We start from the raw sequence: 219,292 nt of genomic DNA, 5'->3' as shown, positions 1-219,292 counted from the left end.
CTCCATCACTGTTGCCCTGATCGCGCCAATCGCGATGGAAGAAGGTCTGCGCTTCGCGATTCGTGAAGGTGGTCGTACCGTCGGTGCCGGCGTTGTGGCTAAAATCGTAGAGTAATATCTCCTCGGGTCGTGTGCTTAAATAAGTATGCGACCTTTGTTGGTAAAGCGTTACAGGCCAGTAGCTCAATTGGCAGAGTATCGGTCTCCAAAACCGAGGGTTGGGGGTTCGAGGCCCTCCTGGCCTGCCATTATATTAAGTGCAAAATATGACCGAGAAGATTAAGCTGGTAATTTCCCTGCTGCTGGTTGCTGCTGGGGTTGCCGGCTTTTATTTGTTGGCTGATCAGGCGTTGGTGGTGCGTATTCTGGCCTTTTTGGCGGGGATTATTGTTGCGCTGCTTGTGCTGAAAACAACCGTGACTGGGCAGGATGCGTTTGCGTTTGCGCGTGAAGCCGTAGTTGAAACACGTAAGGTTGTCTGGCCGACCCGTAAGGAAACAATACAGACTACTGCTGCAGTGTTTGGGTTGGTGATTGTAATGGCCATTTTCCTCTGGATGGTTGATGTTGGCTTCATGTGGGCTGTGAAGCAGTTGATGGGGAGGGGCGCTTGATGAGTAATATGCGATGGTATGCCGTGCAGGCTTTCTCTGGATTTGAGAAGTCGGTCAAAAAAGGTTTGGAAGAGCGTATTGCCCGTTCGGACGTGGGTGATTTGTTTGGCGATATTCTGGTGCCTGTTGAGGAAGTCGTTGAAATGAAAAACGGCGTCAAGAGTATCACTGAGCGCAAGCTGTATCCGGGCTATGTGCTGGTTCAGATGCAGATGAGTGATGAGAGTTGGCACTTGGTGAAAAGCACGCCTCGCGTGACTGCATTTATCGGTGGTACTGCGCAAAAGCCAACCCCAATTAAGGATAAGGAAGTTGAAATCATCCTGCAGCGTATGGATGAAAGTAAGAGCAACCCTACTCAGAAGATGACCTTTGATAAGGGTGAGTCTGTGCGTGTGATTGACGGCCCGTTCAAGGATTTCTCTGGCAGTGTTGAAGATATCAACTATGAAAAGAGCAAGCTGCGCGTGTCGGTAGTCATCTTCGGCCGTGCGACACCTGTAGAGCTGGATTTCAGCCAGGTGGAGAAGGAAGTTTAAGAATTTTGAGCTGTGTCTTGCCTTGATGGCAAGATGCGGCTTTTTGCACTCCGCAGTTCTGGAGTGTTTGGCGTGGTGCTTTGCATCACATCGATGTGGATGGGGAGCTTGTGTGAGCAAGCGTTATTACCCAAATTAGGAGTTTAAGATGGCAAAGAAAGTTATCGGCTATATCAAGCTGCAGATTCCTGCAGGTAAAGCCAATCCAAGTCCCCCAGTTGGTCCTGCATTGGGTCAGCGTGGTCTGAATATTATGGAGTTCTGTAAAGCATTTAATGCAGCAACTCAAAGCCTGGAACCAGGTTTGCCAATTCCGGTTGTGATCACTGCGTTTGCAGACAAGAGCTTCACCTTTGTGATGAAGACTCCTCCTGCCACCATTCTGATCAAGAAGGCAGCCAAGATCGACAAGGGTTCCCCGCGTCCTCATACAGACAAGGTTGGCAAGATCACCCGCGCTCAAGCGGAAGAAATCGCCAAGACCAAGGCACCTGATCTTACGGCTGCTGATCTGGACGCTGCGGTTCGCACCATCGCTGGTAGCGCACGCAGCATGGGTATTGAAGTGGAGGGTGTGTAAATGGCTAACGTTTCTAAGCGTATTGAGGCCTTGCGCGCCAAGGTTGATCGTAACAAGGTATATCCAGTGGCTGAAGCCCTGACTCTGGTCAAGGAAACTGCAACTGCTAAGTTTGACGAGTCCGTAGACGCGGTCATCAATCTGGGTATTGATGCACGTAAGTCTGACCAGCTGGTACGTGGCGCTCTGGTGCTGCCACACGGTACAGGTAAAACCAAGCGTATCGCCGTGTTTGCACAAGGCGCTGCTGCTGAGGCTGCCAAGGCTGCTGGTGCTGACATCGTTGGTTTTGAAGACCTGGCTGAACAAGTTAAGGGTGGTATGCTGGACTTCGACGTTGCGATTGCAACGCCTGATGCGATGCGTATCGTTGGTACCCTGGGTCAAGTACTGGGCCCACGTGGTCTGATGCCTAACCCTAAGGTTGGTACTGTGACGCCTGATGTTACTACCGCTGTGAAGAACGCCAAGGCTGGTCAAGTTCAATACCGTACCGACAAGGGTGGTATCGTACATTGCACTATCGGTCGTGCTTCCTTCGGTGTAGATGCACTGAAGGAGAATCTGGCTGCTCTGGTTGATGCATTGAACAAGGCGAAGCCTGCTTCCTCCAAGGGTGTTTACCTGAAGAAGGTTTCCGTTTCCAGCACCATGGGTGCCGGTGTGCGTGTAGACCAGTCAAACCTGGCTTAATAAATTTGGCGTCAACTTTGAAGTTGACGCCGCAAAGAACTTTGGGCCCATGGCGTGAGCTATGGGGTTATCAAAGACCGTAGGAGCCTTCACTGGCTTAATGGCGGCAAAATTCTAGCCAAGTCCTACGCAGATGGCGTTACCCGGAACAGGATTTTTATTCCTGATGAAAGGTCGCCGTGGGAAGGTGTTTGTGGCTTGCTACAAATGCTTAATTAACGGAAGGAGAAGACCTTGAGTCTTAATCTTGAGCAGAAAAAGGCAGTAGTTGCTGAGGTTAGCGAGCAAGTCGCTCAGGCTCAGGCAATTGTTCTTGCTGAGTATCGTGGCATCGAAGTGGGCGACATGACCAAGTTGCGCGCCGAAGCTAGAAAATCTGGTGTTTACCTGCGTGTTCTGAAGAACACACTGGTTCGTCGCGCTGTTGACGGCACACAGTTTTCTGGTCTGGCAAACGACATGGTTGGCCCATTGGTATTCGGTATTTCTACCGATCCAGTTGCCGCGGCAAAGGTATTGAATAATTTTGCCAAAGCCAATGACAAGTTCGTTATCAAAGCCGGTGCTCTGCCAGGCAAGGTTCTGGATGCTAAGGCTGTACAAGCCCTGGCTACCCTGCCAAGCCGCGAAGAGTTGCTGGCCAAGTTGCTCGGCACGATGCAAGCGCCTGTTGCACAGTTTGTACGCACACTCAACGAAGTGCCTACAAAGTTTGCACGTGGTCTTGCTGCGGTGCGCGATCAAAAGCAAGCAGCCTAATCAATATTATATTTATCAGGAGTATTAACAAATGGCATTATCCAAAGCAGAAATTCTTGACGCAATTGCGTCCCTGACCGTTCTCGAACTGTCCGAACTGATCAAGGATCTGGAAGAGAAGTTCGGTGTATCCGCAGCTGCAGCTGCTGTTGCAGTAGCTGCTCCTGCAGCTGGCGGCGACGCTGGTGCTGGCGCTGCTGAAAAGACTGAGTTCGATGTTATCCTGGCTTCTGCTGGCGACAACAAAGTGAACGTTATTAAGGCTGTTCGCGAACTGACTTCCCTGGGTCTGAAGGAAGCTAAGGACCTGGTTGACGCTGCTCCTAAGGCAGTTAAGGAAGGCGTTTCCAAGGCTGATGCTGAAGCTGCTGCTAAGAAGCTGGAAGAAGCTGGCGCTAAGGCTGAAATCAAGTAATACCGCTGTAAATCATGGTGGATGGGCTGGCAGGAAACTGTCAGCCTTCACCATTTTAAGAAGTTAGAAGACAGCAGTCCCTCTGGGCTGCTGTCTTCTGCCCTCTATCCTCAGGAGATGCTATGAGCTATTCCTTTACCGAAAAGAAACGTCTGCGTAAAAGTTTCGCCAAGCGTGAAAGCGTGCAGGAGGTTCCTTACCTGCTCGCCATGCAATTGGAATCCTACGCTGCATTTTTGCAAGCTGAAGCCCATGCTGACAAGCGTTCTGACGCGGGTCTTCAAGCAGCATTCAGTTCGGTTTTCCCAATCGTCAGCCATTCTGGCAATGCACGACTGGATTTTGTTAGTTATAACCTCGGCCAAGAGCCTTTTGATGTCAAGGAATGTCAGCAACGTGGCTTGACCTATGCTGCGCCTTTGCGCGTCAAGGTGCGCTTGACGATCATGGATAAAGAGGCTTCCAAACCTACTGTCAAAGAGGTGAAGGAGCAAGAAGTCTACATGGGTGAATTGCCACTCATGACAGAAAACGGCTCTTTTGTGATCAACGGTACCGAACGTGTCATCGTGTCACAATTGCATCGTAGCCCTGGTGTGTTCTTTGAACATGACCGCGGCAAGACTCATAGCTCGGGCAAGCTGTTGTTCTCTGCACGTATTATCCCTTACCGTGGTTCTTGGCTCGATTTCGAGTTCGACCCTAAGGATTACCTGTATTTCCGCGTTGACCGTCGTCGCAAGATGCCGGTGACAATTCTCTTGAAGGCGCTTGGTTTCTCACCAGAGCAAATTCTGGAAACATTCTACGACTTCGATACTTTCCATATCGCCAAGAAGGGCGTTCAGTTTGAGCTGGTGCCTGAGCGTTTGCGTGGTGAGGTAGCGAAGTTCGATATCCTTGATAAGGATGGCAAAGTCATCGTTGCCAAGGATAAGCGCATTACCGTCAAGCACATCCGTGACATGGAAAAGGCTGGTATCAGCAAGATTACCGTGCCGGAAGAGTTCTTGCTTGGTCGCTCCTTGGCTGCTGGTATTGTAGACAAGTCCACTGGCGAAGTTGTTGCTAATGCGAATGATGAAGTGACTGAGTCCATGCTGGACAAGCTGCGCGAAGCAGATGTCAGCAAGATCAGCACCTTGTATGCCAATGATCTTGATCATGGTGATTACATCTCGCAAACATTGCGTATTGATGAAATCCCTGACGAGTACAGTGCTCGCGTTGCCATCTACCGTATGATGCGTCCTGGTGAGCCTCCAACTGAAGATGCTGTGCAAGCTTTGTTTGAAGGCTTGTTCTTCAATGAAGACCGTTACGACTTGTCTTCTGTTGGTCGCATGAAGTTCAATCGCCGTGCCTTCCCTGAGAAGATTGAAGAGCGTACCGCTGCTTGGTTGCGTCGTTTCTATGAGAAGGTCGGTCCGCAAGGCGCCGAGGGTGCTGGCATCCTGTCCAACGACGATATCCTGGCTGTGATCGCTGTCTTGATCGAGCTGCGCAATGGTCGCGGTGAGATTGATGATATTGACCACTTGGGTAATCGCCGTATCCGCTCGGTTGGTGAATTGGCTGAAAACCAGTTCCGTGCTGGTTTGGTGCGTGTTGAGCGTGCTGTAAAGGAGCGTTTGTCTCAAGCTGAATCCGATAATCTGATGCCGCATGATTTGATTAATGCGAAGCCAGTGTCGAGTGCTATTCGTGAGTTCTTCGGTTCTTCACAGTTGTCCCAGTTTATGGACCAAACCAACCCATTGTCTGAAATCACGCACAAGCGTCGTGTTTCTGCCTTGGGCCCAGGTGGTTTGACACGTGAGCGCGCTGGTTTTGAAGTGCGTGACGTGCATTCCACTCACTATGGACGTGTTTGTCCAATTGAAACACCTGAAGGTCCAAACATTGGCCTGATCAACTCATTGGCGCTGTATTCCCGTACCAATCAGTATGGTTTCCTAGAAACACCTTACCGTCGTGTAGATAGCAACAAGGTCTCGGCAACGATTGATTACTTGTCCGCGATTGAAGAAAGCCAGTACATGATCGCCCAGGCGAACTCCGAACTGGACAAGGACGGCAAGTTCAGAGAAGACCTGGTTTCTGCGCGTTACCATAACGAATTCACCATGGCGCAGCCTGACCGTGTTCAATACATGGATGTGGCCCCTGGTCAGATCGTTTCCGTGGCGGCTTCGCTGATTCCGTTCCTCGAGCATGATGATGCGAACCGTGCCTTGATGGGTGCCAACATGCAACGTCAAGCCGTGCCATGTCTGCGTGCTGAAAAAGCCGTGGTTGGTACTGGTATCGAACGTACTGTTGCGGTTGACTCAGGTACTGTCGTTACAGCGCGTCGTGGTGGTGTGGTTGATTATGTTGACTCCAGCCGTATCGTGGTGCGTGTGCATGACGAAGAAGCTGCTGCTGGCGAAGTCGGTGTGGATATCTACAACCTGATCAAGTACACACGTTCTAACCAGAACACCAATATCAACCAGCGTCCGTTGGTGAATGTCGGTGACATATTGGCGCGTGGCGACGTGATCGCCGATGGTGCTTCCACCGATATGGGTGAATTGGCGCTGGGCCAGAACATGCTGGTCGCCTTTATGCCATGGAACGGTTACAACTTCGAAGACTCGATCCTGATTTCAGAGCGTGTAGTGGCCGATGACCGCTATACCTCCATCCATATCGAGGAATTGTCCGTTGTTGCCCGCGACACCAAGCTGGGCGCAGAAGAAATCACACGCGATATTTCCAACCTGTCTGAGCGCATGCTTGGTCGTCTGGATGATTCCGGCATTATTTATATCGGTGCAGAAGTTGAGGCCGGTGATGTGCTGGTTGGTAAGGTGACACCTAAGGGTGAAACCCAGCTGACTCCTGAAGAGAAGTTGCTGCGTGCAATCTTCGGTGAAAAGGCATCCGACGTGAAGGATACATCCCTGCGCGTTCCATCTGGTATGTCTGGTACCGTGATCGATGTGCAAGTGTTCACTCGCGAAGGTATTGAGCGCGATGCCCGTGCTCAGCAGATCATTGATGATCAGTTGGCCGACTACAAGCAAGACTTGGCTGACCAGATGCGTATCGTGGAAGACGACGCGTTTGGCCGTATCCGTCGCCTGATCGAAGGCAAGGTTGCAACTGGTGGCCCACAAAAGCTGAAAAAGGGCGAAACCCTTAATGCTGAGTACCTGGATGGTTTGGCGCGCTACGATTGGTTTGACATTCGCCTGAGCGATGAAGATGTTGCACGTCAACTCGAACAGTTGCGTGACAGCTTGTCCCAGGCACGTATCGAGTTCGACAGCAAGTTCGAAGAGAAGAAGCGCAAGCTGACCCAGGGTGACGAATTACCTCCTGGTGTACAGAAGATGGTTAAGGTATACCTTGCCGTTAAGCGTCGTATCCAGCCTGGTGACAAGATGGCGGGCCGTCACGGTAACAAGGGTGTGGTTTCCAAGATCGTGCCGATTGAAGATATGCCGCACATGGCTGACGGTACACCGATGGATATCGTGCTGAACCCGTTGGGTGTTCCTTCACGGATGAACATTGGTCAGATTCTCGAAGTCCACTTGGGTTGGGCTGCCAAGGGTCTGGGTATCCGTATCGGCAATATGTTGCAGGCGCAAGCCAAGACCGCCGAGTTGCGTAGCTTCTTCGAGCAGATCTACAACAAGAGCAACGGTAAGCCTGAAGATATTGCTTCCTTGAGCGATGTGGAAGTGATGGATCTGGCACGCAACCTCAAGAATGGTGTGCCATTTGCAACGCCTGTATTCGATGGTGCTGCTGAGTCCGATATCAAGGCAATGCTTGATCTGGCGTTCCCTGATGAAGATCCACGTACACAGCAATTACAGTTTGCTTCCGGCAAAACGCAAGTGACCTTGTTTGATGGCCGCACTGGTGATGCTTTCGAACGTCCTGTGACTGTAGGTTATATGCACGTGCTCAAGCTGCATCACTTGGTTGATGACAAGATGCATGCTCGTTCTACTGGTCCTTACTCGCTGGTTACCCAGCAGCCATTGGGCGGTAAGGCACAGTTTGGTGGCCAGCGTTTCGGTGAAATGGAAGTGTGGGCACTGGAAGCGTACGGTGCATCCTATACCTTGCAGGAAATGCTGACAGTGAAGTCTGATGACGTGTCTGGCCGTACCAAGGTATACGAAAACATTGTCAAGGGTGAGCACAAGATTGATGCTGGCATGCCAGAGTCCTTCAACGTGTTGGTGAAGGAAATCCGCTCGCTCGCCATCGATATTGATCTTGACCGCAACTAAGGAGAAACGCGCGTGAAAGCTCTATTAGATTTATTCAAGCAGGTCACTCAGGAAGAAGAGTTTGATGCGATCAAGATCGCGTTGGCTTCTCCTGAAAAGATTCGCTCCTGGTCTTACGGTGAGGTCAAGAAGCCTGAGACCATTAACTATCGTACCTTCAAGCCAGAGCGTGACGGCTTGTTCTGCGCCAAGATTTTTGGCCCGATCAAAGATTACGAATGCTTGTGCGGCAAGTACAAGCGCCTCAAGCATCGTGGCGTGATCTGTGAAAAGTGCGGCGTTGAAGTGACCTTGTCCAAGGTGCGTCGCGAGCGTATGGCCCACATCGAGTTGGCCAGCCCGGTTGCTCATATCTGGTTCCTAAAGTCCTTGCCGAGCCGCTTGGGTATGGTGCTGGATATCGCCTTGCGTGATATCGAGCGCGTGCTGTACTTTGAAGCATATATCGTCATTGATCCAGGTATGACGCCACTGACTCGCGGTCAGCTGTTGACTGAAGATGATTATCTGGCCAAGGTTGAAGAATACGGCGACGAATTCAATGCGGTCATGGGTGCAGAAGCGGTGCGCGAATTGTTGCGCACGATGGATGTGCACACTGAAATCGAGAAGCTGCGTCGTGAACTCGGTGAAACTGGTTCCGAAGCCAAGATCAAGAAAATCGCCAAGCGTCTGAAGGTACTGGAAGCATTCCAGAAGTCTGGTATCAAGCCAGAGTGGATGATCCTAGAAGTATTGCCAGTATTGCCTCCAGAGTTGCGTCCATTGGTACCATTGGATGGTGGTCGTTTTGCGACTTCCGACTTGAACGATTTGTATCGTCGCGTAATCAACCGTAACAACCGCTTGAAGCGCTTGCTAGAGCTGAAGGCTCCTGAAATCATCGTACGCAACGAAAAGCGTATGTTGCAGGAAGCGGTTGACTCGTTGTTGGACAATGGTCGTCGCGGCAAGGTCATGACGGGCGCTAACAAGCGTCCTCTCAAGTCCCTGGCTGACATGATCAAGGGTAAGGGCGGTCGTTTCCGTCAGAACCTGTTGGGTAAGCGTGTGGATTACTCCGGTCGTTCTGTGATCGTGGTGGGTCCTCAACTCAAGCTGCATCAGTGCGGTTTGCCAAAGAAGATGGCACTGGAACTGTTCAAGCCTTTCATTTTCCATAAGCTTGAAGTATTGGGCCTGGCTACGACAATCAAGGCTGCCAAGAAAAAAGTTGAAGAGGAAGGTCCAGAAGTCTGGGATATCCTGGAAGACGTGATTCGCGAGCATCCAGTATTGCTCAACCGTGCACCTACTTTGCACCGTCTGGGTATTCAGGCATTTGAGCCGACACTGGTTGAAGGCAAGGCGATCCAACTGCACCCGTTGGTGTGTGCTGCGTTTAACGCCGACTTTGACGGTGACCAGATGGCGGTACACGTACCATTGAGCCTAGAAGCACAAATGGAAGCCCGCACCTTGATGCTGGCCTCCAATAACGTATTGTCTCCAGCTAACGGTGAGCCAATTATTGTGCCTTCCCAGGATATCGTCTTGGGTCTGTACTACATGACACGTGAGAAGAAGGCTGCTCGCGGTGAAGGCATGCGTTTCGCCAATATTGCCGAAGTGCAACGTGCCTATGACAATCGCCTGATTGATCTGCATGCACGTATTACTGTCCGTCTGCGTGAGTTCGATGTTGAACTGGATGGCCAGAAGCGTGAAAAGATTACGCGTTATGAAACGACTGTTGGTCGTGCATTGCTGTCAGAAATCTTGCCAGCTGGCCTGCCATTTAGTGTGATCGACAAGGCGCTCAAGAAGAAGGAGATATCTCGTCTGATCAATGCGAGCTTCCGCCGCGTTGGCATTCGCGAGACTGTGATTTTTGCCGACAAGTTGATGTACACCGGTTATACCTATGCGACACGCGCTGGTATCTCCATCAGTATTAACGATATGTTGGTACCACCGGAGAAGGAGCAATTGATCGCTTCTGCCGAGGCTGAAGTCAAGGAAATCGAAGACCAATACGTTTCTGGTCTGGTGACTCAGGGTGAGCGTTACAACAAGGTGGTTGATATCTGGGGTCGTGCCGGTGACAAGGTTGCTGATGCGATGATGAAGCAACTGCGTGAAGAAACAGTGCTGGATGCCGATGGCGCCATCGCCAAGGATGCCGATGGCAAGGATATCAAGCAGGAATCCTTCAATGCGATTTACATGATGGCTGACTCTGGTGCGCGAGGTTCCGCGGCTCAGGTGCGTCAGTTGGCTGGTATGCGCGGCCTGATGGCTAAGCCGGATGGTTCTATCATTGAAACTCCGATTACCGCGAACTTCCGTGATGGTCTGAACGTGTTGCAATACTTTATTTCAACACACGGTGCACGTAAGGGTCTGGCAGATACCGCCTTGAAGACCGCTAACTCCGGTTACCTGACTCGTCGTCTGGTAGACGTCACGCAGGATTTGGTGGTGACCGAACATGATTGCGGCACGACAGAAGGCCTGTACACCAAGGCGCTGGTCAAGGGTGGTGAAGTGGTTGAGCCTTTGCACGATCGTATCTTGGGTCGTGTCGCTGCGTTGGATGTGCTCCATCCTGAAACACAGGATGTGGTGTATCCGGCTGGTACCTTGTTGACCGAAGATGAAGTTGAGCAAATTGATGCTTTGGGCATTGATGAAGTCAAGGTGCGTACTGCGCTGACTTGCGATACTCGTTATGGTATTTGTGCCAAGTGCTATGGTCGTGACTTGGGTCGCGGCAAGCTCATCAACATGGGTGAAGCTGTTGGCGTGATCGCGGCACAGTCCATCGGTGAGCCTGGTACACAGCTGACCATGCGTACGTTCCACATCGGTGGTGCGGTATCGCGTGCAGCCTCTGTTAGCCAAGTGGAAAGCAAGTCCAACGGTATTGTGCATTTCACATCGACCATGCGTTATGTGACTAATGCGCGTAACGAGCAAGTGGTGATTTCCCGTAACGGTGAAGCCATCATTCAGGATGAAAATGGTCGTGAGCGTGAGCGTCACAAGGTGCCTTACGGTGCTACCTTGCAGATTACTGATGGCAAGCAAGTCAAGGCTGGTCAGGCTCTGGCTACCTGGGATCCGCATACTCGCCCGATTATTACCGAGTACGCAGGTCGCGTGAAGTTTGAGAACGTGGAAGAAGGTGTCACTGTTGCCAAGCAGGTGGACGAAGTCACTGGCTTGTCCTCCCTGGTGGTAATTGATCCTAAGCAACGTGCTGGTCAATCCAAGGGCTTGCGTCCACAAGTGAAATTGCTCGATGCTAATGGCGTCGAAGTCAAGGTTGCCGGTGGTGAAGCACCTGTCAGCGTGACCTTCCAGCTTGGTTGTATCATTACCGTGAAAGACGGTCAGGAAGTGGGTGTGGGTGAAGTGCTGGCGCGTATTCCGCAAGAGTCTTCCAAGACCCGTGACATTACCGGTGGTCTGCCACGTGTGGCTGAGCTGTTTGAGGCACGTTCACCTAAGGATGCTGGCTTGCTGGCAGAGGTGACAGGTACGATTTCCTTCGGTAAGGATACCAAGGGTAAGCAGCGTCTGGTGATTACCGACCTTGACGGCGTTTCCAATGAGTTCCTGATTCCTAAGGATAAGCACGTGACCGCGCATGATGGTCAAGTGGTGACCAAGGGTGAGAGTATTGTCGACGGCCCAGCAGATCCACAAGATATTCTGCGTTTGCAAGGTCGCGAAGCATTGGCTCGCTACATCATTGATGAAGTACAAGACGTTTACCGTCTGCAAGGCGTGAAGATCAACGACAAGCACATTGAAGTGATTGTTCGTCAGATGCTGCGTCGTGTACGGATTACCGATGCTGGTGATACCAGCTTCATCTTGGGTGAGCAGGTTGAGCGTGCGGACGTGTTGACTGAAAATGAACGTGTATTGGCAGCGGATGGCCGTCCAGCGAGCTTTGAGTATGTATTGCTGGGTATTACCAAGGCTTCTCTGTCTACAGATTCTTTCATCTCTGCTGCGTCGTTCCAGGAAACAACGCGTGTGCTTACCGAAGCTGCGATCCTGGGCAAGCGCGACGAGTTGCGTGGTCTGAAAGAGAACGTTATTGTGGGTCGATTGATTCCTGCTGGAACCGGTCTTGCCTATCATGAAACACGTAAACGTAATGTTGCAGGTGTAGATTCAGCGCCTGCCATCATTGAAGATGCAGGAGATGTGCAAGTCGAAGAAACCTCTGGAAATCCTGAGGTTGCTTGACAACACATTGAACGCTAAATAAAATGCTAAGTTTTCCGGGATGGCGTTTCGCCATCCCGTAATTTTTAGCGGTTAAAATATAAAGGCTAAAGGTTATGCCAACCATCAATCAATTAGTGCGCAAGCCGCGCCAAAAAGTAGTTGCCAAGAGCAAGGTGCCAGCACTTGAGAGCTGCCCACAAAAGCGTGGTGTATGTACTCGTGTTTACACCACAACCCCTAAGAAACCTAACTCCGCTTTGCGTAAGGTTGCCAAAGTGCGCCTGACCAATGGCTATGAAGTAATTAGCTATATCGGCGGTGAAGGCCACAACTTGCAGGAGCACTCTGTTGTGCTGTTGCGCGGTGGTCGTGTAAAGGACTTGCCAGGTGTGCGTTATCACATGGTGCGCGGTAGTCTGGATACTGCTGGTGTTAAAGACCGTAAGCAATCCCGCTCCAAGTATGGTGCTAAGCGCCCTAAGGCTGCTTAATTACAGCGGCCAAAAGTTTAAGGAATCGAGAAATCCATGCCAAGACGTAGAGAAGTTCCCAAGCGTAACATCCTGCCTGATCCTAAGTTCGGTAGTCAGGAAGTTTCAAAGTTCGTTAATGTGCTGATGACCGGTGGCAAGAAGTCGGTTGCAGAGCGTATCCTGTACGGCGCATTTGATCAAATCACACAAAAGAGCGGCAAGGAAGCGCTGGAGGTATTTACTCTGGCTATCGGCAATTTGCGTCCAGTTGTGGAAGTGAAAAGCCGTCGTGTTGGTGGTGCTAACTACCAAGTGCCTGTTGAAGTTCGTCCGGCTCGTCGCAATGCGCTGGCAATGCGCTGGTTGCGTGATGCGGCTCGTAAGCGTGGTGAGAAGTCCATGGGCTTGCGCTTGGCTGCGGAGTTGCTCGAAGCCTCTGAAGGTCGTGGTGCTGCTATCAAGAAGCGTGAAGAAGTTCACCGTATGGCAGAAGCCAATAAGGCATTCTCGCATTTCCGTTTCTAAACTCAGACAAATTTTAAGTTAGGTAATTACTGTGGCTCGCAAAACCCCTATTGAACGCTATCGCAATATCGGTATCAGTGCGCATATTGATGCTGGTAAAACTACGACTTCTGAGCGTATCCTGTTTTATACCGGGGTGACTCATAAGCTGGGTGAAGTGCATGATGGCGCTGCGACGACTGACTGGATGGAGCAGGAGCAAGAGCGTGGTATCACGATTACTTCTTCTGCTGTGACCTGTTTCTGGAAGGGCATGGATTTGTCCCGTCCTGAGCATCGCATCAACATTATTGATACCCCTGGGCACGTAGACTTTACGATTGAAGTTGAGCGTTCCATGCGTGTGCTGGATGGCGCCTGCATGGTGTACTGTGCGGTGGGTGGTGTGCAGCCTCAGTCCGAGACTGTTTGGCGTCAGGCCAACAAGCACAAGGTGCCTCGTCTGGCCTTTGTGAACAAGATGGACCGTACTGGTGCCAACTTCTTCAAGGTTGTCGAGCAGATGAAGCTGCGCCTCAAGGCCAATCCTGTGCCTGTGGTGATCCCTATCGGTGCTGAAGATACTTTCGCTGGCGTGGTTGACCTTATCAAGATGAAGGCGATCTTCTGGGATGATGCTTCTCAGGGTATGAAGTTCGAGTACAAGGATATTCCTGCCGATCTCGTCGATACTGCCAATGAATGGCGCGAGAAGATGATCGAATCCGCTGCTGAAGCTTCTGAAGAGCTGATGAACAGGTATCTGGAAAACGGCGAATTGTCCGAGGCGGACATCATTGCTGGTCTGCGTCAGCGTACCATTGCCACTGAAATTCAGCCTATGTTGTGCGGTTCTGCGTTCAAGAATAAGGGCGTGCAGCGTATGCTGGATGCTGTTCTGGACTTCTTGCCTGCACCTGTTGATATTCCTGATGTGGCTGGTGAAAGCGAAACCGGTGAGCCATTAACTCGTAAGGCTGATGATAAAGAGCATTTCTCTGCATTGGCATTTAAGTTGATGAGTGATCCATTCGTTGGTCAATTGACATTCGTGCGCGTTTACTCTGGTGTTTTGACCAAGGGTGAGACAGTTTATAACTCCACCAGTGGTCGTAAAGAACGTATTGGTCGTATCGTGCAGATGAGCGCGAATGACCGTAATGAAATTGAAGAGATTCGTGCTGGCGATATCGCTGCTTGTATCGGCCTGAAAGATGTGACGACTGGTGAGACTCTGTGTTCGCTGGATCATCCTATCATTCTTGAGCGCATGGTATTCCCTGAGCCTGTGATTCACGTGGCTGTTGAGCCTAAGACCAAGAGTGACCAGGAAAAAATGGGCTTGGCGCTGGGTCGTCTTGCTCAGGAAGATCCTTCTTTCCGCGTGCGTACCGATGAAGAAACCAACCAGACCATTATTTCTGGTATGGGTGAGTTGCACTTGGAAATTCTCGTTGACCGCATGAAGCGTGAATTTAACGTGGAAGCCAATGTGGGCGCTCCTCAAGTGGCTTATCGTGAAGCGATCAAGAAGTCTGTTGAAGTCGAAGGCAAGTTCGTCAAGCAGTCCGGGGGTAAGGGTCAATACGGTCACGTATGGATCAAGATGGAGCCTAATGAAGCTGGTAAGGGTTACGAGTTCGTTGATGCGATTAAAGGTGGTACCGTGCCTCGTGAATTCATTCCTGCGGTTGACAAGGGTCTGAAGGAAACAATTCCCGCAGGTATCCTGGCTGGCTTCCCGGTTGTGGATGTCAAGGTCACCCTGTTCGACGGTTCGTACCATGATGTTGACTCCAACGAGAACGCCTTTAAGATGGCGGCTTCCATGGCGTTTAAGGATGGTATGCGCAAGGCGGATCCAATCCTGCTGGAGCCTATCATGTCGGTTGAGGTGGAAACGCCTGAAGACTACATGGGTGATGTGATGGGTGACTTGTCTTCCCGTCGCGGTGTGATCCAGGGGATGGATGATCTGGCAGGCGGTGGCAAGGCTATCCGCGCAGAAGTGCCTTTGTCTGAAATGTTTGGTTATGCCACAACAGTGCGTTCCTTGACGCAAGGTCGTGCGACCTACAGTATGGAGTTCAAGCACTACTCTGAAGCTCCAAGAAACGTGGCAGAAGCCATTATTAACAAGAAGTAATTGAATAATATCTAAGCAAATAGAATAGATAATTAAAGGAAACGGAAATGGCAAAAGGTAAATTTGAGCGGACGAAGCCGCACGTCAACGTAGGCACGATTGGTCACGTTGACCATGGTAAGACAACATTGACGGCAGCGATCACCACTGTATTGACCAAGAAATTTGGTGGTGAAGCCAAAGACTACTCCCAGATCGACAACGCGCCAGAAGAAAAGGCACGTGGCATTACCATCAACACCTCGCACGTAGAATACGAAACAGAAACTCGTCACTACGCACACGTTGACTGCCCAGGCCATGCTGACTACGTTAAGAACATGATTACTGGTGCTGCGCAGATGGACGGCGCGATCCTGGTTGTGTCTGCTGCTGACGGCCCAATGCCACAAACCCGTGAACACATCCTGCTGGCACGCCAAGTTGGCGTACCTTACATCATCGTCTTCCTGAACAAGGCTGACATGGTAGACGACGCAGAACTGCTTGAACTCGTAGAAATGGAAGTGCGTGAGCTTCTCTCCAAGTACGACTTCCCAGGCGATGACACTCCTATCGTTAAGGGTTCCGCTAAGCTTGCGCTGGAAGGCGATCAATCCGATATCGGTGAACCTGCTATCTTCCGTCTGGCTGAAGCACTTGACAGCTACATCCCAACACCAGAGCGTGCTGTTGACGGCACCTTCCTGATGCCAGTTGAAGACGTATTCTCCATCTCCGGTCGTGGTACCGTGGTAACTGGTCGTATCGAGCGCGGTATTGTTAAAGTTGGTGACGAAATCGAAATCGTTGGTATCAAGGCAACACAAAAGACAACTTGTACAGGCGTTGAAATGTTCCGCAAGCTGCTGGATCAAGGTCAAGCTGGTGACAACGTCGGCGTACTGCTGCGTGGTACCAAGCGTGAAGACGTTGAGCGTGGTCAAGTATTGTCCAAGTCTGGCTCCATCAAGCCACACACCAAGTTCACTGCAGAAATCTACGTATTGGGCAAAGATGAAGGTGGTCGTCACACACCATTCTTCAACGGCTACCGTCCACAATTCTACTTCCGTACCACTGACGTTACTGGTGCAGTAGAACTGCCAGCAGGTACCGAAATGGTGATGCCAGGCGACAACGTCTCCATCACTGTTGCCCTGATCGCGCCAATCGCGATGGAAGAAGGTCTGCGCTTCGCGATTCGTGAAGGTGGTCGTACCGTCGGTGCCGGCGTTGTGGCTAAAATCGTAGAGTAATACGTTATTCGGTTGAGCCGTAAGCTTAAATGCTTACGGCTTTTTCGCTCTTTGGAAATATCGCTCTTTAAGGAAATAACATGGCAGCTCAAAAAATCCGTATCCGTCTTAAGGCATTTGACTATCGTTTGATTGATCAATCAGCGCTTGAGATTGTTGAAACGGCTAAGCGTACTGGTGCAGTGGTTAAAGGTCCTGTGCCTTTGCCAACTCGTATTGAGCGCTTTGACATTCTGCGTTCCCCTCACGTTAACAAGACATCCCGTGATCAGTTCGAAATTCGTACTCATCAGCGTTTGATGGATATTGTTGATCCTACAGACAAGACAGTTGATGCATTGATGAAGCTGGACCTGCCAGCGGGCGTTGATGTGGAAATTAAGCTGTAACTTGTGTTTTTGAAGTGGGTCGGATATAATCCGACCCTTTCGCGTACCGGGTCGGTCAATTGTAATCGGCCTTTTTAATTATTATAAGGAATCGATCATGAGCTTAGGGCTTATTGGTCGCAAGGTGGGCATGACCCGCATTTTTACCGAAGAAGGCGAAAGCGTTCCGGTAACAGTGCTGGAAGTCGTACCTAACCGTGTGACACAGATCAAGACTGCTGCAAGCGACGGCTATACTGGCCTTCAGGTTGCTTACGGTGAGCGTCGTGCCAGCCGCATTGGTAAGGCATTGACCGGTCATTATGCCAAGGCTGGCGTTTCTGCTGGTGCTGGTATCAAGGAATTTCCCGTATCTGATGATGTGTTGGCTAACTACACTGTAGGTGGTCAGATCACTGTTGAGCTTTTCCAGGCAGGCCAGTTGGTTGATGTAACTGGTACTTCTTTGGGTAAGGGCTTTGCTGGTGCTATCAAGCGTCACAACTTCAGTTCCAACCGTGCTTCCCACGGTAACTCCAGATCCCACAATGTGCCTGGTTCTATTGGTATGGCGCAGGATCCTGGTCGTGTTTTCCCTGGTAAGCGTATGCCTGGTCATTTGGGTGCCGCGAAGACTACTGTGCAGAATCTTGAGATTGTGCGTGTAGATGCTGAGCGTAACCTGTTGTTGATCAAGGGTGCGGTTCCTGGCTCTAAAGGCGGCGATGTTGTCGTGCGCCCTAGTGTGAAGGTGAAGGCATAATGGAAATCAAATTAATCGATAAGAATGGCAAGCCAGCTAAAGCTGGATTGGCTGTTTCTGAAACGACTTTTGGTCGTGAATTCAATGAGGCGTTGGTGCATCAGGTCGTTGTTGCCTATCAGGCCAATGCACGTACTGCAACTCGTGCTCAATTGACACGTGCGGAAGTTAGTCATACCACCAAGAAGCCATGGAATCAGAAGGGTACAGGTCGTGCTCGTTCTGGTATGAGCTCCAGCACCATTTGGCGTGGAGGTGGTCGTGCATTCCCGAATACTCCTGACGAAAACTTCAGCCACAAGATCAACCGTAAGGCCTACCGTGCCGGTGTGCGTTCGATCCTGTCTGAGCTGGTGCGTCAAGATCGCCTGAGCGCAGTTGAAGAGTTTGCTGTCGATACCCCTAAAACCAAACAGTTGCTCGAGAAGATCAAGGGTCTTGGTTACAACGAAGGCTTGTTGGTATTGGTGGATAAGTTTGATGAAAACTTGTATCTGTCTGCTCGTAACTTGCCTCACGTTCTGGTTCTCGAAGCGCAATATGTTGATCCTGTTAGTTTGGTGCGCTTCCCGCAAGTGCTGGCGACTGCAGGCGCTGTTAAGAAGCTTGAGGAGATCCTGGCATGAGCGCGTTGAGTACTCAAGAACGTTTGTTGCAAGTCATTCTTGCACCACAAATTACAGAAAAAGCTACCCGTATTGCTGATAAGCATCAGCAAATTGCCTTCCGTGTACGCACTGATGCAACCAAGCCAGAAATTAAAGCTGCTGTTGAGTTGGTGTTCAAAGTGGAAGTTGATGCTGTGACAGTTGTCAATGTGGGCGGTAAGGTGAAGCGTGCTGGCCGTACATTTGGTCGCCGCAAGGACTGGAAAAAGGCTTATGTGAGCCTGAAGCCAGGTCAAGAAATTAACTTCGCAGCGGGCGAATAGGAGAAATCATGGCACTGATTAAAGTCAAGCCTACTTCCCCAGGCCGGCGCGCCGTAGTGAAGGTGGTGACACCTGAGCTGCACAAGGGTAAGCCCTATGCGCCCCTGCTGGAGAAGCAGAGCAAAAAAGCTGGCCGTAACAATAACGGCCATATCACCACGCGTCATCAAGGTGGTGGTCACAAGCAGCACTATCGTATTGTTGACTTCCGTCGTAACAAGGACGGCATCACAGCTAAGGTTGAGCGTTTGGAATATGATCCAAACCGCAGTGCGCATTTGGCATTGTTGGTGTATGCCGATGGTGAGCGTCGTTACATCATTGCTCCGCGCGGTGTTTCCGCTGGCGCGCAGTTGGTGAGTGGTTCCGATGCTCCTATCCGTGCAGGTAATGCATTGCCTTTGCGCAATATTCCTGTCGGTAGCACGATCCATTGCATCGAGTTGCAACCTGGCAAGGGTGCGCAAATTGCGCGTTCTGCCGGTACTTCAGTGCAGTTGCTTGCTCGTGAAGGTAGCTATGCTCAGTTGCGTTTGCGCTCTGGTGAAGTTCGCCGTGTGCACGTTGATTGCAAGGCAACCATTGGTGAAGTTGGTAATGAAGAGCACTCCCTGCGCTCTATCGGTAAAGCTGGTGCGGTGCGCTGGCGTGGTGTTCGTCCTACCGTTCGCGGTGTGGTCATGAACCCGGTAGATCACCCGCACGGTGGTGGTGAAGGTAAGACTGCTGCTGGTATGAACCCTGTCAGCCCATGGGGTCTGCCAACCAAGGGTTATCGTACACGTAGCAACAAGCGTACGGATAACATGCGCGTCAGCCGTCGTCCTGCGAATAAGAGGTAATCAATATGGCACGTTCAATTAAGAAAGGGCCATTTGTTGATGGCCATCTGGCGAAGAAGGTAGAAGTTGCTGTCGCTGCTCGCGATAGAAAGCCAATTAAGACTTGGTCACGTCGTTCTACCATCCTGCCTGATTTTATTGGTTTGACCATTGCGGTTCACAACGGTAAGCAGCATGTGCCGGTGTTGATTTCTGAAAACATGGTAGGTCACAAGCTCGGCGAATTTGCGCTGACCCGTACGTTCAAGGGTCATGCTGCCGACAAGAAGGCCAAGAGGTAGGAGAGAGATGATGGAAGTATCTGCTGTATTAAGAGGTGTTCATCTGTCCCCACAGAAGGCTCGCTTGGTCGCTGACCTGATCCGCGGCAAGAAAGTTGACAACGCACTTAACATCCTGAATTTCACACCTAAAAAGGGTGCGGAAATCATTAAGAAGGTTGTTGAATCTGCAATTGCCAATGCTGAGCATAATGAAGGCGCAGATATCGATGAGTTGAAGGTGACTTCGATTTATGTCGATAAGGGTCTGGTGCTAAAGCGTATCCGCGCTCGTGCCAAGGGTCGCGCTGGACGGATTATCAAGCCAACTTGTCACATCACTGTGACTGTCGGTAACTAAAGGAATCGTTATGGGTCAGAAAATTCATCCGTTTGGTTTCCGTCTGAGCGTCCAGAAAAACTGGTCTTCTCGTTGGTATTCCAATAGCAATAATTTCCCTGCGATGCTGAACAGCGACATCAAGGTGCGCGAGTTTCTGAAGAAGAAGCTTTCTCACGCTGCTGTAAGTAAGATCGTGATTGAGCGTCCTGCAAAGAATGCCAAAATCACGATTTACAGTGCACGTCCTGGTATCGTGATTGGCAAAAAGGGTGAGGATATTGAGTCCTTACGCTCTGGTCTGCAGGGTTTGATGGGTGTGCCTGTGCACCTGAACATTGAAGAAGTGCGCAAGCCTGAAATCGATGCCACCCTGATTGCAGAAAGCATTGCTCAACAGCTCGAAAAGCGCGTGATGTTCCGTCGTGCGATGAAGCGTGCAATGCAAAACGCGATGCGTCTGGGTGCTCAAGGCATCAAGATCATGAGTTCGGGTCGTTTGAATGGTATCGAAATTGCGCGTACCGAATGGTACCGTGAAGGTCGTGTGCCTTTGCATACGCTGCGTGCTGATATCGATTACGGCGTGGCAGAAGCTAAGACTACCTACGGTATTATCGGTATCAAGGTTTGGGTGTTCAAGGGCGAAGTGTTTGGCAACAAGCTTGAACAATCCGCTCAACCTGCTGAGCCAGAAAAGAAAGTAAGAAAGTCGGGGGCAAAAAATGCTGCAACCAGCTAGACAAAAATTCCGTAAGATGCAGAAGGGCCGTAACAAGGGCATCGCGACTACCGGTAACAAGGTAAGCTTTGGCGAGTTCGGTCTGAAGGCAATTGGTCGTGGTCGTCTGACCGCACGCCAGATTGAAGCGGCTCGTCGTGTGATGACTCGTCATATCAAGCGTGGTGGTCGAGTATGGATCCGCGTCTTCCCAGATCAGCCGATTTCCAAGAAGCCTGCTGAAGTTCGTATGGGTAATGGTAAGGGTAGTACCGAGTACTACATTGCCCAGATCCAGCCTGGAAAGATGTTGTACGAAATGGACGGTGTCAGTGAAGAGCTGGCACGTGAAGCGTTCCGCTTGGCTGCTGCAAAGCTGCCAATCGAGACTACCTTCATTACTCGTCATATTGGGAGCTAGTCATGAAAGCGTCCGAATTGAGAAACAAGACTGTTGAAGAGTTGAACAATGAGCTGATTGAGTTGCGTCGTGCGCAATTCTCTCTGCGCATGCAGCTGGCTACTCAACAGTTGAATAAAGTTGACCAGGTAGGCAAAGTGCGCCGTGATATTGCTCGCGTTCGTTCTGTGCTTGCTGAAAAAGCCAAAGCGGCTAATGCAAGTCAAGCGTAAGCGGAGTCATTATGAGCGAAAATCAAACTGAAAAATTAGTTCGCACTTTGAGTGGCCGTGTAGTAAGCGACAAGATGGACAAGACTGTGACTGTTCTGGTCGAGCGTAAGGTGAAACATCCTTTAATCGGCAAGGTGGTACGTCGCTCCAACAAGTTCCATGCTCACGACGAAAACAATGAGTGCAAAGAAGGCGACTTGGTTGTAATCGAAGAAAGCCGTCCGCTTTCCAAGACCAAAACTTGGCGCGTAAGCAAGATTGTAGAAAAAGCACGTATTGTGTAATTAATATTGCCCTTCCACTTGCAATCGCTTGGAAGGGCAATATATAATGTCGGACCTTTTGGCGCCCAACAAGCTGGCGCCCCAATACTGACCGTAGTGCTGTCAGCCGTTTTTGACAAGCGGCTGGTGTTGGTTTAACGGATTAAGTTGGAGATTATTCTCATGATTCAAATGCAGTCTCGGCTGGATGTTGCCGATAACACTGGTGCACGTTCCGTAATGTGTATCAAAGTGTTGGGTGGTTCTAAGCGTCGTTATGCTGGTATTGGTGACATCATCAAAGTCAGTATTAAGGATGCTGCCCCACGTGGTCGCGTCAAAAAAGGCGAGGTTTATAGTGCAGTTGTAGTTCGTACTGCCAAGGGTGTTCGTCGTCCAGATGGTTCCCTGGTTAAGTTCGATAGCAATGCTGCAGTGTTGTTAAACAATAAGCTGGAACCGATTGGTACCCGTATTTTCGGGCCGGTGACACGTGAGCTGCGTGGCGAGCGTTTCATGAAGATCGTTTCTCTGGCACCCGAAGTTCTATAAGGAGTTGCTGGATGAGTAAGATTCGCAAGGGTGATGAAGTCATCCTGAATACAGGTAAAGACAAAGGCAAGCGCGGTACTGTATTGCGCGTGTTGGCGTCCGGCCAAGTTCTGGTCGAAGGTATCAATGTGGTAAAGAAGCATGCCAAGCCTAACCCAATGCGCGGTGTAGCTGGCGGCATTATCAGCAAAGAGATGCCTGTAGACATCTCTAATGTTGCTTTATTCAATCGTGCCACCCAGCAGGGTGATCGCGTTGGCTTCAAGACTTTGGATGACGGTCGCAAGGTTCGCGTATTTAAGTCCAGTGGCGAAGTTGTGGACGCATAAGGGTAGATCATGGCTCGTTTAAAAGATTTTTATAAAGACACCGTGGTTAAGCAGCTGGTTGAGCAGTTTGGCTACAAGTCTGTAATGGAAGTGCCTCGCATTGAAAAAATCACCCTGAATATGGGTGTTGGCGAAGCTGTTGCTGACAAGAAAGTCATGGAAAATGCCGTGGCTGACTTGGAAAAGATTGCAGGTCAAAAGGTTGTTGTAACCAAGGCTAAGAAGTCTATCGCGGGTTTCAAGATCCGTGATGGCTACCCTGTTGGTTGCAAGGTGACGCTGCGTCGTGAGCATATGTACGAATTCCTGGATCGTCTGATCACAGTCGCTATTCCTCGTATTCGTGACTTCCGTGGTATTTCTCCTAAGTCATTTGATGGTCGTGGTAACTACAATCTGGGTGTGCGTGAGCAGATTATTTTCCCGGAAATTGAATACGACAAGATCGATGCGTTGCGCGGGTTGAATATCACCATCACTACAACTGCAAAGACTGATGACGAGGCGCGTGCGCTCCTCTCCGCATTCAGCTTCCCATTTAGGAACTAATCATGGCTAAAACCTGCATGATCGAACGCGAGCAAAAGCGTCGCGACACGGTGAAGAAATATGCTGCCAAGCGTGCTGAATTGGTTGCGGTGATCAACGATGTAAATGCATCTGTTGAAGATCGTCGCGCTGCACGTAACAAGCTGCAAAGTTTGCCACGTAACTCCAGCCCTGTTCGTCAACGTAATCGTTGCGCTTTGACTGGTCGCCCACGTGGTGTGTTTAGTAAATTCGGCATTGCGCGTAGTAAGCTGCGCGAGTTGATGATGCGTGGCGAAGTGCCAGGTGTCACCAAGGCTAGCTGGTAACGGAGGAATTTAGTATGAGTATGAGTGATCCGATTGCCGATATGCTGACGCGCATCCGTAATGCGCAAAGCACGAACAAGGTTTCTGTTTCTATGCCGTCTTCTAAGGTAAAGCGTGCGATTGCAGCTGTACTGAAAGATGAAGGTTATATTGATGATTTCGCTGTGCAAGATGTTGAAGGTAAGCCACAGTTAAATATCGGCCTTAAGTACTATGCTGGTCGTCCTGTGATTGAGAAGATTGAGCGTGTTAGCCGTCCTGGCTTGCGTATCTATCGTGGCAATCAAGAGATTCCAGTGGTAATGAATGGCTTGGGCGTGACCATTGTGTCTACATCCAAGGGTGTAATGACTGATCGTAAAGCACGTGACGCCGGTATCGGTGGCGAAGTGCTATGCGTTGTGGCTTAAGGAGAAAAACATGTCTCGTGTAGCTAAAAATCCAGTCGCTATCCCCGCTAAGGTTGAAGTTGTATTGAGTGCTGGCAACATTGCGGTCAGTGGTCCATTGGGTAAGTTGTCTTTGCCTTTGAGTGGTGATGTTGCCGTTGAGCGTGATGGTGATAACCTGACGTTCGTGGTTGCTCGCGATACCCAGCATGCGCGTGCTATGTCCGGTACTTTGCGTGCTCTGGTCTTTAATATGGTCACCGGTGTTTCTCAAGGCTTCACCCGTAAGCTCAACCTGGTTGGTGTGGGTTACAAGGCTCAGGCTCAGGGAACTACCCTGAATCTGGATCTGGGCTTCTCCCACCCGGTTAACCATAAGATGCCTGAAGGCGTCACTGTTCAGACTCCGACTCCTACCGAGATCGTACTGACTGGTGCAGACAAGCAGGTTGTGGGTCAGGTTGCCGCGCAGATTCGTGCGTATCGTTCGCCAGAGCCTTATAAGGGCAAGGGTGTGCGTTACTCCGATGAAGTGGTGATTATCAAAGAAACCAAGAAGAAGTAAGGTTTAGCCATGAATAATGTAAATTCACGTCTGCGTCGTGCACGTAAAACCCGTGCCAAGATCGCCGAGTTGAAAGCTATCCGCCTGAGTGTGCATCGTAGCAATAGTCACATTTATGCTCAGATTATTGCCGAAACTGGTGACACGGTGCTTGCTAGTGCTTCTACCCTTGAGGTTGAAGTCCGTAATGACATAAAAAATGGTGGCAATATCGCCGCTGCCGCACTGGTCGGTAAGCGTATCGCGGAAAAGGCCAAGGCGGCAGGGATCACTACTGTTGCATTTGACCGTTCCGGCTACAAGTACCACGGTCGTATCAAGGCGTTGGCTGATGCCGCGCGTGAAAACGGCTTGTCCTTCTAAAGACTGAGGTTGATGATGGCAAAAGTTGAAATTGAACAGCAGCAAACCGATGGTTTGCGCGAGAAAATGATCGGCGTCAACCGCGTCACCAAAGTGGTGAAGGGTGGTCGTATCATGAGTTTCGCCGCACTGTCCGTAGTAGGTGATGGTGATGGTGGTGTAGGTATGGGCAAGGGCAAGGCGCGTGAAGTGCCGGTAGCCGTGCAAAAGGCGATGGACGAAGCTCGTCGTGGCATGATCAAGGTTAGCCTGAATAATGGCACCCTTTATCACGCTGTTACTGGCGTTCACGGTGCTGCCAAGGTATTCATCCAGCCTGCTTCTGAAGGTACCGGTATTATCGCCGGTGGTGCAATGCGCGCTATCTTCGAAGTGATGGGTGTGACTAACGTATTGGCAAAATGTATTGGTTCTACCAATCCATACAACGTCGTGCGTGCCACCCTGAACGGCTTGAAGTCCATGAATACTCCTGCTGAAATCGCTGCAAAGCGTGGCAAGAGTGTTGAAGAAATCAGAGGTTAATCATCATGGCTAAGGCAAAAAAAGCAAATGACTTGATCAAGGTAACCTTGATCAAGAGCACCATCGGTAGAATCAAGTCTCACCGTGCAAGCGTCGCTGGCCTGGGTCTGCGTCGCCTGAATCAGACTGTTGAGGTGCAGGATACTCCTGCTAATCGCGGCATGATCAATGCAGTGAGCTATCTGTTAAAGGTAGAAGCATAATGAAGCTGAATACTATCAAGCCTGCTGAAGGCGCTAAGCACGCCAAGCGTCGTGTTGGTCGTGGTATTGGTTCCGGTCTGGGTAAGACTGGTGGTCGTGGTCACAAGGGTCAAAAGTCTCGCGCTGGTGGCTTCCACAAGGTAGGTTTCGAAGGCGGTCAAATGCCTTTGCAACGTCGTTTGCCTAAGCGTGGTTTCAATTCCTTGACCAAGGCTGATACTGCAAATGTACGTACTGCTGATCTCGTTCGCGTTGATGCTGAAGTAGTTGATCTTTTGGCATTGAAGCAAGCTAACGTCATTCCCGGTAGTGCACGTGCTGTGAAAGTATTCCTTTCTGGTGATGTGACGCGTGCTGTGACAGTGCAAGGTCTTGCGTTGAGCAAGGGTGCTCGTGCTGCCGTTGAAGCAGCCGGCGGTAAGATCGTAGAGTAATCAATTCGTGGCTAACGATAGTATTTTTGGTGCAGTGGGGAAGGTCAGCGAGTTGAAAAACCGCTTGCTTTTCGTATTGGGTGCCTTGATCGTTTTCCGCCTTGGTGCGCACATTCCGGTTCCTGGTATTGATCCGGATGTGCTTGCCCGCCTGTTTGAATCGCAGAGTGGCGGTATCCTAGGTATGTTTAATATGTTCTCGGGCGGTGCCTTAGAGCGTTTTACTATTTTTGCCTTGGGTATCATGCCGTATATTTCGGCCTCTATCATCATGCAGCTCCTGACCGTGGTATCTCCACGCATGGAGCAGTTGAAGAAAGAGGGCGAGAGTGGGCGTCGTACAATTACTAAATACACACGCTATGGCACTGTGTTCTTGGCAACTTTCCAGGCGCTGGGTATTGCGATTGCACTGGAGGGGCAAGCTGGTCTTGTACTTGATCCAGGTTTGATGTTCCGCTTTACCACTGTGATTACTTTGGTTGGCGGTACGATGTTCCTGATGTGGCTGGGTGAACAGATTACCGAGCGTGGAATTGGTAATGGTATCTCCATCATCATTTTCGCGGGTATTGTTGCTGGATTGCCGCATGCGATTGGTGGAACGCTGGAGTTGGCTCGTACAGGTGCGTTTTCCATTCCATTGGTATTGTTCCTGTTTGTTGCTGCTGTGCTTGTGACTGCGTTTGTTGTCTTCGTTGAGCGTGGTCAGCGCAAAATTACAGTGAACTATGCCAAGCGTCAGGTAGGCCGTAAGGTATTTGGTGGGCAAACAAGTCATTTGCCATTGAAGTTGAATATGGCCGGTGTAATTCCGCCGATTTTTGCTTCAAGCATTATCTTGTTTCCTGCGACTATGGCTGGCTGGTTTGGGAGTCACGAAAGCATGTCTTGGCTCAAGGATATTGGTTCAACTTTATCCCCAGGTCAGCCGCTGTATATTATTTTCTTTGCTACAGCCATTATCTTCTTCTGTTTCTTTTATACGGCGTTGGTATTCAACCCAAAGGAAACTGCAGATAACTTGAAGAAGAGTGGTGCATTTGTTCCAGGAATCCGTCCTGGCGAACAAACTGCGCGATACATTGATCGCATCATGGGTCGTTTGACCTTAGCTGGTGCACTGTATATCACTGCAGTATGTTTGCTGCCAGAGTTCTTGATTCTGAAGTTCAATGTTCCATTCTATTTTGGTGGTACTTCATTGCTGATTATCGTGGTGGTGACCATGGACTTTATGGCCCAGGTTCAATCCCACTTGATGTCACATCAATATGAAGGCTTGCTGAAAAAAGCTAACTTTAAGGGTGGTGCGGGTCTACCGCGTTAATCTGTAGTATGGCTAAAGAAGATCGTATTGAAATGCAAGGCGAGGTTCTTGAGAACCTCCCAAATGCAACGTTTAGGGTCAAACTGGAAAATGGCCATGTCGTCCTGGGCTATATTTCAGGCAAGATGCGCATGCACTACATTCGTATCCTGCCCGGTGACAAGGTCACCGTGGAAATGACTCCTTATGATTTATCGCGTGCGCGAATTATATTCCGCGCCAAGTAAGTTTTTTGCGAAGAGGTGAGAGATGAGAGTTCGTGCATCAGTGAAGACATTGTGCCGTAATTGCAAGGTGGTTCGCCGCCGTGGTGTTGTGCGTATTATTTGCACTGACCCACGTCATAAGCAACGCCAGGGTTAATCCGGTAACGTGGTTTTAAAAGGGACAGGTTTTTAATCTATTTGTTAAAAGCCTGTCAAGCTGTTAAAATTTTGGGCTTTTTTGGCGATTTGAAAACGATGCGCCATTATTTTGGAGTAGCTACATGGCTCGTATAGCAGGGGTAAACATCCCAAATCATAAACATACTGAAATCGCATTGACTTCGATTTACGGTGTGGGCCGTACTACGGCAAAACAAATTTGTCTGGCTGCAGGTGTATCCGCGACAGCGAAGATCAAGGATCTGAATGACGCTGAAGTAGAAAAGCTGCGTGATGAAGTCGCCAAGCTGCAGGTTGAAGGTGATCTGCGCCGCGAAGTGACAATGAATATCAAGCGCTTGATGGATCTTGGCTGCTATCGTGGTATCCGTCATCGTCGCGGTTTGCCTGTTCGTGGTCAACGTACCAAGACCAATGCGCGCACTCGCAAGGGTCCAATCAAGCCTATCAAGGCATCCAAGTAAGGAATAGCAAATAATGGCTAAAGCTAACGTACGCGTACGCAAGAAAGTCAAAAAGAATATTGCCGAGGGCATTGCTCACGTGCATGCTTCTTTCAACAACACCATCATTACCATCACTGATCGCCAAGGCAATGCTTTGTCTTGGGCTACATCGGGTGGTCAGGGCTTCAAGGGCTCTCGTAAGAGTACCCCTTTTGCTGCTCAGGTAGCTGCTGAAGCTGCTGGTAAGGCTGCTCAAGAGTGTGGTGTCAAGAATCTTGAAGTGCGCATCAAGGGTCCTGGCCCAGGTCGTGAATCTGCTGTACGTGCATTGAATGCCGTTGGTTTCAAGATCACCAGCATTTCTGACGTAACCCCTGTGCCGCACAATGGTTGCCGTCCGCCGAAAAAACGCCGTATCTAAGCTGGATATAAGGTTGCAGCCACGATAACCTGGTTGTCGTGGTTGATTTATTTAAAGTAATCGAGGACCGTAAGGATAGCTATGCAAAACAGTCCGACTGAATATTTGAAGCCACGCGTTGTTGATGTCGAGGTGATTTCGCCCGTGCGTGCACGTGTGACACTGGAGCCAATGGAGCGCGGTTTTGGTTACACGCTGGGTAATGCCTTGCGTCGAGTATTGCTGTCTTCCATTCCTGGCTTCGCTATTACAGAAGTCAAGATTGATGGTGTAGTGCATGAGTACTCTACACTGGATGGCGTGCAGGAAGACGTGGTAGATATCCTGCTGAACCTCAAAGGTGTTGCACTCAAGCTGAATAGCAAGAGTGAAACTACGCTGACACTGAACAAGAGTGTTGAGGGTGTGGTAACTGCAGGTGACTTTGACACAGGTCATGATGCGGAAATTGCCAATCCTGAACATGTGATTGCTCATCTGACTAAGGGTGGTAAGCTCAATCTTGAAGTGAAGGTTGAAATGGGCCGTGGTTATCAGCCTGTGCCACAACGTCAAAAGAGCGAAGATGAAGATCGTGTACTTGGTTTTATCCAAGTAGATGCTTCTTTTAGCCCGATCAGTAAGGTAAGTTACCAAGTTGAGAGTGCTCGTGTTGAGCAGCGTACTGACTTGGATAAGTTGATCATGGACGTTGAAACCAACGGTGTGGTTGAGCCTGAGCAAGCTATCCGTGATGCTGCACGTATCCTGATGGGACAGCTTTCCGTGTTTGCTGATTTGGAAGGTGCTCCTTCTGAAGTTGAAGTAAAGCAAACACCTCAAGTTGATCCTATCCTGTTACGTCCAGTGGATGATCTGGAGTTAACAGTTCGCTCTGCAAACTGCTTGAAGGCAGAAAATATTTATTACATTGGTGACCTGATTCAGCGTACTGAAAATGAGCTGTTGAAAGCACCAAATCTAGGCCGTAAATCTTTGAATGAGATTAAGGATGTACTGGCCTCCAAGGGCCTGACATTGGGCATGAAACTAGAAAACTGGCCACCTGCGGGCCTGGAAAAGGTGTGAGGAAATCACTATGCGTCATCGCAACAGCAATCGTAAATTAAACCGCACCAGCAGCCATCGTCAGGCTATGTTGCGTAACATGGCTAACTCTCTGCTGCGCCATGAAATCATCAAGACAACTTTGCCAAAGGCAAAGGAACTGCGTCGTGTTGCAGAGCCTTTGATCACTCTGGGCAAGGAAGCAACGTTGGCTAACCGCCGTTTGGCATTCAGCCGCCTGCGTGATCGTGATATCGTTGGCAAACTGTTCAATGAGTTGGGTCCTCGTTACCAAACTCGTAACGGTGGTTACCTGCGTATCCTCAAGTGCGGCTTCCGTGTAGGTGACAATGCACCTATGGCGCTAGTTGAACTGGTTGATCGCCCAGAATTGGCTACAGATGGTGAAGTTGTAGCAGCTGAATAAATCAGCAGTAGTTATTCATAAAAAAGCCGGTTTTTAACCGGCTTTTTTATTGTCAAAATACGTGATCTTTATTTACTTCATATAGTCTGTAGTATCTGCTGGTCAGTTCTAGACAAAGGAGTAATCGCTGGGTGTTTTACGCTTGATTTTCTCTTGTGAAATATCAAGTCATAGAAAAACCTTGCACTCATCCAAGATACTTCAAGAAATAGTTTAGTATTCGCTGAAGCGATCTTTATGCTGAATATATAATTTCTTAAGGTAACCAATGCCTGCCAGGCATTTTCCTCAACATATTGGCACAGGTTTCAAAAGCATATGGCGGATATTCAGGAATCAAAGGAAAGTTTGCAGGAGAGCCTGCAGCAGGTGATTACCCTGCTGAACAAGCACCGTCTGGTTGAGGAGTTGGTGCATAAGCAGGAAATGCCCAAGCAGGAGTTAGTGCAGACACTGGTGCACAGGCAGAACCTGGCAGAGTTGCAAAAGAAGCTGGATAGCCTACATCCTGCCGACGTAGCTTATATCTTGGAGGCCTTGCCACTAGAGCAGCGTCTGGATGTCTGGGATCTGGTCAAGGCCGAGCGTGACGGTGAAATCCTGCTCGAAGTGTCGGATGCGGTGCGTCAGACGCTGATCGCAGACATGGACAGCGACGAATTGCTCGCTGCTGCTGAACAGCTGGATACGGACGAGCTGGCTGACCTGGCTCCCGACTTGCCCAAAGATGTGTTGCAGGAGTTGTTGGAAAGCCTGGACAGCCGTAATCGCGAGCGCTTGCAGTCTGCGCTGTCGTACTCCGATGATGCCGTAGGTGGCTTGATGGACTTCGATATCATTACGATTCGAGAAGACATCAGTCTTGAAGTGGCTTTGCGCTACTTGCGGCGTATCGGTAGCTTGCCAGATCATACTGATAAGTTATTTGTCGTTGACCGCAATGATGTATTGCGTGGCGTACTGCCCTTGAAGCGCTTGGTCGTCAATGACCTGGATTCCGGAGTGGCCGATGTCATGGCGGATGATGCTGTGGTGTTTCACCCGGAAGATAAAGCTGATGAGGCGGCCAAGGCCTTCGAGCGGTATGACTTGGTAACGGCTCCAGTGGTGGATGACAATAATCGCCTGGTCGGTCGTCTGACGGTGGATACGGTGATGGACTACATCCGCGAGGAGGCGGAGAGCGATATGCTGTCCATGGCAGGTCTGCGTGAAGAAGAAGATATCTTTGCATCGGTATGGAAGTCAGTCCAAAACCGCTGGATGTGGCTGGCCATTAACTTGGTGACGGCATTCGTTGCCTCCCGCGTCATTGGCTTGTTTGAAGGCTCGATTGAGAAGATCGTGGCGCTGGCCGCCTTGATGCCGATTGTGGCAGGTATAGGCGGCAATTCAGGTAACCAAACGACGACCATGATCGTGCGTGGCTTGGCGCTTGGGCAAATTGCTGGACACAACACCAAGTCGCTACTCATCAAGGAAACTGGTGTTGGTCTATTGAATGGCCTGATCTGGGGGAGTGTGTTGGGGATTCTTGCTTATCTGCTGTATGGCAGTATTGCCTTGGGAGTCGTGATGACCGCGGCGATGACATTGAACTTGTTGCTGGCAGCAGTGATGGGCGTCATGATTCCACTGGTAATGACGACAAAATTCAATCGAGATCCTGCGGTGGGTTCCAGTGTGCTGATTACGGCAGTTACAGATAGTGGCGGATTCTTTATTTTCCTCGGGTTGGCGACGATTTTCCTACTATGAACAATACGATATTCACGGTCTGGCAAGAGCTGGTTGATGATTTCTCCTCGGCGGCTATGCTATGGCAGGTCGGTATTATTCTGGGTAGCTTGCTGATTGCTTGGTCTATCAACAGCCTGCAGCGCGCCAGGCTTGCCAGCAGCAATGTGCATCAGGCGGCGATCGAAGGATTAACGCGTGTCTTGTTCCCGATTTCGTCTTTATTGATGGTGTGGTTGGGGCAGTTGGTGATCAGTCATTGGTATAACGCCAACTTGTTGGAACTTGCTTCCAGGCTATTGATTGCGATGGCGGTGATTCGCCTGGCTGTCTATGTATTGCGGTATGTCTTCTCCCCCAGTGGGTGGCTAAGGGCGACCGAAAATGTATTTTCCACGGTGGTCTGGCTGATCCTGGTGCTACATGTGACTGGCTTATTGCCCGACATTATTGCGGCGCTGGATAGCGTGCGCTTTAACATCGGCAAGAGTGCGGTCAGTCTCTGGTTGGTGATACAAGGCTTGTTTACTGTGCTGGTCACTGTATTTATCGCCTTGTGGTTGAGTCGCCTGATCGAAAACAAGTTGATGCAGGCGACCAATATCAACATCAATATGCGTGTGGTGATCAATAAGGTGATCCGCATTGCTTTCGTGTTTATTGCCGTTCTGGTGGCGTTATCTGCGGTCGGGCTGGATATCACCTTGCTGTCTGTATTTGGCGGCGCCCTGGGCGTGGGTTTGGGCTTTGGCTTGCAGAAAATTGCCAGTAACTATGTCAGTGGTTTTATCATCCTGCTTGATGAATCAATGAGCCTGGGGGATTTTGTTACTATCGGCTCCTATTACGGTAGTGTGCAGGAGTTACGCTCTAGGTATATGGTATTGCGCCAGCTGGATGGCACTGATGTGATTATTCCCAATGAGACCTTGATTACTAGTGCCGTGGTTAATCATACGGCGACACGCAGGCGGGTGAAAATTGCCTTACCTATCCAGGTGGGATATGACACTGACCTGAGGGCGACGTTGGAGCTAATGAAGGAGGTCGCAGGCCGTCATCCTCGCGTGATGAAGGAGCCAGCGCCAGATGCCAAGCTAGTCGGCTTTGGGGAGAGTGGTATCGACCTTAACCTCACTGTATGGGTGCCCGATCCTGAGAATGGCGCAGGGGATATTCCCTCCACCGTGTACCTCAATTTATGGGATGAGTTCAAGGCTCGTGGTATTTCCATTCCATTCCCGCAACGCGAGGTGCATGTATTTGGTCATGGAGTTACCTCAGAGGATGCTAATCATGCATTCAATGGGGCGAATTAGTCATAGTTGAGCATTGTGGTGAGCCACAAGCTTAAATGCTTATATTTAGATTAGAAATACCCTTGTTCTGGTAATACACAAATTTCAGTCAATAAAAAAGCCCGCAGTTGCGGGCTTTTTTGTCTACCAATGCTGAATGAATTACTTCAGTTTGGTTTCCTTATACAGGACATGCTTACGAGCAACGGGATCAAACTTCTTGATCTCCATCTTTTCTGGCATGGTGCGCTTGTTCTTGGTCGTGGTGTAGAAGTGACCAGTACCTGCGCTGGATTCCAGTTTGATTTTTTCACGCATGATTCAGTCCTTAGATCTTTTCGCCGCTGGCGCGCAGATCAGCCAGAACAGCATCGATACCATTCTTGTCGATAGTGCGCAGAGCAGCATTGGTGATACGTAGGCTAACCCAGCGGTTTTCGCTCTCAACCCAGAACTTGCGGTTTTGCAGGTTAGGAAGGAAACGACGCTTGGTCTTGTTGTTTGCGTGGGAAACATTATTCCCAACCATCGGCTTTTTGCCGGTTACCTGACATACGCGTGCCATGGCGGACTCCGAAATTCGAAAAGACCGCATTTATACCATGAAAAACCAATTCTTTTCAAGTGGATTCAAAGATTTTTGTTAGAAACTTACTGAGTGCCGGTACTGCCGAATCCACCTGTGCCGCGCTCACTGGCGGCAAAATCCTCGACGATATTGAAGCTTGCCTGTATGACGGGGACAATGACCAGTTGAGCGATACGTTCCATCGGGTTGAGCAGGAAGCTTTCTTTACCACGGTTCCAGCATGAGACCAGGAGCTGACCTTGATAATCGGAGTCGATCAAGCCGACCAGATTGCCCAGGACGATACCGTGTTTGTGGCCCAAGCCAGAGCGGGGCAATATTAAGGCAGCATAGTCTGGGTCGGCAAGGTGAATGGCCATGCCGGTAGGGATCATGATCGTCTCGCCTGGTGCCAGGGTTTGCGTGTGTTCTATGCAGGCACGCAGGTCCAGGCCTGCGGAGCCTGGCGTCGCATAGCTGGGTAACATATGTTGCAAGCGGCTATCCAGTATTTTGACGTCTATCTTGAGGCTCATGAGTGTACTTTCTTGGTTGGGTTGTTCTGGGCGTGGTTTATGCAACCTGCTGTTGATCCAGCATCGCAGCAATATGGTGCAGCAGGCCACGTGCCAAAGTGAGTTTGGGGGCTTGTGGCAGGGTGTGTGTGCCTGCGTCATCAAGCAATACCAGGCTGCTGTGATCTTGCCCTAAAGCTTCGCTGGCAATATTGGCGGCGATCAGCGGCAGATTTTTTCTGCGGCGCTTTTCCTCAGCATATTGCAGCAGATTCTCGCTCTCTGCCGCAAACCCTACACAGAAGGGCGCATCGGGTTGTGCAGCAACAGTGGCGAGAATATCTGGGTTGGCTTCCAGTGTGATAGTCAGTGGTGCTGTGCTTTTCTTGATCTTGTGCTGGCTGGCCTGGGCTGGTCGATAATCTGCGACGGCTGCGACTGAGATAAAGATATCCTGACCGCTGAGGTTACTCTCAACCACAGCGAGCATTTCCTGAGCGCTCGTGACCTGAATAGTGCGAGCGCCTGTAGGGGGGGCTAGCGAGACCGGGCCGCTGACCAGCGTAACATCGGCTCCCATGGCGATAGCGGCTTGCGCGATGCTGTAGCCCATCTTGCCTGAACTGTGGTTGGTAATGCTGCGCACCGGGTCGATGGCTTCATGGGTGGGGCCAGCCGTGATGAGCATGCGCTTGCCAGCGAACAGCTTGGGCTGAGTGCTTGCCAATAGTCGTTCAACCAATTCCTCTGGTTCAAGCATACGGCCTGGGCCGGTTTCACCACAGGCTTGTGATCCGCTGGCTGGGCCCAACAGGCTGACGCCATCATGCTGCAACTGCCGGATATTGCGCTGTGTCGCTGGGTGGTGCCACATTTGTTGGTTCATGGCCGGTGCAACGAGCAGCTTGCAGTTGCGTGCGAGGCATAGCGTGGAGAGCAGATCATCGGCAGCGCCGTGTACCAGTTTGGCCAAGAAGTCAGCACTGGCGGGGGCGACAAGAATGGCATCCACCTGGCGCGATAGATCAATGTGGGCCATGCCATTGCCAGCATCCGGCTGCCATAAATCAGTATAGACAGGCTTGCCGGAGAGTGCCTGAAAAGTCATGGGGGTGACAAATTGCGTGGCGGCGTGGGTCATGGCGACCTGCACTTCGATGTCTTGCTTGACCAGTAACCTGACCAGCTCTGCGGATTTGTAGGCGGCAATGCCACCAGTGATGCCGAGCAAGAGTTTTTTTATGGAATAATGGCTCATCAGTAGTAAGTGGCAGGCGCGCGCATACCGCGTATGGAGTTGCTTGATTTTATATGAAAGGCTGAACCGTGGCGATTACTGATTGGCCCGAGGGCGAGCGGCCTCGTGAGAAGCTACTGGCGGGAGGTGCTATGGCACTTTCAGATGCCGAATTGCTGGCCATTTTCTTGCGTACTGGCGTGACTGGGAAGAGCGCGGTAGACCTGGCGCGTGATTTGTTGACACGGTTCTCCAGCCTTAATGGCATTTTCGCCGCAAGTATTGAAGAGATTTGCCAAGTGCATGGCATGGGAGAGAGCAAGTTCGTGCAGTTGCAGGCCATTTTCGAGATGAGCCGGCGGGCCTTACTGGAGCAGATGCAGCAGCGCGATATCCTCACTTCGCCGCAAGCTGTGCGCCAATACCTCAGCTTGAAGATCGGCGCCTTGCCTCGCGAGGTATTTATGGTGATTTTCCTGGATGCGCAGCACCGGGTTCTGGCTGTGGAGGAGTTGTTCAGTGGCACATTGACGCAGACCTCGGTTTACCCACGTGAAATAGTCAAGCGCAGCTTGCACCACAATGCTGCGGCAGTCATTTTTGCCCACAATCACCCCTCGGGTGTGCCCGAACCCAGCCAGGCAGATGAAGCATTGACCGAGGCGTTGAAAGCCGCACTTAACCTGGTGGATATTCGTGTGCTTGACCACTTTATCGTAGCGGGAAACCTGGTGTTGTCATTTGCCGAACGTGGGTTGTTATAGTGGTCAGAATACGCTTGGCTTAACGACCCTTGCCACTCAGTGAACCACGGTTGAAATCCTTGTCGCCAGGGCGGATGCAACGGGTGCCAAACCACCCACCCTGTGAGCCTGGTGGACAATCCTTGGCTGATCCACTGGGTTGGGGAGCATCCTGATCGGCATAGCGCCAACTACCATCATCATTCAGGATGATGCGCTCACCGCTGGAAGTGGTGGCTTGTTGAGGATCATTTTGGTCCTCGGCCTGTGCCGGCAGGCTCAGCATGCTGGCCAGGCCAATCAATAGCAGTACCTGTTTCATGTCACGATCTCCTTGATTGTCATTTTTTGTTAGGCGCCATTGTGCCATTGTCAGGAGTGACATGCACGCAGGGTGGATGGTTCCTCTAAGTGAAGGGTGTGAGTGGGGTAATCGCAGTATTTGCCGGGAGGCAAGCGTCTTGATAGTGGGGCGAGGATGTCGTGACTAGCGCAGCCAGTAGCTGGTCACGACATTTTCCAACATCAGTACTGGCTGTTAATACACATCCCGTACATAGCGCTTGTCCTGCGCCATTTGGCTGACATATTGCGCTGCGGCTTCTGCGCTCATGTTGCCATGGGTCTGCACGATGTGCTTAAGGGCGGCATCGACATCCTTCGCCATGCGGCTGGCATCGCCGCAAACGCAGAAATGTGCGCCTTGCTCCAGCCATTGCCATAACTCTGCACCATGCTCCAGCATGCGATGTTGTACGTAGATTTTCTCAGCCTGATCGCGAGAGAAGGCGGTGTCTAGTCGCAAGAAGCCGGATTGCTGCATGTGATGCAATTCGTCTTGGTAATAGAAGTCGGTAGCTGCATGTTGCTCGCCGAAGAAGAGCCAGTTTTTGCCGGTGGCACCTATCGTTTGACGTTCTTGCAGGAAGGCACGAAATGGCGCAATGCCAGTACCCGGGCCAACCATGATCAGAGGTGTATCAGGATTTTTTGGTGGGCGGAAATGGGCGGATTTTTGCAGGAAAATGGGTACGGAGCCATTGGCAGCACGGTCTGCGAGGAAGGTCGAGCAAACACCACCACGGGGTGCCTGCTGGCTGCCATATCGCACCACGGATACGGTGAGCTGCACTTGGTTAGGCGTATGCTTGGGGCTGGATGAGATGGAGTAGAGCCGTGGTTGCAAGCGCTTCAATATGGCCAGCCATTCGTTGGCCTCTGCCTTGACTGGGTAAGCTTCCACCAGATCGAGAAACTGTTTACCCCACAGCCATTGCTTGAGTTCTGCTTTGTGGGCATCGTCAAGCAAGCTGCCCAGTGCCGCGCTTTTTGAGCGGGCGCTGATAAACTGCAGTAGTTCCGGAGTAATGCGGGTAATGTCGACATGGTGGGATAGGGCTTCCACCAGGGGCATGCTGCCGTGATCCTTGACCTCTACCTTGGTCGCGGGATTCAGTTGCAATGCGGCCAATATATCGCCTACCAGCTGTGGGGCATTGGTCGGCCAGACGCCCAGTGCATCACCTGCCTCGTAGGTGAAATCGCTGTTGCTCAGGTCAAAGCCAAATTGCCGGACTTCCTTTTCTGAACCTTCGGCATTCAGGCAATTATTCATCACTAGTTTTGAATGGAAGGGATGTTGGCGCGAATAGCTGGAGGCTGTTGCAGGCGCAGCATCTTCAGGCAGGGTATCGTCTGCAGTTGTTGCCACTGCGGCCTGTTTGCTGGCGACCTGCTGATTGGCTTGCTGGGGTGTCAGGGCATTGAGGACATGGTTGAGCCAAGCTTGTGCTGGCTCCTTGTATTCCGGTTCGCAATCCACACGTGCTGTCAGCGGCTTTGCCCCCAAGGCAACTAGGCGCTCATCCAGCTTGCGACCAAAACCGCAGAATTGATCGTAGTTGGAATCACCAAATGCCAAGACAGCATAGTGCAGCGTAGAAAGGTCGATTTGTTCTGCCTGTAATGCAGACCAGAACTGGGCAGCGTTATCTGGCGGATCGCCATCGCCGAATGTACTGGCGAGCAATAGTACATGCGTGGTTTGCACCAGAAGAGCAGGCTTGCTCTCATCCATGCTGTGCAGGCTGACATCCCAGCCTGTCGCGCGCAGTTGCTCGGCACATTTCCCGGCAAAGGACTCTGCATTGCCGGTTTGTGATGCCCACAAAATGCTGAGCTTGGGCTGGGCTATAGCTGGTATATCGGTTGTAGCCTTATCAGTGTTAATCCATGTCCTGGCGAACATACCGGCCAGTATGCCATCAATCAGTGTACGTTTTTCTGCCTGTAATGGTGCGGTGGCAGGAATGGTGGGTACACCGCCAGCCTGACGGGAAGGCTCGCTGCGCAGGCCGGTAATATAGCCTTGCATATAGCGTTGCTCTTCTGCTGTGAGGGTCAGGGCAGGTGTCTGGTCGAGGCCGAGTAACGCAGCCAGGGCATCAATATCTTTCATGACGATTTCCTTCTTGTTGCTTGTGCCTGGGGGGATGTCGGCAGATGTATCACTAGTTGTGTTGTCACTAGATGCCGGGAAGACAGCCTTGGCGACCTTTGCCAGTGCCACGGCACTGAATTTGAATTCTGGCTGTTGTGACAGTGGGTCGATGGCATCACTGGTGACGGCATTGATGGCGAGGTCATCGCCAAACACATCATTCCAGTGGAATGGGGCAAAGCAATTGCCATGTAGCACCCGCGGGGTAACGATGGCTGGCAGCACGGCCCGGCCACGTTGCGAGCGGATTTCCACATGATCCTTGTCTTGTATGCCAAGTGCGATGGCATCTTCAGGGTGGATTTCCACAAAGGGGCTGGGGTTCAGCTTGTTCAAGGTCGGGATTTTGCCGGTCTTGGTCATGGTGTGCCATTGATGTTGCAGGCGACCTGTATTGAGCACCAAGGGGAAAGCCTCGTTTGGCATGTCTGCTGGGGGTAGGTAGGGCCTGGCAAAAAACATGGCTTTGCCGCTTTCCGTGGCAAAAGCGATACGTGGCGTACTGCCATCCGCCTGTTGCTTGAGTGATTGGCTGACGCCATCATTGATGTAGCGCATCGGGTGGCGATCCGTGTCACTGTCATGCGGGCAGGGCCATTGCAGCGAAGTGTCGCGCAGGCGCTGGTGGCTCACGCCACGAATGTCGTAACCGGTCTTGCTGTTGGATACTTGGCGGATTTCATCAAATACCTCGGCAGCCGATGTATAGCTAAAGCCATCGCTATAGCCCATTTCGCAGGCAATGCGCGCGATGATCTCCCAATCGGGCATGGCATTGCCAGGTGGGGGTACGGCTTGCTGCATCAGGGTCATGTTGCGCTCGGAGTTGATCATGACGCCTTCTGCCTCGGCCCAGAGCGCGCCAGGGAGCAGGATGTCGGCATAGCGATTGGTCTCGGTGTCGAGGTAGGCATCCTGGGTGATTACCAGTTCTGCTTTTTTCAGTGCGTCGATGACGTTCTGGCGGTTGGCGACACTGGCAACCGGGTTGGTGCAGATAATCCAGCAGGCTTTGATCTTCCCCTCTTTCATCTGCTCGAACATAGCGATTGTGCCGCCCGCAGAGCGAGTATGCAGGGTGCCTGCCGGAATGCCCCACAGTTGCTCGATGAAAGCACGGTCTTGTTCGACCAGGACTGAGCGTTGTCCGGGCAGGCCTGGCCCCATATAGCCCATTTCGCGGCCGCCCATCGCATTGGGTTGACCGGTGAGTGAAAAGGGGCCGCTACCTGGTCGGCAGATAGCGCCGGTGGCGAGGTGTAGATTGCAGATCGCATTCGTGTGCCAAGTACCGTGAGTGCTTTGATTGAGCCCCATGGTCCAGCAGCTCATCCAGTTTTTGGCCTGGCCTATCCAATCGGCTGCCTGGCGAATATCAGATGTTGTTAGCCCAGTGATTTCAGCCACTTTTTCTGGTGTGTAATCTTCCAGGAATGTAGGCATGGCTTCCCAGCCTTCAGTAAATTCAGCCATGAAGTCGGGGTCGGTATGGCCGTTTTTCTGCAATAGGTACAACAAGCCGTTGAGCAGGGCGAGATCGGTACCTGGCCTGATCTGCATAAACAGGTCGGCCTTGTCTGCTGTGGCATTGCGACGCGGATCAACCACGATCAACTTGGCGCCTGCCTTGACTCTATCCATCATGCGCAGGAACAAGATGGGGTGGCAGTCGGCCATGTTGGCACCGATGACGAAAAATACATCTGCCTGGTCAAAGTCCTGATAAGAGCCTGGCGGGCCATCGGAGCCTAGTGAAAGTTTGTACCCACTCCCGGCACTTGCCATGCAAAGCCTGGAGTTAGACTCAATATTATTACTGCCGATATAGCCTTTGATCAGTTTGTTGGCCAGGTATTGCGACTCGATCGACATTTGCCCTGACACATACAAAGCAATCGAATCCGGGCCGTGAGTGTCGAGGATGTCGCGCAGGCGGCGAGCGGTTTCCTTGATGGCGACTTGCATATCGGTGCGGGCAGGTTCCTGCTGACGATCTTGTCGCATGAACGCCTGCTCCAGCCGCCCTGATTCGGTGATCGCCTGGGCGCAGGTATTGCCTTTGGTGCACAGGCGGCCAAAGTTGGTGGGGTGTTCCTTGTCGCCCACCACCTTGATAATGCGCTGGTCCTGCACTTCCATGACAATACCGCAGCCAACACCGCAGTAAGGACAGACCGATTTGACTTTAGTCGTCGCCATCGTTTGCTCTGCTTAGGCGGGGACTTGCACCCAGACCATGCCTGCGCGCACTTCGACGGCATAGGTGTTTAGCTGTGTATTGGCATCTTCCACACACACACCGCTACGCAATTGGTAATGGTGCTTGTAGATAGGCGAAGCCACTACGGGCTCACCGCCCAAGTCGCCCACCAAGCCGCGTGAAATTACGTTGGCGTCGCTGTGCGGGTCGTGGTTGTCCAGTGCATATAATGCATCGCCCTTCATGCGGAAAATCGCGATCTGCCTGCCCGCCAACAGGGCACACACGCCAGTGTTGGGCCAGATGTCCTCCAGTGCACACACCATGTGCCAAGTGCCGGTTTGTGCTGTAGACATGGACATTTGCTGTTTGCTTGTTGCTGGTGAAAAAGCGGATTGTTGTAATTGACTCATACCTTGTACTCCATTGATTACTCAGCCAGTGCCAGCACTGGGATGATCTTGGCCTGGCGCTTTTCTTCCACGGTGGCGGGGCGTATTTGTTCGCGCTCCGGCACGAAGACGATATTGCTGTCGCCAGTGGTGCTGTTGACGAAGCTGCGGAAGCGCTTGCGGACTTCGGGGTCGGTGACGGCGGTCTTCCACTCATCCTGGTAGTGGTCGACGACATGCTGCATCTGCGCTTCCAGTTCTTCACCCAGGCCCAGCGAGTCGTTGATGACGACGTTCTTGAGGTAGTCCAGCCCGCCTTCCAGGTTGTCGCGCCAGGTGCTGGTGCGTTGCAGACGGTCTGCCGTGCGGATATAGAACATCAGGAAGCGGTCTATCATGCGGATCAAGTCTTCCTTGCTGAGGTCGCTGGCCAGCAGTTCGGCATGCCGCGGCTTCATGCCGCCGTTGCCGCAGACGTAGAGGTTCCAGCCGTTTTCGGTGGCGATTACGCCTACGTCCTTGCCTTGTGCCTCGGCACATTCGCGCGTGCAGCCCGAGACGCCGAACTTGATCTTGTGCGGCGCGCGCAGGCCCTTGTAGCGGTTTTCCAGCTGCACGGCGAGGCCGACGCTGTCGTCCACGCCATAACGGCACCAGGTGGAGCCGACGCAGCTTTTCACCGTGCGCAGCGATTTGCCATAGGCATGGCCGGATTCAAATCCGGCAGCGATGAGCTCTTCCCAGATATTGGGCAACTGTTCGACGCGGGCACCGAACATGTCCACGCGCGCACCACCGGTGACCTTGGTATACAGGCCGTATTTCTTGGCGATCTGGCCGATGGCGATGAGGCCGTCGGGCGTGACTTCGCCGCCCGGCATGCGTGGCACCACGGAATAGCTGCCGTCCTTCTGGATGTTGCCGAGGAAGTAATCATTGGAATCCTGCAGCGATGCCAGGTCTTTCTTGAGGACGAAATCATTCCAGCAGGAAGCGAGGATGCTGGCGGCTGTAGGTTTGCAGATGTCGCAGCCCAGACCCTTGCCGTGCTTTTCCAGCAGCTCGTCGAAGGTCTTGATTTGGCCGACGCGCACCAGGTGGTAAAGCTCTTGGCGCGAGTAGGGAAAGTGTTCGCACAAGTGGTTGTTCACTGTCATGCCCAGCTTGACCATCTGCGCCTTCATCACCTGGGTGACTAAGGGTACGCAGCCGCCGCAAGCCGTACCGGCCTTGGTGCAGGCCTTGATCTCGCCGATGGAGCAGGCACCATTGGCCACGGCTTCGCCGATTGCGCCCTTGGTGACATTGTTGCAAGAACACATGACGGCGCTGTCGGGCAGGGCATCGACGCCCAGGCCGGGTTTTTCCTTGCCATCGCTGGCGGGCAGGATGAGGAACTCGGGGTTTTCCGGCAATGGCATCTCATTGACCGTCATCTGCTGCAAGGTGCTGTATTCGTCGGCATTGCCGATCAGCACTGCGCCCAGCAGCTTCTTGCCGTCTTCGCTGACGACGATTTTCTTGTATATCTTGCGCACTTCGTCCAGGTATTGATAGCTGCGCGCGCCGTGGGTTTCGCCATGCGCATCGCCAACACTGGCCACATCCACACCCATGAGCTTGAGCTTGGTGCTCATGTCGGCACCCTGGAAGCTGGTGGCGCTATCGCCGGATAAATGGGCGCAGGCAATGCGCGCCATGTCGTAACCGGGGGCGACCAGGCCGTACATCTGCCCACTCCAGTTGGCACATTCGCCGATGGCGTAAATATCGTGATCGCTGGTGCGGCAGAAATCGTCGATGGCGATGCCGCCGCGGGCGCCTAGTGCCAGGCCGGATTCACGCGCCAGTTCGTCGCGGGGGCGTATGCCGGCGGAGAAGACGATCATGTCGGTTTCCAGCCAGGTCTCGTCGAAGAACACCATGCGGTGACGTGCAGTCGCACCGTCAGTGATGTTCACCGTGTTGCGGCTGGTGTGCACATGCACGCCCAGCTCCTCGATCTTGGTACGCAACACGCGGCCACCGGCTTCGTCCACTTGCACCGCCATCAGGCGCGGGGCGAACTCGACGACATGGGTGTCCAGCCCCATGTCGCGCAATGCCTTGGCGCATTCCAGGCCCAGCAGGCCGCCGCCAACCACCACGCCGCTCTTAGAGGTAGCGCCAGCGGCGGTCATGGCTTCCAGGTCTTCAATGGTGCGGTAGACGAAGCAATTGTCGCGGTCGCGTCCCGGCACTGGCGGCACGAAAGGCACGGAGCCGGTGGCCAGCACCAGCTTGTCGTAAGACAGTACCGTGCCATCGGTCAGGGTGACGCTGCGCTGGTGGCGGTCGATATGGCTGGCGCGGGCATTGAGGCGCAGCTCCAGCCCCGGCCTGTCATAGAAGCCGGGCTCTACCAGCGAGAGATCTTCGGCAGTGCTGCCGGAGAAAAAGCTGGAGAGGTGCACGCGATCATAGGCAGGGCGCGGTTCTTCGCCCAGCACGGTGACCTGTAGCCCTGCGGCCTCCAGATCGGGATGCCGTTTGACCAGCTCCTGCATGAAATAGTGGCCAACCATGCCATTGCCAACGACAAGGATGCGAGTGAGTGCAGTCATGTTCATGTTTTCCCATCAAATTGGAAAGCTGTCCTGGCGCAGGGAAACTGCCTGAAGCCGCCATGCTTTCCTGTTTGCAAAGCCAAAAAACAAAAACGGCGTCCATTACTTGCATAGCAACTGCCTGGGCAGTTTGCTGCAAGTAATGGACGCCGTTGTCCGTTAGAGTGAGTTTTCGCAAGGAAAACCCAGTATGTTCATCAAGTACCTGTCCTACCTGAACAGGGTTTTGCTTTAAGCTATGCAAAACCCATACCAACTTTCTTAATGTGGTTGGTATGGGTTTAATCCATTGTATTAACTGGGGTTATGGGGTGGCGTGATAGCAGGCTGGTTGCGCACCAATATGGAATTATTGCTCCATGTTGGTGCGAAATAGATGGGTTCTCTTAGTCTGACTGGTTTCAGGAGATGATCAGCAGGTAGATCAACACGGCATTTATCAGCAATGAGCACACAGCAAGCCATTGCCATTGCTGCAAGCCTGCGCGTGATACCAATGGGGTTCGTTGCACGGGCACAATGGGGCGGCTTTCACCGAGTTCCAGGGCTAGCAGCATTTCTTCTGCGGTTTCGAAGCGTGCTGCCGGGTTACGCGCCACGGCCTTGAGGATGATGTTTTCCAGCCAACCGGGAATATCCGGGCGATAGCGCGTAGGCGGCACTGGTTCGCCAAAACGCGGATGTTGAAAAGGCTCAATCTCGCCGTAGGGATATTTGCGTGTCAGCAGGTGATACAGCGTGACACCTGCGGCATAGAGATCGCTCGCCACGCTGGCCTCTGCATGCTCAAACAACTCTGGTGCCATATAGCTAGGTGTACCGGGATTGGGCATGGTGTCCTGCATCGAGATATGACCGCTGGAGGCAACGCCGAGATCAAGCAGGCGCAAGCGGCCATCCTTGCCCATGTGCAGGTTGGCAGGCTTGATATCGCGGTGCAGCACATGCATGCGGTGCAATGCACCCAGCCCGCGCAGCATTTCCTGCCCGATGCGGGTAATGCCTGCCGTGGTGAAATGGTGCCCGTGTTGCAGGCGCTGCTGTAGCGTGGCACCTTCATGCCAACTCATGATGTAGTACAAGTGGCTGCGCTGGTCGGCTTCCAGTGGTAGTACTTGTGGCAGGTATTGGGAGCTCATGCGCTTGGCCAGCCATTCTTCATTGAGTAGTGCCGAGCAGCTTTGCAGGTCATCTGCCAATACGGGTTGTAGGGTTTTCAGCACCCATAACTGCCCGCTGTCGCGATGGCGGACCTTGTAGACCAAGGTCGCCCGGGATTGATGCAAGGGTTCCATGATCTCGAATTGATCAATGGTATCGCCTACTTTCAATTTGGCTGGTGGCTTGAGTGCGCGGCTCTCGGCAAGGAAGTCAGTCAGTGTGTCTTCGCCAATGGCTTCGACCTGCACAATGACGACACTGGCATTGTCACTGCCGCCTGCTTGCAGGGCTTCTCGCGTCATTGCATCGGCCATGGCCTGTGGTGGGGCGTAGGGCTGCATCAATTGTTGCAGGCGGTGTTCTGGCAATGCCGACCAGACACCATCGCTCATTAATGCAAAGCGATCCCCAGCCTGTAACGCCCCCTCGGCATAGTCCACACTGAGCTGCTGGTCTAGCCCGACCGCGCGCTTGAGTACATGGCGCATATCGGGCCTGTCCCATACATGATCCGTGGTCAGGCATTCCAGCTTGCCATCACGCAGGCGATACAAGCGACTATCGCCGACATGGGCGGCATAGTAGCGCTGCCCGCGCAGCACGAGTACGGTGAGGGTGGTGGCCATACCTGCCATCTCGCGATGCTGCATGGCTTGCGCAAGCACCCAGCGATTGGCGGCACTGATGACCTTATCCAGGGCTGCTGGGATTTCCCAAGTATCCGGGGTAGCATAAAAGTCGGTCAACAGGCTGCGTACCGTCATTTCTGCCGCTTCGCGTCCGCCTGCGTTACCACTTACGCCATCGGCAACGGCAAAGATTGCTCCCTTAAGCTTAAGCGTGCTGCCAGCGGGCGTAACCATGCTGACAAAGTCTTCATTGCGCTCGCGTTGACCTGTCAGTGAGCTCGATCCCGTCTGGAACATCAATGCCATGTGTTAAATAAACCTTTATATCTTTGCGCTGGTGACTGCAGCTGAGCCCCAGGTGGTGCGCCAGCGCTGCTTGACGAAGGTGAGGCCGATCAGTGCAATGATAGCAAGGCCAGCGAAGATGCTCAGGCCAACCTGGTAACTGCCTGTGAGCTGCTTGGAGTAGCCCAGGCTGGAAGCGAGATAGAAGCCACCAATACCACCAGCCATGCCGATAAGGCCGGTCATGACGCCAATTTCCTTGCGGAAGCGTTGGGGTACTAGCTGGAAGACCGCACCGTTCCCCATACCCAGGGCAATCATGGCGCAGATGACGACCAGCAGGCCAGTCAATTGGGTCTTGAGGCCCAGGCTGAGGATGAGCAGGAAGGCTGCCGCAATGACATACATTGTGCTGAGTGTGCGGATGCCGCCGATACGGTCAGCTAGGTTGCCGCCAATCGGGCGTACCAGTGAACCCGCAAACACGCAGGCTGCTGTGAAGTAGCCCGCATGAACCGGGTCAAGCCCGTATTGGTCATTAAAATAGATGGTGAGCGAGGATGCCATGCCGACAAAGCCACCAAAAGTGACACTGTAGAAGAACATGAACCACCAGGCGTCTTTGTCCTGCAATACCTTGAAATATTCGGTCAGCGACTTGGAGGCTGGTGGATTGGGCGCATCTTTGGCCAGGATGGTGTAGAGCACGAGTGTGATGAGCAGTGGAATCAAGGCGAGGCCGAACACATTGCTCCAGCCAAATGCCAATGCCAGGCCTGGGGCAAACAAGGCAGCCATGGCAGTGCCGGAGTTGCCGGCACCGGCGATGCCTAGAGCGGTGCCTTGGTGTTCTGGCGGATACCAGCGCGAGGCCAATGGCAGCGCCACGGCAAAAGAGGCACCCGCTACGCCGAGGAATACGCCGAGGATCAATGCCTGTTGATAGCTATGGATGCCATTGAGCCAGGCGAATGCCAGGGCGGCAATGACAATCACCTGGCCAATCATGCCCGCCTTCTTGGGCTGTATCTGGTCAACCAGGATGCCCATAACCAAGCGCAGCAACGCACCAGTCAATACCGGTGTTGCCACCATCATGCCTTTTTGCGCAGGGGAGAGGCCCAGGTCGCCTGCAATCTGTACCGCCAGGGGGCCAAGCAGCACCCAGACCATGAAGCTAAGATCGAAGTAAAGAAAGGCAGAAAAGAGAGTCGGTTTATGGCCCGCCTGCCAGAAGCTTTGTTTCATGTTATTTCCTTTTAGATCAATACTTGTGATGCAAAAAACCAGCTTAGGCTGCTATTGAGATGGAATCCAGCAGCTCCTTGCCATGGGCCAGGTGCACGACCTCCCCCACGACAATGATGGCTGGGCTAGCGAGGCCAGCTTGTTGTACTGCCATGGGCAGGTGTTCCAGTGCGCTGATGACATGCTGTTGCTCAGGGAGGGAACCGTTCTGGATTGCTGCCACAGGCGTTGTTGGTGACATGCCTGCCGAGAGCAACTCACTGACAATACGGTGCAGGTGCTTCATGCCCATGTAAATCACCAGCGTGGTCCCGCTCTCTGCCAGCGCTTTCCAGTTTTGGCTGTGCTCACCATCCTGCAAGTGCCCGGTGACAAAACTGACGCCATGGGTATAGGCGCGATGGGTGACGGGGATCCCGATGGTGGCGGGAACCGCAATGCCGCTGGTGATGCCGGGAATGACATCAACCGGGATGCCTGCATGACGCAACTCCAGCATTTCCTCACCGCCGCGCCCAAACAGGAAAGGGTCTCCGCCTTTGAGACGGACGACTGTCTGGCCTTGTTCAGCCAGCGCCACCATCATGCGGTTGATGAAGTGCTGCGGCGTAGATTTGCAGCCACCACGCTTGCCGACTTCAATGACGCGAGCTTGTGGTGCATGCTGCAATATCTCGCGGTTGACGAGGTCATCCAGCAAGATAACATCGGCTGCCTGCAATGCCTTGACGGCTTTTAATGTCATGAGGTCTGGATCGCCAGGGCCTGCACCTATCAAATATACTTTTCCTGTCATGTTTTCTCTGCCTGCACTGATGTTATCTACTATAGGAACACCGCATTACGCTGTGGTCTTTGGGGCTTAGTAGCCACTGTTCTTGACTGCTTTGAAGATCAACTCATCTAGCTCATTGGTGATGTTGGCCAGCACGCCGGCCACCACGGAGAATTCTCTCCCTGCATTGCCTGCCCTGGCAGCAATGATCTTGGCATTGACCGAGACGATCTTGGCTTGCTTGGTGATCTGCTGGATGTTTTCCATCAATTCCTGCTGCTGTTTCTTGTGTTGGGTTGCATGCTGCCGGGCTTCGGCTTCATAAATCTGGGTAATCTGGTTGAGCAGGGTGACCAATGGCGTGGCGTATTTGCCCAGCCGGTCTAGCTGCACTTGGGACAAGGTGTGTGCTTCATCTGTTATTTGCAACGCCTGACGGGCATCCTGAATAAAGCGCCTGATGGTGGCATCTGCATTGTTCTCACCGAAATAGGCCTGCTCCAGTGCAGGAGAAAAAATCCCCGGGAGGTGCTTGTTGCCTTCGACTAGATCGGCATGGGTGCTGGCGAACAAGGTCAGTGCTTCTTGCGCAATGTCGAGCGCATCTTCGTGCCCCAGGCTGGAAAGCATGGTGTTGAGAATAATGCGTTGCGACAACATACGTTGCCTACCAGCGAGGTTGATCAGCGAGCTGAAAGTCTCGGTGCTGATGGCCTTGAGGTCATCAGGTGGTGGCTGGTGTTGTCGTAATGCGGATAGCATGAAATCAATCTCGATTCTTTTATGTATGCCGGGGCATGAGGCCCCGGCATTGCTTTAGTTTGCTGTGCTCATCAGAAGGTATACATCAGGGTTAGCCAGACTTTTTCCGTATCTCGCACCCTGCCGCCCGCATTGTTGCCAGGCAAGGCGGTGTACTGATCTTTCTCGGAAAACTTGCCATACTCCAGCTTGGTCATCACATGCGGATTGACGTTATAGGTGACGGCTGCATTCCACTCTGTCCCGTATTTGTCGCCAAAGCCACCGCCGACAGTGTTGAAGTGCTCATCGGATTTGATCAGGTGGTAATCGGCAAAAAACAGGAAATCGCCAACCTTGTAGGTGGCAGTGACAAAGGTATCCTTGATGCCTTCCAGCGGGGTGGTGAGGAACTTGTCTACCCAGCCCTGGAACAGGTGATTGGTGCCGAAAGGTGTCTGGAAGGCATAGCGACCATTGTTGCTGGAGAGCAGTTCCTGGTCGGCACGCAGGCTGAAGTTGCCATAGGCTGCACCGCCACCCAGCTTGTAGTAGTGGGCATCAATGCGCGAATCGCCACCGCGATAGTCGGTTTGCTTGGCGTATTCGGCTGTGTAGAGGCCCTTCCAGTCTGGTGTGAAGACATGCACACCATCCAGGCGTACACCTAACACCTTATTACCTTGGTCAGCTTCCTGGTTGATGTTGCCATTCTTGCCTGCGGCAATCCCGCCAGTGCCGGCTGCATTGCCAAACCAGGCACGACCAAAGCCGAGGTCGTCGAAGCTGGAGAAATAGCCATAGCCAACCAATGACTCTGTCGGTGAAATACGGTATTTGACGTTGGCGATTTCCAGTGCACCATCCGAGCGTACCTTGGTGGTGATCTGCTTCACGCGCTCAATGTGGCCAAGGTAGATTTCCGTATCTGGCAATGACTTGTTGAGCAGTGTGACACCATCAAACACCTGCATGACCTGGCGGAAGGCGATATCACCAATGAAGCGTACGTTATCGAGATTGATCTGCTGGCGGCCCAGACGCACGCGGTTGTTCTTGATGCCAGTCCAGTCAACATAGAGCTGGTTGATATCTGTATTGTCCGGGTCAACGATCTTGGCGTAATCCAGCTTGTCGGGTTGGTTGGAGACACTGTTGATACGTGTGCCATTGGTGCTGTCGTTGAAATCATCCTGGAACTTGCTGACATCGATGATCTGCCCGGCAAAGCTAAAGTTGTGATACGGCGCGGTCTGCCAGCCAATCAGGCTGCGCAGGGTGACGCCGTTGGCATCCTTGAGCGGTTGGCCAGTCGGTGCATTACCGTCTTGCTCTACATTCTCATAACGTAAGCGGAAGCTGGTGAGGTTTTTGCCAGTCTTGATCGCATCCAGGAAAGTATATTCCGGCAAGGCTTCTTCCGCCTGTACCGTGGGAATGGATGCAATCGCCAAGCCCAGCAGGCTGCCGTAGCAGGCTTGACGCAGGGCGAATCTCGCATTACTTTGCATGTGTTGCTCCTTTTTTCAGATGAGGGGTGACGGTATTACCGGCCCGTCCTGACCGACGGGCCATTTTTTTGCTCAGGGTTTGCTTATGCGGCCTTTTTCGCATGGCGCTCATACAGAAACTTCAGCACCTCGCTACGCAGGTGGTTGTAGTGGCTGTCTTCCGCCAGTTCCAGGCGTTTCCGCGGGCGTTGCAGATCTACGGCCAATATCTCGCCCACGGTGGCAGCCGGGCCGTTAGTCATCATGACGATACGGTCTGACAGCAGCACCGCTTCGTCCACATCGTGCGTGACCATGACAGCAGTACAACCAGATTTGGCCATGATCGCCATCAGCTCGTCCTGCAAGTGGGCACGGGTCAAGGCGTCCAGCGCACCAAATGGTTCATCCAGCAGCAGTACCTTGGGTTCCATTGCCAATGCGCGTGCAATACCGACGCGTTGCTTCATGCCACCGGAGATTTCATTAGGGCGCTTCTCGGCAGCATGGGCGAGTCCGACCAATTCAATCGCGGCTCGCGTGCGTTGTTGTAGCTTGTCTTTACTTTCCTTTGCGCCGAATACACGTTCTACTGCCAGGTAGACATTCTCGAAGCAGGTGAGCCAAGGCAGCAGTGAATGGTTTTGGAACACCACGGCGCGCTCAGGGCCTGGGCCGGCGACTTCACGCCCGGCACAGAACAGATTGCCCGCGCTGGGGTGTAGCAGCCCTGCAATCAGGTTGAGCACGGTAGACTTACCGCAGCCGGAGTGGCCGATGATAGAGATGAACTCGCCCTCGCGGATGCTGAAATTGACATTTTTGAGTGCCTCGAACGTCCCCTTCTTTGTGTGAAAGGTCATATCAACGTTTTCGAGTTGCACGTATCTTTCCTGAATGATCTTGTCCATGGTCTGGTTCTTTCCTATTCGTAGCTGAAGCGTTTGGCAAGCGAGGTCAGGGCCACTTCCAGCAGCAGGCCGACAATGCCCACCACGAAAATCGCGATGATGATGTGCTCGACGTTGAGGTTGTTCCACTCATCCCATACCCAGAAGCCGATACCGACGCCGCCGGTGAGCATTTCCGCTGCGACGATCACCAGCCAGGCCACGCCGATGGACAGGCGCACGCCTGTCATCATGTAAGGCAGAACGAAAGGAAAGAGGATCTTGGTGACGATTTTCCACTCTGAGAGGTTGAGCACCTTGGCAACATTCATGTAATCCTGCGGCACCTTGCTGACGCCGACCGCGGTATTGATGATCATGGGCCAGATGGCGGAGATGAAGATCACCCATATCGCCGCCGGGTTTGCGGCCTTGAACACCAGCAGGCCGATCGGCAGCCAGGCCAGTGGTGACACTGGGCGCAAAATGCCGATTACCGGGGCCGCCATGCGCGACATGAACTGGAAGCGCCCGATGATGAAGCCCAGCGGTATACCAATCAGTGCTGCCAGGCCAAAGCCCAGGGCCACGCGTTCCAGCGAGGCCAGGATATTCCAGCCTATGCCCTGGTCGTTGATGTCGTTGACATAGAACGGGTCGCTGAACAGCTCAGTGGCGGCGTGCCAGGTAGATACTGGTCCAGGCAGGTTAGGCGATTGATAGGAAATCAGCGCCCAAACGACGATCAGCAGCCCAAGGCCAAATATTGGCGGCAATAGCCACTGGAAAAACGCGCGTGACTTCTGCGCGAACACGCCAGGGCGTGCGACTGCTGCAGGCCTTGCCTGGGGAAGCTGGCTGCTTGGCGTTGTAATGGTTTGATCATTTTTCATGATGGTCTTGATATCTTCCTTGCGGATACTGACTGCGCTCATAATGTTTGCCTCGTATCACCATGTCTTGGGGTGCGGTGCCGGCCCGGTGGGGCCTGCACCGCCACGTATCATCAGGCCTTGATCTTGAAGCTATTGGCATAGGCCTTGGGATCTCTGCCATCCCAAACTACGCCATCAATCAGCTTGCTGCTGCGCATTGGGTCGCTAGGCACGGTGATGCCTAATGACTTCGCGGCTTCGGTATAGATATCAATACGGTTGACCTTTTTGGCGACAGCCAGATAGTCAGGATCAGATTTCAGCAGACCCCAGCGCTTGTGCTGCGTGAGGAACCACATGCCGTCGGATAGATAGGGGAAAGTCACCTTACCGTCATTGAAAAACTTCATGTAGTTCGGGTCTTCCCATTTTTTGCCGATACCGTTGTCGTAATGCCCAAGGAAGCGGCCTTCGATCACTTCTTCCGGGGCGTTGACATAGGATTTGCCTGAAATCAGCTTGGCAACGGCAGGGCGGTTGGCGGTGGCGTCGATATAGCGGCAGGCTTCCAGGATGGCCTTGGTCAGCGCCAGCGCAGTGTTCGGGTGCTTGGCGACAAAGTCTGCGGTGGTGCCCAGCACCTTTTCCGGGTGGTCTGCCCAGATATCCTGCGAGGTGGCTGCGGTAAAGCCGATCTTGTCGTAAATCGCCCGCGCGTTCCACGGCTCGCCCACGCAGTAGCCATCCATGTTGCCGATACGCATATTCGCCACCATTTGCGGCGGAGGCACGACGATGGTTTTTACATCCTTGAATGGGTTGATGCCATAGGTGGCCAGCCAGTAGTAAAGCCACATGGCATGGGTGCCAGTAGGGAAAGTCTGGGCAAAGGTGAAATCGCGGTTTTCATTGTCGAGCAGGCGCTTGAGCGTTTGGCCGCTGGTGACGCCTTTTTCCTTGAGCTGGTTGGCCAGCGTGATGCCTTGACCATTGTTGTTCAGTGTCATCAGGACGGACATATCCTTCTGCTGACCACCTATGCCCATCTGTACCCCATAGACCATGCCATACAGCATATGCGCGGCATGTAGCTCGCCATTGGCTACCTTGTCGCGGATAGCGGCCCAGGAGGCCTCCTTGGAAGGCGTGATCTTGATGCCATATTTCTTGTCGAAGCCCATTTGCGCAGCCACAACCACCGGGGCACAGTCAGTCAAGGGTATAAAACCGATTTTCACTTCGGTGAGTTCGGGAGCATCCGAACCTGCTGCCCAGGCTTGCTTATGAAGAGCAGAGGGCACCATGTTCATCATGGCGGCAGCGCCTAAAGTGCTGGCCATCGCCTTGTGAAAGAATTGGCGCCTGCTGTTGTTGATACCGTCGCCATGGGGAGTGGATTCAGGTAATGATGGATCTGGTTTGGCAGTACTCATTTTATTGGAATTGCTCATCCTGGCGGCTCCTTGAATCAATCGAAAATGAAAAGCGTAAAAACAAAAAAGGCGTCCCGATTGCAGACGATCTGTTGTCTGTAATCGGGACGCCTTTGTCCTGGGTTTTTCAAGCCTTGTGGCTTGCCATCAAATTACCGTGTGGCTCTTGAGGTTGCCATCATCAAACGCTGGCAACCGCCATTGGCCACCACTGTTCATTTAGGCATTAGCAAATGCCGTGCCAGGGATGGGGTTGTTTTTAAGTTGTTGATTGTTAAATTATTTTATTGGTAAATTTGAATCTTTCAAGGAGTGGGCCATCAACATGCTTCGCACCACCCAAGTGCGGGTGCACCATCTTTAGTGCCCTGATCAAGGTGTTTTTTGCTTGGCTAGGATGTTGTCTGCTACATCAATAATCTTGCGGTTTTGCTCCATGGCGGTACTGCGCATGACTTTATAAGCCTCCACTTCGCTGATGCCTAGCGTGCTCATGAGCACGCCTTTGGCTCGTTCAATCTGTTTTCTCTCTGCCAGCGCCTTTTTGGTTTCAGACAGTTCGTTTTCAATTTCGGCAATCTGCTGTGACTGCTGCTGCAGTAAGGAGACGATGGATTCCATGGGGTAGGGATGCTGGTTGTCATGCGCGAGAAAAGTGTAGGCGTTTTCCACCGGGATGGAGAGGTTATAGAAAGCGCTATCCAGTGTGGCTGGGTGGCGGCGCATCTTTTCCAGATATTGACGCGTTTTTGCCAAGTCACTTTTCGCATTGCTGACCAGGGTTTCCAGCATGTCATGCATGCCATTGATCAATTGGCACTGCATATGCCAGATATCGCTGAGACGTTGGCTGCAAAGCTCGAACCAGGCATCGCCATCATGCGCTTGCACGGCTTGGCCATCCTTAGCGTGGGTAAGCTTGTCACGGTATTGCTGATGTAGGTGGTGGGTGCTGGTATCCTTCGAGGCTGTCCATGCTTTTTGCAACGGATTGCCACCAAACTGGCTGAACAGCTCGAAGTGCCTTTCCTGCAAGGCGATCAGCTCCAGTAGCTTGTGCTGGTGCTCTTGCTGGATATGGCCAGAGCCAAACATGTAGGAGCCCACGGCGCGTTCTTGCCCGGCAAATTCCTTGCCCTGTACGAGGTTGTAAAGCGCCAGCAGGTAGGTGGAAATCTGGCTATTCACGGCATTGTCGGTAATGTCAAAAATCAGCGAGATCAGGCTACCGATAAAGCGGTTGAACGACTGTATGCAGTCGGGAAATGAAATCTTGTGCAACGTCACCTGGTGACGCAATGATTTCAGTTGATCAAACCCTAGCAATATCCATGAAATCAGGGTGAGCTGTTTGGCATCAACCTGGTTGTTATGGCTCAGGTGGCGCTGCAATGCTTCTCGGAATTGCAGTTCCAGGCTCTGGTTTTGCTCAATGATTTCACTGCGCTCCTTGCCGAAGCGCTGGCCTGCTGAGGCTAGGTAAAGGCAGCTTGCACCGCGCTCGGTCTGAATCTGGTGGATGATCAGGCCAATCGTTTCGACAAAGCCGGTGCATATCGAGAGCCGCTCAAGCTCATCGATATGCCGCATCTTGGCCAGGATAATAGTTTGGTCTGGGGAAATGTCTCTCATGGTATTCATTCAGTAGCAAAAATCATGCGCAGTGTCATTGTGATCTGGCTGATCAAGGGTAATGGATAAAGCGCTTGGAACAATGACAATGCGGAGTAGTAGTTGATGAAGCCTTTGTGCTAGTGCATGTAACTCAGGAGAGTTGGATGATGTACAACAGGCTGATGACAAGCATGAATAATAACAGGCTTGTGATTTTCCAGAACAGGAGAGGATTCTTTTCCAGTAATCCGCCCCGGTGGCGATGGAGGAAGCCCTGGTTGGGGTGCCTCAGGTCGTGGATGAATTCTGACAAGGCTTGATAGCGTTTTTCTGGTTCTGGATGTACGGCTTTGGCCAGTGCATCATCCACCCAGGATGGTACGCTGTCGTGAATATGGATGGCCGATAGGTAGGATAGTCTTTGCAGTTGTCCACGAGACTTGAGTTTGGCGACCTGGGTGCCATACGGTAACTTGCCCGTGAGCATCTGGTAGGCGATGACACCGAGTGAGAATTGGTCTGATAACGGCGACCCGGCATCGCCGAGGAAATATTCAGGTGCCATGTATTGAATAGCGCCAGGAATGGGAGAGTTTTCCGCGAGATGGCACTCTTCCAGGCCTGCGACCCAGACGCTGCCGAAGTCGATGATTTTGACGACGCCATGGTGGTCTATCATGATATTTTCCGGGCGCAAGTCTTGGTGCAGCATCTCGGCACGATGAAAGGCCTGCAAGCCCTTGGCAATTTGCTCGACAATGCCGCGTACCGTTTCCAGGTCCGGTTTGGGATTGTCCCGCATCCACTGCGCCAGAGTGATGCCCTCGATGAACTCCATCGCGACATAGAGATAATGTGGCTTGCGTTCGCGTTTGCACGGTTTTAGCACATGTGCATTGTTGATGCGCCGTGCCACCCATTCTTCGAGAGTAAAACGGTTGAGCTGCGCTGGATTTGCACTTAGGTCGGTGGATGGCGTCTTCAGCGCTACTTGCCGGCCTGAATCACGATCAATCGCGAGATAAAGGTGGCTACGATGGCTGTGATGCAGCTCCCTGACGATATGATAGCCGTCGAAATCCGTCCGTGCTTCCAGCAATGGCGGGGCAGGCAGGCTTGAGTGGGGTAATAGCGGGTTGGACTGGCGTTGGTCAAGATGATCTATCCTGACAATTTGCACTGTCAGATTGTCCTGGCTGCCACGCTCCAGGGCTTGTTCCACAATTCGCCGTGCAGCGGCATCAAGGTCATACGGGTGGTCGGTGATGGCGGTGGCAATCAATGTTGCATCTGTATATTCATATACGCCATCTGAAGCCAGCAGGAAGATGTCTCCTGTCTCGATGGGCATGGATAGGTAGTCGATCTCGATCTGCGGGCCTGTGCCTAGTGCGCGACTGAGATAGTTTTGCTCTGCATTGATGACGACCCTGTGATCCTCGGTGAGCTGTTCCAGGGATTGGCCGCTCAATCTGTAGATGCGGGTATCGCCAGCATGAAAAAGATGTGCCTGGTTGGATTTGATGACCAGGGCGCTGATGGTGCAGACGTAGCCCTTGTCCCGGTCATAACGATACTGGCTACGCCGGGTCTGTGCATATAGCCAGGAGTTGATCGCATTCAGGACGCAATGTACGGCGTGCTTGACGCTCCAGGCATCGGAGGTGCAGTAATAGTCACTCAACAGGTTCCTGATGACAGATTCGCTGGCTACTTGGCTGACAGTGCTGCTGCTGATGCCGTCAGCCAGCGCAACCACAATGCCTTTAGTGGTCAATTGGTGGCCTTGCGGTACACATGCACCATGAAAATCCTGGTTGATATCCTTGTGTCCCCGGTCAGAGTGCTGGCCGATGGAAATACTGAGTGTGTTGTCCATATTGCTGTGCCGGGGCGACGACGTCGATGTCTAGTCATCGCCCCGTGAACAATTAACGCATGCTGCGCTTGGGTGCTGTCTTGATGTGGGTGGAGTACAAGGTCAGCCCAGTGAAGGCCAAGCCACCGACCAGGTTGCCGAGAACTACAGGTAATTCGTTCCAGATCAGGTAATCCATGATGGAGAAATTACCTCCCATGATGAGGGCAGAAGGGAAAAGGAACATGTTGACGATGGAGTGCTCGAAACCCATGGCAAAGAACACCATGATCGGCATCCACATTGCCATTACCTTGCCGGAAACGCTGGTGGAAATCATGGCACCCACAACACCGGTGGATACCATCCAGTTACACATGACGGCACGAATAAAGACGGTCAGCATGCCCGCCGCGCCGAACTCGGCATAGCCCAGTGTCCGTTTTTCACCGATGCCGGCGATGATGGTGCCAATCTTGTCCGGTTCTGTTGCAAAGCCAAAGGTAAAGACGATGGACATGAACACTGCAACGGTAAATGCCCCGAGGAAATTGCCGACAAATACCAGCCCCCAGTTGCGTAAAATGCCTTTGACGGTGACGCCAGGGCGTTTGTCGATCAAGGCCAGTGGCGTGAGAACGAAAACGCCGGTGAGCAAATCGAAACCCAGCAGGTAAAGCATGACAAACCCGACAGGAAACAGTATGGCACCGATCAACGGGTAGCCAGTTTGCACCGATGCTGTGACAGCAAATACGGCAGCCAAGGCCAGGATGGCACCTGCCATATAAGCGCGGATGATGGTGTCCCGGGTGGACATGAAGATTTTGGATTCGCCGGCATCGACCATTTTGGTCACGAACTCTGATGGTAGTAGATAAGCCATAAGTACACCTCGTTAAAAATAAAAAAGCGTCCACTCCTGATATCCCTGGTAAGGAACACCTGAAGTGGACGCCGTTGTCCTATCGTGATTTTTTGTGGAGTGTTGCGCTACATTCGCATGATCAGCGCCCCCGTTGGCGCTATCTCATGCAGTACATCCAGTATCAAAGCCAGCAAAAAATGTGCCGGGGTTTAGCACTGACACAATGCCGGTGATGGCAGCATCCCATGCACGCTTTGGATCATGCAGATTGATTGATACGGGAGACAGGCGGTTGCGGCGATATCGTGGCGTGAATCGTGAGATATCTAGTAATAACAAAGGCGGGATGCGCGTGGTGGCATATGAGTCCGCCCTGGGTTTGCCGCCGTGAGCTTAAGGTGAGGGAGCTGCTAGGTTATTTGCACGGTTGTGGTGCATTTGTGTAGGTGGGGTGATTTATTATGGTGCACGCTCACGGTTGGATATCCAGTTGCAGTTTCGCCAAGCGGCTATAGAGCCCGGATTGCCGCCTTAATTCGTGCGGGGTGCCTGTTTCAATGATGCGACCTTGCTCCAGAACCACGATGCGATCTGCGTTCTGAATCGTGGCAAGGCGGTGCGCAATAATCAGTGTGGTACGTCCTTGCATCGCAATATCCAGCCCCTGTTGCACCAAATTTTCAGATTCAGCATCCAGAGCGCTGGTGGCTTCGTCCAGCAATAGGATAGGTGCGTTTTTGAGAATGGCGCGTGCAATCGCAATGCGTTGGCGCTGCCCGCCGGAGAGCCGGGTGCCACGTTCTCCCAGGAAAGTGTTGTAACCCTGTGGTAGGTGCTCAATGAATGTATGCGCTTGTGCCGCCTGAGCTGCACGCTTGATTTCCTCGTCGCTGGCATCCGGTCTGCCGTAGCGAATGTTTTCCAGTGCATTGGCAGAAAAGATCACCGGATCCTGCGGTACGATGGCGATCATGCTTCTCAGTGTGCTGAGCGAGAGGCTGCGGATGTCCTGACCATTGATGGTGATGGTGCCCTCATGAATATCGTAGAAGCGCAGCAAAAGCTGGAATAAGGTGGTTTTGCCTGCACCCGATGGCCCGATCAGGGCCACGGTTTCGCCCGCATTGACTTCAAGGGAGATTTGATCAAGCGCTGCCTGGTCAGGTTTTGATGGATAGTAAAAGCTTACTTTTTCCAGCCTGATGCTTGCCGTGCTAGGGGTTGGCAATGCAATTGGCACGGATGGGTTGTGAATAGCAGGTTCGCTGTTGAGCAGCTCTAACAAGCGTTCGGTAGCACCAGCTGCGCGCATAATGTCACCCCAAACCTCGGCGATGGTGCTGACGCTGCTGGCCACCAAGGCGGCATAGAGGATGAAGGATGCCAACTCGCCGCCCGAGAGCTCGCCTTGCGTGACTTGGTGTGCTCCCAGCCACAAGACAAAAATAATGGCCGCACTGATGCCTGCAATGACAAAGGCCGCCAGGAATGCACGCACGCGAATGCGGCGAATGGCAGCGTGAAAGCTGGTTTCCACACTGTAGTGGAACCGCTGGTTTTCACGAGCCTCTTGGGTGAAGGCTTGCACGGTTGGTATGGCATTGAGGATTTCCCCGGCCATGGCCGAGCTGTCGGCAATGCGATCTTGTGATTCACGCGAAAGCTTTCTTACCGAGCGGCCAATCAGCAGTATAGGCAGTGTCAGTAACAACATCAGCCCGAGGTTCAGGCTGAACAAATACCAACTTGTGATCGCGAGCATGATCATGCCGCCGATAAATTGGAACAAGCTGCGTAAACCCAGGGAAATCGAGCTGCCAACTACGGTCTGGATCAGTGTTGTATCTGCACTTAAGCGTGAGAGTACCTCGCCGGTTTGCAAGGTTTCAAAAAACTGGGGCGATTGCATGAGTACCCGTTGATAGACCAGGGTACGCAGATCAGCAGTGACTCGCTCGCCTATCCATGACACGATGAAATAGCGGCATGCCACGATCAAGGCCCAGACAATCACCAGGCCGCAAATGAAAATAAAATGCCGGTTGATATCCTGCATGCTTTGCGAAGTAGCAGAGTCCGTGCGAAACCCTTGGTCGATCAGATCGCGAAACGCCCATGGCACCAGCAGCAAAATGGCAGAGGCCAGGCTGAGCAAACAGAATGCGAGCAGGATTTGCCAGCGGTAAGGCCGTAATAACGGCCACAGTTCACTGAATAATCGTAAAGGACGGCTTGGGGATTGCAGGATGAACCTCGCTTTGGCTTGCACGGGATGTCTAGCATACCGCACTGGGCAAGGTTGGGGTAAGCAGGGTAGTCGCCAAATGGGCTACCCTGTTACAGGATTTACCGGCCCTTGCCGCTGATGGAGCCGCGATTGAAGTCCTTGTCTCCAGGTGCAATACAGCGCCCGATGCCAAAGACGCCACCTTGTGTGCCGGGAGGGCAGCCCTGATTTTCTGGGTATTGCTTGGCAATCTTGTCGGCTTCAGCTTTTTTCACCTTGTCGACATATTCCCACTTACCATTCGGATGCAGCAGGATTTTGTCCCCGCTCGCCGTCGTGGTTTCAATCGGTGGCGCTTCTTCCGGTGCCGCAATGGCTGGCAAATGCAATGCCAGCAGTGCCAAAAAGCTCACACAGGTTAATTTCATGCTTATCTCTCAAGATTGTTGGTATAGGAGCCAATAGACTAGCAATATCCGTTCCGGGCAGATTACGCAGTCTGCAGGTTTGGTTTTATACTGCTGGTCATTAATTTCCATCACATCATAAACCTAAATGAATAAAACCTTGCAGTACCTGATCTGGTTCTTGATCGCCATTATTGGGGCTAGCGCAGTGGGTGGCATTGCCCTGCATCGCGGTGAAAGCATTAATGCGCTATGGTTCGTGGCAGCAGCAGTCTGTGTATTTGCAATCGCCTATCGCTTCTATGCAGCCTGGATTGCCGCCAAGGTGTTGGTGGTGGATGCGACGCGGGCAACGCCTGCCGAACGGTTGGATAATGGTCGTGATTATGTGCCCACTAACAAGTGGGTGGTGTTTGGTCACCATTTTGCTGCGATTGCAGGCCCCGGGCCATTGGTTGGACCAACCCTGGCGGCACAGTTTGGTTACTTGCCCGGTACTTTGTGGATATTGGTGGGCGCCGTGCTCGGTGGTGCGGTGCAGGACATGGTCACCTTGTTTCTCTCGACACGTCGTAATGGGCGCAGTCTTGGCCAGATGGCGCGTGAGGAGCTGGGGCCGATAGGTGGTTTTGCCGCGCTGGTGGGGACGTTCACCATCATGGTGATTCTCATCGCGGTGCTTGGGTTGGTGGTGGTCAACGCCATGAAGCACAGCCCGTGGGCAACTTCCACTGTGGCGGCCACTATACCGATCGCCATGATTGTCGGTATTTACATGCGCTTGATCAGGCCGGGTCGTGTGTTGGAGGCATCCATCATTGGTGTTGTCTTGCTGTTGTTGTCGGTGTTCGGTGGCGGCTATATCGACCATCATCCCTTCCTGCGCGGCCTGTTTGATCATGATGGACTGACACTGGCCTGGTGGGTGATTGCTTATGGTTTTGCGGCTGCTATTCTGCCGGTATGGTTGCTATTGGCGCCGCGTGATTACCTCTCTACGTTCATGAAGCTGGGCACCATCTTCCTGCTGGCTGTGGCGATCATCCTGCTGCAACCCGAAGTCAAGATGCCGGCATTGACCCAGTTTATTGACGGTACTGGCCCTATCTTTGGCGGCACGTTATTTCCGTTCGTTTTCATTACCATTGCCTGTGGGGCTGTCTCGGGTTTTCATGCCCTGATCGCTTCAGGCACTACACCCAAGCTGATCGCCAATGAGTCCGATATCCGCATGATAGGTTATGGCGCCATGTTGCTGGAATCATTCGTGGCCATCATGGCAATGATCGCGGCTACCGTGCTGGAGCCTGGCGTATTCTTTGCCATCAACAGTCCTGCCGGGCTGGTGGGCAAAGAGGCGGCTGATGCTGTGGCGACCATTTCCAGTTGGGGTTTTCCTGTCACGGTGGAACAGATGGAAACGTTGGCGCGGCAGATGGGTGAATCTACCTTGTTTGCGCGTACAGGTGGCGCGCCTTCGCTGGCAGTCGGCATGGCGAGTATTTTTGGCAGCGCTTTTGGCGAGCACCTGCTGGCCTTGTGGTACCACTTTGCCATCATGTTCGAGGCGATCTTCATCTTGACCACGTTGGATGCTGGCACTCGCGTTGGGCGTTTTATGTTGCAGGATATGCTGGGCAATTTCTGGCCCAAGCTGGGGCAGACTTCATGGTATCCCTCGGTGCTGTTTACCAGCGCAATTGTCGTCGCAGGTTGGGGCTATTTTCTCTATATCGGCGTGATCGACCCTAATGGTGGCGTCAATATTCTCTGGCCCTTGTTCGGTATTTCCAACCAGATGCTGGCCGCCATTGCGCTATCAGTAGGGACTGGCATCTTGATCAAGTCAGGCAAGCTTAGGTATGCCTGGGTAACCGGGCTACCGTTAAGTTGGCTAGTGGTCGTGACGACGACTGCCGCCTGGGAAAAGATTACCAGTGCAGATGTGCGGGTAGGCTTTATTGCGGCGGCCAATGACATGTCGGCCAAGCTTGCTGCCGGGGTGTTGCCGCCCGAGAAGGCTGCCGTGGCGCCGCAACTTATCTTCAACCAGCAGTTGGATGCAGTATTGACGCTATTTTTCGTGGCGGTATTGTGGATAGTGATTCTCGACATGCTGCGCGTCAGCTACCGCAGTTTGAGCGGCAAGCCTGTCTTGCCCTCGGTAGAGGCTGACCATATGCAGACCAAGCTTGATACTGCCTGGGTGCGTGACTAATGTGGCAGGCCGCCAAACGATGCCTTGACCGTACCTGGCGCTTTTTGCGCCAGGTATCTGGTGACGATGCTTACGAGCGCTATCTGGCGTTATATCGCAGCCACCAGGAAAAGCACCAACACCAGGAACCTCCGCTGACACGAGAAGCGTTCTTCAAGCAATGGCAGCAGCAGAAGTGGGATGGTGTGAAGCGTTGCTGTTGATGATGGACTGGTGTTAACCCTGTGGAGCATGCGACGCCAGCATGTCGTGTGCCAAGGCGCCCACGTCGCGTACTGCCTGCTCAATAGCCAAGGTCCAGAGGTGGCTGAAATTCAAGCGGATATAGTGGGTGAGATCTTTCTTGCGGGAAAAGATGGTGCCCGGTGCCACGGTAATGCCATTGTCGATCGCTAAGCGGTAAAGCGCCAGGGCATCCAGTTGTGCCGGTAGTTTGACCCAGATCACGTAGCCGCCTTTTGGTTCGGAAAGCTGGGTGCCTGCGGGAAAGCTTTCTGTAATCACATTACGGATCAGCACATATTGCGAACGTAGGGTATGACGCAATTGTTTGAGATGTTGCTCAAAGCTGTCGCGTTGCATGAACTTGGCAATCGCGATTTGCGGGGCGGACGGTAGCGAGAGGCTATTGAGGAACATCAGGCGCTCCACTTCCTGCCGATAGCGCCCGGCGCTGGTCCAGCCTACGCGATAACCCGGTGCCAATGACTTGGAGAATGATGAGCAATGTAGCACCAGGCCAGAACGGTCAAAGGCCTTGGCAGGCTTGGGTGCTGTTTCACTGAAGTACAGCTCGCCGTAAACATCATCCTCGATCAATGGAATCTGTTGCTCTTCCAGAAATTCCACTAATGCTTGTTTCTTTGCATCTGGCATGACAAACCCCAAAGGGTTCTGGAAATTGGTAGTGAGTACCACGGCGGCAATACGCACATTATCCGTGGTGGCGCGTAATGCATCCAGGTCAATGCCGGATTCTGGGTCAGTGCGCAGTTCGGCGACCTTCATGCCCAATCGCTCTACTGTATGCGCCAAAGCATAGTAGCCAGGAGCCTCCAGTGCGATGATGTCGCCAGCCTTGGCGACGGCTTGCAGGCAGAGCGTGATGGCCTCGGTGGCACCATGTGTGATGACGATGTCATCCGGTGAAACATCCATGTCGTTGGCAAGGTAGCGGCGGGCAATCTGCTGGCGCAGCATTTCGTTGCCTGGTGGCAGGTCACTCAAAATGCCCCATTCCCCTTCATCGTCGGTGAGGGCTTTTTCGTACTGGTGAATCTTTTTGAGCGGGAATAGTTGTGGATCGGGAAACGGTGAGCCCAATGGTACCGTGCCAAATTCGCGGATAGACTTCAGTGTTGTGAGCACCAGCTTGCTGGCATCAACTTCTGACAGGTTGATGTCTTTGGATAGCGGCGAGGTGTTGCGTTGCTGCAAGCGTTTGCGCGGTGTGACGTAGTAGCCAGATTGTGGGTGGCTGCTGATGATGCCTTCCTGCTCCAGTAGAAGATAGCCGCGCAATACTGTGCTGATGCTTAGTCCGTATTTCTGGCTGGCTTGCCGCACTGAGAATATCTTGTCGCCGGGTCGCAATACGCCTTCATCGATCATCGCGCGTATGCGTGCAGCAAACGAGACATAAAGCTTCATGGGGGCCGGTGTGGAGTCTTTGATGCCTGCCATTGTACTCCAGCCACGCAGGGGTGCGGCTGGAGTTTGCCAACGGTGGTTTCTGCTCAGGCAGCTTGCAGAGCTTGGGAAATTTCCTCGCCACCGGCAGTCAGCGCTGCGACTAGCCGGTCTTTCTCGGTGGACACTTCGACCAACGCCTGCTCGCTCAAGGCAGTCATCAGACGTTGCAGTGTACTCATACGTATTCCCAGCCGTTTGCAGATGGCCGCCAGGGGCATGCGGGCACGTCCTTCTTCATGCTCGGCATGAAGAAGTTCTAGGATGCCAAGCATCAGCACAGCACTCTGGTCTAGTTGAGCGTGGTCAGAGGAAAAATCAGCTTGCTCTGACTGTTCATCGTGATATTCGCGCTCAAGCAGCATTGGCCACCTCGGGTGCAGTGGTTTTCTCGATGATCACCGGGATAGACTTGGAAGTTGGCGTATGCGACAAGTCAGCCACGCTTTCCAACGGCACCAGATTGTTGGTCTCAGGGTAATAGCCACCCATGCAACCTTGCGGAATATCGTAGGAGACAACGAGGAACTTGTCGGCACGGCGCGTGATGCCATCCTGCCAGACGCTCACCAGATTGATCCAGTCGCCAGCCTTGAGGCCCATGCGCTTGATATCGTCAGGATTCATGAACACCACACGGCGCTGGCCGAACACGCCACGATAGCGGTCATCCATGCCATAAATGGTGGTGTTGTACTGATCATGCGAGCGGGTGGTCATCAGCACGAACATCTGGTCGCCGTACTGTTCACGTGCCTGGTGGATGGGCGAATTGCGCGGGATTTCCTGCAAGGTGAATTCGGCCTTGCCTGATGGCGTGATCCAGACGCGATCGCTGGAAGGCACAGGCATGCGGAAACCGCCAGGGTGCTTGATGCGCTCGTTATAGTTCTTGAACGCAACCGGCATGGTCTGCTCGATGGCGTCGCGAATCTTGCTGTAGTCCTTGATATAGTCCAGCCAAGACGTCTTGCTGTGTTTGAGCGTGGCATGTGCCAGGCGAGCGACGATGGCAGGTTCCGACAGCAGGTGCGCTGAAGCTGGTTTATTCATGCCGTAGGAGATATGCACCATGCTCATGGAATCTTCCACCGTGACGCCTTGCGGCCCGGTTTCCTGAGTGTCAATCTCGGTGCGGCCCAGGCATGGCAAGATCAAGGCTTCCCTGCCATGCACCAGGTGGCTGCGGTTGAGCTTGGTAGTGACATGCGCGGTGAGGTCGCAATTACGCAGTCCTTCCCAGGTACGGTCAGTATCAGGTGTTGCAATCGAGAAGTTGCCTCCGAGCGCAAAGAAGAACTTGGCCTTGCCGTCTATCATCGCCTGGATGGCGGAAACCGCATCGTAGCCAGGTTCTTTCGGTACATTGATATCAAAGACGCGATCCAGACTTTCAAGGAAAGCCAGAGGCATCTTTTCATAGATACCCACCGTACGGTTACCCTGCACGTTGCTATGACCACGCACTGGGCACAGGCCAGCGCCTTCCTTGCCGATATTGCCGCGTAGCAGCATCAGGTTAACCAAGGTCTGGATGGTGGCAACGCCGTGCTTGTGTTGGGTGATGCCCATGCCCCAAGTAGAAATCACACGGTCGCCAGTGGCGTAAATATGTGCAATTTCCTCAATTTGCTCCAGCGGCACGCCAGATTCTTCCAGGATGGCATCCCAGCTTTCCTTGCGGGCATCTTCAGCAATCGCCTCGAAGCCATTGGTATGCTGCTGGATAAATTCCACATCTACCACGCGCTCGGTGCCGTTCTTGATGGCTTCGTCATCCCACTGGATGACAAACTTGATCATGCCCTTGATGAGGGCCAAGTCACCGCCCAGCTTGGGCTGGATGAACATGTCACTGATCTTGCTGCCCTTGAATGACAGCATGTCGAATGGGCTTTGCGGGTCAGCAAAGCGCTCCAGGCCACGTTCCTTCAATGGGTTGATCGCCACGATGCGCGCACCGCGCTTGGCTGCTTCGCGCAACTCACCGAGCATACGCGGGTGGTTGGTGGCGGGGTTCTGGCCGAAAATCAGCAAGGTATCGGCGTGCTCGAAATCATGCAAAGTGACCGAGCCCTTGCCGATACCGACGGTAGGTGGCAGGGCCATACTGGTTGATTCGTGGCAAAGGTTGGAGCAGTCCGGGAAATTGTTGGTGCCGAATTCACGCACGAACAATTGATAAAGGAAAGCCGCTTCATTGCTGGCACGACCAGAGGTGTAGAAAATTGCCTCGTTCGGGTCGGACAGTTTATTCAGATGTTCTGCCATCAGGGCAAAGGCGCAATCCCAGGCAATTTCCTCGTATTTGTCCGTCGCCGGGTTGTAACGCATTGGATGGGTCAGGCGGCCTTCGTTTTCCAGATCGAAATCGCTCCAGTCCATCAACTCGGTGACGGTATGCTTGGCGAAGAATTCCGGTGGCACACGCTTGGAGGTAGCTTCCGCCGCTACAGCCTTCACACCGTTTTCACAAAACTCAAATGTGGAGGTGTGCTCCTTGTCTGGCCAGGCACAACCTGGGCAGTCGAAGCCATCTGGCTGATTCTGCGAGAGCAGCGTCATGACGCCCTTGACGGGAATCTTCTGCAGCGCGAGCTGCGCGGCAACTTGCTTCAATGCACCCCAGCCAGCGGCAGGATGGTGGTAAGGCTTGATGGCGGCTTTAGGTTGCGACATATCTTCCTACTTGGTGAACAAATTAGGCTGGCGAGAGTGAAGTCTGGCTAGCCATGAATACACAATGACGATTACAGCAATCGTAAGAGGGATAACAGATGGAAACCAGATACAGAAGTGCTGGAATTTTTAGAGTACAGTTTGGAACTTAATTAATGGGAATGGCCCACGGATACATGGGTGACGGTGATATTTGGTAAACGCCAGTTGCATGATGAGGCGCTAGGGCATGCCTTTGATCCAACAACGAATGTTGAGCATTCGTTGTTGGAAGATGGAGAGGGTATGAGGCTCTTATTAAGATGAATGTGTATGGCGCTTCAGGCTGCTCATCATTAACCAGATGCCCGCAATTACCATCGGCAAACTCAACCATTGCCCCATGCTTAAGCCTAGAGACAATAATCCGAGGAAGCTATCCGGTTCGCGCGTGAACTCTACCAGGAAACGAAAACTGCCGTATCCGATGAGGAACAGGGCAGAGATAGTGCCCTTGGCGCGTGGTTTGCTGGAGTACCACCAGAGGATGGTGAACAGTACAATCCCTTCGAGCAGAAATTCATAAAGCTGAGATGGGTGGCGTGCAATGTTGTCGACTTGCGGGAAGACCATGGCCCAGGGCGCATCGCTGGCGCGGCCCCAGAGCTCGCCATTGATGAAGTTGCCCATGCGTCCTGCACCCAGGCCGACTGGCACCAGGGGAGCAACGAAATCCATGATGCCGAAGAAAGTGAGCCCGCGTTTTTTCGCGAATAGCAGCATGGCGGCCATGACGCCGATGAATCCACCGTGGAAGGACATGCCGCCTTGCCAGAGGAAAAGGACCTCGTGCGGATGGGCCAGGTAGTAATCATGCTGGTAGAACAGGGCATAGCCTAACCTGCCGCCCAGGATGACGCCCAATGCGCCGTAAAACAGTGCGTCGTCCAGTGTTTTGTATGACCATCCTGATTGTGTCCACCAAGGCTGGTGAGCGATGCGCCAACGTCCTAGCCAAAGGAATGCGAGAAAACCGATGAGGTACATCAATCCATACCAATGAATGCCAAACGAGCCCAGGTGAATGGCGACGGGATCAAATTGTGGGTGAACAAGCATTGGGATTGGCCCTTGGATTGGAGTAAAATCTCCTAATTATACGTTTAGTTTAGGGTTTTTATGCCGCAATACCGCTCCAGAACCTCCACTCATGGCCGCAACATGGCAGGCGCACGCGCACTTTGGCGTGCCACCGGCATGAAGGAAGACGATTTCCAGAAACCTATCATTGCGATTGCCAATTCATTCACGCAATTTGTGCCCGGTCACGTGCACCTCAAGGATTTAGGGCAGTTGGTAGCGCGCGAGATTGAGCGTGCCGGTGGTGTGGCCAAGGAGTTCAACACCATTGCGGTGGATGACGGCATTGCTATGGGTCACAGTGGCATGCTTTACAGCTTGCCCAGTCGCGACCTGATTGCGGATGCGGTGGAATACATGGTGAATGCGCACTGTGCCGATGCGCTGGTCTGTATTTCTAACTGTGACAAGATCACGCCAGGCATGTTGATGGCGGCCTTGCGCCTGAATATCCCGGTGGTGTTTGTCTCCGGTGGCCCGATGGAAGCTGGTAAGGTGAACTGGCAGGGCAATGTGCACAAGCTGGACCTGGTGGATGCCATGGTGGCGGCTGCGGATAGCAATATCTCGGATGAAGAGTCCGAGGCGATTGAGCGTTCTGCCTGCCCGACCTGCGGTTCCTGCTCCGGTATGTTTACTGCGAATTCCATGAACTGCCTGACAGAGGCCTTGGGTTTGAGCTTGCCTGGTAACGGTTCCACGCTGGCGACACATGCAGCGCGCAAGGAGTTGTTCCTCAAGGCTGGTCGCCTGATCGTGGAAATCACCAAACGTTATTATGAACAGGATGACGAAAGCGTGCTGCCACGCAGCATTGCCAACTTGCACGCTTTTGAGAACGCCATGAGCCTGGATGTGGCGATGGGTGGTTCTACCAATACCGTATTACATTTGTTAGCGGCGGCTTATGAAGGCAAGGTAGATTTCACCATGGCAGATATTGACCGCATTTCGCGCGGTGTGCCGTGTGTGAGCAAGGTCGCGCCAGCGACAGCCAAATACCACATGGAAGACGTTCACCGTGCAGGTGGTGTCATGGGTATCTTGTCCGAGTTGAGCCGTGCTGGCTTGATCCACCGTGATACGCCGACTGTGCACAGTCCCAGCCTGGGCGATGCTCTCGATAAGTGGGACATCATGACCACCAACGACGAAGAAGTGAAGAAGTTCTACCGTGCGGCTCCCGGTGGCATTTCCACCACGATCGCGTTTAGCCAATCCATGCTTTGGCCTGACCTGGATACTGATCGTAAGGAAGGTTGCATCCGCGATAAGGAGCATGCCTACTCACAGGATGGTGGTCTCGCCGTGCTTTACGGCAATATTGCGCTGGATGGCTGTATTGTGAAGACGGCGGGCGTGGACGACAGCATTCTCAAGTTTACTGGCCGTGCGCGTATTTTCGAGAGCCAGGACGATGCTGTGGCCGGTATTCTTGCCGACAAGATCGTGGCAGGTGATATTGTCATTATTCGCTATGAGGGTCCACGTGGCGGCCCTGGCATGCAGGAAATGCTCTACCCCACCAGCTATCTGAAATCCAAGGGCCTGGGCAAGGCTTGTGCCTTGCTGACTGATGGACGCTTCTCTGGTGGTACTTCTGGCCTGAGTATTGGCCATGCTTCTCCTGAGGCGGCAGAAGGCGGTGCGATTGGCTTGGTGGAAGAAAACGATATCATCGAGATCGATATTCCGAACCGTACCATTCACTTGGCGGTCAAGGATGAGGTGCTCGCGCATCGACGCGCTGCCATGGAGGCGAAAGGCAAGGATGCATGGAAGCCGGTCAACCGTGAGCGTCATGTATCCGTTGCATTACGTGCGTACGCTGCGATGAGCACTTCGGCTGCCAAGGGTGCCGTGCGCGACGTGAGCCAGATCGAGAAATAAGTGTGTGCTGGCTCAGCTTAATAAAAAGAATTGATTAATCAGATTTAAAAAAAGAGCGTATGCAATCAGTACATGAATTGAATGCCCGTTACGGGGTCGGGCATAAAATCCATTTTTCCGCAGACTTGAATGGCCTGGTGACATTGGAGATCGAAAATCCCCATGCCACTGCCAAGGTCGCCCTGCAAGGCGGTCATGTCATGCAGTGGAACCCCCGTCATGCGGAAGCGCCGGTGCTGTGGTTGTCTGACCAGGCACGTTTCGTTGCAGGTCGCTCCATCCGTGGTGGCGTACCTGTTTGCTGGCCGTGGTTCGGCCCCCATGCTACCGATGAAACCTTGTGCCCTCATGGCTTTGCGCGCGTGGTGCCCTGGGAAGTGGTGGATGCTACACCTCTGCCAGATAACACCACTACCTTGGTGCTAAGGCTAGTGGAGAGTCGCCAGGTGGAAAAGCAATGGCCTTATGATTGCGAGTTGACCTTGACCATCAATATTGGCCCCGTGCTCAAGATGGCGTTGACGACGACAAACAAGGGTAGCGAGCCATTCGTGATTGGCGAGGCTCTGCATACTTATTTCCAGGTCAGCGATATCGAGGTGGTAAAGGTGCAGGGCCTGGATCATACCGAGTATGAAGACAAGGTAGAGGATTACGCCCTCAAGCGCCAATCTGGCGAAATCACCTTCAATGAAGAGGTAGACCGAGTTTATCTCAATACCGAATCTACTTGCGTGGTGGAAGACCCTGGGCTGCGTCGCAAGATCATTATTGAGAAGTCCGGTAGCCACTCCACCGTGGTCTGGACACCATGGGAGCGCAAGGCCGCCGAAATCGGCGACTTGGGTAGCCATCATGGTTGGCGGAATATGTTGTGTGTCGAGAGCTCGAATGTCAGGGGCAATGTCGTGACTGTCGCACCTGGCAGTTCGCATACCCTGAATGTGCAGTACAGCACTGAGAGCTTGTAGTTAGGTTGTTGTAACGTGGTTCAGCGGGAGCAGCAAGCTCCCAAGGAGTAATGAATGAAGACCATCGTACATATCTTAGTCGCCACGGGGTGCCTGCTTATGGCAGGGCAGGCGGCGGCAGTGGATGCAAAAGTGGCAGAGTCGCTGGCGCAAAAAAATGGTTGCCTGGCTTGCCATACCATCAAGCAAAAAGTCATTGGTCCTGCATTGCGGGATATCGCGGCAAAATACCGTGGTGAAGCGGGGGCCGAGGCGAAGCTGGTAGGCCGGGTCAAGAATGGTACCAGCGGTGTCTGGGGGCCTGTGCCGATGGGGCCTAATAGCCCTCAGGTGAAGGATGAGGACATCAAGCTCATCGTTCAGTGGATACTGACCTTGTAGTTGCTTGAAGTTGATACATCATGAAAAAGCCTGCCCTTTTGTGCAGGCTTTTTCGTTTGTAGGTAGTAGTGCCCTAGTGATTTCAGGCGAGGCCCAGGGCCTTGAGTTTGCGGTAAAAGCGGTTACGGCTCATGCCGAGTTCACGTGCGGCAGCTGAGATGTTACCTTCATGGTGTTGCAGAGCCAGCTTGACCGCTTCATTAGTGATGTCATCAATGGAGCCTGTGGTGATCGCTGTTGTGTTTGTCTGAGCTTGCTCTGAAACATGGCTACCCAGTTCATCCATAAAACCAGGCGGTAAGTGCTGCCGACGTAAGGGATTGCCCGCGGCCAATGCCAGCATGGTTTTCAGCACATTATGCAGTTGGCGGATGTTACCTGGCCAAGGGTGCTGGCGGAACAGTTGGATGACGTCGTCATGGATATCAAGGCTACCCGCTCCTTGCGCTTCCATGATGTTGTGTACGATGCCAAGCAAGTCTTTGCGCTCACGCAGGGGGGGTAACGTCAGGCTGATGCCATTCAGGCGGTAATAAAGATCCTTGCGGAATGCACCCGAGGCGACTTTTTCCTGTAGTTTCTGGTTGGTGGCGCTGATCACGGCAAAATCCAGTTTTTTTGCCTTGCTGCCACCGAGTGGGGTAATACTGCGCTCCTGCAAGACGCGTAATAATCGTGCCTGTAAGAGCAAGGGCATGTCGCCGATTTCATCCAGGAACAGGGTGCCGCCGTCTGCTTGTTCTATCTTGCCCTGGCTGCCTTTTTGTCGAGCACCGGTGAAGGCACCTTCTTCGTAGCCAAACAGTTCTGCTTCAATCAAGCCTTCCGGCAGCGCGGCACAGTTGATGGCGATCAATGGCCCTTGTGCGCGAGTGCTACTGTGATGGATGGCGCTGGCCAGTAATTCCTTGCCTACGCCGGTTTCTCCCTGGATGAGGATTGCGATATCCTGATTCATGACCAGCTTGGCCTGGGCCAATATTTCGGTAATGCGCGGATCATTACTTTTACTGGCGAGCAATGGGTTGCTTGTCACTGCATGACTGCTGCGGATAGAGGTGACGCGTGGCGAAGTATTGCTGGTGTCTGATTCAATTCGCAATGTGCCATGGATGGTATCGCCATTGCTCAATGATAGCTTGAGTATGCTATCTCCAGCTTGGCTGCATACCTGCTTGAATGAGGGCCGAAACATGGCCTCAAAATGACTGGGAACGTGATCCAGGGCCGCAAGCGTCAGACCATTCCTGTTGATGGCCAGTAACTCACCTAGTCTGGAGAATACGGCCATGCCTTCCCAGGCAGAGCCGACGAAATCCGCGCTGGTATGGAAATGGAGTTGTACCGGCCCTTGGTGACAAGCGCGGAATATACGGTTCTCGATCTGTTGTGCCGCCATTTTGACCAAGGCCAGCGTGTGCTGCTGGTGGGCTGAAAACGCATTGGAGACATTGAGCGTGCCGAGCAACTGTTGATTCGGGCCAAAGATGGGGACGGCATAGCAACTGAACCCGTGTAGCTGTTCGACAAAGTGCTCAGCCCCTTGTACTGCCACCGCTTGTTTTTCCACAATGGCAGTTCCGATAGCGTTAGTGCCTCGTTCATTTTCACCCCATGAGTACCCAGGGCTCAAGATTGCACTAGGGGCGAGGTCTGTCAGCATGTGCTGTCCCTCACTATGCAGGATGACGCCTTCGGCATCCGTGAGGGCGACCATGCTATATGAGTGCGCGATCTGCTCGTATAGGGTGGTGATTTCCGGTGTCGCCTGGGTTAGCAGCAAGTGGTTCTTGCTGCGTTTCTTTTCTAGTTCGGTGGTGGCCAGGGTAGTCGTGCTGAGCGGGGCGTAAGCGTTGATACCGTTGTTCAGGCTGCGTTGCCAGGATTGTGCAATGGTGACGTTGACGACTCCCTCCACCATATTGCCTTGTTCAAGAAACTGTAGTCTTGCATGCTCTATTTTCTGCAATGACTTTGTCATGGGGTGTTGCATGGTGAACTTCATGGTTGGTGTGAGGAACTGTTCCCAAATGTAGCACTTGTGCAGTTTCGTTACAACTGATTACAGTGGGTTTGAGTCGATAGTTAGGAATAAATTCATCAGGTAACGTATTATTTTTTCATGGTTTTCGGGAATTATTCCTGATTGTGATGAAGGCTGGCATGAGGATTGCTGAATAGGGCCTGCAAGTTGATGACCGGATGACATGGTCATGGTGCTGGCTGAGGTGGAGAACATCAGCGCAGCAATAAAACAACAAACACACTATCGGAGAATATCCCTTGAAAGCGAAGCATTTGAAAATAGCACTGGGTGCTGGCCTGATTGGCCTGGTATCCCTTCCTGCTTTTGCAGCAGACGACCTGGAAAAGCTGATGCAGGATGACAATCAGTGGGTGTCACAGCGTAAGAACTATTCCAGCAATGGTTACAGCAAGCTGTCCCAGATCAACAAGGCCAACATTAAGAACCTGAAGGCTGCCTGGACGTTTGCGACCGGTGTTAACCGTGGCCATGAAGGTGCGCCACTGGTGATTGGCGATACCATGTATTTTGCCACTGCCTTCCCTAACAACGTGTATGCGCTTGATCTGAACAACGAAGAAAAGATCAAGTGGTCTTACTTCCCCAAGCAAGATCCTTCCGTCCAGGCATTGTTGTGCTGCGATAACGTAACGCGTGGCCTGGCTTATGGCGATGGCAAGATTTTCCTGCAACAGAACGACGGTGTATTGGTTGCTCTGGATGCCAAGACTGGTGCCAAGGTATGGGACACAACCGTTGTTGACGTGAAGCAAGGTGCGACAACCACAAATGCTCCTCACGTGTTCAAGGATAAAGTCATCACTGGATGTTCAGGTGGTGAATATGGCGTGCGCTGCTACCTGACTGCTTACAACATCAAGGATGGCTCCATTGCATGGCGTGCATACAGCACAGGCCCTGACAGTGAAGTGCTGATCGGTAAAGACTTCAACAAGGATAATCCTCACTACAGCGCACTGTCTGTTTATGAAGACGTGAACGGTGGCAATAAAGAAGGCGGCTCCTACAAGGCTCTGCCCAAGGACAAGCTGAAGTTCCCAGAAAAGGACCTGGGCGTGAAGACATGGCTCAAGCCACAAGCGACCAAGAATGGTTGGGAACAAGGTGGTGGCGCTACTTGGGGTTGGTACTCCTACGATTCCGCGTTGAACCTGGTTTACTACTCCACAGGTAACCCATCTGTTTGGAACCCAGATGTACGTCCTGGCGACAACAAGTGGTCCATGACTATTTTCGCGCGTGACTTGGACACTGGTGTTGCCAAGTGGGGCTATCAGCTGACTCCTCACGATGAGTGGGACTTTGATGCTGTCAACGAAACCATCCTTTGGGAAGCTGATGGCAAGAAATTGGCCAGCCATTTTGACCGTAATGGTTTTGGCTACACCTTGAACCGTGAAACTGGCAAGTTGCTGGTGGCTGAAAAGATGCATCCATTCGTTAACTGGGCGACTGGCATTGATCTGGCTACTGGTATTCCACAAAAAGATCCAAAGTTCTCTACCCATGAAGATGTGAATGTTACAGGCATTTGCCCTGCTGCACTGGGTGTGAAGGATCAGCAACCAGCGGCTTACTCCCCTAAGACCAAGTTGTTCTACGTACCGCTTAACCACGTCTGCATGGATTACGAGCCTGTAGAAGTGAAGTATGTGGCTGGTCAGCCTTGGGTGGGCGCAACCCTGAGCATGTACCCTGGCCCTGACGGCGTGATGGGTGGTTTCATGGCTTGGGATGGTCTCAAGGGCAAGCAAGCTTGGTACAAGAAAGAAAAGTTCTCTGTCTGGAGCGGTGCCTTGGCTACCGGATCTGATGTTGTCTTCTATGGCACGCTGGATCGTTGGTTGAAGGCAGTTGACGCCAATAACGGTAAGGAACTCTGGAAGTTCCGCGTGGGTTCTGGTGTGGTCGGTAACCCGATCACCTATGGCCACAAAGGCAAGCAATACGTCGCAGTTCTCTCCGGCATTGGTGGCTGGGCAGGTGTGGCAATGAATCTGGGCCTGACCAACGATAACGATGGTCTGGGCGCAGCCGGTGGTTACAAGGAGTTGAAGGAGTGGAATGCAGCACCTGGTGGTGGTGCACTCAACGTATTCAGTCTCTAACCATCGTTAGTAGTATCCCTGCCGCAAGGCAGGGCTCATCTCCATTTTAGTAGTCCCTTCTGCCAGTCCCTTGTGGACTGGCTTTTTTTTGCCCAACAGCACAAGTGTGGATTCCGCCAGACAGGAAGACACCCAACAGCCACTTGGCCGCGTTTCACTCGCTACGCCATTGAGATTGGCTTAGGTTAGGGATGCCTGAGTTTGCTGTGATGCATGGAGTAAGCGAAATACGTGACAATGCCTATACCTACCCAGATGAGGAAACGATGCCAGGTTTCACCAGGCAGGAAGGCCATTAATGTGCTGCATGAGACGATGCCTAGCAGGGGAATGGTGGGTCCCCAAGGGTTCTTGAATGGGCGTGGCAGGTCGGGCTGGCGTTTACGCAGGACGATGACGCCGATGCAGACCATGACGAAACTGGCGAGGGTGCCAATATTGACGGTTTCTGCCAGGGTACCGAGCGGGAAGAAACCGGCAACGATGGAAATCATGCTGCCACAGAACAGGATGACGCGATTGGGTGATTGCCGTTCTGGATCGACCTTGGAAAAGGCGGCAGGCAGTAGTCCATCGCGGCTCATCGCGTAGAGAATGCGGGTGAGGCCATACAGCAATACCAGTAATACTGTGATGAGCCCGGCCAGGACGCCAGTGGCAACCAGTGTTGATGACCAGCTGTAGCCTATTTTGCTGAGCGCATACGCAACGGGGGAGGAGACATTAAGGTCAGAGTAGTGCACAACGCCGGTGAGCGTGCCTGAGACCAGTATGTAGACGATGGTGCAGAAGGTCACGGAGGCGATGAGGCCGATAGGTAGGTCGCGCTGTGGATTACGGGCTTCATCGGCGGCGGTGGAGACGGCATCGAAACCAAAGTAGGCAAAAAAAACTAACGAGGCACCTGCAAGGATGCCGATATTATTACCATCTGGCTGTGTAGCAAACCAACCGAATGGCGAGAATGGCTGCCAGTTATCTGTATTGATATGCCCGACGGCAATGGCGAGGAAGATGGCAATGGTACTGAGCTTGATGGCCACCATGATGTTATTGACGGTGGAGCTTTGTTTGACGCCGCTAATCAATACTAGGACCAACACCCAGATGATGCCAAAGGCGGGCAGGTTGATGATGCCTCCTTGGCTAGGTGCCTTGGTCCAGGTTTCTGGAATATGGATGCCGAAGTTAGCCAGTGTGTTGATAAAGTAGCCCGACCAGCCATTGGCAACGGCGGCAGCCCCCACGCCATATTCGAGTAGTAGTATCCAGGCAATCATCCAGGCGCTGAATTCGCCAAACGCCACATAGCTATAGCCATAGGCACTGCCAGAACCACCGACTGAGGCTGCGAGTTCGGCATAAGCGAAGCCTGCAAATCCTGCTGCCAGCCCGGCGATGATGAAGGAAACGATGACGGCAGGGCCAGAATACATGGCAGCGGCAATGCCTGTCAGTACAAAGATGCCCGTTCCGATGGCACAACCCACGCCCAGTAAGGCGAGATCAAATGCAGTCAGGCATTTTCTTAGCCCGCTGTGATGGCTAGCCGCGACAGGTTTGGTGCGGAAGAGTTGTGCAAACATACGGGCTCCCTTTGAGGGTGTTCTAGTTGGTTTTTCTAGTATGCACGAATTATGCCCAGGCTCTCAATTTCACCCAGCCTGGGCATATGTTGGCTTATTTGGCCTGAGTGCTTTCCGCTAGCCAATCACGCCCAGTGATGAAGTCGGTATAAAGCTTTGCTTCAGCGGAGCCTGCCTCTGGCTTCCAATCGTAGCGCCACTTGACGATAGGCGGCATGGACAACAGGATGGACTCGGTGCGGCCATTGGATTGCAGGCCGAAGATGGTGCCGCGATCATAGATCAGGTTGAACTCGACATAGCGGCCCCGGCGGTAAGCCTGGAAATCGCGCTCACGTTCGCCGTAGGGTGTATCCTTGCGGCGTTGCACGATGGGCAGGTAAGCATTGATGAAGGCATCGCCTACGCTGCGCTGGAAGGCAAAGCTTTGCTCGAAGCCCAGTTCGCTGAAGTCATCAAAGAAAATACCGCCTATGCCGCGCGCTTCTTTGCGGTGCTTGAGGTAGAAATACTCATCGCACTCTTTCTTGAAGCGGTCGTAATAGTCGTTGCCAAATGGCGCAACTGCATCGCGGCAAGTGCGATGGAAATGCACCGCGTCCTCTTCAAAGCCATAGTAAGGCGTAAGGTCCATGCCACCGCCAAACCACCAGATGGGGGCTTCGCCGGGTTTTTCTGCCACAAAGAAGCGTACGTTCATATGCACCGTAGGGACATAAGGGTTACGCGGATGGAACACAAGCGAAACGCCCATGGCTTGCCAACTGCGCCCGGCAGCCTCGGGGTGGGCGACGCTGGCAGAAGGCGGCAGTTTGCTGCCGATGACATGGGAGAAGCCGATACCCGCGCGCTCGAACACATTACCTTCTTCCAGCATGCAGGACGTGCCGCCACCGCCTTCCGCTCGCTGCCAGCTATCGTGCAGGAAGCGCTTGCCGTCTACCAGCTCGATAGATTCCACGATGCGGGTTTGCAGGCCTTGAAGGTAGTCGAAGATTGCATTGGTGTTCATGAAGCTCTCCAGGTATCACCGGATCATATGGCATCACGGGCGCAGGATAGTGCCCGTGAGCAGATCCTGTATGGTCGAAGGTTTACTCGCGCCGCCAGTCCTGCCGGGCAAGACCTTGACACGGCTGCCAAACAGGCGAAGACATTCACGAGTGGTTTTGGCCGGGACCCGGCCGTTGTGGTTGGCACTGGTGGAAACCAATGCCATGCCAGCATTGCGGCAGAGGTTCGCCGCGAATGGGTTGGCCGTGACGCGCACGGCCAGAGAGGTATGCTTGCCCCGCAACAGGGCAGGGCAACGCTTTGATGCTGGCACCAGCCATGTATGCGGGCCTGGCCAACGCTCGAACATGCGTTGCTTTTGTTCAGGAGTAGTCGGTGCAATCAGTGCTTGCAAATGGGCAAAGCGGTCAGTAATGACGATCAGGCCCTTGCGTTGCGGGCGGCCCTTGATGCGTAACAGGCGTTTGAGTGCATGCGGGTTGGTTGGGTCGCAACCAAGCCCGAAGCAAGACTCAGTGGGATAGGCAATGACACCGCCGCTACGAAGAAATGCCTGTAGTGCGCGTGCTTGCAAGATATCGATTTCCTAGGATTTGACGGCGCGGTAGCCAATATCGCGGCGGAACTGCATGCCATCGAAATGGATGTCATCAACAATCTTATAGGCGCGTGCTTGCGCGTATTTCACGGTTTCGCCCAAGGCAGCAACGCATAGTACGCGGCCTCCGCTGGTGACGGCCTTACCATCCTTGATGGTGCTGCCTGCATGGAAGACGTGGGCATCTTCCAGTGTTTTCGGCAGGCCGGTAATCTCGTCACCCAGGCGTGGGGTTTCCGGGTAGTTGGCCGAGGCCAGTACAACGCCCAAGGCACTGCGGCGATCCCAGTCGGTCTGTGCTTCGTTCAGGGTGCCGTTGACAGCGTGCTCTACCAGTCCAACCAAGTCGGTCTTGAGGCGCAGCATGATAGGCTGTGTTTCGGGGTCACCCATGCGGCAGTTGAACTCCAGCGTCTTGACGTTGCCATCTTCACTGATCATGAGGCCTGCATAGAGAAAGCCGGTATAGGGAATGCCATCCTTGGCCATGCCTGCCACAGTTGGCGCAATGATTTCACGCATGACTTTGGCGTGGATGTCGGGTGTTACGACAGGCGCTGGCGAGTAAGCGCCCATGCCACCAGTGTTCGGGCCTTGGTCGCCGTCGAGCAGGCGCTTGTGATCCTGGCTGGTGGCGAGTGGCAAAATGTTTTTACCATCAACCATGACGATAAAGCTGGCTTCTTCGCCCGTGAGGAACTCCTCAATCACCACGCGTGCACCGGCGGCACCTAGCTTATTGTCAGCCAGCATGGCATCAATCGCCTCATGCGCTTCGTCTTCGCTCATGGCGACGACCACGCCCTTGCCAGCAGCCAATCCATCAGCCTTGATGACGATAGGGGCGCCTTGTTGCTTCACATAGTCATGGGCAGCTGCGGTATCGGTGAACGTGGCATAAGCTGCAGTCGGGATTTCATGGCGGATCATGAAGGCCTTGGCGAAATCCTTGGAGCTTTCTAATTGGGCTGCTGCTTGAGTAGGGCCAAATATTTTGAGATTGGCTGCACGGAAGGCATCGACAACGCCTTGTGACAGTGGAGCCTCTGGGCCGACGACAGTGAGGCCGATCTGTTCTTTTTGCGCAAACTCGACCAAATCGGGAACGGCGGTGATGGGCACGTTGACCATATCGGGATCAAGCGCGGTGCCTGCATTGCCTGGTGCCACAAATACACGGCTTATACGCTCGCTCTGAGCGAGTTTCCATGCAAGTGCGTGCTCACGTCCGCCGCCGCCAATTACCAGAACTTTCATCATTACCCTTTGATTATCAATTAGCCAAACACTGCTATTTTACTGCACCCTGGTTTTATAAAGCTGCAACCAGTGAGTCATTGGCAAAGTGTTGCTGGCAAGGCGCATCGACGCAGACAGTACAAAGAAGTACGGCAAGGTGGTGCAACGCCGCCAGTGACGCTTTGCCAATGACGATCAATGGCGGAAGTGGCGGATGTTGGTGAATATCATCACCAAACCATGCTCATCCGCTGCTGCAATCACCTCATCATCACGAATACTGCCACCTGGCTGGATGACGCAGGTAGCACCGGCTTCTGCCAGCACATCCACGCCATCGCGGAATGGGAAGAAGGCATCGGAAGCCACGGCAGAACCTTGCAGGGTTAGCCCGGCATTCTGTGCCTTGATCGCAGCGATCTTAGTACTGTCGACACGACTCATCTGGCCTGCGCCTACACCCAAGGTCATGCCGTTGCCACAGAAAACGATGGCATTGGATTTTACGTACTTGGCCACGCGCCAGGCGAAGAGCAGGTCTTCCAGTTGCTCAGGCGTAGGCTGTTTCTTGGTGACGACCTTGATGTCAGCGACATTGATTTCGTGATTGTCCGCCGTCTGGATCAAAAGGCCTGAACCTACGCGCTTGGTGTCGTGGGAGTTGCGACCACGACTCCAGGCGCTGTCACCGCCGCTAGGCAGCGCAATCTTCAGCACGCGTACATTTGCCTTGGCCTTGAATACCTCCAGCGCTTCCTCGGTATAGTCCGGGGCAATCAACACTTCAACAAACTGCTTGGAAACAGCTTCTGCAGTTGCCTGATCAAGGGTGTGATTAAAGGCAATGATGCCGCCAAATGCGGAAGTGGGGTCAGTCTGGAAGGCTTTTTGATAGGCTTCAAGCGGGCTTGCGTCAATAGCTACGCCGCACGGGTTGGCGTGCTTGACGATGACGCAGGCGGTGCTGTCGAAACTCTTGACGGCCTCCCAGGCTGCATCGGCATCGGCGATGTTGTTGTAGGAGAGTTCCTTGCCCTGCAGTTGCTGCGCAGTCACCAAGGAGCCAGGGGCTGGGTACAGGTCGCGGTAGAACGCAGCTTTCTGGTGTGGGTTCTCGCCGTAGCGCAGGTCTTGTACCTTGACCAGGCGACCATTCACTTGGCCTGGGAATTCATTGCGCGTGCCGTCGGCATTGAAGGACGACAGGTAGTCACTAATCGCGCCATCATAGTTGCTGATGCGGTTGAACGCCGCAACAGACAGGGCGAAGCGAGTTGCCTTACTGGTGGCGCCATTGGTACTGCGCATTTCCGCCAACACATCTTCGTACTGGGCTGCATCGGTCAATACGGCAACGTCTTGCCAGTTCTTGGCGGCAGAGCGCACCATAGCTGGGCCGCCGATGTCGATGTTCTCGATCGCATCTTCAAGCGTGGCATCAGGGCGTGCCACCGTGGCTTCAAATGGGTAAAGGTTGACCACCAACATATCGATATTGGGGATGTCAGCCTGTTGCATCGCAGCCACATGCTCCGGTAATTCGCGGCGACCCAGCAGGCCACCATGTACCTTGGGGTGTAGCGTTTTGACCCTGCCATCCAGCATTTCCGGGAAGCCAGTGTAGTCGCTGACTTCGATCACGGCGATGCCGTGGTCACGGAATAGCTTGGCAGTACCGCCGGTGGAAAGGATTTCAACGCCAAAGCCGGAAAGGGCTTTCGCAAATTCGAGGATGCCGGTTTTATCAGAAACACTGATAAGCGCACGTTTGATCACAGCCATAATGAAAAAGCTTATTAAAAGAGAGGTTATTGAAGATTGTGTTGCTGGAGTTTCTTACGCAGGGTATTGCGATTGAGGCCTAGAATCTCGGCTGCCTTGCTTTGGTTGCCGCCCGCTCGGTTCAGTACGTATTCCAGCAAGGGTTTTTCCATGCATTGCAGCACCATGTCGTAGACGGCATGGGGCGGTTGACCATCGAGGTCCTTGAAATATTCATCCAGGGCCGCGCGTACGCAGCTGGCGAGATCCTGGCTACTCATTACGCGGCGATCGCCTCATCATCAGCGGCAGGTTCAGCCGTGTATTGCAGACGCGTATCCCGCTGCTTGAGCTCGCTAAAGAAGTCGTTGATCGACTGCAATTGTTCTTCGACTGTCTGCAATTGGTTCATGTGGTGGCGGAAGTTTGCCGACCCGACCAGGCCTTTGGTGTACCAGGAGATATGCTTGCGTGCGACACGCATGCCAGTCAGCTCGCCATAGAAGTTGTACAGGTCGTGGATGTGCTCCAGCATGACTTGATGGATTTCGTCCACTTCCGGTGCGGGCAAATGCTCGCCAGTGGCAAGGAAGTGCTCGGTTTCGCGGAAAATCCAGGGGCGGCCTTGTGCGGCGCGACCTATCATCACTGCGTCAGCCTTGGTGTAGTCAAGCACGAACTTGGCTTTTTCCGGTGTGGTAATGTCGCCATTGGCGATCAGCGGAATATTGATGGCTTGCTTGACGGCGGCAATGGTGTCGTATTCTGCATCGCCCATATACAAGCAGGCGCGGGTACGGCCATGCATGGCAAGTGCTTTTACGCCGATGTCTTCTGCCATCTTGGCGACAGCCACGGCATTGCGGTTGTTTTTGTCCCACCCAGTGCGAATCTTGAGCGTGACCGGTACATCGACTGCTGCGACTACTGCCTTGAGGATTTGCGCGACTAGCGGTTCGTCCTTGAGCAGGGCGGAGCCGGCCATGACGTTACAGATCTTCTTGGCGGGGCAGCCCATGTTGATGTCAATGATCTGGGCACCGTTATCCACATTATGCTTGGCGGCTTCTGCCATCATCTTGGGGTCGGCACCAGCGATCTGGACGGAGATCGGGTCGACTTCGCCTTCATGGTTGGCACGGCGCAGCGTCTTGGCGCTACCGTACAACAGCGAGTTGGAAGTCACCATCTCGCTCACGGCAAGGCCTGCGCCCATTTTTTTGCAGAGCACGCGGAAAGGCCGGTCAGTCACGCCTGCCATGGGGGCGACGACCAGATTGTTCTTTAGCTTGTAAGGACCGATCTGCACCAGACTATAACCGTATCAGTGACATGGAAAAGCTGCCTATTTTATATGCAAATCGAAGGAGAACAAAGCACATATTCATGGCGTTGATTCCACTTTCGCTTCAATACAGGGAAGTTAACTCAATGTTTTACTTTAACTTGCACGCCTAATGGGCTGGGTGACTTAATCTCTCCTGCTTTTATATGGACGCGTTTTCATGACAATTTAAAAACGGAAATTGCCTTGATCAATTGTTGGGCCTGGTCATCCAGCGAATGTGCGGCGGCCATTGCTTCTTCTACCAAAGCGGCATTTTGCTGGGTGACTTCATCCATGGAGGTAATCGCGATATTGATTTGTTGAATACCGCTGCTTTGTTCCTCCGATGCATGTGCAATTTCAGTCATGATGTCTGAGACCTGTTGCACGGCATGGACGACATCCTGCATGGCACTGCCAGCATCCACGACTTGCGTAGAGCCTTGAGTGATCATATTGATCGAGCCATCAATCAATTGCTTGATTTCCTTGGCAGCGCTGGCGCTACGCTGGGCCAGGTTGCGCACTTCCTGCGCCACGACGGCAAAGCCACGTCCTTGCTCGCCTGCGCGGGCAGCCTCCACTGCAGCATTTAGCGCCAGGATGTTGGTTTGAAAGGCGATGCCCTCAATGACGCTGGTGATGTCCGACATCTTGCGCGACTCCTCGCTGATTTGCTGGATAGTGTTGACGGCATCACTCACCTTGTCGCTAGCACGCGCCGCGGTGCTTGAGGCAGAGGCAGCCAGTTGGTTGGCGGTGCGAGCATGCTCGGTATTCTGCTCTACGGTGGAGGTGAGTTGCTCGACGCTGGCGGCTGTTTCTTCCAGTGACGCTGCCTGGTTTTCGGTGCGGCTGGAGAGATCGCTATTACCGAGGGCAATTTCCGAGGCGGCGCTGGAGACATGTTCACTGATGGCACGGATATCACTCACGATATGACGTAGACGCTCTTGCATTGCGCTCATCGCGTGCAGCATGCTGTCCTTGTCGTCTGCGGCAAGCGAGACAGGTGTATTCAGGTTACCCTCGGCAATGTTATGCGCTAAATCCGAGGCTGTTGCCGGTTCCCCCCCAATCGGGCGAATCACCATGCGGTCCAGTAGGTAAGCCAGCGCAACCGAGACAAGGATGACACTGAGCAGGCCGATGATGATGGCGGTATTGCGCAGGTTACGAACACCTTGCAAGACTTGGTCTTCTGGCACCGAGATTGCAAAGGACCAAGGTGTCTGGCTTTGCGCGATATGAATCGGCTGGAAGATGCGCATGACCGTAGTCTTGAGTACGCTGTCTAGCGCTTTATCTTCATAGCCTTCACCTGCGCGAATGGCCTGGCGAATTCGCTCCCAATCCGTTGCTTTGGGTGTGGGCTTGCCAACATTGGCGGCATCACGATCACCGATATAACTGCCTTGGTGAGAGAGCAAGCTGGCAAAGCCATGCTTAAACGGCTTGATTTGACTGACTTTTTTCTGGAATTCAGACAGCAGCATATCCACCCCTGCCACACCTACCACCTTGCCTTGGTAGCGGATAGGCACCGCCATGCTGGTGATCAACACATTTTTGCCATTGATTTCGTATTCGTAAGGTTCTAGCAGGGTTTCCTCAGCGTTATTGCGTGCGAGTAGGTAATAGTCACCAGCGCCAGGCTGGTCATAATCCGTGAGGGCTGTGACTTCGACCTTGCCGCTGCCACGGTTCCAATAGGGGATGTAACGTCCGCTGCCATCCGTACCAGCCTGGTTCACGAATTCACTATCTCGTCCATCAAAGGCATTGGGTTCCCAGATGGTCCAGATGCCAATGAATCCTGGATTGTTTTCCAGTAGGTGCTTGAGCATATTGTCTGCGAGCTTGCGATTGACTAAACCTGCCGTGTGCAGCCCTTCCAGTGATTGGGCCAGCGTGCGTGCGGTATCGAATGCGCTTTCGATTTCGGCCTTGACTTCCTCGGCATGTTGCCTGGAGAGAGTGCGGGCGTATTGCAATGCTGATTCGCTTTGCAGAGTGGAGGCTTTGTAGGTCAGCACCGCGATAGTAAGGCCAAAGCCCAGTAACACCATGGTGCTGACGATCGCCAATACTTTGCTGCGTAGTGGCAGTTGGTTGAAAGAAGCCATGAAAGTACTTTGTGATGAGGTTGAAAGCTTTAAGCAAATAATATTCCTGAGAATAAACTCATCACTGCTCACTGGCGGGTGTTGGTCTAAGTCAATGATTTGCCAAGCTGATGATAGAGGCTCAATGCGCTGTACTTGATACTAAAGTGCGACGATGGCTGGCGGCATGCACCTCAGTTGGGCGTGACTTAATCGGGAGAGGTAGATTGTTCTAGCTGCGTTAACCAGATAAATGCTTGGGTATTACTGGCGCCACACATCTCTGCATTGGGTTTTAGGGAGGCGCATACCGCAGGGCGTTCAGCTTGACCGAAGATCATGCAGCGGTTCTGCGAATCCAGTTGTATGCAGCGCTCTCCCGCTTTTTTGCCGAGAGGCATCCCTGGGATGGCGCTGCTGATAGAGGGGGCGATGCAGCATGCACCGCAGCTTGGACGGCATTCCATTAGGCTTGATCTACAGTCTGCCAAGGGTACCCTGCTGTCTCCAGCGCTGCCTGGATATGTTGCATGGCGCTATGCACCTGTTCCGTGTTGCCTTTGACTCCGAGTTCAATGGTGCGGCGTGTATCCAGGCGTGGCAGGCTGAACAGCTTGAGGGCCGGGTATGTGCGTGTGATATCACCCATGAGGTCAAGCAACTGGCTTTCGCCCGCATCAAACACCAGGATGGAGGATTCAGTAATCTTTTGCTGGTGATGCAAATGGGCGTAATGCGTATCCAGTATCCATGCGGTCATGGGCCATGCCATTTCCGGGAAACCGGGCATGAAATAATGCTGGGCGAGGGAAAAGCCCGGGACACGATTCACTGGGTTAGGAATGAGTGCGGCACCGGCAGGGAAGTCTGCCATCAATACTCTTTTCGGGTAAGCAGATTCGCCGAAACGTGCTTCAATTTCTGCGACCGCTCCAGGGTGGCGTGCAATGGCTAATCCCGCGGCCTCGGCAGCAGATTGTCGCGTTTGGTCATCTGGTGTGGCACCTATGCCGCCAAAGCAAAATACGACATCTTTGCGTGCCATGGTGCGCTTGAGTGTGGCGGCAATCTGCGGGCGCTCGTCACCGAGATACTCTGCCCAGGACAAGGCCAGACCTCTCTCGGCAAGCAGTGAAATCACCTTGGATAAATGCCCATCCTGGCGTTTGCCTGAGAGGATTTCATCGCCAATGATGATGGCACCGAAGCGGGGAGTATGATGGTTCATGCTGTGGTATGTCGCCTTGAATGGCTGTTAATTTGCCTCAGAGCAGTCATGTTCTGCAAGTTTTTGCCGTTGAATGGGTAAAATAGGCCGCTGTTATTGAAAAAACAAATGTATGAGTAAGCCAAAAGACAATCCCGACGACGAAATCCTCTGTTTTTGCAGTGGGGTGAAACGCGGCAAGATTCGCGCCTTGCATCAACAGGGCTTTGATCTGCAGGGTATCGCCGACATGACGGGTGCCTTGACTGGTTGCGGTGGTTGCGAGTGGGAAATCGAGTATTACCTGAAAGAGCTGGATCAAGCACAAGACAAATAGCTTGTGCTTGATCTGGCACACACTGGTTTAATGCGCTGCTTCCCAGTTAGTGCCAACTCCTACTTCCGCCAGTAAAGGTACATCTAGCTTGGCAACGCCTTGCATGAGTTGTGGCAGGGTTTGCTTCACCAGTTCCAATTCTCCATCCGGCACTTCCAGTACCAATTCATCGTGCACTTGCATGATGAGCTTGCTTTGCAGCTTTTCCCGGTCCAGCCAACCTTGTACGGCAATCATCGCCAGTTTGATCAAATCAGCTGCTGTGCCTTGCATAGGCGCATTGATGGCAGCACGTTCTGCACCCGCACGGCGCATGCCATTGGGGCTGTTGATTTCGGGTACCCATAGCCTGCGGCCAAAGAAAGTTTCCACGTAGCCCTTATCCTTGGCGGCTTCGCGCGTGGTTTGCATATAGTTACGTACGCCGGGGTAGCGTGCGAAGTAACGGTCGATGTAACTTTGCGCAGCGCTACGTTCTATATTCAGGTTTTGCGCCAGGCCAAATGCACTCATGCCATAAATCAGGCCGAAGTTGATCACCTTGGCATAGCGGCGTTGCTCGCTAGTGACAGCATCGCGCTCCACGCCAAAAATTTCGGCCGCGGTGGCGCGGTGAATATCTTCCCCCTTGGCGAATGCGCTCAACAGGCCTTCATCTTGTGAAAGGTGTGCCATGATGCGTAACTCGATTTGCGAGTAATCGGCAGAGATAATGCTGTGACCCGGGTTGGCGATAAAGGCTTCGCGAATGCGCCGGCCTTCGGCAGTGCGTACCGGGATATTCTGCAAATTGGGGTCCGAGCTAGCCAAGCGCCCGGTAATAGCCACGGCCTGGCTGTAGCTGGTATGCACGCGACCCGTGTCAGGGTTGATCATGCGCGGCAGCTTGTCGGTGTAAGTGGATTTCAGCTTGGCGAGTCCGCGATATTCCAGCAATACTTTGGGCAATGGATAGTCCAATGCCAGTTCCTGCAACACATCCTCATCGGTGGAAGGTGCGCCGCTTGGCGTTTTCTTCAGGGGCTTGATGCCGAGTTTGCCAAAGAGGATTTCCTGCAATTGCTTGGGTGAGCCGAGGTTGAACGGTTGCCCAGCCAATTCATAGGCCTGTTGTTCAAGCCCGATCAGTTTTTGGCCGATCTCATGGCTTTGCGCTTGCAGCATGGCTTGGTCTATCAGCACACCGTTGCGTTCTATGGTGTAAAGAATATCCAGTACCGGCATTTCGATTTGGCTGTATACAAATTGCAACTTGGCATCGTCTGCCACCTGCGGGTAAAGGTTCTGGTGCAACTGCAGCGTGATGTCGGCATCTTCGGCTGCATATTCCGCGGCTTGCTCCACGGCTACCTGGCTGAATGGTACTTGCTTGGCGCCCTTGCCTGCGATTTCTTCGTAGGTGATGGTTTTTACACCCAGGTGGCGCATAGCGAGGTCATCCATGCCATGGGTGCGATGGCTTTCCAGCACATAAGATTGCAGCAGCGTATCGTGGGCGATGCCATTGAGCTGGATGCCGTGATTGGCCAGTACATGCTTATCGTACTTGAGGTTTTGCCCCACCTTCTTGATATCCGGGTTTTCCAACAGTGGTTTGATGCGGGCGAGCGTGGCGTCAAATGACAATTGGTCAGGTGCGCCAGGGTAGTCGTGGCGCAGCGGCAGATAAGCTGCTTCACCAGGCGTGACGGAAAATGACATGCCGACCAGTTTTGCCGTCAACGGGTCTAATGAAGTGGTTTCCGTGTCAAAACATACCAGTGTGGCCTGGCTGAGTTTATCCAGCCAGTTTTGCAAGGCGGCTTCAGTGAATATGGTTTCGAAGTGGCGCGTAGTGGCGGCAGAGGCTGCAAACAAGTCAGTCGGCATATTACTGGCTGCTGCGGTGGTGTTGGATGCCGCAGGGACGGCATCTAATTCGCGGCGCAGGGTCTTGAATTCAAAACGGTCAAACAACTCAATCAGGGTATCCCTGTCCTGCGGTCGTGGGGCGAGGTCGGAGAGGTTTTCCTGTATGCCAACATCGCAGCGTATGGTGATGAGCTCGCGGGCTGTGGGCAGCCAGGGCAGGGCTTTACGCAGGTTTTCACCTACAACGCCCGTGATCTTGTCGGCATTGGCAATGATGTTGTCTAGCGAGCCATATTGGGTCAGCCATTTGACCGCAGTCTTGGGGCCGACTTTTTCCACGCCCGGCACATTGTCCGAGCTGTCTCCGATCAGGATCAGGTAATCCACCATCAAGCTGGGTGGTACGCCAAACTTGGCCTCAACCCCGGCTTCATCCAGCATCTCATCGGTTTTCCTGAAGGCATCACGCATGGTGTTGACCACGGTGACATGGGGGTTCACTAACTGTGAAATGTCTTTGTCGCCTGTGGAAATAATCACCCGCATGCCTTCGCGCTCTGCCTGTTTCGCCAGGGCACCAATCACGTCATCGGCTTCCACCCCGTCTTCGACGATCAGCGGCCAGCCCATGGCCTGTATGGCGCGATGCAAAGGCTCTATTTGCAGGCGCAGGTCATCCGGCATGGAAGCACGATTGGCCTTGTATTCTTGGTAGATATCGTCGCGGAAAGTTTTGCCTTTGGCATCAAATACACAAGCGCTATAATCGGCTGGGTAGTCTTTATGCAGGCGGCGCAGCATGTTAAGTACGCCCTGAATGGCGCCGGTGGGCTCGCCAGCCTTGTTACGCAGGTCTGGCATGGCATGGAAGGCGCGATAGAGGTAGGACGAACCGTCCACTAATAACAATGTTTTCATTTTTTGAGTGTGGAACCTTATGTCAGCTGCAAAAAAACTTCCCAAGATTCTTGATCCCGATTTACCCAATAAAAAGTACTCGGCGCGCGAATCATGGCGAGCTTTCGAGATTATGGCAGAATTCGTCGAGGCGACCGAGCGCATGAAGGAAATCACGCCCGCGGTCTCCATTTTCGGTAGCGCGCGCACCCCGCCTGATCACCCCTATTACAAACTGACGGAAGAAATTGCCCGGCTCTTGTCAGATGCCGGATTCAGCGTCATTTCTGGCGGTGGTCCCGGTATCATGGAAGCTGCCAACAAGGGTGCATACAAGGGGAAATCGCCCAGCATCGGCCTCAATATCGAATTGCCGCACGAGCAAAAGGGCAATCCATACCAGGACATCAGCCAGAACTTTCAGCATTTTTTCATGCGTAAAGTCATGTTTGTGAAATATGCCTCGGCTTACGTAGTGATGCCGGGTGGTTTTGGTACGCTGGATGAGTTGATGGAGGCGCTTACTCTCATCCAAACTGCCAAGACACGCAGGATCCCGCTGATTCTGGTGCATGAACCATTCTGGCGCGGCATGTTGTCCTGGATCAAGGAAACTCTGGCGCCTGAGGGCATGATTTCGCCGGAAGACCTCGATTTATTACAGGTGATCGACAAGCCTCATGAGATCGTGGAGGCCATCTTCAAGCATTATGAAACCAGAGGTTTTGAACCATCACCCACTGAGCAGCAAATCATGCAGTTCTACTTGTAAGCAGGAGGTGTGTTGGCAGCGGTGCTCGGTCGCGCCAATATCTTGTTGTTAATAAGCAACACCGCCCTTTTGGCTAAGGGGGGTATTTGATAGAATTGCTGCATTATTCTGAGCTGAGGTTGTCATGCGTACCCATAAAATTTTGCTGATGTTGGCGTTTCTTTTGCCGCTGATGGCCTCTGCTGCTGAGATTCCAGATAATCTGGAGCCTTTGCCTGAGCCTCCTCCACCTCCTGCCGGTATGGAAGGTGAGAACCCTGAGCCAGAGGTGACGATCACCAAGAAGGGTGAAGATACCGTCGAGGAATACCGTATCAATGGTAACTTGTACATGATCAAGGTCACGCCAAAAGTGGGCGCGCCATATTACATGACCAAGGAAGACTCAAATGCAGGCTGGGCACGTAGCGAGGGCGATATCGCCCCCACCGTCAGTATCCCCAAGTGGGTCTTGTTCCGGTTCTAACCATTGAGTTGCTGATGCCTGAGGAGGGCGTGGTTTAGCCCTCATTTCCACTTTCCCCGGTTTTCCAAAAGTTTTCTATGTCCGTATTTACCACCGTTTCATTCGAGCAAATGCAGCAATGGCTTAAGGGCTATGCCTTAGGCGACTTGCTTGATCTGCAGGGGATTGCATCGGGTATCACCAATACCAATTACTTCGTTACCACAACAAGCGGGCGGTATGTGCTCACGCTGTTTGAAGAGCATAGTGCGGAGGAGTTGCCTAATTTCCTCAACCTGATGACGCATCTGGCTGAGCGGGGGATTCCTTGCCCGCACCCGGTTAAGAACAATACAGGCGCTGCATTGGGTGAGCTCAATGGTAAGCCTGCCGCCCTGGTGAGCTGTCTGGCGGGCAAGTCGCTGGAGATAGTAACGCCGCAGCATTGTGCCGAAATTGGCAATGTGCTGGCACGCATGCATGTGGCTGGTGCCAGTTTCAAGGCCGACATGAGTAACCTGCGCTGTCAACGCTGGCGTGTGGCAACGGCAGCTAAGGTGGCCCCATTCCTGGAAGCAGAAAACCGCCAGATGCTCGATGTCCAGCTCGAGTTTGAGCAAGGGTTTGATACCAGTGCCTTGCCGCGTGGCGTGATCCACGCTGACCTTTTCCGTGACAATGTGTTGATGGATGGCGACAAGGTCGGTGGCGTGATTGATTTTTACTATGCTTGCCAAGATGTCTTGCTGTATGACATTGCGATTGCCGTGAATGATTGGTGCGTCAACCCAGATGGTAGTTTGGATGCCGTGCGGGTGCAGGCACTACTCAACGCCTATCATGCCGTGCGCGCCTTGGGCGCAGATGAGCATCAGGCCTGGCCTGGTATGTTGCGGGTAGCGGCGATGCGCTTCTGGTTGTCGCGCCTCAATGACCTGCATTTCCCTCAGGCAGGTGAGTTGACGCATGCTAAAGATCCAGTTTATTTCGAGCATATCCTGCGTAATAGCATCAAAAAACGTGAACAGCTATTGGAAAACTGGGTCAATTAACGCACTAGGCTGCGGTGCAGCCTGATAAGACTGGCGCAAGATGACCAGCAATTTAGGGGACAAGATGCAAGTTAAACCAACCGTTTTCGGTCAAGTGAATGCCTGGGTGCGCGATATTCTGGCCTTGTTTCGCCAGAAGCCAGGCAAGTGGATGCTGCTGGGCCTTGCCCACGTGTTTTTCTTTGCCATGTTGCCAGGCCTGATTGGCCTGAAATTCATTTCTTTCCTTTTGTTGCCTGCTTTCCTCGCGCTTGCCGTGGGGTTTTATCGTGATGCCGATCTTGGTCGCGAGAGTGACCTGGGTGACCTGCTCAATGAAATCAAGCCTAGCTTCAGGAAATTGCTGGCCTTGGGCGCCATTTGTGTGGTGTATGTGCTGCTGATTAACCTGCTGACTGCAGATGATGCCATGAAGCTGGATGCACTGGCCAAGAGTGAATCCAATCCTGAACAGGTATTGGAGCAATCCATTCCCATCCTGACCAAGCTGATGTTGTTATTGGTGCCACTGGTATTGGTGATCTGGTTTGCGCCAGCGTTGGTGGCTTTTCAGCAATATTCCGTGGTGCAGGCCATCAAGTCCAGCCTGGCGGCATTTATCCAGTATTTGTTGCCCTTGTTGCTGACCTGGGTATCAGTTACCCTGATCATCATGTTGAGCATGACGCTGGCGGGAATACTGGTGGGGATGATGTCTGCTGCTTCTTCATCCATGGGAGGCCTGTTGATGCTGGTGTTGGTGTTTGCCTGCATGCTGTTTGCCAGCGCCCTTATGCTGGCATTCCAGTATGTCAGCAACCGCGACATTTTCAAGATGCCGCGGCCTGACAGCGTCGAGCTGCTATAGCGCTTCCAGCTTGGCGTATTCCAGCGCCAGCCACTTCAATCCTTCTTTGCCAAAATTGACCTGCACACGCAGGTCGTTGGCATTTCCCTCGTAGTTCACTACCACGCCTTGCCCAAACTTGGCATGGGCCACGGCCTGGCCGATTTTCCAGGGCATGTTGGCCTGAGGGCGCGCCGCTACAGGGGGCGGTGGCGTATATTGGCTGCTGTTGCCATAGGATTTGTTAGAGACAGTGTTCAGGCGCTTGACCAAGTCTTCCGGAATTTCATCCAGGAAACGTGATGGAATGCCGTAACGTACCTGGCCATGCAACATGCGGTTTTGCGCAAAGCTGATATAAAGCCGCTGGCGTGCACGGGTCACGGCTACGTACATCAGGCGGCGTTCTTCTTCCAGGCCATTGGATTCATAGCTGCTTTGCTCATGCGGGAACAGGCCTTCTTCCAGCCCACTGATAAACACGGTATTAAACTCTAGCCCCTTGGCGGCATGCACGGTCATGAGTTGCAGGGCATCACGGCCAACATCGGCCTGGTGCTCACCCGCCTCCAGGCTGGCATGGGCGAGGAATTGTGCAAGGATGGACATGGCAACCTCGCCGTTTTCGTCCACCTGCATACCGATGTCTTGATTCATGAAGGCAATGGCGGCATTGACCAGTTCATCCAGGTTGGCAAGGCGGTCTTCACCTTCCTTGTCCGCGGCATAATGATCACGCAGGCCGGATAGGCGGGTAGCCAGCTCTACTTGCTCAGCCAGTGTCAGGCCGACGGATTCTTCCTGCATTTGCTTGATCAATGCAACAAAGCCATCCAGCCCCCGGCCTGGCTTGCCATCCCCTGCCTTGGCACAGGCTGCCTGCCACAAGCTGCTGTCTTGCTGGCGTGCCAGTTCCTGCAATTGTTCCAGGCTGCGTGCACCGATGCCGCGAGTAGGGAAGTTGATGACGCGCAACAAAGCGGTATCATCATCGCCGCTTGCGATCAGGCGTAAATAGGCGAGAGCATGCTTGATTTCAGCACGCTCGAAGAAGCGCAAGCCACCATAGACGCGATAAGGCAGATTGGCTGAAAACAGTTCGTGTTCTAGGATGCGTGATTGCGCATTGGAACGGTAGAGTAGGGCGATCTGGCTGAGTTCTGTACCTTCCTTGTGCAAGGCCTTGATCTCATCAACGATGAAAGTGGCTTCATCCTTGTCGTTGTAACCTTCATAGATGCGAATCGGCTCACCCTTGCCCGCGGAGGTCCAGAGGTTTTTACCCAGCCGGTTGCGGTTATGCATGATGATGGCGTTTGCTGCATCGAGGATATTGCTGTGGGAGCGGTAGTTCTGCTCCAGCTTGACGATATTTTGCACGTTGAAGTCATGCTCGAAATCGCGCATATTGCCCACGCGAGCGCCGCGGAAGGCATAGATGGATTGGTCGTCGTCGCCGACGGCAAAGATGCAGTTATCCGCGCCCGCGAGTAATTTCAGCCACAGATATTGCAGGCGGTTGGTATCCTGGAACTCATCGACCAGAATGTACTTGAATCGGTGCTGGTAATGTTCGCGGATGCTGTTGTTTCGGCTCAAAAGCTCATAGCAGCGCAGCAGCAGTTCGGCAAAGTCGACTACACCTTCGCGTTGGCATTGCTTGTCGTACTCCTCGAAAATTTCGCGCATGCGTTGTGAATGGCTGTCGTAGGCTTCCACTGCATAAGCACGCAGGCCTTCTTCCTTGCAGCTATTGATATAGCCCAGCACCTGCTTGGGTGGGAACTTCTCGTCATCAACATTCATTGCTTTCATCACGCGCTTGATGGAAGAGAGCTGATCAGCCGTGTCCAGAATCTGGAATGTCGCTGGTAACTCGGCCTCGCGATGGTGCGCTCTCAGCAAGCGATTACACAAGCCATGGAAAGTGCCCGCCCACATGCCGCGAATGTTGATGGGCAGCATCGCACCCAATCGCGTCAGCATTTCCTTGGCGGCCTTGTTGGTAAACGTCACTGACAAAATGCCATGAGGAGAGACTTGCCCGGTCTGGATCAGCCAGGCAATCCTCGTTGTCAGAACGCGGGTTTTGCCACTGCCAGCGCCTGCGAGAATCAATGCGGATTGGTGTGGGAGGGTCACAGCTTCTAGCTGTTTATCGTTGAGGCCGTCAAGCAGGGAGGTGGGGGAGGTCGAATTCATCATAGCCTGCATTATCGCAGGTGAGCGCAAGCAAGAGAACCATTAGCGCAGGTTCACTACTTCTTCTGTTGATGAAATGGATGGATCGGCTGGATCGTGCAATCGTATGTTGAGCAAGAATGCGATTGAATATCGAGGAGCACGCAGCACCTGCGTAGCAGGGCAAGCGCGATGAGAATTTACGATGGGTACTGATTATCGATAGGGAATGCAGTCGTTGCGCCTTTTTAGTGCGCAATTGTAAGCAGATGTAAAAGCCGCACTTTTTGTGAACTATCCGTATAAGGCCCGGTCTTATTTTCCAGACGACGCACTCGTCTCCCGCTTTCCTCCCTGAGCGGGAAGCCTTATCCCAATGAGGCTTAAATGCTTAACCCCGATTTTACTCCCCTTTAATCGGGGTTTTTTTTGTCTGTCGTTTGTGGCGAGCTTGCTGCATCTAATGCAACATCACGCTTTAATGAATGCTACTCGTTAGCGAGTATATGCCCAAATCATTGTTTGTTGCTAATAAATATTTTGCACCTTGAGTATGACGAATTGACGGCGGCCGGTATCAATCAAATAAGCTGAAGGTGATGACAAATAACAATAAAAAAGCCCTGGTATCCCAGGGCTTTTAAGGGGCAGGGTTGCTGGAAAGCAACCCTTTTGTGCGATAAGGCTAAATTTAGAAGCCCATACCGCCCATGCCACCTGCGTCAGGCATTGCAGGTGCTGCATCGTCCTTAGGCAATTCTGCAACCAGTGCATCAGTAGTCAGAATCAGGGAAGCAACAGAAGCAGCGTTTTGCAGCGCGGAACGTGTTACCTTGGCTGGATCGAGAACACCGAGTTCAACCAGGTCGCCGTAAGTGCCGTTGGAAGCGTTGTAACCGTAGTTGCCAGTACCTTCCAGTACCTTGTTCACAACCACAGATGGCTCGTCACCAGCGTTAGCCACGATCTGGCGCAATGGCTCTTCAATCGCGCGCAGCACGATCTTGATACCTGCGTCTTGATCTGGGTTTTCACCCTTCAGTTCCTTGATGGAAGCACGGGCACGCAGCAGGGCAACACCACCGCCAGGCACAATGCCTTCTTCAACAGCAGCGCGAGTAGCGTGCAATGCATCTTCAACGCGAGCCTTCTTTTCCTTCATTTCGGTTTCAGTCGCAGCACCAACCTTGATCACGGCAACACCGCCAGCCAGCTTGGCTACGCGTTCTTGCAGCTTTTCACGATCGTAGTCGCTGGAGGCTTCTTCGATCTGCTTCTTGATCTGTTCGATACGCACCTTGATGTTGTTTTCGGAACCAGCGCCATCAATGATGGTGGTGTTTTCCTTGCCTACTTCGATACGCTTGGCTTGACCCAGGTTTTCCAGGGTTACCTTTTCCAGGCTCAGGCCAACTTCTTCAGCGATCACGGTACCGCCTGTCAAGATGGCGATATCTTCCAGCATGGCCTTGCGACGGTCACCAAAGCCAGGCGCCTTAACAGCAACAGTCTTCAGGATGCCACGGATGTTGTTCACTACCAGGGTAGCCAATGCTTCGCCTTCTACATCTTCAGCGATGATCAGCAGAGGACGACCAGCCTTCGCTACTTGCTCCAGTGTTGGCAACAGGTCACGGATGTTGGAAATCTTCTTGTCGAACAGCAGAACGAAAGGATTGTCCAGCAGGGCGATTTGACGCTCTGGGTTGTTGATGAAGTATGGGGACAGGTAGCCACGGTCAAATTGCATACCTTCAACGACGTCTAGTTCGTTTTCCAGGCCAGAACCGTCTTCAACAGTGATAACGCCTTCCTTGCCTACCTTGTCCATCGCGTCGGCGATGATCTGGCCGATGTCAGCGTCGGAGTTAGCGGAGATGGAACCAACCTGCGCAATTTCCTTGCTGGTGGTAGTGGGCTTGGAGATTGCCTTGATCTCGTTAACGATTTCGGCCACAGCCTTGTCGATACCGCGTTTGAGGTCAGTTGGGTTGAAGCCAGCAGCAACGTATTTGAAACCTTCACGTACGATCGCTTGTGCCAGAACGGTAGCTGTTGTTGTACCGTCACCAGCGTTGTCATTGGTCTTGGAAGCTACTTCCTTGACCAGTTGAGCGCCCATGTTTTCCAGCTTGTCGCTCAGTTCGATTTCCTTGGCAACGGAAACACCGTCCTTAGTCACGGTTGGGGAGCCGAAAGAACGCTCCAGCACAACGTTACGGCCCTTAGGGCCCAGGGTTACCTTAACAGCATTCGCCAGAACGTTAACGCCATTAACAATCTTGGCACGTGCCTCATCACCGAAAATCACTTGTTTTGCAGCCATTTATATCTCCTATTGAAACTTGTTTGAGCTATGTTGTGCGAACAATTAGGCTTCAACTACACCCAGGATGTCATCTTCACGCAGTACCAGTACTTCATCACCGTTTACCTTAACGGCTTGACCTGCATACTTGCCAAACAACACCTTGTCACCCACTTTAACGTCAAGAGTGATTGCCTTGCCGTTGTCATCCTTCTTGCCAGGGCCAACAGCAATCACTTCACCTTGATCTGGCTTCTCAGTTGCAGAGTCAGGGATAACGATGCCGGATGCGGTCTTGCGCTCTTCTTCCAGGCGTTTCACGATAACGCGGTCTTGCAATGGGCGAATTGCCATGAGTCAGTTCTCCTAAGATCTTGAATTAACGTTGATTTAGTTACAAATTGGGTTGCTAGGGAAGAATGAATTAGCACTCATCCCTATTGAGTGCTAATGATAGGGACGAGATAGTGGTTTTTCAAGTGCAAGGGTGGAAATTTTTTTGTCGGTTGTCACTCAACTCTAGATTCTTGCAAGTTAACTCCAGAGGTTGGCAACTGAGTCGGCCCAACTATCCCTGCATTGCCCGAAGACTACTGTTACTCACCACAGCTGCCAACTCTTCAGACAAAATCTCTAATGCCCTTGCTTCCAGTTTAAGTATCTTTTGCGTGAGCTCTGGGTTATTCAGTGGTAAAAAAGAGGCGCCACCCAAATCGCTTAACACCACTTTTTCAGCACCCCTCAAAATGTTATGCGCATATAAATCGCCGTGCATGAGGCCATGGGCATGCAGGTGTTCTGCGGCTTGCGTGACGCCTTGTAAAATCAATTGGGCTTGTTCGGGCGTGAGCCTGCAATCATCTGCATACACATCTCGCGAGCAGCTTTTATAGCTGGGGGGGCTTGCCAGCACTTTCAAATGGGCATCCAGCAGGGGCATGACCAAGCCTGAGATGCCTTGCGGGTGATTGTGTATCACGCCTTTGACACCGACTAGATTGGGGTGCTCACCCGCCAATATATTGGCGTGCAGTTCGCAACGCGGCAGGCCATCGCTGGTGAGGCCGCTCTTAAAGAGCTTTACTGCCACAAGCTCTTGTGCGTTTTCGTGTTGCATCAAGGCCTGGTAGGTGACGCCAGAGGCGCCTTCACCGAGTACGTGCTGCAGGGAGAGGGTTTGCCAATCGATGTGGTGTATATGATGCTGGCTGATGAGCGCTTGCTCGATGGCGTTGCAAAATGGGTTGCCAGCGTAAGCCAGCCAGGTGAGTTTAGGTAAATCGAATAAAAAATCCGGCAAGCTCTCAAACTGGTTGGCAGAAATCCGCAATAACTCCAAGGCGTGGCAATTTGCCATGCTGGCAGGCAAGCTGCTGAGCTGGTTACCCGCCAGCATGAGTTTTTGCAGCTTGCTGCACTCACCCAAGGCATGGGGCACTGCGCCAAGTGCGTTATCGGTGACGATAAACCAGCGCAAGGTGTGGGTAGGGATGGCCTCTTCCGGGATATATGTGATCTGGTTGGCTTTAAAACCAATCATGCTTAAGTTTTCGCATTGCCCAAGCACTTCTGGCAGGTGCGTAAACTGGTTGTTTGAGCAAAAAAGAATGCGCAGTTTTTTGAGGCGATGTAAATCACTGGGCAAATCAGTCAGCGCATTACCGGACAAGTCTAGAATTTCCAGGCTATCGGCTAATTCGAAAATTTGCGGCGGAAACTGCGTTAACTGACTACTTAATTTGAGCTGTTTGGCCCCTTGAAGCTTACCCGCCTTGAGTTGGGCGAGCGTGTCATCTGGCGCTGGGGTGGGTGTCATAACAATCAATGCGGTTGATGGATGCGCTATGTTACTTCAATCCGTTTGGTAGTCTGCAGATTCTCTCTGGCAGGGGATTAGGCTTTATCGTTTTATTGATTCTAATGGATGAGAATCTAGAGTTGAGTTGCAAACGACCTTGCTCAAGGTGAGATCAAGCACCACTTCATGGGCCGATGCTTGATCTGCATGCATACTGGAGGGAGTGCGTGGAAACGCTTTAGCGTTGTTTAGGGTCGTGGTAGCGTGCCAGCCAATGGGCGTAAGGCGGAGGTAGTACCCAGGCTGGGTTCTCCTGATTTAGCTCTTTGGCTGCCTGATAGGCCCAGTTCGGGTTCTCGAGATGTGCGCGGCCTATCATGGCGAGGTCGAGTTGCTCATGACGAATGGCTTGATCTGCGAGATCAGGAGCGCCAAATCCCCATGCGGATGACACCGGGAGCTGGGTTTCGTTGCGTACTCTTTGTGCAATGGGGGCAAGGAATGCCGGGCCCCAGGGAATCTGTGCTGCGGGTGTGCTGAAACCAATGCTGACGCTGAGCATATCTAGGCCTAGCTGTTTCCAAGCATTCACTAGCTGGATGGATTCACTCAATGTCTGTTCGTCCTGCCCGTCATATTCCAATACGCCGAATCGTGCGGTCAGTGGCAGGTGTTCTGGCCAGACATGACGTACAGCGGCCAGGGTTTCGCGCGTGAAGCGGCCCCTGTTCTCAAGGTTGCCACCATATTCATCAGTACGCAGGTTGGAGTGGGCTGAGGTAAAGCTTTGTGCCAGGTAGCCATGGGCGAAGTGCAATTCCAGCCATTCGAAACCTGCATCCAAGGCGCGACGTGCAGCCGCGACAAAATCCTGCTGTACTCGTTGAATGTCGGCAATGGTCATGGCAGTGGGAATGCGAGGCAGCAAGCCGCCAAATGCCAGGGCTGAAGGCGCGATAGGTTGCCAGCCGCGTGTATCGCCCTCTGGGATATGGTCATCGCCTTCCCATGGGATATTGGCACTGGCCTTGCGACCAGCATGAGCAATCTGGATGCCTGGTACCGCCCCTGAGGCCTTGATGGCTGCGGCAATCGCCTGGAGCTGCTCTGCCTGTGTATCGTTCCAAATGCCAAGGCAGTGCGGGGTGATGCGGCCTTCAGGGGCAACAGCTGTTGCCTCGACGATGATTAACCCGCTTCCGCCCCGTGCAAGCGAGGTGTAATGCACTTGGTGCCAATTATTGGCAACGCCATCAATGGCCATGTATTGGCACATTGGGGGTATGGCGATGCGGTTCTTTAATGCAACACCTTTTAGTTGAAATGGAGAAAATAAGTTTGCCATTGTGATTCCCTCGCTACTGACGATTGGTGGATATGGTGCAAGCATTTCCCTTAATATTATTCGGGATGTTTCCATAGTTCCAATATATTCGAACTATGGAAACATATTAATGGCTATGATAAATTTTGTCCATGAGGCAAATTAAACACCCACCGATTGAACAGATAGAGCTCACCGAACTCATGTATGCGCTATCTGATCCCGCTCGTCTGGAGATCGTTGCATGCCTGGCACAGGCTGGGCGGCAGATGACTTGTGGTGAGTTGGATATGAACCGGCCAAAATCCAGTATGTCCCATCATTTCAAAATATTGCGTGCTGCGGGTTTGGTGGAAACCATCATTGATGGCAAGGAGCATTTGAATTCGCTACGACTCGCCGAGATCGAGCAGAAATTTCCTGGTGTCCTGAGTGCAGTGTTGCAGTCTATCCAGCGTTAGCAAGATGGTGAATTGCGGGGCATTGCTGACGGCTTAACTTGATTCCACATCACTACAAAAAATAGCCCAACCTGATAACAGGTCGGGCCTAGTGTGCAGAGTTTTCGAGCTTTTTTACTGTCGCCCTTGAATCATTGAATGCTTAGCCTACGTAGCGTTTGACCTGAAAGCCATATTTGGGGTGTGTGACGTAAACGAAGTGCTTGCCTAAGTTGCGATCTGCACGCTCAGCAGATGTGTTGATGCGATTCATGTTGAAGCCGTACTTTGGATGGGGGCGGTTGTTGGTGATGACCGCAACATCCTTGGTGCTGGCAACAGCCTTGGTTTCGGCGATGCGTGCATCAAATGTGCTATTGAGCGGGCTGATATTAGCAGCGGCCAGTACTTGGCCATTGAGCACGGTGTTGCCGTCTTGTGCTTGTGCAAACATGGCGGAAGAAGCCAACAATGCGAAAGTCAGAATTGAAATTGCCTGTTTCATGGTAAATCTCCTAAGAATCATATAATTAAAATTGATAGTTGCTTTGCAGTACAGTTGATAGTTTTTATTGCCAGCCACCTCCCAACGCCCTGTATAAGTTGATCATTGCGGAAATCTGCTTCTGCTTGGTCTCAATCAGGTCCATCTTGGCTTCCAGCGCATCGCGCTGTGTGAGCAGCACTTCCATGTAGTCAGCACGTGCGGATTTAAAGAGCTGATTGGAGATTTCGATAGAGCTGGTCAGGGTGTCGACCTGGTTGTTTTTCAACTGGTAGTTCTTGTCGAGGTTGTCCAGATTCGATAACTGCGTGGCCACTTCGCCATAAGCATTGATGATGGTTTGCTCATACTCGAACGCTGCCTTGATTTGCTCGGCACTGGCATTCTTGTAAGTGGCGATAATGGCGTTGCGGTTGACCAGCGGCGCAATCAGGTCGCCACCGAGCGATCCGGCAATCGACTCTGGCATGTTCAGCAGGTAGCGCGGATTGAAGGCCTGGAAGCCTAGCCCAGCCTTGAGGGCGAAGGACGGATAGAAGTTCGCCTTGGCTACCTCGATATTCAGCTTGGCAGCTTCCAGCTCTAGCTGCGCTTGACGGATATCAGGACGGTTTTCCAGCAATTGCGATGGAATGCCGACAGCCAGCATCTTAGGCTTAATACCCATGAAGCCTGCTGAGGCCCGTTCGATCGGTTGCGGTGTGCGGCCCAGCAGGAAGTTGAGACGGTTCTCCGTTTCGACGATCTTCTGCTTTACCTCGAAGCGTTGGCTCTGGTTCTTGTTCACCTCGGCTTCGAAGCGTTTCACCGCCAGCGATGTGGTGCGGGCATATTGCTGTAGCTCCCTGACCACGTCGAGCGCGTGTTGCTGAATCTCGATATTTTTGTCGAGATTCTCCAGCTCGTTATCCAGAGCGAGCAGCTCGTAATAAGAGTTGGCGACTTCCGCGACTAGGTTGGTGACAAGGAAGTGCTTACCCTCCACTGTCGCCATATATTCCATGGTGGCAACCTTGGTGGCATTGCGCAGCTTCTTCCAGACATCCAGCTCCCAAGAGGCAACCAGGCCAAACTGGTAGTTGCCAAAATATTTGGGGAAGTGCTTGCCTTCCTTGATATCCAGTCCTTCCTCAATGGCGCCGTTGCGGGTGTAGCGTGCAGTCTTCTCGCTTTCAGCGGTTGCCCCTATGCCAACCGATGGCAGGTATTCGCCTTTCCTCGCCAGAATCTCGTTCTCGGCAACGCTGATGCGCTGCATGAGAATGTTGATCTCCTTGTTGTTGGCAATGGCCGTGTCTATCAGTGTTGCCAGGTGCTGGTCTTCGAAGAACTCCTTCCAGTTGACATTGGCGCTGCTGCTGGCGCTGGCATCACTAGTGGTGTAATGCTCAGGCAGTGCAACCTGCGGCTCTTTTTTCGTGATCGTTGGGATGGCGCATGCCTGCATCATCAGCGCCAGGGCTCCCAACACGGCAAGTTGAATGGCTTTATTCTTGGTCATCATCGTTTTTACTGTAGTGATAGATTTCAGTTAAAGGCTCAAACTCTTCATTCCTGATCATCGACTTGCCGTCGGAAAGCTTGGCAAAGATGTAGTACAGGCCAGGGATGAGAATGACCCCGAAGATGGTGCCGAACAGCATGCCGCCCAGCGCCGAGCTGCCGATGGTGCGATTGCCTACCGCGCCCGCACCTGTCGCGATGACAAGCGGGATCAGGCCGGCAATGAAGGCAAACGAGGTCATGAGGATGGGGCGGAAACGCACGCGTGCACTCTCGATCGCGGCATCCTTGATCGACAGGCCTTGTGCATGTTTCTGCACGGCATATTCCACGATCAGCACCGCGTTCTTCCCCAGCAGGCCGACCAGCATCACCAGCCCGACCTGGGCATAGATGTCGTTGGCAAGCCCTAATGCCTTGAGCAGGAAGAATGAACCGAACACGCCGGCAGGCAGCGACAGCACGACGACCAGCGGCAGGATGAAGCTTTCATATTGCGCCGCCAGCACCATGTAAACGAACACCAGCACGACACCAAAGATGATGATGGCTTCGTTACCACGGCTGGCCTCGTCGAAGGACAAGCCTTCCCAGCCAATGTCGTAGCCGTGTGGCAGGGTAGCCTTGGCCACTTGTTCCACGGCCTTGATGGCGTCATCCGTGGTGTAGCCTGCAGCAGGCATGGCGCGGATAGTGGCTGAGTTGTAGAGGTTGTAACGCGTGATCTCGTTCGGGCCCTGCATCTTCTTCAGCTTCATGAAGGCAGAGTAGGGCACCATTTCGCCTTCCTCATTCTTCACGTAGTAGTTGAGGATGTCCGTCGGATAACGGCGGAACTCGGGACCTGCCTGGGTATAGACCTTGAAGAAGTTGTTGAAGCGGATAAAGCCCTGTTCGTAGGTACTGCCGATCAGGATATCCAGGTTATCCATCGCCTTGGCGATTGACACTTTCTTCTGCATGGCGAGCTTGTTGTCGATCTGGATTTCATACTGCGGATAGTTCGCGGCATAGAAGGTGAACAGGCCGGTGAGTTCTTTACGCTTGGCCAGTGCCTTCATGAAATCCTGATTGATCTTGTCGAACTCGTGGTAGTCGGTGTTATCGGTCTTGTCGAGCAGACGCAACGCCAGGCCGGATGCTGCACCATAACCAGGCACTGCTGGAGGCTCGAAGAATTCGACGACGGCACCGAAGTCCTTGGTTTTTTCTTCCAGCTCCTCGATCACGTCATGCACCGAGCGTGAACGCTGTGACCAATCCTTGAGGTTGATAATACAAGTACCGGCATTGGAACCACGGCCCTCGGTCAGCACTTCATAACCTGCCAGTGAAGATACCGACTGCACGCCATCCACCTTGGAGGCAACAGCCTGCAACTGCCGTGCGATCTTGTTGGTCACTTCCAGTGTGGAGCCAGGCGGCGTCTGGATAATCGCATACACCATGCCCTGATCTTCGCCAGGGATGAAGCCGGCTGGCAGCGTCTTGTTGACCAGGAAAGTACCGCCTGCAAAGGCTGCCAGCAGCAGGAAGGTAACGATGCGTCGTGTCACCACGAGCTCAAGCAGCTTGGTGTAACGTCCAGTCACCTTCTCGAACACATGGTTGAAGGCGTTGATGAATATGCTGATAGGCGTCTTGCGCTTGGGCTGGCCGTGGTTGTTCTTCAGCAGCATGGCGCACAGCACTGGGGTCAGCGACAGGGCAACGATACCGGAGATGATGATGGAAGCCGCCATGGTGATGGAAAACTGACGGTAGAACACGCCCACCGGCCCAGTCATGAAGGCCACGGGTACGAACACAGCGGTCATCACCAGGGTAATGGCGACAATCGCACCACCGATCTCCCCCAGCACCTGTTGGGTAGCTTTATAGGGAGTCAAATGCTCGGTTTCCATCTTGGCATGGACGGCTTCCACGACCACGATGGCGTTATCCACCACGATACCGATCGCCAGCACCAGCGCAAACAGGGTGATCAGGTTGATGGAAATCCCGAACATCTGCATCACGGAGAAGGTACCGATCAACGACACCGGTACTGCCAGGATCGGGATCAGGGTAGAACGCCAGTCGCCCAGGAAGATAAATACCACCAGGGCTACCAGGACAAATGCCTCGATCAGGGTATGGATCACCTTTTCGATAGAGGCATCCAGGAACTTGGATACGTCATAGTTGACTTCATAATCCATGCCTTCGGGGAAGGATGCTTTCAGCTCCTGCATTCTTTCCTTCACATGCTCAATCACTTCCGTCGCATTGCTGCCATAGTTCTGCTTGAGCACGATGGCGGCAGAGGGATAGCCGTCCTTGTTCGAGTAAATGTCGTAGAACTCACTGTTCAACTCGACCTTGGCGATGTCCTTGAGATGCAGGATTTCGCCTTCGGAGTTGGCGCGGATGATGATGTCTTCGTACTCTTCGGGCTTGTTATAGCGGCCCTTGTAGATCAACACGTATTCCTTGGATTGAGCGCTGATACCTGAACTTTGGCCCAAGCGGCCCGGGCGGCCAATCACGCTCTGGCTGTTGATTGCCTCCATGACTTCTTCGGTCGAGACGTTGTAGGCGCGCATGCGCTCCGGGTTGAGCCAGATACGCATCGCATACTGGCGGCTACCGAGGATCTTGGCTTGGGCAATACCGTTGACGCGTTGGATTTCCGGGATGATGTTGACGTTGGCATAGTTGAAGAGGAATTTCTCGTCAGCATTCTTATCCTTGCTGAAGAGGTTGACGTACATCAGCATGCTGGGCTGTACGCGCTCGACTACCACGCCTTCCATCTGCACCAGTTGCGGCAAACGGCTCATGACCTGGTCGATACGGGTCTTGACGTTGATCATGGCCTGGTTAGGGTCAACGCCCAAGTCAAAAATCACCTGGATCGTGGCTTCGCCGGCACTGGTGGCATCGGAGACGATGTATTTCATCCCCGGCACGCCGTTGATCGCGCGTTCAATCGTGATGAGCGAGGATTGCACCAGCACATCGGCACTGGCGCCAGGATAGGCCAGAGACACGATCACGCGTGGTGGCGCAATGTCAGGAAACTGTGAAGTAGGCAGGGACTTGATCGACAAGAACCCCATGAATACGATCAATAGCGATAGCACAATCGCCATGACCGGTCTTTTAATAAAGATATTCAGCATTTATCTCGTCACCTGAGTGGGTTATTCAGCGTAAAGGCTGAGGTCTGACATGGCTTTGTCAGGGGCGATGAAATCGACTGCAATCTCTTGACCGTTGTGTACCTTGCGCAGGCCTTCGACCAGGATCTTGTCGCCTTCTTCCAGGCCATCTTTCACGATGTAAAGGTGAGGCAGTTCCCCGTCGATATTGACGAGTCGTTGCTCAACCTTGTTGTCCTTGCTGATGACGTAGACATAGACCTTGTCGAGAATCTCGAACGTGGCTTTCTGCGGGATCAACAAGGCATCCTTGTAGGGAATGCTCATGAGGATGTTGCCGGTCTGGCCATGGCGCAGAATCTTGTTGGGGTTGGGGAAGCTGGCGCGGAAAGCGATATTGCCGGTCTTGTTGTCGAAATCGGCCTCAATGGTCTCGATCACGCCTTCCTGATCAAACACCTCGCCATTCGCCATTTTCAGCTTTACCTTTTCCCGTTCTTGCGAAGGGTTCTTCTTGCTCTGCATGTAGTCGAGATATTCGGATTCAGGCACGTTGAAATACACCCACATCTTGCTGATATCCGAGAGCGTGGTCAGCAGGTCGCCTTCATCCAGCAGGCTGCCGTTTCTCGCTTCCAGGTGATCCATGATGCCGGTGAACGGGGCGTTGATGTTGGTGAATCCAAGATGGGTGTTCGCGACATTAACCTCGGCGTTGGCCTTGTCCAGCTTTGCTTTTGCCAGCGCCAGTTCATTGGGCGAGACGATATTTTTATCTGCCAGGGCCTTGGTGTTGTCATACTCGATCTTGGTCATGTTGGCCTCGGCCTTGGCTTTTTGCAGGTCGGCCTGGTAGAGGTTGGGCATGATCCTGAACATAGGTTGGCCCTTGTTGACCTGTTGACCTTCATCGACAAACGTATCTTGCAGATAGCCACGTTCCAGGGCGCGGACTTCAATATGCCGAATGGCATGAATCTGTGAAACGTACTCCTTCACAATGTTGGTGTCCTTGCGTAATGGCGAGGTCACCTTGAGTTTGAGTAATTCCTGGTGTTCGTTGGTTTCAACTTGATGGCAGCCGCTCAAGAGCACTGCCATGATGCCTAGGGCAACAGAGATTTTTTTGATCATAGGATTCATGCTTAGCCAATTGGTGAAAATGGAGAGCTACTTTTCTTCCGGGGCGAATATCCTGCTCAGCTTGATCAGTACGTGTCATGTGGCGAGACTGCAGAACTGGTGCGGGGTATTCTGGGATGTGCTGGTTCAGAACACAGGTGGATGACTGGCCAGAAGTCTGGCGCTGGGCGCACGAAGCCGCTTAAGGAATCATGACAGGCATGTTTCTTTAGGACGGAGCTTTGGCGTCGGGAGGATGTTTTACAGGCTTAGGCTATACCAGGCTTGTATCCTGTTGCTGGGCTGCAAAACAGCATCCATCATCAGCAAGGGTGCTGAACAAACACGGATTAAGCCTGGGCAGGCGGGTCGCGGGGTCTTGCGTGGTTGGAGAAAAGTAGACGGTAGGCATGATCGCTGCTGACAGGTGCCCAAGAGTAAGGCAGCGTGGTTGCCAGCAACAATGCGGTGAAAAGCAGCCCGGTGAGGGTAAGGTCCAGCGCGGTAGGTGGCTCGCCACCTCCAGTAATCGACTCGATGACAGAAACTTGGACCGGCTCAGTATCGCCAATGTACCAATTGTCGGTGGAGTGGATGAGATGGTTCGTCAATCCAATCAATGCAAAGATGACTGATACGAGGAACAGTCTCATTTGCACAGCTGAAGGATTGAGTTTATTTACCATAGTGCTCACTTAGAGAGAGGCTTTTGTGTTTGGTTCACTGAACTAATGATGAATTCATCAGTTTGTAATGTGGTGGCATCCTACGCATGGGCTGATCATTTTGCAAACAGTATTTTTTGCTTGGGCTGCAGCCCTTGTCTGAGCAGGAGTCTGGGAGAAATAGGAGGGTGCTGTTGCAGTGGTTGATCAGGTAAAGAATGCCTGAGTACTTTATAATCACGATCTTAATGAATTGTTGTGCAGGAGTGGTTGGATGTCGGAAGAGTTCGCGGATATGGCTATTCATCAGTTGCATTTGAGCTATAGCGGCCATCAGGATCGCATGTTGCTCAAGGCCAGCTTGGGCGAGGAGTCGGAGCTCAATGCTTGGTTGACGCGTCGTATCGTGCGCGTGTTGTGGGGCTTGTTGCAGGATAGTGAGTTATCGCCTGTACCCATGCATGACACCTTGGCTGTGACGGCTGAAGAGTTGCTGGAACATTTCAACCAGGAAGACGTGAGTATGCCGGTCATGCAAGGCTTCAATCTTTCAGGTGCCTATCATGACCTCAAGTCGGCACATGCCGAGCCTCCGGTACTGATTACCGAATGCAAGCTGGTGCATATGGATCATACGGAATCCATGCTGGAATTGCATAGCCAGGCTGGTGAGACGTATAGCATTGCGCTGACCGCGGAGTTGAGCCATGCCTTGAGCAGCATGTTGCAGTTGGCGACACAGGAAGCTGCATGGGATTTGGGGCTGTCAACGGATCGCATCGTGCTGGCAGATGAGGCGGCACCTTACGTTCTGCATTAAAGCGCATGAGCATCAGTAATACATCGCTGTTGCAACGCAGCCTGGCATCTGTCTGGCACCCTTGCACGCAGATGAAGCAGCATGAAATGCTGCCTCTGGTGCCGATCAAGCGTGGCGAAGGTGTCTGGCTGGAGGATTTCGATGGCAAGCGCTACCTGGATGGCGTGAGTTCCTGGTGGGTTAACCTGTTTGGGCATAATCACCCCTATATCAAGCAAGCCATCACTGCGCAACTTGAGCAACTTGAGCATGTGATCCTGGCCGGATTTACCCATGAGCCTGTGGTGCGGCTTTCTGAGCAGTTATCGATCTTGACCGGGTTGGGGCATAGTTTCTATGCTTCTGATGGTGCATCGGCCACCGAAATCGCGCTGAAAATGAGTTTTCATTACTGGCGCAATCGCGGCCAGCTTGGCAAGACCCGCTTTCTCAGTTTGCAGAATGGCTACCATGGTGAAACCCTGGGTTCCTTGTCAGTCACTGATGTTGCCTTGTTCAAGGATACCTATGCGCCCTTGTTGCGGGAATCCGTGACCTTGCCGAGCCCGGATTGGCGTCTTGCCGAGGCGGGGGAAAGTGCTGAGCAATACGCCTTGCGTTGCGCTCGCTTTGCCGAGGAGTATATTGCCCGTCATCATGACGAGCTTGCCGCAGTGATCGTGGAGCCATTGGTGCAGTGTGCTACAGGCATGGCGATGTACCATCCGGCTTATCTGCAACAATTACGTGGCATATGTGATCGTTACCAAGTACATCTAGTTGCCGATGAAATTGCCGTGGGATTTGGACGCACTGGCAGCATGTTCGCGACTGAGCAGGCGAGTATCAGGCCTGATTTTATCTGCCTTTCCAAGGGGATTACTGGCGGTTATCTGCCACTTTCTGTCGTGCAGACCACGGATGAGATATACGCAGCCTTTTATGATGACAACGTCACGCGTGGTTTCCTGCATTCGCATAGCTATACCGGTAATGCGCTGGCATGTAGCGCGGCCTTGGCAACCCTGGAGATTTTTGCGCAGCAGGACGTGCTCAACAGCAATCGCAGCAAAACCGAATACCTCAACTACAAGCTGGCTGTCCTGGCTGATCTGCCAGTGGCGCATTTACGCAACCTCGGCATGATCTGGGCTTTTGATGTCGCCCCCAGCCAACCTGGCTTTCAGCAGCGCTTCTATCAAGCGGCGTTGCAGCGGGGTCTGTTGTTGCGCCCGGTAGGCAATACCGTGTATTTCATGCCACCGTATGTTATCAGTGAAGCGGAGATGGATTGGATGCTGGAACAAACCCTGCACGCGCTCAAGGAAACGATATGAGGTGGTGGCTGTTCAGCTTGCTGATGGTGGCTAGCATGGTGTCCCATGCCGCCTTGCCGGAGCCTGTCAGTGATTTGCTGCGTAAGAATGGCATCGCCGAAGAAAACGTGGCTGTGTATGTACAGCGTGTCGACCAGTCAGCTCCGCTGGTGGATCATCACAGTGATCGGCCGATGAAGACGGCATCCACCATGAAGTTGTTGAGCACTTATGCCGGGCTGGAGCTACTCGGACCGGCTTATCGCTGGCGTACCGGGCTTTATCATGATGGCAGGCTAGAGAATGGCGTATTGCATGGCAACCTCATCATCCAGGGGCGCGGCGACCCCTACCTGCTGGCAGCTGATATGCGCGCTATGCTGGAAGACCTGCGGCTGGCGGGTGTAGAAGATATTCACGGTGATATTGTGCTGGATGCCGACTATTTTGCCCGGCGCTTCCACGATGCGGCTGAGTTTGACGATAAGCCACATGCGCCGTACAACGCTATCCCCAATGCTTTTGCCGTCAATATCAAGTCAACCTCGTTTTACTTTCTGGTTGAGGAGGGCAAGCTCAAGGTCGAGTCTGACCCTGAGCTACCTGAGATTCACATCCACAATCAATTAAAGCTGGTGCGCGGTGACTGCGGAGACTGGAAAAACCGGGTGCAGTTCATGGTGGAGCCAATAGGCGACGAGGTAAACGTCACCTTCACGGGTGACTTTCCCCAGGCTTGCCGTAGCAAGACGCTGGAGTTGAATGTGCTGGAAGACGGCCCTTACGCCTATGCGTTATTCCGCAACCACTGGCAGTCACTCGGGGGCAAGTTTAAGGGTAAATGGCGCTATGGTGTGCTGCCGGAAGGCGCAGCACACCTGCTCACGCATGATTCGCAGCCATTGTCAGAAATCATTCGTACCATCAACAAATACAGCAACAACCTCATGGTGAGGCAATTATTCCTGACCATTGCGGCAGAGCGGGTGGCTAGCCCTGCTACCGAGGTGGATGGCATCCATGCCATTCGCGCCTGGCTTGCCAGCAAAGGTCTGCATTTTCCGGAGCTAGTACTGGAAAATGGTTCCGGGCTTTCGCGCAATGAACAGATCAGCGCCAAGCATATGGCCGCTTTCCTGCTGGCAGCCTATGCTAGCCCGGTGATGCCGGAATATCTCTCTGCCCTGCCGATTCCCTCTGTTGATGGCACCATGGCTAACCGCTTGCGTAACAGTCAGGCACGGGGTAGTGCACACCTGAAAACAGGGACGATCAATGGCGTGAGTGCGCTGGCAGGCTATGTTCACGATAATCGGGGGCGGCGCTGGGTGTCGGTCATCATGGTTAACGATCCCAAGGCCAGTGCTTCGCGTGCTGCACAAGATGCTCTGATTGACTGGATTTACCAACAGCCCTGATCCGCACAGGCTGGAATAATCTAGGTATGATACTGGCTTCGCGCAGCGTATAAACGCCTGTCTTTGGCTGATGCGTTGTTGTTGTAAACCCGTGATCGGAGAAATCCATGAAACCAATTGCCATGCTGGCAAGCGCATTCGTGCTGGCCATGCTCGCCATGAGTGGCTGTTCAGCCGATACCAATAGTGACAAGGAAAAAATCGTAATGAGCGACAAAATCACCGAATTGCAGAAAATCGATACCCAAGTGGGCGAAGGCCGCGAAGCTGAGGCTGGCCTTAATGTCACCGTGCACTACACAGGCTGGCTCTATGATCCCAGCAAGCCTGATGGCAAGGGTGCCAAGTTCGACAGCTCCGTTGACCGTCGTGAACCCTTTGTATTCTATCTTGGCGGTGGCCAAGTCATTCGCGGCTGGGATGAAGGCTTTGCTGGCATGAAAGTGGGCGGCAAGCGCACCCTGGTTATCCCGCCAGAATATGGCTATGGCGCACGCGGCGCTGGTGGCGTGATCCCACCGAATGCAACGCTGGTATTTGATGTAGAGCTACTCGGCGTTAAGTAAGCTTCCTTGCGCGGCACCTGTGCCGAAAGCCAGGTGCCGGATTTATCTACCATGATGAGTGGATCAAGAGTCAAAAAATGAAAGCACGTGTTAAGTGGATTGAGAATGTCTGTTTCATGGGCGAATCCGAGACTGGTCATGCCGTTGTGCTCGACGGTGCACCCGATGCGGGTGGTCGTAATCTCGGCATGCGTCCGATGGAGATGCTGCTGATTGGCATGGGGGCTTGTACCTCTTTTGATGTGGTCACCATCCTCAAAAAGTCGCGTCAGCCGGTAACGGATTGCGAGGCTGAGATCAGCGCTGAACGTGCTGATGAGATTCCCAAGGTGTTCACCAAGATACATGTGCATTTTGTCGTGACTGGCAAGAGTTTGAATCCAGTCCAGGTCGAACGTGCCGTGAAGCTTTCCGCTGAGAAATATTGCTCAGCTTCCATTATGCTGGGCAAGGCTGCTGAGATTACCCACGATTTTGAAATCCGTGAGGCTGAACTTTGAGCCGACCACAAGGCATGCAGGGGCTGCGCCATGTGGCCCTGTTTGTGCAGGATATCGAGGCCTGCCTGCATTTCTATGTCGACCTCATCGGGATGCAAGTTGAGTGGCAGCCTGACCCTGACAATTACTACCTGACTTCGGGCAATGACAACCTGGCCTTGCATCGTAGCCATGACGCACCAGAAGGCAAGCAGCGCCTTGATCACATTGGATTCATTATCAGTGATCTTGAATTGGTCGATGAATGGCACGCTCATTTCGTTGCCCATGGCGTCAAGATACTCATGCCGCCCAAGACCCACCGCGACGGTGCGCGTAGTTTTTACTGTGCAGACCCGGCTGGGACTCACGTACAGATCATTTACCATCCGCCGATTTCAGGCAGGTTCTAACCTAGGCTAACTCATGAAAAAGCCCCGCATTGCGGGGCTTTTTGTTGTGGTAAACCTGACAGGGTTAATATTTCCAGGTCAGTGTCAGCATCGCATTTCGTGGCGCCCCATAGTAGCTCTGAGTCCAGTAAAGGCTGTTCAGGTATTTCTCGTTTGTCAGATTGTAGACATTGAGAGCAGTGCTCCAGTTACGATTGATATCGTAACTGGCCATTAGGTTGACGACAGCGTAACTCTCTTGGCGCAAGCGGATGTAGTTATCTTCGTGGATATCACTTTGCCAACGTACGCTGGCACCGACCTTGAGACCTTCAACCGTTGGTATTTTGTATGTGGTGCTGAGTACAGCATTACGTCGAGGAGTGTAAGTTTTTACATTATCACCGTCGTTGTTCTTGATGCTGAATAAGTAGGTGAAGCCAGCATTGATCTGTAGGTTTTCTAGCATTTCACCGGCAATATCAAAATCAATCCCCTTGGTATTGGCATCAATACCTTCATTAATCGCGATGTTATTAGCGTTGTAGCCAACGATCTGGGCCACGTTTTGCTGCTTGCTCTTGAATAGCGCTAGAGAGGAGTTAAGCTTTTTATCAAAAAACTCGCTCTTGATACCTATCTCATAGTTTTTGCCTTCTAGCGGAGCTAGAGGCTTGAGATCAGCACCTAAGTTGACCTGGGGATTGAATATCTCAGTGTAGCTGGCATATAGCGAGTGGAGGTCATCCAGTTTGTAAACTGCGCCCAGGTAAGGTGATACCTTGTCCCTGACGGACGTTGCATAGGCAGCCCCATAGCTTTCGCCAGTACTTTCATAGCGTACGGCATTAGCGCCCAATGTAACTTTCAGCTCATCAGAGATGGTGAGTTTTGTGGCGGCATAGTTGTTCCATCGTTTGATATCGAAGGCTGCAAAGCGGTTAAAGGAATCAAAGGTCGGTTTTGCAAAGCCGGGAATGCTGTTGAAGCCGTTAGCTAGTAATTGTTGGTAATAACTTGCATACAGGCCATTCTGGTCCATGGTGGTACGAGACCAGTTAGTGCCGATCACAACTTCATGTTCTCTACCGCCTAGATTGAATGGGCCTGAAGCATAAATATCGGCAATTAGGTCTTTTTCCGTGTCACGGAAATAACCTGGCAGGCCATATAAGCCCCCAACCACGTTATTGGCTGGATCATCGGCTACTTCGTAGTTATAGAACAGCTTGCTCTTGCCGTTATTTTCTTGCCTGGTTAATGCTGCTTTGATTTTCCAGCTATTGTTAAATACATGCTCAATCTCTGCAAAAGTCACGTTTTTTGTATTGTTGAAATAAGTCCAACCAGGAGATGAGCTATCTGAGCGGCGGAAATGATTACGTGTACCAGCCATGGTGTCTAGCTGTAGAGCACCCCAAATGGTGCCATTGCTATCGTTTTGATGATACGTGTGACCAAGGCTCAGGCGAGTGTTATCCGTGATATCTGCCTCAATGATGCCGTAGAACACATTCTTCTCATTGGAATAACGATCAAGGTAGGAATTCTTATTCTGATGCACAGTGACGATACGACCTCGGACATTACCAGCTTCGTTAATTGGGCCAGAAATGTCAAAGTCTAGGCGGCGGTTGTCCCAGGAGCCAACCGAAGCATCAATCTTAGCTTGGAATGTTGTCGTTGGGCGTTTACGTACAAAATTGATAGTCGCCGATGGATTACCCGTGCCGGATAACAAGCCATTAGCGCCACGTAACGCTTCGACACGATCGTAAATAGCTAAATCAAGATCGCCAGGCTGGTTGCCAAATACCATGGGTACGCCTATTCCATCAATCTGGAAGTTCGTAATATCAGCACCACGGGCTGTGTAATAGGTTCTGTCAGTCTCAACTCTTTCTACACGTACACCAGGTAAATAATCGAAAGCATCGTTGATATTGGTGATTCGGAAGTCGTCCAGTTGTGTACGGGAAATGGTTGAAATTGATTGCGGGGTTTCCCGTAATGACGTGTTGAGCTTTGTAGCTGTAGCGCTTGATTTGACGGTATAAGATTTGGTTTTTTCAGATGCTTCTTGCTCTACTGAGCTAGCAACGGCTTTTACCTGAACTTCGGGTAACGTATCTTCCGCAAGTAGCACACCGCTGTTTGACAGGCATAGCAATGCCACCGCACTGGCTGTGCGTTCTAATAATTTACTCATGTATTCATTTCCCTGATGAATTAAAAAGTTTTGAAATGATAATGATTGTTATTAATTATGTGAATAATTTATTAAAGAAAATAACAACTATTTACATTATTGATTGCAATTAGATATGCGGCGCTGAAATAGCGGCAATAAAAAAGCCCCGCATGGCGGGGCTTTTTTATTGGTGATGAGATTAGATAACTCTTACGCTGAGTGGTTGTTCTGCCTGAATGATCTCGAATAGGCGATCAATATTGGGATGCTTGCCTGGGTTGGCTTCGGCGTCGGCAGTATGTTCCGCATAAATCTCCAGCCCGTCACGGGCTGCGGCAACATTAATGCTGCCATATTTCTTGTATAAATGATGGTATACCTTGATTGAGCCTTGGCTACCAGGCTTGTTCTCGATCGTGGCTGCAATCGCGCCTTTGGTATCGAGTAGTTCGATTTTTTGGATATGGTCGCTGGCTTCAAGGCCAGCCAGGATTGTACTGAATGTTGTCATAGGTGATAGGTCGTGGTTGTCATGATGGTGGAAAGGAGTTGCATGCCGGTCTTAACCGGGAAGGGTAGAGCGGCTGCGCCTTGTGCAATCGCCTGTTGCGCATGCCCGGCTTCGTCAGCTTGCATTTGACTGACAATGGCGCGGCTTTTCTGGTCATGCGCAGGCAATGTTTCAAGATGTCGTGCTAAATGGGCACCGACTTGATGTTCTGTTTCCGCCACAAAGCCTAGATTCCAGCGGTCGCCGAGCGCGCCTGCGAGCAGTCCTAAACCAAAGGAACCACCGTAGAACAGTGGATTGAGGAGGCTGGTATGACTGCCTAATTCCTTGATGCGTTTCTCGCACCAGGCAAGATGTTCGGTTTCTTCCTGTGCCGCATTACGTAATACTGCTGCTGTAGCGGGATTGCGTGCCGTGATAGCCTGCCCGTTGTACAAGGCTTGTGCACAAATTTCACCGGTATGATTGACCCGCATCAAGGCAGCAGCATGCTGCTTGTCTTGCTTCTCGGTGAGTGTTTCGGCTAGTGCTTGGCCTGGATGGGCGCGCTGGCTGTTGGGTGTGGCCAACAAGGTGCGCAGGCTTTTGTCGAATTCGATGATCAGTCGGTCTAGCATGGTGGGGTGGGTAGTGCGAGGTTAATAGCAAAACAGGCCGCCTGATGGCGGCCCGGGTAAGCGTTTATTTACGTTGAAGGATTTGCAGGCCCTTGAGCAGGTTGAGTGCCTGGTTGAACTGGTAGTCGGCCTTGGAGCCTGGTTCAATCGGCCCAGCTGGCGTTGCTGCCTTGTCTTTTTGATCCTTGCTGTCAGGTTCTGCAGGCGTCGCTGGTTTGCTGTCTTTTTCTTCAGCAGGAGCTGGTTGCACGATAGGTGCCTCTTCCGCTTCCTTGGGGTTGCTCAAGTGACGGCTCAGGTCTGCCTCGCGCAACATGGCAGCATGTTCCTGTGAGTTGACAGTTGCTTCTTCTACCAGAATGTCAGGCACGATGCCCTTGGCCTGGATGGAGCGACCCTTTGGCGTGAAATAACGAGCGGTTGTCAGCTTGATGGCCGCGCCGTTATTCATTGGCAGGATGGTTTGCACGGAGCCTTTACCAAAGGTTTGAGTACCCAGGATGATGGCGCGCTTGTGATCTTGCAGAGCACCCGCCACGATTTCGGATGCGGATGCAGAACCACCATTCACCAATACGACCAATGGCAAGGTCTTGAGGTCGGCGGGTAGGTCACGCAGGTAGTCAGCACGAGCGCCACCACGTACGTAGTTTTCAGGGTTGGCGGTCAGGCGCATCTTGGCTTCTTCACCACGACCTTCGGTATAAACCACCAGTTCGCCCTTGGGCAGGAAGGCGGCAGAAACACCGACACCAGCATTGAGCAGGCCACCGGGGTTATTACGCAGGTCAAGGATCAGGCCCTTGAAGGCTTCCTTGTTCTGCTCGCGCAGGGTTTTGATGGCTTTGGCCAAGTCCTCACCAGTATGTTCTTGGAACTGGGTAATGCGGATATAGGCGTAACCAGGTTCGGATAGCTTGTACTTGACGCTCTGCGTTTTGATAATAGCGCGGGTTAATACAAAGGTTAGTGGCTTGGCCTCACCCTTGCGTAACACGGTCAGTGTAATCTTGGTATCAGGCTTGCCGCGCATGCGCTTGACGGCATCATTCAACGATAGGCCTTTTACTGGTGTGTCATCCAGCTTCATGATGAGGTCGCCGCTCTTGAGGCCGGCCTTGTAGGCAGGGGTATCCTCAATCGGGGCGACTACCTTGACGAAGCCATCTTCCATGCCGACTTCAATACCCAGGCCGCCAAACTCGCCCTGGGTACCAGCTTGCAAGTCCTTGAATGCATCTGCATCTAAGTAGGCTGAATGAGGGTCCAAGCCAGAAAGCATGCCGTTAATGGCTTCGGTGAGGAGTTTCTTGTCTTCTACAGGTTCTACATAGTCGCTCTTGATCTTGCCGAATACTTCGGCAAATGTGCGTAGGTCATCCAGTGGCAATTGCGGCTTGGTTTCCTTGTCCGCAATGGCGGAATAGCTCAAGCTCAGCATGACACCAAGCAACGGGCCTGCGACAATCAAGCCGATCTTTTTAAGTTTGCGCATGTAAAACAATTCCTCGATGGAAAAACCAGAATGGTTGAATACTAACGATTATATTGTGAAGATGGGGAGCGACGAGCCCATTTTCCGCTATTTATCTTGTCATTGCAAAGCGATGCAGAGTATCGCACAGTCATTTTTTGATTTTCAATCACTTGAGCGCTAAATTTCTTTAATTTTACATATGGAGCCATGCACTGATGAGCTTGTCCAAGTTACCCGAAGTAGAAATCGAATATTGCACGCAGTGTCGCTGGTTGTTACGTGCTGCCTGGATGGCGCAAGAGCTGCTGACAACCTTCGATTCAGACCTCGGGCGCGTCAGTCTGGTTCCTGGGACTGGTGGGATTTTTGACGTGAGGTTGAATGGTGAGCTTTTATTCTCGCGCAAGGAGCAGGAGCGCTTTCCGGAATCCAAGGAATTGAAGCAATTGATCCGGGATCGTATCGATCCAGAGCGTGACCTGGGTCATAGTGACCGCAAGTGAATGTCTCAGATTTATTGTATTTGACGAGGGTGAAATAATATCCGACTAAAATAGTTGGAAATAACACTTCAAATGTAAATTGTTCTCATTTATGATGTTTCCTGACAGGGATTTTGTGGAAGGTTCATCAGCATGAATGCATTTAATCAATCTGAGATGGGGGCGTTGCTACTCGAGCGCGAGGTCGAGCCATGCGACTTGCTTCCTCATGAGTTGCTTGATGTGGTCATGGCGCGCCAGTTCGGTACGGATTACCAGCCTATCGTGGATGTGCAATCCACCGAAATGCTGGGCTACGAGGCGCATGCCCGTTTCTGGGCCCGTAATGGGCGGCCGCTGGATGCCCACAAGTTGCAGGCCAATCTGCGCAAGAATCCGCTTTTACTGTTTCATCTGGAGCTGGAATTGAAAAAGCTACAGATTGCCAAGTTTCCAGGCGAAGGCTGGCTGATGTTGAATCTCGACATGGAGAGTTTCTTTGCGGGGGGAGAGGATACAACCAATCCTTTTCTGGCATTGTTTGGGGAGCATGCCTGGTCCGAGCGTGAGATTGTCATCAATGTGATGCAACACCACAGCATGCACGATGCTTTCCGTATTCATCACATGATGGATTTGTTGCAACAATCGGGCACTTCGGTGGCGCTTGAAGATGCCGGGCTCTCTTGGGGTATGTTTTCACTCAGTGCTTTTCTTGATGCCGTGATCGTCAAGTTCAGTAGCCGCGCCTTGCTGGAACTGGATGACAAGGCTGCCCAGGCTATGGTGGATTGGTTGGTGAGTGCGGCGAGAAAAATAGGCGTACAAACCTTGATGACGGATGTCGATACCTGTGCAGCCCTTGATTGGGCGCGGAAAATGCGGGTGGATTATGTGCAAGGACGCTTGTTTTCCAAGCATAATCTGCACGTACATTCCCTGCTCAATTAATCTTAATTTTTATCTTGCTGGGCCTTGGCTGCTGATTTTGAAGTTAGGGGAGTTGTGTTGTTTATTTAAATAAATAATAATTACTCTCATTGATATTATTGATAATAAGCAGGCGCATATGAGCCCAGTCAGGCATCAAGCAACTATGTCCGGCACACCTGCCGAAGCCCATGAGAACAGGATTGTTACGTGGGAAAATGCCATGCGCGAGGGTAATCAGGCTTATTCTGCCCAGCAGGATCAGCGTGCCATGAATGAATACCAAGCTGCGCTTGAGCAGGCCAAGTTGCTGTTGAAGGAGTGCGTGCAGGCAGATAAGCCTGTTCAGGTAGCAATAGATACCGTAATGGCTGCCTATGTGGTGTCCCATCACAACCTAGCCAATGTCTATGCCCGTCAGGGTGATATCAATACGGCCGCTTGTCGATTATGCGAAGCCCATCAATGCCTGTCGCGTATTTGTGCTGATCCTGCGATGAGTTGTGCACTACGGGAAGCAGCGCAGCGTCACGGGCGTCGAACTTATAGAGAGTTATTGAACTTTAGCCATCTCTATAGTCAACATCCTTTAGTGACGAGGACTTTGCGTGTCTGCGGTCAATTCTGCAGCTTGCAAGAGCAGCCCTTACATTAAAAATTCTGAAACCCAGTGAGATTTTCTTTGGCAAAAAGCCTAAGATGATCCAGGCAAGCAAACTGTGGTAATCAGGTTCAACAGATTCTCAATTCATTGATTCCAATACCTTAGGAGCGAAATAATGGCATACACATTACCCCCCCTTGATTATGCTTACACGGCCCTGGAGCCGCACATTGATGCGCAGACCATGGAGATCCACCATACCAAGCATCACCAGACTTACATCAATAATGTCAATGCTGCGCTAGAAGGCACAGCATTTGCCGATGAGCCAGTAGAAGCACTGGTTGCCAAGCTGGATAGTTTGCCGGAAAACCTGCGTGGCCCGGTGCGTAATAATGGGGGGGGCCATGCTAACCATAGCCTGTTCTGGAAAGTCATGTCCCCTAATGGTGGCGGCGAGCCGACAGGCGCTGTCGCTGAGGCAATCAAGGCTGACATTGGTAGCTTTGATACTTTCAAGGAAGCCTTTACCAAGGCAGCCCTGACGCGCTTTGGTAGTGGCTGGGCATGGTTGTCAGTAACACCGGAGAAGAAACTGGTAGTAGAGAGCAGTGCCAACCAGGATAGCCCGCTTTCCCATGGCAATACGCCTATATTAGGCCTGGATGTATGGGAGCATGCCTACTACCTGCGCTACCAGAATCGCCGTCCGGAATATGTTGGTGCATTCTTTAATGTCGTTAACTGGGATGAAGTGACACGTCGTTACCAGGAAGCCTTGTCTCAATAAGCACTGGAACCTGCCATGAACTTCCCTTTCATCATCGCCAACCATCGACAAAAACTCTGGCTGTGGTTGCTCGTCCTGGCCGGACTGGGTTGCGTCCTGTTGCTGGTGCAATTGTGGGGTGATTGGGGGCAGGCTGCTTGGCGTGTGCCGCAGGTGCGTGATGCTTTCTGGGGCGGATCAGCAGCAGCGCTTGCAACCGCTGCTGGAACATTGCCGGTTCTGTTCTGGAAACAGTTGCCTGATCGCATCATGGATACCTTGTTTGGCTTTGGGGCAGGTGTCATGCTTGCTGCCAGTGCATTTTCCCTGATTGTGCCTGGCATTGAGGCGGCTCAGGCGCAAGGGGCTAGCGCATGGGGTGCTGCCTCCATTGTAGGGGGCAGCATTATTATTGGTGCTGCATTGTTGCTTGCCTTGGAGCGCTGGGTGCCACATGAGCACTTCATCAAGGGCATGGAGCGCGAGAATACCTTGGCATTGAAACGTACCTGGTTATTTGTATTTGCGATTGCCCTGCACAATGTACCGGAAGGCTTGGCGATCGGTGTTGGCTTTGCAGGAGGTGATGTCGTGCGCGGCGGTGCCTTGGCGACTGGCATTGCTATCCAGGATATTCCAGAGGGCTTTGTGGTGGCAATGGCCTTGGCAGTTGTGGGTTATTCGCGGCGGACGGCGATCACGATTGGGATGGCGAGTGGCTTGGTTGAGCCAGTCGGTGCGGTATTAGGCGCTGCGATTGTAAGCTCTTCAGCCTCATTGTTACCTTGGGGCTTGGGTGTGGCTGCAGGTGCAATGTTGTTTGTAGTAAGTCATGAGATCATTCCCGAGTCGCACCGCAAAGGACATGAAGTATTTGCAACTAGTGGTTTGATTATCGGTTTCGTGTTGATGATGATGTTGGATACAGCACTCGCTTAAATCCTGGAGCTAGGTGGCTTCAGGACTACAGTCCCGTAGGGCTAGGTTGCTAGCTAGTGGTTACTTTCCATACGGCGAGCGCCGTTGAAGCGTTTTGACCAGTAGTTATCCGTCATGTCTACGACCTGTACACCACCGCCAGAACTGGGTGCATGAATGAATTTATGGTCGCCCAGATAAATCCCTACATGAGAGAAGGCTGATTTCAAGGTGTTGAAAAACACCAAGTCGCCAGGCTGAAGTTGCTCTTGCGGGACCGGTTGGCCTAGCTGGCTAATGGCTTTGGCTCCATGCGGCAACGTCATGCTGGTGGATTGCTGGAATACATAACGCACGAAGCCGCTGCAATCAAATCCCGTTTCCGGGGATTTTCCGCCGTAACTATACTTGATGCCTGTCAGGCTTAAGGCATTGATGAGCACTTCCTGTACAGATTCCGTCCAGGTTTGAGTTGCCTCAAGCGCATCCTGTTGGAACTGCTGTATAGCGGTGCGCTCGCCTGCAAAGGCAGGCGTGTTGCCGAGCAATACTAATGCAGCAAAAATGGCAGGTAGTTTCATCATCGCTCCCGATTCTATAAGTTTGTTTTCGGTTCTGTAAACCAATTCTTTAAGAAAAGTGGGAAACTCCAACACCTAAAAACCTGTCTTGCAATAAGAGAAGGCAAGCATTTGGCTTGGTGTAGAATGACTTCATTAATGTTGGAATAAGGCCTGTCATCATGAGCCCTAGCACTTATTCACTGATACATAAATTACAAACCAATCTAGACGATGCCAGACGGCGGGAATTGCTGCATCACCTGAGCCCTGAGGAAATGGAGCAAACGTTGGCAGAATATGCCAGCCACTTCCGCCTTGGCGCGCGCGAACGTGCACGCTTGTTGGCCGAATCAGTGGCCAGGCGCATTCACGGTACCAGCCATCGCTTGAAGCGTGCTGGTAAACAAGCAGTCAAGCATGTGGGCGTTAAAGTGGCACATGCTGCCAGTCATAAACTCATGGAAGTTGCTGCTCGTATCGAGCAGCGCGCTGATCGCTTGGATCAAGACGAATAATACAAACGTAAGTTTTTCCCCGGGAACATTATGCTGCGTGAAACGATTTCGGTAATGCGTGACTTCAAGCGTGTGCGTGCGATTGCTCGCATCCTCATGCATTACGGTTGGGGCGATATTGCAGAGCGCTTGGGCAAGCGTAGTTGGTTGCGTCGTGCAGGCAATGCACTTAATTCAGAAGCTTCACGGGAGGTGATGCAGCTGCCTTCTGAAGTTCGCGCACGCATGGCATTGCAAGAGTTGGGTCCGACTTTCGTCAAAATGGGACAGGTGTTGGCCACGCGGCCAGATATTTTTCCGCCTAATTGGATAGAGGAACTATCCAAGTTGCAGGACCAAGTGCCTCCGGTGCCATTTGAGGAGATGCTCCCTGGTTTGCAGGAAGCGCTTGGCAAGTCGCCATTTGAGGTATTCCGCGATTTTGATACGACGCCTGTGGCTGGGGCGTCAATTGCCCAGGTCTACCAGGCCAAGTTGCAGGATGGCACGCCGGTGATCCTCAAGCTGCGTCGGCCAGGCATACAAGAGAACATTGATGCCGACCTGCGCCTGTTGCACCATATTGCGCGCTTGATTGAGGCCGAAGTGGAAGAGGCAAAGCGCTTTAACCCCACAGAGATTGTCGATCAGTTTTCCAAGTCATTGAAGCGCGAGCTGGACTTAGCATTGGAAGGCCGCAATACCGAGCGTTTTGCCCGCAATTTCTTGAATGACAAAACCACCAGTTTTGCGAGGATTTACTGGGATTACACCAGTGAAAGCGTGCTGGTGATGGAAAAGATTGATGGCATACCGGGCAATAGCCTGCAGGAGGCACGCCAGGCAGGAATGGACTTGCCATTGCTGGCTGCTCGCGGTGCCGATGCCGTGATGAAGATGGTATTGATTGATGGCTTTTTCCACGCTGATCCGCATCCTGGCAATATTTTCTTCCTGCCCGAGAACAAGATTGCCGTGATCGATTGCGGTATGGTCGGGCGCATCAGCATAGACCGGCGCAATGAGATTGCCGATCTGCTTGCTGCTTTGGTGTCACGCGACATTGATACCCTGCGCGATATCCTCATCGCCTGGGCAGGCCATGCAGTTGTTGATGAAGATAAGCTGGGGGCGGATGTCGATGAGTTCATCTGCACCTATGACAATGCGCCACTCAAGCATATTAGTTTTGGCATTCTCTTGAATGACCTTACGACCATCATGCGCGAGAATCACCTTTCGGTGCCGCCTGATCTTACTATGCTGTTCAAGGCATTGATTACGCTGGAAGGCCTGGGACGCCAGCTAGACCCTGATTTCCAGATCGTCAGCCATCTCACTCCTTTTGTAAAAAAGATCATTATCGAGCGCTACATGCCCAAGACCTTGTGGCGCAAGGGCACTCGTGGGTTCAGCAAGACAATTGGTGCCGTGAGTGACTTACCTGGCGATGTGTCGCAAGTGCTGAAAGAGGCTGGCAAAGGGCGACTCAAGCTCAATCTTGACCTCAAGCGCCTTGATCACTTCGGGCATCAGTTGGATCACAGTACCAACCGCCTCACCATGGCGCTGATTACTGCGTCATTGATCATTGGTTCTTCCATCGTGATGACTGTGCGCGGTGGTCCAGAATTATTCGGCTTACCCGCGTTTGGCTTCCTGGGGTTCTTTCTGGCTTTCGTCATCGGCATCATGCTGATGATCTCGATCTGGCGTTCAGGCAAGGATTAAGCCGAATAACCAGCATGGTGCTGATGTTCTGACCATGAACACTATTTGCACTATCTTGGTGCAAATAGTGTGAGTTATTCATGATGTTGTTTTTAATATCATGAATAACAAGGATTTTTTAACTGGCATGACCCTTGCGAGAGTAATTGCATGGATACCGCTAAGAAAAAACCTTTTGACGAGATGTTCCTGCAAGACGAAGCGGTCCGGCCTATCTATGCCGAATACGCTGCCTGGTTACAAGGGGTGCCGCATCAGCAACTCGAGAGCAAGCGCCAAGAAGCCGAGCTACTGTTCCGTCGCGTAGGGATTACCTTCAATGTCTACGGCGAGGATGCTGGTGCCGAGCGCCTGATCCCGTTTGATGTCGTGCCGCGCATACTCTCTGCTGGTGAATGGTCTCGCCTGTCCGACGGAGCCATACAGCGCGTCAAGGCGCTGAACATGTTCCTGCACGACATCTACCACAACCAGGACATCATCAAGGCAGGCATTGTGCCAGCCAGCATATTGGCGAATTCGCAATATCGACCAGAGATGTTTGGCGTGGATGTACCCAAGGGCATCTATGCTCACATTGCCGGGGTTGACCTAGTGCGTACGGGCGAAAACGATTTCTACGTGCTGGAAGACAACCTGCGTACGCCTTCCGGGGTTTCCTACATGCTGGAAAACCGCAAGATGATGATGCGCTTGTTTCCCGAATTGTTCCGCCGCTACCCGATTGCACCTGTTGAGCATTACCCCCAAGTATTGCTGAATAACCTGCGTGCCGTGGCGCAGGCCGGTGTGCACGAACCAACAGTGGTGTTGCTCACGCCAGGGGCTTATAACAGTGCTTATTTTGAGCACGCCTTCATCGCTCAGCAGATGGGCATTGAGCTGGTGGAGGGGCAAGATCTCTTTGTGCGCAACAATGCAGTCTATATGCGCACCACAGAAGGTCCCAAGCGCGTGGACGTGATCTACCGCCGCATCGACGATGACTTCATCGATCCATTGAGTTTCCGGCCCGACAGCATGTTGGGTGTTCCAGGCTTGCTGTCGGTCTATCGCAATGGCGGCGTGACATTGGCCAATGCTGTCGGCACCGGCGTGGCGGATGACAAGGACACCTATATCTACGTGCCCGAAATGATCCGTTTCTATCTTGGCGAGGAGCCCATTCTCTCCAATGTGCCGACCTACCAGCTGAGCAAGGCCGATGATCTCAAGTATGTGCTGGCTCACCTTGCAGAGCTGGTGGTGAAAGAGGTTCAAGGCTCCGGCGGCTACGGCATGCTGGTGGGGCCTGCCGCGAGCAAGCAGGAGCTGGAGGATTTCCGCCAGCGCATCCTGGCAAACCCTGCCAACTACATTGCCCAGCCGACGTTGGCGTTGTCGACTTGCCCGACCTTGGTAGAAAAAGGCATTGCACCCCGTCACGTTGATCTGCGGCCATTTGTGCTCTCAGGCAAGACCGTGAGCCTGGTGCCAGGCGCATTGTGCCGTGTGGCCTTGCGTGAGGGCTCCCTGGTGGTGAATTCTTCCCAGGGCGGTGGTACCAAGGACACCTGGATTTTGAAAGATTAATGCCATGCTAAGCAGAACCGCAGATCATTTGTACTGGATGGCACGCTATATCGAACGTGCAGAGAACATGGCACGGGTACTAGACGTGACTTATAACATGTCGCTGGTGCCCAATGCCTCGCAGAGTGAGACCACCTTGTGGGAGCCTGCATTGCAAATTGCTGGCGGCGTTGAAAAGTACCACGAGGAATACGGCGAAGTGACGGCGGCTGGCGTGGTGCGCTTCCTGGCGATGGATACACATAATCCTTCCAGTATTTATTCTGCCTTGCGCAGCGCGCGCGAAAATGCACGTTCCGTGCGCGTCACCCTGTCGGCGGAAACCTGGGAAAACATTAATGCCCTGTGGCTGGAGTTCAGCCAGTTTGTCGGCATGGACCTGATGCAAAAAGGCCTGGGCGAATTTTGCGATTGGGTGAAATCACGCTCCCATCTGTTTCGCGGCGTGAGCTTCGGCACCATGCTGCGCGATGACGCCTTCCGTTTCCTGCGTTTGGGTACCTTCATCGAGCGTGCCGACAATACCGCGCGCCTGCTGGACGTTAAATACCACCTGCTGCTACCCAATGATGCAGAAGTAGGCGGCGCGGTGGATTATTACGAGTGGAGTGCGGTATTGCGCTCCGTATCTGCGTTCCAGGCCTACCAGAAGGTGTTCAATGATGCCATTGAGCCCTGGAAAGTGGCGGAACTGCTGGTGTTGCGTCAGGACATGCCGCGCTCTCTGCACGCCTGCTTCGCCGAAATCACGCCTATTCTCGATCAGGTGGGCGGCCTGCACAGCAACGAATGCCGCCGCCTGGCCGGCGAGCTACACGCGAGGCTGCGTTATGGCCGCATGAACGATATTTTCCAGGAAGGCCTGCACGAATTCCTCACTGATTTCATTATGTCCAACAACAATCTTGGTGCCGAGATCCAGCGTACCTTCCTGAATGCGCCGATCAACAGCCTCGAGTGAATGGAGCATGCCATGCAATTGACGATCAACCACCGTACGCATTATCTCTATACCGATATTGTCAATTACACCATCCAGAAGCTGCGCCTGACGCCGCAGGATGGCTTCGGCCAGCGCGTCAAGCGCTGGGAAATCCGCGTCAATGGCCATTTGCAGCGACACGACGATGCCTACGGCAATGCAGCGCACCTGCTGGTGCTGGATACCCCGCACGAAGAGATCAATATCCTGGCAACCGGCGAAGTGGAAACCGGCCTGGATACCCCGCCTGCGCAAGATATCCTGCCGCGAGAGATTTACCTGCGTCCGACACCGTTGACTGATACGGATGTAGCCTTGCGTCAGTTTGCGGTGCAGTTCAAGGATAAGGTGCTTGATGAGAAAGTGTTGGAAGAGATGATGCATGCCATTGTCGACCAGGTGCCTTATGAGCGTGGTATGACCAATGTCGATACCACGGCGGCAGAAGCCTTCCGCAGCGGGTGCGGTGTTTGCCAGGATCATGCCCACATATTCATTGCTTGTTGCCGTTACCTGGGCATTCCCGCGCGCTATGTCAGTGGTTATCTATTCAATGATGATGGCAGTTTGCTGGAAAGCCATGCCTGGGCCGATGCCTGGTTACCTAACGGTTGGGCGAGCTACGATGTCTCCAACCGCCGCCGCGCCAATGGCGTGCATGTGCGCCTGGCCACCGGCCTGGATTATCGCGATGCCTGCCCGGTGAGTGGCATGCGGGTGGGTGGGGGGCTGGAGACGATGAGTGTAGGGGTGCAAGTCGACCAGGCGCAACAGTAGTCGCTTTCAAGCAAGCATTGCTAGCGGCTACATCTGATTGCCGTACTTGGTGTACTGTCTGCGCAGATGTGCCTTGCAAGCTCCAGGTCGCATCGGCCTAAGCTCATTTTTCAACGCTGTGCTCTTCAATGCTCGTTCTGAGGTGTGAGAAATAATCATGAATTCATTGCAGTTCCCCCGTCATGGGGATAAGGAAAACTCGCCATTTTTCGAGGAATATCTCGTCAAGCTACTGGAGGAGCGGGACGCGCTGGGCCTGACGGCTCTGGTGCACGAGATTGATGCACTGATGATCACGGTGGACCCCGGGCATTCAGTCAAGTATGTGGCTGAGTTATGCTTCATGACGTCATATCATTACCTGGTGACGCTGGAAAGTGAAACGCACCTGACGCATATCTTGCGCATTGACCTCAACTCGCCGGATATCCTCGTGCGCGAGGTGAAAGACCCGAACCTGCGCGGTATTTTCCGCAGCCTGAATGAAATCTACCCGGTCGGTGCGAAGAAGCCTAATAGCCGATATATGGGCGAGATCATCCGTGTTGATAACCTGCACGATGTGGTCAAATTGCAGCAGGAACGCGAGTTTCGCTTTTTTAGCCAGGATGAGGTGCGCAAGCTGGAGCTGCCGGGTAACCTGGCAGTGAGCAAGCCCTCACCTTACACGCATAACATTGTGGCTTATCTTGAGCGTAAGCCCGACGAAATGCGCGTGTATGCGCTGGGAGTGAGCCGGATTGATAGTGAAGTGCAGCTGGCTTATGACGCGGCCAAGACCTTGCAGCAAAAGCTCGACTTTGGCGATTTGCTCTTGCCAATTGATCACCTTGCTACCCGTGTTTATAGCCAGAACCGCGAAGTGGCGATTCTGGAATACCTTTCCTGGTCAAGTTATTATTTCTGGGGTGCGTACAACATCTTTGACCAGAACTCTTCTACCAACGTTACCAAGAGCGCGCACGGCTTGCCGGAGTTCAAGAGCCCGGCCAAAGTGTTTACCGCGAATAACACGCCTTATTTCGTCAACCACCTGGAAAAATTGCCTTCCCCCACAGAGACTTTCGTTCGCAACTATGGCCCGCGCTTGCACCATATCGCTGTCGCGGTGAAGGATGGCGAGCGCAATGGGATTGAACATATTGAATTTGTCGTGAATGCCATTGCTTCGCAAGGACAGGGTTTCCTGCTCGACGTCATTGGTTCGCGTGAAGAGGGCTTGAAGCAGATATTCTCCAATGCCTCCGAGCATTCTTCCTTGATTGTCGAATACGTGCAGCGCTTCGGCGATTTTCAGGGCTTTTTTACCAAAGATAATGTGGCCGTGCTCACCGAAGCGGCGGGGCGTGAGGAAGGCGTGAAGTCAGGGGCATCCTTGGGCTGATTGGTTAAGTGGTTGATGTTAGCCGGTCAACTGCTGCTTAATCATTGCTTACGCCCAGCTTTTTGGCGACAGATAAGGTGAGCAATGAAGCAACGAATAATGCACCCAAGGTCATGAAGCTTTTGTGGATGAAGTCTGAATCCTTGACCCAATCCCAGATCATGGCCACGCCGAGCAGCAGGCTGGCGATGATGCACAGAATACAGATGGTGAAGCAAATATTGCGGATGGTGTTCATGCGCATGACGTCTCTCCCGATGGTGTTGTTTTGACTTGTATCATATTGATGCGCTTGGGCAATCTGGCGCTATCGCTTGCGTGATTATGGTATATTGCGCATCCTTTTGCTATTCGCTTCCATCCTACACATCATGACCCAAAGCCGTCGCCACCTTGAACTGCTAGCCCCAGCCCGCAATGCTGATTACGGCATTGCAGCGATCAATCATGGCGCAGATGCAGTGTATATCGGTGGCCCGGCTTTCGGCGCGCGTGCCAAGGCGGAAAATTCGGTGGAAGACATCGCTCGCTTGGTCAAGCATGCACATCGCTATCATGCCGAAGTGTTCGTCGCATTTAACACTATCTTCCATGATAACGAGCTGGAAACCGCGCGGCAGACGGCCTGGCAGCTTTATGACGCTGGTGTGGATGCGCTGATTGTGCAGGACATGGGCTTGTTGCAGATGGATATTCCGCCTATCCAGCTGCATGCCAGCACGCAGACCGACATTCGTACCGTAGACAAAGCCGTGTTCCTTGACCAGGTCGGCTTCACGCAGATTGTCCTCGCGCGTGAGATGGACCTTAACACCATCCGCCAGGTGGCCGCTGCGACCCAGTGCAACCTGGAATTTTTTATCCATGGTGCGCTGTGTGTAGCGTTCAGCGGTCAGTGTTATATCAGTCATGCCCACACCGGCCGCAGCGCCAATCGTGGCGAGTGCTCGCAGGAGTGCCGTTTGCCTTACACGCTGGAAGACAGCCAGGGTCGTATCCTGGCCAAGGACAAGCATTTATTGTCGATGAAGGACAACGATCAAAGCGCCAACCTGCGCGCATTGGTAGATGCAGGTGTGAGCGCCTTCAAGATAGAAGGGCGCTACAAGGATCTGGCCTATGTGAAAAATGCTACCGCGCATTACCGCCAGTTGCTGGATGAAATCCTGGAAGATACTCCTGGGTATTACCGCGCTTCTTCAGGTCGGCCAATCTACAGCTTTACCCCACAGCCGGAAAAAACCTTTAATCGCAGCACCACAGAATATTTCGTTCATGGACGGGGCGAGGATGTGGGGGCCTTTGATACGCCCAAATTCTCTGGTGAGGAAATTGGTCGCGTGACCAAGGTAGGCAAGGACTACTTTGAGGTGGAAACCTCATTGGAATTGCACAACGGCGATGGCGTATGCTTCTTTGATGTGCACAAGGAGCTGGTGGGCATGCGCATCAACACAGTGCAGGATAATCGTCTGTACCCCAACGAAATGCCGCAGGATATACGCCGCAACATGAAGGTGTACCGCAACCGCGACCAGGCTTTTATGCGCTTGCTGGAAAAAGATTCTGCCGTGCGCAAGATCGCCGTGGAGTTGGTGTTGCAGGAAACGTATGATGGTTTTTCCCTCACCGTTTCGGATGAAGACGGCTTTATGGCTCATGCCCAATGCCAGGCAGAAAAACAGCCTGCGCAACATCAGGAAAAAGCCGAAGCCAGCTTGCGTGAAAACCTTGGCAAGCTCGGCAATACCGATTTTGCAGCGACTGCGATCAGCTTGCAGTTAAGCCAGCCATGGTTCGTGCCAGCCTCGACGATCAATCAGCTGCGTCGCGAAGTAATGGAACAACTGGAAGCTACCCGCTTGATTGGATACCAGCGCCCGCAACCAGGTACTCCTGTGGAACCACCTGCGCAATATCCGCAAGATACCTTGAGCTATTTATCCAACGTCTACAACAAACAGGCGCGGGCTTTTTACGAGAAACATGGCGTCAAGGCCATAGCCGCTGCCTATGAAGCCAATGAGGAGTTGGGTGACGTGCCGGTGATGATCACCAAGCACTGCTTGCGCTACAGCTTTGCCATGTGTCCGAAGGAAGCCAAGGGCGTGATCGGCGTGCAAGGCACGATTACCGCTGAGCCCATGACCCTGATCAGCGGCAAGGACAGGATCAGCCTCAAGTTTGACTGCAAGCGCTGCGAAATGCACGTGATGGGCAAAGTACGCAAGAATGTGCTGCAAATGCCACCACCACAGCCGGTGCAGTTTTTTGCCAAGCGCCCTGCTTAATCTTTATTTCCCGGCCATAGATTCAATACCATTTCCCCCAACGCCAGCAGGTCTTCTCGAGAGGCCCCACTAACGGCCTGTATGCTCATACCCCGGTGGATGGTTGCGACATAGCGGGCAAGGGTGGCCGCATCTGTTCCCTCCGCTAATTCCCCAGCTTCTCTGGCACGCTGCATTCTGGCAATCAATGCGCTTTCAAACCATTGCCTGCGTGCGACCAGCAAGTCCTTGATGGGCTCGGCCTGCGGCCCACAGTTTAATGAGCCAGTATTGACCATGCAACCGTGGGGTGTGGTTAACTCGGTAAGAAAATGCGCACTATCCAGCAATAACTTTTCTACGACTCGATAAGCGGTTGGTTCTTCCAAGGCGGCGCTGACAAATGCAATCGGGCCACTGATGTATTGCTGCAGTGCCTTCTCGAACAATGTCTCTTTGCTACCAAAAGCGGCATACAAGCTGGGTTTGTTGATGCCCATGGCTTCTGTCAAATCCGCGATCGATGTGCCTTCATATCCATGCGCCCAGAAGAGCTGCATGGCAATCTGCAGCGAGGCGTCTGCATCAAACTTGCTGGGGCGTCCGCGCCGTTTCTTTTGATCTGTGATGTCCATACCTGAATCCTCAATAATCAACATATTGTACCACTTGGTAAAAAATATTTGACTACGGAATACGTGTGCATTACTATTTATTTACCATTTGGTACAAAATTATAGGAGAGCAGCATGGGCAACACTCAGCAGGTGGCATTGATTACGGGCGCCAATCGCGGCATCGGATTTGAAACAGCGAGAGCGTTGGGCGAGCAGGGCATTCACGTGATATTGGCGGTACGCGATCTCGCGGGAGGGCAAAGTGCCGCAGAAAAATTACAGGCACTTGGTATCCAGGCGACAGTGGTGTCCTATGACGCCGGAAAACCAGGCAGCGCTACGCAAGTGGCGGCTTTCGTCGAGCAGCATTGCGGCAAGTTGGATATCCTTGTCAATAATGCGGGCATCCTGAAAGAAGACCTGGTGGGCGGCAACAATAGTAGCTCGGTAGAGGCGCAGGTGTTGCGGGACACTTTTGAAGTCAATTTCTTTGCCGTCGTCGAGTTGACCCAAGCATTGCTACCATTGATCCGGCGTTCCCCGGCAGGCAGGATCGTCAACCTCTCCAGCATTCTGGGCTCGCTGACCCTGCATAGCATGCCAGACTCTCCTATCGAACAGGCCAAGAGCGTTGCCTACAATACCTCCAAGACGGCCTTGAATGCGTATACGGTGCATCTTGCGCATGAACTCAAGCATACTGGGATCAAGGTGAATGCGGCCCATCCTGGCTGGGTCAAGACTGCTTTGGGAGGCGAGCATGCACCGATGGAGGTTGAGGGAAGCGGCAAGACCAGTGTCCAGTTGGCCACTTTGCCAGCCGAAGGGCCAAATGGGGGCTTTTTTCATGATGGCGAGGCCTTGCCTTGGTAGGAGTGCCTAGCGTGAAGGCAAGGCGCTTGCATATGAGATACCGCAAGCCCTTGTTTGCCCTGATCATGTCGGCAACTACTTCTTTATTGGTGTCAGCTGTGATCATGGGATTGCGTGGTGTTCCGGCCCAAGTGTTTCTGTCCCAATGGTGCCACGCTTTCATGACGGCGTGGCCAGTGGTGTTCCTGGCGATTGTTTTGATTGCGCCGCGGATAGACCGTTTGCTTGATTACGTCGTGGAAAAGGATAGGGTTTTCGATGCGCGATAAGCGCGAGGAGATAAGCCAAAAGCCTGCTTGAAGCTGCGACTGAAATGCGCCTGGTCGCTAAAGCCCCATTGATAGGCAATTTGGGCAATATCCTGGTGGTGTTGGGCAGGAGCTAGCAGCGCCTGTCGGCATTTTTCCAGCCGACGTTGCCAGACATGGCGCATGGGTGACATATCGTCATCGGTGAACAAGCTGGTGATGTAGCGACTGCTCAGGCCGGTACCATCGACAATTGTTCGCATGTCCAGCCCGGTTTCATGCAGGTGGGCTTCAATGTACCGTTTGACGCGATGTAGCGAGGCGGAGCGGCTGCGGCCAATCTTGATATCGCCAGGGCAGGACTGGGCAAGCGAAGCTGCCAGTAATTCCAGCGCCTGGGGCGCAAGCTGGTTGAATGCTTGTTGGCCGAGTCCGTTAGCATGTTGCGCGACCGAGCGAATAAACCCGGTGCCGATGGCTGGCATGCCCTCCGTACCGACGATGCGGCGTGCTGTGCAATGTTCTACACCTGCTAACTGTCCGCGTAGCAGCGGGCGCGGGATGGAAACGATCAATTTGGAAAAGGCGCCGGGGCTGTGGATGTGGTGCGCACGCGTGGCATCGTATAAAGCCATGTCGCCAGGCTGCAGGAAAGCCTCCCTGCCATGTTGTTCGAGCTGGTATTGGCCTGCGAGCAGGATGACGGCGAAATAGGCATCTTGGCTGCTGTGGCCGCATTCACCTGGGCGACGCTGGATGGTGATGCCGTTGGAGTGAATGATGGAAAGCCGCATCTGTTGCCATGGGTATATCGTCATTTCATTGAACAGTGGTGTTTGGCGGCTGGCACGGATGGCGACATGGGTATATTCCTGGGAAATGGTCTCTTGCAGCCAGTCGTGGCGTAAGTGTGCCGGCTGCTGTTGGGTGCTGAGGAACAATGCTTCCGGGCGTGATGGCGATACGGCTTGCATAGTGAGAGACCTCCAGGATAATGCATGTATGGTAGTGAAAGCTGGTGGTGCGGTAAATCGGCAAAGTACCGTTTTGGACAACTTTTTGTACCGTGCTAGGCAAGATGAGCAACGATGAAGATTCCATAATGTGCCCCGGATGAACGAGGAGCTTATATGGAATCAACAGCAAAAAACGCAGTAAATACCAATATCGTCATGTTAAGGGGCGCTTGCCTGTGGATGATCATGGCGTTGATCCTGGCCTGGTGCATGGTAGGCTTGAATTTCGGCGTACCAGGCCTGCCGGATATTTTTCAGGGCAAGCAAACGCGGATATTGCAGGCGCATATCGATTTCCTGCTGATGTCGGCCTTGATCCTAGGGTATTACGCGACGCGGGTGCCATTTCCTTGGCATGTGCGTTGGGCTATGGTGGTGGGAGCGTTTACCAACTCTAGCCTGTTCCTGTTGATGGGCATATTTCCTTTGCTGGATAAGGCCGAGCCGCCGCAACATTTGGCGCAGCATTTGTTTCAATACTATTTGTTCGCGAGCCTGATTACTACCAGTTATGGATTTGGCAAGGGTGCGGTACTGATCTTGAAATCCACCTTCTCGCGTGACAATTCAGCTTGAGGGTGCAGGTGTCATTTCTCGGTAAAATTCGACATAAAACCTGCCGGGGTGGCTGAATGCTACCCAGTGCACGATCTCCGGCAGGATAACGATGCTGTCGCCCGCATTGGCGATTGCCGATGCCTGGTGTGGCGGAGCGAGGTGGTAGGTCACTTGCCCCTCCAATACATGCAGTAGACCCCAGACACCGGCTTTGGTTGAGTGTTGTGATTGCAGGGCCGCAGGCAGGTTCTCGGGAGTAAAGTCCGGCGTGCGCTTGTAGGCCTGCAAGCCCTCGGGTAATTGGTGTGGGATCAAGTCCATGCTCATGCTTCCAGCCTGACCAGGTTTTGCGGCGTGCCCGTTGCCCATTGCTCGATATTGGACAAGGTGGTGCTGGCAATGGCATCCAGCGCTTCACGTGTGAGGAACGCCTGATGCGCAGTGATGATGACGTTGGGGAAGGTCAGCAGGCGCGCCAGTACGTCGTCTTGCAACGGAAAATCCGATAAATCCTCGAAGAACAGGTCCGCTTCTTCTTCATAAACATCTAGCCCCAGGTAACCTAGATGGCCGCTTTTCAAGGCATCAATCACTGCAGGTGTATCCACTAATGCGCCGCGACTGGTATTGATCAGCATACTGCCACGCCGCATGTGGGCGAGTGAGTTAGCATTGATCAGGTGATGCGTTGCTGGGCTCAGCGGGCAGTGCAGGCTGACAATATGCGATTGTGCCAGCAATGTATCAAGATCGAGATAGCATGCTCCTAGCGCGATAACCTCCGGGTTGGGGTAGGGATCGTAGGCTAGCACCTTGCAGCCAAATCCCGCCATGATGCGGGCAAATGCTGCGCCTATCTGCCCGGTGCCAATCACGCCTACGGTCTTGTTGACGAGATCAAAGCCGGTTAGGCCGCGCAGGCTGAAGTCGCCTTCGCGCGTACGGTTGTAGGCACGTGTCAGGTGCCGGTTCAAGGCGAGGATCAGCGCTACGGTATGTTCGGCAATGGCATGTGGTGAATACGATGGTACTCGGGCGACTGCCAGCCCTAGTTTCTGCGCGGCTTCCAGGTCAATATGATTATAGCCTGCCGAGCGAAGTGCAATCAGCTTGGTGCCGCCAGAGGCTAATTTCTCTAGCACCGGAGCAGATAAATCATCATTGATGAAAGCACAGACGACTTCCGCTCCAGCGGCAAGCACCGCGGTATCTGTAGTGAGCTTGGGTTGCTGAAAAATGAATTCCGCATTCTGGGGCTTGGGAAATGCGAGAAAGCTCTCCCTGTCATAGGCCTGGGTGCTGAAGAAAACGATACGCATGGGGTTTCCTTTACATGGGATATCTGGCTTGATTAAAGCATCAATCAATATCAGCGCCAAGTTTCAGCGTTTAGGGATAGGCGGTTACAGGCTACTGGAAAAAGAAAAACCTCCCACAAGGGGAGGGTGGATACATCCAGTGTTCAGGGAAATGTGCGGCGAATAAACTTCGCTTCGAGTTGTTATGCAGGTAGCCCTAAAATTTTCAGGGCTTCTACTAGTAATGACACGTGAGCGCGGAAAAAGGACACCCCAACGTGGAAGTAATTTAATAAGTTGTTGTTTTTAAATGGTGTGATTTGTACATCAAGTTGTAACACTAGTGTGGCGAAATATGACGTCATCAAGACGATTTCATGACACCCGTTTTAACTGGGGATTAGTCATGGCTGTCTTGCGTAATCAATTATGATGATCTTCCACACTGAGTACAGCATGCAACTTCAACATCTTAAAATTTCCACCCGCCTGATAGGTCTGAGTGTTTTCCTGCTTTGCGGCTCATTGATCCTGGGGCTAGTCAGTTGGATGACGCTTTCCCGGGCTAATGTAATGTTCCAACATGCCCTGGAACAGGCATCTCAGGTTGAGGATGCTGTAGATACTGCGCGCAAGGCCCAGGTGGTGTTCAAGATACAAATCCAGGAGTGGAAAAATACCTTGTTGCGTGGGCATGATGCCGCCGCTTTCGAGAAGTATCGCGCGGCATTCATCAAGAGTGGTGAGGAAGCCAGGGGCGATTTGCACAAGCTGCAAGCCATAGTTGAGCATTTGGACATGGATGCGGCCATGGTGGTGGAGGCCGGAGATGCCTTGGCAAAGCTGCAAGAGCAATACCTTGATGCATTACAACACTTTGATCCAGCTCATGCCGATAGTGATCGGGTGGTCGATGCCTTGGTTAAGGGAATGGATCGCGAGCCTACGCAAAAGATTGATCAGATCGTGCAGGCAGTGGGGGAGCATGCTGCGGCATTGCGTCAGCAAAACCAGCAGGTGGCAAGGGCGCAGCACGATATGGCCACCATGATGGTATTACTGACGCTGATACTACTGACGGTGCTTGGTGCCAGTATGACTTATTGGATTATCACTAGCGTGACACGCCCCTTGAGCCGTGCAATCCAGATTGCCAAGACTGTTGCTGCGGGCGATTTGAGTGCCGATATCCAGGTGTCTTCCAGTGATGAAACCGGTCAATTGCTGCTTGCGCTCAAGGAAATGAATGATGGATTGTCGCGCATTGTGGCCAGCGTGCGCCTGGGCACCGATGCCATTGCGACAGGATCTAGTGAAATCGCTACAGGTAACCTGGATCTTTCATCGCGTACTGAGCAGCAGGCCAGTGCGCTGGAGGAAACGGCATCCTCAATGGAGGAGATTACGGCCACGGTGCGCCAGAATGCGGATAACGCCCAACAGGCTAATCAGCTTGTAGCTTCGGCATCTGAAGTGGCATTGCGTGGTGGACATGTTGTCTCGCAAGTGATTGTGACCATGGATTCGATCAATGAGGCTTCCAAGCGCATCGTCGATATTATTGCGGTGATTGATGGCATTGCATTCCAGACCAATATTCTGGCGTTGAATGCAGCGGTAGAGGCGGCACGCGCTGGTGAGCAGGGGCGTGGATTTGCCGTAGTGGCTGCAGAAGTGCGTGGGCTGGCACAGCGTTCAGCTTCTGCGGCCAAGGAAATCAAGGAGCTGATCGGTAATTCGGTCGAGCGTGTAGCTGCCGGAGGCAAGCTGGTGACTGAAGCTGGTACCACGATGGCAGAGGTTGTGCAGAGCGTGCAGCGGGTGACCGGCATCATGACCGAGATCACGGTAGCCAGCCGCGAGCAGACTATGGGCATAGAGCAGGTGAATACTGCGATTAGCCAGATGGATCAGGTGACACAACAGAATGCAGCGCTGGTTGAGCAGGCTGCAGCAGCGGCAGCGTCATTGCAATATCAGGCTGATGAATTGACCCAGGCAGTGAGCACATTCAAATTGGCTTGAGGGTGCTTATGCGCAAAGGGCTGTGCTAGGCCGCGATGATGGCATGTTAGCTTTGTTGGCTGCGTTCGGGCCAGCAAAGTCCGAACATCAAGACATCCTCATATCTGCCTCCGGATTTGGCGTGAGCGCGTAACAAGCCTTCGCGGGCTAGCCCACATTTTTCCATGACACGAATAGAAGCAAGATTGCTGGTCAGGCAGCGCCCTGTGATGCGGGTGATGCCCAAGGTGGCGTTAGCGAAAGCCAGCAGCGCTTGTAAGGCCTCTGTGCAATAGCCGTTACTCCAGTGCGCGGAACCTACCCAATAACCTATCTCTGCCCGCTGGTCTGCAATGTGAATATCGAGCAGACTGACATTGCCGATCAGCTCAGCGTCTTCGTGCCGCATGACTGCATAGATGATGCCTGTGAGCTGGTTGTGAGGCTCATCCTGAGTGTCGATCAGTGCTTCGTGTGTTACTGCAAAACGGGTGCCAATGACACCAGAAGAAATAAAGCTAACACGTTGTGCATCCACCATGGTTTCTGTGGTGGGTGCATTCTGGATCACATACGGGCGCAGCAATAGCCGCGCCGTTGGCAGATCAGGTAGCTTCATTGCCTGCTTGTCGAGATGTGGCTGGGCTCATGGTGCTGGGTTCATGTAGCGCAAATGAATGCTCTCGATTTCCTGCAAGATATCCTCAGATAGCGGCTTGTGCCATGCGCCCATATTTTCTTCAAGCTGGGCGAGGCTGGTGGCACCGATAATGGTGCTGGTGACGAACCAGCGATGGTAGACGAACGATAGGGCGAGCTCTGCCGGGCTGAGGCCATGCTTACGGGCAAGTTCGGCATATGCAACGCTGGCTGGGGTGACATTGGGCTTGGTATAGCGCTGGGCATAGCCGGGGAACAGGGTGACGCGGCCTTGGGCTTGCGGGTCATTTATATACTTGCCGCTGAGGTGGCCGAAGGCCAGCGGCGAATAAGGCAGCAGGCTGACCTGCTCGCGGTAAACGATCTCGGTCATGCCGAACTCGAAGCCGCGGTTGAGCAGGCTGTAGCTGTTCTGTATGGAGGCAATGCGCGGCAGGCCATATTCCTCGGCAATGCGCAGGAACTCCATCACGCCCCAGGGCTGCTCGTTGGAAACGCCGACATAGCGCACCTTGCCTTCCTTGACCAGTTCGGCCAGGGTTTCAAGCTGGTTGTGGATGGAAACCCAGGCCTTGGTTTCCTTGCTTGGGTCGAACTGGTACTGGCCGAAGATAGGCACATTGCGCTCTGGCCAGTGAATCTGGTACAGGTCGAGATAGTCGGTTTGCAAGCGTTGTAGTGAGCCCTCGATCGCGCTGCGCACATTGTCGCGGTCCACCGCCTCGGGGCCGCCGCGTATCCATCCCAGCTTGCGGTTGCCTCCGGCGACCTTGCTGGCAAGGATGATCTTGTCTCTGGCCTGTTTCTTCAGCCAGGGGCCGATGATGGTTTCGGTACGCGTTGCGGTATCGGCCTTGGGCGGCACCGGGTACATCTCGGCGGTGTCGATGAAGTTGATGCCCTGGGCCAGGGCATAATCAAGCTGGGCATGCGCCTCGGCTTCCGTGTTCTGGTCGCCAAAGGTCATGGTGCCCAGGCAGATGGCGGAGACGTTGAGGTCGGATTTGCCTAGCTTGCGATATTCCATGTGAGTGCCTGAATGGTTGAGCGAAAAACAGGCTGATAGTGTACGTCATTTTGCGTAGGTCGTTGGCGCTACTCCCCTTGCAGTATTGTCGAGGCTGGTATGCATGCGTATGATGATTCCAACTCAATTCATCCCTTTCTCGCATGACTTACTGTGTAGGCTTGTTGCTGGACCAAGGCTTGGTCATGGCGTCCGATACCCGTACCAATGCTGGCGTTGACCAGGTGGCGGTATTCCCCAAGATGAACGTGTTCGAGGTGCGCGGCGAGCGGGTGATCACGCTGATGACCGCGGGCAATCTCGCCATCACGCAGGCGGTGATCAATCGCCTGCGCGATGCGGTCAAGCTCAACGAGGGCGCTACCTTGCACAATGTCGCCAGCATGTTCGATGCGGCGCAACTGGTGGGCGAGCAATTGCGTGCGGTCTATGAGCTGGATAACGAGCACCTGAAAAACCACAATACCGAGTTCAGTGCCAGCATCGTGGTCGGCGGGCAGATCAAGGGCGAATCGCCGCGCCTGTTCTCGATTTATGCCGCGGGCAATTTCATCGAGACCAGCCAGGAAACGCCGTATTTCCAGATCGGCGAGACCAAATATGGCAAGCCCATCATTGACCGTGTTATCACCCACAGCAGCGATATTATGGAAGCAGTGAAGTGCGTGCTGATCTCGTTCGACTCCACCATCCGCAGCAATATCTCGGTGGCAGCCCCGATTGATTTGCTGATTTATCGCACTGATAGTTTTCACGCCGATTGCAAGCACCGCCTCAGCGAGGGCGATGCCTACTACAACACCATACGCCAAGGGTGGTCTGATGGCCTGAAGCAGGTGTTCGCTGAACTGCCCAATCCAGACTGGTGTTGAACGGAAAATAGCACGGTAATAGAATCTGGCAGTCATGAAACCAACAAGATCTCCATTCTCGAATCTCGAATGTTTGAGGGAGGCTGGAAATAGTGGAGTCTAACGGATCGTGTAATTTATGGTCTGGAGGATGAAGATGGGGCGATTACCGAATGGTTAGGCGCAAGTGTGTTCATGGCAGACTCGATTTTCACTCAGGCTGGCTCCGTAATGGACATCGGTATCGGAACCACCTTTCTATGCATCGGCTGGACATGAACCAGCGGCTCAGTATGATTAAAAATGACCTGTGCTAGTTCGACATCTGGGTAGAGTTGGTGCAACAGCATTTGAACTGGCCGCCATTCTGGGAAGTCAGTTCGCGTAAAGTAGACTCGCTTGAGAATCTGCTTAAGAATCGCTAGTGGCCCAGCTATGGGACTTAACATACGTAACTCTTCCTCATGAGCCCAATCGGCGTGCTTGTACGATACAGCCCGGCCCATTGACTGTGCCAACCATCTGGTGAAGAAATCTTCAGAGCAGAAATGCTCGTAAATCTGTTCCACGCTCCAATCAGGATTCTGCTCTCCGACCTTGATGAGTGCGGCATGCATGTCCTCGAAGCGGTCATGAATACGCGGTTCGGTGGTGTAGTGCACGAATGTCGGGCGAAGACTGAATTCTCGTATTACGTCGTCGGGCCATTCAAATTCAAAGCAAAAACCACGCGAGTCGTTGCAGTAATAGGCCCACAAAGGCTGGTTGGTAGGACGTTTTGTACCGGAAAAAATACCGACTTTCTGGCAATGGGTAGCAAATGCCGTGTCTTCTTCCTGAATCATTTTGGCGTATTGTTCAGCCAGCTCCTCTTCCGGTTCATATTTAATCCGCTCATTCCTTGCGGCTGCTAGCTCCGTCAGCGTCTGCGCAAGTCTTTGCTGGTAAGACATAGGGTCAGCCGGGGCGAACTTAGCCTCAAGAGAGTCGTTCAGTTCGTCCGGTCGAGCGAAATAAATGGTGCCTTCCGATAAGCTACGTAAGGCCGCAGAGCCAGACCGGTATTTGAAGTTAGTGAGCCTGCGTTCGCTCATGGAATGTATATGTAATGCGGGTGTGTGACAGTAAGTGAAAGAGTCTCGCTATTGATGCGAGAGAATGTGCCGAGAGCAAATACCTGCGTCGTCTTTGTTGTACCAACGAGCCCGCCAAGCCTTGAATTCAATGTGGTACCAGAAATGCCGAATAGAAGTGCCGACGACGGAACAAACATCTCCAATGCTTCGCCTGATGAATTAACTTCTGAAAGTGAAATGATGTACCCGGATGTTGTTTTGACGGCCTGCTTCAATATGCCCACATAGATTTTCTGACCGGTAGAGGAAACATCAGCGGCTCGATGGTATGCAAATGCATGAAAAGCAGTGTAGTAGGTACCTTGCGGGTTCCATGGCGCTGTTAGTGGGGATGAGCGTTGTATCTGAGCGTTCATCGCAAGCCACTTCTTCGCAAAGCTCTCCACCATCTGTGAACGGCCTTGGCTCGTCCCCAAGCCTTTAGTTCCTCGTGTGCTGCGTGAACCGCTTGATGGTGTTCCTGTTGCGCTACCGCCAACGCCTGATGTACCGCCAGCCTGGGAAAGTGGGTCTACCCAAACAGCGGGGGCGTTCGTGCGGTTGGGACTGGCTGGATTAACTGGGCCACCATGCGATGCCGTTGTTGGTACTGATGGAGATGGTTCGCGAGTGCAGCCGTTCGCGTGTGGCTTGCTTCCATTCGCACGGAAATAGGATGAAGGGCTGGTCTTTCGCGTTGCCGTTGTCAATTTTGTAATTACCGCTATCACAGGAACCCCGCATTTAGGGTCTGCACATTTGTATTCAATGCCTGCGTTAGCAGTGGCAGTTGTTGCGAAGTGCTTTTCAATATCGCCAATGATGACTGGCGTTCCTGCGCTACCGAGTTTAGGGTTTGCCGTAACCAGAATCGCTTGCTGATGCATTAATCAGTTCTCCAGGAGATTTTTGATCGCAAGAGGCAAGAGACGTCGATTGTCCAATATGCCCAACGTTTGAGATAAGGGGCGTGCTTTGGCGCGTCCCGCTTGATGGATGGGTTAGCCATCAACCAGTATGTCATATACGTAGTGAAACCAAGCTGGTTTTGTATTGCCCCATGATCTACGCTCCTTGGGTTTACTTGGGTCAAGTATGCGTCCTAAATTTTCAGTGTTGTCATAAACTAACCAGTGCCAATATTGAGTGCCATTTTTTTCTTTAAAATTTACTGCTACCAATACGACAGCCGAAACTGATTTCAGTCTTTCTTTATCAGTGAATGTAATTTTTTTACTAAGAGTTTTTCTACTTTTTTTAAGTGCAGCACGTAACTCCTTTTGAGTAGTTCGGCTGTTAGATGTGTTTACGAAATTTACTGCACTTCTGGCCTCTGATAGAGATGTATTGCCGAGCATTGCAATACAAGCGACCCCACACTCAGTTGGTAATTTCTGTGAGACAAAGCGTAAGTTATTCATATGACTAACGTCAAAATCAGCTGCTGCTTTTAGCGGTGGGCTGGATTTTCTTGTTATGTGATTTGGTCAATGACCGCTCAATAGGCTCAATTGATTTGGTTATGTTTTGGGAAAGCTCATCAATTTTTTCACCTATAACCTTTGATGTTTTTTTCATTGCAATAGAGTTCGAACTATTTGACTCCTTTACAGCATTCGAAATATGTTCTAATTCTTTTTGGTTATTCACAAGTTCTGTTATCAATGGGGTTAGTGCTGCCTTGAGTGATTTTTCTGCCTCAAAGATAGTCTTCTCATTTAGCTCTGTAACAATTTTTTCATTTTTTATATCTATGGCTGAAGTTACTAATATAGGAACTAATATGGATACCAAAAGACCGACAATAGCGATGCCAAGGGCTATACGTGTAAATTTCAGCTGATCAGAAATTACTGACACTTCCTTCTCATGTCTAAGCTCTTCATCTGTTTTGAATTGATTATTTACAAATGCTCGTAGCGTCTCTGATATAAATATCTTTTTTCTTGAGTATTTGTATATTAATGGCTTTAGATCATCATCTAGAAACTCAAATCTAGTGTATTCTGTATCGGCCCCAACCTCTCCAAGACTTTGTAGATCCAGATCACCCACTAAGTAAACTAGCTTCTGGGCTTCCAGATATTCGAAAAGAGCAACAACGATAAGCAGCTTTTTTGATATGTCGCTATCAACACTTCTTATCCAATCAAGACTATTTTGCTCGAGCGCTTCATCTCTGATCTGGATGGATACATCAGTGGGTGATTTCAGCGATACGTAGCAATGTTCCGGAAGGTGTGACTTCCCATAGAATGAATCAATGATGTTTCCTAGAACGTTCAATGAACCAGGCTTATCATCTAGCTGAATCATTCTATGAATTAATTGCTTTTCTAGATCGCTAAATGCTCTCATCTACTTCCCTATTCACATAGCGTTTGGTTAAGGGGCGGGCTTTAGCCCGTCCCAGTGAGCGAAGCGAACGGTTTGAACCATTTGTTAGAGTTCATCCGCCCCATGAGGCAGGATGACTACAGAAATTACATAGTTATTGGCTTTAACAATGGTTAAAGCGCGCGTGGCCATTGCGCTTGTACGCACAAAGTAAAATCGCTGCCCGGAAAAGCCATTTAATTTTGATAGTGTAGTACGCATACGCTTGTCAATGGTTCCGACTGGCCTGGGTGACGTCGTGATCTCTGCGGATACAAGAATTTCCGCACCAACCGAGCCCTGTAGATCTGGTTCGTTACTGCCGCCGGTCTGGCGGGGATTCCACTGCCAAGACGTATCTGTAGGAACAACTGCGTGCTCTGCCAAATACCTTGCGGAAAGTAAAATCAAATACTCATGCTGTATCTGGTTAAGGTTCTCGTAGGCCAAATCGCGAATATTGGCAAGAACCCTAACGGCATCGGCTGCAGAGGTCGGTTCTGCTGCACAGTGTTCTCTGAGCGTCTTGAGCAAAATAGATGAGTCCACCAGAACTTTCTGCTCTGCGGAATCCAAGTTTCCGATATATTCCATAGATGAACTCTAACTAATAATAGACACCCTAAAAATGCATGTGAAATGCACCTTGGAGGCGTATAATCTGGTTTGTTTTTATAACTAACTGTTTTTAATGTCATTAAATTTAATGGCGCACCCTAATTTTCCGGAAAATGTTACCGCGGGAAAAGCACCCAAGTTATTGGATATGGTGCGCGATAAGTTGCGTCTTAAGCATTAATAGTTTGCGTACAGAGCAGGCTTAGGTTGATTGGATTAAACGCTATATTCTTTTTCATAGCAAGCGTCATCCGCGAGAGATGGGGCGGTGGATATTGAGGCATTTGGCGGTTAAGCGGAATGTGTCTGCATCAACCCAAAATCAGGCGAAATCTGCGTTGTTGTATTTATATCGTGAAGTGCTTGAAGTTGAGTTGCCGTGGCTGGATAACGTCACGCAGGCGAACGTGCCCAAGCGTTTGCCTGTGGTGTTGAGCGTGAGTGAGGTGCAGTCTGTATTGGCTGGGTTATCTGGCACACATGCATTGGTTGCTGCTTTGCTCTATGGCGGCGGTTTGCGCTTGATGGAGGCAGTGCGGCTACGGGTGAAGGATGTGGATATTGAGCGGCGCGAGATTGTGGTGCGCGAGGGTAAGGGTTTTAAGGATAGAGTAACCATGCTACCCGAATCTGCTGTAGCAGCTTTAAAAGGTCATCTGGTTAAGGTAAAGATGTTGCATGAAGAAGATTTGGCGGCAGGTTTTGGTGAAGTCTATTTGCCATTTGTATTGGATAAAAAATACCCGAATGCCGGACGTGACTGGGGTTGGCAGTATGTTTTTCCGTCGCGTCAGTTGTCTGATGCCCCACGCTCTGGCAAGACATGTCGGCATCATATGGGTGAAAAAGGCGTGCAGCGCGCCATGAAACAGGCAGTGTTTGCGGCAGGAATCGCCAAGCCTGCGACACTACATACCTTGTGCCATTCTTTTGCTACTCATCTTTTGCAGTTCGGGTATGACATTCGTACCGTGCAGGAATTGCTGGGACATTCTGATGTTTCTACTACCATGATTTATACCCACGTGCTAAACCGTGGTGGCAAAGGGGTCGTCAGTCCGCTGGATCAGATAGGACTTTAATGACGGATATTGATCATGTTTTTTCCGCACAAGGTCTGTTGGCGGAAACCATTCCAGGCTATCGTCCGCGCCTGCAACAACAGGAGATGGCCCAGGCCATTGCCGAGGCGATCAAGCATAACCGTCAACTGGTAGCCGAAGCTGGTACAGGCACAGGAAAGACCTTTGCCTATTTGGTGCCGGCCCTGCTTTCTGGTGGCAAGGTGATTATCTCTACCGGCACCAAGACCTTGCAGGACCAATTGTTCAACCGCGACTTGCCTGCGGTGCGTGACGCTCTCAAGGTGCCGGTCACCGTGGCTATGCTCAAGGGGCGTGCCAATTACGTCTGCCACTTTCACCTGCAACGTGCCATGAGCGAAGGAAAATTCTATTCGCGCGAGGATGCGGCCTATGTGCATAAAATCCAGGCTTTTGCTGAAAATAGTGCTACGGGTGACAAGAGCGAACTGACTTCAGTGCCAGAAAGCGCTACCGTCTGGCCTGCCGTGACTTCCACACGCGATAACTGCGTTGGGCAGGAATGTGCGTTCTACAAGGAGTGCTTCGTCATGGAAGCGCGCAAGCGCGCGCTGGCGGCTGATGTCGTGGTAGTGAACCATCACCTGTTTTTTGCCGATGTCATGCTGCGCGATGAGGGCGTGGCCGAGCTATTGCCCTCAGCGAATACTGTCATTTTCGATGAGGCGCACCAGTTGCCAGAGGTGGCGGGGATGTTCTTTGGCGAGGGCTATTCCACCAGCCAGCTCATGGAACTGGCCCGCGATGCTCACAATGAATACCTCACCACGGTCAAGGATTGCACCGCCTTGCCTGAAGCGACAACTGCGCTGGAAAAAGCCGTGCGGGATTTTCGCCTGATTTTTGCCTATGAGGGCGCGCGTTTGCCAGTACAGAAAGTGCTAGCTTTGCGCAATTTCGATGGCGCATACGCCACCATGCAGGAAAAGCTGACTGAATTGGCGAATGTGCTTGAGAGCCAGGCAGCACGCGACCCGGCAGTGGAGAACTGCTGGCAGCGTGCACTGGCCTTACAGGTGTTGCTGCAACGCTGGATTGCGGCTACTGACACTAATTTGGTGCGTTGGGTCGAAGTGTTCAGCCAGTCCGTACAGTTGCATGCCACGCCATTATCTGTGGCGGAAGGTTTCAGCAAGCAGCTCAATGCCCAGCCGCGTGCCTGGATATTTACCTCGGCCACATTAGCGGTCAAGAGCGATTTCAGCCATTACCTTGCGCAAATGGGCTTGCAGGAAGCCACCACCGGGCACTGGGATAGCCCATTCAACTATGGGCAGCAGGGCTTGTTTTATGCGCCGCAAGGCATGCCGGAGCCTAACAGTGCAGGCTACGCTGCTGCCGTGGCTGCCATGGCACTGCCTGTGATCAAGGCTAGCCGTGGCCGTACGTTTGTGCTGTGTACCAGCTTGCGTGCGATGCGCGAGCTGCATGCATTGCTCAAGGATGCATTCTCCAGCGAGGGCCTGGAATATCCGCTGCTCATGCAGGGGGATACGGCACGTAGCGAGTTGCTGGAGCGTTTCCGCCAACTCGGCAATGCCGTGCTGGTTGGCTCCCAGAGTTTCTGGGAGGGGGTTGATGTGCGCGGTGAGGCACTCTCTGCTGTCATCATCGACAAGTTGCCGTTCGCGCCGCCAGATGATCCGGTGCTGTCTGCCCGCATTGACAAGATGAATGCCGAAGGCAAAAACGCCTTTATGGAATATCAACTCCCCTATGCCGTGATCACCCTCAAGCAGGGGGCGGGCCGGCTGATCCGTGATGAGCGGGATAGGGGGGTGCTGATGATTTGCGATCCGCGCTTGATCACCAAGCCTTATGGCCGCCGCATCTGGCAGAGCCTGCCGCCCATGCGCCGGACGCGCAATGTGGAAGATGTAGTAGAATTCTTCGCTTCTTCCCCAATAGATCTAGCCTGATATATCCGGCATGAACATTCTCGCCCTCGATACCTCTACCGAATACCTATCTTTGACCCTCTTGCTTGATGGCAAGCTTGTGGAGCGTGAGCTGCTGGCAGGCCAGACGCATTCCCAGCGTATCTTGCCCTTGCTGCGCGAGCTGCTGGATGACGCGGGAATAGCGTTGCATGAGTTGGACGGTATCGCTTTTGGCGCAGGCCCAGGCTCGTTTACTGGCTTGCGTATCGCTTGTGGTGTGGCGCAAGGCTTGGCCTTTGGCGCAAATCTCCCTGTGATCGGCGTCAGCACCCTGCTGGCGTTGGCTGAGGATGCGCAGGGTGCTGACAAAGTGATCGCCTGCCTGGATGCACGCATGGGCGAGGTATATCACGCGGTGTATGAAAAAACCGCCACTGGCTGGCAGGAGGTGCTATCTCCCGGCTTGTATGCCCCGGATGACGTACCCGCTATAGAAGGCCAGGGCTGGACAGGCATAGGCAGTGGCTGGAAGGCATATGCAGATAGCTTGGATCAACGCTATGGCGAGCAATTTCTGCAGCGTTTTCCTGAGGCTTATCCACGTGCTACCGCGATAGCGCGGCTGGCCTTGCCTGGTTTTGAGGCGGGAGAGGGTCGTCCAGCGCATGAGGCTGCCCCGATCTACATCCGCAACAAGGTCGCGCTTACCACAAGCGAGCGCGCAGCCAAGGTGGGCGCATGAGCGCCGTGCTCAATCCAGAGGCTAGCCTGCGGCCCATGCTGGCAGCCGATCTTGATGCTGTCTGCCGCATAGAACCAACGATTTTTCCTTATCCCTGGACTAGGGGTAATTTCGATGATTCCCTGAAATCTGGCTACAGTTGCTGGGTGTATGAGCACGCTGGCGAAGTGTTGGGTTATGCTGTCCTGATGATGGTGTTGGATGAAGGGCATTTGCTCAATATCAGTATCGCTACGCCTTGGCAGGGCAAAGGCTATGGACGTAGCCTGCTGGCGCATGTGATGGATATTGCCCGAGGCCATGGTGCATTGAACATGTTCCTCGAAGTCCGCCCTTCCAATCAGGCCGCTCTTGGCCTCTACGAAAGTATGGGCTTCAATGAAATGGCGATTCGCCGTGGTTATTATCCTGCGCCTAACGGGCGTGAGGATGCCGTGCTCATGGGGGTAGCGTTATGAGAGGCACTGCATGGGCTTGAGTCGTGACGATATGCTACGTGAACTGGAGTTGTTGCCAGTGTGGCGCTTGCGTCACCCGGCAACATTGGCGGCGGATGAACGTCAGGATGTTGCTGAGTCTAATCCTGAGCAGTCAGCAGAGATCAAGATTGCGCTTGAGGCTGAAGCCGCGGCCCCTGATGGTGTCATTGCCATTGAGCCAGCCCAAGATGTGGTTCCAGTACTAGTGCAGCAACCAGTTGATTCAATAGCGCCACAGCAAGAGTCTGCCGAAGAAATGGACAGCGTTTTACATGACGCGATACCGCTGGAGCCGGAATACTTTGAAGCCATGCAGTCATGGCCTGAGTTTGCTGATAGTGTCATGCCAGTCGACATGGAAGCTGAGGTGGTAGCTCCGCAAGGCGACAGGCGCACTGCTATCATGTCCCTTGATTGGCAGGGCTTGCAGCAGAATGTGCAGGAATGTGAAGCCTGCAACCTGGCGCAGACGCGTACCCAGACGGTGTTTGGTGTTGGCGACCCCAATGCGGAGTGGTTACTGATCGGCGAAGCGCCCGGTGCTGAAGAAGATAGGCGCGGTGAACCATTCGTCGGCCCCGCAGGTCAGTTGCTTGACAATATGCTGGCAGCGATCGCACTCAAGCGCGGTGAGAATGTCTATATTGCCAACGTGCTCAAGTGCCGCCCACCTGCCAACCGTGACCCGCATGGCGAGGAGGTGGTGAAATGCGATCCTTACCTCAAGCGCCAGGTGGAGTTGATCAAGCCCAAGCTGATTGTCGCGCTAGGCAAGTTTGCAGCGCAATCATTATTGGCAAGCGATAGCAGTATTGCCAGCCTGCGTGGCAAGTTGCATGATTTTCATGGTGTGCCAGTGATCGTGACTTATCACCCGGCCTACCTGTTACGTAATCTGCCTGATAAAGCCAAGGCCTGGGATGACCTGTGTTTTGCGCGGGAAACCATGCAGGGCTTGCAATCGGCGGCTGTGCCCCCATCTGGGACGTAGTTTGGTCATGGGCATGGTGCCCATGACGATCAATGATATTGACTCTTTGGAATGGAGAGATTGAACATGCAAAAAATCTGGTTGAAGTTGGCTGCACTCATGATGGTGCTGAGCTTGAGTGGTTGTGGTTATAACACCTTCCAGACACTGGATGAGCAGGTCAAGGCCGACTGGTCTGAAGTGCTGAACCAATACCAGCGTCGTGCCGATTTGGTGCCTAACCTGGTGAATACAGTGAAAGGCTATGCCTCACACGAAAAGGAAGTGCTAACCCAGGTAGCGGATGCACGTTCCAAGGTTGGCAGCATCCAGGCAACGCCTGAATTGCTCAATGACGAGCAAGCATTCGCACGCTTCCAGGCAGCACAAGGCCAGATGACCTCTGCGTTGTCCCGCTTGATGGCCGTGGCTGAGAATTATCCGCAACTCAAGGCTGATGCCAATTTCCGTGACTTGCAGGCACAACTGGAAGGCACCGAGAACCGTGTGACCGTGGCACGAAACCGCTACATCAAATCCGTGCAGGCATATAACACTGCGGTACGTCAGTTCCCCAATAACCTGACTGCCAAGATGTTCGACTACCAACCCAAGCCCAACTTCTCGGTAGAGAACGAGAGTGAGATTTCCAAGGCACCTGCCGTCAGTTTCGACAAGTAATAGGACGTTGGTTGGGTTGTGTTAAATCAACATACATACACGAGGTGGTTGACGCTCTTGATGATGCTATGGCTGGCATTTGCCAGCCTGGCTCATGCGGATGAAGTGGCGGTGCCGCAGCTGACGGCAAGGGTGACGGATCTCACTGGTACCTTGAGTCAGCAGGAGCAGGCAGCGCTGGAAACCAAGCTTGCGCAATTCGAGCAAGAGAAAGGTAGCCAGATTGCTATCCTGCTGGTGCCAACCACGGCACCGGAGGCAATTGAACAATATTCCCTGCGCGTGGTAGAGGCGTGGAAGCTGGGTCGTGGAAAGGTCGATGATGGCGTGCTGGTGCTGGTTGCCAAGGATGACCGCAAGATGCGCATCGAAGTCGGTTATGGCCTTGAAGGCGCAATTCCCGATGTGATTGCCAAGCGTATCGTCTCCGATGTGATGGCACCTGCATTTCGCCAAGGCAACTTTTATGGTGGTATTGATGCTGCTGTTGGCTATCTCGTGCGGCTGATTGCTGGCGAGGGCTTGCCTGCACCACCACCTCGCAAGGGTAATCAAGGTGAGGGCGGTTTCGGTGAGATGCTGCCTTTGCTGTTGTTCGGTGGCTTGATCGTGGGTGGCGTGTTACGTGCCATCTTTGGCAATTTCCTCGGCAGTGCCATTAATGGCAGCTTGATTGGTGGCGCTGTCATGTTGTTTGGCGGTGGCCTGTTGTTTGCGGCTGCACTAGGTTTTGTTGCGTTTTTTATCACCATGGTTGGCTCGGCCATGGGCGGGATTCCTATCGGTGGCGGTGGCGGTGGCTTTGGCGGCGGCCGCGGCGGCTGGGGTGGTGGTGGCTTTTCCGGCGGTGGCGGTGGTTTTGGAGGAGGAGGCGCCTCTGGCGACTGGTAAAGCATGAAGAAGCGTCATACATTCCAGCGCTTGCTTGCGCATATATTCAGTACTCCCTGGCATGTGCGTCGGCATTTCTCCAAGGCTGCATTGCACCGTATCGAGCAGGCGATCACTGCCAGCGAGAAAACCCATGATGGTGAAATCCGTTTTGTCGTTGAAGGCGATTTGCATCCCTTGGCGATATTGCGCGGTGTTACCCCACGTCATCGTGCCATCCAGTTGTTTTCACAATTCGGAATCTGGGATACCGAGCAAAACAATGGTGTATTGATCTATTTGCTGCTGGCCGACCATGATGTCGAAATACTGGCTGACCGTGGCATCAATCGTCATCTTGGTCAACATGGCTGGGATTGCATCATCAAGGTGATGCAGGAGAGGTTCCGCCAGGGGCAGTTTGAAGAAGGTGTCTTGTATGGCATTGCCGAAATCGGCAAGTCATTGCAGCAGCATTTTCCCGCCACGGCAGACGACAAAAACGAATTACCCAATAAGCCTATCGTCCTGTAAGGCACGATAGGCTTATGAAGTGCTTCAAGCTTCCAATTAGGTGTAGTTGAGCACTTCGCCGCGCAGTGTATAGCTGGCAACACGGCAGGCTTCCACAATCGGGCGCCATGAGCGCCCATAAATCTCGCTGCATGGCACATGGTCGATATGGTGCTTCATATCCGCAGGCTCTGGCGCAAGCAGGTTGTTTGCGGCCTCGATTTGCGAGAAGATGATCATGACCTGCTCAACGGCGGTAATAGTGCCGAGGTTGTGTAGTGGAATCGCATGCAGCGCTTGCTCAAGGCGACCTAGCTTACTGCGGTTGAAGTCACGCATCTGCCGGGTCTCGTTTTTTAAAGGGTTGCTACGCAACTGTTCGATGCTGTGCAGTGTCAAATAAATGTCGTAGGCAAGTTTGTGGGTCACTGACATCAGCCGTTTGGAGTAGCCGCGTTGCTCCATGCTGCGGCGCCGGGTATCTACATAGTTTTGCCAGGCGGAAATGCCGATGGCAGCGAAAATGGCAATGACGGAGCCGATGGCCTGAGTCCAAGCGGCCCATTCAGATGAGGTAAGTGTTGTCATAGCGGTACGGCGTCAATCTTTCAATGTTATTGGTGCGTACATGCAATAGTCATGCGGCAATAAGGGTATAACAGTTTCTTGTGATTGTGGTGAGTACCCATCAAAAAACAGCAGATAGGTAAAAGTGCTGTAGGTTGGTGGAATGGGCGGATCAAGATCAAAAGTCGAGAGCGCCAGCATGCTGTCTTCAGTTTTTGCAATGGCATGCCGATATATTAAATGGATACCATCCATAGAAAGGCAATAAAATGAAAGCCTTATTTAGAGGTAGTGTCATCAAGGGAATGAGGCTGGTCGGCGTTTACGAAGACGAAGACCAGGCTGTGATCGAAGAGTACCTAGACCGCGTGGATGGTCCAGTTACTGACAATGCTGAAAAGCAGTTCCACCAGTTTGTCGATCTCATCCCGTCTTCACAATCAACGCAATATGGCGATATTCCCCCGCAGTCTCGCGTGGTTCTGGTATCTGGTAGCTTGACGCGTGGCATTATTGCGCGTGGCCCGTTTCCGGCGCGCTCCATTGCGCTTGGCTATGCTGTTAATCTCAGCTTTGGCCAGACTGCGAATTATTATGTGGTCGACCTTGATCCGGAGTTCGTGCCTTTAAGGGACAAGCTGTATAGCTTGGTCGAGAAGACTGTAGCTGTTGCTTGAAGTCATGCATGGCGGCTGACGCGGCGCACGTTTCCCGATAGAATTCGCAGCATCCGAAATTTTGAAGAAGCGATCACATGCGAGCGTCACAGTTTTTCATAGCAACACAAAAAGAAGCACCGCAAGAGGCAGAACTTCCCAGCCATAAGCTCATGCTGCGTGCCGGCATGATCAAGCGCTTGGGTTCAGGCTTATATAGCTGGATGCCTTTGGGCCTGCGCGTATTGCGCAAGGTGGAAGCGGTTGTGCGCGAGGAAATGAATCGTGCCGGGGCGCTGGAGTTGCTCATGCCTGCTGTACAGCCTAAAGAGTTGTGGGAAGAAACGGGCCGTTGGGCGGTGTTCGGCCCACAAATGCTGAAAATCCGTGATCGTCATGAGCGTGATTTCTGCTTTGGTCCCACTCATGAAGAAGTGATCACGGATATTGCGCGCCGCGAGATTCGCTCCTACAAGCAATTGCCGCTTAATTTCTATCAAGTGCAGACCAAGTTCCGCGACGAAATTCGCCCTCGGTTTGGCGTGATGCGCGCACGAGAATTTGTCATGAAAGATGCCTATTCCTTCCATACCAGCCTTGAATCCCTGCAAGATACCTACGAAACCATGTACCAGGCGTACAGCAATGTTTTTAATCGTTTGGGCCTGAAGTTCCGTGCGGTGCGGGCGGATACCGGTGCGATCGGTGGGGATGGTTCCCATGAATTCCATGTGTTGGCTGATTCTGGTGAGGATGCGCTGGCGTATTCCGAGAGTTCGGATTTTGCCGCTAATGTCGAGTTGGCTGAGGCATTGGCCCCTATGACTGCGCGTGGTGCAGCCAACGAAGCCTTGCGCGAGGTGGAGACTCCCAAGCAGACTACCTGTGAAGATGTCGCGGCCTTGCTGGGCATCACGCTACAGCAGACGGTAAAGTCGATCGCCGTGATGGCTACTGACGAAGCAGGCAAGACGCAGTTCTACTTGCTGCTGTTGCGTGGTGACCATGCATTGAATGAAATCAAGGCAGCCAAGGTGCCTGGTTTGTCCACGTTCCGCTTTGCTAGCGAGCAGGAGATTCGCGATACCCTGAATTGTCCACCTGGCTTCATTGGCCCAGTGGGCGTGTCTGATCAGGTCAAGGTAGTGGCGGATCGTAGTGTTGCTGTCATGAGTGATTTTGTCTGTGGCGCCAACAAGCCCAAGTTCCACCTTGCGGGTGTGAATTTTGGTCGTGATCTGCCAGAGCCTGTGGCCGTGGCTGATATTCGCAATGTGGTCGCAGGTGATCCCAGCCCCGATGGAAATGGTGTGATTAGCCTGTGTCGCGGTATTGAAGTCGGGCATATCTTCCAGTTGCGCACCAAATATGCGGCAGCCATGGAGGCTACCTACCTTGATGAAAACGGCCAGAAACAAGTCATGGAAATGGGTTGCTACGGTATCGGTGTTTCGCGCATTGTGGGTGCTGCCATTGAGCAGGGTAACGACGAGCGCGGCATCATCTTCCCGGCTGCCATGGCGCCTTTTGCCGTTGCCATTGCACCTATCGGTTATGACAAGAGTGAGGCAGTGCAATCTACCGCCCATGCACTCTATGACGAACTGACAGCGGCAGGGATTGATGTGCTGTTGGATGATCGTGGTGAGCGCCCTGGCGTGATGTTTGCAGACCTGGAGTTGATCGGGATTCCTCACCGTATCGTTATCGGTGATCGTGGCCTGAAAGAAGGCCAGGTCGAATACCAGCCGCGTACGGCTTCTAGTGCCGAGACTGTCGCCTTGGCGGATATTGTCTCCGTCATCAGGCAGGCGCTGTAATGCATTGGGCTGGCTTACTTTTGTCAGCCAGCCTGTTGTGTATCAGTGTGTCTGTGCACGCTGGTGCACAGAGGGAAGAGCCTCTTGCCAACAGTGTACGCTCCTTGATGCAGCGCTCTATCAGTGACAGTGCTGCCCCGAGGTTGGTATTTGCTAGCCCGGACGAGGGCTTGGCGTGGTTGCAGACAATGTCTGGGCGATTGCAGAAGCGCATCCCCGATGTGCAGATGCGCGAGGATTTCTTGCGTACCGTGCATTATGAAGCAACGCGTGCAGGACTGGATCCGCAGCTTGTCCTGGCCTTGATCCATGTCGAAAGCGCGTTTAATAAATATGCAGTGTCGTCGGTAGGTGCGCGTGGCTATATGCAGGTGATGCCATTCTGGGTCAAGGCGATTGGTGCCAGTGAGCATAACCTGTTCCATATGCGGCTCAACCTTCGTTATGGTTGCACTATCCTGCGGCATTACCTTGATATTGAAAAAGGCGATCTATACCGTGCCTTGGGCCGCTACAACGGCAGCCTAGGCAGGCCAGAGTATCCTAATCTCGTCGTCAATGCCTGGCGTAAATCCTGGACTTATCATCCCACCGCTGTTGTGCCGGTGACGGCAACAGCACTCAATTAGTACCTCATCATGGCTGTATCTTGCAGGCAACGTCTGCTGGTGTATATCTCTGGTCATGGCTTTGGGCATGTGGCCCAGATTGCGCCTGTGCTCAATCAGTTGGCACAGACATATACCCAGCTCGACTTGGTGGTTGCCAGCGCAGTGAGCGAGGCTTTCCTGCGATCGCGCATTCACGTGCCATTCTCGTATGTGCAACGACAAGCGGATTTTGGCATGTTGATGCAGTCTGCCTTGGAGGTTGATGTCACCGCTAGCGTGGCAGCTTATCTTGATTTTCATGCGAATTGGGAAGCCCGGGTGGCAGACGAGACTGCGTGGATCGCCACGCAGCATGCCGATGCTGTTTTTTGCAATGTGGCTTACTTGCCACTGGCGGCAGCGTCCAGGCTGGGCTTGTCCTCTCTGGCGATGTGCTCGCTGAATTGGGCTGATATTCTTTTGCATTACGCGGATTCGCCAGCACTCAACAATGTACAGTGCCAGATTCGCGAAGCTTATGCGAGTGCTTGTGGTTTTCTACGCATTGAGCCTGCAATGGATATGCCTTGGCTAGGATGTCATGCTGTGGGGCCGGTGGCAGATATGTCGCAATCACAGCGAGCCGTCATATTCGATCGTCTCGGCGTGCAGGGCAATATTTCGACAAAGTTGGTGCTGGTGGGCATGGGGGGTATCAATACACAGATCAATCCTGCTCAGTTTCCATGCTTGCCAGATGTGCATTGGCTATTGCCGCAGGCCTGGATGCAAGGTGTGGGGCGGGCTGATTTTCATGCGCAAGAACCTTTGCACCTGCATTTCTCCACCCTATTGGCGAGTAGTGACTTGGTGCTGACCAAGCCTGGCTATGGCACTTTTGTCGAAGCCGCCTGCCATGGTGTGCCGGTGCTTTATGTTCCGCGCGATGGCTGGCCGGAGCAGGAGTGCCTGATCACATGGTTGCAACAGCATGGGTGTTGCCAGCAGGTGGCTGAAAGCCAGTTGTCTAGCGGTGATTTTGCTAGAGAAGTGTTTGCGATGCTTGATGCGCCTAAGCCTGCATCTGTGCAGCCACAGGGCAATCAGCAAGCTGCCCGTTGGATAGCCGGGCAGCTTGGTTGGGATATGACAAACCGCTGAGTTGGTACTGGATTAAATAAACTGCGAGAACAGCCAGTAAAGCGAACCAGAAAGCAGCATCGCCATGGGTAGGGTCAGCACCCAAGCCATCAGTAGGTTGCGGATGGTTCCCATCTGCAGGCCAGAGCGATTTGCGGCCATGGTGCCGGCCACGCCGGAAGACAAGACCTGCGTGGTTGATACCGGCAAGCCATAGAGATCGGCAGCCCCGATAGTGAGCATAGCGACGGTTTCTGCGGATGCACCTTGTGCGTAAGTCAGGTGGGTTTTGCCGATGCGCTCACCCACAGTGACCACGATACGCTTCCAGCCCACCATGGTGCCTAGGCCAAGCGCGATGGCAACTGCAATCTTCACCCACAGCGGAATGAATTTGGTGGCCTTGTCGATTTCCTTCTTGAACGCCATGAGATTGGCCTTGGTGTCGGCATCCAGTTGTATGGTTCCTGGGTTTTTGTCGATCAGGCGGATAGCTTCTGAAGTGAGGTACATATCGTTACGCACGTTGGCAACGGCATCTGCCGGGACTTTTGCCAAGCTGCCGTAGCCTTTGACTTGCTGCCCAATGCTGCCAGTCACTGCGGCCAATGCTGGCAGGAGTTCTGGCGTGACTTCCTTGGTGCGAATATATGTGGAAAGGGTGTCCAATGGTTTTGCTGGTGCTACGCCAGGGGCACTGTGTTGCAAGGAAGCCTGGGTAACCTGGGCTACTGCAGAAAACTGCACTGCCTGGTCGGCAGGCATAGCACGGTTTAGAGCATATGCCATCGGCACGGTACCTACCAGGATCAGCATAATGAGCCCCATGCCCTTTTGTCCGTCATTAGAGCCATGTGCAAACGAAACGCCAGTACAGGTCAAGATCAAGATGCCACGGATCCAGGCTGGAGGCGGCTTGTTACCTTTGGGTTCGCGGAACAACTCACGGTTCTTGATGATCGTGCGTAGCGCCAATAACACGAGTGCTGCCGCAATGAAGCCGACCATGGGCGATAGCAATAGCGAATAGCCGACCTTGCTGGCCTGCGCCCAATCCACGCCGCTGGTGCCATCACGGCCATGCATGAGGGCGTTGGCGACGCCAACACCAATAATGGAGCCAATCAATGTATGTGAGGATGAAGCAGGCAGCCCAAGGAACCAGGTGCCCAAGTTCCATAAAATGGCCGCGATCAACAATGAGAACACCATGGCAAAGCCGGCAGCAGAGCCGACTTGCAGGATAAGCTCTACTGGTAGCAAGGAGATGATGCCGAATGCCACTGCCCCACTGGAGGCCATGACACCGAGGAAATTGAAAAAACCGGACCAGACGACAGCAACATTGGCTGGCAGGGAGTGCGTATAGATGACGGTAGCAACGGCATTGGCGGTGTCATGAAAGCCATTGACGAACTCGAACCCCAAGGCAATCAGCAGAGCTACACCGAGCAGGATGAAGGGGAGCCAGGTGGTAGGCGAGGAGTCGGTATTGCTGACATCGTGATTCAGGCTGGCAACAGTAAACAATAGCCCAGCGAGCAGGGTGCCAAAAAACAGGATTTGGGTAATGAGGCTGTGCTTTTTGCTCAGCTCTGGGCGACTACTAATTGATTTGCTTGAGTGTAACGCTTTGGTATTCATCAAGAATTTTGTTTTCGCTGGAAGAGCCAGCATTGTGCTGGTGCATTATGACATATTCGTGACATTCATGTGACATGAATGTCCTCCAGCTTGTTATCCCTAGTCCTGACGTTCAATCAGCATGGCATCCCCATAGCTGAAAAAGCGATAACGCGTACTCACTGCATGGGCATACGCCTGACGAATATGTTCCACCCCGGCAAAGGCAGAAACCAACATCAATAGTGTGCTCTTGGGTAAATGAAAGTTGGTGAGCAGGCGCTCGACAACCTGAAAGCGATAGCCGGGCGTAATAAAGATGTCGGTGTCGCCTTGTCCTGCGAGTAAAGCTCCGCTGCGGGCAGCGCTTTCCAGTGCGCGCAATGCGGTCGTTCCTACGGCAGTGACTTTGCCACCACGGGCGCGTGTTTGTTCAATGAGGTCCACTGTGGCTTGCGGCACGGAATAAAGCTCGCTATGCATTTTGTGCTCGTTGATATTATCTACCCGCACCGGCTGGAACGTACCTGCACCGACATGCAGGGTGACATAAGCGATGTTGATACCAAGCTGTTTCAAGTGTTCCAGCATGTCATTGTCAAAATGCAGGCCCGCTGTTGGGGCTGCCACGGCACCGGGCTCGCGCGCATAGACAGTCTGGTAGCGTTCTTCATCAGTGCTTTCCGCATTGTGCGTGATATAAGGTGGCAAAGGCAGATTGCCGTATTGCTCTAGTAAATCGAGCAGTGGGGTCTCACCGGCAATGCGCAAATGGAACAAGTCATCTTGTCGTCCAATCACTTCCACATCAAAAGCATCGGCAAGGCGCAACAGGCTACCCGGTTTTGGGGAGCGTGAGGCGCGAACATGGGCTAGTGCCTCACGCTCGCCCAATACGCGCTCAATTAGCACTTCAACTTTACCGCCGCTGAGCTTTTCCCCATGCAGTCTGGCCTTGATGACACGAGTGTCGTTGAAAATGAAGAGGTCACCTGGTTGCACCAATGTAGGCAGGTCGAGGAACAGGCGGTCTGCCAATTTTCCGCTATTGCCATCGAGATGAAGTAGGCGGCTGCCTCTACGTTCCTTGGCTGGAAATTGGGCAATTAGTTCGTCAGGTAAGAAAAAATCAAAATCAGTAGTGCGCATTGTCATAATGGTTGCTATAATGCACGCCTTGTTGCCGGGGTGGCGGAATTGGTAGACGCAGCGGACTCAAAATCCGCCGCCGCAAGGTGTGGGGGTTCGAGTCCCCCCCCCGGCACCAATCAGGCAGTATTCTCCAAAAAATTCCCTTGTTGTTCCGTAAGTTAGGTATTCGTTTCCGTCCTGACATGCTTGATGTCTAACGGAGGCCGGATTATACCGGAGCTTGTGATGACGTGCTCCGTTTTCATCTCATTTCCATTCTCTTCTTCGCTATTCTTTACGTTCTCATGGCCTTGTTGGCAAAGCATATGCTGCTTGTTATATGTCTTGCTGGGTTGGCTATAGGCTTTGTCTCGGTCAAAGTCTGTTTTTTGGCTTAGTGAGGTGGTGGTATCGGGCGTAGTAGAGCGGCAGGTACATGCCAGTATGATGCCTATACCTGCCGTGAGAATAAAAAGCATACCTGGAAAAACGGGGGAGGACGGACAGCCCAGGTATGCGTGAAAAAGAGCTTAGTGGTGCATGATTTCCGGTGGGAAAAGTGATTTGCTCCATGCTAGGCTGGGAGCTAGCTCTTCATAGCGTACGATGCGGTTGCGGCCCAGGCGTTTGGCGGTGTACAGCGCGAGATCAGCTTGGGAAAGTAGTTCACTGACCGAATGATTTTCACCGGGAGTTTCCCAGGTAGCATGCCCGATGCTCACTGATACCTTGCCGTGGTCGAGTGATGGAATCTTGAGTTTTTGGATGGCCACATGCAGTTTCCGCGCCATGGCATGACAACCTTCAGCTGCGGTATAAGGCAGCAACACCACGAATTCCTCCCCACCAAAGCGGGCGACAAAATCCCCGGGGCGTTGTATCTCCGCCTGGATTGCTTGCGCGATTTTCTTCAGGCATTTGTCACCTTTCAGGTGTCCGTGCTGATCGTTGTATTCTTTGAAATGGTCGATGTCCAGCATGAGAATCGAGATGGAACTATGGATGCGTTGTGCGCGCCGCCATTCGATTTCTGCCATTTCGTCAAAATAACCACGGTTATAGATGCCGGTCAGGCCATCTTTATTGGCTTTTTCCAGCAATGCCGAATGCGAAGCCGCTAGGTCACGTGAGAACTGGCTAAGTTGCAGGATCAGCACGGCAAGCAATGTGGTGGTGGAAAACAGGCTGAGTAGTTGTGCCATGTACCAGTTGCTACTAAATGGCGTACTGTCTATCAGCAAGTGCGAGACATGGCATAAGTGCGATAAGGCGGCGATCGACAGGAAAACTGTCACCAGCTTGTTGTCGCCGCCAATTGCACGCACCAGTGCAAATGTTGTGGCCGCCATGATCCAACTGCCCCAGCTTAGCGGTGACGTGACGATAGGGGCACTTGTCATGAGTGCTGAAAACAAGTTGCCGGAATTCAGTGCCAGCATGTAAAGGATGATGCCGATCAATGGCGTCAGCATAAAGGGCACGGTATTCTTGCCCAGGCTGATGCGGTTCAGTTGCGGGAATGAGTGGGCAATCTTGCGGAACAACAGTGCGATAATGATGAATGCGCAGAAACCAAATTGCCAGTATGTGCTCCAGTGGGAGATGTTACTGGCAGCAGGTGTGCTATTGGCTGATGAAGCATGTAACGAGATCAGGCTACTGATGGCCGCCAAGGCGTAGATCGCGTAGGCGCCAGCCAGCGGAACCAGGAAGAATTGCTTCTGTATCTTGAATTGCAATAACAGGAGCAGTGCTGTAGTGGTAGTGCTTAGCACGACAACAGTCGCCACCACAGGCGCGAATGTGGCTAATTGCGGCCATGGCTGAGTGGTATGCATCATGGCCAGCAGGCTTGCCGCAACCATTAGCAACATCAGCACTCTTGTTATCCAGCTTAGCCGCAGTGATATTGTTTGATTCAGGATGTCGTCCATTGCATCCCCCTGTCTATGATTTAGCTTTTTAGTCTGGCGCTATATTGCAATAGCTATTGAGCTTGTCATAGCGATCTGACAATTGTTGACAATTGCTGGATCAGTTCAGGGGTTATGGTTGCCTTGGGACGAGGATGGAGAAGGTGCTGCCTGTGCCTGGTGTACTACTGACGTTGACCTCGCCATGGTGTCGGCTAGCAACGGCGTGGACGAAGGCTAGGCCTAGACCGGTACCTTCAATTTGAGGGTGGCTGTGTTGGTGGACGCGACTGAATGACTGGAATAGTTGCGTTTGAGCTTCTGCACTGATGCCAATGCCGAAATCACGCACTGCAATATTCCAGTAGTCTCCTTTGGCGCAAATACTGCATTCAATCATGGCGTGATCCGGACTGAACTTGATGGCATTGCTCAGCAAGTTCGCGATCGCGCGCTTGAACAGGGTTCTGTCAACCCAGGCATGCGCCTCTGGAGGTGTTTCTGTCATGGTGATGGTGATATCGCGCGTGTAGGCCAGAATCCATGCGTCATCCATGGCTTCGTGCAGCAAGTCTGCCAGATTGACTTCATCCAGTTGGTAATGCCCGGACTTTGCCCGCGTCAGCTGCACAAAGTCATCGGCGAGGGTCAGGGCATTGTCGGCATGCTGCTCTATCATGCCCAGCCAGCGTTCCCCCATGGTTTCAGGGGAAAGTTTTTGTAGTTCAACCAGTGAGATAATGGATGACAAAGGGGCGCGGATATCATGCGTAATGAAGCGGAATGCTTCGTCACGATCACGTTCTGCCTGCCATAGCTTGGAAACATCAATGATGCTCAATATCCAGCCGATATGTTGCTCCTTGGCATCTTTGCATGGAGCGAGCTTTACCAATAGTTCGCGCTGTTTGTCATCACGGGCTTCCAGCTCAATTTCAAGCCCTGCTTGCAGGGTATCAGTATGGATGGCGGGTAGATTGTTCTGGTGCTCATGGATCTGTTGTAGCAAAGGGATCAGCGGCTGCTGTATCAGTGCCGAAGGTGTGCTGGCACCAAAATAGGCGGCGGCTGCCTGGTTTGCAATGCGGATAATGCCATCGGGATCGCAAATCAGGGTAGGGTCAGGCAGCCCATCCACACTGTCGCTGATGAAGCGGTGCATGCCTTGCAATTGATGTGTGGCTTCATGCAGTGCATTGATGCGTTTATCCAGAAAATCATGAAATGCGGTGGTGGATTGAGGCGTTGATAGCATGGGAAAGTCACGCTTGAAAGACTCAAATTCTGATGTGAGAAATCGGGCTGCAGTATCCAGTCGATGCCAGCTCCACAGCGGATAGATCAGGATTAGCCCAAGGGCCCCTGCTGATGGGGCAAGCAAGATGCCCGAGATCAGAGCCACGACATATGTCGTGGCGAGCAGCGCAATGAGGAGGGAAAAACTGAGCAACAGCGCTGACAGTGGGCTCAGTAACATAAAGCCGAGCAACGCAAGGCTGACAAAGGCGAGATTGAGCGTCATATTCTGCCATGACTGGGCAGGCTGGAGAGTGCGCTGGCTCAATTGCCCCTCCAGGATGTTGGCGAGGATTTCAACGCCGGGCATTAATTGGCCATCACGCGAGACCGGGGTGGCATACTGGTCGCCAATGCCAGTGGCGGTAGCGCCGACCAGCACTAGGCGATCTGTAAAGATTTTGTCGGGAATCCTGCCCTCAATCACATCAAAATAGGAGATGCGGGGAAAGTAGCCAGCCTTGCCTGCGTAGGGAATGAGTTGGGTGCCGGCCAAGGGGGAAATCTTAAGTCTTGATTGACCTGCTGCCTGTAATAAAGCGGTACTGAAGTGAACAAATGGTGTGTCATTGATGGATTGCTGCATGCGTGCAGATCTCACCACACCATCGTCATCTACCTGGATATGAACATGTCCCAGTTGGGAGGCAGCCTGGGCGAGTGCCGGGGCTGGCGTTTGCACATATTGGGTTGGCCCAGCTTCATTAAAGACGATAGGTAGTGTTACTACACCACTTTGCAGGATGGCATTGGCCAGGAGCGCATCATCAGGGTGTTGCAGATCAGGTTCGCTGAACAGGATATCCAGGCCGATGGCGGCCGGGTGTTGTTCGCTGATGCGTTTGACCAGCTCGGCATGCAGATTACGGCGCCAGGGCCAACGGCCAAAGTGGGCGATGCTGTCATCGTCAATGGCGACAATCACTACCTTGCCAGTCAGTGGGTGTTGCTGGCTGGCAGTGATAAAGTCCTGGATCAGGTGGTCGACAATTGTCAGCGTGCGCTGATGGGAAAGCGCCGCGATGAGGAGAAGTATTACCCCCGAAATCAGCAGCCATGGCAACTTGCTTTGCGAAGGGTAATGCGCAGCTGTTGGTGATGGCAGCGGTTTGGTCATGCTGTGCTTAACAATCCTCAGGACTTGGGTTTGTCAAACCAGGTGCGGTCAATAGCATCGTTTACCTGCTCAACTTCCAGGATGCGGGCATCGGAGAACGGCCCAGTGTATTGCTTGATCCGGGTGGCTAATCTCACGTAATAGCGCCCGGCTGGTAGTGATTGGAGATCAATCTGGGGATTATCCAGCACTTGTTCTGCGACCAATGATTCAAATTGTGGAGAACGGCTCACCTGCGCAACATACTGGATACCCTGTTGGGTACTGTTCCAATAAGCCAGGCCAGAGGTGGATCGGGCTGTGGCGCCATCTTCATCAAGGGTGACATTAGCCGGCTGGCTGTAAGGTCCATGCTGTGCAATACCTGATGCACTGTCGGTAGTGATGCTGGCCACGCGCCAGTAATATTGGCCTGCTGGCAAGGATGCAAGCGAATATTGGCACTCTTGCAACTGATCTGCATCTGCTACCACTTGCTGGAAGGCTTGATCGCTGGCGATTTGCAGGTGATAGCTTTGTGCTCCTGCTATGGGCGTACAAAGCAGGCGACTGTTGCTGCCCACAATTTGTCCTTGCTGGGGCGCCAGTAGCCATGGGCTAGAAGGATGACTGGCAATCTTAAAGCGGTGCTGGGCTTCATAGCCGGCAATACCATGCATATCGAGTGCACGCACAGCAAGCAAATATTCTCCATCTTGCAGGCTTGGCAGTACGGCTTCGGCTGTATTGGAAGCCGCATTCCACAGCACTTGTTCCATATTTGCATCCTGTGCAATCCGGTATTGATACTCACTGCTGCCATCCAAGGCTGGCCAGTCGAATTGCAAGAGCTCAGGTTCGGGGAGGTGGGTAGGCAGTTGCGATAGATCCGGTGCTGCCAACAATGTTTGTACTTCGCCCAGTCCATTGTTGCTGGCTGCAATACCCTGGCCTGCCTGTAGTAAAGCGCCTGGCGCGCGTTTGGCTGGCTTGGCCTGCTTCATTTCCACCTGGCCTTGCGTTACGCTGGTGGTGGATATGTTGCTAGTGCCCACACTGAAGCGGGTACCACGGACTGCGGCAACTGCTTGTGGCGTGATCACCCGGAAATGGTTCGGGTTGCGCTTGGGGGCGGGTGTCACGGAGACATCAATATCGCCCTGCTCCAGGTAAATGACACGTTGGCCTTGCGGTACCAAACCTCCCTCCTTGATGCGATCCAAGCGGATGCGAGTGTTGGAGAGAATGCGAGCAATGCTTTTATCGGAAAATTCCAGCGATAAGTAACTATTTTCGCTGGTGCGTACAATGTCGCCTTCTGCGAGTTGATCGCCATGGCTGATGGCCTTGATGGTATTGCCTGCCGCGTCGATGAGGGATACTTCGCCATGGACAAAGCTAGCAGTCACAGTGCTACTCACCTTGGGGATCAGCAGGTTGGTGCCTGGCGTTAGATAATGCGCATTGCGAATACGGTTGAGCTTCTGGATTTCACGCCAAGCATGCGGATTGCCCATATAGTGTGCAGCCAGCTTGTAAAGGTTATCACCTGGTTCGACAGTATGGCTGATGGTATCAGCCTGGGCTGAAGCCTGGAGTGCCAGAGCAACTCCTATCACTAATGCCGGTTGCCAGTGAGGCCGCCCGGGCGATTTATGCTGCTTGCAGACTGCGATCATGATGTCCCCGATAATGAAATTTAAGAATGTTCTTCCGCGAATGGTAATGCATCACTTTCGAGTCGATAACCCATGCCATAGACGGCAGTGAGTTTGTAGCCATTGTTGGGATGAAGCTTGAGCTTGGAACGTATTGCTGAAATGTGCGTGTCCAATGTGCGCGTTTGCAGATCTACTGATTGCATGCCCCATATTTGTTCCTGAATATGCTGTCGTGACAGCAAGCGACCTTGATTCTGGAACAAGAACAATGCCAGTTCGAATTCTTTGTGCTTGAGAGGAATGGCGACCCCATTATATTCAAAGCGTTGCTGAGCCACATGGCATGTGTAGTTACCCCAGACGAATTCCTGCTGGGTTTTCTGTGGATACAGCCGACGCAAGAGTGCATTGATACGGGCATGCAACTCACGTACACGTACTGGCTTGCTCATGAAGTCGTCGGCACCGGAGGTGAGGCCATGCACGACATCTCTTTCGTCACTACGATTGGTGATCATGAGAACAGGAACGGCCTCCTTGAGGTTTGCGCGTACCCATTGCACGATTTCTGGCCCAGAAGTATCCGGTAATTCCCAATCTAAGATGAGAAAGTCGAAAGTTTCGTGTTGCAAAGTGCGCAACAAGGACTGGCCATCACTGAATGTATGGCAGTCATGTCCCAGTGACACGATGGTTTTCTCGATGAGCTCTAATTCGGAGCGATTGTCATCCAGGGCGGCAAAACGCATTTATTCTCTTTCCTTTTTTCATTATAGGCGCGCATGAGGAAAACATGCCAAGCCATTGCGGCAATATCACGCACGACCATAACCAATCTTATATCGGTCTTGCCTAAATGAATTGTCAACAAATGTGAAACATTCCAGTAGGTGTTTATCGCACATTATTGGTGCATTGCGCTGATGTGGTGCATGTAAAACTGTCTACGTGATGTCTGGGTGCTCTTTGTTTTTTATAAGTATTTGAAAGTTAATTGTAATTCATGCTGGCACAAGAGTTGCTGAACATCGGCTGTTCTAATGAAACAAATGAATGTGCCAGTTCTCTGGCGATGATCAACAATCTTTGATGCAAGGAGCATGTATGAAATTCATATCCGCTATCATCAAGCCATTCAAGCTTGACGAGGTGCGGGAAGCTCTTTCCGCTATTGGCGTACAAGGCATTACCGTGACTGAAGTAAAAGGTTTCGGACGTCAAAAGGGGCATACCGAGCTTTACCGCGGCGCTGAATATGTGGTGGATTTTCTTCCCAAGGTGAAACTGGAAGTCGCCATTGAAGACAGTTTGCTGGATCAGGTAATTGACGCAATCGAGCAATCTGCCAGCACCGGTAAGATCGGCGATGGCAAGATTTTTGTCTTTGATCTTGAACAGGCTTATCGCATTCGCACCGGTGAAACCGGCGCTGATGCGCTTTAAGGGGAGGGCGTCATGAAGCGATTTTTATCCATTTCCACTTTGCTGGGCGGTATGTTGGCCGCAGGCTCCTGTATGGCAGAAGAAGTTGCCGCAGAAGCGCCAGCAGTCTTGAACAGCGGTGATACCGCCTGGATGATCGTGGCCACCGTGCTCGTCATCATCATGGCAGTGCCTGGCCTCGCGATTTTCTACGGCGGCATGGCACGTGCCAAGAATATGCTCTCGGTACTGATGCAGGTACTGGTCACATTCTCCCTGCTTTCCGTACTTTGGGCAGTCTATGGTTACAGCCTGGTGTTTACAGAAGGCAACGCCTTTATTGGCGGCTTGAGCAAGGCTTTCCTCGCGGGTATCACGCCTGATAGCCTGGAAGGCACTATTCCTGAACTGTTGTTCGTCACTTTCCAGATGACGTTTGCGGCCATTACTCCAGCCCTGATCGTCGGTGGTTTTGCCGAGCGCATCAAGTTCTCTGCTGTGCTGCTGTTCATGGCATTGTGGATGACATTCTCCTACCTACCCATGGCACACATGGTCTGGGGCGGTGGCTGGATCGGTGAAATGGGCGCAGCTGACTTTGCTGGTGGTACCGTGGTGCACATGAATGCCGGTATTGCGGCATTGGTTGCCGCAGTGGTACTCGGCAAGCGTATCGGCTTCGGCAAAGAAGCCATGCCTCCACACAATATGGTATTGACCATGGTTGGTGGTTCCCTGTTGTGGGCTGGCTGGTTTGGCTTTAACGTAGGTAGCGAACTGGCGGCTGATGGCATGGCGGGCCTGGCTGTTGTCAACACACAACTGGCAACTGCGGCTGCGGTCGTGGGCTGGGTGATCGTTGAGTGGCTGAGCAAGGGCAAGCCTTCCATGCTGGGTGCTATCTCCGGTGCAATTGCTGGCCTGGTTGCCATCACGCCTGCTTGCGGCTTCGTTGGCCCGATGGGGGCGATCGTACTTGGCTTTATTGCCAGCATCATCAGCTACTGGGCTGTTACCAAGCTCAAGAACGCACTGGGTTACGATGACACCATGGATGTATTCGGTGTTCACGGTGTTGCCGGTATCATCGGCGCGCTGGGCACTGGCATCTTCATGGCACCATCCCTGGGCGGTGTCGGCTACGACGAAGGCGTGACCATGGGCCACCAGTTCTACGTACAAGCCGTATCAGTTGGTTTCACCATCGTTTATGTCAGTATCGTGACTTACATCATCCTCAAGGTCGTTGATCTGTTGGTTGGTCTGCGTGTCTCTGAAGAAGATGAGCGCGAAGGCCTGGATACTGCCTCCCACGGTGAGCGTGCTTACCACTCTTAAAAATGGCCTGATGTTTTAGGCAACAAAAAGCCCGGCGAAAGCCGGGCTTTGTTTTTTATACTGCTGCTTTGGAGCCCAAGACTACTCACGGCCGATTGACTATGTGCTTGCCTCGACATCTCCCGTCTGCAAACGCCAGAGGTCGGCATAAATCCCGCCTGCTTGCAGCAGCGCTGCATGGTTGCCGGATTCCACAATACGCCCGTGCTCCAGCACATGAATGCAATCTGCATGACGCACGGTGGATAGCCTGTGGGCGATGATAATGCTGGTGCGGCCTATAACCAGCTTGTTGAGTGAGCGCTGGATGGCCGCTTCTGTTTCGTTATCGACGGCGGAGGTGGCTTCATCAAGGATGAGCACAGGCGGGTTTTTGAGGATGGCGCGGGCCAATGCCAAGCGTTGTCGCTGACCGCCGGATAGCTTCATGCCACGCTCACCCACCTGGGTAGCATAACCATTAGGCAGGCGCTCAATGAATTCATGCGCTTCGGCGGCTTTTGCGGCGGCGATGATAGCGCTCATATCTGGGTTGGCTTCACCATAAGCAATATTATCGGCAATGCTGGCATCGGTGAGGAAGGTATCTTGCGCGACATAGCCAATCGCGCGGCGTAGTTGTTGCAAATCTAGCGTGGCGATGTCATGACCATCCAGCAATATTTGGCCTTGTTGCGGGTCATAAAAACGCAGCAGCAACTTGGTGATGGTGCTCTTGCCGCCGCCAGTTGCTCCTACCAGGGCGATGGTCTTGCCAGCGGGGATATCCAGATCAAATTGGGTTAGTGCGGGTTGCCCTGATTGCGCATCATAGGCAAAGCGTACCTGGGAAAACTGGATATGCCCTTCTACCGAGGCTACGGGTAATGCCTTGCCGCCATACTGGATAGCAAGCGGCGTATCCAGCAGGTTCATGACACGCTGGATGGAGGCCATGGAGCGTTGGTAAAGGTCGGTCAGCTCTGCCAGCCCGGTCAGTGGCCACAGCAGGCGCTGTGTCAGGTAGACCAGTGCGGAGTAACTGCCAACGCCAAGTTCGCCGTTCAATGTCATGAAGCCACCATAAAGCAGCGTCACGGTGAACCCGGCGAGAATCGCGATTCTGATCACCGGGGTAATAGCTGCTGACAGCTTGATGGCCTGAGCGTTGTTCTCGCGATAGCGATCTGACGCCTCACGGATGTGTTGGGATTCTACCTCTTCGGTTGCGTAAGCCTTGACCGTGGCGATGCCTTGCAGGTTGTTGTTGATACGGGCGGTAAGGGCGCCTGCCGCCTCGCGCACCGAGGTATAACGTGTCGCCAGCCTGCTCTGGAACCAGAACGCGCCGTAGAGGATGAATGGCACCGGGATCAAGGCTAGGAAAGCCAGCTCCTTGGTCAGGAAGAAAAACACCCCGCCGACCATGACCGAGCCGAAAAATACCTGGATCAAACTATTGAAGCCACCGTTGAAGAAGCGCTCCATCTGGTTAATGTCTTCGTTGAGAATTGCCAACAGATTGCCGCTACGGTTGCGCTCGAAATAGGCTAGCTCCAGCTGTTGCACATGCTGATAGGCCTCCATGCGCAAGTCGTGTTGCAGGTTTTGCGCCAGGTTGCGCCAGCGTACGTCATAGAGATACTGGAACAGGGATTCGCCTAGCCAGATCAATACCGTGAGAATAGCCAGCAGAATCAGTTGATCCTTGGGCTCGACGATACCTAGTCCCGCGAGGAACGAGGCTTTCTGGTTGACCACCACATCGACAGCAACACCGATCAGGATCTCCGGCAAAACATCGAATATCTTGTTGAGCAGGGAATAAAAAGAGGCAATCCATGCATCGCGGCGATATTGATGAGCATGGCGGAACAGGCGCTTGAGGGGGTGCATAACATCTTGCCAATATGGAGGAAACTGCGATTCTAATGACCCTGCCGCAAAATTTCAGCCATATTCTGACGATGGATTTGTGGGACAGTAAACTACTGTGAGGAGGATGAGGGGCAAAACCAAGGTTAGCTTAGTCAGCTGTGATTTCAACCCCAGACATGATCTTGCGTGCCCCGGCAATGCTCAAGTGGTTATCGTCAAAATAGAGTGCCTGTCCATCCATCACTGCGGCACAGTCACCATGTTGGCATAAGGTGTCCAGGGGCTTGATCGCATGCAGGTGTTGTCCATAAGGCAGGCTATCTAGCTTGCGCAGGATAAATGCGTGGCGAGCGAGATAAAACGCTTGGCTGGTCATGCGTTGCACGTCATGAGGGGCGCGGTTATGGAGAGTGGAGAATGGCGTGATGGCCTTGGTGATATCCATCGGCAATTCAGGGATGGGGTAGACAACGTGCACCTGCTTGCCAGCTGCGAGCATGCGTTCGATCAGGGTTTGCAGGTTGTACCAATATTGCTCACGCAACTCAGTTGGAGTTTTGCCTGCATCCGCAGCGGTGAATTTGTTGACCGGGTTTTTATCGGGCAAGGAGGGATAGTTTTCCAGATGGCCGAACAATGCCCGGGTATAGCTAAATCCAACCACAACGTGCTGGATGTCTTGCCGCTGTTCAAGGTAGGTCACGGCTTCTTTTAGCCATGCGCTACAACCAGGTTCTTTCGCCTCGAACAATAAGGCTGGTGGACATCCACTGAAACTGAGATGCAGCAAGCCTGCATCTCGCTGCTGTAGTTTCTCGCCCAAGGCATAGGCCAACTCGACGGTATGGCTGTCTCCGAGCGAGGCCCAGGTAATACGGCTACCAAAGTATTCACATGATAGTGATGGCTTTAGGTAGTCGGTGCCGCTGGTGTGGCAGGAATCCCGCAACGGGCTGCCGACAGTGCTTGCCATCAAGGTGGAATTGACAAAACGTTCTGGAAAGCCTTGCCCTTGCATGCTAGCCAACCCCAGTGCGAGCGTGAGGGTGAGTGTTATACCTGAGAGCTGGAAGATACGTCGCCTGGAAAAGCGTTGTCGGTGGCGGAATGGCTGTTCGATATACCAATAACTGAGTGTGGCGAGTAATAAAGCCACCGCAATCGTGACAGCAAAAATGATGGCGCTTGGCTGCTGGGTGGTTTTCATGCGCAGGAAGGCAAATAGGGGTTGGTGCCAGAGATATAGCGAATAGGAAATCAGGCCGATGCCGACCATGGCACGATGTGAAAGCAGCTTGCCAGTGATGCTTGCTGGATCGCAAAAGGCGATGATGAGGCAAGCACCTAACACGGGAATCAATGCATACAAACCGGGGAATGGGGTGGATTGATCCAGCAGGATGACTGCACCGATGATGAGCATCAGGCCTAGCCATGCCAGGCCGTGACGCAGGCGAGCATTAAAGTGGCTCCAACCTTCTGGCTTGAGTAGTGCTAGTAACGATCCGGCCAGTAACTCCCAGGCACGACTGAAAATCAGGTAGAAGTTGGCGTCTATGGCCTGTTGCCTGAGCAGGTGTTCAGAAAGCAGCAGTGATGCCACTGCCAAGCCCAGCATAACCCAGAAGGTAGCAGCACGGCGGGCATACCACATGCCAGCGAGCAGCAGCGGGAACAGTAAGTAATACTGCTCTTCCACTGCAAGGCTCCAGGTGTGCAGCAGGGGTTTTTCTTCTGATGCGGTTGAGAAATAGCCATTGCTGAAATAAAAATAAATGTTGGAGCCAAAGGCCGCGACGGATACTAGGCTACGCGCATAATCGTGCAGCAGTGAGGGTGGCATGAGGAAAAAGGCGGCGATGCTGGTGGCAAACAGTACCACGGTGAGGGCGGGCAAAATGCGGCGCGCCCGGCGCTCGTAGAATTGAATGATGGAAAAGCGCTGTTTTTCTAGCTCGCTCTGCAGAATGGACGTGATGAGGTAGCCGCTGATGACAAAGAACACATCAACACCGACATAACCCCCACTAAAACCAGCAAATCCAGCGTGGAAAAACACCACAGCCAGTACTGCCACTGCACGTAACCCATCTATTTCTGGCCTGTATTTCAAACGACTCCCTGCTCACACTGGCTGTTGTTACCCAGTGTGACAGTTAGCTGAGCTTGAAATTCAGCTCGATTGGAACCCTACAAGTAAATGTTGCGTGCCTGCAAGCGGGTGGTGTTCCAGCCTAGGTGGTCGTAATAAGCGATGGCGGGCTGGTTGTCCATGTCTACCAGCAATTGGGCGCGGGTGGCACCTTGTGCCTTTGCCCAGGTGAGTATGCTATCCAGCAATTGCCTGCCCAGTCCTTGGCCGCGATAGCCCGCATCTACGATCATGTCTTCTATCCAGGCAGCAGGCGTGCCTTGTGCGGTGGAGATTACCAATTGTGCACTGACCATACCGATCACCTTTCCACCAACCTGCTGCGCCACCAGGATGGCACCGCGTTCAGGCTTAGCCAGCAGTAACTGCAAGCCGGCAGACTGCTTTTCCAGGTCGGGCGTGAAATCCTGCTCTATGCTGAAGAGTTGTTGCAGCAGTTCACACAAGACGGGAATATCTTTAGCCTGGGCATGACGAATGTTGATAGCGGGATCAGTCATGTTCCACAGGTTCTTCTGCATCGTAGTGGATGATGGCGAGAAAGCGTATCGGCAGTTTGGCATGGACTTCCGGACGGTGTGGGATCTCGCCGCGGAAAGTGAGTGCGTCACCAGGCTGCAGCATGTAGACCTCTTCACCTACGCGGTAGCCCAGTTCGCCTTCCAGCATATAAAGAAATTCAGTTCCGCTATGCTCAAAGGAGGGAAACTCCTCACCCGGGTCTTCCAGTGTGATGAGGAAGGGCTCGAACAGTTTCTTTGGCCCCTGGTCGTAGGCCAGCAGGTGATAGGTGTGGCCATTGCGTGTGCCGCGTCGCACCACCTCCATACCCTGTCCATGTTTGACGTGTTGCGCACCGCCCTTGCGTTGGTTATATCCCTGGAATAGGCGGGAGATAGTGACTCCCAGGCTATTGGCGAGTTGTTCCAATGTATCCAGGCTGGTGGAAACCAGGCCATTCTCGATCTTGCTCAGCATGCCGCGGCTGATATTGGCACGCTCTGCGACCTCTGCAATGGTGAGGCCGTGCTGCTGGCGGATATCCTTGATGACATTGCCCAGGTATCTGCCCAGTGATTTGCTCTCACTCTCATTATTGGCTGGTACCAGCTTTTTCACATTGTCCGCCATACGTTGTCTTTCTCTCTTCTTAACAGCTTGACTGCCATGTTTTTCAGTAAAGGCAATAAAAGTTTCTTGAAATTAAAAAAAGTTTATTAATAATATCTTCTGGCTGCTATTACAGCAAGGCAATCACTCAACATAAACAGGATACAACTCATGAACCCCGTGATGATCGTGCAATTCAGCGCTTCCGAAGGGCCGGGCTACCTGGCGGATTTTCTGGCGAGCCAGCATATCCCATTCCATGTGCTCAGGATAGATAAGGGCGAAGCGCTACCCGCAACCTTGGAAGCATACAGCGGCCTTGCCATGATGGGCGGTCCCATGAGTGCCAATGATGATTTGCCTTGGAACCCTCCTTTGCTGGACTTGATTCGCCAGGCCATTGCCCAAGGTATACCCGTCATTGGCCATTGCCTGGGTGGCCAACTGCTGGCTAAGGCCATGGGCGGGGAAGTGACGGACAGCCGTTTCAGCGAAATCGGCTGGGTGCGCGGGCTGCCCCTGGAGGCGCCGCAGGCGGCAGAGTGGCTAGGCAGCCGGGCGGAGCTGCCCTTGTTCCAGTGGCATTACCAAACATTCTCGATCCCGCCGGGTGCCGTGCATATCCTGCGCAGCGAGCATTGTGCCAACCAGGCCTATGTGCTGGATGACCTGCACATCGGTTTCCAGTGCCATATCGAGATGAAGCGCGAGTTGGTGCAGAGCTGGTGTGGTCTCTCTCCAGAAGAATTAAAAGGGGGTAGCGAAGCCGATCCGGCACAGCCCATGATTCAGTCTGCCGATGACATCCTGAGCATGTTGGATGAGCGCATTGCTGTGCTCAATGCCTGGGCCGGGCATGTGTATACTCGCTGGAGCCGAGGGCTGAAGCGGGCTTGAATGCCATCGCGGCCCATACTACCTTGGGAGTACACCTTCGAGAGAATTTTCCCACGCGGGGGTTTTGACTATCGTTGACCTTGAAACGATCACTTTTTTTAAGGATACAGCATGTCAAGGAACTCGATTCTCAACGAACGCCACCGCGCCCTAGGCTCCAAGCTGGATGGGGATACCTGGAATGATATGCCCATTCCCTGGAGCTATGATAGCGATGTGCATGATGAGGTCGTCGCTGTGCGCTCCCGGGCTGGCCTCTATGACGTATCTGCGTTGAATATCGTCAATGTCAGCGGCCCGGATGCAGAAAAGGCGCTGGACCAGCTGGTTGCACGCGATATCACCAAGCTTAAGCCAGGACATTCCCTGCTGGCGGCCGAGGTGGATGAGGCAGGTGCCATCTGTGATGACATCATGGTGATCCGTGACTCTGCCACCGCGTTCCGCGTGTCGCACGGCAGTGGCGCTACCAAGACTAATCTCGCCAAGATTGCGGCCGGGCTCAATGTCCAGGTCGAGCCTGATCTTGATGTGCATATTCTTTCCCTGCAAGGCCCGAAGTCGCTGGCAATACTTGATCCATTACTGGATTTCGACCTGAAGTCGCTGGCTTATTTCCAGCACAAGGCCACCAAGTTATTTGGCAAGGATGTCTATATCGCTCGCGGTGGTTATTCCGGTGAGCTTGGCTATGAAGTGTATTGCAGCGCACAGGACGCTGTCTTGCTCTGGGACGAGATTCTCAAGGCGGGCAAGCCTTTGGGCGCGATCCCCGCCTCGTGGAATTCGCTGGAGCTGACCCGCATCGAGGCGGCCCTGCTGTTTTTCCCTTTTGAGATGATAGAGGGCGACACCACGCCGTGGGAGGTCAATATGGGCTGGGGCGTCGACCTGGACAAGCCCGGCGACTATATCGGCAAGGCCGCTGTGCTGGCATCCAAAGGCAAGGAGCGCGTGCGCCAGATTGGCCTGGTATGCAAGGCAGCGACAGCCGTGGAAGCGGGCGCAGGCTTGTTCATCGACGGCAAACAAGTGGGTGTGGTCACCAGTGCTGCCTATAGCCGCTACCTCATGCAATCGCTGGCGCTGGCGCATATTGCCCCGGCCTTTGCCGTCAACGGCACCGTGGTCGAGATCAGGGGCCAGGCGGCAAGCTGGCAGGCCTATGTGGCACCGACGCCTTTCTACGATCCCTTGCGGTTGCGTACCCATCCCCGGGAGGTCTGAGCCATGGAATATGGATATTGGATCAGGAGCAAGCCTGTCTATAGCAGCCTGGCCTGGCAATATCAGGCTCAGGCACATGTAGTGCTGGCACAGGGTGAGGCTGGGCGTGCTGTGCTGCGCCTCTTCCAGCAGCGCCCGCCTGAGCAGGCGGTGACTGTGCTTTACCTGCCTGTGACGGGCGCTGATTACACCGTGTCGATACAAGCGGTGGCGGGTGCCAGCATGCAGGTATTCAACACTGAGGCCGCGTTGTGGGCGGCGTTCGATGCCATGCTCTCACAAGCCTATATGGGGACGCGCTTGTATGCGGCTGGCGATGAGGCTTTCCTCTGGCAAGTATCCACGCTGGCGGCCAGTCATGGTGTGCTCAATGCCGACATCATGCGCGAGCAGCCGGCCTCGCTGGCGCGCCCGGTGTATTGCGTGCATTGCAAAACCATTACCCCGCATGTCACCACCAATATCGCCGTGTGTAGCGGTTGCCAGCGTCACCTGTTTGTCCGCGACCATTTTTCCCGCCGCCTCGGAGCCTATATGGGCCTGATGGTGGATGCCGAGCAGCCTGGCAAGGTGCCAGCCGCCGAGGAGATTTATCCATGAGTAGCTTGAAGGTCATTGTGTCCCATATCGCTGAGGTGGCTGAAGGCATACGCCACTTCACCCTGGTTGCCGCCAATGGCGGCGAACTGCCGGGTTTTTCCGGCGGCAGCCATGTCGTGGTGTCCATGCCGGCAGGGCCGCGCACCTACCGCAACGCCTATTCGCTGTTGAGTTCGCCATCTGATCGCAGCAATTACCAGATCGCCGTGCGCTTGCAGGAGCACTCTCGCGGTGGTTCGCGCTTTATGCATGAGCAAGTCACGGTGGGCACTGCGCTGGACATCACCTGGCCGGTCAATTTGTTCGCGATTGCCCGGCTGGGCCGCAAGCATATCCTGGTGGCGGGCGGCATCGGCATCACGCCGTTCATGTCGCAAGCGCATGAGCTGTTGCGCAGCGGTGCCAATTTCGAGCTGCATTATGGCATCCGTTCTCCGCGGCATGCCGGCTTTGTCGATGAGCTGCGTGCCCTTCTGGGTGACAGGCTGCATTGTTACGACCAGAGCCAGGGACAGGTGATCGACAGCCAGGCCCTGCTTGCCCGCCAGCCGTTAGGTACACATGTCTATGTCTGTGGCCCGGCCGGCATGGTCGATGCCGTGGTCGGCAGTGCAAAACGCTTAGGTTGGCCAGACGCTCATGTCCATTATGAGCAATTCCTGGCGCCGCCCGTTGGCGAGCCGTTCTCCATCCGCCTCAAGCAATCTGGGCTGGTGGTGGATGTTGCCGCCGAGGAAAGCATGCTGGAAGCGATGGAAGCGGCCAGCGTTGAGGTTCCACACCTGTGCCGTGGCGGAGCCTGTGGCCGCTGCGAGCTGGAAGTCCTTTCCACCGATGGCGTGATCGAGCATCACGACCATTACCTCTCTGAGGATGAAAAACGCGCGGGCAACAAGATTTTGCCTTGCGTCTCCCGGGCCAAGTGCTCGTTTATTGAACTCAACCTGTGAGGTACCCCATGAACAATCTCGCCTACAAACTGGAAACCTTCCGCGACGACTATACCTTCCGTAACTCGCCTGAGGCGATCCGTCGTTTTCCGTTCCCGTTCGACCAGGATCAGTACATGTATTCGGTCAACATCGAACCGCATAAGCCTGGTGCGCTTGGCTCGGTTTATGAACATGCGTTCGACATTGACGAGCATTACGTGGCGGAATGCAAGGACAAGGCGATCACCCTGACCCAGGACAAGAGCCGCTATGCCGCATTGCCACACATGATGGATGCGCAATGGGATTTCCTGGAGTTCACCATGGAAAGCCTGGCGCGCGATTATCCCGCGCAATTCAAGTTGAGCAAGCAAGGGGATAAGTGGACCTGGATCAACCTGCCACTGGGTATTGAGGACAGCTTTGTCTTCGGCGATGTATCGACACTGCCGATGGAGCCGTTCGAATATATGGGGCGGCAGGTGCAGGGTGATTTTGTCCTGCTGGACCAGCGCGAGGGCACCTTGTTTGCAGATGCGGGCTTTGTCACCAGCCAAGCAGACTGGTCGCTGATTTTCAATGCGGGCATGGCCTGGCACGAGTGGCACGGCCCGGTACCGCAGATGGAAAAAGTTGGCGTGATGGACCGGGCGCTGAAATTCCTCCTTAGCCTGCAACAAGGCAACCCGGTACGTAGATTGAACTGGACCATGACCATCAATCCTCGCCTGGATACCTCGCCTGAACATTATCCGCAATGGGGCCCGGACAGGCTCAAGGTCACCGCAGAAAACGCCGGTCAGAAGGCCCACCTGCGCGTCGAATTGCAGACCTTGTTCCGTCTGCCGCGCAGTAATGCCATCATGTTTAGCATCCGCTGTTATCTTCTCAGTCTGGAAGAAATGACGACCTTCCCGCGCTGGATCAAGCGCTTCCACCGGGTGATCCGCGATTTGCACCCTGACCTCTTGGAGTACAAGGGCATCAAGGTCTATCACGAGCCGCTGCTGGCATGGTTGGCTCCGCAGGACGATGGTGAAGTGTTAGCACCAGGTACCCGGCCAGAGTAGCCGACAGGGGCTAGGCAAGTGTTGTGATGTGGAGCTTGCCTGTTAGCGATGCAACATAGGGCACCTGGCCAGTTTGACTGTGCCAGGTGTTTTATTGTGCGGGTTAATGTTCTAGCTGTTGCTGCAATTGCATGAAGGTTTGAGCCGTATTGGCATGATCGTGACCAATGGCCGTGATAAAGCCTTCAACGGCCAGTAGTTCCCCGGTACTGGCATAAATGCCATTACCGTGTTCCAGCACCCATTGATAGGAGCCATTGCGTGAATAGAGACGATAGACGGCCTGCAAAGCGTGCTGCTGCACTAACTGCTCGCGAGCGGTTTCCCATACCAGACGGTCATCCGGATGCAGTAGCTTCTTAAAGCTGAGTACTGGGCTGGAGATTAACTCATGGGCACCGTAACCGGTCAGGGTGAGGCAACCGTCGCTGACGAATTCAAAATTCAGCCCCTGGTCTGCCTTGCGTCGATAGATCATGCATGGCACGTTGTTGATGAGGCTGCTGAGCGAGTGACGATTGCTTCTCAGGCTCGCCTCGACTTGGCGTGCCTCGGTGATGTCAGTGAGGGTGCCGAGCACGCTGGCGCCTTCGTTCTCCGCCATGGCCGAGCTACGCGCGCGAATGTTGACCCAGCATGGTTCGCCGTTGCGCTTGATGAGCCGTATCTGTTCGTTACAGCGCAGGCGTTTGCCGCGAGCGATCGAGTCCAGGCGCGCAATTGCCAGCGGTTTGTCTTCGGGGTGGATGAAGTCGATCAGCGATTTTCCCAGCGACTCCTCAATCGAATAATCCAGCAGGGTTTCCCAACTCGGGTTGAGAAAGCTGAGGCGATTGGCGCGGTGCAACTCGAACACGACGTCTTCCAGGCGGTTGATGAGGAGGTGATAGTTGAATTGCTCGTTGAAGCGTACACCCGTGGCCGGGCCGCTCAAAATCAGCGAGAATTGCAGTAGTAAACGCTGGTGGGTAGTGCCGTGACCCATGGGCGAAAGTGAGAGCTTACTGGGCAGCACGGTGCCATCCAAACAAAGCAGGCGCAAAGTGCTATCCTCCTGGGCGGGAGTATCGATGCTGGCGAGCTGCGAGGCCAGCAATTGGTGGTCTCCAGGGTAGATGACGTTGGTGAGCGGCATGCCGACAATTTGGTCTGACATGCCCGCCATACCCAGCTCGTTGAGAAAGGCCTGGTTGGCGAATACCACGGTGTGGTTTTCAACCACCGCTGCGGGGGATGAGAGGCGCGAGGATACTTCGTGCTCCCAGTTCAGGCTGCGCATGCGTGCTTGCATGCGGCCCATGTTCTGGCGTGCCAGGATAGGGGCCAGGGCTGTCATCAACAGCAGCGTGAATAATACGCAACTGACGATGAGCAGGCCCGTGAGGTGTGTGGTGAATGGTGCTCCATCCGTCCACCAACTGTTGAATACCAGCAGGAAGATGACGCTGAGGATGAGAGTGCTGAAAAGATATAGGCTCATGGCTATGGATAAAGGCTAGATAAACTTGCAATCGGGAATCACCAACACCAGGCTAGGACAATCGCTCAATACGTGGCGTGAGCGATTGTCACGTCACGCGCTTTACCTGCGACTTGTCCTGCTGCTGTCCTGCGTCGCCATACTCGCCATCTTGCTGCAAGCAGGCTCCTTGTTCTTGCTAGATTACATACCTGCCAGTCAATCTGCAATCCAGCAACTGGCGCAGCGCAAGCTGGAATGGAGTCAATTGTCTGGGCATCCAGGCAGTCACCCACCCGCTGCCTGGAGTAGGGCGACCTTGATGGGAGACGATACGGATCATGAATGGTATGCCGAGCAACAGGCACGCAAGCTGGCTGGCCTGATTGCTAGGCTAAAGCGTGATGAAACGGTTTATCTTGTAGCGATGCAAGATCATGCGGCCTCGTTGCTGCAGGTGATCCTGGCGGATCATGATGCCCTGCTCGATGCGTTGCGGCGCGACGTGGAAGAAAGGCAGACAGTGCTGGTGATGTTGCAGTTGATCGGCTTGTTGCTGTTGCTGTGCTGCCTGGTCACGGTGGCGTTGATGATCAAGCAGATATTGATAGACCGCGTGGCCAGCCTGCTGGCGATGTTGCCTCGTGAGCAAGTGCTCGCTCAGGATGACCGTGATCTTGATGAGCTATCGCAACTGGAAGGCATGGTGCAGGCTTTCTCGGCGCAGATGCAGGGCTTCAAGTCCGAGTCCGAGTGGTTCAACCGCAACCGTAGCGAGCTGTTGCGTCGGTTGTTGCGTGCACGTACCTTCATTCATGGGCTGGTGCTCTCGCTCAACGACAGCGTATTGAATGAATCCGTGCTCAAGACCATGCTGTATTCGATGGAAAGTAGCCTGGACTTGCGTAATGTTTCGCTACGCTTCGTGCTCGACGGAGGCGAAGCCAAGGGCGAACGCATGCTGTATTCGCAATATGCGCCTGCGGCCTTGCCGGAAGATGTGACGCGCGACCTGGCGACTCAGCGCTCAGCGAGCTTTACCCTGGAGAGTGGCGCGGGCTGTATTGCGGCAACCTTTACCTGTCCGGGAGATAACTTCGGTACCTTGATACTGGAAGGCAAACCAGGCCAGGAGCTGTACGAATCAGACATTACGCTGGCAGAAATCACTGCACAATTACTATCGCTAGTGTTGGGAGCGCAGAGTCGCGAGGAGCAGGCAAGGCGACTGGCATTGTTCGAGGAGCGTGCCGCGATTGCACGTGAATTGCACGATTCCCTGGCTCAGTCGCTTTCCTATATGAAAATCCAGATCGCGCGGCTGCAAACGCATAAAAGTGGCGATCAGGGCGAGACCCACGAGATTACCAGCGAACTGCGGGAGGGCTTGGATACGGCCTACCGTGAGTTGCGCGAATTGCTGTCTACCTTTCGCATGCACATGGATGTGCGCGGCTTGGGTTTTGCCATCGAGGCGGCTATTGAGGAGTTTTCCAATCGTTCCTCAGTTTCCATCACCCTGGATAACCGCCTGGTGAATTGCCGCCTCACCGTGAACGAGGAGTTCCATATCCTGCACGTTATCCGCGAGGCGCTTTCCAACATTATCCGCCACGCAGGCGCGCAGCATGTTGTCGTTGCGCTGGCCTATACGCCAGGTAGCACTGTAGTTGTGACAATTGATGACGATGGTATCGGCATGCCCGCCAATCCCCCTGAGGAGCCAGGGCATTATGGCCAGAGTATCATGCGTGATCGCGCCTACAGCCTGGGCGGTGACATTACCATTAGTGCCAGGCGCCAGGGTGGCACCCGCGTGCGGCTGATCTTCACCCCCAAGTTGTACCAATGACCACTATGTGCAGTTTATTCAAATATTTAGTACGAAAGTAAGTGAACACTATGCTCAAGGTATTCCTGATTGACGATCATGCACTGTTTCGTAAAGGTGTGAGCCAGATGATAGGTGCTGACCCCATGTTTGAGGTTGTTGGCGAAGCCTCTTCCGGGCTGGAGGGGCTAGAACAGGCACCGATGCTGGCACCAGACATTGTGTTGATTGATCTTAACATGAAGGGGGTTGATGGCCTGGAAACCCTGCGCAGGTTCAAGACAGGTGATCTCAAGGCGCGTTTCGTCGTGCTCACCGTCTCTGATGCGGAGGATGATTTGCTGGAAGCCTTGCGTGCGGGGGCTGATGGCTATTTGCTCAAGGACATGGAGCCCGAGCAGCTATGTGACAGCCTGAAAAAGATTTCCGAGGGCGTGACCGTGATCCAGGATCGCCTCACTGAAGTACTCAAGCAGGCATTGCTGGAGCTTGGCAATAAGTCGTCCCTGCCTGCGACACCGGAGCAGGTGTCACTTACCGATCGTGAGCAGGAAATCCTGCAATGCCTGGCAGATGGCCTTAGCAACAAGGCCATCGCGCGCAAGCTGGGTATTTCCGATACTACGGTGAAAGTCCACGTGAAGCATTTGCTGAGCAAGTTGCGGCTGACCAGCCGGCTCGAAGCGGCTGTTTGGGCGCATCGGCACAAATAGCCCACCTGTCACTGCGCCGCATACTCCCAAAGAAGTAATCCATATTGGGAATTGTGGCGTCTAGCCTCACCGTTATCCAATGTAGCCTGAAGAATCATGTTTCAGGAGACAATCAAGTGAGTACTACCTCAAGCCTGGATGCCACCTCGGCCCAGATAACCCCTAACGCTGCACAAGTACAGCCTGGCAGCTTGCAACGCAAGATAGGCTGGCAGGGTGCATTCTGGGTGGCTAGCGGCGTGCCAGCCCTGGTGCTGTTTTCCATTGGCGCGATTGCATCCACTGTAGGCAAGCCCGCCTGGCTGGCCTGGATGCTCTCAATTACCTTTGGCTTTATCCAGGCTTTTACCTATGCCGAAATTGCCGGCATGTTTCCACATAAATCGGGTGGTGCTTCTGTCTATGGCGCCATCGCCTGGGTAAGGTATAGCAAATTCGTTGCCCCAGTGTCGGTCTGGTGTAACTGGCTGGCCTGGACGCCAGTGCTGGCCATTGGCTCTGGCTTGGCGGCGGGCTACATTTTGCTAGCAACTTTCCCTGCCGATGCCGTCATCAATACTTGGCAGATCACCTTGATGGACCTTGGTTTCATCAAGTCCGGCCTTAGCCTGCGCATCAATGCTACTTTTGTCTTGGGGGCTGCCGTCTTGCTGGCAGTGTTCGGCATTCAGCATGGCGGCATATTGCGATCCTCACGCGTGACCATGATCCTCGGCCTGGCAGCGTTGATTCCACTCATGTTGATCGGCCTGGTCCCTATCCTCACCGGTGATGTGTCGGCTGCTAACTTCCTGCCGATTGCTCCGCTGGCCTACGATGACGCGGGTAATGTGGTGAATGGTGCCTGGAATATCGAAGGTTGGAAGCTGATGGCGGGCGGCATGTTCATCGCCGCCTGGTCAACCTATGCCTTCGAGACCTCGGTTTGCTACACACGCGAGTTTCGTAACCCCAAGACTGACACGTTCAAGGCGATTTTCTATTCCGGCTTGTTATGCCTGGCGGTGTTTACCCTGGTGCCCATCGCCTTTCAGGCTGATCTTGGCCTGGGTCATCTCGTGACACCTGCCGTGCTTGATGCAGCAGGCAATGAAATCAGCCCTGCGGTTTACGATGGTATGTTGGCCCCAGATATCTACAGCGGCATGGGGGTTGCGAGTGCATTGGCCGCGATGCTGGGTGGTAGCCAACAATTAAGTAACATGATCGTCATCATGCTGGTCTTGGCCTTGTTACTTTCCATCATGACTTCCATGGCTGGTTCCTCGCGCACCCTGTACCAAGGAGCCGTGGATGGCTGGTTGCCGAAGTATCTTGCTCATGCCAATGAGCATGGTGCGCCCACCACGGCGATGTGGACAGACTTGTGCTTCAACCTGGTGCTGTTGCTGATGTCCGATTATGTCTTCGTGCTGGCGGTATCGAACGTGTGTTACATCATGTTTAATTTCCTCAACCTCAACGCTGGCTGGATACACCGCCTGGATAGGCCAAATTGGGAGCGTCCATACAAGGCTCCGCTCATCCTCATCGTGCTTGGCACCATCCTTAGCTTCGTCAATGTTGCGTTGATGGGCCTGGGCGCGAATATCTGGGGTGAAGGGACGTTATGGTCGGGCGTGGTCTGTGCGGCCTTTATTATCCCCGTGTTCTTGTATCGACATTATGTGCAGGACAAAGGTGTATTCCCCAAGTCCATGGTAGAGGACATGCATATGGGAGATGAAAGCGGGGTGAGAAAACGTGCAGGTATCTTGCCGTTTATCGCGATTGCGATTGCTGTGCTGATCGTGATCTATATGCAGCACTTGTAAGGCGTCAGAAGCGCAATGCAAAAGGCCCCATTCATGGGGCCTTTTGCATTGTTAGGTGTCAGATGGTTGAAAACTCAATATAGAAATCGCGTATACCAGACGCCAGAAATTGCACTGCCACGCAAGTGAGCAGGAAACCCATGATTTTGGTGATAGCTTGCATGCCGTGTTCGCCAAGGAGCTTTTCGATATGCCCTGCGGCGGATAATGCTACGTAGGCAATGCCTGCGGTGATGGCAATGCCGGTAATGACGATGGCGTCCCCAAGGATCAGTGAGCCTTCGGGGATTTGTGAGCCAAAGCTCATGATGACCGCGATGGAGCCAGGCCCGGCCAGGCTCGGCATTGCCAGCGGTGAGAAGGAGTAATCGAGATTGGCATGCTTGATTTCATCAGGCTCGGAGTCGACGCTGGACGAGGTGTCGAAGCCAGAGAAAATCATGCGCAATGCCAGAATCAGGATGATGATGCCGCCCGCGACGCGAATGCCCGGCATGGAAATACCAAATAGCGAGATGATGCCATTACCCAATAGCAGGAAGGTGGTGAGGATGCAGAAGGCATAAATACAGGCTTTACGTGCCTGCACCCTGCGGGTTTCTGGCGTCATGCGCTGGGTGAGTGCCATGTAAAGCGGGATGGTGGTGAGCGGGTTCATGATGGGTAAAAGGCCGATAACGACGATGGAAACGTATTTGAATGTTTCTAGTATGGTCAAGACTAAGTCCTTTCGTTGATTGGCCGATGGCATGGTGGATGTCAGGAGTATTGCTGACGATATAACATGACTTGGCCAGAATGTGACATTCGGCAATGTTATCAGGTAGAGTGAGTGAAAACGGTAGTGCACAAACGAACTTCATCATCAAGTGATGCCAATCTATGGCAATTACTTGAATTAAAAGGGGAGTGGATTGAGCGGGACTGATGTCGACCCAGATGTGAATAAACCGGATGCTATGGCGATAGTCTCTGGTTCTGTGATGCATGGTGCGACGACTCCTGTGAATCATCCGCCCTTGTTGCCATCTTTTTCCCGTGCATTGGTGTTCAGCGTAGTGGGCTTGCTGATTGGCCTGGGTGCGGTATTGTTGTTTGCCATGACCTGGCAAGCTGTAGAGAGTACTGAAAGCGCGGCCAGGCAGGAAAGCCGTGAGTCGCTCAAGCAAATATCAGTGCGCTTGCAGCAATTGATCCAGGCCACGGAGATGACAGCACTTTCGCTAGAGCGGATTGTGCGTATCCACGATGAGCATCTGAGTGGCGCAACATTACGCCCCATGCTGGAGAGCTCCCTGTCCGCGTTTGAGCAACGTCCTGAGTTGAGTTACCTCGGTATTGTGATTCCCGGCACTGGGGAATACGGCAATATGGAGCGGGTCAGTTCCAAAGACGTAGTGCTTTGGCAGTTTCCAGAAGTAAAGGCCAGTGCTGCAACAGCGCAGACCTTTAAGCTCACAGCAGAGGGTTTTGTTCAGGATAAGGCATATCCTGTTGAGGGGTATGACCCGCGCCAGCGCCCCTTTTACCAAGCAGCATTACATGCACCCAGTGATGGCGCCTGGATGCCGACATATGCCTGGATTGTCCATTCACAGCTCAATACGTCGCTGTGGGGGCTGAGCTATGTCAAGGCGATTCGCCATCACAGCGGAAAGCTGTTGGCTGTGATAGATGCAGATTTTGATATTCCTGCATTGAATCGTTTTCTATCGCCATTGATCACGGAATATCGCACGGATATCCAAGTGGTTGAGCTAGGGCCGACACCTCGCTTGATTGCTGCATCTGATATCGGGAGTGCGCCTCTACCAGTTAGTGAGGATTGGATGCCTGTGCTCAAGTCATCGGGGAATGTGTTTGTTGACCGCATGCAGGTGCAAGGAGAGCGCAGATGGGTCGCGGCGCAGCGGCTGCAGCTGAAAGGCGGCTTGTCGTGGATGGTGATTACGTCGCGGCCAGCACCACTCATTGATACTCCACTCAGGCACCAGTTGTTACAGGTGTTGGGAATGGGGGCTGCCATGGCGGTTGTGCTGGCCCTGGTTTCATTGCGCTTGGCACGTCGCTTTGGTAGGCCGTTAACTGAGCTGGAGCAACGTGTTGCTCGCATCGGCCAGCCGCAGGCAGGAGCACCAGAGGGGCGTATGGAGGAAGCTAGTCAAGGCTTCCGTGAAACCCAGCTACTGGGCACGGCCTTGGATCGCATGGAAGATGCTATTCATCAGCAGGCGTTGGCAAAGGAGCAGCAGGCAGCTTCTATTCGCTTGAAGGGTGCGATCTTTGATTCCACTTCTGCTGCCATGTTCAGTCTGGACGAGACGATGGTGATTGTGGAGTGGAATGCCGCGGCTGAGCGTATGTTTGGATTGAGCCGGGATAAGGTGGTAGGCCGACAGGTGCAGGAGATGTTGTTGTCGCCGCATGATCCACTGGATTGGGCCGCGATACTGGCGACAGAAGATACCATGACACTGGAGTTCATCGGCATCGACGGTGCGTTTGATGCAGAGCTGCGACAAGTGACCCTAAGTCAGGAGAGTCAGCGCATTCATACCCTGATTCTCAATGATATTACCGAGCGCAAGCAGTATGAGCAGTATATGCATCACTTGGCCATGTATGACGGCTTGACCGGCCTGCCCAATCGTAACCTGATCCGTGAGCGTATTACCAAGAGCATTACCCAGGCGCAGGAGGATCATTGCCTGGTTTCCTTACTTTATCTTGATCTCGGGCGATTCAAGGTGGTGAATGAAGGTTACGGTCACATCTTTGGCAATAGTGTGCTGCGGGAGGTGGGGGCGCAATTGCTCCAATATGTGCGCGAAGGCGATACAGTGGCGCGTCTGAGTGGTGATGAGTTCCTGATCTTGCTGGCTGACGTGATTGAGCCGGCCGAGGTAGAACGGGTGGCTCATCGGGTCATTGAGCGTTTTCAATCCCCCATCGTGGTGCAAGGGCGTGATATTCACCTCTCGCTCAGCATGGGCGTCAGTATCTTTCCACATGACGGTGAAAGTGCGGATGAGCTGATTGATCGTGCCGATATGGCGATGTACCGGGCTAAAGAGCTTGGCCATAATGTGTGCCTGTTTTTTACCCGCGAAATGGGGCTGGCCATCCAGCGTCGCGTGGATATGGAAATCAAGCTGAGGCATGCGGTCATCAACGATCAGTTGCATATTGTCTACCAGCCCAAGGTGAATCTGGAAAGTGGTCGCATCAGTGGTTGTGAGGCTTTGTTGCGCTGGCAGCATCCTGAGTTGGGGGCGGTGTCTCCTTGTCAGTTTATCCCGGTAGCGGAGGATTCCGGCCTGATCGTTCCTATTGGCGATTGGGTGTTACGTACAGCATGTACCCAGGCACAGGCTTGGATAGAGGCTGGCTTGCCGCCTGTTTGTGTCGCAGTGAATATTTCTGTGCGTCAGTTCTTGCAACAGGATGTAGTGGCGTGGGTTGCCAATACTTTGCAGGAAACAGGTTTATCGCCTCAATGGCTGGAACTGGAACTGACCGAAAGCCTGATTGCGCAGGATATCGAGAAGGTAACGGAAACGATCAATCAGTTGAAAGAGCTGGGTATCAAGTTGTCTATTGATGATTTCGGTACCGGTTACTCCAGCCTGAATTATTTGAAAAGCTTCCGGGTAGATACCTTGAAAATTGATCAATCTTTTGTGCGTACCATGCTGACAGAACGAGAGGACTCTGCGATTGTGCTGGCCGTGATTGCCTTGGCTCAGAGCCTGGGATTCAAGGTGATTGCTGAGGGCGTGGAGGAGGAGGCGCATTGCCAATTCCTGCAACAGCATGCTTGCGATGAGATGCAGGGCTATTATTTCAGCAAGCCTGTGACGGCCGCAGAGTTTGAACATATGTTGCGTGACGACAAGCGCCTGCCGTCTTCTTATTCTTGATCCCTTTCCTTATCAATGACCCCTTAGCCGTGCACAGTCCCTGGGCTGGTTGTTTGTGCAGTCTTGCTTTTTCACTATTTATCCGCGTCTTTTCCTGATCCTCTGCTGCAATCCAGATGCTCTCTTGCCTAGTTAAGGCAATGACTTAGGCTCTTAAAGTCTGGCATGTCCCATGCTTGCCCTTAGGGCAATACTCCTGAATGGCACATGGCGTTGATCGCTATCGGCATGTGTAGATTTTTCCGCATACAAGCTGCTCTTTTTATATTGATCTACTCCCTTAGGAGTATTGACGGAAAGTCAATGTTTCCTATTATGAAAAAAAGTTTCATAAATGTGTTGACGCTGTTTTTTTGCTTCGGTATAAATGCAATAAAGTTTCTTTTAAAGAAAAAAAGTTTACTTAAAGTGCAGTTTTTGGATGTGATGATTAATCCGTTGGAGCCACAATAAATGCCGTTGAGATTGCTGAAATACGCGTTGAGCAAGGAATATCCGGGAACGCGGTTTTTCCAGGCGCATACCACGCCGAAGAAATCCTATGATGTGGTGATTATCGGCGGTGGCGGTCATGGCCTGGCTGCAGCGTATTACCTTGCCAAGCATCACGGCATCACCAATGTGGCGGTGCTGGAAAAAGGCTATATCGGCGGTGGCAATACCGGGCGCAATACCACCATTGTGCGCTCTAACTACCTGACGCCTGAAGGCGTGAAGTTTTATGACGCTAGCGTCAAGATTTACGAAGATCTTTCCGAAGAGCTGGACCTTAACCTGTTCTACTCCACCCGTGGCCATTTCACGCTTGCACATACTGAATCTGCCATGCGCACCATGCGCTGGCGCGCCGAGGTGAATAAGCATGTGGGTGTGGAAAGTTATGTGGTTGGCCCGGATGAGATCGGCAAGGCCTGTCCACAACTGGACCTGAGCTGTAGCGGCAAGGCACCCATCGTTGGTGCGCTCTACCATGCGCCGGGTTCTGTCGCACGTCACGATGCCGTCGCCTGGGGCTATGCCCGTGGTGCGGATCGTCTGGGTGTAGAAATTTTCCAGAATACCGAAGTCACTGGCATTGATGTGCAAGGTGGCCAGGTGGTCGGCGTGAACACCAACAAGGGCTATATCGCGACTAATAATGTCTTGTCTGCTGTCGCTGGCTTTACACCGAGAATCTGTGAGATGGTGGGGGTAGAAACCCCTATCGTCATCCATCCGTTGCAAGCCTGTGTCACCGAGCCGATGAAGCCATGGCTGGACACCATCCTTGTCTCCGGCAGCTTGCATGTGTATGTCAGCCAATCTTCCCGTGGTGAGCTTGTCATGGGCTCTTCGCTCGATCCTTATGAGGTGCACTCCACACGCTCTACCTTGGATTTCGTTGAGGGCCTCACCTCACACATGCTGGACATGTTCCCTTTCCTTTCCAATATCAAGGTGGTGCGCCAATGGGCGGGTATGGCTGATATGACGCCAGATTTTGCACCTGTGATGGGCAAGACACCAGTCAAGGGTTTTTACCTGGATGCGGGTTGGGGCACCTGGGGTTTCAAGGCAACACCGATCAGCGGCAAGACCATGGCCGAGACCATTGCGCGCGACCAGGCACCTGACCTCATCCATTCCTTCCGTCTGTCGCGCTTTGAGGATTATGAGTTGACTGGCGAAAAGGGTGCCGCCTCGGTGGGTCACTAAGCCTGGGCATAGATAAGGAATACACGATGAAATTACTGACTTGTCCCGTGAATGGAACCAGACCGCTGAGCGAGTTCACCTACGGTGGTGAATTACGCACTCCACCTGCTGCCGATTGCAGCGACAAAGAGTGGGCTGATTATGTGCATAACCGTCATGGTGCGCCTGGCCTTAAGCAAGAGTGGTGGTACCACGGCCCTAGCGGCACCTGGTTCATTGCAGAGCGCAACACATTGACCGACCAAGTAATTCGTACATATCTTAAAGGGCAGGAGGGCAGCAAATGAGTGCACGTTTGACCAAACAAGCAGGTGAGTGGATCAACCGTGCCGCTGTCGTCAAGTTCAGCTTCGAGGGCAAGGATTACAGCGGTTTCGAGGGCGACACGATTACCAGCGCATTGTGGGCCAATGGTGAAAAAGTGTTGGGTCGCAGCTTCAAATATCACCGTCCGCGCGGCATCCTCAGCTTGGCCAATCATGACGTCAACGTCATGCTGACCGATGGCGTGGATACCAATATTCGCGGTGATGTTGTGCCTGTGAACAACGGCGCAGTGCTTGAAGCGGTGAATACCGATGGCGGGGTGCGCAAGGACAAGAGCCGCATTATCGACAGCATTGCTCCGCTCTTGCCGGTGGGTTTTTACTACAAGGCATTTCATACACCGAAGAAAATGTTCCCGTTCTGGGAAAACGTCATCCGCAAGGCGGCTGGCCTGGGCGTGGTCAATTTCAACTATCCGCGCATCACCAAGCCCAAGCAGCATATCCACTGTGATGTGCTGGTGATTGGTGCAGGAGCGTCTGGCTTGGCTGCGGCAATTGAGACGGGCAAACAGGGTTTGCGCGTGGTGCTGGTGGATGAGAACGCTGAGTTGGGTGGTAGCCTTGGGTTCGATTGGGGCGGTAGCCAGGAATCCAGCAAATTGCTTGGCGACCTAGTCGCAGAAGTACAGGCCTTGCCTAATATTCAGGTCATCACTGGTGCTTATGCCGCTGGCTATTACCCTGATCACTTGATTCCCGTGGTGACCAAGGGCGGCATGGTTAAGGTACGCGCAGGTGCCGTGGTGATGGCGAGCGGCGCTTTCGAACAGCCGCCTGTGTTCCGCAATAACGATATTCCCGGAGTCATGCTCGGCTCTGCCGCACAGCGTCTGTTGCACCGCTACGGTGTGAAGCCTTTCGAGCATGGTGTGGTATTTACTGCCAACGACTATGGGTATCGTGTCGCCCATGACCTGCTTGAGTCTGGCGTGAAAGTCGCTGCATTGATCGACTTGCGGGCGACGGCTGGTGATAGCACATTGCCAGCTGCATTGGCACGCCGTGGCGTGAAAACCCTGCATGGCAGCGCGATTTATGAAGTAGAGCACAGTCGCGACAAATTCAGCGTCAAGGCGGTGATCGTGGCGCCGTATGATGCCGATAGCGCCCAGGCAGATACCAGTGCCAAGACGCGTATTGAGTGCGATGGCGTGGCGATGTGTGCGGGCTGGGTGCCGACTGCAAACCTGCTGTATCAGGCTGGTACAGCGATGCGCTACGACTATGGTGTGCACCAGTTCGTTCCCAACAAGCTGCCAGCGGGTATTTTTGCCGCAGGCCGTGTCAATGGCGTCTATGCGCTGGCCGATAAGCTGGCTGATGGCAAACGTGCCGCGATTGCCGCGATGCGCCATATTGGTCGTGAGCTGCCTGAACCTGCGACTGTGCCGGTGAGCGTCAGCGCCCAAAGCCATGCTTATCCTATCGTGATGCACCCCAAGGGCAAGAATTTCGTCGATTTCGACGAGGATATCCAGGTGAAGGATTTCATCAATGCCGCCAAGGAAGGCTTCGACAACATTGAGTTGATGAAGCGCTTCACCACTGTGGGCATGGGTCCCAGCCAGGGCAAGCACTCCAACATGAACGCGATCCGCATCCTTGCGCGCTTGCGTGGCGTACCGGTGGAGCAGATCGGCACTACGACTTCGCGCCCGTTCTTCCACCCCACCCCGATCGGGCACCTAGGTGGTCGCGGCTTCCATCCGCATCGCACCACCCCGCTGCATGATGTTAATGCAGCCTTGGGCGCGGTGTTTACCGATGTCGGCCCCTGGAAGCGTGCTGCCTACTATGCAGTGCAAGGCCAGAGCGTGCAGGACACTATCCTCGCCGAAGTTGAGGCCGTGCGCAGCAAGGCGGGCATTATCGACAGCAGCTCCTTCGGCAAGATTGAGGTGCGCGGCCCTGAGGCTGGCTTGTTCCTCGAACGCTTCTTCACTGGCCGTTATGCTGACCAGGCAACAGGCACATCACGTTACACCATGCTGCTGGATGACACAGGTGTGGTGGTAGATGACGGTTTGGCACATCGCTTGGGCGATGAGCTGTTTTACCTGACTTCCGGCACCTCGAATGCTGCTGCGGTCTATCGCGAGATGCAGCGTTGGCAGCAAATCTGGCAGCTCGATATTGGCCTGGTGAATGTCACTGGCTCTTATGCCGCCATCAATGTGGCAGGCCCGCTGGCACGCCAGATATTATCAGGCCTGCTTGATTTCAAGCTGGATGAGCAGGCGCCACATAGCGCTCGTGAGGCAACGCTGGCTGGTGTGCCTGTGCGCTTGCTGCGCGTGGCTTTTGTTTCTGACCATACCTACGAATTACATATGCCTACGCCACAAGCAGCCTTTGTCTGGGAGCAAGTGATGCGTGCAGGCTCTAGCCTTGGTCTCAAGCCTTTCGGTACTGATGCCCAACGCCTCTTGCGCCTGGAAATGGGCCATGCCATGCCTGGCATTGATACTGATGGTTTAACGAATCCGCTGGAAATTGGCGCAGAGCATGCCCTCGCAATGGATAAGCCTGATTTTATCGGTAAGCGCAGCTTGCAGATCATCGCCAAGCGTCCGCTGAAGAAAACCCTGGTGGCCTTTGCACTCAATCCTGGCTATGCCGGTGAGATGCCGTTCGAGTGCAACCTGGTGATCCGCAACGGCGAGATCGAGGGGCGTGTCACCAGCATTGCCTACTCCAAGACGGTAGGCCGCGCGATCGGCTTTGCTTATGTGGCACCGCAGCATAGTGCCGTAGGAGCAGGCTTTGAAATCCGCACTGATAGCGGTGCCTTGGTGCCCGCGAATGTGGTGCCTTCCCATTTCCTGGTTAGTCGATAGTGAGGCAAAGAACGTGATGCAGACAGAAACGCCGATGTTCACAAAGTTAGTTACCCCAGTCGCGCATGCGCTCCATCATGAGCAGGGTGCTTGGGGTGTCATTGATCAGATGCAAGTCGTGACTCACTTTGCCGACAAGACCCTGGAAGAGGGTAGAAAAAAGAATGTGGGAATCGCTGATGCGAGCCTGCTACGCAAGTTTGGCGTCAAGGGCCCACAGGCTGCCCAGTGGCTAGCCGGGCAAGGCGTAACCATCCCGCCAAGTGCCAATAGTTGGGTACGCAGCGAGGATGGCAGCTTGGTGCTACGGCTGGGCAATAGCGAGTTCCTCATTGAGGATGCGCCGGGAGGCACAAGCTGCGAAAGGCTGGCACAAGCCTATGCAGGGGCCAAGGGTGTATATCCGGTACCGCATGTTGAAGCGTCATTCGCGATGAGCGGCGCTGCGGTGCAGGTGTTGTTTTCAGAAGTTTGTTCCATTGATTTAACTCGCGCGGCCCTAGGCGCACAAGACGTCGTTATGACGCAATTCGCCGGGGTCAGCGTAGTCCTGATGCACCAGGACCTGGAGGAGGAGAGCCATTTCAGGCTGTGGTGCGATAGTTCGTACGGTCCATATTTGTGGGAAGTGATTGCAGGCATCGCTCACGAGCACAACGGCGGACCCGTCGGGATAGGGCGCTATTTCGCGGCCTATCCATAAAATTCAATCGGACTCGGAGAGTTAGTTTATGAAGACAGTAGATGGAAAATTCACGTATCAGCCCAGCACGCCAGCGCAGGATTTGGCAGCTGCGAAGCAGTTCCTGGCTGATCACAACGTGAAATACGTGCTGGCGCAGTTCGTGGATATCCACGGGGTCGCCAAGGTGAAGTCGGTGCCTACAGCCCATCTTGAATCCATCCTCAAGGGAGGCGCGGGGTTCGCTGGTGGTGCGATCTGGGGCATGGGCATCTTGCCGAACGGGCCGGATTACATGGCCGTGGGCGATTTATCTACCTTGAGCCTCATCCCCTGGCAGCCAGGCTATGCGCGCATTATTTGCGATGGGCATGTCGACCAAAAGCCTTATGAATATGATTCGCGCGTGGTGCTCAAGAAGCAAGTCGAACGCCTGGCTGCACATGGCTGGACGCTCTATACCGGTTTGGAGCCAGAGTTCTCACTACTCAAGCGTGATGAGAAAGGTGGCTTGCATCCCTGTGACGAGAGCGACACCCTGCAAAAGCCTTGCTACGACTACAAGGGCATGACACGTCAAGCGGTGTTCCTCGAGAAGTTGACCGAGGCATTGATCGCGGCCGGGCTGGATGTGTACCAGATTGATCACGAAGATGCCAACGGCCAGTTCGAGATCAACTATACCTATGCCGATTGCCTCAAAAGTGCTGATGACTACATTCTGTTCAAGATGGCGGCCAGCCATATTGCTAATGAGCTCGGCATGACTTGCTCCTTCATGCCCAAGCCTTTCGGCAACCGCCCAGGTAACGGTATGCACATGCATATGTCGATTGGTGATGGCAAAAAAAGCCTGTTCCATGACGATGGCGATAGCACAGGCCATGGCCTTTCCCCGCTGGCGTATCACTTCCTTGGCGGTATCTTGCATCACGCCCCGGCATTGACTGCCCTGGCTGCGCCTACGGTGAATTCTTACAAGCGCCTGGTGGTGAGCCAATCACTGACTGGCTCTACTTGGGCACCTGCTTATATTTCCTACGGCAACAACAACCGCTCGACCATGGTGCGCATTCCTTATGGTCGCCTGGAGTTGCGCTTGCCAGATGGTAGCTGTAACCCATACCTGACAACTGCGGCGGTGATCGCGGCTGGCCTGGATGGTGTGGAGCGCAAGCTTGACCCTGGTGCTGGTCATTCGAGCAACCTGTTCGACCTCAGCCTGGCCGAGATGAAGGAGCAAGGTATTGGCATCCTGCCGCAAAACCTCAATGAGTCGCTGGACAAGTTTGAGGCTAACCAGGTGTTACGCGATGCGTTGGGCCATGCGTTGACTGACGAGTTCATCAAGCTCAAGCGTGCAGAGTGGATTGATTACCAGCGCCATGTCTCGGATTGGGAAATCAATCGCTATATCGAGTTCTTTTAAGCGAATTTTTAATGTGCATTGTAACTAGATGCTGAATTCTGGATTTTTGTAAGGAGAAACATCATGTGTGGAATCGTGGGATTGCTGGTGAAAAACCAGAAAATGCGGGCCAATATCGGTGAGTTGATGCTGCCCATGCTGATCGGCATGACAGAGCGCGGCCCGGATTCCGCTGGCCTGGCGATTTTTGGCGCCCCGGTAGGTAGCAGCGAGCGCAAGTTCAGCCTGTATTGCGCTGCGCCTGAGTTCGACTGGGCCAAGCTCAGTGTAGACCTCAACAACGGCCTGAAGGCTGATGCCAAGGTGGAAGTGAAGGTGAACCACGCTGTGGTGACTACTGGTATCAGCCCAGATACGCTCAAGGCCTGGCTCAAGGAACATTATCCCCAGGTGCATTTGTTGTCCGTTGGTCAATTGATGGACATCTACAAGGACACCGGCACGCCAGCCCAGGTTGCCAGCCGTTATGACTTCTCGAAGTTATCCGGCAGCCACCTGGTTGGCCATACTCGTATGGCGACAGAATCTGCGATCACCCCATCGCACGCTCACCCGTTCACGGCGGGCGAGGACTGGTGCCTGGTGCACAACGGCTCCCTTTCCAATGCACATAGCATTCGCCGTAAGCTGGAGCACGAAGGCATTTCCTTCGAGACCGATAATGACACCGAAGCTGCGTGCCGCTTCCTGCAATGGCGCATGCGCGAGGGCGATGACCTCAAGACAGCGCTGGAACATGGTTTTGACGAACTGGATGGTTTCTACACCCTGCTGATGGGTACCAAAGACCAATTGGCGCTGGTGCGCGACCCGTTTGCTTGTAAGCCAGCGATCGTAGCCGAGCATGATGACTATGTGGCGATTGCTTCCGAGTTCCGTTCTTTGGCTCACTTGCCTGATATCAAGAATGCCAAGGTATTCGAGCCTGCACCAAAGGAGATGTACGTATGGAAACTGTAACTTTCGACCTGGAAAAAACTCTGCTACGCGAGGTGAACCAGTATCTGCATAGCGATGCAACCGAGCTGGATGGCAAGACAGTAACTATCACTAACCCAGGCGGTACCCACAATATTGCGGTTGGCCTCAAGGCCGACGTGAATGTGGTGATTGAAGGCCATGCGGGTTATTACGCAGCAGGCATGAACCAATTTGCCAATGTGGTGATTGAGGGCAGTGCTGGTACCGGTGTTGCTGAGAACATGATGTCCGGCCGCGTGCATGTAAAGGGCTTTGCCTCTAACGCTGCTGGAGCGACTGCGAATGGTGGTCTATTAATCATCGATGGCGATGCAGGCTTGCGCTGCGGTATCTCCATGAAGGGCGTCAATATCGTGGTGGGTGGCTCGGTGGGTAGTTTCTCTGCCTTCATGGCACAAGCTGGTAATTTGGTGATTTTAGGCGATGCTGGCGAAGCGCTCGGTGATTCGCTCTATGAGGCCCGTATTTTCGTACGCGGCACCATCCAGAGCCTAGGTTCTGATTGCGAAGTGAAAACCATGGATGCCGAAGCGCGCCAGATATTGGTTGATCTGTTGAAAGAATCCGGTCATGCCGATGTTGACCCTGACAGCTTCACGCTGCTGGGCTCCGCCCGCAAGCTGTACAACTTCCACGTAGATAACGCAGGAGACTACTAATCATGAGCGATACGCCAAAAATCCCGCACACTGAACCGCGTTTTTCTGCGACCTTTGACAAGAACACTATCTCGGAAATCCGCCGTGCCTCGGCTACCGGCATCTATGACATCCGCGGTGCCGGCACCAAGCGCAAGCTACCGCACTTTGATGACCTGTTGTTCCTAGGCGCCTCCATAAGCCGTTATCCACTGGAGGGCTACCGCGAGAAATGTGGTACCGATGTCATTCTCGGCAATCGCTTTGCCAAGAAGCCTATCCACCTTAAGACGCCAGTGACCATCGCTGGCATGAGCTTCGGTGCCTTGTCCGGCCCCGCCAAGGAAGCACTTGGCCGCGGTGCAAGCGCTGTAGGTACCAGCACAACAACGGGCGATGGCGGCATGACACCGGAAGAGCGTGGTCAATCCTCGATTCTTGTATATCAATACCTGCCGTCACGTTACGGCATGAACCCAGACGACCTGCGCAAGGCGGATGCGATTGAAGTAGTGATTGGTCAAGGTGCGAAACCAGGTGGTGGTGGCATGCTGCTGGGCCAGAAGATCAGCGATCGCGTTGCCAAGATGCGCTGCCTGCCAAAAGGCGTGGACCAGCGCTCCGCTTGTCGCCACCCTGACTGGACTGGCCCTGATGACCTGGAAATCAAGATTGCTGAAATCCGCGAAATCACTGATTGGGAAAAACCTATCTACGTGAAGGTTGGCGCGACCCGTCCTTACTTCGATGTGGCCTTGGCCGTGAAGGCTGGTGCAGATGTCGTGGTGCTGGATGGCATGCAGGGCGGTACTGCTGCCACGCAGGAAGTGTTCATCGAGCATGTGGGTATTCCCATCCTCGCAGCCATCCGCCCGGCAGTGCAGGCTTTGCAGGATCTAGGCATGCATCGCAAAGTGCAGCTGATTGTCTCCGGTGGTATTCGCAACGGTGCTGATGTGGCGAAAGCGCTGGCACTGGGCGCTGATGCAGTAGCCATTGGTACAGCCGCACTGATCGCGCTGGGCGATAACGATCCGCATCTGGAAGAGGAATACAACAAGCTTGGCACCACTGCTGGCGCTTATGACGATTGGCATGAGGGCAAGGACCCCGCTGGCATCACTACGCAGGACCCTGAGCTGATGAAGCGTGTTGATCCGGTCAAGGCAGGCCGTAGATTGGCGAATTATCTTTCCGTGATGACGATGGAGGCTCAAGTCATTGCACGCGCATGCGGAAAATCGCACCTACACAACCTAGAGCCGGAAGATCTAGTGGCGCTGACGCTGGAAGCTTCTGCCATGGCCAAGGTGCCATTGGCAGGTACTAGCTGGATTCCTGGAGTATCCCAGTTCTAGTTTCCCCCCTGTGTTGTACTGACGTGGTCCCTCGCCAGGCTTCATCACTTCCTGTGATGGCCTGGCATTTTTTATCATGCCGGCCTGATTGGTCGCGAAGGAGTTGTTCTACTCCTAATGGAGTAGCCCTTCAGGAGAATAGTGCTATCAATGCGGGATCAGGCACAATGACATCAGCTTTTTATGAGCGATGCCTGCTCCTCATGCAATCATGGAGCTTCTTCAAAGAGTCATCACCCAGTGGGTGTATGACTCTTTTTTTATGGTTATGCTAGGTTTTCGTGGTGCGTGTAAAAGCGAGAGGGCTCGAATTGCTGCAACCCTGGATGAACATTGGCTCCGACAATACGGTCAAGCCTAGCCTGGTCAGGTAAAGTCAACTCTTTCGAGAGGTTGAGGTTGGGATAAGTGCCGTGAATTTCGGGGTGTAGTTCCGCTGCCACGATAATGTCAGCGTACATTACCAACGCACCTCCCCAAGAGCGAATCAGGCCGCGTTGGCTGACCGGGACTTCACGCAGGTTGGCGGTCTTGGTCTGGGCATCCAGCCATGCATAGGCGATCCTGATGCAGTCATTATTCTGGTGTACAGGCACAAAGCCCGCATAGTTAGCTCTTTCTTTGGCTAGGCTAATGGTTTCGTCTGATAGTTCTGCTGGCATGGCTGGTTTTTCTTATTGATTATGTTGCTTACTCCCGATTCTGCCACAGCTTCAATACTCACTTCAATTTTCAATCTACAGTGAATGCGCGACATGAGTACAGCACTGATGCAAACGCATTCAGGGTAGATCAGGCTACTTCACTAGAAGATGGCTATATGTCCTGGGATGATGTTCCATTTTGCCGTAGTTAAGGTGCTCGTATATTGACCTTAACTGCTGCAAGTCATTGGTGTAAGGTAACTCAAAGCAAGGGAATGGCTGGTGGTAGAACCTGCGCTCACGCGTTAATTCATCCAAATCATCATGAAGAACGCCATTGAAGATACTGATTTTGTTTGCCACAAAGTCACGTATGGCGGTAATTCTGTTTGTGCCATCCAATAACCACCCTGACATCGGTTTGACGCCACTGGTGCGCCATTGCGGGGCATGAATCACGTAATAGCCAATGGGGACGCCAAGAAAAATATTCTCGATAAAACGTGCCTGCCTATCCTTCTCCCAGTCAGTCTCCTTGCTCCAGGGAGGCAAAACAAAATGCACCAAGGTCTTTTCGCTTTCTAGGCAAGGAAGCTGTGGCGAAATCCCAAAAATATGCTCGATAGGATGATTATGCGGCGTGCCGTGCAATAGCCGTTCTGGCAGCAATGGGGATTGTGGATGCGGAACATCGGCCATGATCAATCTCCTTTTTGTTGTGTGCACATGGAGTTAAGGGGGGCCAAAATTAAGATAGGCCAGATGAACAATAGTTCAAAAGGTTTGTGCATGGATAAGCACGAGGCGAATCCGGAAGGGTCTGATGCGGAGGAGTACCTTCGCGGCACCTCCACATCGGAACTCCCTGGCCTATATTCGGCAGGTTACTGAATGATACCCAGGCGAATAGCACCTACTTTGGGATGTCTGTTGAGGGTGAGAGAAAAAAGCCAGATGCTTATTACTCACTGGCTGTAGCTGCCATCCTGGCGCGAGCCTCATGTAATTTTCTGTAACTGTCGATCAAGCGATGATGCCTATCTAGGCCCTCTAGTTTCATACTGGTGGGGGTTAAGCCGAAAAAGCGCACTTTGCCCTCTATTGAGCCGATAACCGCATCCATCCTGACATTGCCAAACATCCGGCGGAAATTGGTTTCATAGTCATCAAGCGCCAAATCATCATCTAACACCACTTCCAATGCCACATTCAGGGCTTGGTAAAACAACCCACGCTCCAGCGTGTTGTCGTTGTATTGCAGGAAGGCACCCACCAGATCATGCGCTTCTTCAAGTTGCTGCAAGGCCAGGTGGATCAGCAGCTTTAATTCTAGGACGGTGAGCTGACCCCAGTCGGTATTCTCGTCGAACTCGATACCGATTAAGGTTGCGATATCACCATAATCATCTAGTTCGTTATTCTCCAGGCGTTCCAGCAGTGCTTCCAAGCTGGCATTGTCCAGTCTATGCAGGTTCAGGATATCTTCACGGAACAGCAAGGCCTTGTTGGTGTTATCCCAGACCAAATCCTCTACTGGATATATTTCTGAATAACCTGGCACCAGAATCCGGCAAGCAGTTGCACCTAGCTGGTCATACACCGCCATATAAGCTTCTTTGCCCATGGTGTTGAGAATGCCAAACAAGGTCGCTGCTTCCTCGGCATTGGCGTTTTCACCTTGGTGTGAAAAATCCCATTCTACAAACTCATAATCTGCCTTGGCGCTGAAAAATCGCCATGACACGATACCGCTGGAGTCAATAAAGTGCTCTACAAAGTTATTGGGTTCCGTGACGGCTTCACTGGCAAACGTGGGTTGCGGCAAATCGTTCAGGCCTTCTAAACTGCGCCCTTGCAATAATTCCGTCAGGCTGCGTTCCAGCGCTACCTCTAGGCTGGGATGTGCGCCGAACGAGGCAAATACACCGCCTGTGCGTGGGTTCATCAAGGTGACACACATGACCGGGTAGTTGCCACCTAGTGATGCATCCTTGACCAGTACCGGAAATCCTTGCTCTTCCAGGCCTTGAATACCGGCTACAATGCTAGGGTATTTCGCCAATACTTGCTGCGGTACATCCGGCAATGCGATTTCACCTTCTAGAATTTCACGCTTGATCGCTCGTTCGAAAATTTCCGATAGGCATTGCACCTGTGCTTCGGCTAAGGTATTGCCAGCACTCATGCCATTACTGACATAAAGATTTTCGATCAGGTTGGATGGGAAATAGACAACCTTGCTGTCAGACTGCCGCACGTAGGGCAATGCACAGATACCACGTTTCACATTGCCAGAATTAGTGTCGATCAGATGTGAGCCACGTAATTCGCCATCTGGATTGTAAATTTGCAGGCAGTACTCATCCAGAATGCCATCTGGCAGTGCATCGTGACGACCCGGCTTAAACCAACGCTCATTTGGATAATGTACAAAGGCCGCGTTGGCGATATCCTCTCCCCAAAACGTACCTGCATAAAAATGGTTGTTACTTAGCCGCTCAATATACTCTCCCAAGGCTGACGCCAGTGCACTTTCCTTGGTCGCGCCTTTACCATTGGTAAAACACATGGGCGAGTGCGCATCGCGGATATGCAGCGACCACACATTGGGAATGATATTGCGCCATGACGCGATTTCAATCTTGATCCCCAGGCTTGCCAATAGGCCTGACATGTTGGCGATGGTTTGTTCTAAAGGTAGATCCTTGCCGGTGATATAAGTGCTCGTATCGGTAGCATGGTTCATCACCAGTAGTGCTTGTGCGTCTGCATCCAGATTCGCGACTTCTTCAATGATAAATTCCGGGCCGGCTTGCACCACTTTTTTCACGGTACAGCGGTCAATGGAGCGCAATATACCCTGGCGATCTTTGTCGGAGATATCCGTCGGCAACTCAACCTGAATTTTGAAAATCTGTTGGTAACGGTTTTCCGGATCAACAATATTGTTATGGGAAAGACGGATATTGTCGGTAGGAATATTGCGAGTACTACAGTACAACTTTACAAAATAGGCTGCACACAAGGCTGATGAGGCTAAAAAGTAATCAAACGGGCCGGGAGCCGAACCATCACCCTTATAGCGGATAGGCTGGTCTGCAATCACCGTGAAGTCATCGAACTTGGCCTCAAGGCGTAGCTTATCGAGAAAATTGACCTTAATTTCCATTGGGGAATTCCAGCGTAGTGCAAAAAGTGAGGGGGCTATTATCTCTCACCACACAATTGCTGTGTGAAAGAAGCCTGACGGTAAGCTATGTCCTGAGGTTCCATTCTGTGGATAGTATTGAAATATATCCAGAAAGGTAACCACGTGTTTTTTTAACTCTTTTAGAGGTTAAGAGCGTATGAGAATCAAGGAGTAATGTGTGGTTGGTGCGCCCGACAGGAGTCGAACCTGTGACCTTTGGCTTCGGAAACCAACACTCTATCCAACTGAGCTACGGGCGCATTTTGATTAGGAGGCGGATTATAGCAAATGAATACATGCTTGTCCTTGTATAACCTTTTCCCGGACGGGGCTTATTGAGTATAATCCTTGGCATTTTCCCTGTTTTAAAGATAGGTTTGGTTGGTATGAGCGCGCACGAATACGATTTCCCGAAAACAACGAAGAAGCAATTCATCCTAGCAGCACTGGGCACTTTGTTTGCGCCATTATTGGTACTGTTCCTCGTGGCGCGTTTGTTTTTTGGTATCCAGTCTGGCTTGGTTGATGATCCTGTTGTGGAGCAAAAGCCTGAAGCTACTGCCGCTGCCAAGTCTGCTGATAGTGAAGATGATGCTGATGATGAGGCACCAGCTGCGCCAGCGGCAGATGATGAAAAGAGCGAGTAATCGCTGTATTGTTTTCAAGTATTTTTCACTTAAATAGCAGCTCATGGCTACATATGCGATAGGTGATATCCAAGGCTGCTATCACTCCCTTCTCTCCCTGCTGGATCTTATCCAGTTTGATGCTTCCAAAGACCAGCTCTGGCTGGTGGGTGACTTGATCAACCGTGGTTCTGGTTCGTTGGAAACCCTGCGTTGGGCCAAGGCAAATGAATCCAGCCTAGTGATGGTGCTAGGCAACCATGATTTGCACACATTAGCTGTAGCTGAGGGCTTTGTACGCGCCCATCGTAGTGATACTTTGCAGCCTATTTTTGACGCCCCTGATCGAGCAGAGTTATTGGATTGGCTGCGTCTGCGCCCGATGATACATGCTGATGGTGAGTTGGTGATGGTGCATGCTGGTTTGTTACCGCAATGGGAGGCCGGGCAGGCACTGGAACTAGGGCACGAGGTTGAGGCTGCTTTGCGTGGAGATGGCTACCATAGCTTTCTTGCGCACATGTATGGCAATTATCCATTGCGCTGGGATGACGGTTTGCAAGGGATGGATCGTCTACGCATGATTACCAATGCCATGACACGCCTGAGAGTATGCAAACGGGACGGCGAGATGGATTTTCATTTCAAGGGTGAGCTGGTGGATATGCCTGCCGACACTATGCCGTGGTTTGATGTACCTGCGAGGCAGTCGGTGGACTCTACCGTGATTTTCGGGCATTGGTCTGCGCTGGGTTTGCAGCAGCGTGACAATCTTTATGCCTTGGATACGGGGTGTCTGTGGGGTGGTCAGTTGACAGCGCTCAGGCTAGAGGACCGCAAGACGTTTCAAGTGCCGTGCCACCCTGCCGATGGGCCACGAGCCATCAAGGGCAGTTAATGGCTGGCACTAATCCAGATTTAACCTAGCAGCAATCGCTTGCCTGGCCATGCGGCATAGCCCGCGTCTTTCATGTCCTGCACTTTCAATCGGGACAGCAAAATCCAATTCTACCACCGCCTGCTTTTGTGCCAGTACCATGCGTAATGATTGCCAAAGGGTAGTTTCTCCATGATAAGCCATGGCGGTATTGATGCTGCCATCAGGATTGGGGTAGCGCACGGAGAATGGGCGGATGGTGGTATTGGTATCAATAGTAGCTTGCATGAGGCTGCCCTTGAATGGCCTCAGCTCAGTGCCATCCGTTGTTGTGCCTTCAGGGAAATAGCATAGGCAGTCTCCGGCGCGGATGCTCTCTGCTACGGTATTCACCATACGGCTGGCATCTTGTCTTTTTTCGCGGTCAATAAACAAGGTGTTGGCTTGTGCTACCAACCAGCCGATGACTGGCCAGGCGCGGATGTCCGATTTAGCAATGAAGCGTACAGGGCGAATGCTGTTGAGTGCGTGGATGTCCAGCCAGGAAATGTGGTTGGCAACAAACATCGTGCCATGCACATCCGCGTTGGGGATATGACCCGTGGCAATGACCTTCAGATTGAGGATGTCTAGGAACTGCTGGCTCCAGCGACGTATGATGCTTTCGCGTTTGATGCCGCTGACGCCAGGCAGAATAGTTGCCGCAACGACAATGCCGTAAAGCGTGTGCAGCGCGAGGCGCGTGAGGCGGAATAGCTGCGTCGGCAGGGGCGTCTTTTTTTCAGGCAAGCAGGTACTGGTTGGCAGCTTATTTGAAAAAGTGAGCTGCATAGCGTTTGTTGAGTCGCGACAATGGTAGCATAACCAGCATATCCGCTGTGTTGAAGTCAGGATCCCAGGCTGGTGCGCCGCAAATATAGGCGCCTAGTCGCAAGTAGCCCTTGATGAGCGGTGGGCAGGTGACTTCCAAGTCATTGCGCAGTGCTTCCAGTGGCAACGGACAATTCGGGAAAACGCGATACTCCACTGGCGATAGGTGATCTTGCTGTAATTGGTGGTACAAGCTAGCTGCCATGTGACCACCATCTGCCATGCCGATGCTGCCGCAACCGATCATGTACTCGTAGCGATGTACCTTCATGTAATTAGCGAGGCCAGCCCAGAGGAGGGTGATGGTGCCGCCCATGCGGTAATCTTTGTGCACGCAAGCGCGGCCAACTTCTACCATGCTTGGAGCCAAGTGGCGCAGGCGGGAGAGATCGAACTCTCCGGCAGAATAATAACCACCAGCCTCATTGGCCATGGCGGGGCTCAGGATACGGTAGGTGCCGACTACTTCACCTGTTTCGTGATTACGTACCAGCAAGTGGTCGCAAAAAGCATCAAAACCATCCTGGTCTAATCCTTCGGTACCAGCAACATTGGCCCCCATTTCCTCTGCAAATACCTTGTAACGAAGGCGTTGGGCCTCAGCAATTTCAGAGGCATTACGAGCGAGGCTGACGTATAACTGGCTGGCACCGTTCTTCGTGCCTAGGGAAGGCTGCCGGTCAAGCATAGGGCTAATCCTGACTATTAAGATAGCCCACACTCTAAAAGTGCTGAATGACGGAAGGGTTAAAACAGGGTGAAGCTTTTATGACAATGCCGGGCATGCCCGGCATTGTTGAAATCAATGGTGGAGATGTCGTGATGGATACTTAATGGGTGACGCGGGTAACACCGCCGCTTTCTACCAATCGAACCTTATCACCTGGGTTGAATTGCACATCGGCCTCTTGCACCACGGCAATCAAACTGCCGCTTTCAAGTTTGACCGTAATTTCGAGGCCATCCTTGCGTGTAATGCCTTCCTCGGCTGCAGCACCTGCAAGTCCACCCACCAGTGCGCCCAAGACAGTAGCAATCGCTTGGCCCTTGCCGCCACCGACTGAGCTGCCTGCAATACCGCCGACCACTGCACCGGCGCCACCGCCGATCGGAGTTTTTGTGCCTTCCAGTTTTACATTACGTACACTTTCCACCACGCCCAGGCGTACAGTCTGGGTTTTACGTGCTTCATCTCGGCTATATACATCTCCAGAGTTCGAGCTCATGCAGCCACTCAGGGTGAGTAGAATACCTGCTGCTAACAATAATGACGTCATACGCATGTTTTGCTCCTTAAGCAGTTTGTCCTTCAACATATTGCGACAGGGTTTCGTCCACTAGCACCTGCCTGTAAAAATCCTGTATTTCCTCTCGGCTGATCTTGTGGTTTTGTGCCCCGCGGCTGGCAATCTTGATCGCCCCCATCACCGATGCCAAACGACCACTCACCTCCCAATCCCAGCCCTGGGAAATGCCATAGAGCAAACCAGCGCGGTAAGCATCGCCACAGCCTGTTGGGTCGATCACTTGCTCGGCTCTTGCACATGGAATCTTGTATTGTTTTCCATCGGCATAAATCGTTGAGCCTTGAGCGCCTTCCGTGACGATCAGTGCTTTGACTTTTTCTGCTACCTGTTCGAGCGTAAGACCGGTTTTTTCCTGTAATAGTTGCGCTTCATAGTCATTAACGGCGACATAGGTAGCAAGCTCAATGAAATGCAGTAACTCCTCACCATTGAACATGGGCAAACCCTGTCCAGGATCGAACATGAAGGGGATGCCTTTATCGTGGCACTCCTTGGCGTGCAGGAACATGCCATCACGCCCATCAGGTGCAATGATCGCCAGGCCAATATCCTGTGCATCGTGCACGCTGTTTTGGTGACATTCGCTCATGGCACCTTGGTGGAACGCGGTGATCTGGTTATCGTCCTGATCGGTGGTGATAAAGGCCTGTGCCGTGAAAGTGCCAGGGATAGTTTTGATATGCGTGGTGTCGAGTTCGTGCTGTTGCAGCCAGTTGGTATAGCCAGCGAAATCGTCACCTACTGTTGCCATGATCACAGGCTCACCTTGCAGGAGTTTGAGGTTGTAAGCAATGTTGCCTGCAGTTCCGCCAAATTCACGACGCATTTCCGGCACGAAGAAGCAGATATTCAGCATGTGGATTTTGTCTGGCAGGATATGGTTCCTGAACTGGTCGCCAAAAACCATGATGGTGTCAAATGCCATGGAGCCACAAATCAATATCCGCATGTCTAACCTATTGCTATCGTATGTAAATTGGCATTATCCAAGGCCTGCCTGCCAACTGCAAGCATGAAAAAGCCCGCAGGGGTGCGGGCTTGATGTGGTCTGTCTAAGATTAGGTATCGTTAAGCTGCCTGTTTCTCTAATGAATTTTCAATCAGGATTTTGGCTGCTTTCTTTGCGTATTTCACAGCGCCTGAGCCACGCTTGATCTGCTCTGCCTGTATGGCACCCTCAATCAGGATGGAAAGTTGCAACGCTAGGCTATCCGGATCGCGTGCGCCTGCATCGGCAGCAAGCTCCACCAGGAACTGGCGAAATTGGCGTGATTGCTCTGCTGACAGACGATGTACGGGGTTTTCCTCATTGGGGAATTCCGCCGAAGCCTTGAGGAAAGCCATGCCGCGAAAATCGGGAGCTGTGACCCATTCTTCAATAAAATCGAATAGCTTTTGCAAGCGCTCGGAAGGTTTTTTTGTGTTCTTGCTTAGGTTCTGGTTGAGCCAGTCAGTGAAGTCAGAATGGCCTTTTTGCAGTACTTCCAGGATCAGGTCTTCCTTGCTACGGAAATACTTGTATAGGGTCATCTTGGTGGTGCCGGCGACTGCCACAATGGTATCGACCCCCGTGGAGTTGATACCGCGCGTCTGGAAAAGGTCAGACGCGACATGGAGTATTTTTTCCCGTAGCACGGACATGTTGTGATCCTTTTTGGATGCCTGAGATTACACAATGTTTATATACTAATCAGTATATACATGTTTGTGCCGGAAGAGGTGGATAACCAACGCATGATCCGCACAATTTATTTGATGTCCGAGTATAAGTCCTGCTTCTCGATCCTGCTTGGTTTAAGTGTAAACAAACTGTTACAAAAGTATAAAAAAGTGTAAATTGGCAGGCGCTGCATCTGTAGGAATAAACGAGTCAACTATTTACAGGAAGGTATGTATGCGCGAACTTTTATCTTGGATGTTGGGTGGGTTAATGGTGGTGGCTCCTGCTGCCTTTGCGGCAGATAAATCTTTGTCCGTTAAAGAGTCTATTCTGCTGGATGCGCCAGTCGAGGTGGTATGGGCCAAGATAGGACATTTTGGTGATATGAGCTGGCACCCTGCATTGGCCTCGACGGAAATCGTGAGTGGAGCTGAAGATAAACCGGGAGCTCAGCGTGTGCTGACGCTGAAGGATGGGGGCAAGATTCATGAAACGCTGACGGCGCGTGATGCCAAGAAGATGACCTTGTCGTACAAAATCACGGAGAGCGTGTTACCTGTGAGTGAGTACAGTGCGACACTTTCAGTGAAGCCAGAAGGCAGTGGCAGTCGAGTCTTGTGGACGAGCCAATTTAAGCGCAAGGCACCTGGCGATGACAAAGCCGCTGTGGATACAATCACTGGCGTGTTTCAGTCTGGCCTGGGTCAGTTGAAGTCCAGCTTGCATTGAGTTGTTCTGCTGGAATATAAAAAAGCCGGGTGACCGGCTTTTTTATTGCCTGAAGTGATCAGGAGCGCTGGATCGGTTTCTTGCTGGTGACGGCAGGTACGGTTAATTGTGCCTTGATAAAGGCTTGTTCTGGCTCCGAGAGCATGGTGAGCGGTTTGTACTCACAGCTTACTTTTTTAAGTAGTTGTGTTGCCAAGGCCAATTCCTCAGCTTGAGCAGAAAGATTGCCTGCCACGATCACGTTGAGGAACACGCCGCGTTCTGATTCACTGAGCATTAATGCTTGCGGGAAGTGGCAGGTGCCTTGGCGCATGCTTTTCACCGTATTGTAAAACTCGGTCACCTGCTGGTGGCTGATGGCCGGTTCATGCGCAACCAAGTTCCAGAGTTGATGGCTAGATGGGGATTTATGGAGTGGTGCTGTATCCCGCAAGATATACCACGACATGAACAGGCTGATGGCGATCAGGCTGACGAAGCTGGCGCTCATGCTGAAGTCGCGCAACTTGCGCCAACTGCCATCGCATTGCGCATGAATCAGGGCATCTGTGGCGATACGCGCATGGCGTAGTGCCTGGCTGGCTGGGTGCTGTAGTTCTGCCTGCAAGGCGTTTTCCAGCATGATGATGATTTGCTGGGCGAGCACATCGGGTAGCTGAGCGCCACTGGCCTTGGCTTGTTTGCTTAAATAGCGCGTCAGACTGCTTTTTTGTTGTATGAGTTCTTGTTGCAACTCTCGCAAAGAATGAGCAGGAGTTAGCGATAGGTCGAAAACCTTTAGTAAACGCAACTGCGGCGCATCTTTACTTGCCTTAAGGGATTGCATCAACCATGAGGGATTTTGATTGAACATGGGCATATCCTGGCTAGAAAGGTTTGACGACCACCAATATGATGACCGCGATCAAGGCCAATACGGGTAACTCATTCAACCAGCGGTAGAACACATGGCCGTGGCGGTTGCGGTCATGCTTGAAATCAAACAGCAACTTACCGCAATAGAGATGGTAGGCGATCAGCAAAGCAACCAGCGTGAGCTTGGCATGGAGCCAGCCGCCAGAGAAGCCGTAGCCGTGCCATAACCAGAGGCCAAATAAGATGGTCAGTACTGCGCCTGGAGTCATGATGCCAAAGAACAGCTTACGCTCCATGATCTTGAAGCGATCACTGCCAACTTTGTCTTCTGTCTGCGCGTGGTAGACGAACAGGCGAGGCAGATAGAACAGCCCCGCAAACCAAGTCACCATGAAGATGATGTGCCATGCCTTGATCCACAACATATCAGCTTGCCGTTCCTAGTTGTTGATCCAGCAGTTTGCGCAGGGAGCCAAAGTCCAGCTCGCCGATCAGCTTCTGGATAATCCTGCCTTGCTTATCAATAATGAATGATGTGGGGGTGACTCGGACATCGTTGAATTGTTGTGCTGCATCGCCGCTGCTGTCATGGCTGACGGGGAAGGGCAGGGCATTGTTTTTGGAGTAGTTGATCACCTGCTGAATGCCATCATAGGACATGGCAACCGCGACGACCTCAAAGCCTTTGTTTTTGTATTCATTGTAGGTTTGTATCAAGCCGGGCATTTCGGCAATGCAACCTGGGCAATCTGTGGCCCAGAAGTTGACCAGGACCATCTTGCCATGCAGTGATGACAAGGGGATGGTCTTGCCTTCCAAGGTAACGAAGTTGATCGCAGGGGCTTGTGGCTTTTGCGTGAGGGAAAACCCGAGAAAAGCGAGCAAACCGATAATAACCAGTGGGATCAGGATTTTGCGCAGTTTTTGTGGCATGGGAGAGTAGTCAATCCAGCATCGTGTGAATCTATGATGTCATTGTGGTGCTTTTTGTGCCCTTTGTCATCTGGGGTGCGTATGCTTTTTTAATTTTGTTAACAATTCTCATTCTCTTGAAAGCCGCACCAGCACTGCATTTGCGCTCAGTTTTCAAAGTATGGGCATGATACAATTAGCCTTTTACTCCGCACCTACAAGCATGACTGCCCGCTTACGCGAAATCCCGTATAACTACACTTCGTTCTCCGATCGTGAAATTGTCATCAGGTTCCTCGGCGAGGAAATCTGGGATGTGCTCAATGAGCTAAGGGAGGAGCGCAAGACTGGCCGCTCTGCACGCATGCTGTTTGAAGTGCTAGGCGACTTGTGGGTGGTGTCAAGAAACCCCTATTTGCAGGATGATTTGCTCCAGAACAAGAAGCGTCGCAATGCATTGATTGATGCGCTTAACCATCGCATCAAGGCGATTGACGAGCGTAGCGCTGGCAATCAAAAGGTGCTCAAGCTGGTGGTTGCTGCCCGTAAGGCGGTGAATGAGTTCGAGCAGGATTTCCGTCAGACTGAAACCCTGCGCAAGCAGGCGCTGGCCAAGCTTTCTCGTTATACCCGCAAGGACAATATCCGTTTTGACGGATTGTCACGCGTGTCTCACGTCACGGATGCGACGGACTGGCGTGTTGAATATCCATTCGTCGTCATTAATCCTGATACCGAAGACGAAATCGCCGCCTTGGTGCGTGTATGTATTGAGCTGGGCCTGACCATTATCCCGCGTGGAGGTGGTACCGGCTATACCGGCGGTGCCGTGCCGTTGACCAAGCTATCTGCGGTGATCAATACCGAGAAGCTGGATCATTATTCAGCGGTTAATTACGTTGACTTGCCCGGCGTTAGTGAGAAAGTGCCAGTGATTCATTGTGGCGCAGGCGTGGTTACCCGCCGCGTGATGGAGGCCGCAACGAATGCAGGTCTGGAATTCGCCGTAGACCCAACCTCCGCAGATGCTTCTTGCATCGGTGGTAATGTGGCCATGAACGCAGGCGGCAAGAAGGCCGTGCTGTGGGGAACCGCGCTGGATAACCTGGCCTCATGGCGCATGGTGACGCCTGATGCCGAGTGGTTGTTTGTCGAGCGCCTGGAACATAACCAGGGCAAGATCCACGATATCGACATGGCACGCTTCCGTATCACGCGCTATGAAGAAGATGGCAAAACCCTGATTGGTGAGCCGCGGCTGCTGGAGATTCCTGGCCCGAGCTTCCGTACCGTAGGCTTGGGCAAGGACGTGACAGATAAATTTCTTTCCGGCTTGCCAGGCATTCAGAAGGAAGGTTGTGATGGCCTGATTACTTCTGCGACCTTCATTCTGCATCGCATGCCCAAGCATGTGCGTACTGTGTGCCTGGAGTTTTTTGGTCACGTGGCCTTGGCTGTGCCCTCGATTGTCGAGGTCAAGGATTACCTGGATGCTCATCCCAACACCATCTTGGCGGGTTTGGAGCATCTGGACGAGCGTTACCTGCGTGCCGTGGGTTATGCCACCAAGGCTAATCGTAGCGAACGTCCCAAGATGGTCTTGATCGCTGATATTGCCAGCGATGATGAAACCGGGGTGGGCGAGGCAGCTTCACAAGTGGTGCGTTTGGCCAATGCGCGTGGTGGTGAGGGTTTTATTGCCGTTTCCAGTGAGGCGCGCAAGAAATTCTGGCTGGATCGGGCGCGGACTGCCGCGATCGCCAAACATACCAATGCCTTCAAGATCAACGAAGATGTGGTGATCCCATTGCCACGCCTTGGCGATTATTCCGATGGTATCGAGCGTATCAATATCGAGCTTTCCATCCGCAATAAGCTGAAGCTGCTGGATAGCCTGGAAAGCTTCATGCAGGGCGAGCTGCCATTGTATGAAGATGATGAAACCCAGGCTGATCCGGAGATGCTGGTGACCAAGCGCCAGATGGCGCTGGAGTTGTTTGCTGCCACACGCCAGCACTGGAAGATTACGCTGGAAAACCTCGATGGTGCATTGTCGCTGCTGGGGCCGGAATATAGCGATCTTGCCGTGGAGAATATCTTCCGTGCGGTGCAGGAGCACCAGGTGCGCATCTCCTGGAAGCAGGACGTCAAGAAAGAACTGCACCGTATTTTTACGGGGCGTGAATATCGCCGCATCCTGGAAAAGTGCGATGAAATCCACAAGCAGGTGTTGAAAGGCCGCGTCTTTGTCGCCCTGCACATGCATGCTGGCGATGGCAATGTGCACACCAATATCCCGGTTAACTCTGATGACTATGAAATGATGCAGACGGCACATGAAGCTGTTGCGCGCATCATGAAACTGGCGACTGGCCTGGGTGGCGTGATCTCGGGCGAGCATGGCATAGGCATCACCAAGATGGAGTTTCTGGACGAGAAAACCGTCTCCAAGTTTGCTGCCTACAAGCAGCAGGTAGACCCTGAAGGCCGCTTTAACAAGGGCAAGCTGATGGCTGGCTCTGGCCTGCACTCTGCCTACACACCGTCTTTTGGCCTGCTGGAGCAGGAGTCCATTATCATGGAGCAATCCGCGATTGGTGGCATTGCTGATTCCATTAGTGATTGCCTACGTTGCGGCAAGTGCAAGCCCGTGTGTACCACACACGTACCACGTGCCAACCTGCTTTATAGCCCGCGCAACAAGATTCTCGGCACCTCGCTCCTCATTGAGGCTTTCCTCTATGAGGAGCAGACGCGTCGCGGTATTTCACTCAAGCATTTTGACGAGTTCAATGACGTAGCCGATCACTGTACTGTCTGCCATCGTTGTGAAAAGCCTTGCCCGGTGGATATCGATTTTGGCGATGTGTCGATTGCCATGCGCAATTTCCTGCGTGAGCAGGGTAAGAAGCACTTTAACCCTGGCACCACCGCAGCCATGACTTTCCTTAATATCAAGGACCCTGCCACGATACGCGCCATGCGTACTGCCATGGTTGGCTTTGGTTACAAGGCGCAACGCCTGGGTCATGCGGTATTCAAGAAGTTGGGGTTGCTGAATAGCACCAAGAAGAGCCCGCCGCCCACATTGGGCAAGCCAGAAATCAAGGCGCAGGTGATCCACTTCCTCAATCGACCCATGCCCAAGGCGATGCCTACCAAGACATCGCGTGCCTTGCTGGGGATTGAAGATGACACCATCGTGCCGGTGATCCGTAACCCGCAGAAAACCAATGAAGATTCAGACGCTGTGTTTTACTTCCCGGGATGTGGTTCCGAGCGTTTGTTCTCGACGGTCGGCCTGGCGACGCAGGCCATGTTATATGAGGCTGGCGCTATCACCGTCTTGCCACCCGGCTACCTGTGCTGCGGGTATCCGCAAACCTCTAGCGGCAATCACGATAAAGGCCAGCAAATCACGGCGGATAACCGTGTGCAGTTCCACCGCGTGGCGAACACATTAAATTATCTTGATATCAAGACGGTGATTGTGTCCTGCGGCACTTGTATGGATCAATTGCAGAAATACGAGTTTGAACGCATCTTCCCCGGTGCCAGGTTGCTGGATATCCACGAGTACCTGATGGAGAAGAACTTCAAGATCGAGGGCGTGACTGGTACTCGCTATATGTACCATGACCCTTGCCACAGCCCGATGAAGACTTATGCGCCGATGAAGGTGACGCAGGCGTTGGTTGGGGAGAACGATGTCGCGTTGAATGACCGTTGTTGCGGGGAATCCGGCACTTTTGCTGTCGCGCGTCCCGATATTGCAACCCAGGTCAAGATGCGCAAGCAGGAAGAGTTGGAAAAAGGCATGGCCAAACTGGGCTTGACCCCAGGTGCGCCCGAACAGGACGTGAAAATCCTCACTTCTTGTCCATCGTGCCTGCAAGGCTTGGCACGTTACGGTGAAGATACGGGCATTGAAGCTGATTACATCGTAGTAGAAATGGCCAAGCATGTGCTGGGTGCAAACTGGATGCAGGATTATGTGCAGAAGGCCAACAATGGCGGCATAGAAAAGGTATTGCTCTAAAAAGAAGCAGGTTATCTAATGAAAACCATGCAATAAAAAGCCAGCATTGCTGGCTTTTTTATTGTTCACAGTGCGGATGGTTCTGGCGTGCATGCAATCGTGATGAAGTTCTATGACTTGGGTTCCACCGTGACGCTGACATCCAGCGAGTGAGCACCGCCACCCAGCACTACGCCACGTATCGGCGACACATCGCTGAAATCGCGGCCCCATGCCACGGTGATGTGCTCATGCTGCACCAGGCAGTTGTTGGTCGGGTCGAAATCTACCCAGCCATAAACTGGGCTATATAAAGACACCCAGGCGTGGGAGGCATCCGAGCCGATGAGTTTGGGCTGGCCTTCCGGCGGCTTGGTCAGGATGTAGCCACTGACATAACGGCAGGCCAGGCCGATGCTCCGCAGGCAGCCTATCATGAAGTGGGCAAAGTCCTGGCAGACGCCGCGCTTGTTGGCTAAGACTTGCGATAAAGGCGTACCGACATCCGTTGCGGTGGGGTCGAATTCAAACTCGGTGAAGATGCGTTGGGTCAGGTTGAATGCAGCTGGAATAAGTTGCTGACCAGGCGTGAAGCTTTGCCGGGCGTAGTCAGCCAAGGCATCGCTGCATGCAATATGGGGCGAGGGAAAAAGGTAGGCATGCGCTTCTACATTTTTTACATACTCCAGCTTCAATTCATCCCGCACCGATTCCCAGGCCCGGCTATTCTGCATCACGTCCAGCGTCAGCCTGGGGAGTAGCTGCACTTCGGTATACGAGCTGACGGTGAGTGTCTGGTGTGGTGTCTGTATCGAGAAATAGTCGGTGATGTTGCCGAAGTAATCCAGGTTTTGCTGGCGCTCCTCAGGCAATGGGTCTATCACCAATTGGTGTGACTGGCATTGCTGAAACGTGAAGCTGCGCGGTGTCAGGTGCAGGAACTGCTGTGACAGCGTGACATTGAAGTCATAGTCATAGTGGGTGGTGTGGGAAACCTGGAAGCGCATAGACTAGAAGTGCAGGGGAGCCTGCTGGGCATTGTTTTTTTGTAAATGTTCCTGCCATGTGCCGGAATAGCTGAAGAAGCGATGGCTCAGGGCATCTGACAAACTGACACTGGTATTGAAGGTGTCATTCAACCACGCAATCAACTCAGGATTGCCTGGGGCGAGTTGTGTGTCAGGATCAAGGGAGCGCAGTCTTGATAACTGCTCGATGAAGGGGGCTTCACCACCGCTGCCGTAGTTGGCGGAAATCTGTGACAGGTATTTGATTAATCCCTTTAGCTGGAAAGCCATGGAGTTGGGATTGTTTTCATCCAGCAGCAGCAAATCCAGCGCTGGCAGCCATTCGGCTTGTGCCGCATAGCGTGAGCGATAGGTGACGATGCTATCACACAGTTCCAGCATCCATTCCAGATTGCTTTCCGCGGGCATAAGCAAGGCATTGCGCAGCAGGGTGCAGAGCAATTGCAGCCGCTCGATGCGACGCCCGATCGACAAAAAGCGCCAGCCCTGGTCACGCGTCATGCCATCCAGCGAAAACCCGGCCAGGGTAACCAGTGAGGTCGAGGTTTCGTCTAGCAGCAATATGGCATCGGCCAGTGTCGGGCTTTGCAGGGGTACACTGCTGAAACGCTTGACCATCTGGTTAATGCTGCGCCAGTTATCGCTGGACAAGCGCTCACGTAAGTTGAATGCCAGGTTAAAGAATTGCTGCATATGGTTCGCCAGGCTGGGTTGCCCCGGCTCAATCGAGAAAATGCCGGAGATCAGCAGTGCCTCGATAGATTCATCATCCAGATCAGCCGCGCGCGCGTCTTCTGATTCAGGTGAAGTTTCTATTGCCATGAGGCCATACCATGTGCACAAGGCCTGGATGGTAGGCCATTCTGCGCTGCGGTGATCGCTGGAAAACTCCAGCAGGCGGTGGATCGCAGTCCGCAGAAGCCGGGTGTAGTGATGATTGCGTACGCTGTAGCGGCCAAACCAGAACAGGTTTTCCACCATTCGGCTTGAGAGGTGCACATTACTGTGGATCAAGTCGCGGCTGGAGGTGGGCTTGCGCAACAGGCTGCGGTAATCGTTGTGGCCGGGCGAGATGATCCAGGTGTCTTTACTGGTGCCGCCGCGCTGCATGCTGAGTACGCGCTCATCCTGGGTGCTACCGACGCGGGTGAGCCCGCCTGGCATGACGACATAGCCTTGCGGCGTGGCGCAGGCATAAACGCGTAGGCCAATCGCCAGCGCATTGAGGGCAGGCTGCTGCTCGTTCCAGACCGGGGCCTGCGAGATTTCCACCTGTTCCTGAGCGACATAGTTCTGCGGATTGTTGCGCAGTTTTTGTTCCAATTCGATGCGTTGTTCCGGGGAAAGGTCCTCGCCGAAAATAGGTACTTCGCGGATTTGCGGGAAAGCCGGCTTGATCACCAACTTGTGCATATTGGCGATCACGGTTTCCAGCGCGGCGGGTTCGCCGCACCACCAGGTGGCGACAGAAGGCATAAGCAGCGATTGCCCCAGCAGGTGCTGGCACAGGTTGGGCAGGAAACCAAGCAGGGCGCCGGTCTGAAGCAGGTTGGAGCCGAGGCTGTTGGCAATCAGCACATTGCCGCGCCGCGCAGCATCGGTGAGGCCGGGGATGCCTAGCAAAGAATCTGGGTTGAGCTCCAGCGGGTCGCAGAAGTCATCATCCAGACGCCTGAGGATGGCATGGACAGGCCGCAGGCCGGATAACGTTTTCATCCAGACGATGCCGTTGCGCACCGTGAGATCGCTGCCCTGCACCAAGGGGAAACCCAGGTAGCCCGCCAGGTAGGATTGCTCGTGATAGGTTTCGTTGTACGGGCCTGGTGTCAGCAGCACGATGAGCGGGTGCTCACCTTCGCCCAGCGGGCTGAGCTGCGGGTAGTTGGCGCTTTGGGTGGCGGCTACCTGGCGGCCCCAATAGGCCAGGCTGTCGCGCATGCTGGAGAAGAAGCCGCCCAGCCGTTGCACGTTGAGGTCGCGGAACAGTTCAGGAAACGCGCTGGAGATGATCACGCGGTTTTCCAGCGCATATCCGGCCCCGGATGGCGCCTGGGTGCGGTCGCCCACCACCCACCACTGCCCGTCGGGTGAGCGCGCCATGTCGACGGCATAGAGATGCAGGGCATAATCGTCCGGCAGGCGAATGCCATGGCAGGGGCGCAGAAAGCCCGCATGCCCGTGCACCAGCGCTGGCGGCAGCAGGCCATCACGCATGAGCTGCTGCGGGCCGTAAATGTCGTTGAGGATGGCATTCATCAGCGTGGCGCGCTGGATGACTGCTGCTTCGATGGCCTGCCATTCTTCCTGTGGCAGGATGAAGGGCAGGATATCCAGCCCCCACGGGCGTTGCAGGCCCTTGGTGTCGGCATAGACGTTATAGGTCACACCATTTTCACGCACCTGATGGGCGATGGCATCTACGCGCTGGCGCATCTGTTCCGGCGATAGCGACTCCAGTGTCTCGATCAGCGCCTGCCAGTGTTCCCTTGGCTGGCCAGTGGGCAGCATCAACTCGTCATGGCGCTGGTGCTGCTGCGATGGATATGTCTGCAAGAGTGGATGCAACATGCGAGGTGCGTTGTCTGATGGCGAGGGGGTATGGTCGATATTAACCATCTTGCCATCGCAGGTCTAGGGTAAACGGGAAGCTGGGGTTGCGCGCCTCGTCGGGGATTTTCATCTCGCCAGCAGTGTGGCCATGATCCCAGAAGCGGGTAAAACGGCGCGCTTCTGCTTCCAGTGCATTCACCGGGAAAGTGGCGTAATTGCGCCCGCCCGGGTGAGAGACATGATAGGTGCAGCCGCCAATGGCGCGGCCACCCCAGGTATCCACCAGGTCGAAGACCAAGGGCGCATGCGGCTTGATGGTGGGGTGCAGCGCAGACCATGGATCCCAGGCGCGGAAGCGCACACCGGCGACATATTCCCCGGCTTGCCCGGTGGGCTGCAATGGCAAGGGGCGGCCATTGCAAGTGACGATGTGGCGCGATTCAGTGAGGCCGCGCACGCGCAACTGCATGCGTTCCACCGATGAATCCACATAGCGCGCAGTGCCGCCACCACTCATTTCCTCGCCCAGCACGTGCCAGGGCTCGATGGCCTGGCGCAGCTCCAACTCCACGCCTTCGTAAGCTACCGTGCCATAGCGGGGGAAGCGGAACTCGATGAACGGGTCGAACCAGTGCCGCTCAAAGGCATAGCCCGCACGGCGCAGGTCTTGCACCACATCGGCAATATCCTGCGCGATGAAATGCGGCAGCATCCAGCGGTCGTGCAGCTCGGTGCCCCAATGCACCAGCTTGCCGGTATAAGGCGTTTTCCAGAAGCGTGCGACCAGGGCACGCAGCAGCAATGCCTGCAACAAGCTCATGCGCGCATGCGGCGGCATCTCGAAGGCGCGGAACTCGACGATGCCCAGGCGGCCGGTAGGGCCGTCCGGCGAGTAGAGCTTGTCGATGGAGAACTCTGCCCGGTGCGTATTGCCGGTGAGATCCACCAGCAGGTTGCGCAGCAGGCGGTCCACCAGCCAGGGCCGGTCACTTTCCTTGGCGTCCGGCAGCGCTTTTTCCATTTGCTGGAAGGCGATGGAGAGCTCATAGAGATTGTCATCACGCGCCTCATCCACGCGTGGTGACTGGCTGGTGGGGCCGATGAAGGTGCCGGCAAACAGGTAGGAGAGTGCCGGGTGGTTTTGCCAATAGGTAATCAGGCTTTTCAACACATCCGGGCGGCGCAGCATGGGGCTGTCAGCCGGTGTTGCCCCGCCCAGCGTGACGTGGTTGCCGCCGCCAGTGCCCGTGTGCCGCCCATCGAGCATGAATTTCTCCGTGCCCAGCCGCGTCTGGCGTGCCTCTTCATAGAGCGTGGTAATAGTGTGGCTGAGCTCTTTCCATGAGTTCGCTGGATGGATATTTACTTCGATCACGCCAGGATCAGGCGTGACGCTGAGCATGCTGATGCGCGCATCCCTGGGCGGCGTATAACCTTCCAGCCACAACTTCAGCTTGAGCTTGGCTGCGCTGGCCTCCACTGCGCTGACCAGCGCGAGATAATCCTCCAGCCGCGTCACGGGCGGCATGAACACATGCAGCCTGCCGTTGCGGACTTGCACGCATAGCGCGGTGTGGATCACCTCTCGCGCCTTGGGTTTTTCCAGCCGTGATTTTCCCTGTCTGGTCGAGGCTGGCTGATCGGCCAGGCTGTCTGTTTCATCAAAGGGGTCGATGGGAAATTCCGCCTCCAATTCCTCGGGAAGCACCCATGGCAGCGAAGCCAGCGGCAGGCGCAGGCCCATGGGCGAGTCGCCCGCCAGCAGGTACAAATGCTCGCGTCGCAACGGCCATGAGCTGGTGATCCATTGTGTGGTAGATTTGTTGACTGGCTCGGGCTTGAGCGGAATGACATAGCCCACGGCCTCGCCTAGGCCTGTTTCCAGCAGCTTGGCGAGTTTGCGCCGCTCTGCGCTATCCTTGAGGCTGGCCTTGAGCGGGTCGATATTGTCCGGCAGGCTTTGTTCCAGCACTACCTGCTGCATCACATCTTCATACGCCGGGATAATGCATGTCGCTGGCAAGCCCAGTTGCTTGACCAGGGTGGCGCTGAAAGCTGTAGCCTCGGCTATCGTATAGCGCTCGGGGTAGTGCTCGTCAGAAAACAGCGAGGCATCTTTCCAGATCGGCTTGCCGTCCAGCCGCCAGAATATATTCAGCGCCCAGCGCGGCAACGGCTCACCGGGATACCATTTGCCTTGCCCATAATGCAGCAGGCCACCCTGGGCAAACTTGTCCTTGAGTCGAGTGGCGAGCTTGCCCGCCAGCTCGCGCTTCTTGTCGCCCAGTGCCTGCGTATTCCATTCCGCACCTTCCATGTCATCCACCGAAACAAACGTCGGCTCCCCTCCCTGGGTCAGGCGCACGTCATGCCGTGCCAGGTCGGCATCCACCAGGTGGCCCAGCGCGTCTATCTTCTGCCAGTCTTCCTCGCTATAGGGCTTGGTCACGCGAGGGTCTTCATGAATACGTGTGATCTTCATCTCATGCACGAACTCCACCTCGCACACATCGGTGAAGCCCGTGACCGGCGCAGCCGAGGAGGGCATGGCGGTACAGGCGAGCGGAATATGCCCCTCACCTGCCAATAGGCCCGAGGTTGGGTCCAAGCCTATCCAGCCAGCACCAGGGATATAAACCTCCGCCCAGGCGTGCAGGTCGGTGAAATCAACGTCTGTGCCACTTGGGCCATCCAGCGCCTTGATATCTGGCGTGAGCTGGATCAGGTAACCCGAGACAAAACGCGCTGCCAGCCCGAGATGGCGCAATATCTGCACCAGCAGCCAGGCACTGTCGCGGCAAGAGCCAAGCCGCTTGGTCAATGTTTGCTCTGGTGTCTGTACTCCAGGCTCCATGCGCACGGTGTAGCCAATATCACTTTGCAGCTGCTGATTCAACGCCACGAGGAAATGCGAAGTCTGGATATCCTTGGTCAGCAATGCCTGCTTGGCTGCAGCAATCCATTCAAGCAGCAGCGCGCATGCAGGCTCCGGCTTCAGGTAAGGGCTGAGTTCATATTGCAATTGCTCGGTGTAAGCAAAGGGAAACTGTTCGGCAAACTTCTCGACAAAAAAGTCGAACGGATTGATCACCGTCATATCCGCCACAAGATCGACCGTAAACGCTAACTCGCGCACCTTTTCGGGGAATACATGGCGCGCAATGTAATTGCCGTAAGGGTCTTGCTGCCAATTGATGAAGTGATGCTCCGGCGTCACCGAT

Annotated in this window: 204 protein-coding genes, 3 tRNA genes and 1 pseudogene (1 of these 208 running past the window's edge); 116 read left to right on the top strand and 92 right to left on the bottom strand. The window is 53.1% G+C overall.

What is annotated here, in order from left to right:
- From LG202_RS01295 to LG202_RS01080, 44 genes are all read left to right on the top strand, one after another.
- The coding region (locus LG202_RS01295) for an EF-Tu C-terminal domain-related protein (RefSeq protein ID WP_459724194.1) at positions 1 to 115 on the top strand (115 nt) is incomplete at its 5' end.
- A gap of 57 nt (positions 116 to 172) precedes the next feature.
- Positions 173 to 248, top strand: a tRNA-Trp gene (locus tag LG202_RS01290).
- An 18-nt stretch (positions 249 to 266) separates the two neighbouring features.
- Complete coding sequence (secE, locus tag LG202_RS01285; protein WP_230346615.1) at positions 267 to 614, top strand: preprotein translocase subunit SecE; 348 nt, start codon at positions 267 to 269, stop codon at positions 612 to 614.
- The gene (nusG, locus tag LG202_RS01280; RefSeq protein ID WP_230346614.1) at positions 614 to 1,153 is read left to right on the top strand and encodes a transcription termination/antitermination protein NusG; all 540 of its coding nucleotides are present in this window, start codon (positions 614 to 616) and stop codon (positions 1,151 to 1,153) included. The genes secE and nusG overlap by 1 nt, the downstream gene beginning before the upstream one ends.
- 148 nt (positions 1,154 to 1,301) lie before the next feature.
- Positions 1,302 to 1,733: a 50S ribosomal protein L11 gene (gene rplK, locus LG202_RS01275; RefSeq protein WP_067267457.1), complete on the top strand. Its 432-nt coding sequence runs from the start codon at positions 1,302 to 1,304 to the stop codon at positions 1,731 to 1,733.
- Positions 1,734 to 2,426 carry a 50S ribosomal protein L1 gene (gene rplA / locus LG202_RS01270; protein WP_025873088.1) on the top strand — a complete coding sequence of 231 codons (693 nt, stop codon included), beginning with the start codon at positions 1,734 to 1,736 and terminating at the stop codon, positions 2,424 to 2,426.
- 234 nt (positions 2,427 to 2,660) lie between these two features.
- Complete coding sequence (rplJ, locus tag LG202_RS01265; RefSeq protein ID WP_230346613.1) at positions 2,661 to 3,185, top strand: 50S ribosomal protein L10; 525 nt, start codon at positions 2,661 to 2,663, stop codon at positions 3,183 to 3,185.
- A 31-nt stretch (positions 3,186 to 3,216) separates the two neighbouring features.
- Positions 3,217 to 3,600 carry a 50S ribosomal protein L7/L12 gene (gene rplL, locus LG202_RS01260; RefSeq protein WP_230346612.1) on the top strand — a complete coding sequence of 128 codons (384 nt, stop codon included), beginning with the start codon at positions 3,217 to 3,219 and terminating at the stop codon, positions 3,598 to 3,600.
- 122 nt (positions 3,601 to 3,722) lie between these two features.
- Positions 3,723 to 7,895, top strand: coding sequence for a DNA-directed RNA polymerase subunit beta (gene rpoB, locus LG202_RS01255; protein WP_230346611.1), 4,173 nt, complete (start codon positions 3,723 to 3,725; stop codon positions 7,893 to 7,895).
- A gap of 12 nt (positions 7,896 to 7,907) precedes the next feature.
- Complete coding sequence (rpoC, locus tag LG202_RS01250; protein ID WP_230346610.1) at positions 7,908 to 12,137, top strand: DNA-directed RNA polymerase subunit beta'; 4,230 nt, start codon at positions 7,908 to 7,910, stop codon at positions 12,135 to 12,137.
- A 95-nt stretch (positions 12,138 to 12,232) separates the two neighbouring features.
- Positions 12,233 to 12,610, top strand: a complete 378-nt coding sequence (gene rpsL / locus LG202_RS01245) for a 30S ribosomal protein S12 (protein ID WP_230346609.1) — start codon at positions 12,233 to 12,235, stop codon at positions 12,608 to 12,610.
- Positions 12,611 to 12,646: 36 nt separating this feature from the next.
- Positions 12,647 to 13,117: a 30S ribosomal protein S7 gene (rpsG, locus tag LG202_RS01240; protein ID WP_230346608.1), complete on the top strand. Its 471-nt coding sequence runs from the start codon at positions 12,647 to 12,649 to the stop codon at positions 13,115 to 13,117.
- Positions 13,118 to 13,148: 31 nt separating this feature from the next.
- The gene (gene fusA, locus LG202_RS01235) at positions 13,149 to 15,242 is read left to right on the top strand and encodes an elongation factor G (RefSeq protein ID WP_230346607.1); all 2,094 of its coding nucleotides are present in this window, start codon (positions 13,149 to 13,151) and stop codon (positions 15,240 to 15,242) included.
- A gap of 47 nt (positions 15,243 to 15,289) precedes the next feature.
- Positions 15,290 to 16,480: an elongation factor Tu gene (tuf, locus tag LG202_RS01230; protein WP_230346606.1), complete on the top strand. Its 1,191-nt coding sequence runs from the start codon at positions 15,290 to 15,292 to the stop codon at positions 16,478 to 16,480.
- 80 nt (positions 16,481 to 16,560) lie between these two features.
- Positions 16,561 to 16,869 (top strand): 30S ribosomal protein S10, encoded by a 309-nt coding sequence (gene rpsJ / locus LG202_RS01225; protein WP_011478646.1) that lies wholly within the window; start codon positions 16,561 to 16,563, stop codon positions 16,867 to 16,869.
- A 97-nt stretch (positions 16,870 to 16,966) separates the two neighbouring features.
- A complete protein-coding gene (rplC, locus tag LG202_RS01220) occupies positions 16,967 to 17,611 on the top strand; it encodes a 50S ribosomal protein L3 (RefSeq protein WP_230346605.1) in 645 nt (214 codons plus the stop codon).
- Positions 17,611 to 18,237, top strand: coding sequence for a 50S ribosomal protein L4 (rplD, locus tag LG202_RS01215; RefSeq protein ID WP_230346604.1), 627 nt, complete (start codon positions 17,611 to 17,613; stop codon positions 18,235 to 18,237). Before rplC ends, rplD begins: the two co-directional genes overlap by 1 nt.
- A complete protein-coding gene (gene rplW / locus LG202_RS01210) occupies positions 18,234 to 18,542 on the top strand; it encodes a 50S ribosomal protein L23 (RefSeq protein ID WP_230346603.1) in 309 nt (102 codons plus the stop codon). Before rplD ends, rplW begins: the two co-directional genes overlap by 4 nt.
- A gap of 8 nt (positions 18,543 to 18,550) precedes the next feature.
- On the top strand, positions 18,551 to 19,384 hold the full coding sequence (gene rplB, locus LG202_RS01205; protein WP_230346602.1) for a 50S ribosomal protein L2: 834 nt from the start codon (positions 18,551 to 18,553) through the stop codon (positions 19,382 to 19,384).
- 5 nt (positions 19,385 to 19,389) lie between these two features.
- Positions 19,390 to 19,665, top strand: coding sequence for a 30S ribosomal protein S19 (rpsS, locus tag LG202_RS01200; RefSeq protein WP_230346601.1), 276 nt, complete (start codon positions 19,390 to 19,392; stop codon positions 19,663 to 19,665).
- Positions 19,666 to 19,675: 10 nt separating this feature from the next.
- Entirely contained in the window at positions 19,676 to 20,005 is a 330-nt protein-coding gene (rplV, locus tag LG202_RS01195) for a 50S ribosomal protein L22 (protein ID WP_230346630.1), read from the top strand.
- 10 nt (positions 20,006 to 20,015) lie between these two features.
- A complete protein-coding gene (gene rpsC, locus LG202_RS01190; protein WP_230346600.1) occupies positions 20,016 to 20,726 on the top strand; it encodes a 30S ribosomal protein S3 in 711 nt (236 codons plus the stop codon).
- The gene (gene rplP / locus LG202_RS01185; protein WP_011478654.1) at positions 20,710 to 21,126 is read left to right on the top strand and encodes a 50S ribosomal protein L16; all 417 of its coding nucleotides are present in this window, start codon (positions 20,710 to 20,712) and stop codon (positions 21,124 to 21,126) included. Before rpsC ends, rplP begins: the two co-directional genes overlap by 17 nt.
- A gap of 2 nt (positions 21,127 to 21,128) precedes the next feature.
- A complete protein-coding gene (gene rpmC, locus LG202_RS01180; RefSeq protein ID WP_011478655.1) occupies positions 21,129 to 21,338 on the top strand; it encodes a 50S ribosomal protein L29 in 210 nt (69 codons plus the stop codon).
- Positions 21,339 to 21,349: 11 nt separating this feature from the next.
- Entirely contained in the window at positions 21,350 to 21,622 is a 273-nt protein-coding gene (gene rpsQ / locus LG202_RS01175) for a 30S ribosomal protein S17 (protein ID WP_025872351.1), read from the top strand.
- Between the two features lie 162 nt (positions 21,623 to 21,784).
- On the top strand, positions 21,785 to 22,153 hold the full coding sequence (gene rplN / locus LG202_RS01170) for a 50S ribosomal protein L14 (protein ID WP_025872353.1): 369 nt from the start codon (positions 21,785 to 21,787) through the stop codon (positions 22,151 to 22,153).
- A gap of 11 nt (positions 22,154 to 22,164) precedes the next feature.
- Positions 22,165 to 22,482 (top strand): 50S ribosomal protein L24, encoded by a 318-nt coding sequence (rplX, locus tag LG202_RS01165; RefSeq protein ID WP_230346599.1) that lies wholly within the window; start codon positions 22,165 to 22,167, stop codon positions 22,480 to 22,482.
- Between the two features lie 9 nt (positions 22,483 to 22,491).
- Positions 22,492 to 23,031 (top strand): 50S ribosomal protein L5, encoded by a 540-nt coding sequence (gene rplE / locus LG202_RS01160; RefSeq protein WP_230346598.1) that lies wholly within the window; start codon positions 22,492 to 22,494, stop codon positions 23,029 to 23,031.
- A 2-nt stretch (positions 23,032 to 23,033) separates the two neighbouring features.
- On the top strand, positions 23,034 to 23,339 hold the full coding sequence (rpsN, locus tag LG202_RS01155) for a 30S ribosomal protein S14 (protein ID WP_230346597.1): 306 nt from the start codon (positions 23,034 to 23,036) through the stop codon (positions 23,337 to 23,339).
- A 14-nt stretch (positions 23,340 to 23,353) separates the two neighbouring features.
- The gene (gene rpsH, locus LG202_RS01150) at positions 23,354 to 23,749 is read left to right on the top strand and encodes a 30S ribosomal protein S8 (RefSeq protein ID WP_230346596.1); all 396 of its coding nucleotides are present in this window, start codon (positions 23,354 to 23,356) and stop codon (positions 23,747 to 23,749) included.
- Positions 23,750 to 23,759: 10 nt separating this feature from the next.
- Positions 23,760 to 24,293 (top strand): 50S ribosomal protein L6, encoded by a 534-nt coding sequence (gene rplF / locus LG202_RS01145; RefSeq protein WP_230346595.1) that lies wholly within the window; start codon positions 23,760 to 23,762, stop codon positions 24,291 to 24,293.
- Positions 24,294 to 24,302: 9 nt separating this feature from the next.
- Entirely contained in the window at positions 24,303 to 24,656 is a 354-nt protein-coding gene (gene rplR / locus LG202_RS01140) for a 50S ribosomal protein L18 (protein ID WP_230346594.1), read from the top strand.
- 15 nt (positions 24,657 to 24,671) lie between these two features.
- Positions 24,672 to 25,181, top strand: coding sequence for a 30S ribosomal protein S5 (gene rpsE, locus LG202_RS01135; protein WP_230346629.1), 510 nt, complete (start codon positions 24,672 to 24,674; stop codon positions 25,179 to 25,181).
- Between the two features lie 5 nt (positions 25,182 to 25,186).
- Entirely contained in the window at positions 25,187 to 25,384 is a 198-nt protein-coding gene (gene rpmD, locus LG202_RS01130) for a 50S ribosomal protein L30 (RefSeq protein WP_230346593.1), read from the top strand.
- Entirely contained in the window at positions 25,384 to 25,818 is a 435-nt protein-coding gene (rplO, locus tag LG202_RS01125) for a 50S ribosomal protein L15 (RefSeq protein ID WP_230346592.1), read from the top strand. Before rpmD ends, rplO begins: the two co-directional genes overlap by 1 nt.
- 7 nt (positions 25,819 to 25,825) lie before the next feature.
- Positions 25,826 to 27,148: a preprotein translocase subunit SecY gene (gene secY / locus LG202_RS01120; RefSeq protein WP_230346591.1), complete on the top strand. Its 1,323-nt coding sequence runs from the start codon at positions 25,826 to 25,828 to the stop codon at positions 27,146 to 27,148.
- 8 nt (positions 27,149 to 27,156) lie between these two features.
- Positions 27,157 to 27,375, top strand: a complete 219-nt coding sequence (gene infA, locus LG202_RS01115) for a translation initiation factor IF-1 (RefSeq protein ID WP_011478668.1) — start codon at positions 27,157 to 27,159, stop codon at positions 27,373 to 27,375.
- 22 nt (positions 27,376 to 27,397) lie between these two features.
- Entirely contained in the window at positions 27,398 to 27,511 is a 114-nt protein-coding gene (gene rpmJ / locus LG202_RS01110; RefSeq protein ID WP_081620790.1) for a 50S ribosomal protein L36, read from the top strand.
- 124 nt (positions 27,512 to 27,635) lie between these two features.
- On the top strand, positions 27,636 to 27,998 hold the full coding sequence (gene rpsM / locus LG202_RS01105; RefSeq protein WP_011478670.1) for a 30S ribosomal protein S13: 363 nt from the start codon (positions 27,636 to 27,638) through the stop codon (positions 27,996 to 27,998).
- 13 nt (positions 27,999 to 28,011) lie between these two features.
- On the top strand, positions 28,012 to 28,401 hold the full coding sequence (gene rpsK, locus LG202_RS01100) for a 30S ribosomal protein S11 (RefSeq protein ID WP_230346590.1): 390 nt from the start codon (positions 28,012 to 28,014) through the stop codon (positions 28,399 to 28,401).
- Positions 28,402 to 28,482: 81 nt separating this feature from the next.
- Positions 28,483 to 29,469 (top strand): DNA-directed RNA polymerase subunit alpha, encoded by a 987-nt coding sequence (locus tag LG202_RS01095; protein WP_230346589.1) that lies wholly within the window; start codon positions 28,483 to 28,485, stop codon positions 29,467 to 29,469.
- Between the two features lie 10 nt (positions 29,470 to 29,479).
- Entirely contained in the window at positions 29,480 to 29,875 is a 396-nt protein-coding gene (rplQ, locus tag LG202_RS01090) for a 50S ribosomal protein L17 (RefSeq protein WP_230346588.1), read from the top strand.
- A 318-nt stretch (positions 29,876 to 30,193) separates the two neighbouring features.
- Positions 30,194 to 31,633, top strand: coding sequence for a magnesium transporter (mgtE, locus tag LG202_RS01085; RefSeq protein ID WP_230346587.1), 1,440 nt, complete (start codon positions 30,194 to 30,196; stop codon positions 31,631 to 31,633).
- Positions 31,630 to 32,931 (top strand): mechanosensitive ion channel family protein, encoded by a 1,302-nt coding sequence (locus tag LG202_RS01080; protein WP_230346586.1) that lies wholly within the window; start codon positions 31,630 to 31,632, stop codon positions 32,929 to 32,931. The genes mgtE and LG202_RS01080 overlap by 4 nt, the downstream gene beginning before the upstream one ends.
- Before the next feature lie 141 nt (positions 32,932 to 33,072).
- Here the strand turns inward: LG202_RS01080 and rpmG are convergent, their stop codons facing one another.
- From rpmG to coaBC, 4 genes are all read right to left on the bottom strand, one after another.
- Positions 33,073 to 33,228 carry a 50S ribosomal protein L33 gene (gene rpmG / locus LG202_RS01075; protein ID WP_011478679.1) on the bottom strand — a complete coding sequence of 52 codons (156 nt, stop codon included), beginning with the start codon at positions 33,226 to 33,228 and terminating at the stop codon, positions 33,073 to 33,075.
- Between the two features lie 10 nt (positions 33,229 to 33,238).
- Complete coding sequence (rpmB, locus tag LG202_RS01070) at positions 33,239 to 33,475, bottom strand: 50S ribosomal protein L28 (protein ID WP_011478680.1); 237 nt, start codon at positions 33,473 to 33,475, stop codon at positions 33,239 to 33,241.
- Between the two features lie 86 nt (positions 33,476 to 33,561).
- On the bottom strand, positions 33,562 to 34,014 hold the full coding sequence (dut, locus tag LG202_RS01065; RefSeq protein ID WP_230346585.1) for a dUTP diphosphatase: 453 nt from the start codon (positions 34,012 to 34,014) through the stop codon (positions 33,562 to 33,564).
- Positions 34,015 to 34,051: 37 nt separating this feature from the next.
- Positions 34,052 to 35,251 carry a bifunctional phosphopantothenoylcysteine decarboxylase/phosphopantothenate--cysteine ligase CoaBC gene (gene coaBC, locus LG202_RS01060; RefSeq protein WP_230346584.1) on the bottom strand — a complete coding sequence of 400 codons (1,200 nt, stop codon included), beginning with the start codon at positions 35,249 to 35,251 and terminating at the stop codon, positions 34,052 to 34,054.
- Positions 35,252 to 35,319: 68 nt separating this feature from the next.
- Between coaBC and radC the strand changes: the two genes are divergently transcribed.
- Positions 35,320 to 35,994 (top strand): RadC family protein, encoded by a 675-nt coding sequence (gene radC, locus LG202_RS01055; protein ID WP_230346583.1) that lies wholly within the window; start codon positions 35,320 to 35,322, stop codon positions 35,992 to 35,994.
- A 19-nt stretch (positions 35,995 to 36,013) separates the two neighbouring features.
- Here radC and LG202_RS01050 read toward each other — a convergent pair whose 3' ends face one another.
- From LG202_RS01050 to LG202_RS00970, 17 genes are all read right to left on the bottom strand, one after another.
- Positions 36,014 to 36,295 carry a hypothetical protein gene (locus LG202_RS01050; RefSeq protein WP_230346582.1) on the bottom strand — a complete coding sequence of 94 codons (282 nt, stop codon included), beginning with the start codon at positions 36,293 to 36,295 and terminating at the stop codon, positions 36,014 to 36,016.
- A 216-nt stretch (positions 36,296 to 36,511) separates the two neighbouring features.
- Positions 36,512 to 40,672, bottom strand: a complete 4,161-nt coding sequence (locus tag LG202_RS01045; RefSeq protein ID WP_230346581.1) for a sulfite reductase subunit alpha — start codon at positions 40,670 to 40,672, stop codon at positions 36,512 to 36,514.
- A gap of 12 nt (positions 40,673 to 40,684) precedes the next feature.
- Positions 40,685 to 41,086, bottom strand: coding sequence for a nitrite reductase small subunit NirD (nirD, locus tag LG202_RS01040; protein WP_230346580.1), 402 nt, complete (start codon positions 41,084 to 41,086; stop codon positions 40,685 to 40,687).
- Between the two features lie 17 nt (positions 41,087 to 41,103).
- Positions 41,104 to 43,668 carry a nitrite reductase large subunit NirB gene (gene nirB / locus LG202_RS01035; protein WP_230346579.1) on the bottom strand — a complete coding sequence of 855 codons (2,565 nt, stop codon included), beginning with the start codon at positions 43,666 to 43,668 and terminating at the stop codon, positions 41,104 to 41,106.
- A 404-nt stretch (positions 43,669 to 44,072) separates the two neighbouring features.
- A complete protein-coding gene (locus LG202_RS01030) occupies positions 44,073 to 45,767 on the bottom strand; it encodes a protein kinase domain-containing protein (RefSeq protein ID WP_230346578.1) in 1,695 nt (564 codons plus the stop codon).
- Positions 45,768 to 45,782: 15 nt separating this feature from the next.
- Entirely contained in the window at positions 45,783 to 46,994 is a 1,212-nt protein-coding gene (locus tag LG202_RS01025) for a nitrate/nitrite transporter (RefSeq protein ID WP_230346577.1), read from the bottom strand.
- Positions 46,995 to 47,037: 43 nt separating this feature from the next.
- A complete protein-coding gene (gene cobA / locus LG202_RS01020) occupies positions 47,038 to 47,790 on the bottom strand; it encodes a uroporphyrinogen-III C-methyltransferase (RefSeq protein ID WP_230346576.1) in 753 nt (250 codons plus the stop codon).
- Positions 47,791 to 47,856: 66 nt separating this feature from the next.
- A complete protein-coding gene (locus LG202_RS01015) occupies positions 47,857 to 48,531 on the bottom strand; it encodes a type IV pili methyl-accepting chemotaxis transducer N-terminal domain-containing protein (protein WP_230346575.1) in 675 nt (224 codons plus the stop codon).
- Positions 48,532 to 48,602: 71 nt separating this feature from the next.
- Positions 48,603 to 50,021 carry an alginate export family protein gene (locus LG202_RS01010; RefSeq protein ID WP_230346574.1) on the bottom strand — a complete coding sequence of 473 codons (1,419 nt, stop codon included), beginning with the start codon at positions 50,019 to 50,021 and terminating at the stop codon, positions 48,603 to 48,605.
- Between the two features lie 83 nt (positions 50,022 to 50,104).
- Positions 50,105 to 50,911, bottom strand: a complete 807-nt coding sequence (locus LG202_RS01005) for an ABC transporter ATP-binding protein (RefSeq protein ID WP_230346573.1) — start codon at positions 50,909 to 50,911, stop codon at positions 50,105 to 50,107.
- A 14-nt stretch (positions 50,912 to 50,925) separates the two neighbouring features.
- Positions 50,926 to 51,825 (bottom strand): nitrate ABC transporter permease, encoded by a 900-nt coding sequence (gene ntrB, locus LG202_RS01000; RefSeq protein WP_230346572.1) that lies wholly within the window; start codon positions 51,823 to 51,825, stop codon positions 50,926 to 50,928.
- Positions 51,826 to 51,896: 71 nt separating this feature from the next.
- Positions 51,897 to 53,105: a CmpA/NrtA family ABC transporter substrate-binding protein gene (locus LG202_RS00995; protein ID WP_459724189.1), complete on the bottom strand. Its 1,209-nt coding sequence runs from the start codon at positions 53,103 to 53,105 to the stop codon at positions 51,897 to 51,899.
- Positions 53,106 to 53,570: 465 nt separating this feature from the next.
- The gene (locus tag LG202_RS00990; RefSeq protein ID WP_230346571.1) at positions 53,571 to 54,830 is read right to left on the bottom strand and encodes a nitrate regulatory protein; all 1,260 of its coding nucleotides are present in this window, start codon (positions 54,828 to 54,830) and stop codon (positions 53,571 to 53,573) included.
- 133 nt (positions 54,831 to 54,963) lie between these two features.
- Positions 54,964 to 56,691: a protein kinase domain-containing protein gene (locus tag LG202_RS00985; protein ID WP_230346570.1), complete on the bottom strand. Its 1,728-nt coding sequence runs from the start codon at positions 56,689 to 56,691 to the stop codon at positions 54,964 to 54,966.
- Between the two features lie 52 nt (positions 56,692 to 56,743).
- On the bottom strand, positions 56,744 to 57,556 hold the full coding sequence (locus LG202_RS00980; protein WP_230346569.1) for a formate/nitrite transporter family protein: 813 nt from the start codon (positions 57,554 to 57,556) through the stop codon (positions 56,744 to 56,746).
- A 454-nt stretch (positions 57,557 to 58,010) separates the two neighbouring features.
- Positions 58,011 to 59,807 (bottom strand): ABC transporter transmembrane domain-containing protein, encoded by a 1,797-nt coding sequence (locus LG202_RS00975; RefSeq protein ID WP_230346568.1) that lies wholly within the window; start codon positions 59,805 to 59,807, stop codon positions 58,011 to 58,013.
- 77 nt (positions 59,808 to 59,884) lie between these two features.
- Positions 59,885 to 60,193 (bottom strand): hypothetical protein, encoded by a 309-nt coding sequence (locus tag LG202_RS00970; protein WP_230346567.1) that lies wholly within the window; start codon positions 60,191 to 60,193, stop codon positions 59,885 to 59,887.
- 127 nt (positions 60,194 to 60,320) lie between these two features.
- Here LG202_RS00970 and LG202_RS00965 point away from each other — a divergent pair, with 127 nt between their 5' ends.
- Both LG202_RS00965 and LG202_RS00960 read left to right on the top strand, forming a co-directional pair.
- Positions 60,321 to 62,390 carry a carbon starvation CstA family protein gene (locus LG202_RS00965; protein ID WP_230346566.1) on the top strand — a complete coding sequence of 690 codons (2,070 nt, stop codon included), beginning with the start codon at positions 60,321 to 60,323 and terminating at the stop codon, positions 62,388 to 62,390.
- Positions 62,390 to 62,593: a CstA-like transporter-associated (seleno)protein gene (locus tag LG202_RS00960; protein WP_230346565.1), complete on the top strand. Its 204-nt coding sequence runs from the start codon at positions 62,390 to 62,392 to the stop codon at positions 62,591 to 62,593. Before LG202_RS00965 ends, LG202_RS00960 begins: the two co-directional genes overlap by 1 nt.
- Before the next feature lie 13 nt (positions 62,594 to 62,606).
- Here the strand turns inward: LG202_RS00960 and LG202_RS00955 are convergent, their stop codons facing one another.
- The 4 genes from LG202_RS00955 to lgt all read right to left on the bottom strand — a co-directional run bounded on the left by LG202_RS00955 (position 62,607) and on the right by lgt (position 67,856).
- Complete coding sequence (locus tag LG202_RS00955; RefSeq protein WP_230346627.1) at positions 62,607 to 64,040, bottom strand: aminotransferase-like domain-containing protein; 1,434 nt, start codon at positions 64,038 to 64,040, stop codon at positions 62,607 to 62,609.
- Positions 64,041 to 64,126: 86 nt separating this feature from the next.
- On the bottom strand, positions 64,127 to 64,444 hold the full coding sequence (locus LG202_RS00950) for a hypothetical protein (RefSeq protein WP_230346564.1): 318 nt from the start codon (positions 64,442 to 64,444) through the stop codon (positions 64,127 to 64,129).
- The gene (locus LG202_RS00945; RefSeq protein WP_230346563.1) at positions 64,434 to 66,758 is read right to left on the bottom strand and encodes an FdhF/YdeP family oxidoreductase; all 2,325 of its coding nucleotides are present in this window, start codon (positions 66,756 to 66,758) and stop codon (positions 64,434 to 64,436) included. The genes LG202_RS00950 and LG202_RS00945 overlap by 11 nt, the downstream gene beginning before the upstream one ends.
- 297 nt (positions 66,759 to 67,055) lie before the next feature.
- Complete coding sequence (gene lgt, locus LG202_RS00940) at positions 67,056 to 67,856, bottom strand: prolipoprotein diacylglyceryl transferase (RefSeq protein WP_230346562.1); 801 nt, start codon at positions 67,854 to 67,856, stop codon at positions 67,056 to 67,058.
- A 60-nt stretch (positions 67,857 to 67,916) separates the two neighbouring features.
- On the opposite strand from lgt, the gene ilvD reads away from it, so the two are divergent.
- From ilvD to LG202_RS00925, 3 genes are read left to right on the top strand one after another with little or no spacing between them, the layout of a single operon-like run.
- Positions 67,917 to 69,767, top strand: coding sequence for a dihydroxy-acid dehydratase (ilvD, locus tag LG202_RS00935; RefSeq protein ID WP_230346561.1), 1,851 nt, complete (start codon positions 67,917 to 67,919; stop codon positions 69,765 to 69,767).
- Positions 69,768 to 69,826: 59 nt separating this feature from the next.
- Positions 69,827 to 70,738: a D-hexose-6-phosphate mutarotase gene (locus LG202_RS00930; RefSeq protein WP_230346560.1), complete on the top strand. Its 912-nt coding sequence runs from the start codon at positions 69,827 to 69,829 to the stop codon at positions 70,736 to 70,738.
- 54 nt (positions 70,739 to 70,792) lie between these two features.
- Positions 70,793 to 71,119 carry a c-type cytochrome gene (locus LG202_RS00925; RefSeq protein ID WP_230346559.1) on the top strand — a complete coding sequence of 109 codons (327 nt, stop codon included), beginning with the start codon at positions 70,793 to 70,795 and terminating at the stop codon, positions 71,117 to 71,119.
- 82 nt (positions 71,120 to 71,201) lie between these two features.
- Here LG202_RS00925 and LG202_RS00920 read toward each other — a convergent pair whose 3' ends face one another.
- Positions 71,202 to 73,100 (bottom strand): sigma-54-dependent Fis family transcriptional regulator, encoded by a 1,899-nt coding sequence (locus LG202_RS00920; RefSeq protein ID WP_230346558.1) that lies wholly within the window; start codon positions 73,098 to 73,100, stop codon positions 71,202 to 71,204.
- A 302-nt stretch (positions 73,101 to 73,402) separates the two neighbouring features.
- On the opposite strand from LG202_RS00920, the gene LG202_RS00915 reads away from it, so the two are divergent.
- The gene (locus tag LG202_RS00915) at positions 73,403 to 75,274 is read left to right on the top strand and encodes a methanol/ethanol family PQQ-dependent dehydrogenase (RefSeq protein ID WP_459724128.1); all 1,872 of its coding nucleotides are present in this window, start codon (positions 73,403 to 73,405) and stop codon (positions 75,272 to 75,274) included.
- 185 nt (positions 75,275 to 75,459) lie between these two features.
- On the opposite strand, the gene LG202_RS00910 is transcribed toward LG202_RS00915, so the two are convergent.
- The 10 genes from LG202_RS00910 to LG202_RS00865 form a co-directional block, all read right to left on the bottom strand.
- On the bottom strand, positions 75,460 to 76,860 hold the full coding sequence (locus tag LG202_RS00910) for an APC family permease (protein WP_230346557.1): 1,401 nt from the start codon (positions 76,858 to 76,860) through the stop codon (positions 75,460 to 75,462).
- Between the two features lie 94 nt (positions 76,861 to 76,954).
- Complete coding sequence (gene hemF, locus LG202_RS00905) at positions 76,955 to 77,872, bottom strand: oxygen-dependent coproporphyrinogen oxidase (protein WP_230346556.1); 918 nt, start codon at positions 77,870 to 77,872, stop codon at positions 76,955 to 76,957.
- A 33-nt stretch (positions 77,873 to 77,905) separates the two neighbouring features.
- Entirely contained in the window at positions 77,906 to 78,448 is a 543-nt protein-coding gene (locus LG202_RS00900) for an L-threonylcarbamoyladenylate synthase type 1 TsaC (protein WP_230346555.1), read from the bottom strand.
- Positions 78,449 to 78,460: 12 nt separating this feature from the next.
- Complete coding sequence (purD, locus tag LG202_RS00895; RefSeq protein WP_230346625.1) at positions 78,461 to 79,729, bottom strand: phosphoribosylamine--glycine ligase; 1,269 nt, start codon at positions 79,727 to 79,729, stop codon at positions 78,461 to 78,463.
- A 177-nt stretch (positions 79,730 to 79,906) separates the two neighbouring features.
- Positions 79,907 to 81,493 carry a bifunctional phosphoribosylaminoimidazolecarboxamide formyltransferase/IMP cyclohydrolase gene (purH, locus tag LG202_RS00890; RefSeq protein ID WP_230346554.1) on the bottom strand — a complete coding sequence of 529 codons (1,587 nt, stop codon included), beginning with the start codon at positions 81,491 to 81,493 and terminating at the stop codon, positions 79,907 to 79,909.
- A 26-nt stretch (positions 81,494 to 81,519) separates the two neighbouring features.
- Positions 81,520 to 81,753 (bottom strand): Fis family transcriptional regulator, encoded by a 234-nt coding sequence (locus LG202_RS00885; RefSeq protein ID WP_230346553.1) that lies wholly within the window; start codon positions 81,751 to 81,753, stop codon positions 81,520 to 81,522.
- On the bottom strand, positions 81,753 to 82,781 hold the full coding sequence (dusB, locus tag LG202_RS00880) for a tRNA dihydrouridine synthase DusB (RefSeq protein ID WP_230346552.1): 1,029 nt from the start codon (positions 82,779 to 82,781) through the stop codon (positions 81,753 to 81,755). The genes LG202_RS00885 and dusB overlap by 1 nt, the downstream gene beginning before the upstream one ends.
- A gap of 194 nt (positions 82,782 to 82,975) precedes the next feature.
- Positions 82,976 to 84,925, bottom strand: a complete 1,950-nt coding sequence (locus LG202_RS00875; RefSeq protein WP_459724124.1) for a methyl-accepting chemotaxis protein — start codon at positions 84,923 to 84,925, stop codon at positions 82,976 to 82,978.
- A 188-nt stretch (positions 84,926 to 85,113) separates the two neighbouring features.
- Positions 85,114 to 85,371, bottom strand: coding sequence for a YkgJ family cysteine cluster protein (locus LG202_RS00870; RefSeq protein ID WP_230346551.1), 258 nt, complete (start codon positions 85,369 to 85,371; stop codon positions 85,114 to 85,116).
- Positions 85,371 to 86,132, bottom strand: a complete 762-nt coding sequence (locus tag LG202_RS00865; RefSeq protein ID WP_230346550.1) for a competence/damage-inducible protein A — start codon at positions 86,130 to 86,132, stop codon at positions 85,371 to 85,373. The genes LG202_RS00870 and LG202_RS00865 overlap by 1 nt, the downstream gene beginning before the upstream one ends.
- A gap of 112 nt (positions 86,133 to 86,244) precedes the next feature.
- Here LG202_RS00865 and LG202_RS00860 point away from each other — a divergent pair, with 112 nt between their 5' ends.
- A complete protein-coding gene (locus tag LG202_RS00860; RefSeq protein ID WP_230346549.1) occupies positions 86,245 to 86,448 on the top strand; it encodes a (2Fe-2S)-binding protein in 204 nt (67 codons plus the stop codon).
- 27 nt (positions 86,449 to 86,475) lie between these two features.
- Here the strand turns inward: LG202_RS00860 and polA are convergent, their stop codons facing one another.
- Positions 86,476 to 89,217, bottom strand: coding sequence for a DNA polymerase I (polA, locus tag LG202_RS00855; protein ID WP_230346548.1), 2,742 nt, complete (start codon positions 89,215 to 89,217; stop codon positions 86,476 to 86,478).
- 19 nt (positions 89,218 to 89,236) lie between these two features.
- Here polA and LG202_RS00850 point away from each other — a divergent pair, with 19 nt between their 5' ends.
- The 4 genes from LG202_RS00850 to LG202_RS00835 all read left to right on the top strand — a co-directional run bounded on the left by LG202_RS00850 (position 89,237) and on the right by LG202_RS00835 (position 92,312).
- Positions 89,237 to 89,968: an LOG family protein gene (locus LG202_RS00850; RefSeq protein WP_230346547.1), complete on the top strand. Its 732-nt coding sequence runs from the start codon at positions 89,237 to 89,239 to the stop codon at positions 89,966 to 89,968.
- Between the two features lie 124 nt (positions 89,969 to 90,092).
- Positions 90,093 to 90,434 (top strand): DUF2782 domain-containing protein, encoded by a 342-nt coding sequence (locus LG202_RS00845; protein WP_230346546.1) that lies wholly within the window; start codon positions 90,093 to 90,095, stop codon positions 90,432 to 90,434.
- Between the two features lie 77 nt (positions 90,435 to 90,511).
- Positions 90,512 to 91,465, top strand: coding sequence for a homoserine kinase (gene thrB / locus LG202_RS00840; protein ID WP_230346545.1), 954 nt, complete (start codon positions 90,512 to 90,514; stop codon positions 91,463 to 91,465).
- Between the two features lie 64 nt (positions 91,466 to 91,529).
- Complete coding sequence (locus LG202_RS00835) at positions 91,530 to 92,312, top strand: BPSS1780 family membrane protein (protein ID WP_230346544.1); 783 nt, start codon at positions 91,530 to 91,532, stop codon at positions 92,310 to 92,312.
- Here LG202_RS00835 and uvrD read toward each other — a convergent pair.
- The 5 genes from uvrD to LG202_RS00810 all read right to left on the bottom strand — a co-directional run bounded on the left by uvrD (position 92,307) and on the right by LG202_RS00810 (position 99,923).
- Positions 92,307 to 94,493, bottom strand: a complete 2,187-nt coding sequence (gene uvrD / locus LG202_RS00830) for a DNA helicase II (protein WP_230346624.1) — start codon at positions 94,491 to 94,493, stop codon at positions 92,307 to 92,309. The two genes, LG202_RS00835 and uvrD, sit on opposite strands and share 6 nt — an antisense overlap.
- Before the next feature lie 670 nt (positions 94,494 to 95,163).
- Positions 95,164 to 96,798: a chaperonin GroEL gene (groL, locus tag LG202_RS00825; protein WP_230346543.1), complete on the bottom strand. Its 1,635-nt coding sequence runs from the start codon at positions 96,796 to 96,798 to the stop codon at positions 95,164 to 95,166.
- A gap of 45 nt (positions 96,799 to 96,843) precedes the next feature.
- A complete protein-coding gene (groES, locus tag LG202_RS00820) occupies positions 96,844 to 97,134 on the bottom strand; it encodes a co-chaperone GroES (RefSeq protein WP_230346542.1) in 291 nt (96 codons plus the stop codon).
- A gap of 214 nt (positions 97,135 to 97,348) precedes the next feature.
- The gene (locus LG202_RS00815) at positions 97,349 to 98,596 is read right to left on the bottom strand and encodes a leucine-rich repeat domain-containing protein (protein WP_230346541.1); all 1,248 of its coding nucleotides are present in this window, start codon (positions 98,594 to 98,596) and stop codon (positions 97,349 to 97,351) included.
- 220 nt (positions 98,597 to 98,816) lie between these two features.
- The gene (locus LG202_RS00810) at positions 98,817 to 99,923 is read right to left on the bottom strand and encodes an NADH:flavin oxidoreductase/NADH oxidase (RefSeq protein WP_230346540.1); all 1,107 of its coding nucleotides are present in this window, start codon (positions 99,921 to 99,923) and stop codon (positions 98,817 to 98,819) included.
- Positions 99,924 to 100,054: 131 nt separating this feature from the next.
- Between LG202_RS00810 and LG202_RS00805 the strand changes: the two genes are divergently transcribed.
- Positions 100,055 to 100,363, top strand: coding sequence for an ArsR/SmtB family transcription factor (locus LG202_RS00805; RefSeq protein ID WP_230346539.1), 309 nt, complete (start codon positions 100,055 to 100,057; stop codon positions 100,361 to 100,363).
- A 142-nt stretch (positions 100,364 to 100,505) separates the two neighbouring features.
- Here LG202_RS00805 and LG202_RS00800 read toward each other — a convergent pair whose 3' ends face one another.
- The 5 genes from LG202_RS00800 to LG202_RS00780 all read right to left on the bottom strand — a co-directional run bounded on the left by LG202_RS00800 (position 100,506) and on the right by LG202_RS00780 (position 107,268).
- Positions 100,506 to 100,847, bottom strand: a complete 342-nt coding sequence (locus LG202_RS00800; RefSeq protein WP_230346538.1) for a hypothetical protein — start codon at positions 100,845 to 100,847, stop codon at positions 100,506 to 100,508.
- Positions 100,848 to 100,911: 64 nt separating this feature from the next.
- The gene (locus LG202_RS00795; protein ID WP_230346537.1) at positions 100,912 to 102,351 is read right to left on the bottom strand and encodes a TolC family protein; all 1,440 of its coding nucleotides are present in this window, start codon (positions 102,349 to 102,351) and stop codon (positions 100,912 to 100,914) included.
- On the bottom strand, positions 102,335 to 105,514 hold the full coding sequence (locus tag LG202_RS00790) for an efflux RND transporter permease subunit (RefSeq protein ID WP_230346536.1): 3,180 nt from the start codon (positions 105,512 to 105,514) through the stop codon (positions 102,335 to 102,337). Before LG202_RS00790 ends, LG202_RS00795 begins: the two co-directional genes overlap by 17 nt.
- Positions 105,515 to 105,535: 21 nt before the next feature.
- Entirely contained in the window at positions 105,536 to 106,627 is a 1,092-nt protein-coding gene (locus LG202_RS00785; RefSeq protein WP_230346535.1) for an efflux RND transporter periplasmic adaptor subunit, read from the bottom strand.
- A gap of 338 nt (positions 106,628 to 106,965) precedes the next feature.
- Positions 106,966 to 107,268: a hypothetical protein gene (locus LG202_RS00780; RefSeq protein WP_230346534.1), complete on the bottom strand. Its 303-nt coding sequence runs from the start codon at positions 107,266 to 107,268 to the stop codon at positions 106,966 to 106,968.
- Positions 107,269 to 107,554: 286 nt separating this feature from the next.
- Between LG202_RS00780 and LG202_RS00775 the strand changes: the two genes are divergently transcribed.
- From LG202_RS00775 to LG202_RS00750, 6 genes are all read left to right on the top strand, one after another.
- Positions 107,555 to 108,100, top strand: coding sequence for a hypothetical protein (locus LG202_RS00775; protein WP_230346533.1), 546 nt, complete (start codon positions 107,555 to 107,557; stop codon positions 108,098 to 108,100).
- Between the two features lie 5 nt (positions 108,101 to 108,105).
- Complete coding sequence (locus LG202_RS00770; protein WP_230346532.1) at positions 108,106 to 109,416, top strand: adenosylmethionine--8-amino-7-oxononanoate transaminase; 1,311 nt, start codon at positions 108,106 to 108,108, stop codon at positions 109,414 to 109,416.
- Positions 109,413 to 110,813 carry a D-alanyl-D-alanine carboxypeptidase/D-alanyl-D-alanine endopeptidase gene (gene dacB / locus LG202_RS00765; RefSeq protein ID WP_230346531.1) on the top strand — a complete coding sequence of 467 codons (1,401 nt, stop codon included), beginning with the start codon at positions 109,413 to 109,415 and terminating at the stop codon, positions 110,811 to 110,813. The genes LG202_RS00770 and dacB overlap by 4 nt, the downstream gene beginning before the upstream one ends.
- A gap of 107 nt (positions 110,814 to 110,920) precedes the next feature.
- Positions 110,921 to 111,379 carry an FKBP-type peptidyl-prolyl cis-trans isomerase gene (locus LG202_RS00760; protein WP_230346530.1) on the top strand — a complete coding sequence of 153 codons (459 nt, stop codon included), beginning with the start codon at positions 110,921 to 110,923 and terminating at the stop codon, positions 111,377 to 111,379.
- Between the two features lie 77 nt (positions 111,380 to 111,456).
- On the top strand, positions 111,457 to 111,879 hold the full coding sequence (locus LG202_RS00755; RefSeq protein ID WP_230346529.1) for an OsmC family protein: 423 nt from the start codon (positions 111,457 to 111,459) through the stop codon (positions 111,877 to 111,879).
- 14 nt (positions 111,880 to 111,893) lie between these two features.
- Positions 111,894 to 112,271, top strand: a complete 378-nt coding sequence (locus LG202_RS00750) for a VOC family protein (RefSeq protein WP_230346623.1) — start codon at positions 111,894 to 111,896, stop codon at positions 112,269 to 112,271.
- A 64-nt stretch (positions 112,272 to 112,335) separates the two neighbouring features.
- Here LG202_RS00750 and LG202_RS00745 read toward each other — a convergent pair whose 3' ends face one another.
- The 4 genes from LG202_RS00745 to LG202_RS00730 form a co-directional block, all read right to left on the bottom strand.
- A complete protein-coding gene (locus LG202_RS00745; protein WP_230346528.1) occupies positions 112,336 to 114,459 on the bottom strand; it encodes a TonB-dependent siderophore receptor in 2,124 nt (707 codons plus the stop codon).
- 181 nt (positions 114,460 to 114,640) lie between these two features.
- Positions 114,641 to 114,952, bottom strand: a complete 312-nt coding sequence (locus tag LG202_RS00740; protein ID WP_230346527.1) for a DUF2322 family protein — start codon at positions 114,950 to 114,952, stop codon at positions 114,641 to 114,643.
- Positions 114,949 to 115,569, bottom strand: a complete 621-nt coding sequence (gene coq7 / locus LG202_RS00735) for a 2-polyprenyl-3-methyl-6-methoxy-1,4-benzoquinone monooxygenase (protein WP_230346526.1) — start codon at positions 115,567 to 115,569, stop codon at positions 114,949 to 114,951. The genes LG202_RS00740 and coq7 overlap by 4 nt, the downstream gene beginning before the upstream one ends.
- 64 nt (positions 115,570 to 115,633) lie before the next feature.
- Entirely contained in the window at positions 115,634 to 117,064 is a 1,431-nt protein-coding gene (locus LG202_RS00730) for a S41 family peptidase (protein ID WP_459724108.1), read from the bottom strand.
- Between the two features lie 197 nt (positions 117,065 to 117,261).
- On the opposite strand from LG202_RS00730, the gene LG202_RS00725 reads away from it, so the two are divergent.
- The 5 genes from LG202_RS00725 (at position 117,262) to LG202_RS00705 (ending at position 120,770) form a co-directional block, all read left to right on the top strand.
- The gene (locus LG202_RS00725) at positions 117,262 to 117,549 is read left to right on the top strand and encodes an Rdx family protein (protein WP_230346525.1); all 288 of its coding nucleotides are present in this window, start codon (positions 117,262 to 117,264) and stop codon (positions 117,547 to 117,549) included.
- A gap of 132 nt (positions 117,550 to 117,681) precedes the next feature.
- A complete protein-coding gene (locus LG202_RS00720) occupies positions 117,682 to 118,479 on the top strand; it encodes an EAL domain-containing protein (RefSeq protein WP_230346524.1) in 798 nt (265 codons plus the stop codon).
- A gap of 118 nt (positions 118,480 to 118,597) precedes the next feature.
- On the top strand, positions 118,598 to 119,113 hold the full coding sequence (locus LG202_RS00715; RefSeq protein WP_230346523.1) for a hypothetical protein: 516 nt from the start codon (positions 118,598 to 118,600) through the stop codon (positions 119,111 to 119,113).
- 124 nt (positions 119,114 to 119,237) lie between these two features.
- Positions 119,238 to 119,852 carry a superoxide dismutase gene (locus tag LG202_RS00710; RefSeq protein ID WP_230346522.1) on the top strand — a complete coding sequence of 205 codons (615 nt, stop codon included), beginning with the start codon at positions 119,238 to 119,240 and terminating at the stop codon, positions 119,850 to 119,852.
- A 15-nt stretch (positions 119,853 to 119,867) separates the two neighbouring features.
- Complete coding sequence (locus LG202_RS00705) at positions 119,868 to 120,770, top strand: ZIP family metal transporter (protein ID WP_230346521.1); 903 nt, start codon at positions 119,868 to 119,870, stop codon at positions 120,768 to 120,770.
- Between the two features lie 53 nt (positions 120,771 to 120,823).
- Here LG202_RS00705 and LG202_RS00700 read toward each other — a convergent pair whose 3' ends face one another.
- On the bottom strand, positions 120,824 to 121,333 hold the full coding sequence (locus LG202_RS00700) for a C40 family peptidase (protein WP_230346520.1): 510 nt from the start codon (positions 121,331 to 121,333) through the stop codon (positions 120,824 to 120,826).
- A 158-nt stretch (positions 121,334 to 121,491) separates the two neighbouring features.
- Between LG202_RS00700 and LG202_RS00695 the strand changes: the two genes are divergently transcribed.
- From LG202_RS00695 to LG202_RS00670, 6 genes are all read left to right on the top strand, one after another.
- On the top strand, positions 121,492 to 121,827 hold the full coding sequence (locus tag LG202_RS00695) for a hypothetical protein (protein WP_230346519.1): 336 nt from the start codon (positions 121,492 to 121,494) through the stop codon (positions 121,825 to 121,827).
- Positions 121,828 to 121,857: 30 nt separating this feature from the next.
- Positions 121,858 to 123,537 (top strand): AarF/UbiB family protein, encoded by a 1,680-nt coding sequence (locus tag LG202_RS00690; RefSeq protein WP_230346518.1) that lies wholly within the window; start codon positions 121,858 to 121,860, stop codon positions 123,535 to 123,537.
- Between the two features lie 150 nt (positions 123,538 to 123,687).
- Positions 123,688 to 125,109, top strand: a complete 1,422-nt coding sequence (locus LG202_RS00685; protein WP_230346517.1) for a circularly permuted type 2 ATP-grasp protein — start codon at positions 123,688 to 123,690, stop codon at positions 125,107 to 125,109.
- A 4-nt stretch (positions 125,110 to 125,113) separates the two neighbouring features.
- Positions 125,114 to 126,070, top strand: coding sequence for an alpha-E domain-containing protein (locus LG202_RS00680; RefSeq protein WP_230346516.1), 957 nt, complete (start codon positions 125,114 to 125,116; stop codon positions 126,068 to 126,070).
- A 12-nt stretch (positions 126,071 to 126,082) separates the two neighbouring features.
- Entirely contained in the window at positions 126,083 to 126,868 is a 786-nt protein-coding gene (locus LG202_RS00675; protein ID WP_230346515.1) for a transglutaminase family protein, read from the top strand.
- A 157-nt stretch (positions 126,869 to 127,025) separates the two neighbouring features.
- Positions 127,026 to 128,252 carry a hypothetical protein gene (locus LG202_RS00670; RefSeq protein WP_230346514.1) on the top strand — a complete coding sequence of 409 codons (1,227 nt, stop codon included), beginning with the start codon at positions 127,026 to 127,028 and terminating at the stop codon, positions 128,250 to 128,252.
- 37 nt (positions 128,253 to 128,289) lie between these two features.
- Here the strand turns inward: LG202_RS00670 and LG202_RS00665 are convergent, their stop codons facing one another.
- Entirely contained in the window at positions 128,290 to 128,496 is a 207-nt protein-coding gene (locus tag LG202_RS00665; protein WP_230346513.1) for a hypothetical protein, read from the bottom strand.
- 127 nt (positions 128,497 to 128,623) lie between these two features.
- Between LG202_RS00665 and LG202_RS00660 the strand changes: the two genes are divergently transcribed.
- Positions 128,624 to 130,543, top strand: a complete 1,920-nt coding sequence (locus LG202_RS00660; RefSeq protein WP_230346512.1) for a peptidase U32 family protein — start codon at positions 128,624 to 128,626, stop codon at positions 130,541 to 130,543.
- On the opposite strand, the gene LG202_RS00655 is transcribed toward LG202_RS00660, so the two are convergent.
- Complete coding sequence (locus LG202_RS00655; RefSeq protein ID WP_230346511.1) at positions 130,540 to 131,157, bottom strand: TetR/AcrR family transcriptional regulator; 618 nt, start codon at positions 131,155 to 131,157, stop codon at positions 130,540 to 130,542. The two genes, LG202_RS00660 and LG202_RS00655, sit on opposite strands and share 4 nt — an antisense overlap.
- Before the next feature lie 114 nt (positions 131,158 to 131,271).
- Between LG202_RS00655 and LG202_RS00650 the strand changes: the two genes are divergently transcribed.
- Together LG202_RS00650 and LG202_RS00645 are read left to right on the top strand one after the other, a co-directional pair.
- A complete protein-coding gene (locus LG202_RS00650) occupies positions 131,272 to 132,012 on the top strand; it encodes an SDR family oxidoreductase (protein ID WP_230346510.1) in 741 nt (246 codons plus the stop codon).
- A 32-nt stretch (positions 132,013 to 132,044) separates the two neighbouring features.
- Positions 132,045 to 132,281 (top strand): DUF2798 domain-containing protein, encoded by a 237-nt coding sequence (locus LG202_RS00645; RefSeq protein WP_230346509.1) that lies wholly within the window; start codon positions 132,045 to 132,047, stop codon positions 132,279 to 132,281.
- Here LG202_RS00645 and LG202_RS00640 read toward each other — a convergent pair.
- Positions 132,242 to 133,234 (bottom strand): helix-turn-helix domain-containing protein, encoded by a 993-nt coding sequence (locus LG202_RS00640; RefSeq protein ID WP_230346508.1) that lies wholly within the window; start codon positions 133,232 to 133,234, stop codon positions 132,242 to 132,244. The two genes, LG202_RS00645 and LG202_RS00640, sit on opposite strands and share 40 nt — an antisense overlap.
- A gap of 156 nt (positions 133,235 to 133,390) precedes the next feature.
- On the opposite strand from LG202_RS00640, the gene LG202_RS00635 reads away from it, so the two are divergent.
- Positions 133,391 to 133,852 carry a hypothetical protein gene (locus LG202_RS00635; RefSeq protein ID WP_230346507.1) on the top strand — a complete coding sequence of 154 codons (462 nt, stop codon included), beginning with the start codon at positions 133,391 to 133,393 and terminating at the stop codon, positions 133,850 to 133,852.
- Here the strand turns inward: LG202_RS00635 and LG202_RS00630 are convergent.
- Positions 133,844 to 134,161 (bottom strand): DUF1971 domain-containing protein, encoded by a 318-nt coding sequence (locus LG202_RS00630; RefSeq protein ID WP_459724101.1) that lies wholly within the window; start codon positions 134,159 to 134,161, stop codon positions 133,844 to 133,846. The genes LG202_RS00635 and LG202_RS00630 overlap by 9 nt on opposite strands.
- On the bottom strand, positions 134,158 to 135,153 hold the full coding sequence (locus tag LG202_RS00625) for a 2-hydroxyacid dehydrogenase (protein WP_230346505.1): 996 nt from the start codon (positions 135,151 to 135,153) through the stop codon (positions 134,158 to 134,160). The genes LG202_RS00630 and LG202_RS00625 overlap by 4 nt, the downstream gene beginning before the upstream one ends.
- A 435-nt stretch (positions 135,154 to 135,588) precedes the next feature.
- Between LG202_RS00625 and LG202_RS00620 the strand changes: the two genes are divergently transcribed.
- Complete coding sequence (locus LG202_RS00620) at positions 135,589 to 137,157, top strand: methyl-accepting chemotaxis protein (protein ID WP_459724097.1); 1,569 nt, start codon at positions 135,589 to 135,591, stop codon at positions 137,155 to 137,157.
- A 46-nt stretch (positions 137,158 to 137,203) separates the two neighbouring features.
- Here LG202_RS00620 and LG202_RS00615 read toward each other — a convergent pair whose 3' ends face one another.
- Positions 137,204 to 137,755 (bottom strand): GNAT family N-acetyltransferase, encoded by a 552-nt coding sequence (locus tag LG202_RS00615; protein WP_230346504.1) that lies wholly within the window; start codon positions 137,753 to 137,755, stop codon positions 137,204 to 137,206.
- A gap of 27 nt (positions 137,756 to 137,782) precedes the next feature.
- Positions 137,783 to 138,823: an NADP(H)-dependent aldo-keto reductase gene (locus tag LG202_RS00610; RefSeq protein WP_230346503.1), complete on the bottom strand. Its 1,041-nt coding sequence runs from the start codon at positions 138,821 to 138,823 to the stop codon at positions 137,783 to 137,785.
- 143 nt (positions 138,824 to 138,966) lie between these two features.
- Between LG202_RS00610 and LG202_RS00605 the strand changes: the two genes are divergently transcribed.
- On the top strand, positions 138,967 to 139,695 hold the full coding sequence (locus LG202_RS00605; RefSeq protein WP_230346502.1) for a proteasome-type protease: 729 nt from the start codon (positions 138,967 to 138,969) through the stop codon (positions 139,693 to 139,695).
- 194 nt (positions 139,696 to 139,889) lie between these two features.
- Here the strand turns inward: LG202_RS00605 and LG202_RS00600 are convergent, their stop codons facing one another.
- From LG202_RS00600 to LG202_RS00580, 5 genes are all read right to left on the bottom strand, one after another.
- Positions 139,890 to 140,768 (bottom strand): DUF2971 domain-containing protein, encoded by an 879-nt coding sequence (locus tag LG202_RS00600; protein ID WP_230346501.1) that lies wholly within the window; start codon positions 140,766 to 140,768, stop codon positions 139,890 to 139,892.
- Positions 140,765 to 141,676 carry a hypothetical protein gene (locus LG202_RS00595; protein ID WP_230346500.1) on the bottom strand — a complete coding sequence of 304 codons (912 nt, stop codon included), beginning with the start codon at positions 141,674 to 141,676 and terminating at the stop codon, positions 140,765 to 140,767. The genes LG202_RS00600 and LG202_RS00595 overlap by 4 nt, the downstream gene beginning before the upstream one ends.
- Positions 141,677 to 141,790: 114 nt before the next feature.
- Positions 141,791 to 142,210, bottom strand: a complete 420-nt coding sequence (locus LG202_RS00590; RefSeq protein WP_230346499.1) for a cysteine peptidase family C39 domain-containing protein — start codon at positions 142,208 to 142,210, stop codon at positions 141,791 to 141,793.
- Between the two features lie 16 nt (positions 142,211 to 142,226).
- Positions 142,227 to 143,147 carry a hypothetical protein gene (locus tag LG202_RS00585; RefSeq protein ID WP_230346498.1) on the bottom strand — a complete coding sequence of 307 codons (921 nt, stop codon included), beginning with the start codon at positions 143,145 to 143,147 and terminating at the stop codon, positions 142,227 to 142,229.
- Between the two features lie 84 nt (positions 143,148 to 143,231).
- A complete protein-coding gene (locus tag LG202_RS00580) occupies positions 143,232 to 143,759 on the bottom strand; it encodes a hypothetical protein (protein ID WP_230346497.1) in 528 nt (175 codons plus the stop codon).
- 112 nt (positions 143,760 to 143,871) lie between these two features.
- On the opposite strand from LG202_RS00580, the pseudogene LG202_RS00575 reads away from it, so the two are divergent.
- The 8 genes and pseudogenes from LG202_RS00575 to LG202_RS00540 all read left to right on the top strand — a co-directional run bounded on the left by LG202_RS00575 (position 143,872) and on the right by LG202_RS00540 (position 151,042).
- Positions 143,872 to 144,865, top strand: a pseudogene (locus LG202_RS00575) (integron integrase).
- The gene (locus LG202_RS00570) at positions 144,865 to 146,805 is read left to right on the top strand and encodes an ATP-dependent DNA helicase (protein ID WP_230346495.1); all 1,941 of its coding nucleotides are present in this window, start codon (positions 144,865 to 144,867) and stop codon (positions 146,803 to 146,805) included. Before LG202_RS00575 ends, LG202_RS00570 begins: the two are co-directional and overlap by 1 nt.
- A 10-nt stretch (positions 146,806 to 146,815) precedes the next feature.
- Entirely contained in the window at positions 146,816 to 147,508 is a 693-nt protein-coding gene (gene tsaB, locus LG202_RS00565) for a tRNA (adenosine(37)-N6)-threonylcarbamoyltransferase complex dimerization subunit type 1 TsaB (RefSeq protein ID WP_230346494.1), read from the top strand.
- Entirely contained in the window at positions 147,505 to 147,966 is a 462-nt protein-coding gene (gene rimI, locus LG202_RS00560; RefSeq protein ID WP_230346493.1) for a ribosomal protein S18-alanine N-acetyltransferase, read from the top strand. The genes tsaB and rimI overlap by 4 nt, the downstream gene beginning before the upstream one ends.
- A gap of 10 nt (positions 147,967 to 147,976) precedes the next feature.
- Entirely contained in the window at positions 147,977 to 148,978 is a 1,002-nt protein-coding gene (locus LG202_RS00555; protein ID WP_459724090.1) for a uracil-DNA glycosylase, read from the top strand.
- Between the two features lie 66 nt (positions 148,979 to 149,044).
- On the top strand, positions 149,045 to 149,638 hold the full coding sequence (locus LG202_RS00550; protein ID WP_230346492.1) for a LemA family protein: 594 nt from the start codon (positions 149,045 to 149,047) through the stop codon (positions 149,636 to 149,638).
- A gap of 60 nt (positions 149,639 to 149,698) precedes the next feature.
- Positions 149,699 to 150,529, top strand: a complete 831-nt coding sequence (locus LG202_RS00545; RefSeq protein WP_230346491.1) for a TPM domain-containing protein — start codon at positions 149,699 to 149,701, stop codon at positions 150,527 to 150,529.
- A 3-nt stretch (positions 150,530 to 150,532) separates the two neighbouring features.
- Positions 150,533 to 151,042, top strand: a complete 510-nt coding sequence (locus LG202_RS00540) for a TPM domain-containing protein (protein WP_230346490.1) — start codon at positions 150,533 to 150,535, stop codon at positions 151,040 to 151,042.
- Between the two features lie 36 nt (positions 151,043 to 151,078).
- Here the strand turns inward: LG202_RS00540 and LG202_RS00535 are convergent, their stop codons facing one another.
- Positions 151,079 to 151,609: a hypothetical protein gene (locus tag LG202_RS00535; RefSeq protein WP_230346489.1), complete on the bottom strand. Its 531-nt coding sequence runs from the start codon at positions 151,607 to 151,609 to the stop codon at positions 151,079 to 151,081.
- Between the two features lie 248 nt (positions 151,610 to 151,857).
- Here LG202_RS00535 and LG202_RS00530 point away from each other — a divergent pair, with 248 nt between their 5' ends.
- The 4 genes from LG202_RS00530 (at position 151,858) to LG202_RS00515 (ending at position 155,815) form a co-directional block, all read left to right on the top strand.
- Positions 151,858 to 152,265, top strand: coding sequence for a hypothetical protein (locus tag LG202_RS00530; protein WP_230346488.1), 408 nt, complete (start codon positions 151,858 to 151,860; stop codon positions 152,263 to 152,265).
- Between the two features lie 77 nt (positions 152,266 to 152,342).
- Positions 152,343 to 154,064, top strand: coding sequence for a proline--tRNA ligase (locus LG202_RS00525; protein WP_230346487.1), 1,722 nt, complete (start codon positions 152,343 to 152,345; stop codon positions 154,062 to 154,064).
- Complete coding sequence (locus tag LG202_RS00520) at positions 154,064 to 154,693, top strand: lytic transglycosylase domain-containing protein (RefSeq protein ID WP_230346486.1); 630 nt, start codon at positions 154,064 to 154,066, stop codon at positions 154,691 to 154,693. The genes LG202_RS00525 and LG202_RS00520 overlap by 1 nt, the downstream gene beginning before the upstream one ends.
- A 9-nt stretch (positions 154,694 to 154,702) precedes the next feature.
- Complete coding sequence (locus tag LG202_RS00515; protein WP_230346485.1) at positions 154,703 to 155,815, top strand: glycosyltransferase family 28 protein; 1,113 nt, start codon at positions 154,703 to 154,705, stop codon at positions 155,813 to 155,815.
- 12 nt (positions 155,816 to 155,827) lie between these two features.
- Here LG202_RS00515 and LG202_RS00510 read toward each other — a convergent pair whose 3' ends face one another.
- Together LG202_RS00510 and queA are read right to left on the bottom strand one after the other, a co-directional pair.
- Complete coding sequence (locus LG202_RS00510; protein ID WP_230346484.1) at positions 155,828 to 157,438, bottom strand: inorganic phosphate transporter; 1,611 nt, start codon at positions 157,436 to 157,438, stop codon at positions 155,828 to 155,830.
- 99 nt (positions 157,439 to 157,537) lie between these two features.
- Positions 157,538 to 158,566 carry a tRNA preQ1(34) S-adenosylmethionine ribosyltransferase-isomerase QueA gene (gene queA, locus LG202_RS00505; RefSeq protein WP_230346620.1) on the bottom strand — a complete coding sequence of 343 codons (1,029 nt, stop codon included), beginning with the start codon at positions 158,564 to 158,566 and terminating at the stop codon, positions 157,538 to 157,540.
- A gap of 33 nt (positions 158,567 to 158,599) precedes the next feature.
- Here queA and LG202_RS00500 point away from each other — a divergent pair.
- Positions 158,600 to 158,684 (top strand) — tRNA-Leu (locus tag LG202_RS00500).
- A gap of 394 nt (positions 158,685 to 159,078) precedes the next feature.
- On the opposite strand, the gene LG202_RS00495 is transcribed toward LG202_RS00500, so the two are convergent.
- The 4 genes from LG202_RS00495 to LG202_RS00480 all read right to left on the bottom strand — a co-directional run bounded on the left by LG202_RS00495 (position 159,079) and on the right by LG202_RS00480 (position 165,263).
- The gene (locus LG202_RS00495; protein WP_230346483.1) at positions 159,079 to 160,422 is read right to left on the bottom strand and encodes a GGDEF domain-containing protein; all 1,344 of its coding nucleotides are present in this window, start codon (positions 160,420 to 160,422) and stop codon (positions 159,079 to 159,081) included.
- Between the two features lie 172 nt (positions 160,423 to 160,594).
- The gene (locus tag LG202_RS00490; RefSeq protein WP_230346482.1) at positions 160,595 to 162,874 is read right to left on the bottom strand and encodes a CHASE2 domain-containing protein; all 2,280 of its coding nucleotides are present in this window, start codon (positions 162,872 to 162,874) and stop codon (positions 160,595 to 160,597) included.
- A gap of 17 nt (positions 162,875 to 162,891) precedes the next feature.
- A complete protein-coding gene (locus tag LG202_RS00485; RefSeq protein ID WP_230346481.1) occupies positions 162,892 to 164,532 on the bottom strand; it encodes a FecR family protein in 1,641 nt (546 codons plus the stop codon).
- A 20-nt stretch (positions 164,533 to 164,552) separates the two neighbouring features.
- A complete protein-coding gene (locus tag LG202_RS00480) occupies positions 164,553 to 165,263 on the bottom strand; it encodes a response regulator transcription factor (RefSeq protein ID WP_230346480.1) in 711 nt (236 codons plus the stop codon).
- Between the two features lie 355 nt (positions 165,264 to 165,618).
- On the opposite strand from LG202_RS00480, the gene glnK reads away from it, so the two are divergent.
- Together glnK and LG202_RS00470 are read left to right on the top strand one after the other, a co-directional pair.
- A complete protein-coding gene (gene glnK, locus LG202_RS00475; protein ID WP_230346479.1) occupies positions 165,619 to 165,957 on the top strand; it encodes a P-II family nitrogen regulator in 339 nt (112 codons plus the stop codon).
- 12 nt (positions 165,958 to 165,969) lie between these two features.
- On the top strand, positions 165,970 to 167,274 hold the full coding sequence (locus LG202_RS00470) for an ammonium transporter (protein WP_230346478.1): 1,305 nt from the start codon (positions 165,970 to 165,972) through the stop codon (positions 167,272 to 167,274).
- A gap of 99 nt (positions 167,275 to 167,373) precedes the next feature.
- Here the strand turns inward: LG202_RS00470 and LG202_RS00465 are convergent, their stop codons facing one another.
- From LG202_RS00465 to LG202_RS00450, 4 genes are all read right to left on the bottom strand, one after another.
- Positions 167,374 to 169,149, bottom strand: a complete 1,776-nt coding sequence (locus tag LG202_RS00465) for an ABC transporter ATP-binding protein (RefSeq protein WP_230346477.1) — start codon at positions 169,147 to 169,149, stop codon at positions 167,374 to 167,376.
- Between the two features lie 130 nt (positions 169,150 to 169,279).
- Complete coding sequence (locus LG202_RS00460) at positions 169,280 to 171,244, bottom strand: acyltransferase family protein (RefSeq protein ID WP_230346476.1); 1,965 nt, start codon at positions 171,242 to 171,244, stop codon at positions 169,280 to 169,282.
- A gap of 77 nt (positions 171,245 to 171,321) precedes the next feature.
- Positions 171,322 to 171,783 carry a GNAT family N-acetyltransferase gene (locus tag LG202_RS00455; protein WP_230346475.1) on the bottom strand — a complete coding sequence of 154 codons (462 nt, stop codon included), beginning with the start codon at positions 171,781 to 171,783 and terminating at the stop codon, positions 171,322 to 171,324.
- A complete protein-coding gene (locus tag LG202_RS00450; protein WP_230346474.1) occupies positions 171,776 to 172,414 on the bottom strand; it encodes a helix-turn-helix domain-containing protein in 639 nt (212 codons plus the stop codon). Before LG202_RS00450 ends, LG202_RS00455 begins: the two co-directional genes overlap by 8 nt.
- Before the next feature lie 150 nt (positions 172,415 to 172,564).
- On the opposite strand from LG202_RS00450, the gene LG202_RS00445 reads away from it, so the two are divergent.
- From LG202_RS00445 to LG202_RS00425, 5 genes are all read left to right on the top strand, one after another.
- Entirely contained in the window at positions 172,565 to 173,290 is a 726-nt protein-coding gene (locus LG202_RS00445) for a type 1 glutamine amidotransferase (RefSeq protein ID WP_230346473.1), read from the top strand.
- A gap of 111 nt (positions 173,291 to 173,401) precedes the next feature.
- Entirely contained in the window at positions 173,402 to 174,517 is a 1,116-nt protein-coding gene (locus LG202_RS00440) for an aminomethyltransferase family protein (protein WP_230346472.1), read from the top strand.
- Positions 174,518 to 174,520: 3 nt separating this feature from the next.
- Complete coding sequence (locus LG202_RS00435; protein ID WP_230346471.1) at positions 174,521 to 175,117, top strand: dimethylamine monooxygenase subunit DmmA family protein; 597 nt, start codon at positions 174,521 to 174,523, stop codon at positions 175,115 to 175,117.
- Positions 175,114 to 176,067, top strand: coding sequence for a PDR/VanB family oxidoreductase (locus tag LG202_RS00430; RefSeq protein WP_230346470.1), 954 nt, complete (start codon positions 175,114 to 175,116; stop codon positions 176,065 to 176,067). Before LG202_RS00435 ends, LG202_RS00430 begins: the two co-directional genes overlap by 4 nt.
- A gap of 8 nt (positions 176,068 to 176,075) precedes the next feature.
- Complete coding sequence (locus tag LG202_RS00425; RefSeq protein WP_230346469.1) at positions 176,076 to 177,119, top strand: heme-dependent oxidative N-demethylase family protein; 1,044 nt, start codon at positions 176,076 to 176,078, stop codon at positions 177,117 to 177,119.
- A gap of 103 nt (positions 177,120 to 177,222) precedes the next feature.
- Here the strand turns inward: LG202_RS00425 and LG202_RS00420 are convergent, their stop codons facing one another.
- Positions 177,223 to 178,599, bottom strand: coding sequence for a PAS domain-containing protein (locus LG202_RS00420; RefSeq protein ID WP_230346468.1), 1,377 nt, complete (start codon positions 178,597 to 178,599; stop codon positions 177,223 to 177,225).
- 25 nt (positions 178,600 to 178,624) lie between these two features.
- Between LG202_RS00420 and LG202_RS00415 the strand changes: the two genes are divergently transcribed.
- The 3 genes from LG202_RS00415 to LG202_RS00405 all read left to right on the top strand — a co-directional run bounded on the left by LG202_RS00415 (position 178,625) and on the right by LG202_RS00405 (position 182,936).
- A complete protein-coding gene (locus LG202_RS00415) occupies positions 178,625 to 180,430 on the top strand; it encodes a histidine kinase (protein ID WP_230346467.1) in 1,806 nt (601 codons plus the stop codon).
- 50 nt (positions 180,431 to 180,480) lie between these two features.
- Complete coding sequence (gene narL, locus LG202_RS00410; RefSeq protein WP_230346619.1) at positions 180,481 to 181,122, top strand: two-component system response regulator NarL; 642 nt, start codon at positions 180,481 to 180,483, stop codon at positions 181,120 to 181,122.
- A gap of 116 nt (positions 181,123 to 181,238) precedes the next feature.
- Positions 181,239 to 182,936, top strand: a complete 1,698-nt coding sequence (locus LG202_RS00405; protein ID WP_459724075.1) for an APC family permease — start codon at positions 181,239 to 181,241, stop codon at positions 182,934 to 182,936.
- Between the two features lie 58 nt (positions 182,937 to 182,994).
- On the opposite strand, the gene LG202_RS00400 is transcribed toward LG202_RS00405, so the two are convergent.
- Positions 182,995 to 183,654, bottom strand: a complete 660-nt coding sequence (locus LG202_RS00400) for a MarC family NAAT transporter (protein WP_230346466.1) — start codon at positions 183,652 to 183,654, stop codon at positions 182,995 to 182,997.
- A 196-nt stretch (positions 183,655 to 183,850) separates the two neighbouring features.
- On the opposite strand from LG202_RS00400, the gene LG202_RS00395 reads away from it, so the two are divergent.
- From LG202_RS00395 to LG202_RS00355, 9 genes are all read left to right on the top strand, one after another.
- Complete coding sequence (locus LG202_RS00395; RefSeq protein WP_230346465.1) at positions 183,851 to 186,856, top strand: bifunctional diguanylate cyclase/phosphodiesterase; 3,006 nt, start codon at positions 183,851 to 183,853, stop codon at positions 186,854 to 186,856.
- Between the two features lie 453 nt (positions 186,857 to 187,309).
- On the top strand, positions 187,310 to 188,551 hold the full coding sequence (locus tag LG202_RS00390) for an FAD-dependent oxidoreductase (RefSeq protein WP_230346464.1): 1,242 nt from the start codon (positions 187,310 to 187,312) through the stop codon (positions 188,549 to 188,551).
- Between the two features lie 26 nt (positions 188,552 to 188,577).
- On the top strand, positions 188,578 to 188,838 hold the full coding sequence (locus LG202_RS00385; RefSeq protein WP_230346463.1) for a sarcosine oxidase subunit delta: 261 nt from the start codon (positions 188,578 to 188,580) through the stop codon (positions 188,836 to 188,838).
- Positions 188,835 to 191,717, top strand: a complete 2,883-nt coding sequence (locus LG202_RS00380) for a 2Fe-2S iron-sulfur cluster-binding protein (protein ID WP_230346462.1) — start codon at positions 188,835 to 188,837, stop codon at positions 191,715 to 191,717. Before LG202_RS00385 ends, LG202_RS00380 begins: the two co-directional genes overlap by 4 nt.
- Before the next feature lie 34 nt (positions 191,718 to 191,751).
- Entirely contained in the window at positions 191,752 to 192,420 is a 669-nt protein-coding gene (locus tag LG202_RS00375; RefSeq protein WP_230346461.1) for an aminomethyltransferase family protein, read from the top strand.
- Between the two features lie 28 nt (positions 192,421 to 192,448).
- Entirely contained in the window at positions 192,449 to 193,828 is a 1,380-nt protein-coding gene (gene glnT / locus LG202_RS00370; protein ID WP_230346460.1) for a type III glutamate--ammonia ligase, read from the top strand.
- Positions 193,829 to 193,891: 63 nt separating this feature from the next.
- Entirely contained in the window at positions 193,892 to 194,788 is an 897-nt protein-coding gene (locus LG202_RS00365; RefSeq protein ID WP_230346459.1) for a class II glutamine amidotransferase, read from the top strand.
- Positions 194,776 to 195,468, top strand: a complete 693-nt coding sequence (locus tag LG202_RS00360) for a GltB/FmdC/FwdC-like GXGXG domain-containing protein (protein ID WP_230346458.1) — start codon at positions 194,776 to 194,778, stop codon at positions 195,466 to 195,468. Before LG202_RS00365 ends, LG202_RS00360 begins: the two co-directional genes overlap by 13 nt.
- Before the next feature lie 2 nt (positions 195,469 to 195,470).
- Complete coding sequence (locus tag LG202_RS00355; protein ID WP_230346457.1) at positions 195,471 to 196,805, top strand: FMN-binding glutamate synthase family protein; 1,335 nt, start codon at positions 195,471 to 195,473, stop codon at positions 196,803 to 196,805.
- A gap of 266 nt (positions 196,806 to 197,071) precedes the next feature.
- Here the strand turns inward: LG202_RS00355 and LG202_RS00350 are convergent, their stop codons facing one another.
- From LG202_RS00350 to LG202_RS00335, 4 genes are all read right to left on the bottom strand, one after another.
- Positions 197,072 to 197,467: a hypothetical protein gene (locus LG202_RS00350; RefSeq protein ID WP_230346456.1), complete on the bottom strand. Its 396-nt coding sequence runs from the start codon at positions 197,465 to 197,467 to the stop codon at positions 197,072 to 197,074.
- Positions 197,468 to 197,602: 135 nt separating this feature from the next.
- Positions 197,603 to 198,148: a DUF262 domain-containing protein gene (locus tag LG202_RS00345; protein WP_230346455.1), complete on the bottom strand. Its 546-nt coding sequence runs from the start codon at positions 198,146 to 198,148 to the stop codon at positions 197,603 to 197,605.
- Between the two features lie 262 nt (positions 198,149 to 198,410).
- The gene (locus LG202_RS00340) at positions 198,411 to 200,618 is read right to left on the bottom strand and encodes an OsmC domain/YcaO domain-containing protein (RefSeq protein WP_230346454.1); all 2,208 of its coding nucleotides are present in this window, start codon (positions 200,616 to 200,618) and stop codon (positions 198,411 to 198,413) included.
- A 204-nt stretch (positions 200,619 to 200,822) separates the two neighbouring features.
- Positions 200,823 to 200,899: transfer RNA gene (locus LG202_RS00335), tRNA-Arg, on the bottom strand.
- A gap of 126 nt (positions 200,900 to 201,025) precedes the next feature.
- On the opposite strand from LG202_RS00335, the gene LG202_RS00330 reads away from it, so the two are divergent.
- Together LG202_RS00330 and LG202_RS00325 are read left to right on the top strand one after the other, a co-directional pair.
- Positions 201,026 to 201,286, top strand: a complete 261-nt coding sequence (locus tag LG202_RS00330; RefSeq protein ID WP_230346453.1) for a hypothetical protein — start codon at positions 201,026 to 201,028, stop codon at positions 201,284 to 201,286.
- A 43-nt stretch (positions 201,287 to 201,329) separates the two neighbouring features.
- The gene (locus LG202_RS00325; protein ID WP_230346452.1) at positions 201,330 to 202,163 is read left to right on the top strand and encodes a symmetrical bis(5'-nucleosyl)-tetraphosphatase; all 834 of its coding nucleotides are present in this window, start codon (positions 201,330 to 201,332) and stop codon (positions 202,161 to 202,163) included.
- 9 nt (positions 202,164 to 202,172) lie between these two features.
- On the opposite strand, the gene LG202_RS00320 is transcribed toward LG202_RS00325, so the two are convergent.
- The 5 genes from LG202_RS00320 to LG202_RS00300 all read right to left on the bottom strand — a co-directional run bounded on the left by LG202_RS00320 (position 202,173) and on the right by LG202_RS00300 (position 205,960).
- Positions 202,173 to 202,931 (bottom strand): lysophospholipid acyltransferase family protein, encoded by a 759-nt coding sequence (locus LG202_RS00320; RefSeq protein ID WP_230346451.1) that lies wholly within the window; start codon positions 202,929 to 202,931, stop codon positions 202,173 to 202,175.
- 19 nt (positions 202,932 to 202,950) lie between these two features.
- Positions 202,951 to 203,700, bottom strand: a complete 750-nt coding sequence (locus LG202_RS00315) for a GNAT family N-acetyltransferase (RefSeq protein WP_230346450.1) — start codon at positions 203,698 to 203,700, stop codon at positions 202,951 to 202,953.
- Positions 203,701 to 203,842: 142 nt separating this feature from the next.
- A complete protein-coding gene (locus LG202_RS00310; RefSeq protein WP_230346449.1) occupies positions 203,843 to 204,295 on the bottom strand; it encodes an outer membrane lipoprotein in 453 nt (150 codons plus the stop codon).
- Between the two features lie 10 nt (positions 204,296 to 204,305).
- Complete coding sequence (locus tag LG202_RS00305; protein ID WP_230346448.1) at positions 204,306 to 205,268, bottom strand: carbohydrate kinase family protein; 963 nt, start codon at positions 205,266 to 205,268, stop codon at positions 204,306 to 204,308.
- A 119-nt stretch (positions 205,269 to 205,387) separates the two neighbouring features.
- Positions 205,388 to 205,960, bottom strand: a complete 573-nt coding sequence (locus LG202_RS00300; RefSeq protein ID WP_230346447.1) for a TetR/AcrR family transcriptional regulator — start codon at positions 205,958 to 205,960, stop codon at positions 205,388 to 205,390.
- Between the two features lie 253 nt (positions 205,961 to 206,213).
- Here LG202_RS00300 and LG202_RS00295 point away from each other — a divergent pair, with 253 nt between their 5' ends.
- A complete protein-coding gene (locus LG202_RS00295) occupies positions 206,214 to 206,708 on the top strand; it encodes an SRPBCC family protein (protein ID WP_230346446.1) in 495 nt (164 codons plus the stop codon).
- A 58-nt stretch (positions 206,709 to 206,766) separates the two neighbouring features.
- Here the strand turns inward: LG202_RS00295 and LG202_RS00290 are convergent, their stop codons facing one another.
- Genes LG202_RS00290 through LG202_RS00280 form a run of 3 tightly spaced genes read right to left on the bottom strand, consistent with a single transcriptional unit; the run spans position 206,767 to position 208,496 of the window.
- The gene (locus LG202_RS00290; RefSeq protein WP_230346445.1) at positions 206,767 to 207,561 is read right to left on the bottom strand and encodes a hypothetical protein; all 795 of its coding nucleotides are present in this window, start codon (positions 207,559 to 207,561) and stop codon (positions 206,767 to 206,769) included.
- Between the two features lie 13 nt (positions 207,562 to 207,574).
- A complete protein-coding gene (hemJ, locus tag LG202_RS00285; protein ID WP_230346444.1) occupies positions 207,575 to 207,988 on the bottom strand; it encodes a protoporphyrinogen oxidase HemJ in 414 nt (137 codons plus the stop codon).
- 1 nt (position 207,989) lies between these two features.
- On the bottom strand, positions 207,990 to 208,496 hold the full coding sequence (locus tag LG202_RS00280; RefSeq protein ID WP_230346443.1) for a peroxiredoxin family protein: 507 nt from the start codon (positions 208,494 to 208,496) through the stop codon (positions 207,990 to 207,992).
- Between the two features lie 202 nt (positions 208,497 to 208,698).
- Between LG202_RS00280 and LG202_RS00275 the strand changes: the two genes are divergently transcribed.
- The gene (locus tag LG202_RS00275) at positions 208,699 to 212,514 is read left to right on the top strand and encodes a DUF3683 domain-containing protein (protein WP_230346617.1); all 3,816 of its coding nucleotides are present in this window, start codon (positions 208,699 to 208,701) and stop codon (positions 212,512 to 212,514) included.
- 110 nt (positions 212,515 to 212,624) lie between these two features.
- Here the strand turns inward: LG202_RS00275 and LG202_RS00270 are convergent, their stop codons facing one another.
- The 3 genes in view from LG202_RS00270 to LG202_RS00260 are tightly spaced (at most 40 nt apart) and all read right to left on the bottom strand, a layout consistent with a single transcriptional unit that may run on beyond the window.
- Positions 212,625 to 213,500: a transglutaminase family protein gene (locus tag LG202_RS00270; protein ID WP_230346442.1), complete on the bottom strand. Its 876-nt coding sequence runs from the start codon at positions 213,498 to 213,500 to the stop codon at positions 212,625 to 212,627.
- A 3-nt stretch (positions 213,501 to 213,503) separates the two neighbouring features.
- Positions 213,504 to 216,089 (bottom strand): circularly permuted type 2 ATP-grasp protein, encoded by a 2,586-nt coding sequence (locus LG202_RS00265; protein ID WP_230346441.1) that lies wholly within the window; start codon positions 216,087 to 216,089, stop codon positions 213,504 to 213,506.
- 40 nt (positions 216,090 to 216,129) lie between these two features.
- On the bottom strand, positions 216,130 to 219,292 hold the 3' portion of the coding sequence (locus LG202_RS00260) for a transglutaminase family protein (protein ID WP_230346440.1). It continues 128 nt past the right edge of the window; only the last 3,163 of its 3,291 coding nucleotides appear in the window; the start codon falls outside the window, past its right edge — the gene reads right to left on this strand; it ends in the stop codon at positions 216,130 to 216,132.

Source organism: Methylobacillus methanolivorans, from assembly GCF_054588515.1.
This window is presented reverse-complemented; position numbering and strand designations above follow the sequence as displayed.

Excerpts from the sequence above, each read along its gene's own strand:
- LG202_RS00860 (WP_230346549.1), top strand. The coding sequence starts at position 86,245 with ATGAGTAAGCCAAAAGACAATCCCGACGACGAAATCCTCTGTTTTTGC.
- LG202_RS00340 (WP_230346454.1), bottom strand. The coding sequence starts at position 200,618 with ATGGAAATTAAGGTCAATTTTCTCGATAAGCTACGCCTTGAGGCCAAG.
- LG202_RS00775 (WP_230346533.1), top strand. The coding sequence starts at position 107,555 with ATGTCGGAAGAGTTCGCGGATATGGCTATTCATCAGTTGCATTTGAGC.
- LG202_RS00445 (WP_230346473.1), top strand. The coding sequence starts at position 172,565 with ATGAACCCCGTGATGATCGTGCAATTCAGCGCTTCCGAAGGGCCGGGC.
- rpoB (WP_230346611.1), top strand. The coding sequence starts at position 3,723 with ATGAGCTATTCCTTTACCGAAAAGAAACGTCTGCGTAAAAGTTTCGCC.
- LG202_RS00540 (WP_230346490.1), top strand. The coding sequence starts at position 150,533 with ATGAAGAAGCGTCATACATTCCAGCGCTTGCTTGCGCATATATTCAGT.
- LG202_RS00990 (WP_230346571.1), bottom strand. The coding sequence starts at position 54,830 with ATGAGAGACATTTCCCCAGACCAAACTATTATCCTGGCCAAGATGCGG.
- LG202_RS00625 (WP_230346505.1), bottom strand. The coding sequence starts at position 135,153 with ATGCGTATCGTTTTCTTCAGCACCCAGGCCTATGACAGGGAGAGCTTT.
- LG202_RS01005 (WP_230346573.1), bottom strand. The coding sequence starts at position 50,911 with ATGGACAAGATCATTCAGGAAAGATACGTGCAACTCGAAAACGTTGAT.
- LG202_RS00310 (WP_230346449.1), bottom strand. The coding sequence starts at position 204,295 with ATGCGTATGACGTCATTATTGTTAGCAGCAGGTATTCTACTCACCCTG.
- LG202_RS00345 (WP_230346455.1), bottom strand. The coding sequence starts at position 198,148 with ATGGCCGATGTTCCGCATCCACAATCCCCATTGCTGCCAGAACGGCTA.
- secE (WP_230346615.1), top strand. The coding sequence starts at position 267 with ATGACCGAGAAGATTAAGCTGGTAATTTCCCTGCTGCTGGTTGCTGCT.
- LG202_RS00785 (WP_230346535.1), bottom strand. The coding sequence starts at position 106,627 with ATGATCAAAAAAATCTCTGTTGCCCTAGGCATCATGGCAGTGCTCTTG.
- mgtE (WP_230346587.1), top strand. The coding sequence starts at position 30,194 with ATGGCGGATATTCAGGAATCAAAGGAAAGTTTGCAGGAGAGCCTGCAG.
- rpsE (WP_230346629.1), top strand. The coding sequence starts at position 24,672 with ATGGCAAAAGTTGAAATTGAACAGCAGCAAACCGATGGTTTGCGCGAG.
- LG202_RS00670 (WP_230346514.1), top strand. The coding sequence starts at position 127,026 with ATGAATTCATTGCAGTTCCCCCGTCATGGGGATAAGGAAAACTCGCCA.
- LG202_RS01045 (WP_230346581.1), bottom strand. The coding sequence starts at position 40,672 with ATGGCGACGACTAAAGTCAAATCGGTCTGTCCTTACTGCGGTGTTGGC.
- LG202_RS00930 (WP_230346560.1), top strand. The coding sequence starts at position 69,827 with ATGCAATCAGTACATGAATTGAATGCCCGTTACGGGGTCGGGCATAAA.
- LG202_RS00545 (WP_230346491.1), top strand. The coding sequence starts at position 149,699 with ATGATGCTATGGCTGGCATTTGCCAGCCTGGCTCATGCGGATGAAGTG.
- rplE (WP_230346598.1), top strand. The coding sequence starts at position 22,492 with ATGGCTCGTTTAAAAGATTTTTATAAAGACACCGTGGTTAAGCAGCTG.
- rpsG (WP_230346608.1), top strand. The coding sequence starts at position 12,647 with ATGCCAAGACGTAGAGAAGTTCCCAAGCGTAACATCCTGCCTGATCCT.
- LG202_RS00925 (WP_230346559.1), top strand. The coding sequence starts at position 70,793 with ATGAAGACCATCGTACATATCTTAGTCGCCACGGGGTGCCTGCTTATG.
- LG202_RS00920 (WP_230346558.1), bottom strand. The coding sequence starts at position 73,100 with ATGACAAAGTCATTGCAGAAAATAGAGCATGCAAGACTACAGTTTCTT.
- rplF (WP_230346595.1), top strand. The coding sequence starts at position 23,760 with ATGTCTCGTGTAGCTAAAAATCCAGTCGCTATCCCCGCTAAGGTTGAA.
- LG202_RS00965 (WP_230346566.1), top strand. The coding sequence starts at position 60,321 with ATGAATAAAACCTTGCAGTACCTGATCTGGTTCTTGATCGCCATTATT.
- LG202_RS00525 (WP_230346487.1), top strand. The coding sequence starts at position 152,343 with ATGCGAGCGTCACAGTTTTTCATAGCAACACAAAAAGAAGCACCGCAA.
- LG202_RS00655 (WP_230346511.1), bottom strand. The coding sequence starts at position 131,157 with ATGGACATCACAGATCAAAAGAAACGGCGCGGACGCCCCAGCAAGTTT.
- dacB (WP_230346531.1), top strand. The coding sequence starts at position 109,413 with ATGAGGTGGTGGCTGTTCAGCTTGCTGATGGTGGCTAGCATGGTGTCC.
- nirD (WP_230346580.1), bottom strand. The coding sequence starts at position 41,086 with ATGAGTCAATTACAACAATCCGCTTTTTCACCAGCAACAAGCAAACAG.
- hemJ (WP_230346444.1), bottom strand. The coding sequence starts at position 207,988 with ATGTTGTGGATCAAGGCATGGCACATCATCTTCATGGTGACTTGGTTT.
- LG202_RS00535 (WP_230346489.1), bottom strand. The coding sequence starts at position 151,609 with ATGACAACACTTACCTCATCTGAATGGGCCGCTTGGACTCAGGCCATC.
- LG202_RS00970 (WP_230346567.1), bottom strand. The coding sequence starts at position 60,193 with ATGAAATTAACCTGTGTGAGCTTTTTGGCACTGCTGGCATTGCATTTG.
- LG202_RS00780 (WP_230346534.1), bottom strand. The coding sequence starts at position 107,268 with ATGAGACTGTTCCTCGTATCAGTCATCTTTGCATTGATTGGATTGACG.
- rpmC (WP_011478655.1), top strand. The coding sequence starts at position 21,129 with ATGAAAGCGTCCGAATTGAGAAACAAGACTGTTGAAGAGTTGAACAAT.
- LG202_RS00600 (WP_230346501.1), bottom strand. The coding sequence starts at position 140,768 with ATGAGCGAACGCAGGCTCACTAACTTCAAATACCGGTCTGGCTCTGCG.
- LG202_RS00485 (WP_230346481.1), bottom strand. The coding sequence starts at position 164,532 with ATGATCGCAGTCTGCAAGCAGCATAAATCGCCCGGGCGGCCTCACTGG.
- rplK (WP_067267457.1), top strand. The coding sequence starts at position 1,302 with ATGGCAAAGAAAGTTATCGGCTATATCAAGCTGCAGATTCCTGCAGGT.
- LG202_RS00455 (WP_230346475.1), bottom strand. The coding sequence starts at position 171,783 with ATGACTGATCCCGCTATCAACATTCGTCATGCCCAGGCTAAAGATATT.
- glnT (WP_230346460.1), top strand. The coding sequence starts at position 192,449 with ATGAAGACAGTAGATGGAAAATTCACGTATCAGCCCAGCACGCCAGCG.
- rpsH (WP_230346596.1), top strand. The coding sequence starts at position 23,354 with ATGAGTATGAGTGATCCGATTGCCGATATGCTGACGCGCATCCGTAAT.
- LG202_RS00430 (WP_230346470.1), top strand. The coding sequence starts at position 175,114 with ATGAGTAGCTTGAAGGTCATTGTGTCCCATATCGCTGAGGTGGCTGAA.
- LG202_RS00465 (WP_230346477.1), bottom strand. The coding sequence starts at position 169,149 with ATGCACCCCCTCAAGCGCCTGTTCCGCCATGCTCATCAATATCGCCGC.
- LG202_RS00805 (WP_230346539.1), top strand. The coding sequence starts at position 100,055 with ATGAGGCAAATTAAACACCCACCGATTGAACAGATAGAGCTCACCGAA.
- queA (WP_230346620.1), bottom strand. The coding sequence starts at position 158,566 with ATGCGCACTACTGATTTTGATTTTTTCTTACCTGACGAACTAATTGCC.
- LG202_RS00420 (WP_230346468.1), bottom strand. The coding sequence starts at position 178,599 with ATGAGCCTATATCTTTTCAGCACTCTCATCCTCAGCGTCATCTTCCTG.
- rplR (WP_230346594.1), top strand. The coding sequence starts at position 24,303 with ATGAATAATGTAAATTCACGTCTGCGTCGTGCACGTAAAACCCGTGCC.
- LG202_RS00730 (WP_459724108.1), bottom strand. The coding sequence starts at position 117,064 with ATGCGCAAACTTAAAAAGATCGGCTTGATTGTCGCAGGCCCGTTGCTT.
- LG202_RS00325 (WP_230346452.1), top strand. The coding sequence starts at position 201,330 with ATGGCTACATATGCGATAGGTGATATCCAAGGCTGCTATCACTCCCTT.
- LG202_RS00530 (WP_230346488.1), top strand. The coding sequence starts at position 151,858 with ATGAAAGCCTTATTTAGAGGTAGTGTCATCAAGGGAATGAGGCTGGTC.
- LG202_RS00660 (WP_230346512.1), top strand. The coding sequence starts at position 128,624 with ATGACCCAAAGCCGTCGCCACCTTGAACTGCTAGCCCCAGCCCGCAAT.
- uvrD (WP_230346624.1), bottom strand. The coding sequence starts at position 94,493 with ATGAATTCGACCTCCCCCACCTCCCTGCTTGACGGCCTCAACGATAAA.
- LG202_RS00650 (WP_230346510.1), top strand. The coding sequence starts at position 131,272 with ATGGGCAACACTCAGCAGGTGGCATTGATTACGGGCGCCAATCGCGGC.
- infA (WP_011478668.1), top strand. The coding sequence starts at position 27,157 with ATGGCTAAAGAAGATCGTATTGAAATGCAAGGCGAGGTTCTTGAGAAC.
- LG202_RS00850 (WP_230346547.1), top strand. The coding sequence starts at position 89,237 with ATGTCAGCTGCAAAAAAACTTCCCAAGATTCTTGATCCCGATTTACCC.
- LG202_RS00695 (WP_230346519.1), top strand. The coding sequence starts at position 121,492 with ATGAGCCCTAGCACTTATTCACTGATACATAAATTACAAACCAATCTA.
- LG202_RS00365 (WP_230346459.1), top strand. The coding sequence starts at position 193,892 with ATGTGTGGAATCGTGGGATTGCTGGTGAAAAACCAGAAAATGCGGGCC.
- LG202_RS00610 (WP_230346503.1), bottom strand. The coding sequence starts at position 138,823 with ATGGAATATCGCAAGCTAGGCAAATCCGACCTCAACGTCTCCGCCATC.
- LG202_RS00640 (WP_230346508.1), bottom strand. The coding sequence starts at position 133,234 with ATGCAAGCCGTATCGCCATCACGCCCGGAAGCATTGTTCCTCAGCACC.
- LG202_RS00770 (WP_230346532.1), top strand. The coding sequence starts at position 108,106 with ATGAGCATCAGTAATACATCGCTGTTGCAACGCAGCCTGGCATCTGTC.
- LG202_RS00615 (WP_230346504.1), bottom strand. The coding sequence starts at position 137,755 with ATGAAGCTACCTGATCTGCCAACGGCGCGGCTATTGCTGCGCCCGTAT.
- LG202_RS00330 (WP_230346453.1), top strand. The coding sequence starts at position 201,026 with ATGAGCGCGCACGAATACGATTTCCCGAAAACAACGAAGAAGCAATTC.
- LG202_RS00315 (WP_230346450.1), bottom strand. The coding sequence starts at position 203,700 with ATGCTTGACCGGCAGCCTTCCCTAGGCACGAAGAACGGTGCCAGCCAG.
- rpmJ (WP_081620790.1), top strand. The coding sequence starts at position 27,398 with ATGAGAGTTCGTGCATCAGTGAAGACATTGTGCCGTAATTGCAAGGTG.
- rpmG (WP_011478679.1), bottom strand. The coding sequence starts at position 33,228 with ATGCGTGAAAAAATCAAACTGGAATCCAGCGCAGGTACTGGTCACTTC.
- ilvD (WP_230346561.1), top strand. The coding sequence starts at position 67,917 with ATGCCGCAATACCGCTCCAGAACCTCCACTCATGGCCGCAACATGGCA.
- LG202_RS00510 (WP_230346484.1), bottom strand. The coding sequence starts at position 157,438 with ATGAATACCAAAGCGTTACACTCAAGCAAATCAATTAGTAGTCGCCCA.
- LG202_RS01080 (WP_230346586.1), top strand. The coding sequence starts at position 31,630 with ATGAACAATACGATATTCACGGTCTGGCAAGAGCTGGTTGATGATTTC.
- LG202_RS00280 (WP_230346443.1), bottom strand. The coding sequence starts at position 208,496 with ATGCCACAAAAACTGCGCAAAATCCTGATCCCACTGGTTATTATCGGT.
- LG202_RS00960 (WP_230346565.1), top strand. The coding sequence starts at position 62,390 with ATGTGGCAGGCCGCCAAACGATGCCTTGACCGTACCTGGCGCTTTTTG.
- LG202_RS00740 (WP_230346527.1), bottom strand. The coding sequence starts at position 114,952 with ATGACAACATTCAGTACAATCCTGGCTGGCCTTGAAGCCAGCGACCAT.
- LG202_RS00910 (WP_230346557.1), bottom strand. The coding sequence starts at position 76,860 with ATGTTTGCACAACTCTTCCGCACCAAACCTGTCGCGGCTAGCCATCAC.
- purH (WP_230346554.1), bottom strand. The coding sequence starts at position 81,493 with ATGGCTGTGATCAAACGTGCGCTTATCAGTGTTTCTGATAAAACCGGC.
- LG202_RS00800 (WP_230346538.1), bottom strand. The coding sequence starts at position 100,847 with ATGAAACAGGCAATTTCAATTCTGACTTTCGCATTGTTGGCTTCTTCC.
- LG202_RS00360 (WP_230346458.1), top strand. The coding sequence starts at position 194,776 with ATGGAAACTGTAACTTTCGACCTGGAAAAAACTCTGCTACGCGAGGTG.
- LG202_RS00515 (WP_230346485.1), top strand. The coding sequence starts at position 154,703 with ATGGCTGTATCTTGCAGGCAACGTCTGCTGGTGTATATCTCTGGTCAT.
- LG202_RS00875 (WP_459724124.1), bottom strand. The coding sequence starts at position 84,925 with ATGGCTTCTTTCAACCAACTGCCACTACGCAGCAAAGTATTGGCGATC.
- LG202_RS00760 (WP_230346530.1), top strand. The coding sequence starts at position 110,921 with ATGAAACCAATTGCCATGCTGGCAAGCGCATTCGTGCTGGCCATGCTC.
- LG202_RS00665 (WP_230346513.1), bottom strand. The coding sequence starts at position 128,496 with ATGCGCATGAACACCATCCGCAATATTTGCTTCACCATCTGTATTCTG.
- LG202_RS00450 (WP_230346474.1), bottom strand. The coding sequence starts at position 172,414 with ATGGCGGACAATGTGAAAAAGCTGGTACCAGCCAATAATGAGAGTGAG.
- thrB (WP_230346545.1), top strand. The coding sequence starts at position 90,512 with ATGTCCGTATTTACCACCGTTTCATTCGAGCAAATGCAGCAATGGCTT.
- rpmB (WP_011478680.1), bottom strand. The coding sequence starts at position 33,475 with ATGGCACGCGTATGTCAGGTAACCGGCAAAAAGCCGATGGTTGGGAAT.
- LG202_RS00585 (WP_230346498.1), bottom strand. The coding sequence starts at position 143,147 with ATGAGAGCATTTAGCGATCTAGAAAAGCAATTAATTCATAGAATGATT.
- LG202_RS00490 (WP_230346482.1), bottom strand. The coding sequence starts at position 162,874 with ATGACCAAACCGCTGCCATCACCAACAGCTGCGCATTACCCTTCGCAA.
- groL (WP_230346543.1), bottom strand. The coding sequence starts at position 96,798 with ATGGCTGCAAAACAAGTGATTTTCGGTGATGAGGCACGTGCCAAGATT.
- rplW (WP_230346603.1), top strand. The coding sequence starts at position 18,234 with ATGAGCGCGTTGAGTACTCAAGAACGTTTGTTGCAAGTCATTCTTGCA.
- LG202_RS00950 (WP_230346564.1), bottom strand. The coding sequence starts at position 64,444 with ATGCTGCTTGAGCGCGAATATCACGATGAACAGTCAGAGCAAGCTGAT.
- LG202_RS01010 (WP_230346574.1), bottom strand. The coding sequence starts at position 50,021 with ATGCAAAGTAATGCGAGATTCGCCCTGCGTCAAGCCTGCTACGGCAGC.
- LG202_RS00350 (WP_230346456.1), bottom strand. The coding sequence starts at position 197,467 with ATGCCAGCAGAACTATCAGACGAAACCATTAGCCTAGCCAAAGAAAGA.
- LG202_RS00980 (WP_230346569.1), bottom strand. The coding sequence starts at position 57,556 with ATGGCTTATCTACTACCATCAGAGTTCGTGACCAAAATGGTCGATGCC.
- LG202_RS00835 (WP_230346544.1), top strand. The coding sequence starts at position 91,530 with ATGCAAGTTAAACCAACCGTTTTCGGTCAAGTGAATGCCTGGGTGCGC.
- tuf (WP_230346606.1), top strand. The coding sequence starts at position 15,290 with ATGGCAAAAGGTAAATTTGAGCGGACGAAGCCGCACGTCAACGTAGGC.
- LG202_RS00275 (WP_230346617.1), top strand. The coding sequence starts at position 208,699 with ATGACTGCCCGCTTACGCGAAATCCCGTATAACTACACTTCGTTCTCC.
- LG202_RS00635 (WP_230346507.1), top strand. The coding sequence starts at position 133,391 with ATGGAATCAACAGCAAAAAACGCAGTAAATACCAATATCGTCATGTTA.
- rpmD (WP_230346593.1), top strand. The coding sequence starts at position 25,187 with ATGGCTAAGGCAAAAAAAGCAAATGACTTGATCAAGGTAACCTTGATC.
- LG202_RS00945 (WP_230346563.1), bottom strand. The coding sequence starts at position 66,758 with ATGTCGCAACCTAAAGCCGCCATCAAGCCTTACCACCATCCTGCCGCT.
- rpsQ (WP_025872351.1), top strand. The coding sequence starts at position 21,350 with ATGAGCGAAAATCAAACTGAAAAATTAGTTCGCACTTTGAGTGGCCGT.
- glnK (WP_230346479.1), top strand. The coding sequence starts at position 165,619 with ATGAAATTCATATCCGCTATCATCAAGCCATTCAAGCTTGACGAGGTG.
- LG202_RS00300 (WP_230346447.1), bottom strand. The coding sequence starts at position 205,960 with ATGTCCGTGCTACGGGAAAAAATACTCCATGTCGCGTCTGACCTTTTC.
- LG202_RS00865 (WP_230346550.1), bottom strand. The coding sequence starts at position 86,132 with ATGAACCATCATACTCCCCGCTTCGGTGCCATCATCATTGGCGATGAA.
- LG202_RS00425 (WP_230346469.1), top strand. The coding sequence starts at position 176,076 with ATGAACAATCTCGCCTACAAACTGGAAACCTTCCGCGACGACTATACC.
- rplX (WP_230346599.1), top strand. The coding sequence starts at position 22,165 with ATGAGTAAGATTCGCAAGGGTGATGAAGTCATCCTGAATACAGGTAAA.
- rplC (WP_230346605.1), top strand. The coding sequence starts at position 16,967 with ATGAGCTTAGGGCTTATTGGTCGCAAGGTGGGCATGACCCGCATTTTT.
- LG202_RS00380 (WP_230346462.1), top strand. The coding sequence starts at position 188,835 with ATGAGTGCACGTTTGACCAAACAAGCAGGTGAGTGGATCAACCGTGCC.
- LG202_RS00790 (WP_230346536.1), bottom strand. The coding sequence starts at position 105,514 with ATGCTGAATATCTTTATTAAAAGACCGGTCATGGCGATTGTGCTATCG.
- rplN (WP_025872353.1), top strand. The coding sequence starts at position 21,785 with ATGATTCAAATGCAGTCTCGGCTGGATGTTGCCGATAACACTGGTGCA.
- LG202_RS01030 (WP_230346578.1), bottom strand. The coding sequence starts at position 45,767 with ATGGCATTGATGTTCCAGACGGGATCGAGCTCACTGACAGGTCAACGC.
- LG202_RS00685 (WP_230346517.1), top strand. The coding sequence starts at position 123,688 with ATGGATACCGCTAAGAAAAAACCTTTTGACGAGATGTTCCTGCAAGAC.
- LG202_RS00750 (WP_230346623.1), top strand. The coding sequence starts at position 111,894 with ATGCAGGGGCTGCGCCATGTGGCCCTGTTTGTGCAGGATATCGAGGCC.
- LG202_RS00620 (WP_459724097.1), top strand. The coding sequence starts at position 135,589 with ATGCAACTTCAACATCTTAAAATTTCCACCCGCCTGATAGGTCTGAGT.
- LG202_RS00810 (WP_230346540.1), bottom strand. The coding sequence starts at position 99,923 with ATGGCAAACTTATTTTCTCCATTTCAACTAAAAGGTGTTGCATTAAAG.
- LG202_RS00955 (WP_230346627.1), bottom strand. The coding sequence starts at position 64,040 with ATGAAGCTTTATGTCTCGTTTGCTGCACGCATACGCGCGATGATCGAT.
- LG202_RS00845 (WP_230346546.1), top strand. The coding sequence starts at position 90,093 with ATGCGTACCCATAAAATTTTGCTGATGTTGGCGTTTCTTTTGCCGCTG.
- LG202_RS00645 (WP_230346509.1), top strand. The coding sequence starts at position 132,045 with ATGAGATACCGCAAGCCCTTGTTTGCCCTGATCATGTCGGCAACTACT.
- LG202_RS01015 (WP_230346575.1), bottom strand. The coding sequence starts at position 48,531 with ATGCTATCCGCATTACGACAACACCAGCCACCACCTGATGACCTCAAG.
- cobA (WP_230346576.1), bottom strand. The coding sequence starts at position 47,790 with ATGACAGGAAAAGTATATTTGATAGGTGCAGGCCCTGGCGATCCAGAC.
- rpsL (WP_230346609.1), top strand. The coding sequence starts at position 12,233 with ATGCCAACCATCAATCAATTAGTGCGCAAGCCGCGCCAAAAAGTAGTT.
- rpsC (WP_230346600.1), top strand. The coding sequence starts at position 20,016 with ATGGGTCAGAAAATTCATCCGTTTGGTTTCCGTCTGAGCGTCCAGAAA.
- rplA (WP_025873088.1), top strand. The coding sequence starts at position 1,734 with ATGGCTAACGTTTCTAAGCGTATTGAGGCCTTGCGCGCCAAGGTTGAT.
- rpsJ (WP_011478646.1), top strand. The coding sequence starts at position 16,561 with ATGGCAGCTCAAAAAATCCGTATCCGTCTTAAGGCATTTGACTATCGT.
- hemF (WP_230346556.1), bottom strand. The coding sequence starts at position 77,872 with ATGAACACCAATGCAATCTTCGACTACCTTCAAGGCCTGCAAACCCGC.
- rplO (WP_230346592.1), top strand. The coding sequence starts at position 25,384 with ATGAAGCTGAATACTATCAAGCCTGCTGAAGGCGCTAAGCACGCCAAG.
- LG202_RS01050 (WP_230346582.1), bottom strand. The coding sequence starts at position 36,295 with ATGAAACAGGTACTGCTATTGATTGGCCTGGCCAGCATGCTGAGCCTG.
- coaBC (WP_230346584.1), bottom strand. The coding sequence starts at position 35,251 with ATGAGCCATTATTCCATAAAAAAACTCTTGCTCGGCATCACTGGTGGC.
- rpsN (WP_230346597.1), top strand. The coding sequence starts at position 23,034 with ATGGCTAAAACCTGCATGATCGAACGCGAGCAAAAGCGTCGCGACACG.
- LG202_RS00305 (WP_230346448.1), bottom strand. The coding sequence starts at position 205,268 with ATGCGGATATTGATTTGTGGCTCCATGGCATTTGACACCATCATGGTT.
- rplD (WP_230346604.1), top strand. The coding sequence starts at position 17,611 with ATGGAAATCAAATTAATCGATAAGAATGGCAAGCCAGCTAAAGCTGGA.
- LG202_RS00590 (WP_230346499.1), bottom strand. The coding sequence starts at position 142,210 with ATGAATAACTTACGCTTTGTCTCACAGAAATTACCAACTGAGTGTGGG.
- LG202_RS00570 (WP_230346495.1), top strand. The coding sequence starts at position 144,865 with ATGACGGATATTGATCATGTTTTTTCCGCACAAGGTCTGTTGGCGGAA.
- LG202_RS00680 (WP_230346516.1), top strand. The coding sequence starts at position 125,114 with ATGCTAAGCAGAACCGCAGATCATTTGTACTGGATGGCACGCTATATC.
- dut (WP_230346585.1), bottom strand. The coding sequence starts at position 34,014 with ATGAGCCTCAAGATAGACGTCAAAATACTGGATAGCCGCTTGCAACAT.
- LG202_RS00435 (WP_230346471.1), top strand. The coding sequence starts at position 174,521 with ATGGAATATGGATATTGGATCAGGAGCAAGCCTGTCTATAGCAGCCTG.
- LG202_RS00745 (WP_230346528.1), bottom strand. The coding sequence starts at position 114,459 with ATGAGTAAATTATTAGAACGCACAGCCAGTGCGGTGGCATTGCTATGC.
- LG202_RS00795 (WP_230346537.1), bottom strand. The coding sequence starts at position 102,351 with ATGATGACCAAGAATAAAGCCATTCAACTTGCCGTGTTGGGAGCCCTG.
- LG202_RS00265 (WP_230346441.1), bottom strand. The coding sequence starts at position 216,089 with ATGTTGCATCCACTCTTGCAGACATATCCATCGCAGCAGCACCAGCGC.
- rplP (WP_011478654.1), top strand. The coding sequence starts at position 20,710 with ATGCTGCAACCAGCTAGACAAAAATTCCGTAAGATGCAGAAGGGCCGT.
- LG202_RS00995 (WP_459724189.1), bottom strand. The coding sequence starts at position 53,105 with ATGGCCAGCACTTTAGGCGCTGCCGCCATGATGAACATGGTGCCCTCT.
- LG202_RS00755 (WP_230346529.1), top strand. The coding sequence starts at position 111,457 with ATGAAAGCACGTGTTAAGTGGATTGAGAATGTCTGTTTCATGGGCGAA.
- polA (WP_230346548.1), bottom strand. The coding sequence starts at position 89,217 with ATGAAAACATTGTTATTAGTGGACGGTTCGTCCTACCTCTATCGCGCC.
- LG202_RS01095 (WP_230346589.1), top strand. The coding sequence starts at position 28,483 with ATGCAAAACAGTCCGACTGAATATTTGAAGCCACGCGTTGTTGATGTC.
- LG202_RS00390 (WP_230346464.1), top strand. The coding sequence starts at position 187,310 with ATGCCGTTGAGATTGCTGAAATACGCGTTGAGCAAGGAATATCCGGGA.
- rpsK (WP_230346590.1), top strand. The coding sequence starts at position 28,012 with ATGGCTAAAGCTAACGTACGCGTACGCAAGAAAGTCAAAAAGAATATT.
- narL (WP_230346619.1), top strand. The coding sequence starts at position 180,481 with ATGCTCAAGGTATTCCTGATTGACGATCATGCACTGTTTCGTAAAGGT.
- rplB (WP_230346602.1), top strand. The coding sequence starts at position 18,551 with ATGGCACTGATTAAAGTCAAGCCTACTTCCCCAGGCCGGCGCGCCGTA.
- rpsS (WP_230346601.1), top strand. The coding sequence starts at position 19,390 with ATGGCACGTTCAATTAAGAAAGGGCCATTTGTTGATGGCCATCTGGCG.
- LG202_RS00605 (WP_230346502.1), top strand. The coding sequence starts at position 138,967 with ATGACTTACTGTGTAGGCTTGTTGCTGGACCAAGGCTTGGTCATGGCG.
- LG202_RS00720 (WP_230346524.1), top strand. The coding sequence starts at position 117,682 with ATGAATGCATTTAATCAATCTGAGATGGGGGCGTTGCTACTCGAGCGC.
- LG202_RS00295 (WP_230346446.1), top strand. The coding sequence starts at position 206,214 with ATGCGCGAACTTTTATCTTGGATGTTGGGTGGGTTAATGGTGGTGGCT.
- LG202_RS00595 (WP_230346500.1), bottom strand. The coding sequence starts at position 141,676 with ATGCATCAGCAAGCGATTCTGGTTACGGCAAACCCTAAACTCGGTAGC.
- LG202_RS00440 (WP_230346472.1), top strand. The coding sequence starts at position 173,402 with ATGTCAAGGAACTCGATTCTCAACGAACGCCACCGCGCCCTAGGCTCC.
- purD (WP_230346625.1), bottom strand. The coding sequence starts at position 79,729 with ATGAAAGTTCTGGTAATTGGCGGCGGCGGACGTGAGCACGCACTTGCA.
- LG202_RS00675 (WP_230346515.1), top strand. The coding sequence starts at position 126,083 with ATGCAATTGACGATCAACCACCGTACGCATTATCTCTATACCGATATT.
- LG202_RS00355 (WP_230346457.1), top strand. The coding sequence starts at position 195,471 with ATGAGCGATACGCCAAAAATCCCGCACACTGAACCGCGTTTTTCTGCG.
- LG202_RS01025 (WP_230346577.1), bottom strand. The coding sequence starts at position 46,994 with ATGAAACAAAGCTTCTGGCAGGCGGGCCATAAACCGACTCTCTTTTCT.
- LG202_RS00385 (WP_230346463.1), top strand. The coding sequence starts at position 188,578 with ATGAAATTACTGACTTGTCCCGTGAATGGAACCAGACCGCTGAGCGAG.
- LG202_RS00700 (WP_230346520.1), bottom strand. The coding sequence starts at position 121,333 with ATGATGAAACTACCTGCCATTTTTGCTGCATTAGTATTGCTCGGCAAC.
- LG202_RS00270 (WP_230346442.1), bottom strand. The coding sequence starts at position 213,500 with ATGCGCTTCCAGGTTTCCCACACCACCCACTATGACTATGACTTCAAT.
- LG202_RS00870 (WP_230346551.1), bottom strand. The coding sequence starts at position 85,371 with ATGGAATGCCGTCCAAGCTGCGGTGCATGCTGCATCGCCCCCTCTATC.
- LG202_RS00705 (WP_230346521.1), top strand. The coding sequence starts at position 119,868 with ATGAACTTCCCTTTCATCATCGCCAACCATCGACAAAAACTCTGGCTG.
- LG202_RS00550 (WP_230346492.1), top strand. The coding sequence starts at position 149,045 with ATGCAAAAAATCTGGTTGAAGTTGGCTGCACTCATGATGGTGCTGAGC.
- LG202_RS00630 (WP_459724101.1), bottom strand. The coding sequence starts at position 134,161 with ATGAGCATGGACTTGATCCCACACCAATTACCCGAGGGCTTGCAGGCC.
- LG202_RS00690 (WP_230346518.1), top strand. The coding sequence starts at position 121,858 with ATGCTGCGTGAAACGATTTCGGTAATGCGTGACTTCAAGCGTGTGCGT.
- coq7 (WP_230346526.1), bottom strand. The coding sequence starts at position 115,569 with ATGCTAGACCGACTGATCATCGAATTCGACAAAAGCCTGCGCACCTTG.
- LG202_RS00710 (WP_230346522.1), top strand. The coding sequence starts at position 119,238 with ATGGCATACACATTACCCCCCCTTGATTATGCTTACACGGCCCTGGAG.
- ntrB (WP_230346572.1), bottom strand. The coding sequence starts at position 51,825 with ATGAGCGCAGTCAGTATCCGCAAGGAAGATATCAAGACCATCATGAAA.
- LG202_RS00815 (WP_230346541.1), bottom strand. The coding sequence starts at position 98,596 with ATGACACCCACCCCAGCGCCAGATGACACGCTCGCCCAACTCAAGGCG.
- nusG (WP_230346614.1), top strand. The coding sequence starts at position 614 with ATGAGTAATATGCGATGGTATGCCGTGCAGGCTTTCTCTGGATTTGAG.
- LG202_RS00470 (WP_230346478.1), top strand. The coding sequence starts at position 165,970 with ATGAAGCGATTTTTATCCATTTCCACTTTGCTGGGCGGTATGTTGGCC.
- LG202_RS00580 (WP_230346497.1), bottom strand. The coding sequence starts at position 143,759 with ATGGAATATATCGGAAACTTGGATTCCGCAGAGCAGAAAGTTCTGGTG.
- rimI (WP_230346493.1), top strand. The coding sequence starts at position 147,505 with ATGAGCGCCGTGCTCAATCCAGAGGCTAGCCTGCGGCCCATGCTGGCA.
- LG202_RS00885 (WP_230346553.1), bottom strand. The coding sequence starts at position 81,753 with ATGAGTAGCCAGGATCTCGCCAGCTGCGTACGCGCGGCCCTGGATGAA.
- nirB (WP_230346579.1), bottom strand. The coding sequence starts at position 43,668 with ATGACTGCACTCACTCGCATCCTTGTCGTTGGCAATGGCATGGTTGGC.
- tsaB (WP_230346494.1), top strand. The coding sequence starts at position 146,816 with ATGAACATTCTCGCCCTCGATACCTCTACCGAATACCTATCTTTGACC.
- LG202_RS00375 (WP_230346461.1), top strand. The coding sequence starts at position 191,752 with ATGTTCACAAAGTTAGTTACCCCAGTCGCGCATGCGCTCCATCATGAG.
- groES (WP_230346542.1), bottom strand. The coding sequence starts at position 97,134 with ATGGCAATTCGCCCATTGCAAGACCGCGTTATCGTGAAACGCCTGGAA.
- LG202_RS00725 (WP_230346525.1), top strand. The coding sequence starts at position 117,262 with ATGAGCTTGTCCAAGTTACCCGAAGTAGAAATCGAATATTGCACGCAG.
- LG202_RS00480 (WP_230346480.1), bottom strand. The coding sequence starts at position 165,263 with ATGCGTTTTGCCGCCCTGGATGACAATCGCTCCGAATTAGAGCTCATC.
- lgt (WP_230346562.1), bottom strand. The coding sequence starts at position 67,856 with ATGCTTGTTCACCCACAATTTGATCCCGTCGCCATTCACCTGGGCTCG.
- rplL (WP_230346612.1), top strand. The coding sequence starts at position 3,217 with ATGGCATTATCCAAAGCAGAAATTCTTGACGCAATTGCGTCCCTGACC.
- LG202_RS00555 (WP_459724090.1), top strand. The coding sequence starts at position 147,977 with ATGGGCTTGAGTCGTGACGATATGCTACGTGAACTGGAGTTGTTGCCA.
- rpsM (WP_011478670.1), top strand. The coding sequence starts at position 27,636 with ATGGCTCGTATAGCAGGGGTAAACATCCCAAATCATAAACATACTGAA.
- LG202_RS00715 (WP_230346523.1), top strand. The coding sequence starts at position 118,598 with ATGAGCCCAGTCAGGCATCAAGCAACTATGTCCGGCACACCTGCCGAA.
- LG202_RS00290 (WP_230346445.1), bottom strand. The coding sequence starts at position 207,561 with ATGTTCAATCAAAATCCCTCATGGTTGATGCAATCCCTTAAGGCAAGT.
- LG202_RS00985 (WP_230346570.1), bottom strand. The coding sequence starts at position 56,691 with ATGGACAACACACTCAGTATTTCCATCGGCCAGCACTCTGACCGGGGA.
- rplV (WP_230346630.1), top strand. The coding sequence starts at position 19,676 with ATGGAAGTATCTGCTGTATTAAGAGGTGTTCATCTGTCCCCACAGAAG.
- rplQ (WP_230346588.1), top strand. The coding sequence starts at position 29,480 with ATGCGTCATCGCAACAGCAATCGTAAATTAAACCGCACCAGCAGCCAT.
- LG202_RS00495 (WP_230346483.1), bottom strand. The coding sequence starts at position 160,422 with ATGTTGCTAATGGTTGCGGCAAGCCTGCTGGCCATGATGCATACCACT.
- LG202_RS00520 (WP_230346486.1), top strand. The coding sequence starts at position 154,064 with ATGCATTGGGCTGGCTTACTTTTGTCAGCCAGCCTGTTGTGTATCAGT.